This is a genomic window from Frigoribacterium sp. PvP121 (genome assembly GCF_017833115.1).
GTDB lineage: Bacteria > Actinomycetota > Actinomycetes > Actinomycetales > Microbacteriaceae > Frigoribacterium > Frigoribacterium endophyticum.
The window spans coordinates 3,133,073-3,294,864 of record NZ_JAFIBR010000001.1; the positions used below are offsets into that span (position 1 = coordinate 3,133,073).

Sequence of the window (161,792 nt, forward strand, 5' to 3'; positions counted from 1 at the left end):
CGGGCTGGAGCCGGTCGAGGTCACGGCGCCCGCCGTCACCGTCTCCGCCGCCCCGCGCTTCGACGTGTCGATGTCGCGCACCGTGCCGGCGTTCTCGCCGTCGCTCGGCGCCGACGGCACGACGCCCGGCTTCTCGATCGTCTACCCGCTGCAGGTGCACTGGGAGTCGCTCGTCGAGGGCGGCGGGCTGCTGGGCTACGAGCAGCTCGCCGACGGCATCACGCTCGTCGACGACGTGTCGCGCATGTACGGCTCGGCGCCGAGCCCCGCCGTGCTCCACTCGGTCGACGGCGCCCCGGCCTGCGGTGTGAACACCGGCCAGATCGCCGCCGCGCCGGGCGGCGTCGGCGGCGGCGAACGGGCGGTCGTCGACTCGGGCACCGTGACCTGCGAGCAGTCCGCCCCGGGCGAGCCCGTCTCGATCACCGTCAGGGGCACCGACACGAGCCTCGCCTCGGTGCCGACCCGCAGCGTCTCGGGCGGGCAGATCGCCGGCGGCGTGGTGCCCTACGTCGTCTCGGCCTACGTCAGCCTCTGGGTCCCGGCCCCGCCGCTCGGCCAGTCGTTCACGGCACGCAACACCTACCGCGACGTCTCCGCCACCTCGATCAGCGGCCGCGCGAACTACGACGGCGAGCCCGAGCCCGACCACGACAACTCCGTCGACCGGAACGTCAGCCAGAACGCCGGGGTCGGGGGCGTGACCCGGTACTACGGCTGGGACTCCGTGCGCTCCGCGTCGTTCCCCCTGTCGGGCAAGAACGACCTGCCGTACGTCACCCCGGCCCAGTCGATCCTCAGCAGCACGAGCCTCAACAACCGCGGCGTGGGCCCCTGGGGCGACACGGTCGTCTGCTCCGTCTTCGACAACACCGTCCAGACGCTGCGCGAGAACGCGCCCGGGTCGTGGGCGGCCAGCAACAGCGTGGGCACCACCGGCCGGCCGGAGTTCGCGGCCTTCGCCGGCGGCGACCAGGAGGCGGCCCGCGCCGCCACCTGCGACGACGACGACCGGGAGTGGCACGCCGACCCGCGTGACGTCGAGGGCGGCCCGGCAGCCGTCGGCGCCGTGCGATGGTCGTACGACCACCCGGCCACGACGACCATCGGCTTCAACGTGCACCTGACGGTCGCCCCGCGCCTCGAGAACGACACCCGCGTGCGGACCTTCTCCAGCATGCGCACGTCGAGCGACGGCGAGTGGACCCACGACCGCGCCGACGCGGAGAGCGCGAACGGCCCCTGGTCGGACTTCCTCACGACGACCAGCAACACCGCCCGGCTCACGAGCGCGGTCGTCGACCCCGGCCACGACGCCGGCGACACCCCCGACCAGAGCGCCTTCGTGACGGCGGGGGGCACGGTCCGCTACGCCCTGTACCCGTCCGTGACGAACGCCAGCGACGACCGGGTGGCCGAGGTCGTCACCGTGCGCGACGTCCTGCCCGCGGGCGCCGAGTTCGTCGCGGGGTCGAGCTCGCCGGAGCCGGTCGTCGACGAGGTCGAGGTCGACGGCGAGGCCCGACAGCGGCTGACCTGGCGGTTCGACCCGGTCGAGGTCAACACCCCGATCGCGCCGCTCGTGTTCGACGCCCGCTTCACGAGCACCCGCGCCGGGGTCGAGGCCCTGAACCGCGCGACGATCGAGTCGAGCCGTGACGTGTCGGCGCCGTCGTTCCGCACCTCCGACCGGGCGCTCCAGGTGCTGGCGGGCAGCGGCTTCGACACGGAGGAGACCGTCGACCTCCCCGTGCACGTCGTCGGCGACGAGGTCGTGTTCACGCTCTCGTACCGCAACGTCGGCTCCGAGGCGCTGCCCTCGAGCTCGCTGATCAGCACCCTGCCCCACCCGGGCGACGGCAGCACCACCGCCGCGACGCGGCCCCGGCTCGCCGCCCCGGTGGCGCCGGACGGCGACACCGAGACCGTCAGCTACACGCGCACCCCCTCCGCCGACGTCGACACCGACCCCGCCCACGAGTCGAACCAGCTTGGAGGCGCCACCACCTGGTGCCTCGAGGCCGAGCTCGGCCGGGACGGCTGCCCGGCGGGGCTCGACGACGTCACCGCCGTGCGCGTGCACCGCGACGGCCCCGTCGAGCGCGGCGGCTCGGTCGAGCACGAGCTCGTGCTGACCGGAGCTGACGACTCGACCGACTCCGAGCTCTGGGCGTCGAGCTTCGCCCTCCGGGTCGCCGGCATCGACTGGGCCACGACCTCGAACCGCGCCGGCACGCGGGTCGCCGCGGGCACGCTCGGCCACCTGGTCTGGAGCGACCTCGACGCGGACGGCGTCCGCGGCGACGACGAACCGGGTCGCCCCGGCCACCCCGTCCGCGTCACCGGCACGGACGACCGCGGCACCACCGTGTCGCGGGCCCTCGAGACCGACGCGCTCGGCCGCTGGTCGGCCACCGGCCTGCGCCCCGGCGACTACCGCGTCGACCTGGGCGAGGTGCCCGGCGGATGGACGACGCCCCGAGCCGGCGACGACCCCGAGCGCGACTCCGACGTCGACGCCGACGGGCAGGCCGTCGTGACGGTCAGCCGCGTGCTCGACTCCGGCGGCGCGCTCGTGGGCGTCTCGCGACACGACCACGTCGACGCGGGGGCGCTGGCCGACCCGGTCGAGCCGCCCGTCGTGGAGCCCCCGGTGGTCGACCCCCCGGTCGTGGAGCCGCCCGTGGTCGACCCGCCGAGCGACGAGAGCGACCCGGTGACCTCTCCTGAGGCCCCGGCGCAGGAACGCGCGACGGCCGAGGCCTCGGGGCACCGCACTGCCGTCCTGGCGTTCACCGGAGCACCGCTCGTGCTGGGCCTGACCGCGCTGGCCGCCCTGCTCGCCCTCGCCGCCGGGGGCGTCGTCCTCCTCGCCCGCCGACGCTCCGCGGAGCACGACGACAGCGCGGCGCGCCCCGTCTAGGGCGACCCGGCGGCGGGTCGGCACGCACCCGTGCCGCCCCGCCGCCGACGCCTCCCGGGCCTGGGCCGAGGCCGGGCCCGCTGACTAGGCTGGGCCGAGCAGAGCCGCACCCGCACCACCGAAGGAGAAGCCATGCCCGTCGCCACCCCCGAGCAGTACGCCGAGATGCTCGACCGAGCGAAGAAGAAGGGGTTCGCCTACCCCGCCGTCAACGTGTCGTCGTCGCAGACGATCAACGCGGTGCTCCAGGGCCTCACCGAGGCGGGCAGCGACGGCATCATCCAGGTGACGACCGGCGGTGCCGACTACTTCGCCGGCCACACCGTCAAGAACCGCGCCGCCGGGGCGATCGCCTTCGCGAAGTTCGCGACCGAGGTCGCCAAGAACTACCCGATCACGGTCGCGCTGCACACCGACCACTGCCCGAAGGACGCCCTGGACGGCTTCGTCCTGCCGCTGATCGCCGCCTCCGAGGAGGAGGTCAAGGCCGGCCGCAACCCGCTCTTCCAGTCGCACATGTGGGACGGCTCGGCCGTCCCCCTCGACGAGAACATCTCCATCGCGGAGGAGATGCTGAAGCGCACGGCCGCCATCAACGCCATCCTCGAGGTCGAGATCGGCGTCGTCGGCGGCGAGGAGGACGGCGTGCAGCACGAGGGGACGAACGACGCCCTCTACACGACCGTGGGCGACGTGACCCGCGTCGTCGAGGCGCTCGGCCTGGGCGAGAAGGGCCGCTACATCGCCGCCCTCACCTTCGGCAACGTGCACGGGGTCTACAAGCCCGGCAACGTCAAGCTCCGCCCCGAGCTGCTCGGCGAGATCCAGCAGGGCATCCAGGAGCGCTTCGGCACCGCCGAGAAGCCCCTCGAGCTCGTCTTCCACGGCGGCTCGGGCTCGTCCGACGCCGAGATCTCCGAGGCCGTCTCGAACGGCGTCGTCAAGATGAACCTCGACACCGACACGCAGTACGCCTTCAGCCGGTCGATCGCCGACACCGTGCTCAAGAACTACGACGGGTTCATCAAGGCCGACGGCGAGGTCGGCAACAAGAAGCAGTACGACCCTCGCGCCTGGGGCAAGGTCGCCGAGTCGGCCATGGCGGCCCGGGTCGTCGAGGCCACGCGCCAGCTGGGGTCGTTCGGCCAGTCCGGGAGCTGACCCGCGACTCCCCCGTGACGTCACGACGCCCCGTCGGCTCAGGCCGGCGGGGCGTCGTCACGTCCGCGCCCCGGGTCGACCGGGGCGGAGCGGTCAGGGCCGGCTGCCCGCGTCCATGACCGACTGCACGAAGGCGGCGTCGCCGAGCACCACCGAGAAGACGGCGACGAGCTGCACGGCGGTCACGAACACGCCCGCGGCGAGCGGCACGAAGAACGAGAGACGGCCGGCGCGCAGTCGACGCAGGGACCACCAGAGCATCGCGACGAAGACGACCAGCGAGGTCACCGCGATCACGGCGCCCGCCGTCTGCAGCCCTGCCTGCGACGTGAACGTGTCGACGTCGTAGCCGCTGCGCCGGAGCAGGTCGAGCAGGGTCGCCGAGAAGTTCGGCACCAGCACGACGTTGCCCACCACGTTGTAGACGGCGAGGCCGATCAGCGCCAGCGTCGCGACTCGGTCGAAACGACGCCCCGTGCTCAGGGCCGCGGGAGTCGCGGAGCCGGCCGTCGGGGCGTCCTGCGTCGCCGGGGCTCCGCCCGGTCGTGCCTCCACGGCTCGGGCGTCAGCCGCCTTCGCGGCGAGCTCGGCCTCGCGCGCCGCGGCCGCGTCGGCGACGGGGCTGACCCAGCCCTCGGGCGCGTACTCGCCGTACCGCGGGCGGGGACGGGCGTCGCGGGGAGCCGACGACTCGTCGGTCATCGGGTCCGTCCGCCGAGGGCCCGGCTGTCGACGGCGCCGGTGGAGTCGGTGCGGAGCTCCTTGGGGAGCGAGAACATGAGGTCCTCGTGGGCCGTGACGACCTCGGAGACGTCGAGGTAGCCCGCGTCGGCCAGGTCGTCGAGGACCTCCTTGACGAGCACCTCGGGCACCGACGCGCCGGAGGTGACGCCGACGGTCTCGACGCCGTCGAGCCACTCCTGCTTGATCTCGCTCGAGTAGTCGACGCGGTACGCGGCCTTGGCCCCGTGCTCGAGGGCGACCTCGACGAGGCGCACGCTGTTCGAGCTGTTGGCCGAGCCCACGACGATGACGAGGTCGGCCTCGACCGAGACCTTCTTGATGGCGACCTGGCGGTTCTGCGTGGCGTAGCAGATGTCGTCGCTCGGGGGGTTCTGGATGGAGGGGAAGCGCTCACGCAGGCGGCGCACGGTCTCCATGGTCTCGTCGACGCTGAGGGTGGTCTGCGACAGCCAGACGAGGTTCTCGGGGTCGTCGACGACGAGGTCATCGACCTCGTCGGGGTTCTGCACGAGCGTCGTCCGGTCGGCGGCGTGGCCCATCGTGCCCTCGACCTCCTCGTGGCCGGCGTGGCCGATGAGGATGATGTGGCGGCCCTGCGACCCGAAGCGGACCGCCTCGCGGTGCACCTTCGTGACGAGGGGGCAGGTGGCGTCGATGGCCTGCAGGCCGCGGTCTGCCGCGCCCTGCACCACCGCCGGCGAGACGCCGTGGGCACTGAAGACGACGTGCGACCCCTCGGGGACCTCCTCGACCTCGTCGACGAAGATCGCGCCCTGGCTCTCGAGCGTCGAGACGACGTGGACGTTGTGGACGATCTGCTTGCGGACGTAGACCGGCGAGCCGTAGTGCTCGAGGGCCTTCTCGACGGCGATCACGGCGCGGTCCACGCCGGCGCAGTAGCCGCGGGGAGCGGCCAGCAGCACGCGCTTGCGTCCGGCGACGGGGGTGTCCCGTAGCCTGTTGCGCACGGCGGGCACGCGGGGGGTCGGGAGGTCGACGGCGAGCGCGCCGTTCGTGATGTGGGCCACCAGGAGAGTGTAAGGCGCTCGACTGCCGACCCACTGGGAGCGGGGCACGCCCCGCGCCGCCGACCGAGCACCGACCACCACCCACGACCACCGGGAGCAGCATGACCATCGTCACCCCGCCGCCGACCGCCGAGGCCCCCTGGCCCGTGGGGCTGCTCGCCGCCAAGGTGCGCGACTGGATCGACCGCCTCGGCACGGCGTGGGTCGAGGGCGAGATCACGCAGTGGAACGTCTCGGGGGGCAACGTCTACGGCAAGCTCAAGGACCTCGAGCAGGACGCCACGATCTCGTTCTCGATCTGGTCGAGCGTGAAGTCGCGGGTGCCGGCCGACCTCAAGCAGGGCGACCGCGTCATCGCCGCGGTGAAGCCGAACTACTGGGTCAAGGGCGGCTCGCTCACCATGCAGGTGTTCGACATGCGCCACGTCGGGCTCGGCGACCTGCTCGAACGACTCGAGCGGCTCCGGCGCCAGCTCACCTCGGAGGGGCTCTTCGGCGCCGACCGCAAGCGCCCCCTGCCCTTCCTGCCGCAGTGCATCGGCCTGGTGACCGGCCGCGACAGCGACGCCGAGAAGGACGTCCTCCGCAACGCGCAGCTGCGCTGGCCGTCGGTCGCCTTCCGGGTCGTGCACGCCGCGGTGCAGGGCGACCGGATGGTGGGCGAGGTGACCGCGGCCGTGCAGCAGCTCGACGCCGACCCCGAAGTCGACGTGATCATCGTCGCGCGCGGCGGCGGCGACTTCCAGAACCTCCTCGGCTTCAGCGACGAGGGCCTGGTGCGCGCCGTGGCGGCGTGCACGACGCCCGTGGTCAGCGCCATCGGGCACGAGGCCGACCGGCCGCTGCTCGACGACGTCGCCGACCTCCGCGCCTCGACGCCGACCGACGCCGCGAAGCGCGTCGTGCCCGACGTGTCGGAAGAGCTCCAGCGCGTGCAGCAGGCCCGCACCCGCATCGGCCAGCGGCTCACCTCGCTGGTCTCGACCGAGATCGACCGGCTCGAGCAGCTCCGCAGCCGCCCGGTGCTCGCCTCGCCCCAGACCCTGGTCGACGTCCGCGCCGACGAGGTCGTGCGGGCCGTGGCCCGCGGCGAGGAGCTGCTCGCCCGGGCGGTCGAGCGCGCCCACACGCGCGTCTCCGAGCTGACCGCGCAGCTGCGGGCGCTGTCGCCCCAGGGCACCCTGCGGCGCGGCTACTCGATCGTGCAGCTGCCGGGCGGCGGCGTGCTGCGGGAGCCCGACGACGCACCGGCCGGGGTCGAGCTCGTCGTCACCCTCGAGGGAGGCGCGGTGGGGGCCGTCAGCACCGGCGCCTCCTCCCCAGGCCGGTCGCCCTCCCCCGCCGGCGCGGGCCAGGGCCCCGTCGTCAGCTCTGCTCGGTAGCATGGTGCCCGTGACCACGACCCCCTCCGACTCCCCCGCGGCCAGCGCCGACTCCGCTCCCGACGTCTCGTCGCTGAGCTACGAGCAGGCCCGCGACGAGCTCGTGCGCGTCGTCGCCGAGCTGGAGCAGGGCGGGTCCACCCTCGAGCGGTCGCTGGCCCTGTGGGAGAGGGGCGAGGCCCTGGCCCGCCGCTGCGAGGAGTGGCTGATGGGCGCCCGAGAGCGCCTCGAGGCCGCTCGCCGCCAGGTGAGCGCCGAATGAGCGGCACCGGCCGGGGGCGTCGCCCGAAGGAGCCCCGTGTCGTCGCCGAGCTCGGCCGCCCCGAGACGCCCGACGAGACGGCCCGGCGCAAGGCCGAGAACACCCGCAAGCACTACGCCAACCAGACGGCGAAGAACCTCACGCTCTCCATCCTCGCGTCGCTCGGCATCGTGCTGTTCCTCGTGCTCGTGGTCGTCCGCCCCGGCGGCACCGTGAACCGCCAGGTGATCGACTACCGCAGCGTCGCCGAGCAGTCGGAGGCCAGCGTCGACGTGCCGCTCGCCGCCCCCGCGCTGCCCGACGGCTGGTCGTCGAACCGTGCCGAGATCGACACGGGCACGGCCGACGGCGTCTCGACCTGGTACGTCGGCCTGATCACCCCCGCCGACCAGTTCATCGCCCTCGAGCAGGGCATCGACGCCAACGACACCTGGGTGAGCGCCGCCGTGCAGACGGCCGTGCCGAACGGCACCACGACGATCGGCGGGCTCGACTGGCTCGTCTACGACCAGCGCGACGCCGACGACCCCGGCAACTACGCCTACAGCCTGACGACCACCGTCGACCGCAGCTCCTACGTGCTGCACGGCACGGCCGACGACACCGAGTTCGAGACGCTGGCGACCGCCCTCGCCGAGCAGATCGCCGACGAGACGAGCACCCGATCGTGACCTCCCCCGAGACCACCGCCGCCCCCTCGGCCCCCGAGCACCTGACCCCCGGCCAGGCCTGGCAGCGCATGGCCGACGGCAACGACCGCTTCGTCGCGAACAGCCCCGAGCACCCCCACCAAGACAGCGACCGGCGGTCGCTGCTCGCCGGCGGCCAGGAGCCCGTCGCCGCCCTCTTCGGCTGCGCCGACTCGCGCCTCGCGGCCGAGATCATCTTCGACGTCGGCCTCGGCGACCTCTTCGTCGTGCGGAACGCCGGCCAGGTCGTCGGCGACACCGTGATCGCCTCCCTCGAGTACGCGGTCTCGGTGCTCAACGTGCCGCTCATCGTCGTGCTGGGGCACGACAGCTGCGGCGCCGTCGCGACGGCCATCGAGTCGATGACCTCCACCGCGCCTCCCGGGTCGCGGTTCCTCGGCGACCTCGTCGACATGATCGTGCCGTCGGTGCGCCGCGCCACGATCGACCTCGAGCCCGGGGCCGTGCTCGACCCCCGCTCGGTCGGCAAGCTGCACATCGAGGCATCCGTCGAGACGCTGGTCGGCCGCTCGGCCCTGGTCGCGACGGCGATCGCGGAGGGGCGGCTGGCCGTCGTCGGGGCGAACTACGACCTCGCGAACGGCCGCGTCGACCGCTCGGTCGTCATCGGCCGACTCTGAGACCACCCCCGGCGAGCCGGGGTCGAGAGCGCCCCACGAGGGCCACAGGAAGGGACCACGACGTCGTGACCACATCCGAGTACCGCATCGAGCACGACACGATGGGAGAGGTGCGGGTGCCCGCATCGGCGCTCTACCGCGCCCAGACCCAGCGTGCCGTCGAGAACTTCCCGATCTCCGGGGCCGGCCTCGAGCCGGCGCAGATCGTCGCGCTGGCGCGCATCAAGCGCGCGGCCGCGATCGTGAACGGCGAGATGGGCATCGTCGCCCCCGCCGTCGCCGACGCGATCGTCGCCGCCGCCGACACCGTGATCGGCGGCGAGCACCACGACCAGTTCCCGGTCGACGTCTACCAGACGGGCAGCGGCACCTCGTCGAACATGAACATGAACGAGGTGCTGGCGACGCTGGCCGGCACCGTCGACGGCACCCCGGTGCACCCGAACGACCACGTCAACGCCTCGCAGTCGTCGAACGACGTCTTCCCGACGTCGGTGCACGTCGCCGTCACGGGCGCCCTGCTCGAGCAGCTCGTGCCCTCGCTCGATCACCTCGCCGAGGCGCTCGAGCGCAAGGCCGTCGAGTGGGCCGACGTCGTCAAGGCCGGCCGCACCCACCTGATGGACGCGACGCCGGTCACCCTCGGCCAGGAGTTCGGCGGCTACGCCCGCCAGATCCGGCTCGGGGTCGAGCGCGTGCGCGCCACCCTGCCCCGCGTCGCCGAGGTGCCGCTCGGCGGCACCGCGACCGGAACGGGCATCAACACGCCCGTCGGCTTCCCCCAGCGGGTCATCGCCGCCCTCGCAGCCGACAGCGGCCTGCCCGTCACCGAGGCCCTCGACCACTTCGAGGCCCAGGGCGCGCGCGACGCGCTCGTGGAGGCCTCGGGCGCCCTCCGCGTCGTCGCGGTCAGCCTGACCAAGATCAACAACGACATCCGCTGGATGGGCTCCGGGCCGAACGCCGGGCTCGGCGAGCTGCACGTCCCCGACCTGCAGCCCGGCTCGTCGATCATGCCGGGCAAGGTCAACCCGGTCATCCCGGAGGCCGTGCTCATGGTCTCGGCGCGCGTGATCGGCAACGACGCGACGATCGCCTGGGCCGGCGCCTCGGGGGCCTTCGAGCTCAACGTCGCCATCCCCGTGATGGGCACGGCGCTGCTCGAATCGATCCGCCTGCTGTCGAACGGCGTGCGCGCCCTCGCCGACAAGACCGTCGACGGGCTCGAGGCCAACGTCGAGCACGCCCGCGCCCTGGCGGAGTCGTCGCCCGCGATCGTCACGCCCCTCAACCGCGTCATCGGCTACGAGGCCGCCGCCAAGGTCGCGAAGCACGCCGTGGCGCAGAAGCTCACCGTGCGCGAGGCCGTCGTCGACCTCGGCTTCGTCGAGCGCGGCGAGGTGACGGAGGAGCAGCTCGACTCCGCCCTCGACGTGCTGAGCATGACCCACCCGGGCTAGCTCGCCCCGTGGCCGTCGACGGGCCCGGCTCGGGCGCCGTCGGCACCCCGGGCCGCGCTCCGAGGTGATCGGAGCCGTCACACGGTGGAGGCGCCGGTCGCCTCCACCGTGACGGTCGCCCACCACGCGGCGAGCAGCACGGGCCCGAGCGGGACGCCCCGCGCGAGGCTCGTGCCGCCCGTCGCACTGGCGGGCCGGGCCTCGCCCGGACCCCGGTCCCTGCGCGCCCGCCGGGCCGCGACGGCGACCGCGCAGGCTGCCGCGACGCTTCCCGTCGCGAGCACCGCTCCCCCGGCCAGCTCGGCCGCGGTGCCCGTGAGGGCCGTCGACGTCGCCAGGGCGGCGCCGAGCTTGACGTCGCCCATGCCGAGGCCGCCCCACCACGAGACCGCTTCCCCGGCGACGAGCACGGCGACGCCCACCGCCAGCCCCTGCAGCACCGACGGCCAGGAGCCCGCGCCCGTCGCGGCGTGGAGCGCCAGGCCCCCGAGCGTGGCCGCGGCGAGCGGGGCCACGAGCCGGTCGGGCAGCCGACGGGAGACCAGGTCGGTGACCACGAGCCCGGGCGTGACCAGCAGCGCGACGGCGACGACGACCGCGAGGGCCGGGGGCGGCGAGGACGTCAGCACCACGGCCGCCAGGAGCGCGGCAGGCGCGGCGGCGGCCACGACCAAGCTCCAGCGCCGGCGCACCGCACGAGGCCCGGCCACCGGTGGAGGGGCGAGAGCGGCGGGAGGGGGGTCCGGAGGCGTCGTCATGCGCCGAGGGTGCCGTGCGGCGGACTCCGTCGGGCGCGCCGGGGTCGCCGATCGGGGACCGCGGCCCCCGTGACCGGGCTGGGGAGGACCAGGCGGCCCGCGCCTCCCCCATGCCCTCCGGCCCCGGCGGGCGGGCGCCCACCCGCCGGGGAGGACACCGACCCGCCGCACCCCGCAGGAGGCGGTGCGGCGGCCCAGCTCAGCTCAGCTCAGCTCGTTCGACTCCAGCAGCTCGGTGACGAGCGCCGCGATGGCGCTCCGCTCCGACCGCGTCAGCGTGACGTGCCCGAACAGCGGGTGCCCCTTGAGCGTCTCGATCACGGAGGCGACGCCGTCGTGGCGGCCGACGCGCAGGTTGTCGCGCTGCGCGACGTCGTGGGTCAGCACGACCCGTGAGTTCTGCCCGATGCGGCTCAGCACCGTCAAGAGCACGTTCCGCTCGAGCGACTGGGCCTCGTCGACGATCACGAACGCGTCGTGCAGCGAGCGCCCGCGGATGTGCGTCAGGGGCAGCACCTCGAGCAGGCCGCGCTCGACGATCTCGTCGAGGACGTTCTGCGAGACGAGGGCGCCGAGCGTGTCGAAGACCGCCTGGCCCCAGGGGTTCATCTTCTCGCCGGCGTCGCCGGGCAGGAAGCCGAGGTCCTGCCCGCCGACCGCGTACAGCGGGCGGAACACCATGATCTTCTTGTGCTGCTGCTTCTCGAGCACCGCCTCCAGCCCGGCGCAGAGCGCGAGGGCCGACTTGCCGGTGCCCGCGCTGCCGCCGAGCGAGACGATGCCCACCTCGGGGTCGAGCAGCAGGTCGATCGCGAGCCGCTGCTCCGCCGAGCGGCCGTGCAGGCCGAACACGTCCCGGTCGCCGCGCACCAGCCGCGCCTCGCCCCGGGCCGTCACACGGCCGAGGGCCGAGCCGCGGTCGGAGTGCACGACGACGCCGGTGTTGACCGGCACGTCGCCGAGCGCGCGCGAGCTGAGCCGCTCCTTCTCCCAGAAGGTCGCCATCTGCTCGCTCGAGACGTCGAGCGCCATCTGGCCGGTGTACCCGCTGTCGACGACCTGCTCGGCGCGGTACTCCTCCGCCGCGAGGCCGATCGACGCCGCCTTGACGCGCAGGGGCAGGTCCTTCGAGACGACGGTGACGGCGAGGCCGTCGGCGGCGAGGTTGCTGGCCACGGCGAGGATGCGCGAGTCGTTGTCGCCGAGCTGGAGCCCCGAGGGCAGCACCGACATGTTCGAGTGGTTCAGCTCGACCCGGAACGACCCGCCGTCGCCGACCGCCACGGGGAAGTCGAGGCGGTCGTGCTGCACGCGCAGGTCGTCGAGCAGGCGCAGCGCCTGCCGGGCGAAGTAGCCGAGCTCGGGGTCGTGCCGCTTGCCCTCGAGCTCGCTGACCACGACGACGGGCAGCACGACGTCGTGCTCGGCGAAGCGGAAGACCGCCTGGGGGTCGGAGAGGAGCACGGAGGTGTCGAGCACGTACGTGCGCTGGGCGACCGACGTGCCGCGCGCCTCCCCGGCGCGGGTCTCGGCAGCGCGTCCGTGGCCGCTGCCCGGCCCGCAGTCGCTGCCGCGGTCGGTGCTCTGATCGGTCCGGGTCTCGGTGCGGGGCTCGTTCAGCGAGGTCACGACGACTCCATCTCCGGGTGCCTGGGCACCCGTTCCCTTGCGGCGGAGACGGCCGGAGTGCGACGCGAGGACGAACTTTCGTGGCCGCCTCGACCGGGCGACTTGCCCGGTGATGCGAACCTACGTCGAGCCCGGCGGCCGTGTCGACGGCGACGCGCCGCGTCGTGTGACGATCAGGTGAACGACCCTCACGCTGTGGTCGAGACCTGGACGACGGCTGCGAGGGCGGGCCCCGAGGAGTCGCGGTGCCGGTCGCCCGCGCCGGTCGCCGCTAGTAGGTGACGGCGCTGCCGAACGACGTCAGCGCCGCGCGCAGCATGTCGAACGACTCGTCGTCGTTCGACACGTGGGTGCTGAGCCGCACCGTCGTGTCGCGCACCGTCGCGGTGACGCCGTGGTTGATGAACGCGGCGGTGAGGGTCGTCAGCTGCGCCGGCTCGGGCTGGAGCACGACGATGCCGGCCCGCTCGGCCTCGTCGCGCGACGACATGACGGGCACGGCGGCCTCGTCGGCGAGGTCGATCAGCCGGGAGGCGCGCTCGGCGACCGCCGCCGCGATGGCCGGCACCCCGACCGCCGTGACGGCCTCGGCCGCCGTGGCGAGCCGGGCCTGCGCGATGGGGTCGGGGTTCGCGACCTGGAACGCGGCCGCGCCGTCCCGGACGGGCACCGGCTGGTCGTACCGGCCGCCGAGCACGAGCTCGGAGCCCGCCACGCCCGTGAAGACCGGGGTGAGCTCCGTCGTGGCGCGCTCGCTGAGCGCCAGGAAGCCCGTGCCCCAGCCGGCGCGGAGCCACTTCTGGCCGCCGGCCATGACGACGTCGGCGAGCGACCACGGCAGGTCGGCGACGCCGAGGCCCTGGATGGCGTCGACGATCAGCAGGCGGTCGCCGATGACCTGGCGGATGCCCTCGAGGTCGGCGAGGTACCCCGTGCGGTAGTCGACGGCGCTCACGGCGACGGCCGTGGTCGACGACGTGAGGTGCTCCTGCACGAGGGCGGGCGTCACGGCGCCGTAGGTCGGGTCCATCCAGACCGGGTCGAGCACCCGCAGGGCCGAGGAGGCGCGGGTCACCGCGAGCGGCAGGCTCGGGTACTCGCGGGCCGAGAGGACGATCTGCCCGGTGAGGCCGAACATCGTGTGCAGCAGGCCCTCGCTGGTGCTGGGCTGGAAGACGACCTGGTCGGCGGGGAACCCGACGAGCGCCGAGACCGCGCGGCGCACGCGGCCGGCCTGCTCGTCGAGGGCGATCTCCGAGCCGTGCCGCGAGCGGGCCTGCAGGTCGACGAGGCCGCGCTGCTCCTCCGCGACCGGGGTCGAGATGGGGCCGTACTTGGCGAAGTCGAAGTAGCCGGGCTCGTCGGCGAAGCCGGCGGCGAACTCGTCGATGGTGGTCACGGTCGGCTCCTCGGGTGGGGGTCAGCCTCCTACGGTAGTGCGCGACGCGTCGGCGCGTCGCCCTCGGGCCCCCGTGCTGTCCGGGAGGAGGCGCGGGTCAGCGCCGGGAGGACAGCCCGGTCGTCAGCTCCCGTACCGCCGGTGCCGGAGCGCGAAGTCGCGCACCGCCCGGAGGAAGTCGACCTCGCGGAGGTCGGGGTAGAAGGCCTCGACGAAGTAGAACTCGCTGTGGGCGCTCTGCCAGAGCATGAAGTCGCTGAGCCGCTGCTCGCCCGAAGTGCGGATGACGAGGTCGGGGTCGGGCTGCCCGCCGGTGTAGAGGTGCTGCGCGATGAGCTCGGGCGTGAGCACCTCGGCGAGCGCGTCGAGGGTGCCGCCCGCGGCGTCGTGCTCGCGGACGATGCTGCGCATGGCGTCGGCGATCTCGCGACGCCCGCCGTACCCGACGGCGAGGTTGACGTGCAGCCCGCCGCGGTCGGCGGTGCTCGCCTGGGCCCGCGAGAGCGACTCGCGGAGCGACGGCGGCAGGTCGTCGGTCGACCCCACGTGCTGCACCCGCCAGTCGCGCTGCCGCGACAGCTCGTCGGCGACGTCGCCGATGATGCCGAACAGCTCGGTGAGCTCGTCGGAGGCGCGGTTGCCGAGGTTGTCCGCCGACAGGAGGTAGAGGGTCACCACCCGGATGCCCAGGTCGTCGCACCAGGTGAGGAACTCGCTGATCTTGGCGGCGCCCGCCCGGTGGCCGTGAGCGGCCGTCTCGAGCATGCGGAGCTTGGCCCACCGCCGGTTGCCGTCGACGATCATGGCGACGTGGTGCGGCAGCTCCGCGCCCTCGAGCTCGCGGCGGAGCCGACGCTGGTAGAGGCCGTAGAGCACGCCGCCGGCCAGGGGGGTGCGCCGACGGTTCTTCACGTGCCTACGTTAACGCACGCTCGGCGTTAGATTCCCAGCGCCTCGTCCCCCGCCTCCCCGGCCCCTCGCCTACGCTCGGGGGCATGAGCACGACCCCCGCGCGCGACGGCGTGGCCGAGGACGGCGGCGCCGACCTCCCGAACCTGCCCCTCCTCGACGACGCCCTCGACTACGCGTCCATCGAACGCAAGCCGACCTGGCGCGGCTGGATCCACGCCGCGACCTTCCCGGTGGCGATCGCCACGGGCGTGGTGCTCGTCGTGCTCGCCGACGGCACCGCCGCGACGTGGGCCTCGGCCGTCTTCATGACGACCTCGCTGCTGCTCTTCGGCATCTCGGCGACGTACCACCGGTTCCCGTGGAGCCCCGGCGCCAAGATGTTCCTCAAGCGGCTCGACCACTCGAACATCTTCCTGCTCATCGCCGGCACCTACACGCCCATCGCGGCCATCGCGCTGCCGCCCGGCAAGTCGCAGCTGCTGCTCGTGCTCGTCTGGACGGCGGCGGCCTTCGGCATCGCCTTCCGGGTCTTCTTCATCCACGCGCCGCGCTGGCTGTACGTGCCGCTCTACGTGCTGATGGGCGTCGGCGCGCTGGGGTTCCTGCCCGACCTCGTCGCGGCCAGCGTGCCGATGACGGTGCTCGTGCTGGTCGGCGGGCTGCTCTACATCGTGGGCGCGACCTTCTACGGTCTGAAGCGCCCGAACCCGGCACCCGGCCACTTCGGCTTCCACGAGCTGTTCCACGCCTGCACGGTGGCGGCCTACCTCTGCCACTGGAGCGGGATCCTCGTGCTGGCGCTGAACGCGCCGTCGTTCGGCTAGGCCCTCGGCTCGCCCCCGCGGAACGGCTCGTCGTCGCCCTGGCCGGGCCGCGCCTCCTCGTCCAGGCCGGCCGCGGCCTGGCTCGCCTCGGCCCGCTCGGCCTCGATGCGCTCACGGACCTCGCCGCGGTAGCGCGTGCGGCGCACGCGACGGCTCATGTCGACGATGATCAGCACGGTCGCGATCGCGACGAACGCGATCGCGACGAAGCCCCAGACGCCGGGCGTGACGGCCTCGTCGGGCACGGTCGAGGCCGGCAGCGTCGGCGACGGGGTGGAGGGCTGCGCGAGGAGGCGCACGGTCGCCCCGAGGGCGAGGTCGCCGAGGGCGGTCACGAGCGCTCCGTCCCGACGAGGCCGGTGTCGGGGTCGACGACGCCGGCGAAGAGGTCGGTCTCGGGAAGCGTCGACTCGACGGTCGACTCGACCAGCTGGAAGTCCTCCGTCGGCCAGGCCCGCACCTGCAGGTCGTTCGGCCAGAAGAAGAAGGCGCTGTCGAGCGGCACCTGGCTCGCGTGGGCGCGCAGGGCGGCGTCGCGCACGGGGAAGAAGTCGGAGACCGGCACCTTCGTGGTGGCCAGGTCGGGCCGGTCGCTGAAGCGCTCGAGCATCTCGCCGAGGCGCTCGATCAGCGGCGACTCCGGATCGCTCTCGCGGAGGTGGCTGATCATCGCCTCGATGCGGCCCGTGCTGAACATCCGGTCGTAGTAGACCTTCTCGATCGACCACGGCTCGCCCGTCGCCGGGTAGCGCGCGGGGTCGGCGGCGGCACGGAAGGCCTCCATCGAGATCTCGTGGGTGCGGATGTGGTCGGGGTGCGGGTAGCCGCCGTTCTCGTCGTAGGTGATGAGCACCTGCGGGCGGAAGCGACGGATGACGGCGACGAGGGGCTCGGCGCTCGTCTCGAGCGGGATGGTCGCGAACGAGTTGACGGCGACGGGCTCGCCCTCGGCCGGCAGCCCGGAGTCGGCGTAGCCGAGCCAGACGTGGTCGACGCCCATCGCCTCCTGCGCGGCGCGCATCTCGTGGACGCGGAGGCCGGCGATGTCGCGCTCGGCGTGGTGCCGGGCCTCCAGCTGCTCGTTGAGGATGGAGCCCTGCTCACCTCCGGTGCAGCTGACGACGAGGACCTCGACGCCGAGGCTGCGGTAGTGGGCGTACGTCGCCGAGCCCTTGCTGGACTCGTCGTCGGGATGGGCGTGGACGGCCAAGAGGCGCAGGGTCACGGGTTCCTCGCAATTCGTGCAGGGCAGACGTTGCTACCCTGTGACCAGGATAATCGGACGGAGTCCCGAGTGGCGTCCACGCCCCCCGCAGCATCTCCGGCGCCCTCGACGCCGGCCCCCGACACGGCTCGCTCGTCGCACCTCGACGACCGCTACGGCCGGTCGCCGGGCACGCGCCGCCGGCGCACGGTGATCGCCGTCTCGGTCGCGGTCGCCTTCGTCGTGGTCTTCGCCGCCTGGGTCGTCTTCGCCGCCTTCGACGGCGACGGGTCGAAGCTCGAGAGCACCGACGTGGGCTACACGGTGCTCGACGACCGCTCCGTCGACGTGCAGTACACCGTCAGCGTGCAGCCGGGCACCGAGGTGAGCTGCGCCGTCCAGGCGCAGAACCAGAAGTTCGCGATCGTCGGCTGGAAGGTCGTCCACCTGCCCGCCGCGACGCAGCACTCGACCACGTACACCACCTCGCTGGCCACCAGCGAGCGGGCGGTGACGGGGTTGATCTACGAGTGCTGGCTTCCGTAGACTGCATCGGATCACCGGAGACCGGCCACTCGGCCGGTCTCCTTCTTTCGAGGGGCGTGCCTCGTCCGCCCCGCGGCTCCCCGCACGTGCGACCGGAGCGCCCGTGACCGGACCACCCGCGCGGGCGAGCGCGCGGCCGGGCCGCCACACGAACGGAGACACCATGAACGACGCCAACGACGCCACCACCTGGCTGACGCCCGACGCCCGCGACCGCCTCCAGGCCGAGCTCGCCACCCTGAGCGGCGAGGGCCGCAAGGAGATCACCGCCCGCATCGAGGCGGCGCGTGAAGAGGGCGACCTGAAGGAGAACGGCGGCTACCACGCCGCGAAGGACGAGCAGGGCAAGATGGAGGCGCGCATCCGGGTGCTCACCAACCTCCTGAAGAACGCCACGGTCGGCGAGTCCACCGCCGCCGCCGGCATCGTCGGCCCCGGCACCGTCGTCACCGCGACGATCGCCGGCGACCCCAGCACCTTCCTGCTCGGCAACCGCGAGATCATCGCCGCCGACAGCGACCTCTCGGTCTACAGCGAGACCAGCCCGCTCGGCCAGGCCATCAACGGGCTGAAGGTCGGCGACTCGACGAGCTACACGGCCCCCAACGGCAAGGAGATCGCGGTCTCCGTCACCGCGGTCGAGACCTACACGCCGTAGCCCCCGGCGCCGACGACGACGGCCCCTGCTCCTCGGAGCGGGGGCCGTCGTCGTGCTAGAAGTCCACGCGGGGCTCGTAGCCGGCGTCGCGGAGGCGCTGCAGCACGTGCTGGACGTGCTCGGGCCCGCGCGTCTCGACGCTGAGCTCGAGCTCCACCTCGCTGATCTGCAGCCCGCGGCCGTGCCGGGTGTGCAGCACCTCGACGACGTTCGCGTTCGCGTCGGAGAGGATCTCCGACACCCGGGTCAGCTGCCCGGGGCGGTCGGGCAGGCCGACCCGCAGCTTGAGGTAGCGCTCGGCGGCCGCGAGCCCGCGGCCGATCACGCGCTCCATCATCAGGGGGTCGATGTTGCCGCCGCTGAGGACGATGACGGTCGTGCCGAGGTCGCGCACCTGCTCGGTGAGCACGGCGGCCACGCCGACCGCGCCCGCCGCCTCGACGACGAGCTTCGCGCGCTCGAGCATGACGAGCATCGCCCGCGCCGTGTCGTCGTCGCTCACCGTGACGACCTCGTCGACGGTCTCGCGGACGATCTCGAAGTTGAGCACGCCCGGCTTCGCGACGGCGATGCCGTCGGCGATCGTCGGCAGGGCCTCGATGTCGGTGCGGACCCCGCGCTTCATCGACACGGCGTAGGGGGCCGCGTTGACCGCCTGCACGCCGATGATGCGCACGTCGCGGCCCGTGCGGGCGGCGTTCTGCTTCAGGGCGCTCGCGACGCCCGAGATGAGCCCGCCGCCGCCGATCGGCACGATGACCGTGTCGACGTCGGGCACCTGGTCGAGGATCTCGAGGCCGACGGTGCCCTGCCCGGCGACGACGTCGGGGTGGTCGAAGGGCGGGATGAAGACGGCGCCGGTGGTGGCCGCGAACTCCTTGGCGGCCATCAGCGACTGCTCGACGGCGTGGCCGCTGAGCACCACGTCGGCGCCGTAGTCGCGGGTGGCCTGCAGCTTGGGCAGGGCGACCCCGACCGGCATGAAGATGGTGGCCGCGATGCCGAGCTCCCGCGCGGCGAAGGCCACGCCCTGGGCGTGGTTGCCGGCCGAGGCGGCCACGACGCCCCGCGCCTTCTCGTCGTCGGAGAGCTGCGTGAGGCGGTTGTAGGCGCCCCGGATCTTGTACGAGCCCGTGCGCTGCAGGTTCTCGCACTTGAGGTACACCGGCGAGCCCAGCACGTCGGCCAGGAACCGCGAGCTCTCCATCGGCGTGACGCGGGCGACCGTCGAGACGCGGAACCGCGCCTCCTCGATCTCGGCCAGGGTGGGCCCGGCGATGGTGAGGTCAGGCATCAGCGGCCTTTCGGGACGGAACGGAGCGAGCGGAGGCGGCGGCCGGGTCGGCCGCGGAGGGGGAGGTGGCCGCGGGGGACGTGGCCGAGGGGCCGACCACGGGGCCGCCCCTCGTGTTCGGGGCGGAGGCGCCGGCCGACGGGCCCGGGGGCACGCGACCCGGCGGAGCGGGCACCGACCGGGGCCCGTCGCGCCAGCTGCCGCCCGCGACGTACGACACCATGACGTTCAGCACCGCGACGACGGGCACCGCGAAGAGCGCGCCGGGGATGCCCGCGAGGAGGGCACCCGCCGCGACCGCGAAGACCACGGCCAGCGGGTGCACCTTGACGGCGCCGCCCATGACGAACGGCTGCAGCACGTGGCCCTCGATCTGCTGCACGAGGATCACGACCGCGAGCATCGCCAGCGCCACCACCCAGCCGTTGTAGACCAGCGCGATGACGACGGCGACGGTGCCGGTGGCGACCGCGCCGACCACGGGGACGAACGAGCCGAGGAAGACCGCGATGGCGATCGGCGCGACGAGCGGCAGGCCCAGGAAGAACGCGCCCAGGCCGATGCCCACGGCGTCGACCGCGGCGACGAGGATCTGCACCTTGACGAAGTTCGTCAGCGTCGTCCAGCCCGCGCGGCCCGCTCCGTCGACGGCGGTGCGGGCCCGCCGCGGGAAGAGACGGACGAACCAGCGCCAGATGTCGCCGCCGCCGGCCAGGACGAAGATCGTCGAGAAGAGCACGAGCACGAGCCCGGCGCCGACGTGGCCGGCCGTCGTGCCGACGGAGAGGGCACCGCGCAGGAGCGGCTGGCTGTCCTGCTGCAGGGCGGTCACGGCGTCGGTCACGGAGGCGTTCAGCTGCGCCTCGGTGAGGTGCAGGGGCGAGTCGAGCAGCACGCCCTTCAGCTCGACGTACGAGGCCACCGACCGGTCGCGCAGCTGGGGCCAGCCGTCGATGATCTGCAGCACGACGAGGTAGAGCAGCCCGGCGACGACGACGACGAAGCCGACGAGGCTGACGACGACCGCGAGCCACTTCGGCCAGCCGTGCCGTTGCAGCCACGACGAGAGGGGCACGAGCAGCGCCGCGATGAGCAGGGCCACCATGAACGGCACGACGATGATGCGCAGCTGGATGACCAGCCAGACGAAGACCGCGATGACCCCGACGATCGCGAGGACGCGCCACGACCAGGCGCCGGCGACGACGACGCCGCGGGGCAGCGCGCCGTCGAGGTCGCCCGCCGTTCGGTGCTCGGGAGCGACCTCAGGGTTCGTGACGGGGGCCGACGGCAGCGCCGCGGCGCCGGCCACGGGCTCGACGGGCACGGGCGTCGCGACGTCGCTGCCCGGGGGGCGTCGGAGGAGCCGTCGGAGGCGGTTCATGCGCTCAGTGTAGGTGTCGCGGCCGACCGTGACGCCCGCACCGCATGCCCCTCCCGGCATGTGGACCGCACGAGCCCCGCGGCACCGGCGCCGGGACACGGGGAGTCGCGGGCCGGGTCGGCCGTGTCGGCGGCCGTCGGTAGGGTCGCCCCGTGACCCGCGACGCCCTCTCCCCCGCCCAGGCCCGCCGCACGGCCCTCGCCGCGCAGGGCCTCGGCCGGCCCGTCGCCGAGGCGGGGGGCCCCCGGGTCGTCGGTGCCCGGCAGCTCCACGGCGTCGTCGACCGCCTCGGCCTGCTGCAGATCGACTCGGTGAACGTCTTCGAGCGCAGCCACCACCTCCCCGTCTTCGCGCGCCTCGGCCACTACGACCGCGACCGGCTCGACGAGCTGCTGTTCGCCCCGCGCGGGCGGTACGTCGAGTACTGGGCGCACGAGGCCGCGCTGCTGCCCGTCGAGACCTGGCCGCTGATGCGCTGGCGCATGGACGACCACCGGGCCCGGGCGGAGGCCGACCCGGGGTCGTGGCTGTCGGCCAACGCCCGGACGGCCGCCTGGCTGCTCGACGAGCTGCGCGGCGAAGGGCCGCTGCCCGCGAGCCTCGTCGAGCACGACGCGGACCGGCGCACGGGGCCGTGGTGGGGCTGGAGCGACGTCAAGCGCGGGCTCGAGGCGCTCTTCCGCGTGGGGGCGCTGGTGAGCGCCGGGCGACGACGCTTCGAGCGGGTGTACGCGCTGCCCGAGCAGGTGCTGCCCGCCGAGCTCCTCGCCGTCGAGGTGGGGCGGGAGGAGGCCCACCGTGAGCTGCTCGCCCACGCGGCCCGCGCCTCCGGCGTGGCGACCACCGCCGACCTCGCCGACCACTGGCGCATGAAGACGGCCGACGTCGTGCCCGCCCTGAGCGACCTGGCCGACCAGGGCGTCGTGACGCCGGTGACGGTCCCGGGCTGGCCACGGGGCGGCTGGCTGCACCGCGACGCGGCCTTCCCCCGGCGGATCGCCGCCGACGCCCTGCTCTCGCCGTTCGACCCCGTGGTCTGGACGCGGCCCCGGGCGGAGCGCCTGTTCGGGTTCCGCTACCGGATCGAGATCTACACCCCGCAGGAGAAGAGGGTGCACGGCTACTACGTGCTGCCGGTGCTGCAGGGCGACCAGCTCGTCGCCCGCGTCGACCTGAAGAGCGACCGGCAGGCCCGGGTGCTGAGGGTCCAGGCCTCGTGGCGGGAGCGCGACCTGCCCGTCGACGTCGACCGGCTCGCGGCGCTGCTGGGCCGGGCGGCCCGCTGGCAGGGTCTCGAGCGGGTGGAGGTCGTCGACCGGGGCGACCTCGCGGCGGCGCTGCGGGGCGCCGTCGGGGCGGGCGCCGTCAGCTAGCGGTCAGAACTGGACGCGCGGCGGCTCGGCGATGGTCGACGGCTGCTCGACCTCGAAGAAGTCGCGCTTCGCGACGCCCAGGCGCGGGGCGAAGAGCCGGGCCGGGAAGCCGGCGGCCTTCGCGTTCAGCTCGCGGACGCCGCCGTTGTAGGAGCGACGGGCTGCCTGGAGGCCGTCCTCCGTCTCGACGAGCTCCGACTGGAGCTGGAGGAACGACTGGCTCGCCTGCAGCTGCGGGAAGGACTCGGAGACCGTGAAGGCCCCACGGAGGGCGGTCTGCAGGTGCCCCTCGGCGGTCGACGCGGCGGCCGGGGTGCTCGCCTCGAGGGTCTCGACCCGAGCCCGCTCGACGGTCTCGAGCGCCTTGGTCTCGTGGGAGGCGTAGCCCCTGACCTGCTCGACGATCGTCGGGACCAGCTCTGCCCGGCGGCGCATCTGGACGACGATGGCGTCCCACGCCTCGTCGACCCGGGTGCGCAGCGCCACGAGCGAGTGGTACGACGCCCAGGCCCAGATGCCCGCGAGGAGCAGGAGGAGGACGACGACGCCGACGGCGACGAGGATGCCGGTGAGGCCGGGTTGCATGACGGGTGACTCCTCCAGGTGCGTGGCGACCCGCGGCCGAGCGGGAGGCTCGGAGACGTCGTCGGGTCGGGCTCGGTCCGGAGAACACTATAAATGCGCCCGACGGGGCCTCCACGTCGACTGGGCGTTCTCGGAGCGAACTCACGACATGCGTCGCCGACCGACGAGGAGGAGCACGTGGTTCTCCTCCGCGCAGCGGATTGACTTGTCCCCCGGGGGCGTGCTGAATGGGTCTCAGTGATCGACCTCCCGCCCTCCGCCGCCCCGCGACGCCCGGTCCTGACCGGCCGCCCCGCGGGCCTCCGGCACGCCTCCGCGCGGGTGAGGGCCCGGGCGGCCGTCACGGTGCTCCTCGCGACGGCCCTGGGCCTCGCGCTGCTGCTCGCCGGGCCGTCCGCGCCCGGGTGGGCGGCGGCCAGCCCGACCCCGTCGCCGGCGCCGCCCTCCCTCGGCGCCCCGCCCACGACTCCCCCGCCCACGGCGGAGCCCGTCGCGCCGACCGTCGGCCCGGTGGGCGACAGCGCGACGGGCACGGTGCTCGTGACGGGCACTGCGACCCCCGGCGCCCGCGTCAAGGTGTCGGTCAGCGGCTCGGGCACCTTCCGCACCCTCTGCGACGCGGTCACGGCGGGCGCCGACGGCGCGTGGTCGTGCTCCGGGCCGGTGCCGACCGGCGCGGGCTGGACGGCGACGGCCCGCGACCTCGACCAGCCCGGCGCCCCCGACGTCGACTCGGCTCCCTTCTCCGTGCTGACCCCGCCGACGGTCCGCGGGGGCCTCCTCGTGGGCGGCAAGCTCTCCGGCACGGCCGCGCCGGGCGCCACGGTGGCCGTCACGGCCGGCGGCGGCGCCCGGGCCACGGCGACGGCCGGCGGCGACGGCTCGTGGACGACGACCCTGCCCGCCTCCGCCTTCCCCTCGGGGTCGTACACGGTGACCGCGACGCAGTCGTCGCCCTCCGTGCCCGACGTGCCCAGCTCCGCCGCCTCGAGCGCCGTCACGGTGCGGGTCGACCGCGACCCGCCGGCCGCCCCGCGCCTCACCTCGCCGACGGCCGGTCAGCGGATCGCCACGCAGCCCGTGACGGTCACCGGGAGCGGCGAGGCCGGAGCCCTCGCGACCGTCTACGTCGACAGCTCGCCCGTCTGCCAGGTCGTCGTCGGCGACGGCCCGTGGTCGTGCAGCACCGCCGGCTCCGACCTGCCCCTCGGCTCACACGTCGTCCAGGCCGCCCTCGTCGACCCGGCGGGCAACTACGGGCCTCCCTCAGCCGGGGTCACCGTGACCGTGGTCGCCCCGGGGTCGGCCGCCGCGCCTCCCGTCGCGAGCCCGACGCCGCGACCCGGCGCGACGCCCTCCCCCTCCCCCACCGCCGTCCCGTCGCCCGGGGCCCCGTCGGCGACGGCCGGGCCGGTCGCGCCCGCGTCGCCGGGCGGCGACGGCGGAGCCCCGCCCGACGACCCCTCGGGAGGCGCGGGGGGCGCCCCCGGCACCGGTGACGCCCCCCGGGGCACCTGGGCCACCGCCACCACGTTCGGCGAGCACCTGCCGACGCTCGGCCAGACCCTCGGCGGCCCGGCCTGGGCGCTCGCCGGCGGGCTGGCGCTGCTGTTCCTCCTGCTCGTGGCCGCGCCGGCCCGCCTCGCGGCCGCGTCGCTGCGCGGGCGACAGCGACGGCGCCGCGCCTCGCTGACCGGCCGCAACCGCGGCGTCGAGCTGCCCACGTCGTTCAGCGCGGCCACGGTCAGCCCGTGGCTGCCGGTCGCCCTGGCCCTCGTGGCGGGCGCCGCCGTCACGGCCGTCGCCGCCGGCGTCGACGACGAGCTGCAGTACGCCCGCCTGGCGCTGGGGATCGTGATCGGGCTCGTCGTGCTCAACGGGCTGGGCGTGGCGCTGCCCGCCCTGCTCGTCGCGCGGGCCCGGGGGCTGGCCCTCCGCGTGCGGATGTCACCGCGCCTCCTGCTGGCGGCCGTCGTGGCGTGCGCGGCCACGCGGGCCCTCTCGCTCGACCCGCCGCTCGTGCTGGGGGTGCTGCTCACGGGCGCCCTCGTCGCCGTGCCGTCGTCGTCCGGGCGACACCGCGGCGCGGAGGCCGCGCGCGAGCCCGACTCCCGTGACGTCGGCGTCGCGGCGGCCGCGCAGCTCGGGGCCCTCGTCGTGCTCGGCGGGGCGGCGTGGGTGCTCCACGGCGTCGTGCCCGGGGCCGCGGCCGGGGCCGGCGCGGGCGCTGAGCTCGCCCGCGAGACGCTGGCGACCGTGTGCCTGGCCGGGCTCGGCTCGCTCGTCGTCTCGCTCGTGCCGCTCGGCGGCCTGCCCGGGAGGCGCGTGTGGGCCTGGTCCCGCGGCGCCTACGTCGGGCTCGTCGTGGTCGGCGTGAGCGTCGCCGCGGTGGTCTTCGTCGGCGCGCCGACGGCGGTGTTCCCCCTCGTGCCGCTCGTGGCCGCCAGTGCCGTCGCGGCGCTCGGGGCCGTCGCGGCCTGGCTCTGGCTGCGCGTGGTCGAGCCCGCGGGCCGCGAGGCCTGAGCCGCCGAGCTCGACACCCGCTCGACGCCGGGGCACCGCAACAGCTCACCTCCGTGACCGTGCCCGCGCGCATGTCGATGCCCGCGCACGCGTCGGTGCTCGCGCCGTGATCGTCGCCGTGCCCCCGCAGGGATTCGAACCCTGACTTGGACGATTTTAAGTCGCCTGCCTCTGACCAGTTGGGCTACGAGGGCCTCCCCCGAGCCTACGAGACGGCGACGGCGCCCGTGGCGCGGACACGACGACGCCCGCCGCGCTGGCGTGCAGCAGGGCGGGCGTCGTGGCGGGGCCGCGCGGGGCGGCCTGTGCCGTGGCTACTCGGCGGCGGGGACCTTCTCGGTGCCGGAGACGTCGCTCGACGCACCGGTGCCGCGGGCCGTGCCGCCGGCCGTGGCCCCGACCTTCTCACCCTCGGCGGGGGCGCTGCCGTCGGCGTCGGCCGGGTTCGCGTAGGCGGGGCCGGGCTCGCCGGCGGCCTTGCCGATCTCGGGTGCGGGAGCCGCGGCGGCCTCGTCGGCGGCCGGCTTCGGGCGCGACGCGAACGCCTCGAACGCGGCGCGGGGGCGCTCACGGTCGTCGAGCGACACGATGTCGCGGCCGAGCCAGAAGTTGTTCCACCAGCCGGTGACGACGCGGAACTTGCGCTCGAACGACGGCATCGCCATGCCGTGGTAGCCGCGGTGCGCGACCCAGGCGGGGAAGCCCTTCATGGCGAACTTGCCGCTCTGGAAGACTCCCGTGCCGAGGCCGAGGCCCGCGACGGCGCCGAGGTTCTCGTGCACGTAGTCGACGGGCTCCTCGCCGCGGAGCACGGCGGTGATGTTCTTGGCGAGCTGCTTGCCCATGCGCACGGCGTGCTGGGCGTTCGGCACGCAGAAGCCGCCGACGCCCTTGCCCGTGAGGTCGGGCGTCGCCGCGACGTCGCCGCAGGCCCAGGCGCCGGGCACGACGGTCTCGCCGTCGACGACGCGGAGGTCGGCCCGGACCGTGATGCGGCCGCGCTGCTCGAGCGGGAAGTCGGTGGAGCGCACCATCGGGTTGGCCATGACGCCGGCCGTCCAGACGATGAGGTCGGACTCGAACGACTCACCGGTCGACAGCTCGATCTTGCCGCCGACGGCCGACTGCAGCTGCGTGTCGAGGTGGACCGTGGCGGCCCGCTCGGCGAGGTTCTTGAGCACCCAGTGGCTCGTCTCGAGCGACACCTCGGGCATGATGCGGCCCATCGCCTCGACGAGGTGGAAGTGCGTGTCGTCGATGGTGAGGGTCGGGTACTTCTTCAGCAGGTCGCTGGCGAAGCTGCGCAGCTCGGCGAAGATCTCGATGCCGGCGAAGCCGCCGCCGACGACCGTGACCGTCAGAAGGCGGTCGCGCAGCGGGCCGGCGGGCAGGTCGGCCGCCTTCGCGAAGTTGGTGAGGAGCTTGTCGCGGATCGCCGCGGCCTCCTCGATGGTCTTCAGGCCGATGGCCTCGTCGGCCACGCCCGGGATGGGGAAGGTGCGCGACACGGCGCCGGCCGTCATGACGATCTGGTCGTACTCCATCGTCCACGCGTCGCCGACGGACGGGGTGATCGTCGCGGTCTTCGTGGCGTGGTCGACCGCGGTCACCTTGGCGGTGACGACCCTCGTCTTCTTGAGGTGGCGGCGCAGCGAGACCACGGCGTGACGGGGCTCGATCGAGCCGGCCGCGACCTCGGGGAGGAAGGGCTGGTACGTCATGTAGGGCAGCGGGTCGACGACCGTCACCGACGCCTCCCCCTGACGGAGGTGCTTCTCGAGCTTCCAGGCGGTGTAGAAGCCGGCGTAGCCGCCGCCGACGATCAGGATTTCAGGCACGGTGAAGGCTCTCCTCGTTGTGGGGTGTCGGAGGAGACTTTACTCCTGCCGACGGCCCCGCCCGTACTGCCGGGCGGCGCCGACCCCGACGAGCACCAGGGCCCCGCCGAAGACCGCGAAGACGATGAGCGGGACGCCCGTCGACCGCATCGTCTCGACCGTGGGCAGCAGGGCCGACAGCCGCTCGCCGTCGGGGGTCTCGGGGGTGGGCACCGGCGCCGGCTCGACGGGCACGGCCGACGAGCTGCCGTCGGGCACGACCTCGTCGGCGCGGCGGTGCACGCGGATCCACTCCGAGAGGTCGCCCATCGGGTTCGCCTCGACGTGCGGCACGTCACGGGTGACGGCCGCCGCCGCGTCGACGAGCCCGTAGCCGTAGAGGGGGTCGGGCTGGCTCGCGCCGCGCGGCTCGGCCGTCGCGACCACGCGGTTGATGACGTCGTCGGCGTCGAGCTCGGGGTGGGCGGCCCTCACGAGGGCGACGATCCCCGCGACGAGGGGCGTGGCCCCGCTCGAGCCGTTCCAGCTGTAGTGGACGTCGTCGGGGCCGACCCCGACGAGCTTCTCGCTCGGCGCCGCGACCCCGATGGTGATGCCCTGGCTCGACGCGTCGAAGCTCGCGGTGCCCGAGCGGTCGACGCCCGCGACCGTCAGCACGCCGGGCATCGTCGCCGGGGCGCCCACCTCGGTCGTGCCGCTGCCGCGGTTGCCGGCGGCGGCCACCACGACCACGTCGTGCTCCATCGCGTAGAGGAACGCGTCGTCCCAGCTGGTCGGCCAGTCGAGCGTGTTGCGGGTCAGCGACATGTTGATGACGTCGGCCCCGTGGTCGACCGACCAGCGGACCGCGTCGGCGATCTGGGTGTCGGAGTCGACGGCGCCGCTGCCGAAGCCGACCGACACCGAGAGCAGGCTCGCCTCGGGCGCGACGCCGATGACGCCGTCGCCGCTGCCCGTGCCGCGGCCGGCGAGCATCGAGCCCACGAGGGTGCCGTGCGCCGGGTCGTCCGTGCCGACCGGGGTCTGCCCGTCGGGGCTCCCCTGGCCGCTGACGTCCGTGCCCCCGACCACGGCGCCCTGGAGCTCGCGCACCGACCCGTCGACGCCGGTGTCGATGACCGCCACCGTGACTCCGGCGCCCCGGGTGGTCTGCCAGGCCTGCTCGATGCCGTAGTCGGCGAGCCAGTACTGCTGGTCGCGGATGGTGTCGGCCCGGGCCGAGGCGGCGGGCAGCACGACGAGGGCGGCCGCGGCGACGACCGCCGCGACGCTGACGCCCCCTCGCCGCCCCACGGCGGTCAGGCTGCGCCGTCGGAGGCGGTGGTCGCCGGGGCGGACTCGTCGAGCCAGTCGGGGCAGCGGCAGACGTCGGGGCTCCACGACGCGCGCTCGAGCGCGAGGTCGCCGATCGGGTTGACCCCCGGGCCCGCCGCGAGGGCGTGGCCGACGAGGGCGTGCAGGCACTTGACCCGCTCGGGCATGCCCCCGGCCGTGACCTGCGCGATCTCGGCGACGTGCTCGATGCCCTCGCGGTCGGCGAGGTAGGCGTCGTGCGCGGCGTGGTACTGCTCGCGCACCTGCTCGTCGCCGGCCAGCAGCTCGGTCATCTCGGTCATGACGCCGGTCGCCTCGAGGGTCGACACCGCCGCCGTCGCCCCGGGGTGGCACAGGTAGTAGAGCGTCGGGAAGGGCGTGCCGTCGCCGAGGCGCGGCTTCGTCGCGACGACGGTGGGCGCCCCGCAGACGCAGCGCGCGGGGATGCCGACGACGTCGCGGGCGGGGCGGCCCAGCTGGGCCGTGACGATGCGCACGTCGTCGTCGGTGACCGGGTCGAAGGGAGGGGTCGTCACGGGGTGCCGCCTGTCGAGGTGGAGGACGGCACGGTCGCGCCGCCGAGGTCGGGCGCGACCAGCTCGGTCGCGGGGGCGTCGCTGAGCCCGGCGTCGAGCACGGACGACGTCATGGCCGCCACCCAGTCGACCTGGGGGGTCTGCAGCGAGTCGCTGATCGGGGCGGGCTGCGAGGGCTCGGCGTCGGCCGACTCGCCCATCACGAGGTAGCTGTACTCGCCCGGGTAGACGTAGAGCAGCCGATCGCGGGCCTGGGCCTCGATGTAGGCCGGGTCGCTCCAGCGCGCGACGTCGCCCTGCAGGTCGTCGACGTCGGCCTGCTGGTCGCGGACCTCCTGCTCGAGGGCGGCGATCTGCTGCTGCTGCTGGATGAGCGTGCGGAGCGACGGCGCGAGGATGACGACGAACAGCACGAGGATGACGAGCATCACGAGGCTGAAGCCCGATGAGCGGATGTTGCGGAGCCAGGCGCCCGCGGCCGAGTCGGCGGCCGGGAGGCTCACCGGCACGCGGCGGTTCGGGGTCTCACGAGGCATGTGTCGAGGGTAGACGACGCACCCGGGCGCCGGGTCACGGAACGCCGAGAGGCCCGCCCCCGGGCGGGGACGGGCCTCTCGGCGGGGCGCCGGCTAGGCCTGGAAGCGCGGGAACGCCGAGTAGCCGGCGTAGACCGCGGCGTCGCCGAGCTCCTCCTCGATGCGGAGCAGCTGGTTGTACTTGGCCACGCGCTCGCTGCGGGCCGGGGCGCCGGTCTTGATCTGGCCGGCGTCGGTCGCGACGGCGAGGTCGGCGATCGTGGTGTCTTCGGTCTCGCCGGAGCGGTGCGAGAGCACGGTCGTGTAGCCGCTGCGCTGGGCGAGCGAGACCGCGTCGAGCGACTCGGTCAGGGTGCCGATCTGGTTCACCTTGACGAGGATGGAGTTCGCGGCGCCCGTCTGGATGCCCTTGGCGAGACGCGTCGGGTTCGTGACGAAGAGGTCGTCGCCGACGATCTGGGTCTTGCTGCCGATCTCGCTCGTGAGGTGGGCCCAGCCCTCCCAGTCGTCCTCGTCGAGAGGATCCTCGATGGAGACGAGCGGGTACGAGGCGACGAGGTCGGCGTAGTACGAGGCGAGGAAGGCCGAGTCGCGCGACTGCCCCTCGAACGTGTACGAGCCGTCGGCGTAGAACTCGCTCGAGGCGACGTCGAGGCCGAGCGCGATGTCCTTCCCGGGGGTGAAGCCCGCCGTGGTGATGGCCTCGACCAGCAGGTCGAGCGCGGCACGGTTGCTCTCGAGGTTCGGCGCGAACCCGCCCTCGTCGCCGAGGCCGGTCGAGAGGCCGGCGGCCTTCAGCTGGCTCTTCAGCGCGTGGTAGGTCTCGGCGCCCCAGCGGACGGCCTCGCCGAAGGTCGACGCGCCGATCGGCAGGATCATGAACTCCTGGATGTCGACGTTGCTGTCGGCGTGCGAGCCGCCGTTGATGACGTTCATCATCGGCACGGGCAGCGTGTGGGCGTTCGGGCCGCCGAGGTAACGGAAGAGCGGCAGGTCGGCCGAGTCGGCGGCGGCGCGGGCCACGGCGAGCGAGACGCCGAGGATGGCGTTGGCGCCGAGGCGCGACTTGTTCTCGGTGCCGTCGAGCTCGATCATCGCCGCGTCGATCAGGCGCTGGTCGGTGGCGTCGAGGCCCTCGACCTCGGGGCCGATCTCGTCGATGACGGCGGCGACGGCCTTGAGCACGCCCTTGCCGAGGTAGCGGCTGTCGTCGCCGTCGCGGAGCTCGTAGGCCTCGAAGGCCCCGGTGGATGCGCCCGAGGGGACGGCCGCGCGCGACACGGTCCCGTCGTCGAGCAGGACCTCGACCTCGACGGTCGGGTTGCCCCGCGAGTCGAGGATTTCGCGGGCGCCTACGGCGTCGATTGCTGCCACGGAGAACTCCTTAGTGTGTCGTCAGGTCGTCGGGGCCTGGGCCCCGCCGCCTAGCCTAGCCGCGCCTCCGACCGGCGACGCGGGTGTTCAGCGGACGTTCGCCCGCCGTCGGTCAGCCGATCGGGCGGATCTGCAGCTCGTCGACGGACTCGCCCCCGCGCACGGAGGTGAACCGCCCGAAGCCGGCCGCCGCGAGCGCGGCGAGCTGGCCCCTGGCGTTCTTCGCCCGGCGCTCGAGCCGCACCCGGCCCTCGCCGCCGGCGAGCAGCGCCCGCTGCAGGGCGACCAGCTCGGCCGGCGGCACCGTCTTGTCGTGCAGCACGGCCAGGCCGTCGTCGTCGGCCCCGTCGAGCTCGACGAGGTCGACGATGCGCTCGAAGCCGAGCGAGAAGCCCGCGGCCGGCACGTCGGTGCCGAGGAACCGGCCGATCATCCCGTCGTAGCGACCGCCGCCGCCCAGCGAGTAGCTGAAGTCGGGGTGCGCCACCTCGAAGATGGTGCCCGTGTAGTAGCCCATGCCCCGCACCAGCGTCGGGTCGAGCACGAGGGTCGCGCCCGGCAGCGCGTCGCGGAGGGCCACGAGGTCGGCTCCGGCCTCGGCGTCGAGCCAGGCGGGAGGCGCGGAGCCGGTGATCGAGTCGAAGGTCGCCTCGCCGAGCTGGTGCAGCTGCGCCGCGAGGTCGTCGCCGCCGACGCCGAGCTCGCGCAGCTGGGTGACGACGCCGTCGACCCCGATCTTGTCGAGCTTGTCGATCTCGATCAGCGCACGGTCGGTCAGCTCGGCGGGGACGCCCCAGTGCGCCAGGACGCCGAGCAGCACGCGGCGGTCGTTGACCCGGATGGTGGTGCCCGTGAGCCCGAGGGCGTCGAGCACGTCGGTCGTGGCCGAGATCAGTTCGACCTCGGCCTGCTGCCCGGGCTCGCCCAGGATGTCGATGTCGCACTGCACGAACTGGCGGTAGCGGCCCTTCTGCGGCCGCTCGGCCCGCCAGACCGGAGCGATCTGCACGGAGCGGAAGACGGTGGGCAGCTCGGCCCGGTGCGACGCGTAGAACCGGGCCAGCGGCACCGTGAGGTCGAAGCGCAGTCCGAGGTCGGCCAGCTCGAGCGGCGACCCGACGGCGCGGACGGCGTCGAGGTCGAGCCCGCGGCGCAGCACCGCGAAGACCTGCTTCTCGTTGTCGCCGCCGAGGCCGGACCAGAGGAACTCGGCTCCCTCGACGACCGGCGTCTCGATCTCGTCGAAGCCGCGCGACCGGTAGACCTCGCGCACGGTCGCCAGGACCCGCTCGCGGCGGCGCTTCTCGGCGGGCAGGAAGTCTCGCATCCCGCGCGGCGGGGTCACGTGTGAGGGCATCGCACCATCATCCCAGAGCCGGACCCCCGGGAGGCGCCCCGAGAGCGGGGCCGCCTTGCGCGTAATGTGACATGTCGGCTATGGTCGACGCAGGTCGTCGGCGCGAATCGGGTTGCGCACCGGCGGCCGACCCCGGCGCCCTCCCTTCCCTGCGGTGAGGGCTCCACGACGGGCCAGGCGCATCGCGCCTGGCCCGTTCATCAGCGTGGGGCCGGGGTCGTTCCGCCCTGAGCCAGTCGTCGCGTGGCCGTCCGTCTCGCGACCGCTCCGGGCTCGACCTCGGCGTGCGGTCACGGCGTGGAGGCGAGCTGCGGCGCCCGGGCCACGAGGTCGTCGACGAGGCGGGTGGCCGCGGTCATGAGCGGGCGCACCTCCGCCGTGACGAGGGCGTCGTGCTGCAGGCCTCGGAGGGCATCGACGGTGATCCGCGCCTCCGGCACGGCCACCGCCTCCGGCACGCCCCGCGCCACCAGCCAGCGCGCGACGAAGTCGTGCCAGCGGACGACCTCGCCCCGGGCCGGGCCCTGCTCGCCGGCGACGACCTCGAGCAGGGCCGCCTCGGTCTCGAGCCGCAGCAGGTCGCGGCCGCGCTCGCTGGTCGCGTCGCCCCACGCGTCGAGCAGGTGCGACCGGAACGCCTCGTCGTCGAGGACCGCGGGGTCGACCGCCAGGGCGGCGTCGTGCCGCGCGACGACGCCGCGCACGATCTCGGCGACGAGCTCGGCGCGGTTGCCGAAGTGGTACACGAAGACGTAGGTGCTCACCCCGAGCGCGTCGGCCAGGGTGCGGAACGACACGGTGGCGATCGACCGGCCACGGAGGTGCTCGATGATCTGGGCGAGCAGCTCGGGCTTGCGGGTCGGGTCGGGTCTGCGAGGCACGGGAGCCCCTCCTCTGCGAGGGCGAGCGGCCCGGCCCTGCGCCGGGTCGTCGGCCCGGTCGCACGATAACAGACGGTCGCCGCGGCACCTCCGGCCCCGTCGTCGGCACCCCTGGGCGGAGCGGACGGGGGTCGGCGACCAGGGCCGACGACGCCCGTCCACACCCGACCGTCTGGAACATCAGGGTTCCGTCTTTGACATGTCAGCACTCCACCCGGTACATTCGACGCAGTGCCGCACGACGCGTCGCGGGTGATCCCCCTCGACGCAGTGCGGCGCCGACGCGCCCCTCGCCCGCACGGCTGGTCCTCGACCGCCGCGCGGCCGGGCGCGTGGGGGCGCCCGCCGTTCGGGTCGGTCGGGTGCCCTGTGCCGGGGTGTCCGCCGTTCGGGTCGGTCGGACCCCCGGCCCTCTCCCCTGCCTCCTCGCCCCGCGCCCGCGCCCGCGCCCGTCCTCGACGGCCACCTCGTGGCGGGGGCGCGTCAGCGCCCGGCCGGGTGCGCTACGGCCGCGGGGCCTCGCCCGCCCGCAGCTGCTGCTCGCGCTCGCGGACGGCTCGGCGGAGCGCCCGCTCCGCGTCCAGCCCCTCGGCGGTGGCCGCGTCGACGCGGGCGAGGAGCTCGCGGCCCCACGCGAGCTCGACGTCGAGCCCGTCGTCGCCGTCGACAGGGGCGCCGGGCGGCGTGACCTGACCGGTCGACCGGCGCCGCGACTCCACCTTCTGCGCCCTGGCGAGCGCGGGGAGGCCGAGGGGCACGCCGTCGTAGGCGCTGCGGCGGTCGGCCTTCTCCCGGGCCTTGGCGGCGGACCAGAGCCGGACGATGTCGTCGACGTCGGCGGCCTCGTCGCCGGCGAAGACGTGGGGGTGCCGACGGACGGTCTTCGCGGCGACGTCGCGGACGACGTCGGCCAGGTCGAAGCCCTCCGCCGGCGCCCGCGCGACGATCGCGGCGTGGAGCACCACCTGGTACAGCACGTCGCCGAGCTCCTCCCGGCGGTCCGCCGGGGCGCCCGACTCGATCGCCTCGACGAGCTCCGACGACTCCTCGACGAGGTAGGTCACGAGGCTCTCGGGGGTCTGGGCCCGGTTCCACTCGCAGCCGCCCTCGTCGGCCAGCAGCGCCTCGACCACACGGACGAGCGCCGCGAGCTCGACGCCCGCGCGGCCGTCGACGCCGTCCGTCACGGTCGGCTCAGCTCGCCGCGGCGGAGCTGTCGGCGGACGGGCGCGGCGCCTCGGCGCCGTAGATCGACGACATGAGCTGCTCCACCCAGGTGATGAGCTCGCCGTCGGGCAGGGCCTCGCCGTGCTTCCGCGGCAGGGGGACGCTCACGGAGCGCGTCTGGCCGAACCAGCGCGAGCCCGGGTACATGCGCTGCAGGCGCACCTGCATGCTGTCGGGCAGGTCGAGGCCGGCGACGCGGAGGTTGCTGCCCATGACGACGACCTCGCTGAGCCCCGCCTTCTGGGCGGCGCGGCGGAGGCGCGACACCTCGATGAGCGCCAGCACGGACGCCGGCGGGGCGCCGTAGCGGTCGGTGAGCTCCTCGAGCACGGCGTCGATCTGCTCGTCGGTCGACGTGGGCGAGCTCGCGGTCGACAGCTTCTGGTACGCCTCGAGGCGGAGTCGCTCGCTCTCGACGTACTCCTCGGGGATGTGGGCGTCGACGGGCAGCTCGAGCCGCAGCTCGGTCTGGCCCTCGGCGACCTCGCCGCGGAAGGCTCCGACGGCCTCGCCGATCATCCGCAGGTAGAGGTCGAAGCCGACGCCGGCGATGTGCCCGGACTGCTCGCCGCCGAGCAGGTTGCCCGCCCCGCGGATCTCGAGGTCCTTCAGGGCGACCTGCATGCCCGCGCCGAGCTCGTTGTTGGCCGCGATGGTCTCGAGGCGGTCCTGGGCGGTCTCGCTGAGCGGCTTCTCGGCGTCGTAGAGGAAGTACGCGTAGCCGCGCTCTCGGCCACGGCCGACGCGGCCGCGCAGCTGGTGCAGCTGGCTGAGGCCGTACTTGTCGGCCCGGTCGATGATGAGCGTGTTCGCGTTGGCGATGTCGAGCCCGGTCTCGATGATGGTGGTCGAGACGAGCACGTCGAACTTGCGCTCCCAGAAGTCGACCATGACCTGTTCGAGGGTCGACTCGGCCATCTGCCCGTGCGCGACGGCGACCCGGGCCTCCGGCACGAGCTCGGCGATCTGCGCGGCGACGCGGTTGATGCTCGAGACGCGGTTGTGGACGTAGAAGACCTGGCCCTCGCGCAGCAGCTCGCGGCGGATGGCGGCGGCCTTCTGGCGCTCGCTCTCGGGGCCGACGAAGGTGAGGATGGGGTGGCGGTCCTCCGGCGGGGTCGCCAGGGTCGACATCTCACGGATGCCGGTGACGGCCATCTCGAGCGACCGCGGGATCGGCGTCGCCGACATCGCGAGGATGTCGACGTTGGTCTTGAGCTTCTTCAGCGCGTCCTTGTGCTCGACGCCGAACCGCTGCTCCTCGTCGATGATGACGAGCCCCACGTCTTTGTAGACGATGCTCTCGCTGAGGAGGCGGTGGGTGCCGATGACCATGTCGACGGTGCCGTCGCCGAGGCCCGCGATCGTCTCGCGGCTCTCCTTCGCGGACTGGAAGCGGCTGAGGCTCCGCAGGTGCACGGGGAAGCCCGCGAACCGGTCGGCGAAGGTGTCGAAGTGCTGCTTGACGAGCAGCGTCGTCGGCACGAGCATGACGACCTGCTTGCCGTCCTGGATCGCCTTGAAGGCGGCCCGCACGGCGACCTCGGTCTTGCCGTAGCCGACGTCGCCGGAGAGCAGGCGGTCCATCGGGATGGGCCGCTCCATGTCGGCCTTGATCTCGTCGATGGTCGTCAGCTGGTCGGGCGTCTCGGCGAACGGGAAGGCCTCCTCCAGCTCGCGCTGCCACGGGGTGTCGGGCGGGAACGCGTGGCCCTTCGACGCCATGCGCGCCGAGTACAGCTTCACGAGCTCGACCGCGATGTCGCGGACGGCGCGACGGGCCTTGCTCTTGGCGCTGGCCCAGTCGCTGCCGCCCATCTTGCTGAGCGTGGGGGCCTCGCCGCCGACGTAGCGGCTGAGCAGGTCGAGCTGGTCGGTGGGCACGTAGAGCTTGTCGCCCGGGTAGCCGCGCTTCGAGGGCGCGTACTCGAGCACGAGGTACTCGCGGCTGTTCTTGACGGCGTTCTTGCCGCCGGTGCTGACCTCGCGGCTGGTGAGCTCGAGGAACTTGCCGATGCCATGCGTCTGGTGCACGACGACGTCGCCCGGCTTGAGCTGCAGCGGGTCGACGACGGCCTTGCGACGGCTCGCGAGCTTCTTCACCTGACGGGAGTCGTAGTTCGCCGAGCGGCCGTAGAAGTCGCTCTCGCCGAGCACTGCGACCTTGGCCTCGGCCAGCTCGAAGCCGGCCTCGACCCCGCCGGCGACGAGCAGGGCGACGCCCGGCTCGAGCTCGTCGGGCAGGTCGTCGAGCAGGCGCGCGGCCACGGCGCGCTCGCCGAGCACGTCGCGGGCGCGCTCGACGAGGCCGACGCCCCGCGACGTCACGACGACGCTCCACCCGTCGCGGAGGCGCTGCACGACGTGGTCGACGGCCCCCTCGGCGTGGCCGCTGAAGCTCGGCACGCTCTCGGCCTCGACGCGCACGTAGTCGCCCGCCGACGCGGCGGCGTCCTCGTCGCTGAGCACCTCGCCGGTGTCGAACGAGCTCATCGTGAACCAGGTGCGGTCGCCGGCCGACTCGCGGAGCTGGCGGAGGGTGATGAAGTCGCCCGCGTCGAGGTCGATGGGCGCCTCGGCGCCGGCGGTCGCGGCGTTCCACGCCGCGGAGAGGAACTCGCGGTTCGTCTCGGCGAGGCTCTGCGCCCGCGAGTTCACGCGCTCGGGCGAGAGGACGGCGACGGACGCGCCCGCCGGGAGGTAGTGCGTGAGCGGCACGAGACCGTGGACGAGGGCGGGCGCGAGGGACTCCATGCCCTCGACGGGGATGCCCTCGGAGATCTTGGCGAGCATCTGCGCGAGGCTCGGGAACTCGTGCTGCATCTCGCGCGCGCGCTGCCGCACGTCGTCGGTGAGCAGCATCTCGCGGCTCGGCGGCAGCTCGACCCCGGCCACGTCGCCGTCGAGGCTGCGCTGGTCGGCGACCGAGAAGCGGCGGATCTGGTCGACCTCGTCGCCGAAGAAGTCGACGCGCACGGGGTGCTCGGCGGTGGGCGGGAAGACGTCGAGGATGCCGCCGCGGACGGCGAACTCGCCCCGCCGGGTGACCATGTCGACGCGGGCGTAGGCGAGGCCGACGAGCGACTGCGAGATGGCGGTCAGGTCGTGCCCGCGGGAGCCCACGGTGAGCTCGACCTGGTCGATGTCGGCGAGGTTGTCGGCCAGGGGCTGCAGGGCGGCCCGCACGCCGGCGACGACGACGATCGGCCGCACGGCGTCGGGGGTCGCGGCGGCCTCGGCCGACCACGCGGCGAGGCGCCGGAGCGCGTGGATGCGCTTGCCGACGGTCTCCGCGCCGGGGCTGAGGCGCTCGTGCGGCAGGGTCTCCCACGCGGGGAACTCGATGACCTCGGCGTCGGGCAGGTAGCTCGCGAGGGAGCCGCGCACGGCCTCCGACTCGCGGCCGGTCGCCGTGACGACCAGCATCGCCTGAGGACCCTCGCGGCGGGCCAGCAGGCCGGCGACGAGGGGGACGCGCAGACCGTCGACCAGGCTGTAGTCGGTGCTGCGACCGGCCCGGTCGAGGGCAGCGGAGAACGTGGAGGCGCGCGACAGCGCCGAGATCAAGCCCGCGAGTATCACGCGGCAAGGCTACTCGGCACGACCGACAGACAGCCCGCGGGTTCGCTGAGGGCTCAGCCCCGGCAGACCACCCGTTGTCGTGGAGGGAGCTAACTCTTCGCGGTGTGGAGCTAGCTCTTCGCCGTGTGGAACTTGAGCTGTGCCGCCGTCAGCCCGTCGGCGGCGATCATCTCGACCGCGTCGGCCGCGTCGGCCACGAGGATCGGCAGGGTCTGCCGCTCGGTGGGCGTGAAGTCGCGCAGCACGAAGTCGGCGGCCGGCTGGCGGCCCGGGGGGCGGCCGATGCCGACCCTGACCCGGAGGAACTCGTTCGAGCCCGTCGCCGCGATGATGTCGCGCAGGCCGTTGTGGCCGCCGTGGCCGCCGCCCTGCTTGAGCTTGAGGGTGTCGAAGTCGATGTCGAGCTCGTCGTGCACGACGATCAGCCGCGACACGTCGAGGTCGTAGTACTTCAGCAGGGCCGCGACGGGGCCGCCCGAGAGGTTCATGAAGCTGCCGGGCGCCGCGAGCACGAAGCGGGGGCCGCCCGGTGCCGGGCGACCCTCCGCGACGAGCGAGTTCGTCTTGTGCTTCTTGAACCCCGCCGACAGGCGGTGGGCCAGCTCGGCCAGCACCATCTGCCCGACGTTGTGCCTGTTGCCGGCGTAGCCGGGCCCGGGGTTGCCGAGCCCGACCACGAGCCACTGGTCGCTCAGGGGGTCCTCCTCAGTGATGCAGCGGCGGGGCGTCAGACGGTGGTGCGGGTGTTACTCGGAGCGCTCTTCGTCCTCGATCGAGGGCACGTCGCCCTCGGCCTCGGCGGCCTCGCCCGACTCGTCGTCGACGGCGTCGGTGGTGAGGTCGAGCTGGGGCACGGACACGCTGGTGACGAGCACCTCGGGGTCGGTGACGAGCACGGCGCCCTGGGGCAGGGTGACGTCGGAGGCGTGGATCTGCGCGCCCTCCTCGAGGCCCTCGATCGAGACGACGACCGACTGCGGGATGTCGGTGGCCGACACCTCGAGCGAGACGACGTTGAGCTCGACGACGTGGATCGTGCCGGGAGCCGACTCGCCCTCGATGTGCACCGGCACGTCGACGTTGACCTTCTCGCCCTGGCGGACGACGATGAGGTCGATGTGCTCGATGATCTGCTTCACCGGGTCGCGCTGGATGTCCTTCACGAGGGCGAGCTGCTTCGTGCCCTCGATGTCGAGCGTGATGAGCGCGTTCGAGCGACGCGTGATGAGCATCGTCTCGTGGCCGGGGAGGGTGACGTGCTGGGGGTCGGTGCCGTGGCCGTAGATGACCGCGGGGATGGCGTCGGCGGCGCGGATCTTGCGGGCCGCTCCCTTGCCGAAGCTGGTGCGCAGGGTGGCGGACAGGGTGTTGTCGTCGGACATGGTGGTCTCCGTTTCTGCAGGCCCTCGGGCCTGGGGGTGTGTGGTCGGTGTCAACTCGAACGCGCGTCGCGTGAGGAGGGACCCACAGCCGTGGAGCGACCACCCAGAGGGCGGTCTCGGGACTGAGTGCCTGCCTACCTCGTCGATCACGGATGCCGGGGCATCCCTCGCCGAAGTTCAGCTGCCCAGGTTACACGCGGCCCGGGCGTGTCGCCAACCGGTCGAGGACCTCGGCCACGATCTCGTCGGGGCCGGCCTGCACGTCGACGCTCGTGCCGGGCTCGTCGTCGGCGAGCGGCTCGAGCGCCGCGAACTGCGACTCCATCAGCCCGGGCGGCATGAAGTGGCCCTTCCGGGCCTTCTGGCGCTCCGCGACGAGCTCGCGCACCCCGGTGAGGTGGACGAAGAGGAGGCGGTCGTCACCCGAGCGGAGGACGTCGCGGTACGAGCGCTTCAGCGCCGAGCACGCGACCACCACGCCGTCGTCGCTCGCCTCGTGGATGCGCCGGGCGACGATCTCGAGCCAGGGACGGCGGTCGTCGTCGTCGAGCGGGTGACCGGCCGACATCTTGTCGCGGTTGGCCTTGGGGTGCAGGTCGTCGGCGTCGACGAACGGCACGCCGGCGCGCTCGGCGAGCAGCTCGCCGACGGTCGACTTGCCCGACCCGCTCACGCCCATCACGACGACGGGGGGCAGGGTGGTGGTGGTCATGCGGGGTCCTCTCGAGGCGGGCGGGTCCCGACCAGCGTAGGCGCGCCTCCCCCCCCGTCCGCCGGGGGTGCCTGACGGTGCCTGTCAGTCGGTCGGCGGCGAGGCATAGTCTGCGGTCCACCGACCTTGAGGAGGCACCGTGACCGAACACGGAGACACGAGCGAGCAGACCGCGCAGGCGAACATCGGAGTGGTCGGCCTGGCCGTCATGGGCTCCAACCTGGCGCGCAACCTGGCCAGCCGCGAGGGCAACACCGTCGCGGTCTACAACCGCTCCCCCGAGCGCACCGACACCCTGATGAGCGAGCACGGCGACGCCGGCTTCGTCGCGTCGAGGTCGATCGAGGACTTCGCCGCGTCGCTGCGGAAGCCGCGGACCGCGATCATCATGGTGCAGGCCGGGAAGGGCACCGACGCCGTCATCGACCAGCTCGCCGACCTCTTCGAGGAGGGCGACATCATCGTCGACGGCGGCAACGCGAACTTCCAGGACACCCGGAGGCGCGAGGCCGCCCTCAAGGAGCGCGGCCTGAACTTCGTGGGCGCCGGCATCTCGGGCGGCGAGGAAGGCGCGCTGAAGGGCCCGTCGATCATGCCCGGCGGCTCGAAGGAGGCGTACGAGACCCTCGGGCCCATCCTCGCCTCGATCGCCGCGGTCGCCGAGGGCGAGCCCTGCGTCACCCACGTCGGCAGCGACGGCGCCGGCCACTTCGTCAAGATGATCCACAACGGCATCGAGTACGCCGACATGCAGCTCATCGCCGAGTCGTACGACCTGCTGCGCCGCGTCGGGGGCCACGAGCCGGCCGCCATCGCGGACGTCTTCGAGGAGTGGAACCGCGGCGAGCTCGAGTCGTACCTCATCGAGATCACCGCCGAGGTGCTGCGCCAGACCGACGCGAAGACCGACGCCCCGCTGGTCGACTCGATCGTCGACCAGGCCGGCTCGAAGGGCACCGGCGTCTGGACGGTGCAGAACTCGGTCGGGCTCGGCGTGCCCGTCGGCGGCATCGCCGAGGCCGTCTTCGCCCGGGCCGTCTCGTCGAAGCCCGACCAGCGAGCCGCCGTGCAGGCGACGCTGCAGGGCCGCCCCGAGGTGCAGGAGGCGGGCGACGGCTTCGAGGACGACGTGCAGAAGGCGCTCTACGCGTCGAAGATCGTCGCCTACGCCCAGGGCTTCGACGCGATCATCGCGGGCGCCCTGGAGTACGGCTGGGACATCGACAAGGGCGCGATCGCGAAGATCTGGCGCGGCGGCTGCATCATCCGCGCGCAGTTCCTCAACCGGATCGTCGACGCCTACGAGAAGGACGCGACCATCGCGACCCTGCTCGAGGACGACTACTTCGCCGCCGCCGTGCGCGACGGCGAGGACGCCTGGCGCCGCATCGTCGCGAAGGCGGCGCTGTCGGGGATCCCCGTGCCCGGGTTCGCGTCGGCGCTGTCGTACTACGACTCGCTCGCGTCGGAGCGCCTCCCCGCCGCCCTCATCCAGGGGCAGCGCGACTTCTTCGGTGCCCACACCTACGAGCGGGTCGGCGAGGAGGGCGTGTTCCACACCCTCTGGTCGGGCGACCGCTCGGAGATCGAGACGGAGCCGTCGACGCACTGAGTCGCGGCGGGCCGGAGACGCCGAACGGCCGTGGCTGGGTCCAACCCGGTCACGGCCGTTCTGTGGCGCAGGTCCCGGGGTGCCCGGGGGCGCCGTCGGCTGCGCCTCCTGGTTCGACGGAGCCGCTACGCGGCTCCGTCGAACATCGACGTGACCGACCCGTTGTCGAAGACCTCGTGGATGGCCCGGGCGATGAGGGGGGCGATCGGCAGGATCTCGAGCTTGTCGAACTTCTGGTGCTCGGTCAGCGGCAGCGTGTCGGTGACGACGACCGAGTCGATGAACTCGCTGGCGAGGATCTCGGGGGCCGGGTCGCTGAACACCGCGTGGGTCGCGGCGACCACGACACCGATGGCGCCGGCGGCCTTGAGGGCCTCGGCGGCCTTGACGATGGTGCGGCCCGTGTCGATCAGGTCGTCGACGAGCAAGCAGACACGGCCCTCGACCTCGCCGACGATCTCGTGCACCGTCACCTGGTTCGGCACCAGCGGGTCGCGGCGCTTGTGGATGATGGCGAGGGGCGCGTCGAGCTTCTCGCTCCAGATGTCGGCGACGCGCACGCGGCCCATGTCGGGCGACACGACGGTGAGGGTCGAGTTGTCGAGCTTCGCGCGGAAGTGCTCGAGCAGCACCGGCATCGCGAAGAGGTGGTCGACGGGGCCGTCGAAGAAGCCCTGGATCTGCGGGGCGTGCAGGTCGACGCTCATGATGCGGTGGGCGCCGGCGGCCTTGAACAGGTCCGCGACGAGGCGGGCCGAGATCGGCTCGCGGCCGCGGCCCTTCTTGTCTTGCCGGGCGTACGGGTAGAAGGGGGCGACGACGGTGATGCGCTTGGCCGAGGCGCGCTTGAGCGCGTCGACCATGATGAGCTGCTCCATGAGCCACTCGTTGATCGGGGCCGAGTGCGACTGGATGACGAAGGCGTCGGCGCCGCGGACGCTCTCGTCGAATCGCGCGTACAGCTCGCCGTTGGCGAAGGTGCGGGCGTCGGTCGGGATGAGCTCCGAGCCGAGCTCTGCAGCGATCTGGTTCGCCAGCTCGGGGTGCGCACGCCCCGAGACCAGAACGAGTCGGTTCTCCCCGGTGATCTTGATTCCGGACACGTCACTCGCTCTCCGGCCCCGAGGGGCCAACCCGACCGGCTCGCTAGTCGGTCGTTCGTTCGGCGCGGGCGGCGGCCTCGGCAGCCGCGGTGCCGGGGCGGTTCGCCTCGACCCATCCGCTCGCATTGCGCTGTGGAGCGATGCTCAAGGCCAGGGCACCTGCCGGCACGTCCTTCCGGACGACCGTTCCCGCACCTGAGTACGCTCCGTCGCCAATCCTAACGGGGGCGACGAAGACGTTGTGCGACCCCGTCCTCACGTTCGAGCCGACCTCGGTGCGGTGCTTCGAGACGCCGTCGTAGTTGGCGGTGATCGTGCCGGCGCCGATGTTCGAGTCGGTGCCGACCTCGGTGTCGCCGATGTAGCTGAGGTGCGGCACCTTCGAGCCCGCGCCGATCTCGGCGTTCTTCGTCTCGACGAAGGTGCCGATCTTGCCGCCCTCACCGAGCGTCGTGCCGGGCCGCAGGTACGAGAACGGGCCGACGGAGGCGCGGGCCCCGATCACGGCGAGGGTCGCGTCGGTGCGCTTCACGACCGCGCCCTCGCCCACCTCCGTGTCGACGAGGGTGGTGTCGGGCCCCACGACGGCGCCGGCGGCGACGTAGGTCGCGCCCTTCAGCTGGGTGCCGGGCAGCAGCTCGACGTCGGGGCTGAGGGCGACGTCGCGGTCGATCCAGGTGGTCTGCGGGTCGACGATGCTGACGCCCTCGCGCTGCCAGTGCTCGACGATGCGGTCGTTGAGGCGACGGGCGGCCACGGCGAGCTGCACGCGGTCGTTGATGCCCTCGAGGCGCCAGGTCTCGTCGACCGCCCGGGCGGCGACCTTCTCGCCGGCGCCGGTGAGCAGGCCGACGACGTCGGTGACGTACTTCTCGTTCTGCGCGTTGGCCGACCCGACGCGGGGCAGCTGGGCGCGGAGGGCCGCGACCGTGAAGGCGTAGGTGCCGGAGTTGATCTCGCGGAGGGCCCGCTCGGCCTCGGTGGCGTCCTTGTGCTCGACGATCCGCTCGACGTCGCCCGAGGCGAGGCGCACGACGCGGCCGTAGCCGGTGGCGTCGGGGAGGACGGCCGACAGCAGCGTGGCGGCCGCCGCCTCCTCACGGTGCTGCTCGAGGAGACCGCGCAGGGTGCCGTGGTCGAGGAAGGGAACGTCGGCGCTGACGACGACGACGTCGCCGTCGAAGTCGGCGGGCAGCGCCTCGACGGCCTGCTCGACGGCACGCCCGGTGCCGGGCACGTCGTCCTGGTCGACGATGAGGGCGGCCGGCGTCGTCTCGACGATGCTCGTGACGACGAGGTCGCGCTCGTGCCGCACGACGGCGACGAGGTGCTCTGGCTCGAGCGCGGCCGCCGACTCGAGCACGTGCTGGATCAGCGGGAGGCCGGCCAGGCGGTGCAGCACCTTCGGGGTCGCGGACTTCATGCGCGTGCCCTGCCCTGCGGCGAGGACGACGACGGCGAGGGTGCGTGCGGGCATGGTGCTCCTTGGTGAGGTGGGCGCGGCGTTCACCGGCGATCCTCCCACGCGGGGGCTGCGCTCAGCGGGAGCGGACGACGGCGACCGAGCCCGAGACCGCGACGGCGTCCTCGACGAGCGCGACGACGAGGTCGGGCAGGCCGGTCTTCTCGACGACCGCCTTGCGGGCGAGGTAGAAGAGCCAGCTGCCCGCGAGGGCGCCGAGGGCCCCCGCCACGGCCCCGGCCACTCGCCGGCCGTCCCCCGCCGTGGTGCTGATCGCGGCGCCGACGACGGCGCCGGAGGTGGCCCGGCCGAACAGCGGGCCCGCACCGACGCGGCTGGGCGTGGCGGGCAGCTTGTCGCCGACGAGCTCGCCGGCTCCGGCGGCGACGGCCACGCCGCGGCCGACGGGGCTGCGGAACAGGGCCCAGCGCTGCCAGCTGCCCCGCGCCTCCGCGCTGTCGTGGTGGAGGGCGAGCACGGCGAGGGGCGTGGCGGAGCGGGAGCCGCTGAGGGCGCCGAGCAGGGCGGCCTTCACGAGCGGGCGGAGGGTGGCGGACGTCGACATGGGCGGCTCCTCGTCGTCGGGGCGCGGCGCTCAGGCGGCCGGCCGGTGGACCTGGAGGCTACCGACGGAGCCGCACGGCGTCCGCCCCGCCCGGCCGACTCACGGCTCCGCCACCAGGATTCGAACCTGGACCTAACAGCTCCAAAGGCTGTCGTGCTGCCGTTACACCATGGCGGACCGCGCTCGCGCGCGAGGTCAAGTGTGACAGCGCGGTGCAGGCAGGGCAAAGCGGACCGGGTGCCATGATGAGGGGATGTCCGAGCCCGAGCGCACCGAGGGGCGCGACCAGCCCGCGGGGCCCGAGCCCCGCGACGAGGTCGACCGCATCGTCGACGCCTGGGGGCACGAGCGGCCCGACCTCGACTTCGCCCCGCTGCACGTGCTCTCGCGCGTCGACCGGCTCGCCAAGCACCTCGAGCGGGCCCGGCGCGACGCCTTCGTCGCCAGCGACCTCGAGCAGTGGGAGTTCGACGTGCTCTCCGCCCTGCGCCGCGCGGGCGCGCCGCACCAGCTCAGCCCGAAGACCCTCCTGCAGCAGACGCTCGTCTCGAGCGGCGCCATGACGAACCGCATCGACCGGCTCGTCGCCCGCGACCTCGTCGAGCGGCGCACCGACCCGCACGACGGGCGCGGGATCCTCGTCACGCTCACCCCGTCGGGCGGCCGCGCGGTCGACGACGCCATCGAGCGGCTCGTCGAGGCCGAGCGGGCCCTGCTCAGCGACCTCGACGACCACGACCGCCGCCGCCTCGCCGGGCTGCTGCGCACGCTGAGCCTCACGCTCGGCGGCTAGGCCGCCCGCGTGCGGCCCTGGTGGCTCGCTAGGCGAGGAGCTCGCTGAGCTCCAGCCAGCGGGCCTCGAGCTCGGCGGTCTTCGCGTCGAGCGCTGTGAGCTTCGCCTGCAGCGCCGCGAGGCCGTCGAAGTCGGACTGGTCGAACGTCGCGAACTGCTCGAGCAGGCCGGCGCGGTCGCCGCCCGCCTTCGCGAGCTTGCGGTCGATCGAGCCGAGCTCCTTCTCCGCGTTGCGCTTCTCGGCGCCCGAGAGGCCCGACGCCGCGGCGGCCGCCGCGACCGAGCCGTGCGCCCCCTGGACCGCCGTCGGCCGGTCGGTGGCGCCTCCCTGGGCGTCGGTCACCTGCTTGCGGAGGGCGAGGTACTGGTCGACGCCGCCCGGCAGGTGCCGGAAGGCCCCGTCGAGCACGGCGTACTGCTGGTCGGTGACGCGCTCGAGCAGGTACCGGTCGTGCGAGACGACGAGCAGGGTGCCGGGCCAGCCGTCGAGGAGGTCCTCCATCGCGGCGAGCATGTCGGTGTCGAGGTCGTTGGTGGGCTCGTCGAGGATGAGCACGTTCGGCTCGTTCAGCAGGATGAGCAAGAACTGGAGGCGGCGCTTCTGCCCGCCCGAGAGGTCCTTGATGGGCGTCTGCAGCTGCGCGCTCGTGAAGCCGAGGCGCTCGAGCAGCTGGCCCGGCGTCATCTCCTTGCCGGCCGTCACGTAGGAGGTGCGCTGCCGGCCGATCAGGTCGTTCACCTTCTCGTTCGCGACGGCGTGCAGGTCGGCGAGCTGCTGGTCGAGGATGGCGAACTTGACCGTCTTGCCCTGCTTGACCCGCCCCTCCGTCGGCGCCACGACTCCGGTGACGACCTTCAGCAGGGTGGACTTGCCGGCGCCGTTGACGCCGAGGATGCCGGTGCGCTCGCCGGGCGCGATGCGCCACTCGACGTCGTGCAGCACGCGCTTGTCGCCGAACGAGACGCCGACCTCGACGAGGTCGACGACGTCCTTGCCGAGCCGGGCGGTCGCCATCTGCGACAGCTCGACCGAGTTGCGGGCGGGCGGCTCGTCGGCGATCAGCTCGTTGGCGGCGTCGATGCGGAACTTCGGCTTCGTCGAGCGGGCCGGGGCGCCGCGGCGGAGCCACGCCAGCTCCTTCCGCATGAGGTTCTGACGCTTCGACTCGCTCGCCGCGGCCGAGCGGTCACGCTCGACGCGCTGCAGCACGTAGGCCGCGTAGCCGCCCTCGAAGGGCTCGACGACGCCGTCGTGCACCTCCCAGGTGTCGGTCGAGACCTCGTCGAGGAACCACCGGTCGTGCGTCACGACGACGAGCGCGCCCGACGAGGGCGACCAGCGACGACGGAGGTGCTCGGCCAGCCAGGCCACGCCCTCGACGTCGAGGTGGTTGGTGGGCTCGTCGAGGAAGAGGACGTCCCAGTCGCCGACGAGCAGGGTCGCGAGCGCGACGCGGCGACGCTGGCCTCCGGAGAGGTCGCCGAGGGTGGCCTCCCACGGGATGTCACTGGCGAGGCCGGAGATGACGTCGCGGATGCGGGCGTCGCCCGCCCACTCGTGCTCTTCCCGGTCGCCGACGATCATCGCGCCGACGGTCTCGTGCTCGGGCAGCACGTCGCGCTGGTCGAGCATGCCGATGGTGAGGCCGCGGCGGGTCGTCACGCGGCCGTCGTCGGGCTCGAGCCGGCCGGCGAGCACCGACATGAGCGTCGACTTGCCGTCGCCGTTGCGCCCGACGACGCCGATCCGGGAGCCCTCGTCGATGCCGAGGGTGACGCCGTCGAGGACGACCTTCGTCGGGAACTCGAGCCGGAGGTTCTCTGCTCCAAGTAGATGTGCCACCTCAGAAGCGTAGACGGCGCGGACTGCACGCCAGACCGCGGACGGGTCAGCCGAGCGAGGCGACCCACTCGTCGGTGCCGTCGGTGAACTCCTGGCGCTTCCAGATCGGCACGCGCTCCTTGACCAGGTCGACGAGGTCGGAGCACGCGACGAAGGCGGCGGCCCGGTGCGCCGACGCGACCGCACAGGCCAGCGCGAGGTCGCCGACGTCGAGGTCGCCCACCCGGTGCTGCACGGCGATCGTCACCTCGGGGTGCCGGGCGGCGATCTGCTCGGCGACCTCGGCCATGACGTCGCCCGCCGACGGGTGCGCCTCGTAGTGCAGGGCCGTCACTCCCCGGCCGTCGTCGTGGTCGCGCACCACCCCGGCGAAGGCCACGACCGCCCCGGAGGCGCGGCTCGAGACCATCACGGAGCACTCGGTGGCCGACAGCTCGGTCGACACCACCTCGGCGAGCACGACCCGCCCGCTCGGGCCGCCCGGCACGGGGACGTCGTCGTCGGGGCCGGCCGTCTCGGAGAGCGGGCCGTCGTCGTCAGTCATGTGCGCCTCCGGAGATCTGGTCGAGGGCGTGGTCGACGATCTCGTCGAGCACGGCGAGGCCGTCGCGCACTCCCCCGCGCGAGCCGGGGAGGTTGACGACGAAGGTGCGGCCCGCGACGCCCGCGAGACCGCGGGAGAGGACGGCCGTGGGCGTGGCGGCGAGGCCGCGGCGACGGAGCTCCTCCGCGACGCCCGGCACCTCGAGGTCGAGCAGGGGCCGGGTCTGCTCGGGCGTGCGGTCGGTCGGCGTCAGCCCGGTGCCGCCGGTCGTGACGACGAGGTCGGGGCCGTCGGCGAGCGCCGCGGCGAGCGCCTCGCCCACGGGCGGGCCGTCAGCCACGACGACGGGCTCGGCGACGTCCCAGCCGCGGGCCTCGGCCCAGGCTCGGATCACGGGCCCGGTCAGGTCGTCGGCCCGGCCGGCGGCGGCCCGGGTGGAGGCCACGACGACCGCGACGCGGCGCACCGGGAGGGTGGTCACCGCGACCAGCGCCCCGAGGTGCCGCCCGACTTCTCGAGCACCTTGACGTCGCCGATCACGGCGAGGTGGTCGACGGCCTTGATCATGTCGAAGAGGGTCAGGGCCGCGACGGTGGCCGCGGTCAGCGCCTCCATCTCGACCCCCGTCACGCCGCGGGTGGCCACGCGGGCGACGACCGTGACGCGGTCGCGGCCGACCTCGAAGTCGACCGAGATCGCGCCGAGCGGCAGCGGGTGGCAGAGCGGGATGAGCGCGGGCGTCTGCTTCGCGGCCATGATGCCGGCGATGCGGGCGGTGCCGAGGGCCTCGCCCTTCGGCAGGGTGCCGTCGCTGAGCTGGGCGACCACGTCGGGCCGCGTCGAGATCACGGCCTGGGCGGAGGCCTCGCGCGACGTCTCGGGCTTCTCGGTCACGTCGACCATGTGCGCGGTGCCGTCGGCCCGCACGTGGGTGAGGCCGCCGGGCGCCACGGGCGAGGAGGAGGCCGGGCGGAGGCGGTAGTGGTCGTCGGTCATCGCGGGCCCCTCAGTCGTCGAGGGCCCAGACTACGACCTCGTCGCCCGGCTGCACCCGGTCGAGCCCGACCGGCAGGTGGACCAGGAGCGAGGCGGCCGCGTGGGCCGAGAGCAGGTGCGAGCCCGGGCCGCCGACGAACCGGACCCGGCCGTCGTCGTCGAGCCGCCCCCGGCGCAGCTGGTGCTTGCCGACGGGCGACTCGGCCGCCTCGGCCATCGGGGCCGACCACGCCCGACGCGGGGTGCCCGCCGCCGTCTCGGCCTGCAGCACCGGGCGGAGGAACGCCTCGAACGACACCAGCGCGCTCACCGGGTTGCCGGGGAAGCAGACGATCGGCAGGGCGGCCGCCCGGCCGTCGAGCCGGAGGTGCCCGAGGCCCTGCGGCCCGCCCGGCTGCATCGCGACCGACGAGAAGACGACGCCGGCGGCCTCGAAGGCGTCGCGCACGACCTCGTACGCCCCGGCGCTCACCCCGCCGGTGGTGACCACGAGGTCGACGTCGTCGGCCGCGGCGGCGACCACGTCGAGCAGCGCGCGGGCGTCGTCGGAGACGCGGCGCACCCGCACGTCGACGCCGACGTCGCCGAGGGCCGCGGCGAGGCTCGCGCCGTTCGCGTCGTGGATCGTGCCCGGCGCGAGCACCGAGCCGGGCTCGGCGAGCTCTTCCCCCGTCGAGACGAGCAGCACCCGCGGGCGGCGAAGCACCTCGACCGTGGCGAGGCCCGCGGCGGCGACGACCCCCCAGCGGGCGGGCGTCAGCACCGTGCCCGCCTCGACCAGCACGGTGCCCGCGGCCACGTCGCTGCCCGCCGGCCGCACGAACGTGCCGGGGGCGACGTCTCCGGGCAGCACGACCCGGGCCGCCGTGCCGGGCTCGGGGAAGGCCGCGGGCAGGGCCCGCTCGACGGGCACCACCGCGACGGCGCCCTCGGGCACGGGAGCCCCCGTCATGATCGGCGCGGCCGTGCCGGGTAGGAGTCGCGGGCCCGTCCGCCCCGCGGGGATCGGCTCGACGACGACGAGGTCGACCGGACCCGCGCCCCCCAGGTCGGCGGCGCCCACGGCGAAGCCGTCCATCTGCGAGTTGGCGAACGGCGGGAGGTCGATCGGCGCGGCGAGGGGCGCGGCGAGCACCCGGCGGCGGTAGCGCTCGGGCTCCGCCGCGAGGAGGGCGGGATCGACGCGGAGGACCTCGGGGGAACGCTCGGCGAGGGCGTCCCTCACCAGGGCCTCGACGTCGTGACGGTGCTGCTCGACGGTGCGCACTCGGCTCCTCTCGCGGTGGTCGCCAGTAGCGTAGCGAGCGTGACCGACACGACCGACGCGCACCGCGACTCCTCGACCTCCCCCTCCCCCGCCGGCTCCGCCGCGCCCGACGCCGCGGGCCTGCCCCGCGTCGACGTCGCCGTGATCGGCGGCTCGGGCCTCTACTCGCTGTTCGCCCCCGGCACGGCCACGAGCCACGTCGTCGAGACGCCCTACGGGCCCACCTCGAGCGAGGTCACGGTCGGGCAGCTCGGCGGCAAGACCGTCGCCTTCCTCACGCGGCACGGCAAGGGGCACTCGGTGCCGCCGCACCGCATCGACTTCCGCGCGAACGTCTGGGCGCTCGCGTCGCTCGGCGCGAAGGCCGTCGTCTCGTCGTCGGCCGTGGGCGGGGTCAGCCCCGAGTACCCGCCGGGCACGATGGTCGTCACCGACCAGTTCATCGACCGCACCTGGGGCCGCCCCGACACGTTCTTCGACGTCGCGGGCTCGGTGCAGCACCTCGTCGCCGCCGACCCGTTCGACCCGGTGCTGCGCGCCGCCGCCGTCGCCGCCCTCGAGCAGCAGGGCGAGCCGTTCGCCGCGACCGGCACCTGCGTCGTCATCCAGGGCCCGCGCTTCTCGACGCGGGCGGAGTCGCTCTGGTTCCGCGCCGCGGGCGCCCACACGATCAACATGACGATGTACCCGGAGGTGCCGCTGACGATGGAGCTCGGCATGGGCGCCGTCAACCTCTCGTTCGTCACCGACAGCGACGCCGGCCTCGCGCCGGAGGAGGGCACCGACGACGACGCCGTCAGCCACGGCCTCGTGATGGAGCGCCTCGCCGCGGCCCAGCCCCGCATCGTCGCCGCCATCGAGTCGATCGTCGCGGCGCTGCCCGCCGACTACGAGCCGCGCGAGCTGATCCCGGCGGCGGCCGTGGCCGAGGTGCTCGCACGCCCCGTCGCGGCGGCGCGGTCGTGAGCGACGCGACCCGCGACGCGCCGGCGCCCGGCCGGCTGCTCGTCACGGGCGGGGCCGGCTTCATCGGCTCGGCGATCGTGGCGCAGGCGCTCGACCGGGGCTGGACGGTGCGCGTGCTCGACTCGCTGCGCCCCGACGTGCACGGCGGGCCCCCGTCGCTCGACCCGCGCGTCGAGTTCGTGCGCGCCGACGTGCGCGACGCCGCCGCCGTCGACGCCGCGCTCGTCGGGGTCGACGCCGTCTGCCACCAGGCCGCGAAGGTGGGGCTCGGCGTCGACTTCCAGGACGCCCCCGACTACGTCGACAGCAACGAGCACGGCACGGCCGTGCTGCTCGCGGCGATGGACAGGGCCGGCGTCGGCCGCCTCGTCGTCGCCTCGTCGATGGTCGTCTACGGCGAGGGCAGCTACCGCACGTCGACCGGCGAGACGGAGCGCCCGGCGCCCCGCCGCGTCGCCGACCTCGACGCGGGCGTCTTCGACCCGCGCGACGAGCACGGCGAGCTGCTGCAGCCGCAGCTCATCTCGGAGGAGGCGCCGCTCGACCCACGGAACGTCTACGCCATCACGAAGCTGACGCAGGAGCACCTCGCCACCTCGTGGGCCCGCAGCACCGGCGGGCGGGCGGCGGCCTTGCGCTACCACAACGTCTACGGGCCGGGCATGCCGCAGAACACGCCGTACGCGGGCGTCGCGTCGCTCTTCCGCTCGTCGCTCGAGCGGGGCGAGGCGCCGCGCGTCTACGAGGACGGCGCCCAGCGCCGCGACTTCGTGCACGTGCGCGACGTCGCCTCGGCGAACCTCGCGGCGCTCGACTGGACGGCCGAGCAGGAGGGCGAGACCTCCCGGGCCTTCAACGTCGGCAGCGGCACCGTGCACACCATCGGCGAGATGGCGGAGGCGCTGGCCCGCGAGGCCGGCGGCCCCGCCCCGGTCGTCACCGGGCAGTACCGCGCGGGCGACGTGCGCCACGTCACGGCGTCGTCCGAGCGGCTGCGCGCCGAGCTCGGCTGGAGCCCGAGCGTGTCGTTCGAGGAGGGGATGCGCGAGTTCGCGACCGCGCCCCTGCGGGCGGCCGTCGCGCGCTGACCCCGGCCGCGTCGCGCGGCGCCGGCGGGGCGGCGGGGCGCGAGCGCGGCGGCCCGGTGGCGCGGCGGCCCGCCGCAGTGGTTCGGCCGGGCGGCTCCACGGCCCGGGGCCGCGCTGTGCGGACAGCGCCGCCCCAGTCCGGGGCGGCACCGGTCGTTCCCAAGGCGGGCTCTCTACAGTCGGGAGGATGAGCTCTCCCCTGGTCGACGTCGTGCTGCCCTGCCTCGACGAGGAGGGAGCGCTGCCCTGGGTGCTCACGCGCATCCCCGAGGGCTGGCGCGCCATCGTCGTCGACAACGGCTCGACCGACCGCTCCGCCGCGGTCGCCCGCGAGCACGGCGCCCTCGTCGTCGAGGAGTCGCGGCGCGGCTTCGGCGCGGCCGCCCACGCCGGCCTCGAGGCCGCCACCGCCCCGTGGGTCGCCTTCTGCGACGCGGACGCCTCGATGGACCCGGGCGACCTGGTCGCCCTCGCCGCCCCCGTCCTCGCCGGCGACGCCGAGCTGGTGCTCGGTCGACGCCGCCCGACCACCCGCGGCGCCTGGCCGCTGCACGCCCGCATCGCGAACCTGGTGCTCGCCCGCCTGATGCGCCGCGCCTCCGGCGTCGCCCTGCACGACCTCGGGCCGATGCGCGTCGCCTCCCGCGAGGGCCTCCTCGGCCTCGGCCTCGTCGACCGCCGCAGCGGCTACCCGCTCGAGATGGTGCTGCGCGGCTCGCAGGCCGGCTGGCGCATCGTCGAGCTCGACGCCCCGTACGCCCCGCGGGTCGGCCGCAGCAAGGTCACGGGCACGATCCGCGGCACCTGGGTCGCCGTGAAGGACATGTCGCGACTGCTGCGGGAGGTGGGCCGGTGACCACCCTCGTGCTGATCTGCAAGGAGACCGTCCCCGGCCGGGTCAAGACGCGCCTCCACCCGCCCCTGAGCCTCGAGCAGGCCGCCGAGCTGGCCGCCGCCGCGATCCAGGACACCCTCGACGTGCTCCGCGCGCTGCCCGCCACGCGACGCGTCCTGCTCTTCGACGGCAACCGGACGCCGCCCGGCTCCGAAGACCTCGATGTGATCCCCCAGACCAGCGGCGACCTCGACGAACGACTCGGGGCGCTCTTCGACGCCGTCGACGGCCCGACCGTGCTCGTCGGCATGGACACGCCGCAGATGACCGCCGCCGACCTCGCGCCCGTGCTCGACTCGTGGCGCGACGGCCCCGGCGACGAGGTCGACGCCTGGTTCGGCCCCGCCAACGACGGCGGCTTCTGGGCCCTCGGCCTCGCCCGCCCGACCGGCGACCTGCTCCGCGGCGTCCCGATGTCGCGCGCCGACACCGGTGAGCACCAGCTGCGTCGCCTCGCCGAGGCCGGCCTGCGCGTGCGCACCCTGCCCGAGCTCGCCGACGTCGACACGATCGACGACGCGCGCCTGGCCGCCGCCGCCGGCCCCGAGACCCGCTTCGCCCGCCTGCTGCACCGCTTCGAGGAGCCCCGCTCGTGACCATCGCCTCCGACCCCCGCCCCACCTTCGGCTCAGGAGGCGCGGAGCCCTACGCCCGCGCCCTCCGCCGCGAGGGGCTGCTGCAGCTCGTCCGCTCCCCCGGCAGCACCCGCGAGCGAGGCGGTCGCCCCGGCGACGCCGCGCGGGGCACCGCCCAGGCCGCCTTCGACGTCGCCCGCTGGAGCGCCGACGCCGACGCGGCCGACCTCACCACGATCGACGACGCGCGCTCGGTGCTCGACATCGGCTGCGGCCCCGCCCGGATGGTGCGCGCCGCCGTCGACCGCGGCCTCGACGCCCTCGGGGTCGACGTCTCCGTCACCGCCGTCGCGATGGCCGTCGACGCGGGCCTGCCCGTCGTCGCCGGCTCCGTCTTCGACGCGGGCCTGCCCGGCGAGGGGTCGTGGCACGTCGCCCTGCTGCTCGACGGCAACATCGGCATCGGGGGCGACCCGACCGCGCTCGTGCGCCGCGCCTCCTCGGTGCTGTCGACCGACGGCTCGGTGGTCGTCGAGACCGCTCCCGACGCGCGCGCCGACGTCGTGTACGACGCCCAGGTCGTCGACGAGCAGGGCCGCGCGAGCGCGACCTTCCCGTGGGCCGAGGTCGGCCGTGAGGCCCTCGGGCGTCACGCCGCCGCCGCGGGCCTGCGGGTGGCTCAGACCTGGTCGGCCTCGGGCCGGACGTTCTGTCGCCTGGTCGCCGCGAGGTAGACGGCGATCGTCGCCGCGGCGAGCAGGGCGAGCACGAGCCAGAGCAGCCCCAGCCGCGCGCCGTAGTCGAACGGCAGCACCGTGTCGTTCTTGGTGCCCTTCGCCTTCGCGATGATCTCGGGCACGACGACGATCGACAGCACGGCCCCGACGATGACGGTCGTCTGGACGATCGCCAGCACGGCCGGGCGCACGCGGCGACCGGCACGGCGCACGACGAGCGAGACGCCGACGACGAGCGGCGCGAGCACGGCGTCGTGGACGATCACCGAGCCGATCAGCCACACGAGCAGCCCGCCGTAGCGGGTCGGGGCCACCGTGTCGGTGAGCACGTATCCGCCGAGGCCGATCAGGGCGACGCCGACGACGAGCAGCACGGCCCGCGCGACGCGGACGCCCCGCCCGGTCGAGGCAGGCACGCTCGGGGCCGCGCTCGAGGCGGTCATCGGACGACCTCGATCCGGCTGAGCCACTTGGTCTGCAGCACGCCGGGGCGACCGGGGGCGATCACGCGGGCCGGGTAGCCGTGCTCGATGTCGAGGCGGCTCCCGTTCAGCTCGAGGGCGACCAGCGTGGTCGGGTCGGTGGCGTACTCGGGGCCCATCAGCATGATGCGGTACCCGCCCTTCTCCTCGAGGCTCGTGAACTTCAGGCGGGCGTCGCCCGGGGCGCCGACGGCGCCCATCAGGTCGACGAGGCGCACGCCGCGCCAGGCCGCCGTCTGGCTCCAGCCCTCGACGCAGGCGATCGGCAGGCGCTCGTCGCCCTGCCGCATCGCCTCGAGGTCGGCGGCGCTGAACGACAGCTCGCGGTCGCCGTTCGCGACGGTGAGGCGCCAGGCCGGGTCCATCGCGGTCTCGAGCACCCGAGCCGCCGCGGCCGTGCGGTTGATCGGCAGGTCGTTCGGGCCGAGGCCCGCCTGCCGCGGCCCGAAGGCGTTGAGCGGAGCGAGCGCGGCGAACGACTGCCCGGCGGTCAGCACCACGGCCCCGCCGGTGGCGACGCCGACGCCGGTGAAGAAGGCCCGGCGGGAGACGACGGAGGCGCGGGGCACGTCGCGCTCGTCGCGCGCGCCGTCGATCCAGCGGGTCACGCGCCCGACCAGGCCGGTCGGCTGGGGGGCGGCTGCGGCCTGCCCGCGTCGCGGCTCCGGGGCCGCCTGCCGGGCGCGCAGCTCGCGGGCCGCGGTGAACTCGGCGCGGGCCGGGTCGAGCTCGCGCGACGGCTCGACGAACCGGCCCTCGGCGTCGTAGCTGTCGCGGGCCCGCCAGTAGCGCGTGATGAGCGGCAGCTTCACCGCGATGTGCACCGCGAGCGACCCGATGATCACGAACGACAGGGCGAAGTGCACCTGCTTGAACGGGAACGGCCACGGGTACCACTGGTACGTGTTGAGCAGCCCGGTGACGAGCTGGAGGATCGAGCTCGCGACGAAGAGGGCGATGGAGGCGCGCTCGAGCAGCTGCACCGGGTGCCGCACCAGCGGCGTCTGGAACAGCTGCGGGAAGACCGCGTACAGCTTGCCGAGCAGCAGCGGGACGCACGCGATGCCGGCCGTGATGTGCACGCCCTGGCTCACCTGGTAGAGCCACACGGGCGAGGTCGGGAAGCGCATCCAGGCGGCGGGCTCCTGGAGGAAGTGGCTGTAGAGGCCGGTCAGCAGGCAGACGACGAAGGCCAGCCCGAGCAGCCGCCCGAGCACCGTCGCGGTGCGGGCCGTGCGCGTCGGCGAGGAGGCCGCCGTGCGGAGCGTGTCGAGCAGTCGTCTCATGGGGGCCGTCTCTGCGAGGTGCGGGAACGACCTCCCAGGGCGGTGTCGTCCAGACTGGTCGCGTGCGTACTCTATTCGCGGCCGTGGCCGTCACCGGATTGGCGGCGACCGTGGCCTGGGGCGTGCTGGAGCTGGGGTTCCTCGAGAAGGACCTCCGCGACTCCTACGTGCTCTGGACGGCCGCGTGCTGGGCCCTCTTCGCGCTCGCCGTCGTGCTGCTGCGACGGGTGCCCCTGCGGGCCGTCACCGCCCTCGTGCTGGCCGGCACCGCGCTTCTCGGCGGCGCCGCCCTCGTGGGCCCGCCCAACACCAGCACCGACCCGGCCCGCTACGCCTGGGACGGCATCGTGCAGGGCGCCGGCACCTCGCCGTACACGTACACGCCCGACTCCGGCGAGCTGCGCGACCTGCGGCCCGACTGGATCTTCCCGCCCGCCGCCGACTTCACCCGCGACGACGGCACGATCGGCCAGCGCTGCAGCCAGCCCGACCGCCAGATCCACCGCGCCTACGACACCGAGACCGGCGACGTGGTCTGCACGGCGATCAACCGCCCCGAGGTGCCGACGATCTACCCGCCGACCGCCGAGCTGTGGTTCTGGGCGGTGCGCTCGGTGGTGCCCGCCGACGTGGAGTTCCTGCCCTTCCAGCTCGCCGGGGCGCTGCTCGTGCTCGGCACGACGGCCGCCCTGCTCGTCGCCCTGCGGCGCCGCGGGCTCGACCCGCGGTGGGCGGCGCTCTGGGGCTGGTGCCCGCTCGTGCTCGGCGAGGGCGTCACGAACTCGCACGTCGACCTGCTCGGCGCCGTGCTCGTCGTCGTCGCCTCGCTGTTCGTCGCCCGCGGCGCGGGCTGGCGCGGCGGCGTCGCGCTGGGCGCCGCGATCGCGACGAAGCTCATCCCGGTCATCGCCGCGCCCGCCCTGCTGCGCCGTCAGCCGGTGCGGGTGATCGTCGCCTCGATCGTCACCTTCGCCGTGCTCTACGTGCCCTACGTCGTGTCGACGGGCATCGGCGTGCTCGGCTACCTGCCCGGCTACCTCACCGAGGAGGGCTACGAGGACGGCTCGCGCTTCGTCTTCGCCTCGGCCTACCTGCCCGACTCCGTCGCGACGCCGGTGGTCGCGCTCGTGCTGCTCGTCACGGGCGTCGTCGTGTGGGTGAGGACCCCGCCCGGCGACCCGTGGCTCGGCCAGCTGGTGATGATCGGCGTGACCCTCGTCGCCGTCAGCCCCCGCTACCCCTGGTACGCGCTGCTGCTCGTGCCGTTCGTCGCCATGACCGGGCGGGGGGAGTGGCTGGCGATCCCGCTCGCGCTGCTCGTGCGGCAGCTCGAGCCGGGCCAGGCCCTCCAGCGGTCGTCGCTCGCGGCGGCGGTGCTGGTCATCCTCCTCGGCACGATCCTCCGGGCCGGGGCCGGGTGGCTCGACCGGCTGGCGGACCTGGCGGAGGCGGGGGGCCGGCGCCTGCGCCACCCGCGCTGGCCGCGGGGCCGGGGCGGGCGTGCGGCCCTCGCGGGCGGGAGCGCCGGCGGGGGCCCCGGGGGGAACGCCGGCGGCGGCGTCGCCGGGTCGGCGAGGTCGACCGGAGCGTCGGGGCCGCCGGGGGCCTCGGCCTAGGATCGTCGCATGCCGACACGGACACGCGCACCGCGCCTCCTCGTCACCGCCCTCGTCGGGCTGGGCGTGCTGGTCGCCGCGGCGGGCTGCTCCGCCGGCGACGCCGGTGCGGGCGACGACACGACCGCGGGCACGACCGCCCCGGGCCGGGCGACGCCCGCGCTGTCGGGCGAGGTGACCGTGCTCGCCGCGGCCTCGCTGACCGAGACCGTCGACCGCCTCGCCGCCGAGTTCGAGGCGGCGAACCCCGGCACGACCGTGACGGTGAGCTACGGCGGCAGCTCGGCGCTCGCGCAGCAGATCGTCTCCGGCTCGCCGGTCGACGCCTTCCTCAGCGCGAGCAGCGCCACGATGCAGACCGTCGTCGACGCCGGGCTGGTCGAGGGCGAGCCGACCACGTTCGCGCGGAACGCCCTCGAGATCGCCGTGCCGGTCGGCGACCCGGGCGACGTCGACTCCCTCGCCGACCTCGCCGACCCCGACGTCTCGGTCGCGCTCTGCGCCGTCGAGGTGCCGTGCGGCGCCCTCGCCCGCGAGCTGCTCGACGCCGAGGGCGTCGACGTCGAGCCCGCCACCCTCGAGCCCGACGTGAAGAGCGCGCTGACGAAGGTCGAGCTGGGCGAGGTCGACGCCGCGCTCGTCTACGAGACCGACGTCGCGGCCGCCGGCGACCGCGTGCAGGGCGTCGAGGTCGGCGGCGCCGACGCCCCGACGACCGCGTACCTCGGGGCGCGCCTCCGTGACGCCCCCGACCCGACCGTCGCCGACGCCTTCCTCGCGTACGTGCTCTCCGACCCCGGGCAGGACGCGCTCGCCGATGCCGGCTTCCGGGTCGGCTGAGGCCGGGGCGGCCCCAGGGGCCGGCGCCGGGGCAGGGCCGGCCGCCGGGGCGGGGCACGGCGGGGTCGCGACGCGGCGCGGGGCCCGTGACCGGCGCCTCCCGGTGCTCGTGCTCGTGCCCGCGCTCGTCGGCCTCGCACTGCTCGTGCTGCCCGCCGTCGCCCTGCTGGTGCGGGCGCCGTGGGCGACGCTGGCACCGCGCCTCCTCAGCGACGGCGTGCTCGACGCCCTGCGGGTCTCGCTGACCAGCGCCCTGCTGGCCACCGCCCTCAGCCTGGTGCTGGGCGTGCCGCTGGCCTGGCTGCTGACGACGAGCGACGGCTGGGCGGCGCCGTGGCGGCGCCTGCTGCGCGCCGTCGTGACCGTGCCGCTCGTGCTGCCGCCCGTGGTCGGCGGCGTCGCGCTGCTCTACCTGCTCGGGCGCCAGGGGCTGATCGGGCGCCCGCTCGACGCCGCCTTCGGCGTCACCGTGCCGTTCACCCTGGGCGCCGTCGTGATCGCGCAGACGTTCGTCGCGATGCCCTTCCTCGTGCTGAGCGTCGAGGGGGCCCTCCGCGGGGTCGACCGCGGGCTCGAGGCCGCCGCCGCGTCGCTCGGCGCGTCGCGCTGGTACGCCTTCCGGCGCGTGACGGTGCCGCTCGTGGCGCCGGGCGTCGCGGCGGGCGCCGTGCTCTGCTTCGCCCGCGCCCTCGGCGAGTTCGGCGCGACGATCACCTTCGCCGGCACCTTCCCCGGGCGCACCCAGACCCTCCCGACGAGCGTCTACCTCGCCCAGCAGAGCGACCCCGAGAGCGCCGTCGCGATCTCGCTGCTGCTGCTCGCGGTCGGCGTCGGGGTGCTGCTGCTGCTGCGTGACCGGTGGCTGACGACGGGGGCGCGGTGAGCGGGGGCGCGGCCGGGGCCGGGCTCTCGGCGCGGCTGCGCGTCGCGCGCGGGGCGTTCCGGCTCGCCCTCGACCTCGACGTCGCGCCCGGCGAGGTGGTCGCCCTGCTCGGGCCCAACGGCGCCGGCAAGTCGACCGTGCTCGCCGCGCTCGCGGGGCTGCTGCCGGCCGACGGGTCGGAGGTCGTGCTCGACGGGCGGGCGCTCGAGGGCGGTGCGTCGGCGGGCGGCCCGGCGGCGCAGCGCCCGGCGACGCAGGGCCCGGCGGCGCAGCGCCCGGCTCTGCGCACCGTCCCCGCCCGCGACCGCGACGTCGGCACCGTCTTCCAGGACTACCGCCTCTTCCCGCACCTCACCGCCCTCGAGAACGTCGCCTTCGGCCTCCGCGCCCGGGGCGTGCCGGCGACCGGGGCCCGGGCCCGCGCCCGCGACGAGCTCGCCCGCGTGGGGCTCGCCGACGAGGCCGGGCGTCGCCCCGGCGAGCTGTCGGGCGGCCAGTCCCAGCGCGTGGCGGTGGCGCGGGCGCTGGCGGCCGACCCGCGACTCCTGCTGCTCGACGAGCCGCTCGCCGCACTCGACGCCGGGGCGCGGGCCGAGCTCCGGGCGGCCCTCGCCGAGCTGCTGCACGGGGTCGCCGTGCCGACGGTGCTGGTGACCCACGACCCGGTCGACGCGGTGGCCCTGGCGCGCCGCGTGGTCGTTCTCGAGCGGGGAGCGGCCGTTCAGCACGGCCGCCCGACCGCCGCGCTGCTCGACCCGCACACTCCGTACGTCGCGTCGCTGACCGGGGCCACGGTGTGGGCGCCGGAGGCCGTGCACGAGGGGCCGGGCACGCTGACCGCCGAGCTGCCGGGCGGGCTCCGGCTGACCTCGACGCGCCCCCGAGCCTCGGCGGGGCCGCCTCGGGTCGCCTTCCCGGCCGAGGCGCTGACGCTCTCCGCCCCCGACCGCGGAGCGGCGGGCCGGGTGTCCGCCCTGAGCGACCTCCCTGCAGGAGGCGCGGTGCCCGCCGCCCTCGCCGCCCGCGTCGTCCGCACCGAGCAGCGTCTCTCGCGGCTGGCCGTGCTGGTGGCCACCGACCGGGGCGGTCACCTGGCCACCGCGGAGGTGCCCCTCGGCGACGCCGACCCCGCCGTCCTGCGCGCGGGCGCTCCGGTGACGGTGACGGTCGACCCGGGCCTCGTCACGATCCGCTGACCGGCGGCCGCTGCTCGCTGCGGCGGGTCGCCGTCCTCCCCGGCGGGCCGGCGCTCGCCCGTCGTCGAGGCCGGCGACCCGCCGCACCGCCGAGGCCCTGCACCACGCCCGCACCACGCCCGCACCCGCGACGACGGCGACCCGCCGACGCCCCCGCGCCGAGCCGGCGGGAGCGCGACCGGGCCCGTGCTCAGCGCCGTCACCGCGCCTCCGGCCTGCGGCGTCCGCGTGGTTCGCCTACAGTCGTCGCATGACGGTCTCGCTCGGGTTGCCCGCCCTCCCCCGGCGCACCGGCGAGGTCGGAGCCGGCAGCGCCGACGCCGGCCTCCCCGCGCGCCCCTCCGCCGACCGGGCCCCCGGCCTGCTCGACCGCTTCGGGCGCGTCGCCAGCGACCTCCGGGTGTCGCTGACCGACAAGTGCAACCTGCGCTGCACCTACTGCATGCCGGCCGAGGGGCTGCCCTGGCTGCCGAAGGACCAGGCGCTCAGCGCCGACGAGATCGTGCGCCTCGTCGCGATCGGCGTGCGCGACCTCGGCGTGCGGCAGGTGCGCTTCACCGGCGGCGAACCGCTGCTGCGGGCCGACCTCGTCGACATCGTCCGTCGCGTCGCGGCGCTCGAGCCCCGGCCCGACGTGTCGCTCACGACGAACGCGATCGGCCTGGCGCAGCGGGCCCAGGCGCTCCGCGACGCGGGCCTCGACCGGGTCAACGTCTCGCTCGACTCGCTGCACGCCCAGACCTTCACGCAGCTGACCCGACGCCCCTTCCTCGACAAGGTGCTCGCGGGCGTCGACGCCGCGGCCGCGGCGGGCCTCACCCCGGTCAAGATCAACGCGGTGCTGCTGCCGGGCGTCAACGACCACGAGGCCGCCGACCTGCTGGCGTGGGCGCTCGCCGGCGGCCACGAGCTGCGGTTCATCGAGCAGATGCCCCTCGACGCCGACCACACCTGGGACCGCGCCTCCTTCGTCACCTCCCTCGACATCCGCACGCGGCTCGCCGAGCGCTTCGTGCTGAGCCCCCACGCCGCGCCGCGCGACGGTGCACCGGCCGAGCGCTTCGACGTCGTGGGCCACGGCGCCGACGCCGGGCTCGCCGGCACCGTCGGCATCATCGCCTCCGTCAGCGACCCGTTCTGCGGCGACTGCCGTCGGACCCGGCTCACCGCGGAGGGCGGCGTGCGGAGCTGCCTCTTCGGCGACGCCGAGACCGGGCTCCGCGACCCGATGCGGGCGGGCGCCGACGACCGCGAGCTCGCCGACCTCTGGCGCGGGGCGATGTGGACCAAGCCCGCGTCGCACGGCATCGACCGACCCGACTTCGTGCAGCCCGCGCGGTCGATGAGCGCCATCGGAGGCTGACGTGACCCGAGCGACCCTGAGGTTCTTCGCGGCGGCCCGCGCGGCCGTCGGCCTCGACGAGCAAGTCGTCGAGCTGCCCGACGACGAGCGCGCCACGGTCGGGCGGCTGCTCGCCGAGGTGCGGCCCGTCGAGGGAACGTCGGCCGCCGACTGGCGCGACGTGCTGCTGCGCTGCTCGTTCCTCGTCGACGGGCTCACGACCCGCGACCGCGAGCAGCTCGTGGCGGACGGCGACGTGGTCGACGTCATGCCGCCGTTCGCCGGCGGCTGAGTCGAGCGCGCGGCTGCGCAGAACGAGAGCATCTCGGTCGCCGGCGCCGCAGGGCCGGGGTCCCGACCCTCGTTCTGACCAGATGACTCTCAAATGTGAGAAGCAGTGTCGCCCACCGGTCAGCGGGCGGGGACGTGGTGCGTCAGCTGCGGGCGAGGACGCGGTGCCTCGCCGACGGGCCGGGGACGGGCTGCGTCAGCGGCGCGCCCCGGCGTCGGCGCGCAGCTGCCAGCCGAGCATGCCGCCGTCGAGCACGGCGACGTCGAAGCCCTCCCCGGCGAGCAGGTCGGCGGCCGCCCGTGCCCGGGGCCCCCGCGCGCAGTAGACGATCACGGGCACGGCGGGGTCGAGCTCGGGCCGCTGCCGTGTCCGCACGCCGAGGCCGGGCGCCGTCACGTCGCCCGGCAGGTGCGCGAAGGCGTGCTCGTCGGGCTCCCGCACGTCGAGCAGGGTGAACTCGGCCACGCCCTCCTCCCGCGCGGTGAGCAGCTCGGCGAGGTCGTCGGCGCTCACGTCGGGCCCGACGGCCCGGGCCTCCGCGGGGGCGGCAGGAGCAGCCGGGGAGGCGGTGGTCACGACCGGGCCCGCCGACGCGCTCGGCTCGACCCGCGACTCCTCGGGCTCGGCCTGCCGCCGGGCCGCGGCCGCGCGCTCCCGCTCGGCCGCCCGGTGCGGAGCCCGCCGCAGCCGGCTCTCGCGCCACGAGCCGCCGAGGGCGTCGAGGGTGACCACGCGGCCGAGGAGGGGCTCGCCGACGCCCGTCAGCAGCTTGACCGCCTCGGAGGCCATGACGCCGCCCACGGTGCCGCAGAGCGGGCCGAGGACGCCGACGTCGGCGCAGGACTCGTCCCAGCCGGAGGCGGGCGGCGCCGGGTGCAGGTCGCGGTAGTCGACGGCCCGGCCGTCGGGGGCGGCGTCCCAGAAGACGGAGACCTGGCCGTCGAAGCGGGAGACGGAGCCCCAGACGACGGGCAGCCCGCGGGCCGCGGCCGCGTCGGCGACGAGGTAGCAGGTGTCGAACGAGTCGCTGCCGTCGACGACGAGGTCGTACCCGTCGAGGAGCGACGCGGTCTCGGCCGTGAGGCGCACGGGGTGCACGACGACCTCGACCTCGGGGGCCGCGGCACGCACGCGCTCGGCCGCCACGCGGGCCTTCGGCCGGCCGACGTCGCTCGGCGAGAAGAGCACCTGACGCTGTAGGTTCGAGCGGTCGACGACGTCGTCGTCGACCATTCCCAGCGTCCCCACACCGGAGGCTGCGAGATATTGGACGACCGGTGCGCCCAGCCCACCGGCACCCACGACCAGCACCCGCGCTGCCCGCAGCCGGCCCTGGGCGTCGAGACCGAAGCCCGGCAGGCGGACGCTGCGCGACCAGCGCACGTCGTCCTCCGGGGCGGTGGCCGACCCCTCGGGGCCGGCGGCGGCCCGCGCGGCGGACACCCTGACAGACGACACGAGAGGGGGCAGTGACGACATGGCGGACCTCCTGAGACCAGCCGCGGGCGACGCGGCCGCGCCCACTGTATCCCCGACCACCGGCACCCCCGGCGGCACGGCCCCGACCACCGCCGACGGCCGCGCCGACCGCCCGGTCGGGCGCCCCCGCGGGGCCGTCTCGCGCCTCCTGCACGCCCGTCACGCCGACGCCGTCCTGATCGGCCTGCTCGCGACCGTGGTGTCGGGTGCCTTCCTCTGGGTGCCCTCGGTCTGGTACGACGAGGCCGCGACGGTCGTCTCGGCCACCCGCACCTGGGGCCAGCTCTGGACGATGATCCACACGGTCGACCTCGTGCACGCCACGTACTACGCGTTCATGCACCTGTGGTTCGACGTCTTCCCGTACTCGCCGACGTCGCTGCGCGTGCCGAGCGCCCTCGCGACGGGCGCCGCGGCCGGCTTCACGGTGGCCCTCACGCGCATCCTCGTGGACCGCCGCACCGCCGTCGTGGCCGGCCTGCTGTTCTGCCTGCTGCCCCGCGTCACCTGGATGGGCGGCGAGGGCCGCTCGTACGCCCTGTCGGCCATGTTCGCCGTCGCCCTGACCCTCGTGCTCGTCGTGGCCGCCCGCCGCACCTCGGAGGACGGCGTGGCCCGCACCCGCCGCTCGGTGGCGCTCTGGTGGGTGGCCTACGGGGTGCTCGCGGTCGTCGCCGCCGCGTTCTTCCTCTACCTGGCGCTGCTCGTCGTCGGGCACGCCGTCACGATGATCGTCCGGGTCGTGCGCGACCACCGCGACCAGCGCGACCAGGTGGGGCGCGTCGACGAGTGGGCCCGCACGGGCTCGGTCGTCGTCGTGCCGGCCGGCGCCGCCGCGGGGTCGGCCACGGGGCCGCTCCGCACCGCGACCGCGCTCGGCGGGGTGGTGCGCGACTCGGTGCGCTCGTCGCGTCGCGCCTTCGTCGGCTGGTTCGGCGGCGCCGTCGTCGCCGGCCTCGCGTGCCTCCCGCTCGCCTGGTTCATCTCGGGGCAGAACGGGCAGGTCAGCTGGATCGAGCGGCCGAACTTCGACACCCTGCGCGGCGTCCTCGTGACCCAGTGGTTCATCGGCAACGAGAACTTCGCCGTGTTCGCCATCCTCGCGATGGCGTCGACCCTCATCGTGCTGGCGCTGCGCCTGGTGCCGGCCGCCCGGGGGTTCGCCGAGGTCGTGCTGCCCTGGCTCGTCGTGCCGACGGTCGGGCTCGTCGGCGTCTCGCTCCTCGTCGACCCGCTGTACTCGCCCCGGTACCTCACCTTCGGCACCCCGGCCGTCGCCATGACGATGGCGGTGGCCGTGGCCGCGATCCCCTGGCGACGCGTGATCGCCCTCGTGCTGCTCGTCGCCGTGGTGCTCACGACCCCCAGCTGGCTCGAGCAGCGCGAGCCCGAGGCCAAGGACTCCGCCGCCTGGGACCAGGTCGCGGCCCTCGTCGCCCGCGAGCGCGCGGAGGAGCCCGCCGGCACCGCGGAGGGCCTCGTCTTCGGGCCCGTGCGGCGTCACCCGCACGCCACGTCGCGCATCATCCAGGACACCTACCCGGCCGCGTTCGAGGGCATGTCCGACTTCACCCTCGAGACGCCCGGCGCCGAGACCGACGGCCTGTGGGAGACCCAGCACGACCTCGGCGACGTGCTCGACCGCACGGCCGACCTCGACGTCGTCTGGCTGATCACGAGCGACAAGCAGGACTGGCGCCCCCGCGTCACCGACGAGCTCGGCAGCGTCGGGTTCACCCTCGACGAGGAGTGGTCGCTGACCCGCACGAACGTGCTGCGCTACACGCGCTGAGCCGAGGCCGGCGCCGTGGGTGGCGGGCGCCCTCTTCCTCTCTCCCTCCGAATTCGAGAGTGATCAGCCCGCGAGGGACGAGGACGGCCCGGTCTCAGGGCCCGGGAGCAGGGATCTCTCTCGGATCGCGGTCGAGGGGTCGCGAGTGGAGGGGTGGCGGGGTCGAGGAGTCGCGGGTCGAGTCGCCCGGAGCGGTGCCAGTTCCGGCCCGGTCAGGCGAGGACGATCGGCACCGGCCCGCGTCGCTCTCGGACCCGCCTCAGTCGGCGACGACGCGGGCGCCGTGCACCGGCCCCGTGGCCCGCAGCACCGTGAGCCGTGCCGCGCTGAGCGCGATCTGCAGCTCGAGGGCGCTGTCGAGGTCGGCGGTGAGGAACGCCACGGTCGGCCCGGAGCCGGAGACGATGCCGGCCAGCGCTCCGTTGCTCTCGCCGAGCTCGAGCACCGCGGAGAGGCCCGGCTCGAGGTGCAGCGCGGGGGCCTGGAGGTCGTTGTGCATGCTGTCGGCGAGCATGCCGGCGTCACCGGCGCGCAGCGCCTGCAGCACCCCGGCGTCGACGACGGGCTGGCGCACCGGCGCGATGTCGCTCTGGTGCCGTCGGCGGTGCTCGTCGAGCTCGCGGTAGACGGTGGGGGTCGAGAGGCCGAAGGCGGCGAGGGCGAGCACCCACTGGAACTGCCCCTTGGCGAGGGCGGGGCTCAGCTCGTCGCCGCGGCCGGTGCCGACGGCGGTGCCGCCGGCGAAGGCGAACGGCACGTCGGCCCCGAGCTCGGCCGCGAGGCGCAGCAGCTCGTCACGGCCCACGCCGGTCTGCCACAGGGTGTCGCACGCGAGCAGCGTCGCCGCCGCGTCGGCGGAGCCTCCGCCCATGCCGCCGGCGACCGGCACGGCCTTGTCGATGGTGAGGTCGACCCCGCCGGCCCAGCCCGTCGTGGCCGCGAGCAGGCGGGCGGCCTTGATCGCGAGGTTGCTCTCGTCGGTCGGCACGCCCGAGACGTCGACGCCCGGGCCCGCCGAGACGCGCACGGTGAAGTCGTCGGAGTGGCGCGCCCGGACGTCCTCGTAGAGGGAGACGGCCTGGTAGGCGGTCGCGAGCTCGTGGTAGCCGTCGCTCTGCAGGTCGCCGACGGCCAGGAAGACGTTGATCTTGCCGGGGGCACGCGTGTGGACCACGGTCGGGGCGGCCACGGTCGTCATGACTCCCAACCTAGTCAGTTCTGCCGGTCGCTCACGACGCGGAAGGCCTTCGTGAGCTCCTGCTTGACGGGTTCGACCCGCTCGGGCAGGCGGAGCCGGCTGAGCGTCAGGCTGACGGAGCACTTGCCGCCCACCGGCGGCGCCACGGTGAGCAGCAGCGACTCGTCGCTCGGCAGCCGCCAGCGGGCCGTGGGGTGCTTCGCCGAGCGGCTCGTCGAGTCGGGCGCGCCCCCGGCGAACGCGGCGAAGCGCTCGACCGCGAGGTCGAGCAGCTCGAGCTGGCCGCCCCGCAGGCTGCGGCTGACCGAGACCGAGAACGTGCCGTCGGCCTGCTGACCCGGGAGGCGCATCCCCCTGGCCTGCTCGTACCGCACGGTGATGCTCTGGGCCCACCAGCCCGGCACCTCGTGCTCGTCGACCAGCCAGCGCGCGATCTGCGTGTGCGACCGCGTCGTCGAGCCCGCCGCGTCGAGGAGGGCGAACCACTGCTCGGCGCTGCGGCCGGTGCCCGCGCCGAGGCGGGCGTCGCTCATCGTCTGCTCGTGGCCGCTGACGCCGCGCGAGGGCGCGCCTCCGGCTCCGGCAGCGGCGGACGCGGCCGCGCCGTCGGCGGACCGGCTGCCCGACGACGCACGGCGACGGGGCGCCGGGGGGTCGTCGTGGGTGCTCACGGGGTCAGTCTGCCTCGGGAGCGCCCTCGGCGACCGGGGCGGCGCCTCCCCCACGTCCGCTCGCGCGCACGATGCGGAGGAAGTCGTCGACGGTCAGCTGCTCGCCGCGCTCGGTCGGCTCGAGGCCCGCGGCGACCAGCGCCTCGGAGGCGGCCGCCGACGACCCGAAGACGCCCGAGAGCGACTGGCGGAGCATCTTGCGGCGCTGCTGGAAGGCGCCGTCGACCAGCTCGAAGACGGCGAGGCGCTCCTGTTCGGTGCCGCGGGGCTCGCGCCGGTCGAACGCGACGAGGATGCTGTCGACGTTCGGCACCGGCCAGAACACCTGGCGGCTGACCTGGCCGGCCGTCGAGAACTCGCCGTACCAGGCCGCCTTGATGCTCGGGGCGCCGTAGATCTTCGAGCCGGGCTCGGCGGCGAGGCGCAGGCCGACCTCGGCCTGGACCATGACGAGCCCGCGCTCGAGCGACGGGAAGTGCTCGAGGAAGTGCAGCAGCACGGGCACGCTGATGTTGTAGGGCAGGTTCGCGACGAGGTGCGACGGCTCGGAGGGCAGTGCGACGACGCGCATGGCGTCGTCGACGATCACCCGCAGGTCGGCCGCCGGCTGCAGCAGCTGGACGGTCTTCGGCAGCTGCTCGGCGAGGCGCTTGTCGATCTCGACGGCGACGACGTCGGCCCCGGCCTCGAGCAGGCCGAGGGTGAGCGAGCCGAGGCCCGGGCCGATCTCGACGACCGACATGCCGGCCGAGACGCCGGAGGCCGCGACGATGCGCCGCACCGTGTTGGCGTCGTGGACGAAGTTCTGGCCGAGCTTCTTCGTCGGCTGGATGCCGAGCAGGTCGGCGAGGTCGCGGATCTCGGCGGGGCCCAGCAGGGTCGAGCGCGACATCAGCCCTCGACCGTCACGGGCTCGTCCGTCCACGAGCCGTAGACCAGCTCGGTGTTCGACGAGATCTGGGCGGCGAGCATCGAGACGTCGGTGCCGATCGTCTCGGCCATCGACCGCAGCGTGTGCGGGATGAGGTACGGAGCGTTCGGCCGACCGCGGAAGGGGGTCGGCGTGAGGTACGGGGCGTCGGTCTCGACCATGACGAGGCTGCGGGGCAGCTGCACGAGCGCGTCGCGGAGGGGCTGCGCGTTCTTGAACGTGACGGTGCCGGCGAAGGAGGCGTACCAGCCGTTCTCGGCGAGGATGCTCGCGAGCTCGGGGCCGCCGCTGAAGCAGTGGAAGACGGTCTTGTCGGGGGCGCCGACCTCGAGCAGCAGGTCGACGACCTCGTCGTGGGCGTCGCGGTCGTGGATCTGCAGGGCCAGGCCGTGCTTCTTCGCGATCTCGACGTGGGCGACGAACGACTCGATCTGGGCGTCGCGGCCCTCCTCGCCGGTGCGGAAGAAGTCGAGCCCGGTCTCGCCGATCGCCCGCACCCGGGGGCGCGAGGCGAGCTCGTCGATCTCGGCGAGGGCGTCGGCCAGCTCGCCGCGGGCGGCGAGGGCGGGCGCCTCGTTGGGGTGCAGCGCGACGGCGGCGAGCACGCGCGGCTCGCGGGCGGCGATCGCGGCCGACCAGCGCGACGTCTCGAGGTCGGTGCCGACCTGCACGACGCCGCGGACGCCGACGCTCGACGCCCGGTCGAGGTGCTCGCGGTAGTCGAGCGAGTTCTCGCCGTCGGCGATCTCGAGGTGCGTGTGGTTGTCGTACACGGGCACGACGAGGGCCTGCGGGCTCGGCGGGTACGTCAGGTCGCGCGTCTGCCCGCCGGACTCGGTGGAGGCGCGGTGGCGGACGTGCGCGGGAGCGTCGCCCTCGGGGGCGGCCGCGTCGCGGTCGGCGTCGCTCACGCCGCCGGCTCCGGCTGCTCGATGCGCGGGAAGAGCCCGGCGGCCAGCGGCACGACGGCCGGTGCGCTCGACCACTCGGCGGCCCGGTCGACGGGCTGGCTGGTCAGCGTGCCCTGGCCGATGGACTCCCACAGCGTGTGCGTCGCGGTCGGGATGAAGGGCGAGAGCAGCACGGTCAGGGTGCCGAGGCCGCGGAGGGCGGTGCTCAGCACCGTCGCGAGGCGCTCGCGCTGGTCGTCGTGCTTGGCGAGGGCCCAGGGCTCCTGCTCGGTGATGTAGCCGTTGAGCGCGTCGACGAGCTCCCAGATCGAGGCCAGCGCCTCGTTGATCGCGAAGCGCTCGATCGCGGCGTCGGCCGCGGCCGTCACGCGCAGCTCGGTCTCGCGGATCGCGAGGTCCGCGTCGGTCAGCTCGCCGGCGACGGGGACGACCCCGTCGAAGTAGCGGGTGATCATCGCGACGACGCGGGAGGCCAGGTTGCCGAAGCCGTTCGCGAGCTCGGCCTGGTAGCGGGCCGCGATGTCCTCCCAGCTGAAGTTGCCGTCCTGGCCGAACGTGATGGCGCGCATGAAGTAGTAGCGGAACGCGTCCGCGCCGAAGACGTCGGTGATCTGCTGCGGGGCGATGCCGGTCAGCTTGGACTTCGACATCTTCTCGCCGCCGACGAGCAGCCAGCCGTGGCCGAAGACCGCCTTCGGCACCGGGAGGCCCGCGGCCATGAGCATGGCGGGCCAGATGACGGCGTGGAAGCGGGCGATGTCCTTGCCGACGAGCTGCACGGCCGGCCAGCGTCGCCGGAACTGCTCGTCGTCGACGCCGTAGCCGATGGCCGTGACGTAGTTGAGGAGGGCGTCGAACCAGACGTAGACGACGTGCTCCTCGTCCCACGGGACCTTGACGCCCCAGTCGAAGCTCTGACGCGAGATGGAGAGGTCGCGGAGGCCCTGCCGCACGAACTGCACGATCTCGTTGCGCACGGTCTCGGGCTGCACGAAGTCGGGCTGCTGCTCGTAGAGGTCGAGCAGGCGCTGCTCGAAGTCGCTCATGCGGAAGAAGTAGTTGTTCTCCTTCAGCAGCTCGACGGGCTTCGAGTGGATGGCGCAGACCTGCTCGCCCTCGAACGGGCCGGTGCCCTCGACGAGGTCGCCGGGCTGCTTGTACTCCTCGCAGCCGACGCAGTAGGAGCCCTCGAACTCGCCCTGGTAGATGAAGCCGTCGTCGTAGAGCTTCTGCAGGAACTTCTGCACGCCCGCCTCGTGACGGGCGTCGGTGGTGCGGATGAAGTCGTCGTTGCTGATGTCGACGGTCTCGAGCAGCGGCTTCCAGGACTCGGTGACGAGCTTGTCGGCCCACTGCTGCGGGGTGACGTCGTGGCTGGTCGCGGTGCGCAGGATCTTCTGGCCGTGCTCGTCGGTGCCGGTCAGCAGCCACGTGTCGTCGCCGCGCTGGCGGTGCCAGCGGGCGAGCACGTCGGCCGCGACCTCGGTGTAGGCGTGGCCGATGTGCGGCACGTCGTTGACGTAGAAGATGGGCGTTGCGATGAAGAAGGAGTCGCCGGCGGGCATGGCCACCATCTTAGGTGCGGCCACCGCCCCCGTGACGCGGCCCGCGCCTCCCCCGGGGCTGCCTCAGGAGGGGCGGGGGGCCCGGGCGGCGAGGGCGGCCTGGTAGAGGTCGCGGCGGGAGAGGCCGGTGGCGGCGGCCACGTCGGCGGAGGCCTCCTTGAGGCGGGCGCCGTCGGCGACGAGCGCCTGCACCTGCGCGAGCCCGGCGGCGAGGTCGAACTCGCGCTCGGGGGCGCCCTCGACGACGACGCAGATCTCGCCGCGCACGCCGTCGGCCGCCCAGGCGGCGAGGTCGGCGGCCGACCCGCGCCGCACCTCCTCGTGCATCTTCGTCAGCTCGCGGCAGACGACGACGCGGCGGTCGCCGCCGAGGGCGGTCGCGACGTCGCCGAGCGAGTCGGCGAGGCGGTGGGGCGACTCGAAGAACACCATCGTGCGGCGCTCGTCGACGAGGGCGCCGAGCACCCGCAGCCGGTCGCCCTGCTTGCGCGGCAGGAAGCCCTCGAAGCTGAAGCGGTCGGTCGGCAGGCCCGAGACGGCCAGCGCTGTCAGCACCGCCGAGGGTCCGGGCAGCGCAGTGACCGTGACACCGGCCGCGGCGGCGGCCTCGACGAGGGGGAACCCGGGGTCGCTGATGGCGGGCATCCCGGCGTCGGTCAGGACGAGGACGTCGGAGGCGCGGGCCAGCTCCACGAGCTCGCCCGCCTTCTCGCGTTCGTTGTGCTCGTGCAGGGCGATGAGCCGCGGGCGGTTCTCGACGCCGAGGGCGCGCATGAGGTGGATGGCCGTGCGGGTGTCCTCCGCGGCGATCACCTCGGCGTTGCGGAGGGCCTCGACGAGACGCGTCGAGGCGTCGCCGAGGTTGCCGATGGGGGTCGCGGCGAGAACGATCACCCGGTCATTCTCCCCCGGTGCGGCGGAGCCGGGCGACGCGCCGAATACGATGGCCCGATGACGACCCCGGGCGAGCGCGAGTTCGACGCGCTCCTCGAGACCGAGGGCGCCCCTCCCCGCGGCCCCGACGACGTCGCGCCGGGCTCGACGCCGGGCCTGGGCGCGGCCGACGAGAACGCTACGCCGGGCCTGGGCGCGGCCGGCGAGGCCAGCGCGACCGCCCCGCCGCCGGCGCACGCCCCGCGCCTCACCCGCCTCGACGCCTGGTGGGGCCGACTGCTCTCGACCCCGGGCCGCCGCCGCGCCTGGCGCTGGGGCGGGCCGATCGGCGTCACCGTGCTCGCGGCGCTCCTGCGCCTGTGGCACCTCGGGGTGCCCGGCACGCTCGTCTTCGACGAGACCTACTACGTCAAGGACGCCTGGACCCTCCACGAGCTCGGCTACGAGGGCTCGTGGCCGACCGACTACGACGCCTCGTTCGCGGCGGGCGGCGCCGACGGGTTCCTCAGCAGCCCCTCCTTCGTCGCGCACCCCCCGCTCGGCAAGTGGCTCATCTCGCTCGGCATGGCCGCCCTCGGCCCCGGCGACCCGGCCGGCTGGCGGATCAGCACGGCGATCGCGGGCGTGCTCGCCGTCGCCCTCGTCGCCGTGATCGGCACGGTGCTGCTGCGCTCGACGCTCGTCGGCACGATCGCCGGCTTCCTGATGGCGATCGACGGCCACGCGATCGTGATGTCGCGGGTCTCGCTGCTCGACAACTTCGTCATGCTCTTCGGCCTGCTGGCCTTCGGGGCCGTCCTGCTCGACCGGCGGCAGAGCGCCGGTCGTCTCGAGGCCTGGCTGGCGAGGAGGCGCGGTGCCGGTCGGGACACCGCCTGGGGCCCTGCCCTGTGGTCGCGCCCCTGGCTCGTCACCGCCGGGCTGATGTGCGGCCTCGCGACGGCCGTCAAATGGAACGGCCTCTACTTCCTGGCCGTGTTCGCCGTCTACACCGTCGTCGTCGACGTGCTGGCCCGTCGCCGGGCAGGCGTCGAGTTCTGGCTGTCGGGCACCCTCTTCAAGCAGGCGCCGGTGAGCTTCCTGCTCACGGTGCCGATCGCCGTCGTGGCGTACCTGGTGAGCTGGACGGGCTGGTTCGTCACCGGCGGCGGGTACTACCGCGACTGGGTGCAGGAGACCGGCGAGCGCTGGACGGGCGCACTGGCCTGGGTGCCGGACGTCGTGCAGAACTTCTGGCACTACGAGGCCGGCGTCTACGCCTTCAACGTCGGGCTGCAGACGCCGCACGACTACCAGGCGAACCCGTTCACCTGGCTGCTGATGCTCCGGCCGACGAGCATGTACTACCAGGGCACCGACCTCGGGCAGGCCGGCTGCGACGTCGCCCGCTGCGGCGAGGCGATCACCTCGATCGCGAACCCGCTGATCTGGTACGCCGCGGTCGCGGCCTGCCTCTACCTGCTCTGGCGGGTGGTGCGGCACCGCGAGTGGCGGCACGGGGCCATCCTCGTCGGCATCGCCGCGGGCTACCTGCCGTGGCTGGCGTTCTCGGGCCGCACGGTGTTCCAGTTCTACACGATCGCCTTCGAGCCCTACCTCCTGCTCGGCCTCGCCGCAGTGATCGGGCTGCTGCTGGGGCGTCGCACCGACGACCTCGACCGACGCCGCCGGGGCCTCTCGATCACGGCGGGCTTCCTCGTGCTGGCCGTCGCCGTGTCGGTCTGGTGGTACCCGATGTGGACGGCCCAGCAGATGGACTGGGAGTGGATCCGCCTGCACTACTGGATCCCGTCGTGGAAGTAGGCGGCGCCTCCCCCGCCCCCGAGACCTGGTCGAAGTCCCCGGCCGGGCCGAGCCCCTCCGGCCGGGCCGCCCGCCGTCGCCTGGCCGCCGCCCGCTGCGACGCCTGCGGCCACGCCTGGACGGGACACCCCGGGTCGCACGAGCCGGGGATCACGCGCTGCCTCGAGTGCGCGGCAGAGGGCGCCGACGCCGACGCCGACGCCGAGCCGTGTCGCCGCAGGGTCCCGCGCCGCGTCCTCCGCCGCGCGTCGGCACGGAGCCTCGAGAGCTCGGCGCCCTGGCGGGTCAAGCTCGCCCACCGCGTCAGGCAGGTCGTGGGCGAGGTGATCGAGGCCGTGGTCGACGCGGTGACGAACCCGTTCTGACCCCGTCGCGGGCGAGCCCCGGGGCCGTGGAGGCGCCTCCTACAACCGCAGGGCGAGGGCGTTGGCCGTCAGGCCGGCGGCCGTGCCGCAGAGCAGCACCGTGTCGCCCCGGCCGAGGCGGCCGTCGTCGAGGCACCGCGCCAGCGTGTAGGGCACGGAGGCGCTGACCATGTTGCCGTACTCCGCGACCGCGTCGACGTAGGAGCCCGGCGGGAGGCCGAGCCGCCGCATCGCGAGGCCGAGGGCCCGGCTGGCCTGGTGGGGCACGACGAGGTCGACGTCGGCCGGGGTGAGCCCCGAGCGCTGCCAGAAGCGGTCGAAGAAGCCGGGCAGCACGTCGAGCATGCCGCGGAGGGCCCGACGACCGTCCATGTCGAAGAGGTGGTCGGCGGGGTCGCCGTCGGCGTAGCCGCGCGCCGGGTAGCGCGAGAGGCCGCCGCGCAGCTCGGTGTCGTGGGCGTGCTCGGGCCAGGTCTGCTGCAGGCTCGCGACCACCCCCTGGCCCGGGTCGTCGCCGCGGGTCAGCACCACCGCCGCGGCCGCGTCGGAGAAGAGCTCGTGGCTCTCGCGCTGGTCGGGGTCGAGGAACCTCGTCGCCACGTCGCCCGACACCACGAGCACCCGCTCGAGATCGCCGTCGGCCAGGTAGCGAGAGGCGACGTCGAGCGCCGTGATGAAGCTCGTGCAGGTGGAGCCGACGTCGAAGGCGGCGGCCCGGGCGCCCGGCGCGACGCGCTCCATGACGAGCGCGGCCGTGCACGGGATCGGCTGGACCCCGGCGGCGACCGCCGCGATGACGCCGTCGAGCTCGTCGGGCGCGACGCCGGCCCGGGCGAGCGCCCGCTCCGAGGCCGCGGCGAGCATGTCGAGCTGCGAGACGTCGTCGTCGACGCGGTGGCGCGTCTGGTCGCCGAACCGCACGACGCGCTCGGGCAGCCAGGTGCCCCAGCCGGCGATCTTCAGTGTCCTCATCGTGTCGTCCCGTCGTCGTCGCGGTCGTCGTCGTGCGCCGCGTCGGCGGGCGACGTGCCCGACGCGTCGGCCAGCAGGTCGACGCCGGTCGCGTGCACGTCGTGGCTGAAGAGGAGGCGCACCCCGGCGCGCTCCACGGCCAGCAGCTGCCCGGCCGTCTCTTCCTGCGCCTCGGCGTCGTGGCTGACGGCGCGGGGCAGGCGGCGCATCCGGCGCTCCTGGCCCAGCAGGTCGCGGCCCCAGGCGGCGTCGCCGGCCAGCAGCACCCGCCCCTCCACCAGGGCGCCGAGGTGCCCGCGGGCGTGCCCGGGCAGGTCGACCAGCCGGTAGGCGCCGTCGCCGAAGAGGTCGACGGTGCGCAGCCCGTGCGGGCCCGGCGAGAAGGACGCCGCGGCCGGCGAGCCCGGGGCGCCGACCACGAGGAGGCGGGCGTCCGGCCACCAGGGCGGCAGCAGCCCCCGGAGCACCCCGTCGCGCAGCCGCGGCCCCGCGAGCGTGCGCCGGAGCCCTTCGCTCAGCACGACGGTCGCGTGCGGGAAGGCGGCCAGCCCGCCGAGGTGGTCGGGGTGGAGGTGCGAGAGCACGATGTGCGTGACCGCGGCGGGGTCGACCTGCTCGCCGATGGTGGCCCCGGCGGGGACGCGGGGCGGGAGCAGGCGACGGTAGGCCCACGCGGCCGGGCCGGCTCGCCAGGGCAGCGGGGCGTAGCCGGTGTCGAAGAGGACCCGCCGGTCACCGGAGGCCCAGAGGAAGGCCCCGGACGGGAACACCCGCCGCTCGCGCCGGTGCCCCCGCAGCAGCTGGGCCAGGTCGTGCGACGTGTCGCCGCAGCGGAAGCACTCGAGGCGCGACGGCACGGGCGACGGCACCGGCGGCACATGCTCCGGCCCCGTCACGGCGTCACGCACGCGCGTACCCCGCGAGGCTCTCGTCGAGCGAGGTGACCGGCTCGTAGCCGAGCAGCTCACGGGCCTTCGAGATGTCGAGGGTCTGCGAGTGCGCGATGGTCGTGATCGTGTAGCGGGTCATCGGGGGCTCGGGGCGGCCGGGGAGCACGCCGCAGACCGCCTCGAGCACGCCCGCGAGCGCGTAGGCCGCCCGGGCCGGCACGGGCCGTGGCCGGAGCGGCAGCCCCAGGCCGGTCAGCAGCTGCTCGAGCAGGTCGCCGAAGGGGCGGGGGTCGCCGTTGGTGACGTTGAAGGCCTCGCCGTCGACCGCCGAGGCGGGCGCCGTCGCCGCGAGCCGCACGGCGAGCGCGACGTTCTCGACCGAGGTGAGGTCGACGAGCCCGCGTCCGCCGCGCAGCAGCGGCACGCCGACGCGCGCGTGCACGCGGAGCAGGCGCGGCACGAGGCTCGGGTCGCCGGGGCCGACGATGCCCCGCGGGCGGAGGACGACGATCTCCGGCCCGCCCGCCGAGCCCACCGCCTCCTGCAGGAGGGCCTCGGCCTGCAGCTTCGACCGGATGTAGTGGTTCAGGGGGCGGCGCCCGTCGACCTCGTCCTCACGGATGCCGACGCGGTCACGGGGCGCCGCGTAGATGCCCGGCGACGACACGTGCACGAGCCGCCGCGCCCCGACGCGCCGGGCGTGCTCGAGCACCCGGGCGGTGCCCGTCACGTTGGCGTGCTCGAACTCGGACCAGCGGCCCCACGGCGACGAGAGGGCGGCGCAGTGGACGACGAGGTCGGCCGGCACGTCGGAGCGGCCGAGGTCGTCGAGGTCGCCGACGAAGGTCGGGCCGTCGGCCGGCAGGGCCTCGGCGCGGCGCCCCGCGGCGACGACCCGCCAGCCGTGGGCGCGGAGGTCGCGCACCACGTGCGCGCCCAGGAACCCGCTCGCGCCGGTCACCAGCGCCGTGCCCCCCGGCGTCGTCTCCCCCATGCCGCGATCCTAGGGGCGACGGTCGGCCCGCCCGGGGACGCCTGCGCCTCCCTAGGATCGTGCCGTGCACATCGCCCTCGTCACGGACTACTACGCCCCGACGCTCGGCGGGGTCCAGACCGCGGTGCGCGCGCTCGCGGAGTCGCTCCGGGCCGCCGGGCACGAGGCCACCGTCTTCTGCCCGCTGGCCGGCCCGTCGCCCGAGGAGGGCGTCGTGGCCCTGCCCGTCGCGGGGGCGTTCCGCCCCGACGGCTACCCGTTCGCCTGGCCGCCGCGCCGGGTCGCGGCGGCGCTCGCCGACGAGTTCGCGCGGCGCGGCGTCGACGTCGTGCACACGCACTCGGAGATGTTCGCCGCGCTCGGCGGCGTCCGCGCGGCCCACGAGCGGGGCCTGCCCGTCGTCCACACCATGCACGGCCGCGTCGACGTCTACACCGCCTCGGTGCTGCCGCTGCCCGCCGTGACGACGCTGCTCCTGGCGGGGCTGCACGCCCGCCAGGTGAGCCACGCCGGCCTCCGCGTCGCGGGCGGCACGCGCTACACGGCCACGGCGACGGCCCGGCGCATGTGGCGGCTGATGCTCGCGCAGTCGCGGGCGAGCGACCACGTCGTCGTGCCCTCGGCCCACTTCGCCCGGAAGCTCGCCGACCAGGGGGTCGTCACCCCGATGACGGTGCTCACGAACGGCCTCGAGGAGTCGGTGGCCGCGGCCGCCGGCACCGCGACTCCCCGGGTGCTCGGCGCCGACGAGCCGCTGCGCCTGGTCTGGGTGGGGCGGCTGTCGCCGGAGAAGCGGCCCGGCGTGCTCGTCGAGGCCGCGCGGTCGTTCGGCGACCGGGTGACGGTCGACGTCTACGGCGACGGGGGCGCGCGGCGGTCGCTCGAGCGACGGGCCGGGCGGGTGACGTTCCACGGGGCGGTGCCGCACGGCGAGGTGCTCACCGCGATGCGGTCGGCGCACGCCCTGGTCTCCAGCTCGTGGGACTTCGACAACCAGCCCATGGTCGTGCTCGAGGCGGCCGCGACCGGGCTGCCGGTCGTCCACTGCGACCCCGACCTCGCCGAGGTCGTGCCCGACGGCGGCGGCTTCCTCACGCCGACGCCCGACGCGGCGGGGCTCGTCGCCACCGTCGAGCGGCTGCGGCGGGAGCCGGCGCTCCTGACCGCGGCGAGCGAGGCGCTGCTGCGCTCGGGGTCGGTCGTCGGGCTGTCGGCCGAGCCGCTGCTCGAGGTCTACCGGTCGGTGACGCGCGGGCGCTGAGCACCGCTCCCTCCTCACCCGCCGGAGGCGCGGGTCGACTGTGAAGTTCTGTGACCTCCCCGCCGGGGCCGTCAGGGGCAGCGGCTAGCGTGGGCCCATGGCAGATCGTGAGTACGGCTTCCGCACGCGGGCTATCCACGCGGGCAACATCCCCGACGCGGCGACGGGAGCCCGCGCCCTCCCCATCTACCAGTCGAGCGCCTTCGTCTTCGACGACACCGACGACGCCGCGGCCCGGTTCGCCCTGCAGAAGTACGGCAACATCTACAGCCGCCTCGCGAACCCGACCACCGCCTCCTTCGAGGAGCGCATCGCCAGCCTGGAGGGCGGCCTCGGGGCCGTAGCCACCTCGAGCGGGCTGAGCGCGCAGTTCATCACCTTCGCGAGCCTGGCGGGTGCGGGCGACCACATCGTCGCGAGCGCGAACCTCTACGGCGGGTCGATCACGCAGCTCGACGTCACCCTGCGCCGGTTCGGCGTCGAGACGACGTTCGTGCAGTCGAGCGAGCCGGCCGACTACGCCGCCGCGATCACGCCGGCGACGAAGCTGCTCTTCGTCGAGACCGTCGCCAACCCGTCCGGCGAGATCGCCGACCTCGAGGGCCTCGCCGAGGTCGCGCACGCCGCGGGAATCCCCCTCATCGTCGACTCGACCATCGCGACCCCTTACCTGAACCGCCCGATCGAGTGGGGCGCCGACGTGGTGATCCACTCGGCCACGAAGTTCCTCGGCGGGCACGGCACCACCCTCGGCGGCGTCGTCGTCGAGTCGGGCCGCTTCGCGTGGGACAGTGAGAGGTTCCCGCTCTTCGACCAGCCGGTGGCGAGCTACGGTGGGCTGAACTGGTCGGGCAACTTCGGCGAGTACGCCTTCCTCACGCGCCTCCGTGCCGAGCAGCTCCGCGACATCGGCCCGGCCCTCGCACCGCACTCCGCGTTCCTGCTCGCGCAGGGCGTCGAGACCCTGCCGTACCGCATGCGCGCCCACGTCGACAACGCCCGCCAGGTCGCCGAGTGGCTCGACGCCGACCCCCGCATCGAGCGGGTGCGCTGGGCCGGCCTGCCCGAGCACCCGCACCACGAGCGGGCGGCGAAGTACCTGCCCGAGGGGCCGGGCTCGGTCTTCACCTTCGAGCTCGCGGGCGGCCGCGCCGCCGGCAAGACCTTCATCGAGTCGGTCGAGCTCGCCAGCCACCTCGCCAACATCGGCGACGCGAAGACGCTCGTCATCCACCCCGGGTCGACCACCCACGCGCAGCTCAGCGAGCAGCAGCTCGTCGACGCCGGCGTGCTGCCCGGCTCGGTGCGCATCAGCGTCGGCATCGAGGACCCCGCCGACATCATCGACGACCTCGACCAGGCGCTGACCGCAGGCAGCAAGGGAGACCGGTCATGACCGACACCGTCACCACGCAGCTGACCAACGGGCTCACCTGTGAGCTGCCGTCGAGCTCGCCGCTCGCCAAGCTGCTGACGTCGCAGCGCACCTGGGTCGGGCCGACCGCCAAGGAGCGCCAGGCGATCCTCCGCGAGGCGAAGTCCGTCGCCATCGTGGGCGCGTCGCCCAACGCCACCCGCTCCTCCTACTTCGTCGGCACGTACCTGCAGCAGTCCAGCGACCTGCGCGTGTACTTCGTCAACCCGAACGCCGACACGATCCTCGGCGAGAAGGCCTACCCCGACCTGGCGTCGCTGCCCGAGGTGCCCGACATCGTCGACGTCTTCCGCAAGGCGAGCGACATCCCGTCCGTCGTCGACGACGTCGTCGCGAGCGGCGCCCGCACGATCTGGGTGCAGCTGGGGATCTACGACGAGGAGGCCGCGCGGTACGGCGAGGAGAAGGGCCTCACCGTCGTCATGGACCGCTGCATCAAGGTCGAGCACGCCCGCTTCAACGGCGGGCTGAACCTGATGGGCTTCGACACGGGCGTCATCTCGTCGCGTCGGGCGCGCTGACCCTGGCGCCCCGCGGGGGGATCGAGGAGTTCGCCCCCCCGGCCTCGACGCCGACCTGCTCGGGCCGGCCTGCGGGAGTCGCGGGTCGGCCCGGGCGCTCGGCCGGCGGGAGTCGCGGGTGGGCCCGGGCGCTCTGCCGGCGGGAGTCGAGGGTCGGCCCGGGCGTGAGCGTGACGCCCCGTGAACGCAAGCCCTGGCCGATGACAGGGGTCGGCAGTACCGTGGCCCGCATGCCTCCCGTGCTGACCTCCCCCCTCGTCTCGAGCCAGTGGCTCGCCGACCACATCGGGGCCGACGAGATGGTGGTCGTCGACGCGTCGGTCGTCTCCGTCGCCGGCCCCGACGGGCGGCCCAGCGGTCGCTACGTCACCGGGCACGACCAGTACCTCGTCGACGGCCACGTTCCCGGGGCCGTCTTCGGCGACCTCGTCAGCGAGCTCAGCGACCACCGGGCCGACCTGCCCTTCACCCGGCCCGACGCCGAGCGCTTCGAGGCCGCGGTGGGCGCGCTCGGCATCACGAACGAGACCACCGTCGTGGTCTACGACTCGTCGGTCGGCCTCTGGGCCGCACGGCTCTGGTGGCTGTTCCGTGCCTTCGGCTACGACGACGTCGCCGTGCTCGACGGCGGCTTCACGACGTGGCAGCGCGAGGAGCGCCCGATCGACGTCGGCCACGTCGAGCCGGAGCCCGCGCTCTTCCTCGCCGACGAGCGCCCCGAGCTCTGGGTCGACAAGGCCTACGTCGAGGCCGTCGTGCGCGGCGACGAGCAGGCCGCCCTCGTCTGCGGCTCGCCCCGGGCCGAGTTCGCAGGGCACGAGGGCCGCCGGCCCCGGCTCGGCCACATCCCCGGCAGCGTGAACGCGCCCGCCGACGAGCTCGTCGCCGACGACCGGCGCTTCGCCAGCCCCGCCCAGCTCCGCGCCCTGCTCGCCCCCGCGCTCGGCGCCGGCCGCGTCGTCGTCTACTGCGGCCAGGGCATCGCGGCGAGCGCCGACGCGCTGGCGCTCACCCTCGTCGGCGAACGGAACGTCGCGCTGTACGACGGATCGCTCACCGAGTGGGCCGCCGACGGCGACGCCCCGCTCGCGACGCTCGCCGCCTGAGCCGAGGCCGCTCGACCCGACCTCCCCGGGCGGACCGCCGAGTGGTCACGAACCGTCGCTCCCGCCCGCAGGAGGAGCCGATCGTGACCACTCGGCGCCGCCGGCCTAGAGCTGCTCGGCGAGCTCGCGGTCGAGCTCCTCGATGCCCGTGACGGGCAGCCGGCAGACGAAGTCGTGGCAGAGGTACGCGGTCACGTGGCCGCGCACCGCCCGGCGGCCGGCGAACAGCTCGAATCCGGCGTCGGCGAGGGCCTCGGCGGCGTCCTCCCCGACGACGCCGACGAGCACGCCGGGGCCGAGCGTGCGCCGCGCCCGCTCCCCGAGGTCGAACGCCGGCACCAGCGTCGTCGGGCCCTCGACAGCCGCAGCGTCAGCTGCAGCGTCAGACGCCGCGTCCGCGCCCGCCACGACGGCGGGCTCGACGACGACCAGCTGCGTCGAGGGCGCTGCGAGCTCGGCGAGCAGGGCGAACGTCGTGCCGAACGCGACGGGAGCGTCGAGGGCCCGGGCCGCGCCGGGGGCGACGGCGCGCTCCGCAGCCGACCGCCACCGCGCCTCCCCCGTCATGCGGTGCAGGGTCAGGGCGGCGGTCGCCGTGGCGCTGAGCCCCGAGGGGTAGGCGCCCTCGGAGGGGTCGGCCGCCAGCGCCGTGCCGTGGCCGCGCAGCACGGGGTCGGCCCCCTCCGGCGCGGCGAAGGGCACCGCGGCGGCGGGGTCGTCGACGAGGGTGCGCTCGAGCAGCTCGCGGGCCGCCACCGCGTAGCGCGGCAGGCCGGTCGCGAGCGTCAGCTGCAGCAGCCCCTCGGCGAACATGCCGTGGTCCTCCAGGGTCGCGACGGCCGTCGAGACGCCGGACCCGGTGGAGGCGCGGAGCAGCCGCCCGTCGCGGGTCACGTGCTCGTCGAGCAGCAGGTCGGCCGCCGCCCGGGCCGCCGCGACCCACGCGGGCCGGTCGTGCCGCGCGCCGGCCTCGGCCAGGGCCGCGATGGCGAGCCCGTTCCACCCGGTCAGCACCTTCTCGTCGACGGGCGGTGGCTCGTGTCGGCTGCGCTCCTCGGCGTCGAGGGCGTACCAGCCGCCCTCCACGCGCCGGCCGTCGATCGTGCTCTCGGAGTCCTGGGCGGAGGCGAACGCCCCGCGCGGGGTGCGCAGCCGACCGAGCAGCACGTCGGCGATGCCCGAGGCGACCGACAGCGGGTCGGGAGCGGTGCGGGCGGCGGCGGCCGCGCCTCCCGCGGGCTGCTCCGGCGACGACGACGCGGGCTCCCCGCCCGGGCCCGGCTCGAGCAGGGCCAGGCGCGAGTAGGCCGTCAGCAGCAGCGCGTTGTCGTAGAGCATGCGCTCGTAGTGCGGCTCGTGCCAGTCGCGCCGGGTCGAGTACCGGAAGAACCCGCCCTCGACGGGGTCGCGCAGCGGCGACGCGGCCATCGCCCGCAGGGTGCGCGAGGCGAGCGCGAGGGCGGCCCGGTCTCCCCCGGCGCCGAGGCCGAGCAGGGCCAGCTGCGCCGGCGCGACCGGGAACTTCGGCGCGCCGCCGAAGCCGCCGTGCTCGACGTCCTCCGCCGCGCCGACGCGGGCGGCCGCGTGGCGCAGCGCCTCCGTCGAGGGCAGCGGCGCGTGCTCGGACGGAGGCGCGGGCTGGGCCGCGAGGGCCTCCGCGACGCCGCGGGCGGTCGCGTCCACCTCGCCGCGGCGCGTCGTCCAGGCCTCGGTGACGGCGGCGAGCACCTGCCGGAACGCCGGGTGCCCCTGCACCGGACGCGGTGGGAAGTAGGTGCCCGCGAAGAACGTGCGCCCCTCGGGGGTCGCGAAGACGGTGAGCGGCCAGCCGAGCTGCTCGGTGAAGGCCGAGGCGGCGGCGAGGTAGCTCGAGTCGACGTCGGGGTGCTCCTCGCGGTCGACCTTGACGGCGACGAAGCGCTCGTTCAGGTGGGCGGCGAGCTCGGGGTCGCTGAAGCTCTCGCGGGCCATCACGTGGCACCAGTGGCAGGTCGCGTAGCCGATCGAGACGAGCACGGGCACGTCGCGACGGGCGGCCTCGTCGAAGGCCTCCTGGCCCCAGGGCCACCAGTCGACGGGGTTGTCGGCGTGCGAGCGCAGGTACGGGCTGACGGCGTCGGCGAGTCGGTTCGTCATGCGCTCCACGCTAGGCGCGTGCGGGCGGGGCGTCCCGCCGCGGCCGCCCCGGAGAACCGCGTTCCGTGCGATGAACCGCGGTACATCGCGGTTCATCGCACGGAACGCGGTTCATCGCGAGACGTCAGCCGTCAGGCGAGCCGGCAGCGACGCGGACCGGCGGCGCCGTCAGGCGAGGCGGCCGGCGGGGCCGTCAGGCGCGGCGCTCCGGCACGGCGCGCTGCGCGGGCCCGTCGTAGTGCGACAGGGGCCGGATCAGCGAGTTCGCCTCCCGCTGCTCGATCACGTGGGCGCTCCAGCCGAGCACCCGGGCCGCGACGAACAGCGGCGTGAAGACCGGGGTCTCGAAGCCCATCAGGTGGTACGCGAAGCCCGACGGCCAGTCCACGTTCGGCTTCAGCCCCTTGCGGTCGAGCACGCCCGCGGCCAGCGCGTCGTACACGGCGGCGAGCTCGTCGACCCGGGTGTCGCCGGAGGCGCGGGCACGGTCGACGAGGCCGGCCAGCGCCTCCTCCATGGTCGGCACGCGGCTGTCGCCGTCCTTGTAGACGCGGTGCCCGAAGCCCATGATCTTCTCCCGGCGGGCGAGCGCGGCGTCGAGCCAGGCGAGGGCGCCGTCGGCCCCGCCGTCGTCGGCGACCCGCCGGAGCAGCTCGAGCGCGGCCTCGTTCGCCCCGCCGTGCAGGGGTCCCTTGAGTGCCCCGACCGCCGCGACGAGGGCGGAGTGCAGGTCGGAGAGCGTCGAGGCCACGACGCGGGCGGTGAAGGTCGAGGCGTTGAACGAGTGCTCGGCGTAGAGCACCATCGACGTGTCGAGGGCCCGCACGTCGAGCTCGTCGGCCTCGCGGCCGAAGACGCGGTGCAGGAGGTCCGCCGACCAGCCGAGGTCGTCGCGCGGGGGCACCGGCGGCAGGTCGTGGCGGCGGCGCTGGTCGTAGGCGATCACGCCGGGCAGCGCCGCGAAGACCCGCGTCGCGAGCCGGCGCGCGGCGGCGGGGTCGTGCACGCCGGGGGCGGTGCTCGGCTCGGGCTCGGCCGCGCCCAGGGCGCTGAGGGCGGTGCGGACGACGTCCATCGGGTGCGCCGAGGTGGGGATGAGGTCGATGACGTGCTGCAGCCCGGGCGCGAGCGGCCGTGCGGCCCGCAGCTCGGCGTCGAAGGCGACGCGCTGCTCGGGGGTCGGCAGCTCGCCGTGCAGCAGCAGGTGGGCGACGTCCTCGACGTCGCAGCGGGCGGCGAGCTCCTGCACGGGGTAGCCGCGGTAGAGCAGCGACCCGCTCGTCGGGTCGACGGACGACACGGCCGTGCGGTCGACCACCACCCCCGCGAGGCCCTTGTGCAGCTCGGGGGCGGGCGCCGCCGCGGGGGCGGTGAGGGTGTCGCTCATGGTCACTCCTTCGTGAGGTGAGGCGGTGCCGGCGACGGTGCCGGCGGGCGGTGCGGTGGTGCAGGCGGTGCGGCGGTGCAGGTGATGCGGCGGTGCGGGCGGCGCCGGGCGCTCAGCGCTCGACGGTGAAGTCGAACACGTCGCCGTCGAAGGCCGAGTAGCCCTCGTAGTCGATCAGGTCGTAGAGGTCGGCGCGGTGCTGCATCCGGTCGAGGAGGCGCGCCTGGGTGCCCGCCTCGGCCAGCTCGTCCAGGCCGCGGGAGGCCTCGCCCATCGCGAGGCGCAGCAGGCTCACCGGCCAGATGACGATCCGCACCCCGGCGTCGCGCAGCTCGTCGACGGTGTGCAGCCGCCCCTTGCCGAACTCGGTCATGTTGGCGAGCACCGGCACGTCGACGGCGGAGGCGACGGCCTCGAACTCGGCGAGCCCGGTGAGCGCCTCGGGGAACACCGCGTCGGCCCCCGCGTCGACGAGGGCGCGCACCCGGTCGACGGCGACGTCGAGCCCCTCGAGCGCCCGGACGTCGGTGCGCGCCATGACCAGGAAGTCGGGGTCGCGGCGCCCCTCCACCGCCGCCCGCACGCGCTTCACGGCCGTGTCGAGGTCGACGACCTGCTTGCCGTCGAGGTGGCCGCACCGTTTCGGGTTCACCTGGTCCTCGACGTGCAGGCCCGCGACTCCCGCGTCCTCCAGGGTCTGCACGGTGCGCGCCGCGTTCATCGGCTCCCCGAACCCCGTGTCGGCGTCGACGAGCGTCGGCAGGTCGGTCATGCGCGCGATCTGGCCGGCCCGCTGGGCGACCTCGGTGAGGGTGGTGAGGCCGATGTCGGGCAGGCCGAGGTCGGCGGCGACGACCGCGCCCGAGACGTAGACGCCCTCGAAGCCCTTCCGCTCGATCAGGCGCGCGCTGAGCGGATTGAACGCCCCCGGCAGCCGCAGCACGTCGTCGGTGCCGCGCAGCCGCTCGCGGAACAGCCGCCGCTTCTCGGCCGGGGCCAGCGTCGAGTAGAGCATCAGAACAGCCCCTCCGGCGACGCGTCGTCGACCTCGCGCAGGCTGCCCTCGGGCGGCGTGACGGTGAGGCCGCCGAGCTCGTCGGGCCGCAGGCTCCGGAGTCGCGGGGCCAGCTCGAGGAACCGCTCGACCTCCTCGTCGGCGAGCACCCCCTCGGCGAGCGTGCGGAACTTCCGCACGTAGTCGGCCCGCGCGAACGGCCGCGCGCCGAGCGGGTGCGCGTCGGCCACGGCGATCTCGTCGACGAGGCTCGACCCGTCGACGAACTCGACCTCGATGCGCCCGCCGAACGCCTTCTCGGCGGGGTCGACGGAGTGGTACCGCCTCGTCCACTCGGCGTCCTCGGCGGTGCTGATGCGACTCCACAGCTCCACGGTGTCGGGGCGCTGGGCCCGCTCGGGCGCGTAGCTGCGCTCGTGGTGCCATTCGCCGTCCTGAAGGGCGACGGCGACGATGTACGGGATGGAGTGGTCGAGCGTCTCGCGGCTGGCCCGCGGGTCGTACTTCTGCGGGTCGCCCGCGCCCGAGCCGATGACGACGTGCGTGTGGTGGCTCGTGTGCAGCACGATGCGCCGGACGGCCGCGGGGTCGCGCAGCTCGGGCCGCTCGCGGCCGAGACGGCGGGCGAGGTCGATCCACGCCTGCGCCTGGTACTCGGCGCTGTGCTCCTTCGTGTAGCTGTCGAGGATGGCCCGCTTCGACTCGCCCGGGCCCGGCAGCGGCACGCTGTACCGGGCGTCGGGGCCGTCGAGGAGGCGCGCGATCACGCCGTCCTCGCCCTCCCAGATCGGGCTGGGGCTCGTCTGGCCGCGGAGCGCGCGGTCGATCGCCTCGACCGCCTGCTTGCCCGCGAAGGCCGGGGCGTAGGCCTTCCAGGTCGAGATGAGGCCCTTCCGCGACTGCCGCGTCGCGGTCGTCGTGTGCAGCGCCTGGGCGATCGCCTGGGCGGTGGTCTCGACGTCGAGGCCGAGCAGGGCGCCGATGCCGCCGGCCGCGCTCGGGCCGAGGTGGGCGACGTGGTCGATCTTGTGGGCGTGCAGGCTGATCGCCCGCGTCAGGTCGATCTGCAGCTCGTAGCCGGCCACGAGGCCGCGGAGCAGCTGCTCGCCGGTCGCGCCCACGTGCTGGGCGACGGCGAGCACGGGCGGCACGTTGTCGCCGGGGTGCGAGTACTCGGCGGCGAGGAAGGTGTCGTGGAAGTCGAGCTCGCGCACGGCCACGCCGTTCGCCCACGCGGCCCACTCGGGCTGGACCCGCCGCTCGGGGTCGAGGCCGACGACGGTCGCGCCGTCGTGGCGGCCTGACCGGTGCTGGAGGCGCGCCGCCGCCTGGGCCCGGGCGGCGACGACGGGCGCGCGGTGCAGGCTCGCGGCGGCGACCGCCGCGTTGTCGATCACGCGGTTGACGACCATCTCGGCGACGTCGTCGTCGACCTCGACCGGGTCGACCGCGACCGCGGCGAGGCGGTGGGCCAGCTCGTCGCGCCGCGCGAGCGGGTCGTCGGACCGGTGGACGTGCACGTCGTTGAGCATCACGACGCTCACTCTAGGCGTCGGGCACCGGGGCCTGTCGAGGGGTCGCGGGAGGCGCGGGAGGGGCTCCGGGTGCGGCCCGCCCCGCCCGCGGCCCCGTGACGACCGCCACGACGCCGACGAGCACCAGCGCGAGGCCCAGCCAGCCGAGCGGCGTCAGGCGTTCGCCCACGACGATGACCGCGAGCAGGGTGGCGATGACGGGCTCCAGCAGCGTGACGGTGGTCGCGCGGGAGCTCGACACCCTACGGAGCCCGCGGCCGAAGAGCAGGTAGGCGACGAACATCGGGCCGAGGGCGAGGTACGCGTGCACGCCGACCGACGTCGCCGACTGCACGATCGGCGCCCCCGTGGCGAGCAGCACCGGCACGAGCAGCACGGCCCCCACGCCGAACTGGGCGGCCATGGCGCCCCGCGACGGGTGCCCCTGCTCGATGAGCCGGCCGGCGGTGTAGGTGTACGCCGCGTAGGCGAGGCCCGCGAGCAGGCCGAGTGCGACACCGCCCGCGAGGCCGGCGCCCGCGGCGAGGGCCTCGCGGGGGTCGGGCCCCGCCCCGGCGACGACGGCGACGTCGGTCGGCGGCTCGGCGTGGCCGACGGTGGCGAGGAGCGCGACGCCCACGACGGCGGCCCCGGCGGAGGCGAGCCAGCGCCGCTCGAGGGGGCGGCGCCGGGCGGGCGGGTCGAGCAGCCGCTCGAGCAGCGCGGCGAACAGGGGCGCCGTGCCGAGCGAGACGACGTTGCCGACGGCGACGCCGGCGAGCGACATCGAGCTGTAGAAGGCGAGGGGGTAGACGGCGACCCCGACGGCTCCGGGGGCGATCCAGCGCCAGCTGCCCGCGCCTCCCCGGAGCACCGCCGCGGCGAGGCGCGGGGCCGTGAGGGCCAGCAGGAGGCCGCCGACCGTCATGGTCGCGGCCCCCGTCGCCAGCGGGCTGACCGTGCCGCCGACGAGGCTCGCGGCCGTGCCGGTCGTGCCCCAGAGCAGGGCGGCGAGGACAATGGCGATCACCGTCGTCATCGTAGGGCGCGGGCCCCGAGCGGGTCGCTCCGTGACGCCGCGGCGCGGGAGCCGCCGGCGGGCACGCCCCGGGCGGTCGGAGGGCGGGCGTCAGGAGGCGCGGGTCGGCTCCTCCCCCGCGCTGAACCGGTCGACGAGGGCGCGCTTCAGCACCTTGCCGCTGGGGCCGATCGGCAGGGCGTCGAGCACGTGGACGACCCGCGGGAACTTGTACGCCGCGATCTCGTCGGAGACGTGGGCGATCAGCTGCTCGGGGGTGGCCGTGGCGCCCGGGCGGAGCACCACCGCCGCCTCGATCTCCTGCCCGTGCACCGCGTGGGGCACGCCGAAGACGGCCGCCATGGCGACGTCGGGGTGGGTGGCGAGCACCTCCTCGACCTGTCGTGGGTACACGTTGTAGCCGTTGCGGATGATCATGTCCTTCGTGCGGTCGACGATCGTGAGGTAGCCGTCGTCGTCCTTCGTGCCGAGGTCGCCGGTGCGGAACCAGCCGTCGACGATCGCCGCGGCCGTGTCGTCGGGGCGGTTCAGGTAGCCGTTCATGAGGTTGTGGCCGCGGATGACCAGCTCGCCGATCTCGCCGTGCGGCAGCAGGACGATCTCGTCGGCGGAGCCGGGGTCGGCGATCTCGACGTCGACGCCCCAGATCGGCGTGCCGATCGTGCCGGGCCGCGGCGGGCGACCGACGTGGTTGAAGGTCGCGACCGGGGAGGTCTCGGTGAGGCCGTAGCCCTCGTGGATCGGAGCGTCGAAGACCGCCTGGAACCGCTCGAGGACGGCGAGCGGCAGGGAGGCGCCGCCCGAGATCGCGTACCGGAGCGCCGGTCGTGCCTCGGTGCGCGTCGCGGCGTCGAGCAGCGCCATGTACATCGTCGGGACGCCCATGAAGATCTCGCAGCCGTGCTCGACCATGGCCGCGAGCGCGCCGTCGCCGTCGAACTTCGGCAGCATGACGATCGTGGCGCCGGCCCGGAACCCGGTGTTCATCGTGCAGGTCTGCCCGAAGGTGTGGAAGAGCGGCAGCGCCCCGAGCAGCACGTCGCCCCGGGTCATGTCGAAGGTCGTCATGAGGTTGGTGTTCACCTGCTCGAGCAGGGCGAAGTGCGAGCCCTCGGCCCCCTTGGGCTGGCCCGTCGTGCCGCTCGTGTAGAGGATCGTGGCGGTGTCGAAGGGGTCGCGGGGCACGTAGGTGTCGAGCGGCTCGCTCGCCTCGGCGAGCGCCTCGAGGCGGTCGTGCCCGGTGCCGTGCGGGTCGACGGACGTGGGAGGCGCCAGCACGGTCACGACGTCGACCCCGGCGAGCGCGGCGCCGGCGGCGCCCTCGGCGAGCAGCGGTGCGGCGCAGACGAGCATCGTCGCCCCGCTGTCGCGGAGCACGTACTCGATCTCGTGCTGCTTGAGCAGCGCGTGGACGGGCACGGCGACGGCGCCGAGGGCGAGGGTCGCGTAGTAGACGCGGGGGAAGTCCGCGACGTTGGGCACGAGCATCGCGACGCGGGCGCCCTCGGTGACGCCCTTGGCGCGGAGCGCGCCGGCGTAGGCGAGGGTCTGCGCCCACAGCTCGGCGTAGGTGGTCCGCTGGTCGCCGACGATGACGGCGACGTCGTCGGGGAACCGCCGCGCCGACTCAGCGAGGATCGCGGCGACGGAGGCGGTGGCGCGGGTGGGGGCGGCGCTCCGGTCGCCCGGAGCGTCGGGGCCGGGGCGGGTCCCGGTGCCGGAGCCGGGGCTCGGGCTCGGGCTGGTGCTGGTGCCGGTGCCGGTGCCGGTGCGGGTGCCGGTGCTGGCCGGGGTCTCCGTGGTGCTGGTCATGGGTGGTCTCCGTCTCCGTTGACGTGCGAGTTCCTCGGATCATACGTCTGCATCCGTCCATGGCAGGGGCGAGTGCCAGGTGGCCGGCGAGGTGCCCTCAGGTGAGGCTCGCCGGGCTCGTCAGGTGAGGCCGGCGCCGCCGTCCGTCTCCTCGGCCCACTCGCTCCGGCCGACGCCCCGCCGGGCGAGGTCGCGGGCGCCGCGGCCCAGGCGGAGGCGAGCGGGGCGGTGGTGGACCTCGTCGAGCGGGGGAGCTCCCCGACGGGCCCCCACGTCGGTGACGAACGCCGCCGGGGGGAGCGACGCGGTGAAGCCGAGCTCGCGGAGCGGCCGGTGCTCGTCCCACACGCCCCGCAGGCCGGAGAGCGCGGCGTCGACGCGGTCGAGCCAGTCGGGGCGCAGGGCGTGCCAGCGGGTCGGGCCGTCGACGACGACGTCGGTGAAGCCGGCGCGGCGCAGGGTGACCAGGTGCCGCGAGACGGCGGACCACCCGATGCCGAGGGCTTCGTGGGCGAGCGAGGCGAGGTCGCCGGAGCTGTGCTCACCGACGCAGAGCTGCTCGATGATCCACACCTCGACCGGGTCGGCCAGCACCTCGAACGGAGTCCGCGAGCGCCGCCAGCTCGGAGCCGGCTGCCCCTGCTCCCGCCCCCGGCCCCGGCTCAGCTCCTGCTCCCCACTCAGCTCCCCCGCCGCCGCCCCCGCCGGGAGCCCGTCGTGCCCGGAGGGGAGGTCGCCCGCCAGGAAAGCCGATCCACTCCAGAGTGGAGCAGCCCCCACCGGCGTGGTGGGCTCCGCGGGGGATGCTCCCGTCGCTCCTCCACTCCAAAGTGGATCGACGTTCTCGGCGACCGACTCCGCCGCGCTCCCCCGGCTCGCGCCGGTGCCCACCGCATCCGCCGCCGTGGCCACCGCACCCACGTCCTCGTGCACCGCACCCGCCGGCGCGACCCACCGCAGGCTCGCTCACCTCACGCCTCCTCGGGGCGTGGGCGACCGAAGGGCAGGCCCAGCGTCCCCTCCGCGACACGGCGGGCGTGCCGCTGCCCGGCGGGCGAGAGCCGGAAGGCCTCGGCCACGGCCCGACGCGCCTCCGCGGTGCTGCGCGTCGCCCAGGCCGCGTCGATCGCGGCGACCGCGTCGGTCGCCTGCTCCGAGTCGCCGGCCTCGTCGAGGGACCGCAGCACCTCGACCACGCTGTCGAAGGCCGCCGCCAGCTCGTCGGGTGTGCAGCCCCGCCAGGCCGGCTCGGCTCCGCCCTGCTCGACCCGCATCGCGAACCCCGCGTCGACCATCGAGGCCAGCCGCGCGGTCACCGCCTCCTCCGTCGTGTCGAGACGGTCCAGGGCCCCGGTGACCAGCGCCTCCCGCGAGACCGCCCCGCCACCGCCCGCGCCACCGCCACCGTCGGCGCCCCCGCCCCCGCCCCCGCCGCCGCCGCCCTCGGCGAGCAGGTCGAGCAGGTAGACGCCCACGGGGTCCGTGGCGATGACGAGGGGAGCAGAGGCGAGACCGGTGACGTTCATGGGGCGAGCGTGCCGCGGCGGCCGACCCGCGACTCCTGCCCGTCGACCGGCCCGGGGAGGACGCCCACGGCGAACGACCTGGGGAGGGCTGGCTGCGAGCCCCCGTCCACAGCCCCCGCGGCTTACCATGGAGGGCTCATGTCTGCCGCTCCCCTGCCTCCGCTCACGATCTCGTACCCCGCCGAGCTGCCCGTCAGCCAGCGGCGCGACGACATCGCCGCCGCCATCCGCGACCACCAGGTCGTGATCGTCGCCGGCTCGACCGGCTCCGGCAAGACCACGCAGCTGCCCAAGATCTGCCTCGAGCTCGGCCGCACCAGCATCGGCCACACGCAGCCCCGGCGCATCGCCGCCCGCACCATCAGCGAGCGCATCGCCGAGGAGCTCGGCCAGGAGGTCGGCGGGCTCGTCGGCTACCAGGTGCGCTTCACCGACAAGGTGTCGAGCGACACGAAGATCAAGCTGATGACGGACGGGATCCTGCTCAACGAGATCCACTTCGACCGCGACCTGAAGCGCTACGACACGATCATCATCGACGAGGCGCACGAACGCAGCCTCACCATCGACTTCCTGCTCGGCTACCTCAAGCAGCTGCTGCCCCGCCGCCCCGACCTCAAGCTGATCATCACCAGCGCCACCATCGACCCCGAGTCGTTCTCCGCGCACTTCGACGGCGCCCCCATCGTCGAGGTCTCCGGCCGCACCTACCCCGTCGAGATCCGCTACCGGCCGCTCGTCGCCGACGACGCGGCCAGCGCCGGCGGCGATGACGACGACGACCTCGACGAGCTCGACCAGGCCCCGCCGCGCCGCGCCGCCGCGCCCGCGCGCTCCCCGCAGAAGAACGCTCCCGCGCCCGCGAGGGCCGACGACAAGGACTACCTCCAGGGCATCAACGAGGCCCTCGACGAGCTCGCCCGCGAGTCGAGCGGCGACGTGCTCGTCTTCCTCAGCGGCGAGAACGAGATCCGCGACGCGGAGGACGCGATCCGGGGCCGGAACCTCCCGCACACCGAGGTGCTCCCCCTCTACGGCCGCCTCAGCGCCGCCGACCAGCACCGCGTCTTCCAGCCCAGCACGACCGCCGGCACGAGACGCCGGATCGTCCTCGCGACGAACGTCGCCGAGACCAGCCTCACCGTGCCCGGCATCAAGTACGTGATCGACGCCGGCACCGCCCGCATCAGCCGCTACTCCACGCGCGCCAAGGTGCAGCGCCTCCCCATCGAGGCCATCTCGCAGGCGAGCGCGAACCAGCGCTCCGGGCGCTCCGGGCGCACGAGCAGCGGCATCGCGATCCGGCTCTACAGCGAGACCGACTTCGAGAAGCGGCCCGAGTTCACCGAGCCCGAGATCCTGCGCACGAACCTCGCCGCGGTCATCCTGCAGATGATCTCGCTCGGGCTCGGCGACATCGCGGCCTTCCCCTTCCTGCAGCCGCCGGACTCCCGGGGCGTCAAGGACGGCCTGGACCTCCTCCGCGAGCTCGGCGCCGTCACGCAGGGCGGCCAGATCACGCGCGTCGGCAAGCAGCTGACCCGCCTGCCGATCGACCCCCGCCTCGCCCGCATGGTGATCGAGTCGAAGACCCAGGGCACGACGCGCGAGGTCATCGCGATCGTCGCGGCGCTCAGCATCCAGGACCCTCGCGAGCGCCCCCTCGAACGCCGCGCGCAGGCCGACGAGAAGCACTCGCGCTTCCGCGACCCCAAGGGCGACTTCCTCACCCTGCTCAACCTCTTCAACTACCTGGAGGAGAAGCAGCGGGAGCTCAGCGGCAACGCCTTCAAGCGCCTCTGCCGCGACGAGTTCCTCAACTACCTGCGGGTGCGCGAGTGGCAGGACGTCTTCCGTCAGCTCTCCCGCGCCGCGCGCCCGCTCGGCCTGCACATCGGTGAGCCCAGCGCGGACCCCGACGGGGTGCACCGCAGCCTGCTCGCGGGCCTGCTCAGCCAGATCGGCCTGTTCGACCCGCAGAAGAAGGACTACGTCGGCGCCCGCCAGACGCGCTTCGTGCTCTTCCCCGGCAGCTCGCTCGCGAAGAAGCCGCCGGTCGCGATCATGAGCGCCGAGCTCGTCGAGACGAGCCGCCTCTTCGCCCGCGTCGCCGGCGTCATCGACCCGGCCTGGGCCGAGCCGCTCGCGCCCGACCTCGTCAAGAAGAGCTACGGCGAGCCGCACTGGGAGAAGAAGCAGGGCGCCGTCGTCGCCTACGAGCGGGTGACGCTCAACGGCGTGCCGATCGTGCCCCGCCGCCGCATCCAGTTCTCGCGCATCGACCCGGGCTACGCCCGTGAGCTGTTCATCCGGCACGCGCTGGTCGAGGGCGACTGGGAGAGCCGTCAGGCGTTCGAGGCGAAGAACCAGCAGCTGATCCGCGAGCTGACGGAGGTCGAGGAGCGCACGCGCCGCCGCGACATCCTCGTCGACGGCGACGCCGCGTTCGAGTTCTTCCAGCGGCGCATCCCCGCCGACGTCACGAGCACCCGCGACTTCGAGGGCTGGTGGCGGACGGCGAAGCAGCAGACCCCCGACCTCCTCACCATGACCGCCGCGGACCTGCTCGGCGACGACGAGCCCGACGTCGACGAGGCGGGCTTCCCGAGCACCTGGCGGCAGGGCGACCAGACGCTCACCCTGCGCTACAAGTTCGAGCCGGGGGCCGACGACGACGGCGTCACGGTGGTCGTTCCCCTGCCGCTGCTGGCGCGCCTCCGCCCGGTCGGCTTCGACTGGCAGGTGCCGGGGCTCCGCGACGAGCTGGTCACCGCTCTCATCAAGTCGCTGCCCAAGCAGATCCGCAAGAACGTCGTGCCCGCCGCCGACTGGGCGTCGAAGATCACCGCCGAGCTGCCGACCGAGCCGCCGGCCGACGTCGACGAGCCGTTCACCGCGACGATCGCGGCCGTCATCCGCAAGCTCACCTTCACGCCGGTCGCCGTCGACGACTTCGACCTCGAGCGCGTGCCCGCGCACCTGCGGGTCAGCTACGCCGTCGTCGACGAGCGCGGCCGCACGGTCGGCGTCGACAAGAGGCTCGACGTGCTCCAGGAGCGCCTCAGCGACGACATGCGCGAGAGCGTCGCCCGCGTCACGCAGGGCCAGGTCCGGGGCCAGGGCGAAGGAGGCGCGGGTCGCTCCCGACGAGGCCGCGGCGGCCCGCAGGCGGTCGCCTCGGGCGCCCCCGCGGCGAACGCCATCGAGCGCTCCGGCATCACCAGCTGGGACTTCGACGAGCTGCCGACGGTCGTCGACACGAAGCACGGCGACACGGTCATCCGCGCCTACCCGGCGCTGGTCGACGAGGGCACGTCGGTGGCGATCCGCCTGATGGCGACCCCCGCCGACCAGGCGCTCGAGACGCCCCGCGGCGTGCGACGGCTGCTCATGCTCGCCGTGCCGAGCCCGGTGGCCTACGTGCAGCAGCACCTGACGGCGCCCGAGAAGCTCATCCTCGCCACGAGCCCGTACCAGAACACCGCCGCGCTCTTCGCGGACTGCCTCGTGGCCGTCGTCGACGACGTGCTGCACCGGGTGAAGCCCGACGGGCAGCTGTACACGAAGAAGGAGTTCCTCACGGTGCGCGACCGGGTCTCGGCCGCCGTGATGGACTCGATGTTCCAGACCGTGTCGCTCGTGGCCCGCACCCTCACGGCGGCCCGCGACGCCGACAAGGCGATGAAGGCGGCGACGAACATGTCGCTGCTGGCCGCCCTCACCGACATGAGGCAGCAGCGCGAGCGGCTGATCTACCCGGGCTTCGTCTCCGCGACCGGGCTGCAGCAGCTGCAGCGCGTGCCCGTCTACCTCGTCGGCGTCACGCGTCGCACGGCGAAGCTGCTCGAGGCGCCGGCGCGCGACCGGGCCTGGCTCACCGAGGTGCAGCAGGCGACGGAGCGGTACGAGGCCGCGGGCGGCACCTTCCCGCCCGCCGCCACCGCGCCTCCCGCGCTCGTCCGCGCCCGGTGGCTGCTCGAGGAGTTCCGCGTCAGCCTCTTCGCGCAGGACCTGAGGCCGAGCGAGAGCGTCTCGCTGCAGCGCATCGTCAAGGTGCTCGCCTCGGCCTGACCGCCCGCCGCCCCGCCGCCCAGCGCCCGCCGCCGGGGGCACGGGCGGCCCCCGCACTAGCCTGGGCAGATGCGCGCGACGGTGAAGGACGTGGCCGCCCTCGCGGGCGTCTCGCCGAAGACCGTCTCGAACGTCATCAACGGCGTCGTCCGGGTCGCCCCCGACACCCGGGCCCGGGTCGAGGCGGCCCTCGCGCAGCTCGACTACGTGCCGAACCTCAGCGCCCGCGGGCTGCGCAACGGCCGCACCGGCGCGATCGCCCTGGCCTTCCCCGACCTGACGACCCCGTACAGCGCCGAGATGTCGCACTGGTTCGTCGAGGTCGCCCACGAGCGCGGCTGGTCGGTGCAGCTCGAGCAGACCGGCGTGCGGCCCGAGCGCGAGCGCGAGCTGCTGCTGCGCGGCCGCGAGCACCTCGTCGACGGCCTCGTGCTGAACCCGGTCAGCCTCGGGGAGAGCGCCATCGTCGGCGCGGAGGACCTCCCGCCCGTCGTCGTGATCGGCGAGGTCGAGCAGCACCTCGTCGACCAGGTGCGCGTCGACAGCGTCACGGCCGCCCGCGACATGACCGAGCACCTGATCGCCCTCGGCCACCGGCGCATCGCCGTGCTCGGCTGCCCCGGCGACGGCTTCGACTCGGCCACGGCCCGGGCGCGCACGCTCGGCTGGTCGCAGGCGATGGAGGCGGCGGGGCTGTCGGTCGGCGACGACCTGCGCTGGGCCTGCCGCGCCTGGGAGCCCGAGGCCGGCGCCGCCACGGTCGCCGACGCCCTGGCCCGCGGCGAGGCCCCCGACGCCCTCTTCTGCTTCACCGACTCGCTCGCGATCGGCGCCGTCCACGCCCTCTGGAGCGCCGGCCTCCGGGTGCCCGACGACGTCTCGGTCGCCGGGTTCGACGACATCGTCGACGGCCGCTTCACCCGCCCGCCGCTGACCACCGTCCGGCTCGACAAGCGCCTCTTCGCCGAGCGCACCCTCGAGCTGCTCGCCGCGCGCATCGCCGACCGCGACCGGGCGCCCGAGCTCGCGGTGATCCCGCACGAGGTGGTGCCCCGCGCGAGCACGGCCCGCCGGGCACCGCGCTGACGCCGCCCGGCGTCGCGCCGCTTCGCTTTCTGGATGGCGGCTGCCCGTCCGCTGTCAAGCGGTCACGAGGAGTCGCGGGTCGGCCTACCGTCGCACTCCCGTGCACGAGACCGAGAGGCGCCGCCATGTCTGCTGACCAGTACGCATTCGAAGACCCCACCCAGAAGTTCGCCGACATCACCCCGAAGGCCCAGTACCTCGAGGGCGCCGGCACCGACGAGGAGCTCTCGTCGCCCGCCGACCACGGCGAGGAGACCTACCGCGGCTCGGGCCGCCTCGAGGGCCGCAAGGCACTCATCACCGGAGGCGACTCGGGCATCGGCGCGGCCGTCGCCATCGCCTACGCCCGCGAGGGCGCCGACGTCGCCATCAGCTACCTCGCCGAGGAGGAGGAGGACGCTCAGAAGATCGTCGCCCTCGTCGAGGCCGCCGGCCGCAAGGCCGTGGCCCTGCCCGGCGACATCACCGACCGCGAGTTCTGCACGCAGCTCGTCGAGAAGGCCGTCAGCGAGCTCGGCGGCCTCGACGTCCTCGTCAACAACGCCGGCAAGCAGCAGCACGTCGAGGACTTCCTCGAGCTCGACGACGAGAACTTCGACGAGACCTACAAGACGAACGTCTACGCCATGTTCTGGATCACGAAGGCCGCGCTCCCCCACCTCGTGCCCGGCTCGACGATCATCAACACGACGTCGATCCAGGCGTACCAGCCGGCCCCGATGCTCGTCGACTACGCGTCGACCAAGGCCGCGATCAACACCTTCTCGAAGGGCCTCGCCATGCAGCTCGCGCCGAAGGGCATCCGCGTGAACGCGGTCGCCCCCGGCCCGATCTGGACCCCCCTGCAGCCCGCCGGCGGCCAGCCGTCGGACGCGCTGCCCGACGTCGGCAGCCAGACCGCCCTCGGCCGCTGGGGCCAGCCCGCCGAGCTCGCCCCCGCCTACGTCTTCCTGGCGTCGGGCGAGTCGAGCTACGTCGTCGGCGAGACCCTGCACGTCGACGGCGGCATGCCCACGCCGTAGGTCGCACCGCTGGGCCGGAGGGGCCGCTCGCGCATCGTCGCGGGCGGCCCCTCCGTCGTCGGCGGGCGGCCCCGGGGAGGCGCGGGTCGCCTCCGGATCGACGCTTGCGTTCGCGTTACAACGATGTAATGCTGTCCCCAGTCGACGCATCACGAAGGAGTGACCACCGATGACACCCCCTGAGCCCCTGTCCGGCCCGCCCCGTCCCGGCGGCCCCGCCCGCACCGGCCTGGCCGGCCTCTCCCGCCGCAGCCTCCTCCTCGGCGGCGCCGGCATCATGAGCGTGCTGGCGGTGGGCAGCCTCGCGGGCTGTGCGCCCGGCGCGACCACCGCCTCCGGAGCGGCCGTCGAGCAGCTGAAGTTCTGGCACCTGCTGAGCGGGGGCGACGGCATCAAGATGTCGGCCCTCGTCGACCAGGCCAACGAGCAGAACCCCGAGTTCCACGCGACGCAGACCGTGCTCGCCTGGGGCACGCCGTACTACACGAAGCTCGCCATGGCCTCGGCCGGCGGCCGGGCGCCCGACGTCGCGATCATGCACGCGTCGCGCGTGCCGGGCTACGCGCCCGGCGGGCTGCTCGACCCGTGGGACATCGAGAAGCTCGCCTCGTACGGCCTGCGCGAGCAGGACTTCGCCCCCGCGGTCTGGAAGGCCGGGTTCAACGGCGACCAGCTGTACTCGGTCGCCCTCGACTCGCACCCGTTCATCCTGCTGTACAACACCGACATAGCCCAACATGCCGGGGCCCTCGGGCCCGACGGCCGCCTCGTCGACATCAGCAGCCCCGAGCAGTTCCTCGAGGTCGCGGCCGCCATGCAGGCGGTCACCGGCAAGCACGGCGCCTCGTGGGGGTACCTCAACGACGGCGCCCAGCTCTGGCGCATGTTCTACACGTTCTACAAGCAGCAGGGCGCCGACATGGTGCTCCGCGAGGGCGGCACCGTCGAGTACGACGAGGCCGCCGCGGTCACGGCCCTCGAGTTCATGCAGACGCTGACCGACGGCACCGCGATGGCCACCGCGAGCGACATCCAGTCCGGCATCGCCGAGTTCGTCAGCGGCGAGAGCGGGATGCTCTTCACCGGCGTGTGGGAGGTGCCGAGCGCCGAGGCGGCCGGCATCCCCTACGACGCCAGCATCATCCCGACCCTCTTCGGCACGCCGGCCGTCTACGCCGACTCGCACGCCTTCGTGCTGCCGCGGCAGAGCCAGGTCGACGACGCGAAGCGGGAGGACGTCTACAGGATGGTCTCCACCATCCTGAAGGACAGCATCTCGTGGGCCGAGGCCGGGCACATCCCCGCCTACGGCCCGGTCGTCGACAGCCCGGAGTACGCCGCGCTGGTGCCGCAGTCCCACTACGCCGAGGCCGCCCAGTACCTCAACTACGACCCGCCGGCCTGGTTCTCGGGCTCCGGGTCGGACTTCCAGACGTACTTCCTCGACAGCATCCAGTCCGTGATCCTCGCGAAGGACGACGCGGCCGCGGGCATGCGCGCCTTCGTCGCCCGGGTGGAGACCCAGCTGTCGCGACCGGCCCCGGTCTGAGCCGGCCCGCGCCTCCCCGTGCTCCGCCCCTCCCGCCCCACCTCCCTGCACGACGACGAAGGAGTCGATCTGTGACGACCACCACGGTGACCGCCCCGGCCGCCAACGCCGACCGCGCGGCCACGCCCGGCCGCACCCGCACCCGGGTGCGCTCCCGCTCCGGCGGGCCGAGAGACACCAAGATCGGATGGGGCTTCGCCGCGCCGTTCACGGTCCTCTTCGCGCTCTTCCTCGTCTGGCCGCTCGTGCACGGCTTCTGGCTGAGCCTCACGGGCCAGAGCCTCACCGGCCAGGGCGGCGAGCTGATCGGGTTCGCCAACTACGCCGAGGCCTTCGCCGACGGCGCGATGTGGCGCTCGATGCTCAACACGCTGTGGTTCACCGTGCTCAGCAGGATCCCGCTCGTGGTGATCGCCCTCGTGCTGGCCCTGCTCGTCAACACCGGCCTGCCGGGCCAGTGGCTCTGGCGCCTCAGCTTCTTCCTGCCCTACCTGCTGGCGTCGACCGTCGTTTCGCTCTTCTGGATCCAGCTGTACAGCCCGACGCTCGGCCCGATCAACTCGGCGCTGGCGACGGTCGGGCTGCCGCAGCCCGCCTGGCTGCAGGACCCGGACACGGCGATGATCGCCGTCGTCGCGACCACCGTCTGGTGGACGGTCGGCTTCAACTTCCTGCTCTACCTCGCGGCCCTCCAGAACATCCCCGACCAGCAGTACGAGGCGGCCTCGCTCGACGGCGCCGGCCGCTGGCGCTCGCTGGTCTCGATCACGATCCCGCAGCTCGGCCCGACCACCGGCCTGATCGTCATCCTCCAGGTGCTCGCCTCGCTCAAGGTCTTCGACCAGATCTACCAGATGACCAACGGCGGCCCGGCCGGCACGACCCGCTCGACCGTGCAGTACATCTTCGAGACCGGATTCACCGGCTACCGCTTCGGCTACTCCAGCGCCATCTCGTACATCTTCTTCGCCGTCATCGTCGTGATCTCGATCGCGCAGTTCGCGGCCACGGCCCGCAACCGCAAGGGAGCCCAGAAGTGACCGCACCGGCCCTCGCCCCCACCGGCGACCTCCGCGCCCCGACCGCCCGCCGCGGCCGCGAACGCGCCCCGCACAAGCCCGGCCAGTCGCGCTTCGGCGTGATGAGCGTCGTCAGCATCGTCATCCTCGTGGTGATGGCCGCGCTGTGGCTCATCCCCTTCCTCTGGTCGCTCGCCACCTCCTTCAAGAGCGAGGCCGACGCCGCGGCGACGCCGCAGACCTGGCTGCCGGCCGGGGGCTTCACCCTCGACGCGTACCGGGCGATCCTCGACCAGGGCAACATCCCGACCTGGCTGTTCAACAGCCTGTTCACGTCGATCGTCATCACGCTCATCGTCGTCGCGACGTCGGCGCTCGTCGCCTACGCGTTCTCGCGCCTCGACTTCCGAGGCAAGAAGTGGCTCTACGTCGCGACGATCGCCTCGATCATCGTGCCGCCGCAGGTGCTGATCGTGCCGCTCTTCTACCAGATGCTCGCGTTCAACATGGTCGACACGTACTGGGGCATCATCCTGCCGCAGGCGATCGCGCCCGCCATGGTCTTCGTGCTCAAGAAGTTCTTCGACCAGGTGCCGATCGAGCTGGAGGACGCCGCCCGCGTCGACGGGGCGGGGCGCGTCCGCGTCTTCTTCACGATCCTGCTGCCGCTCTCGCGGCCCATCCTCGGCGCGGTCTCGATCTTCGTGTTCATCGGCGCGTGGAACAACTTCCTCTGGCCGTTCATCGTCACCAACGACGCGTCGCTGCTGACGCTCCCCGTCGGCCTGCAGACCATCAAGAGCGCCTACGGCATCCAGTACGCCCAGAACATGGCCGCGGCGATCCTCGCCGCCCTGCCGCTGATCCTCGTGTTCCTCTTCTTCCAGCGCCAGATCATCAAGGGCATCTCGACCACCGGGTTCGGCGGGCAGTGACTCCCCGCTCGCCCGGCCCCGCGCCTCCCCCGCTCCCCCTCCGACCGTCCCCCCGCCAGATCGCCGTCCCCCATCACCAGGAGATAACCGCATGAGCACCGCCCGCATCACCGTCGACCGCGAGTTCGTCGTCGGCCCCGTGCCCCGCCGCCTGTTCGGCTCGTTCGTCGAGCACATGGGCCGGTGCGTCTACACCGGCATCTACGAGCCCGGCCACGAGACCGCCGACGAGAAGGGCTTCCGCCACGACGTGCTCGAGCTGACGAAGGAGCTCGGCGCCACCGTCATCCGCTACCCCGGCGGCAACTTCGTCTCGGGCTACAACTGGGAGGACGGCGTCGGGCCGGTCGACCAGCGCCCCCGCCGCCTCGACGGCGCGTGGCACACGGTCGAGACCAACGCGTTCGGCCTGCACGAGTTCGTCGAGTGGAGCGCGCTGGCCGGCACCGAGGTCATGGAGGCCGTCAACCTCGGCACCCGCGGCGTCGACGCGGCCCGGGAGCTCGTCGAGTACGCCAACCACCCCGGCGGCACGGCCCTCAGCGACCGTCGCATCGCCAACGGAGCGAAGGACCCGTTCGACATCAAGCTCTGGTGCCTCGGCAACGAGCTCGACGGCCCGTGGCAGATCGGCCACAAGACGGCCGGGGAGTACGGCCGCCTCGCCCAGGAGGCCGCCAAGGCGATGAAGTTCGTCGACCCGACCATCGAGCTCGTCGCCGTCGGCAGCTCGGGCCGGAACATGCCGACCTTCGGCTCGTGGGAGCACGAGGTGCTCACCCACGCGTACGACGAGGTCGACTACGTCTCGATGCACGCGTACTACCAGGAGCACGACGGCGACGCCACGAGCTTCCTCGCCACGGCCGTCGACATGGACGCCTTCATCGAGGAGGTCGTCCCGACCATCGACGGCGTCAAGGCCGCGGGCAAGCACCGGAAGCAGGTCGACATCTCGTTCGACGAGTGGAACGTCTGGTACCAGACGGGCCTCGACACCGACGACCAGCCCCACAACGTCTCGAAGGGCTGGGTCGAGCACCCGCGCCTCATCGAGGACCAGTACAACGTCACCGACGCGGTCGTCGTCGGCACCTTCCTCAACTCGCTCTTGCGCCACGGCGACCGGGTGAAGATCGCCAACCAGGCGCAGCTCGTCAACGTCATCGCCCCCATCCGCAGCGAGCAGGGCGGGCCGGCCTGGCGCCAGACGATCTTCTGGCCGTTCGCCCGCATGGCGGCGCTCGCCCGCGGCGAGATCCTCCGCACCGTGGTGACGAGCGACAAGATCGACACCCCGAAGTACGGCGACGCCGACCTCGTCGACGTCAGCGCCACCTGGGACGAGGAGTCCGGGCGCGTCGCGTTCTTCCTCGCCAACCGGGGCCTCGAGGAGGCGGCGGACGTCGAGGTCGCCCTCCGCGGCTTCTCGGGCGCCCGCGTCACCCGGGCCGAGCTGCTGACGGTGCCCGAGGGCGGGGACCGCTTCACGAGCAACACCGAGCAGGTGCAGGACGCCGTGGGCCTCGTGCCGCTCGACGGCGTCAGCGTGGACGGCGGCGTCGCCCGTCTCACGCTGCCCGCCCTGTCGTGGGCCGTCGTGGAGCTCGAGGTCGGCACGGCGTAGGGAGCGCGCCGACCCCGGGAGGGGACGAGGGCCGGTGCCGGGGCGTGAGCCCGGTGCCGGCCCTCGCTCGTGGGTCGTGGGCTGTGCCCGTGGGCCACGGGCCGTGGGGCGTCGGGCGTCGGCCCGGGACGCTACTTGCGGCGCGGGAAGAGCCGGGAGATGGAGTCGCGCACCGACTCCTCGATGGTGTCGCTGAAGGTGTTCGAGAACGACAGCGAGTCGGCCGACGCGCTGGCCGCCGTCATCGAGCGGATCACGGCCTCGCCGTGGTGGGCACGGGCCGCGCGCACGCTGTCGAAGGCGAGGCCCTGCGAGGCCGCGAGCCTCTCCAGGAGCGCCAGCCGCGCCTCCTCGCCGAGGCCCGCCCCGGCCGCGAGGGCCCGGGCCGCGTCGTCGTCGACCCCGTCGGCGACCCAGCGGCCGGCGCGCTCGGTGAGGTCGGCGGCGGCGACCAGGCCGATCATGCGCTTGGCCTCGTCGTCGCGGATCTCGGAGCGGGCGACGGCGATGTCGCGAGGGGGCGTGTCGGGCATGCCGACCAGGATATCTCGGCGGTCAGCTGTACAGCCGGGTGGGCACCGTGGCGTCGAGCTCGCGGGCGCGCAGGTCGACGTCGCGCAGGTCGTCGGCGGCGTCGAGGGCGGTGCCGCTCAGCGACTCCTCGATGCGGCGCTTCTCGGCGGTGCTCGAGCGGATCAGGGGCAGCCCGCGGGCGATGGCGTTGCGGATGCGCTCCTGCAGCAGGGGCGCCGTCACGCGGCGGTCGGTGAAGTCGCTGGCGTGCGCGTAGACGCCGAGCGGGAGGGTCAGCGCCTGGAAGAAGCCGAAGAGCGGCCGCAGCGAGTGTTCGAGGATGAGCGCGTGGCGCTCGCTGCCGCCCGTGGCGGCCAGCAGCACCGGCACGTCGACGAGCGCGTACTGCTCGACGAAGTCGAAGAGGTGCTTGAACAGGCCCGTGAAGGAGGCGCGGTAGACCGGCGAGGCCGCGATCAGCAGGTCGGCCCCCTCGATGGCCCGCAGCTCGCCCTCGACCCGCGCGTCGAGCTGGTCGCGGGTGAGCGCCCCGGCGAAGAGCGGACCGAGCTCGCTGACCCGGATGACGTGCCGCTCGATCGGCATGACGAGGGCGAGCTCGTCGAGGATCGCGTCGACCAGGGCGTCGGTCTTGCTGGGCGTGCTGAGCGTTCCCGACACGGCGACGACGCGCAGCGGAGGTGTCTGAGTCATGACGACCATGCTCGCCCCTCCCCTCGTCGTAACGTTCGCGTGTGACGTTCTGAGTCGTGCGACAGTGACCTGGTGACGCATCACCTACCTGACACCGCCGACGCTCCCGCCGACCCGGCCGACGTGCTCGCGCTGCACGCCGCCTCCTTCGGCCTGGCCGCCGACGTCTACGAACGCGGCCGCCCCTCCTACCCCCGGGAGGCCGTCGAGTGGCTGCTGCCGCGCGGCGCCCGCGACGTCGTCGACCTCGGGGCCGGCACGGGCAAGCTGACCCGCGTGCTGCTCGAGCAGGTCGACGAGGTCGTGGCCGTCGAGCCGAGCGCGGGCATGCGCGAGATCCTCGAGCGCGTCGAGCCGCGGGCCCGGTCGCTCGCCGGCAGCGCCGAGAGCATGCCGCTCGCCGACGACTCGGTCGACGCCGTGCTCGTCGCCCAGGCCTGGCACTGGGTCGACCCCGTGGTGGCCGTGCCCGAGGTCGCCCGCGTGCTGCGGCCGGGCGGCACCCTCGGGCTGCTCTGGAACATCCGTGACGAGTCGGTGCCGTGGCTCGCCGCCCTCAGCCGTGTGCTGAACCAGCCCGCCGAGCGCGACATGCAGTCGGAGGCGCCCGTGGTCGGGGCGCCGTTCGGCGAGGTCGAGCGGCACGACGTCGAGTGGGTGCACGAGCTCGAGCGCGACGAGTTCCTCGCGATGATCGCCTCGCGCAGCTACGTCATCACCCTGTCGGACGACGACCGCGCGCAGGTGCTGCGCGACGTCGGCGCGCTGCTCGACACGCACCCCGACACCCGGGGCGTCGACCTCATCCGCCTGCCGTACGTGACGCGGCTCAGCCGGGCCGTGCTGCTCGGCTGAGCCGCGGCACGGGCGGGGCCCGTACGGTGGGGTCATGACCCCGGAGGCCCTGCTCGTCACGGTCGACCACGTGTGGTCGGGCCGCTGGCGCGGGCCGTCGGTCGTGCGGGCCACGCGCGAGGGCCTGCACCTTTTCGGCAGCCCCGACCCCGCGACCTCGGCGGCGCTGCCGCACCTGCCCGGCACGCTGCTCTCGCCCTTCACCGACTCGCACGTGCACCTCGGCCTGGTCGACCCGACGCAGCTCGGGCCGGGCGGCATCGCCCGCGTGCTCGACCTCGGCTGGGACCCGGACGAGGCCTCCCTCTGGCCCGAGCACGGCCGGATGGACGACGCCTGGCCCGAGGTCCAGGTGGCGGGCGGCCTGCTCGGCACCCCGGGCGGCTACCCGAGCCGGGCCGGCTGGGCGCCCGCCACCGCCGCGGTGCCGATCGCGAGCACGGTCGACGCGCACCGCGAGGTGCGACGGATGCGCGACCTCGGGGCGTCGGTGATCAAGGTCGCGCTCAACGGCGACGTCGGGCCGGTGCTCGACCGGGCGCTGCTCGAGGCGATCGCGGAGGCCGCCGACGACGTGCAGCTGCTCACGGTCGCCCACGTGCAGGGCCTCGGGCAGGTGCGCCGTGCCCTCGACTCCGGCCTGCTGCGCTTCGCGCACACCCCCTTCAGCGAGGTGCTGACCGACGACCTCGTCGACCGTGCCGCCGACGGCACGTGGATCAGCACGCTCGACATCCACGGCCACGGCCGGGGAGGCGCGGAGCACGAGATCGCCGTCACGAACCTCGCGAGGTTCCGGGCGGCCGGCGGGCACGTGCTCTACGGCACCGACCTCGGCAACGGCGACCTGCCCGTGGGCGTCAACGAGCGGGAGCTGCGGGCGCTGCAGCGCGCGGGGCTCGGCCTCGACGAGCTGCTCCGGGCGCTCGGCAGCGACGACACCCTCGACGCGGGCAGCGACGGCCGCCACTGGTCGCGCCGGGCGTCGTGGATCCCCACCGCGCCGCCGGGCCCCGACGGCGACGCTCCCGCGTGGCTGGCCACCGCCTCCGTGCTCACCCCCGACACCCTGCTGGAGAAGACCCGATGACCGACGCCTCCCCCTACTCCTCGGCCTCGCCCGCCTCCGCCGCCTCCCCCGCCGGCGTCGACGACCTGCCGTCGGCGCCGCACGACGCGGCCGACCCGCTCGCCGCCCTGGTCGCGAGGTTCGTGCCCGCGGGCGACGTGGTCTCGTACCTCGACGGCAACTCGCTGGGGCGGCCGCTGCTCGCGACGGGGCCCCGCGTCGAGCAGCTGCTGCGGCACGACTGGGGGACCCGGCTGATCCGTTCGTGGGACGAGCGCTGGATGGCCCTCCCCACCGAGGTCGGCGATCGCATCGGTGCCGTGGCGCTCGGCGCGGCGCCCGGCCAGACGGTCGTCGGCGACTCGACGACGGTGCTGCTGTACAAGGCGATCCGGGCCGCCCTCGCGGCGCGGCCCGACCGGCACGAGATCGTCATCGACGACGACCAGTTCCCGACCGACCGCTTCGTCGTCGAGGGCATCGCGCGCGAGCGGGGTGCCGTCGTGCGCTGGGTGTCGGTCGACCCGGCCCTCGGCGTGACGCCTGAGCTGCTCGCGCCGGTGCTGGGGCCCGACACGGCGGTCGTGCTGGTCAACCACGTGTCGTACCGGTCGGCGTTCGTCGCCGACCTCGACGCCATCGCGGCCGTGGTGCGGGAGGCGGGGGCCCTGCTCGTCGCCGACCTCTGCCACTCGGTGGGCGTGGTGCCGATGCAGCTCGACGCGTGGGGAGTCGACATCGCGGTGGGCTGCACGTACAAGTACCTCAACGGCGGGCCGGGGGCGCCGGCGTTCCTCTACGCCCGGGCCGACCTGATCGCGGAGCTGGACCAGCCGATCCAGGGCTGGATGGGCGCCGCCGACGTCTTCGCGATGGCCGACGGGTACACCGCGTCGCCGGGCATCCGTCGGTTCATCAGCGGCACCCCGCCGGTGGTCGGGATGCTCGCGATGCAGGACATGCTCGACCTGGTCGACGAGGCCGGGGTGGAGGCTGTCCGTGCCAAGTCGGTCGCGCTCACCGAGTACGCCCTCGAGCTCGTCGACGCGTGGCTGGTGCCGCTCGACGTCGAGGTCGCGAGCCCCCGCGACCCGTCGCAGCGGGGCAGCCACGTGATGATCCGGCACGCGGCGTTCCGCGAGGTGGTCGCGACGCTCTGGGAGCAGGGCGTGGTGCCCGACTTCCGCAACCCCGACGGGCTGCGCATCGGCCTGTCGCCGCTCTCGACCAGCTTCGAGGAGGTGCGGGTCGGCCTGGCCGCGGTGCGCACCGCCCTGCAGGCGCAGCGGACCGCCCCGGCCGCCGCTTCCGCCCCCGAGCCGGGCCCCACCACGCCCTGACGGTGCGCGGGCCGCGGTGCGGCGGGTCCGCGTCCTCGTGGGCGGGCGGGCGCCGACCCGCCCAGAGGGACGCGAACCCGCCGCGCCGGTGGAGACACGGGGCACGACGAAGGGCGCCGGCCGGAGCCGGCGCCCTTCGTGGCGCGTGCGGGGAGGGGTTAGAAGTCCCAGTCCTCGTCCTCCGTGTTGACGGCCTTGCCGATGACGTACGACGAGCCCGACCCGGAGAAGAAGTCGTGGTTCTCGTCGGCGTTCGGCGAGAGGGCCGACAGGATCGCCGGGTTCACGTCGGTGGCGTCCTTCGGGAACATCGGCTCGTAGCCGAGGTTCATCAGCGCCTTGTTGGCGTTGTAGTGCAGGAACTTGCGGACGTCCTCCGTCAGGCCGACGCCGTCGTAGAGATCCTGCGTGTACTGGATCTCGTTCTCGTAGAGCTCGAAGAGGAGGTTGAACGTGTAGTCCTTGATCTCCTGCTTGCGCTCCTCCGAGGCTCCCTCGAGCCCCTTCTGGAACTTGTAGCCGATGTAGTACCCGTGCACGGCCTCGTCGCGGATGATGAGGCGGATCAGGTCGGCCGTGTTGGTGAGCTTCGCCCGCGACGACCAGTACATCGGCAGGTAGAAGCCGCTGTAGAACAGGAACGACTCGAGCAGCGTCGAGGCGACCTTGCGCTTCAGCGGGTCGTCGCCCGTGTAGTAGTCGAGCACGATCTGTGCCTTCTTCTGCAGGTTCGGGTTCTCGACCGACCAGCGGAAGGCGTCGTCGATCTCGGGGGTCGACGCGAGGGTCGAGAAGATCGACGAGTAGCTCTTGGCGTGCACCGACTCCATGAACGCGATGTTCGTGTAGACGGCCTCCTCGTGCGGGGTGATCGCGTCGGGGATGAGGCTGATCGCGCCGACGGTGCCCTGGATGGTGTCGAGCAGCGTGAGGCCCGTGAACACGCGCATCGTGAGCTGCTGCTCCTCCGGCGTGAGGGTGTTCCACGACTGCACGTCGTTCGACAGCGGGATCTTCTCGGGCAGCCAGAAGTTGTTGACCAACCGGTTCCAGACCTCGACGTCCTTGTCGTCCTGGATGCGGTTCCAGTTGATCGCACTGACCGACTTGATCAGCGGGATCGACTTGCCGGTGGCGTGCACCGGGTCGCCGGCGACGCTGTTGATCTTGTCGGTGATGGTCATGTCGTCTCTTCCGTCGGGTGGTGCCGTGGTTCTCAGTTCGGGAGGCGGGGGCCGGTCGTCGAGACCGGCCCCCGCCGGGTGCCGCGCCGCAGGAGCGGCACGGCGACGAGCACTAGAGCATGCAGCTGACGCAGCCGTCGACCTCGGTGCCCTCGAGCGCGAGCTGGCGCAGACGGATGTAATAGATCGTCTTGATGCCCTTGCGCCATGCGTAGATCTGCGCCTTGTTGATGTCGCGGGTCGACGCGGTGTCCTTGAAGAACAGGGTCAGCGAGAGGCCCTGGTCGACGTGCTGCGTCGCCGCGGCGTAGGTGTCGATGATCTTCTCGGGGCCGATCTCGTACGCGTCGGTGTAGTACTCCAGGTTGTCGTTCGTCATGAACGGCGCCGGGTAGTAGACGCGGCCGAGCTTGCCCTCCTTGCGGATCTCGATCTTCGACGCGATCGGGTGGATCGACGACGTCGAGTGGTTGATGTACGAGATCGAGCCGGTCGGGGGCACCGCCTGCAGGTTCTGGTTGTACAGGCCGTGCTCCATGACGCTGGCCTTGAGGGCGAGCCAGTCGGCCTGGGTCGGGATCGCGACGCCGGAGGCGGCGAACAGGCCCGCGGCGCGCTCGGTCGCCGGAACCCACGCCTGCTCGGTGTACTTGTCGAAGAACTCGCCGGAGGCGTACTTGCTGTCCTCGAAGCCGCCGAAGGTCACGCCCCGCTCGATCGCGATGGTGTTCGAGGCCCGCAGGGCGTGGAACAGCACCGTGTAGAAGTAGATGTTCGTGAAGTCGATCGCCTCTTCGCTGCCGTAGTGCACGCGCTCACGCGCCAGGTAGCCGTGGAGGTTCATCTGGCCGAGGCCGATGGCGTGCGACTGGTCGTTGCCGACCTCGATCGAGCGCACCGACTGGATGTGGCTCATGTCGCTGACGGCGCTGAGGCCGCGGATGGCCGTCTCGACCGTCTTGCCGAAGTCGGGGGCGTCCATCGCCAGGGCGATGTTCATCGACCCGAGGTTGCAGGAGATGTCCTTCCCGATCTCGTTGTACGAGAGGTCCTCGTTGAACGTGGTCGGGGTGTTGACCTGCAGGATCTCCGAGCACAGGTTCGACATGTTGATGCGGCCCTTGATCGGGTTCGCCGCGTTGACGGTGTCTTCGAACACGATGTAGGGGTAGCCCGACTCGAACTGGATCTCCGCGATCGTCTGGAAGAAGTCGCGGGCCTTGATCTTGGTCTTCTTGATGCGGCCGTCGGCCACCATCTCGCGGTACTTCTCGCTGATCGGGACGTCGCCGAAGGGGACGCCGTAGATCTTCTCGACGTCGTACGGCGAGAAGAGGTACATGTCCTCGTTGTTCTTGGCGAGCTCGAACGTGATGTCGGGCACGACGACGCCGAGGGAGAGCGTCTTGATGCGGATCTTCTCGTCGGCGTTCTCACGCTTCGTGTCGAGGAACCGCATGATGTCGGGGTGGTGCGCGCTGAGGTACACGGCCCCCGCGCCCTGACGGGCACCGAGCTGGTTCGCGTAGCTGAAGCTGTCTTCGAGGAGCTTCATGACGGGGATGATGCCCGACGACTGGTTCTCGATCTGCTTGATCGGGGCGCCGGCCTCACGGATGTTCGAGAGCGAGAGGGCGACGCCGCCGCCGCGCTTCGAGAGCTGCAGCGACGAGTTGATGCCGCGCGAGATCGACTCCATGTTGTCTTCGATGCGCAGCAGGAAGCAGCTGACGAGCTCGCCACGCTGGGCCTTCGCGGTGTTGAGGAAGGTCGGGGTGGCCGGCTGGAAGCGGCCGCCGATGATCTCCTCCACCAGGTCGATCGCGAGCTGCTCGTCGCCCTGGGCGAGGCCGAGGGCCGTCATGACCACCCGATCTTCGAAGCGCTCGAGGTAGCGCTTGCCGTCGAACGTCTTGAGCGTGTACGAGGTGTAGTACTTGAACGCGCCGAGGAAGGTCTGGAAGCGGAACTTCTTCGAGTAGGCGAGGTCGTTCAGCTTCTCGATGAAGGAGAAGTCGTACTGCTCGATGGTGGCGAGCTCGTAGTACTCGTTCTCGACGAGGTAGTCGAGGCGCTCGCGCAGGTTGTGGAAGAAGACCGTGTTCTGGTTGACGTGCTGCAGGAAGTACTGCTTCGCCGCCTCGCGGTCCTTCTCGAACTGGATCTCGCCGGACGGGCCGTAGAGGTTCAGCATCGCGTTCAGGGAGTGGTAGTCCATCCCGGAGCTGAGACCCTGCCCCGGGGCGGCGATCACTTCGAGGTCATCGACTGCTGTGTCCAAAATTCTTCCAATCCAGTTCTTACGGCTGTGACGTCGTCGGGAGTCCCGAAGACCTCGAATCGATAGAGGAGGGGCACGTCGCACTTGGCGGCGACGATGTCGCCGGCCAGGCAGTAGCCCTCACCGAAGTTCGTGTTGCCCGCGGCCACGACGCCCCTGATGAGGGAGCGGTTGCCCTCGTCGTTGAGGAAGCGGATGACCTGCTTCGGCACGGCGCCCCGGCCCTCGCCCCCGCCGTACGTCGGCAGGACGAGCACATAGGGGTCGCTGACGTGGAGCGGCTGCTCCGAGGGGAACAGCGGGATGCGCTCGGCCGGCACGCCCAGCTTCATGACGAAGCGGTGGGTGTTGCCGGAGACGCTCGAGAAGTAGACGAGGTTCGTCATGTGAGGCGAGCCTCCTGTCTCGTCGGCGACCGCGGCCCGGGAGGCGCGGGTCAGGAGATGCGGGCGGCCAGGCCGGCGATCTTGTCGGGGCGGAAGCCGCTCCAGTGGTCGTCGTCGGCGATCACGACGGGGGCCTGCAGGTACCCGAGGGCCTTGACGGTCTCGAGCGCGGCCTCGTCGGCGGTGACGTCGAGCACGTCGTACTCGATGCCCTTGTTGTCGAGCGCACGGTAGGTCGCGGTGCACTGGACGCAGGACGGCTTGGTGTAGACGGTGATGGCCATGGGATCCCCTGTGTTGTGGGCCGACCCGGGGGTCGGACGCGGTGGTTCTGGAGCAGTTCTGGGGCTGCAGGCTCAGTGCCTGCGGCGACTCGTCGATACTACATCTTGTGGCTGGGACTGGAGCCACCAACTAGATGCGGTGTTACACGGTTGTCATTATCCACAGCCCCGCCCACAGGTTGTGAACAGATCCGAGGCGGTTATCCCCTGATCCGGCGGTGCTTGTCCCCACCTTTCTCCACACCACCGACACTCACGCCCCCGTGCCCCCCGTTCGGGCCGTCGGCGTGTCGTGGGCCGGTCGTAGACTCGACTCCTCGTGAGCACCTACACCTCCCTCCTGAAGACGCCGGGCGTCGGCCGCATCATCGCGGCGCAGCTGACCGCGCGCTTCCCGTTCGGGATGCTCTCGCTCGCGTTCCTCCTCCACGTCGAGCACGTCCACCACTCGTACGCCGCGGCCGGCCTCGTGCTCGCCGCGACGAGCATCGGGCAGGCCATCTCGGGCCCCCTGACGAGCCGGTGGATGGGCCGCTGGGGCATGCGCCCCGTCCTGCTGCTCACCCTCGTCGTCTGCTTCGTCACGATGGTGACCTTCACGCTGTACGACTTCTCCGTGCCCGCCTTCATGGCGCTCGGCTTCGTGACCGGCCTCAGCGTGCCTCCCGTCCAGCCCGCGGTGCGCACCATCTACCCGAAGATGGTCAACTCGTCGCAGCTGACCCCCCTCTTCTCCCTCGACGCCTCCGCCCAGGAGATCATCTGGGTCGCCGGCCCGGTCATCACCACCTTCGTCGGCACGCAGGTCGGCACGCAGGAGGCCATCTGGCTCGCCGCCGTCTTCCTCGTCGGGGGCGGCGCCTGGTTCATCGCCTCGCCCGAGGTCGGGCGGGTGCGCATCCCGCGCAGCAAGCGCGCCTTCGGCAAGGTGCTCGCGCGGCCGACCGTGCTGCTGGCCACCGCCTCCGGCTTCCTCCTCATCGGCGCCTGCGCGGCCGTCGAGGCCGGGGTCGTCGCCCTCTTCGGCGAGGGCAGCGCCGACTCGGGCATCGCCCTCGCCGTCTTCGCCCTCGGCTCGCTCGTCGGCGGCCTCGCCCTCGGCCACGTGCCGGTGGGCCCGTGGGCGCTGGCCCGCCGCCTCGCGATCGTCTTCGTCGGCATGACCCTGGCCGTCTTCGTCAGCGGGCTCCTGCCGCTCAGCGCCGCCCTGCTCGTCGCCGGCGTCGGCATCGCCCCGGCCCTGGCCGTCATGTTCGCGATCGTCTCGTCGAGCGTGAAGTTCAGCGACACGGCCGAGGCCTACGGCTGGGCCGGCACCGGCCAGCTGATCGGCTCCGCCCTCGGCTCCGCGATCGCCGGCTTCTGGATCGACCGGATCGGCGGCCAGGGCGGCCTGCTGGTGGCCGCCGTGTTCGCGCTCGTCGGGGCCGTGGTGGGCGCCGTCTTCCACCGCTCGCTGCCCGATCTGCGCGGGCGCGACGCGAGCCCGCTGCCCGACACCGAACCGGTGCCCGTCCAGCCCAGCTGACCCGCGACTCCGGTGCCATGATCGAGGGATGGCCCTCATCGACACGCCCACCCTCGCCCTGAACGACGGCACCACCATCCCCCAGCTGGGGCTCGGCGTCTACAAGGTGCCCGACGACGAGGCCGAGACGGTCGTCGCGACGGCGCTGGAGGCGGGCTACCGCCACCTCGACACGGCGTCGTTCTACGGCAACGAGGGCGGCGTCGGCCGGGCGATGCGCGCCTCGGGCGTGCCCCGCGACGACGTCTTCCTCACCACGAAGGTGTGGAACACCGACCACGGCTACGACGAGACCCTGCGCGCCTTCGACCGCAGCCTCGAGACCCTCGGCACCGACCACGTCGAGCTCTACCTGATCCACTGGCCGGCCCCGACCCAGGACCGCTACGTCGAGACGTACCGCGCCCTCGAGCGCATCCGCGAGGAGGGGCGGGCCCGCTCGATCGGCGTCAGCAACTTCCAGGTGCACCACCTCGAGCGCCTGCTCGGCGAGACCGACGTCGTGCCCGTCGTCGACCAGGTCGAGGTGCACCCGTGGCTGCAGCAGCACGAGGTGCGGGAGTTCGCCGCGGCGCACGGCATCGTGACCCAGGCCTGGTCGCCGCTGGCCCGCGGCAGGATCCTCGACGACCCGACCCTGCTCCGCCTCGCCGAGCGGCACGGCGTCTCGACCGCGCAGGTCGTGATCCGCTGGCACCTGCAGCAGGGGCTCGTCGTCATCCCGAAGTCGGTGACGCCGGCGCGCATCCGCTCGAACATCGACGTGTTCGGCTTCGAGCTCGACGACGACGACCTCGCGGCGGTCGCGGCGCTCGACTCCGGGCAGCGCACCGGCTCGCACCCCGACACGAACGGCTGAGCCGGAGGCGCGGGTCGAGGGGGCGGCGCCCGCTCGCGTACCGTGGTGGGCGCACATCTCGAGCAAGGAGCACCCATGACGATCGTCGCCGCCGCTGACGGATCCGCCCTCGGCAACCCCGGCCCCGCCGGCTGGGCCTGGTACGTCGACGACGACCGCTGGGCCGCCGGGGGCTGGCCCCGGGCCACGAACAACCAGGGCGAGCTGACCGCCGTGCTCGAGCTGCTGCGCGCCACGGCCGGCACCGACGAGGCCGTGCACGTCCTGTGCGACAGCCAGTACACGATCAAGGCCTGCACCGAGTGGATGCCGGGCTGGAAGCGCAAGGGCTGGCGCAAGGCCGACGGCAAGCCCGTGCTCAACGTCGAGATCCTCAAGGAGCTCGACGCCGCCCTCGCGGGGCGAGCGGTCACCTTCGAGTGGGTCCGCGGCCACGTCGGCCACGAGATGAACGAGGCCGCCGACGTCCGTGCCCGCGGGGCCGCGACGGCGTTCCAGAACCGCAGCGACGTGCCGAGCGGGCCGGGCTGGCCGGGTGCTCCGGTCGCGAGGACCTCCCCGGTCGCCGCTCCCCCGGAGCCGCCGGCGACGCTCTTCTAGGCCGCGCCCCGCGCCTCCCCCCCTCACGACGACGGCCCCGCAGCACGCGCTGCGGGGCCGTCGTCACGTCACGCGCCCCGGGCAGGGGCGCCCGCCGCTACATCGAGGGGTGGGTGCTCGACAGCCCGCCGTCGACGACGAACTGCGCGCCGGTCGAGAAGGCCGAGTCGTCGGAGGCGAGGTGCAGCGCGAGGCCCGCGACCTCCTCCGGCATGGCCAGGCGGCCGCGCGGGCTCATCGTCTTGAACGCGTCGAGCAGCGCGGGCTGCGCCTCGACCTGGCGCCGGAAGAGCGCGGTGTCGGTCGGGCCCGGGTGCAGGGAGTTGATCCGGATGTCCCAGCCCTCCTGCGCGGCGTGCGCGGCGCTCGAGCGGGTGAGGCCCACCAGCGCGTGCTTGCTCGCGGTGTAGGCCGCGTCGTCGCCGAAGCCGAGGAAGGACGTGGCCGGGGCCAGGTTGATGATCGACCCGCCCGACGACCCCGGGTTCGCGCGCATCTGCTCGATGGCGAAGCGCGTGCCGAGCATCACGCCCGTGACGTTGACGGCGAAGACCCTGTTCCAGCTCTCGAGCTGCGTCACGTCGATCGACTGGCCCGAGACGATGCCCGCGTTGTTGACCAGCACGTCGAGGCGCCCGTAGTGGTCGGCGATGCGGTCCATCACGCGCTTCCAGTCGCCGCCGTTGGCGACGTCGTGCTGGATGAACTCCGCGCCGGCCTCGGCCGCGACGGCCGAGCCGTCGAGGATGTCGGTGGCGACGACGCGCGCGCCCTCGTCCGCGAAGCGGCGCACGATCGCCTCCCCGATGCCCGAGGCGGCTCCGGTGACGATCGCGACTTTGCCGGACAGACGGGACATGGGTCCTCCTCGTGGAGCGGAGCACGGTGGTGCTGCGGGCGGTGCGTCGGAGGGTCGCTCCGGGGTGGCCTGCGGGGTGCCGCGGCCAGCGACGATGCTACTCCTCGACGGCCGTCGACCGAGCCCGCTCGGAGGCGGGACCGACGGTCGTGACGGTGACCACCGCCTCCCCGCGCTCGTCGCTCGAGGCCAGGTCGACCACGGCCGAGATGCCCCAGTCGTGGTCGCCCTCGGGGTCGGCGAGCACCTGGCGGACCCGCCAGACGCTCGGCAGCTGCTCGACCTGGAGCATGTGCGGGCCGCGCGCGTCGGTGTCGGTGCCGATCGTGTCGTACTCGTCGAAGTAGCGGTCGAGGGCCTCGCCCCAGCGGTCGACGTCCCAGCCCGACGACGCGTCGAGCTGGCCGAGGGCCTCGGCGTCGTCGCGGGCCATGAGCTGCACCCGGCGGAACATCTCGTTGCGCACCGCGATGCGGAACGCCCGGTCGTTCGCCGTGAAGCGACGGAGCACCGGCGGCACGATCTCGTCGTGGGCCTCGGCCTCTCGGGGGTTCAGCATCTCCTCCCACTCGTCGAGGAGGCTCGAGTCGACCTGGCGCACCAGCTCGCCCAGCCACTCGATCAGGTCGGCGAGCTCGTCGGTCTTGGCCTCGTCGGGCACCGTCTGCCGCAGGGCGCGGAACGCGTCCGAGAGGTAGCGCAGCACGAGACCCTCCGACCGGGCCAGGCCGTAGAAGCCGACGTAGTCGCCGAACGTCATGGCCCGCTCGTACAGGTCGCGCACGACCGACTTCGGGCTGAGGGCGAAGTCGCCGATCCAGGGCTGCGACGCCGCGTAGGTCTCGAACAGGGCCGTGAGCAGCTCGTCGAGGGGCTTGGGGTGCGTGACCTCCTCGAGCAGCTCCATGCGCTGGTCGTACTCGATGCCCTCCTGCTTCATCGCCGCGACGGCCTCGCCGCGGGCCTTGTACTGCTGCTGGGAGAGGATGGGCCGCGGGTCGTCGAGGGTCGCCTCGATGACCGAGACGACGTCGAGGGCGTACGTCGGCGACTCGCGGTCGAGCACCTCGAACGTCGCGAGCGCGAACGGCGAGAGCGGCTGGTTGAGGGCGAAGTTCGCCTGCAGGTCGACGGTGAGGCGGATGGTCGGCGCGGCGCCGTCGACGCCGGGCTCCTGCACGACGACCTCCGCGGTGCGGAGCGTGCGGTAGATCGAGATCGCCTGCCGGGCCATCGCGTACTGCTTCGCGAGCGGCTCGTGGTTGTCGAAGACGAGCGAGCGGACGTTCGCGAACACGTCGCCGCCGCGGCCGATGACGTTGAGCAGCATCGCGTGCGTGACCTGCAGGTGCGACACGAGGGGCTCGGGCTCGGCGGCGATCAGCTTGTGGAAGCTCGGCTCGCCCCACGAGACGAAGCCCTCGGGGGCCTTCTTGCGCACGATCTTGCGCTTCTTCTTCGGGTCGTCGCCGGCCTTCTCGATGGCCTTCAGGTTGTCGATCTCGTGCTCGGGCGCCTGCAGCACGACGGTGCCGGAGGTGTCGTAGCCGGCGCGGCCCGCCCGACCGGCCACCTGGTGGAACTCGCGGGCGCTGAGCTGGCGCATGCGCGTGCCGTCGAACTTCGTCAGCGCGGTCAGCAGCACCGTGCGGATCGGCACGTTGATGCCGACGCCGAGGGTGTCGGTGCCGCAGATGACGCGGAGCAGGCCGCGCTGGGCGAGCTGCTCGACGAGTCGCCGGTACTTGGGCAGCATGCCCGCGTGGTGCACGCCGATGCCCGACCGCACGAGCCGGCCGAGGGTCTTGCCGAAGCCGGTGCTGAACCGGAACCCGCCGATCAGCTCGGCGATCTCGTCGCGCTGCTCACGCGTCGCGACCTTGATGCTCGACAGCGCCTGCGCCCGCTCGAGCGCGGCGGCCTGCGAGAAGTGCACGACGTAGACCGGGGCCTCGCCGGTCGAGAGGAGCTCCTCGACGGTCTCCTGCACGGGGGTCTGCGCGTACGAGTAGTGCAGGGGCACGGGGCGCTCGACGCCGGTGACGCGGGCGACGGGCCGGCCCGTGCGGCGGGCGAGGTCGTCGGTGATGCGCGTGACGTCGCCGAGCGTCGCCGACATCAGCAGGAACTGCGCCCGGGGCAGCAGCAGCAGGGGCACCTGCCAGGCCCAGCCGCGCGTCTGGTCGCCGTAGAAGTGGAACTCGTCCATGACGACCTGGTCGACCTCGGCGCCCGGCCCCTCGCGGAGCGCGAGGTTGGCGAGGATCTCGGCGGTGCAGCAGATGATCGGGGCGTCGTGGTTGACCGACGAGTCGCCCGTCACCATGCCCACGTTCTCGGCGCCGAACAGCTCGACCAGCGCGAAGAACTTCTCGCTCACCAGGGCCTTGATCGGCGCCGTGTAGTACGTGCGCCGCCCCTGGCTCAGCGCCACGAAGTGCGCCCCCGCGGCGACGAGCGACTTGCCGGTGCCGGTCGGCGTGCTGAGGACGACGGAGGCGCCCGAGACGAGCTCCATCATGGCCTCGTCCTGCGCGGGGTACAGGGGCAGCCCGCGGCTCTCCGCCCACTCGACGAACGAGGTGTAGGCGACGTCGGGGTCGTACGAGGACGCTCCCGGGGTCGCGGGCAGCAGAGCGGCGAGCGGGGCGGTGGGAGCGGGCGACATGGTGACTCGATCCTGCCCCATCGACCGGGCCCGCGCCTCCGCCCGGGGCGGGAGAGCCGTCGCGGGGCCGGGGGGCGACCCCGCGACGGGCCCTCGCCACGGACCCTGAACCGCCCCGAGGTGAGGACTCCTCGATGGTGCCACGAACGGATCGGTTCGGCAAACGACCGAGGGAGGCGTGACGCCCGGAGACGAGACACGCCCCCGTCGACGAGCGGGGCTCGGACAGGGGCGTGCCACCGCGCCCACGACGTCGGCCAGCTCGAGCTCGGATCAGGAGAGCCCCAGGGACCGGACGCCGCACTACGGGCGCGGGATGCCCCGGTAACCAGCCGGGCGCACGAACCCTACCGTAGCGTGAGGCTCGGGCCCGGGGAAGGGTGGCTGGGGGGTGATCGTGCGCCGGGTCGCTACCGCAGCGGACAGTGCTCGTCTGATCCCGCTGCGTCCGCTGCGCTACCGCAGCGGACAGTGCTCGTCTGATCCCGCTGCGTCCGCTGCGCTACCGCAGCGGGATGTGCCCGCCCAGCGCGTCGTCGACCTGCTCGACGGCGCCCTCGCGGGCGGCGTCGTCGGCCTCGGAGGCGCCGTGGGCGTCGACGGGGGCGGGGTCGTCGCCGTGCACGGCGGCCGCGTCGGTGCGGTCGTCGAGGTCACGGTCGGCGGGGTCGGTGCTGCCGGTGATCGGGTCGGTGCTCATGGCGGTCCTCTCGCTGTCGGTGGTGGCGGGGCCGGGGCCGCGCCGTCCTCGTCACGCTACCCGCGCCTCCGGAACGGCCCCCAGCGACGCCCGACGGCCCACGACCCTGTGGGCCCTCCGCACCCCGACACGGTAAGAACGAGGAGGCGCACCCCGCGCCCCCGAGACCCTCCCCAGGAAGTGCAGACGATGTCGTCACCCGCCCCCTCCCCCGCCCCCCTCCGCGTCGCCGTCACCGGCGGCAGCGGCAAGCTCGGCCGCGCGGTCGTCCGAGACCTCGCCGAGCACGGCTGGGAGGTCGTGCTGCTCGACCGCGTGCCGAGCCCCGACCCGGTGCCCGGCGTCACCTTCGTGCAGGTCGACCTCTCCGACTACGGGCAGGTCGTGCAGGCGCTCACGCACGTCGACGACCGCTACGACTCGATCGACGCCGTGGTGCACCTCGGCGCGATCCCCGCCCCGGGCCTCGTGCCGAACGCGACGCTCTTCACGAACAACGTGACCGGCAGCTACAACGTCTTCGCCGCCGCCCGCGCCGCGCACATCCGCAACGTCGTCTGGGCCTCGAGCGAGACCCTGCTCGGCATCCCCTTCGACCTCGACCCGCCCTACCTGCCCCTCGACGAGGAGTACGCCGTGCGCCCCGAGTCGTCGTACTCGCTCGGCAAGGCCCTCGACGAGGAGATGGCCCGGCACTTCACCCGCTGGGACCGCCAGCTGAAGATGATCGGCCTGCGCTTCTCGAACGTCATGGACGACGGCGACTACGAGGACTTCCCGTGGGACGAGACGCCCGAGGCGAAGACCTTCAACCTGTTCTCGTACATCGACGCCCGCGACGGCGCCCAGGCCGTCCGTCGCGCTCTCGAGAGCGACCTGGTCGGCTACGAGGCGTTCATCATCGCCGCGACCGACACGGTCATGAACACGCCCACGGCCGTGCTCGCCGACCGCTTCTGGCCCCACGTGGAGCGCCGCGCGGCCGTCGAGGGCACCGACTCGCTGCTCAGCAGCGACAAGGCCCGCGACCTGCTCGGCTTCGTGCCGGAGTACAGCTGGCGCACCTGGGGCGACCGGGTCGGCAAGCAGGACTGACGGTCAGGCCGGGCCCGGTCCCGCGGGGCGGAGCGGCCGGGCCGGGTCGAGGCGGTTCGGCTCGGGTAGGGCCGGGCCGGGCCGGGCCGGGCCGCGGCGGGTCGGGTCGGGTCGGGTCGGGTCTGGTCGGGTCTGGTCGGGTCGAGTCGAGCTCGTCCCGCGGGGTCAGCACTCGTCCAGGAGCCAGCCGGGGCCCCCGAGGCCGGCGACGGTGCCGCCCTCGCTCCAGACGATCGCGCCGTACGGGTTCGTCACGCCCGCGGACTCCCGGGTGCGCACCAGGTCGTAGACCAGCGACAGGAAGCCCGTGCCGTTCGGGTCGAAGTCGCTCTGGTGCTCGACGGGCACCTGGGCGGCGAGGGGACCGATCGGGTCGCCCACCGCGACGCCGCCCGGGGTCTCGATCCGCACGTCGCGGCCGTCGGGCGCGGAGACGGACGCCTGCTCGGCCCGGAACACCAGCGACCCCTCGTCGGCGTAGAGGTCGGCGGTGCCGAGCCGGACCTCTCCCCACGCCCACCGTGTCTGGGGCACGGCGCAGTGGCCTCCCAGGACGCCGTCGGCCACGGGCTCGCCCAGCACCCGGGAGAGCACCGAGACGGCGTCGTCCAGGGGCTCGCCGACGAGCGGGACGGTGCTCACCTCGACGTCGCCGTCGCGGAGCGACAGGGCGGTCGCACCGAACACCACGGTGTCGACGGCCGCCAGGGGGTCGGCCTCGGCCGACGGGGTCGGCGCAGAGGTCGCCGTCGACGTCGGCGTCGACGTGGGCCCGGCGCTCGGCGGAGCAGTCGTCGACGACGACGGATCCCCTTCCGCGCCGGGAGCAGCGACCCCCACGCAGCCCGTCATCGTCACCAGGACGACCGCAGTCGCCGCCCATGCCCCCGCTCGTGTCCTCATGCCCACGACGCTAGGCCGCGGGGGCACGACGGGTCGTCCTCCTCGAGGACGACCCGAGCCCCCCTCGAGTCTCATGCTCGAGCGGCGCTCATCCGAGCGTCGAGCACCGACGACCAGGCGTCAGGCGTCAGGCGTCAGGCGTCAGGCGCGCAGCATCCCCGTCGTCACGAGCTCCCGCACCTGCGGCAGCAGCTCGGCGGTCAGCGCGGCCTCGTCGGCCTCCAGCAGGTGCGCGAGCGCGCCGACGATCGCGCCGACGCTGAGCTCGCCGTCGCAGGCGCCCACCAGGGCCGAGAGCGCGGTGCCCGAGTCGACCTGCCGGGCGAACCCGCCGCCCTGCACGAGCGTGATCACGGTGGGGTCGTCGTTGCCGGGCCAGTAGTGGCGCTCCTCCGTGACGTCGCCTGCGACCGTCAGGCGCGTCGCGAGCAGCGCCGCGTCGTCGAGGCCGCGCAGCACGTCGACGGCGTCGAGGGTGGCCGCGAGGTGAGCGCCCAGCCCGACGTCGTTCGAGCCCAGGCCCCCGAGGAGGCGCTCGGTGCGCACCAGGGGCACCGCGCCTCCGGCCGTGGGTCGCCGGAGCGTCACGTAGCCGAAGCCGACCTCGACGACCCCCCGGGCCTCGAAGTCGCCGAGCCAGGCCTCGTAGAGGCGCTCGAAGTCGTCGGTGCCGGGGCGGGTGCCCCCGTCGCGGATCCAGGTCTCGGCGTAGGCCGCAGGGTCTTGCACCTCGCGCTCGACGACCCAGACGTCGAGGGGCACGTCGCCGCGCGAGGCCCAGTCGGCCACCGAGTACGCCCCGCGCTTGCCCGCGGCGGCGCCCGCGCCTCCGGTCTCCCAGTTGCCGAGCAGCTGCGCGACGCCGCCGGGGGCGAGGTGGGCCCCGACCTGCGCCACGACGGAGGCGACGAGGTCGTCGCCGACCATGCCGCCGTCACGGTACTCGTACTCGGGCACGCCGGGGGCCCGCGGCGTGATGACGAAGGGCGGGTTCGAGACGACGTGGTCGAAGGTCTCGCCGGCCACGGGCTCGAAGAGGCTGCCGAGGCGGAACTCGATGCCGTCGACGAGGTTGAGCGCCGCGTTGAAGGCCGCGAACTCGAGGGCCCGCCGCGAGATGTCGGTGGCGACCACGTGGCGTGCGTGGCGGGCGACGTGCAGGGCCTGGATGCCGCAGCCGGTGCCGAGGTCGAGCGCACGGTCGACGGTGCCGGGCGTCATCAGGCCCGCGAGCGTCGCCGAGGCGCCTCCCACCCCGAGCACGTGGTCCTCACGGAGGGCGCCGCCGAGGGCGAGCTCGCCGAGATCGGAGGTGATCCACCAGGAGGCCTCGCCGGCCGCGTCGACGAAGGCGTAGGGGCGCAGGTCGACGAGGGCGGCCACCTCGCCGTCGGGGCGTCGCTCGACGAGCCCGATGGCCTCGGCGCCGTCCACGCCGAGCGTCGGCAGCGCCTGCGCGAGGTCGTGCGCCGGCTGAGGGACCCCGAGCACGAAGGCCAGCGCGAGCGTGGCGGCCGGCCGGAGCGACGGGTCGCGGTCGACGCTGCGGAGCAGGGCACGGCGGGCCGCCACCCGCTCGCCGCGGAACAGGGCTGCGCCGGCGGCGGCCCCCCAGGCGTCGGCGCTGCCGAGACGGTCGACGGTGAAGTCGGCCGACGCGAGGTCGGAGCGCAGGCGGGCGAGGAGGTCGGCGTCGGTGGAGAGGAACGGCACCCGACCATCTTGCCCCGCGGGGGCCGCGCCCCGGGACAGGGCCGCGGCCCGGCCCCGGGGCGACGGCGACGTCGGCGGGCGCCGCGTCGCCCGACGCGTCAGCGGGCGCAGGCCCCGTTGGTCAGCCCGGCCGCGGCGCGCGTGCCGGCCGCGCGGCAGGCGACGACGGTGCCGACCGCGCCCTTCTGCACCCAGACCTCGTAGCCGGGCACGCCGCCGAGCACCGTGTTGTCGCGGAAGGCGTTGCCGCGCCCCCAGCCCGAGATGACGTGCACCTGGAAGGCGTCGAGCTTCGTGCCCGTGCCGGAGTTGGCGGTGACGAGGTACCCGTCGCCCTTGACGTCGACCCACGAGTCGGCGGAGTTCTCGCCCGAGCGGCCCGCGTCGCGGAAGACGTTGCCGCTGACGACGCCGCCCGTGGTGCCCTCCTTGAGGTCGATGCCCTCGGCCGCCGTGTCGGAGATGGTGTTGCCGATGATCTGCGCGCGGTCGGAGCGGTCGGGGGTCGACGACGAGCCCGTGACGCTGCCCCAGTTGCTGACGGCGCTGCCGACGTAGATGCCCTCGCCGAAGCCCGCCTTGCGGAGCCCGGTGTCGTGCACCGACGAGCCCCGGACGGTGACGTCGACGCTGTCCGTGCGGAGGTGGACGCCCTCGTCGCCGATGCGGCCGACGTCGACGTTCTCGACGACGGTGCCGCTCGACCCGTCGAGCACGATGCCCTTCTGGGCGGTCTGCACGCTCAGGCCCGAGACGATCCACCGGTCGCCGGTCACGTGCAGGCCGTAGCCCTTCGAGACGCTGCCGGTGGTCAGCACGGCGGCCCGGGAGCCGGTGAGGCGGATCGGCTGGCCGGCCGTGCCGTCGGCCGCGGCCCGGAAGGTGCCGGTGTACGTGCCGTCACGCAGCGCGATCGTCTGGCCCGGCCGCGCCGCCGCCAGCGCCGCGGTGAGGCCCGCCGACGTCGAGACCGTCACCGTCGACGCCGGCGTCGCCACGGGCGACGTCGAGGACGCGGGAGGCGCGGGTGACGTCACCGGGACGGGTGCCGGAGCAGGGGTCGGTGCGGGAGCGGGCGCGGGCGCGGGAGCCGGGGTCGGGGCGGGAGTCGGCGCGGGCGCAGTCACCGGCACGGGCGCGGGAGCGGGAGCCGGGGTCGGGGTCGGCGCGGGAGTCGGCGCGGGAGCGGGAATCGGCGCAGGTGCCGGCACGGGTGCCGAAGCAGGCGCCGCCACGGCCGTCGCCCGCACCGTGAACGGCACCTCGACGGCCTGGCGTCCGCCCGCCGCGGCGTCCTCCCAGCGCACGTCGAGCTCGTGGGCGCCCGGGGCCACGGCGATCGGGAAGGCGTAGGGCGCGACCTTGTCCTGGCCGAGGTAGCTCCCGTCGACCTTGACCTTGACGACGGAGCCGGCCGGGGCGTCGACCCCGAGCGTGAAGGCCCCGGTCGTCAGCGTGGCGCCGGCGAGCGGGGCGCCGTCGGCGGTCGCGACCGCCGTCGGTGCCGCGTGCGCCGCCTCGGGCACGGTGACCGTGGCGGCCACGGTCAGCAGCACGGCGGCCCCCGCCACGGTGCTCGTCACGGCCAGTCGCCTGGTGGTGGTCGTTCGTCCCATCATCGTCTCCCCGGTGTCGGTGGTGGTGGTCGACGGCGCGCGCGGGGAGCGCCCCCTGCACCCGGCAGGGTGGCCGTCCGGCGGTCCTCGACGCGCCGTCGGCGCTGATCCGACCATCCCACGGGGGCCCGGCAGCGTCTCCACCCCGTTGACGGGTCACCGGGCCCCGGAGCGCCCCCAGAGCTGGGGGGCCACGCCGACCGGCCTCCCCCACGACGACGACGTGCCGCCCGCCCCGCGAGGGGACGGACGGCACGGAGCGGGTCGTGACGGGCGTCAGTTCGTGAAGATCGCCGCGTCGTAGTCGTAGCCCGGGGCGATCTGGTAGACGAGCTGGGCCGGGTCGCTGACCGAGTAGACCTCCTGCCAGGTGGCCGACTGCCCGGCCGGCACGGCCGTGCTGGGCGAGCCCATGAGCCCCTGGGCCGAGTCGAAGACCTGGCTCGCCTCGACGCCGGCCGACGACACGCTCGAGTACGCCTCGATCGGGTCGTAGTTCGCGCCGGTGTCGTTCTGCACGGTGACCGTGAACACGACGGCGGCGGCCTGGTCGGCGCCGGCGGCGGTCTCGCTCGGGGTGAACGGCTGCGGGGCCGAGACGCTGACCGAGATGCCGTCGTCGTACGACCAGACGTCGCCGAAGACGGCGTTCTCGCTGCTCGCCTCCTCGGAGGCGTCGTCGGTCGGCTCGCTGGGCTCCGCGACGTCGGGGCTGCTGGAGCCGCCCGTCTCGCCGTAGCTCTCGTCGATCGAGTCGCGGACGCTGCCGGCGGCCACGAGGCCGACGACGAGCACGGCGACGGAGATCAGGACGGCGAGGCCCGAGAGGGCCGTGCCGATGATCGCGAGGAGGCGCGAGCCGGTCTTCTTGAGGAGCGCCACGATGCCGAGGGCGAGGCCCACGAGGCCGAGGATCCCGCCGAAGACGATGATCGAGAGCAACAGGCCGACGCCGCCGAGCACGACCGAGGCGATGGCGAGGCCGTTGCCGCCGGCCGGCGACGACGACGGCGCTCCGCCGTAGGGGGCGTAGGGCTGGCCGGGCTGGCCGGGCTGGCCATAGGGAGCCAGGGGAGCGCCGTACCCGCCCGGGGGCGTCGACTGCGGGGCTCCGTAGGCCGGCTGCGGCGCCGACCCGGGTGCGGCGTCGCCGCTGGGGGCCTGCTGGCCCGCGCCGGGGTAGGCGCCGTAGCTCGGGGGCTGCGGCACCGAGGGGGGCCCGGAGGCGGCGGGGTCGTACGGGTCGGACGGCTTCTGCGGATCGCTCATTTCTCAGAGTATGCCGTGTACCAGACCGCCCCGTCTGCCTCCGGCCCCGCGCGCCCCCCTTCTGGGGCCAAGCCCGCCCCCTCAGCGCGGCCCCGCCACTCGCCCGACACGTGGTGCACCCGCCAGGAAGGCCGCGAAGCGCCCCCGCCACCCGTCCGACACGTCCCAACCCGCCAGGAAAGGCCGCGAAGCGGCCCCGCCTCCCGCCCAACACGTCCCAACCCGCCAGGAAAGGCCGCGAAGCGGCCCCCTTCAGTTGTTCTGACAAGAGGAACGGAATGCAGAAGGGCCCGCCTAGGCGGGCCCTTCTGCATTCCGTGGAGCTAAGGGGATTCGAACCCCTGACCTTCTCATTGCGAACGAGACGCGCTACCAACTGCGCCATAGCCCCGGAAACTGCTCTGCAACGATAGCACCACCGTGGCGTGGTCCGTGAATCGGGCGGAGCGGCGGCGCGTCAGACGGCGCGGCGGCGCTGCAGGGCCTCGTCGACGCGGAAGGTCGACTCGCCGAGGTCGTCGATGATGCCCATGCGGGCGAAGCGGCTCGGCGGCGCGGGAGGCGAGGCGGGGGCGTCGGCGACGGCCTCCGCGGCGCGGGCGTCGGCGACGGCGCGGCGGGCCCGGTCGGTGCGGGCCGAGGCGGCGGCGGACCCGGTGTCGGCGGCACGGGCCGCGCTGAGGGCGCCCTCGGCGCGGGCTGCCTCGCGGAGGGCGTCGTGCTGGGCGCGCTGGGCGTCGCGCAGGGCCCGGACGGAGCGCTCCGACTCGGAGCGCAGCTGCGCCGCCGGGCTGGCGGTCGGGGCCGATGCGGCGACGGGTCGCTGGCGGCCGCGCCGCAGGTACAGCGGAGCCGGCACCGGGACGGGCGTCCACGAGCGTGAGGCCTGCGCGGCGTCCTCGGCCGGGGCCGAGGAGAAGCCGTCGGAGAAGTCGCGCAGCGGCTGCGCCTCGCCGGCGGGCGTCACCACCCGCTGACGACGGGCCCGTGCGCGCGAGACGGCGGCGAGCTGCGAGAGCACGGCGACCGAGCCGGCTCCGAAGACGACGCCCGCGACCGCGAGCAGCCAGGCGCTGGCGAACGAGGCGACGCCCACGACGACGGCCAGGGCCGACGCGACGAGCACGAGGGTCGAGACGAGCCGCGAGCGGCGCAGGCGGCGGGCGGCGAGGGCGGGGTCGTGGTCGGCGGCCCGCAGCACCGGCGCGGCGGCCGCGAGCTCGCGGGTCAGCGCGCGCTGGCGGGCGGCCTCGTGCGCGCGGCGGAGCGCCTCCCGCTTGCCCTCTTCCTGGCGGAGGATGCGCTGCGCGTCGGCGACGGACCGGGCGTTCGCCTCGATGCGCACCTCCTCGGGCAGCTCGGCCGTCTGGGCGAGGATCCGCAGCGTCTGCTGGAGGCGCACGGCGTTCCGCTCGGTGGCGAGGTACTCCTGGCGCCGGTGCCAGGTGGGCACGAGGTAGACGAGCCAGAGCACCGCGACGAGCGCCAGCACGACGCCACCGCCCCACGACTCGAGTCCCATGGTCACGAGGGTATGAGCGACGACGCGCCGCGGGGGCGCACCGCGCAGGTGTGTCGGTGCGGATCTGCCCCGGGGAGGCGCGGGTCGGCTACCAGGGCAGGCTGCGGGCGGACTCCGCCAGCGCCTCCGGCGGGACGCTGCCCTGCCCGGGCGGCACGAGGCCCTCGCGCCACCGGCGGAGGACGCCGCCGGGCACCTCGTCGGCCACGAGCGCGAAGCAGAAGTGGTCGCGCCACATGCCGTTGATGTGGATGTACCGGCGCCGCAGCCCCTCGTAGCGGAAGCCGAGCTTCTCGACGACGCGCAGGCTCGGGCCGTTCTCGGGGCGGATGCAGATCTCCATCCGGTGCAGGCCGAGGCTGCCGAAGCAGTGGTCGGTGGCCAGGGCGACGGCGGTCGGCGTGACGCCGTGGCCGGCGGCGGACTGCGTGACCCAGTAGCCGATCGTGGCCGAGCCGAGCGAGCCGTAGGCGATGCCGCTGACGTTGAGCTGGCCGACGAAGCGCCCGTCGAGCTCGATCGCGAAGGGCAGGCCGAGGCCGGCCCGGGCGTTGATCTGCAGGGAGCGGATGCTGCCCCGGACGTCGTGGCTGGTGAAGCCCGACGGGTTCGTGGCCTCCCACTGGCGGAGCCAGGAGCGGTTCTCCGAGAGCGCCGCGTCGAGGTCACGGGTGTCACGCAGACGGAGGGGCCGGATGGTGGTCCGCCCCTCCGTCAGCGTGGGGATGGTCGTCACGCGATGGGTCTCTTTACTTCTCGAGACCCGCGGTGAACTCCTTGAGCCACGGGCGGAGCTCGCCGCCGATGTCGTCGCGGTCGGAGGCGAGCTGCACGATCGCCTTGATGTAGTCGAGCTTGTCGCCGGTGTCGTAGCGGCGGCCGCGGAAGACGACGCCGTAGACGCCGCCCGTCCACTCCTCGGCGCTGGCCATCTTCATGAGGGCGTCGGTCAGCTGGATCTCGCCGCCCTTGCCCGGCTCCTGCTTCTCGAGCACGTCGAAGACCTCGGGGCGGATGACGTAGCGGCCGATGATGGCCAGGTTGCTGGGCGCCTCGCCCTGCGCGGGCTTCTCGACCAGGCCGGTGATCTTGACGACGTCGTCCTCCGCGGTCTCCTCGACCGTGGCGATGCCGTAGAGGTGGGTCTGCGAGGGGTCGACCTCGAGGAGGGCGACGACGGTCGCGTTCTTCGTGCCCTGGACCTCGATCATGCGGGTCAGGAGCGGGTCGCGGGCGTCGATGATGTCGTCGCCGAGCAGCACGGCGAAGGGCTCGCGCCCGACGTGCATCTTGGCGCGGAGCACGGCGTGCCCCAGGCCGAGCGGGTCGCCCTGGCGCACGTAGTGCATGTCGGCGAGGTCGGTGCTCTGGTTGACCTTGGCCAGCTTGTCGTGGTCGCCCTTCTTGCGCAGGGTCTCCTCCAGCTCGCTGACGTGGTCGAAGTGGTTCTCGAGCGCGTTCTTGTTGCGGCCGGTGATCATCAGCACGTCGGTCAGGCCGGCCGAGACGGCCTCCTCGACGACGTACTGGATCGCCGGCTTGTCGACGACGGGGAGCATCTCCTTAGGCATGGCTTTGGTGGCGGGGAGGAACCGAGTTCCGAGGCCCGCGGCGGGAATGACTGCTTTCGAGATCGTGAAGCCCATGCCGGTCAGCGTATAGGGCGCGGCCCTCTCGCGGGGGGCACATCTGCGACCGTACGATGGGGGACATGACGGACGAGGTCGGCGACGCCAAGCGAGCCCTGCGAGCCGAGCTGCGCCAGCGCCGCCGGAACCGCACCAGCGCCGAGCGCGAGGAGGCCAGCGCGGCCCTCACCCGGCACCTCGTCGACCTGGCCACGGGCCTCTCCGCGCGCTCCGTCTCGGCCTACCTCTCGGCGCCCGACGAGCCCGACACCCGCCCCTTCCTGAACTGGGCGTTCGCGCACGACGTCCGCGTGCTGTTCCCCGTCTCGCGCCCCGACGGCCTGCTCGACTGGGCCGTGGGCGACGGCGAGTCCGAGACCACCGGCCTCTTCGGCCTGCCCGAGCCGGTCGGTGAGGTGCTCAGCCCGATGGCGATCAACGACGTCGACCTGATCGTCGTCCCCGCCGCCTGCATCGACCGCGAGGGCATGCGCATGGGCTGGGGCCGCGGCTACTTCGACAAGACCCTGGGATCGATGGAGAAGCGCCCCCCGGTCTATGCTGTGGTGTTCGACTCCGAGTACGTCGAGTCGGTGCCGCGCGAGCGGCACGACCAGGCCGTCGACGGCGTCGTCACCCCCTCCGGCATCCACGAGTTCTGACCCGCGCCTCCCTGCGCCGGGCCGGGCCGGGGTGCCCGCCGCCCGTCTCCGTCGCACCGTGAGGAATCCGTGCCCACCTACTCGTACCGCTGCACCGAGTGCGGCAACGCCTTCGACGTCGTCCAGTCGTTCACCGACGACAGCCTCACCGTGTGCCCCGTCTGCTCGGGCGTGCTCCGCAAGGTCTTCAGCCCGGTCGGCGTGACCTTCAACGGCTCGGGCTTCTACCGCACCGACTCGCGCAGCTCGGGCGCGAAGGGCGGCAGCGGCAGCTCGTCCGGCTCCGCCGAGAAGACCAGCTCGACCTCGTCCTCCGACAAGGGCGGCTCGTCGTCGTCCGACAAGGGCGGGTCGTCGTCGTCCGGCTCCGGAGGCGCGTCGTCGTCGAGCGGGTCGGGCACGTCGTCGAGCGGGTCGTCCGGCTCCTCCGGGGGCTCGACCACCGCCTCCTGACCCGGCCCGTGGTTAGGTGGTCCACCGGGACGACCGTCCTGCCCACCGACCGAAGGAGCATCCCGTGAAGGGATTCAAGGAGTTCATCCTCCGCGGCAACGTCATCGACCTCGCGGTCGCGGTCGTCATCGGCGCCGCGTTCACCGCCATCGTGACCTCGTTGGTCACCAACGTCTTCAACCCCCTGATCGGTGCGGCGTTCAACGCGTCCATGCTCGACGACGCCCTCGTCGTCTCGATCCCGACCGTCTCCGGCGACACCGCCGAGCTCCGGTTCGGCGCGGTGATCGGGGCGCTGATCAACTTCGTCGTGATCGCCGCCGTCGTGTACTTCGTGCTCGTGCTGCCGGTGAACAACCTGCTCAAGCGGACCTTCGCGAAGCAGCAGGCCTCCGAGCCGGCCCCGGTCGACGTGCCGCCGACCGACGTCGAGCTGCTCAGCGAGATCCGCGACCTGCTGCGACAGACCGTGACGCCCGCGGGCGATTCGGCGTCGCACGGCAGCCACGCGGCCCCGACCGGCTCCGTCCCGGTGGTCGGCGAGGGCAACGGGCCGCTCGGCAGCCGCTGACGCCCCGCCTCCCCCGGCGACGCGACGCCCCCGACCAGGCCGGTCGGGGGCGTCGTCGCGTGCGGGCGTCACGGGGCCGTCAGCCGCCGTGCCTCAGCCCCAGTGCGGCGGAACGTCGTCGCGCAGCTGGCGGTCGTTCTCGCCCGAGGAGCGGTCCGGAGGCGCGGGCGCGGGGGTCGGATCGCTCCCGGGCACGGGGTCGGTGGTGACCCGGCGCCCGCCCCGACGCCGCACCACGAGCGGTGCCCCGGCGACCGCCTCGAGGGCGGGGCCGGCCTCGTCGGCCGGCACCGCGCCTCCGGCGGGGGCCTCGCGGTCGCTCACGGCGCTCAGCTGCGGTTGACGTGCTGGCGCGCGGGCACGCTCGGCACTTCCTGCGTGCGGGCGGAGTCGATGCCGAGCACCTCGGCCACGCGCTGCGCCACCGAGTCGGGGTCGGTGAACAGCTGGAAGGCGTGCACGCGCACGTAGTGCCAGCCGAGGCGACGGAGCGTCTCGGGGCGCGCGCGCAGCGACTCGCGGAGGCTGGTGCGCGACAGGGTGGTGTCGGTCTCGATCGTGACGCAGACGCCGTCGTGCGCGGCGACGAGGCCGAGCTTGCCGCGGTGGCCGAGGGCGACGGGGATGCCGCGCGCCTCGAGCCGACGGGCCAGGTCGACGAGCATCGGGTCGGAGTCGTCGGGCACGTGCTCGGCGGCGGTGCGCGCCTGCACCTCGGTGAGGATCTCGGAGAGCGCGATCGTGCCGTGGCCCATCCGGCCGCCGTCGATGTCGGCGGGCTGGAAGCAGGTCACGATGACCATCGAGCGCCGGGCCCGGGTCATCGCGACGGCGAGCAGCCGCTCGCCGCCGGGCTGGCCGAGCGGCCCGAAGTCGCTGAGGACGCGGCCGTGCGGGGTGCGCCCGTAGCCGATCGAGAAGACGACGTGGTCGCGGCTCTGCGCGACGGCCTGCTCGAGCGTCGCCACCATGAACGGCTCGCTCCGGTCGCCGACGACGAACTCCGTCAGGTCCTTGTGGCCCGACACGGCGGTGAGCACGGCCTGCTGCACGCGCACGGCGTGCTTCGCGCTGGCCGTGATGACCATCAGCGACTCGGAGGGGCGCGTGCGCGCGTGCTCGAGCACGAGCGACACGACCCGGTCGACCTCGGCGTCGACGCTCTCGACCGCGCCCGACTCGGGGTCGGGCACCGCGGTGCCGCCCGAGACGTAGTCGAGCGCGATGCTGCCGTGCCCGAGGAAGCTGCCGGCCCACGGCAGCGACTCGATGCGGCCGCCGTAGAACCGGCGGTTGACGAGCTCGGCGAGGTCTTCGCCGCCGGCCCGGTAGCTGCGGGTCAGCGACAGCGTCGGCAGCAGGGTCGACAGCCGCGCCAGGGCGCTGTCGGCGTGCAGGGCGTCGAGCTCGGAGTCGTCGTGGCGGGGCGGCTGCTTGCCGGGCGTCACGGCGACGTCGAACTCGGAGGGGGTCTGCGTGACGGGGTCGCCGAAGGCGACGGTCTGCTTGCCTCGGCGGATCGCGCCGACGTTCTCGGCGATGGTCGTGGCTCCGGCGTCGACCAGCACGACGGTGTCGAAGGGCACCGTGTCGGCGATCGTGTGCACCTCGTAGGGCGAGGCGAGCCACACCGGGGCGACGGCGCGCGACAGGTGCGGCGCCGCGTCGTGCAGCAGGCGGGCGGTGACGTGGCGCTGGCGGAGCAGCATCTTCAGCGCCGAGGCCTCCTCGGGCCAGTCGACGAGCCCGATCTTCCAGTTCTCGGCGAGCTGCCACCCGAGCAGCTGCGCGCTGCCCGCGGCGTGCGCCTCGTCGACGAGCCGGAAGTCGGCCTCGAGGCGGTCGAGCATCGCGGTGTTCGCGCCGAGCAGGGCGCGGTCGGCCTCGAGCAGCGACTCGAGCGCCGAGCGCCACCAGGCGAGCTCGAGCTCGGCGGCGACCTGCTGCTCGGGCACGTGACGCTCGGCGAGGTCGGTGATGAGCGGGGTGAGCTCGAGGTCACGGAGCGTCGTCATCAGCTCGGTGCGCTCCTGCAGGTTCTGCAGCACGTCGCTCTCGGCAGCGAGGGCCTCCAGGCGCTGGCGCAGCTCGACGACGCCGATCTGGGTCAGGCCCTCGTCGCCGTCGAGGCCGAGCGGCCCGTCGAGGCGCTCGAGGTCGTGCGAGACCTGCTGGTGCAGCACGTGCGCGTCGGCGATGCCGGTGGGCACCTCGGGCGCCGTGCCCGCGGCGACGTAGCGCTGCCACATGATGCGCTGCTGCTGGATGCGCTGCAGGGCGCTGTGCAGGTCGGCGATGTGCACGCCGGGCCGCACGTACTCCTTCGCGAGCTTCTTGAGGCGGCGGCGGTTCGCGCTCGACATGTCGGGCGCGTCGCGCTTCGGCGCGGTCGCCGCGACGAGCTCGGCGACCGAGCGGTCGAAGACCACGGGCAGGAACTTGTCGAGCGTGTCGCGGATCTCCGTGAGGAGGCGCAGGTAGACGCCCAGCTCCGCGACCGACTCGTAGGGGCGCATCCGCGTGCTGCCGATGACCTCGTCGGCGCGCTCGAGCAGCCGGGGCAGGTCGCGGTGGTGCAGCGACTTCGCCAGCTGGTGCGCGTCGCCGGCCCCGAAGGAGTCGGTGAACCGGGAGCCGTACCAGGGCGAGTCGCCGGGGCCGTAGCGGAACTCGCCGAGGTTGGCGGCGTTGACCATGGTCTCGGCGACCCGGCGACGGCCCTCGACCATCGCCTCGACGCTGCGGCGGCTGAGGCGCGCGGTCGTGGCCGGGGCGGCGGGCAGGAGGGCGAGACGGCTGAGCTCGGTGAGGCAGTCGAGCACCGAGACGCGGAGCTCGGGGTCGCGGCGGCTGAGCGCGCCGCGGTAGTCGACCAGGACCTTCCGCAGCCGCACCAGGGCGTCGTCGACCTCGCCCATCTGCGGGTGGGTGGCCTTCTCGTCACGGGCGATGGCCCGGATCACGTCGCGACGCAGGGTCGTCGGCGCGACCGCGACGCCGGGGAGCCCGATGTCGGCGAGGCGGGCCGTGATGCCGCGGAGCGTGGCCCGGCGGGGGCTGACCACCAGCACGCGCTTGTTCTGCGAGACGAGGCGGCCGACGGCGTTGACGATCGTCTGCGTGCCGCCGGTGCCGGGCAGCGTCTTGACGACGACGGAGTTGCCGGCCGCGATCTGCGCGACGACGTTCTCCTGCTCGGGGTCGGCGTCGAGCAGCAGGGTGTCGGTCTCGGGGCTGCGCTCGTCCTGCGGGGTGGCGGTCGTCGGCCGGTAGGCCTCCTCGACCTGGCGGAGCGCCATCGGGTTGCCGGCGAGGGCGTCGAGCACCGGGTGGTCGAGCTGGCGGGCGTCGAGGGCCATCTCGGTCGAGACCTCGGCGAAGGTCGAGACGACGAGCCGGGGCTGCACGGTGAACCAGTCGAGGTGGGCGGTGAGGCCGCGGAGGCGGTCGATGACGGGGTTCGGCGTGAACGACCCGTCGCGGCCGGCCAGCGCGACGAAGGACTCCGCGTCGAGCGAGATGTCGAACTGGTCGTGCAGGGCGTCGGCGAGCGCGGGGTTCAGCACGGGCTCGCCGAGCAGGCGGACCTCGAAGTCGCGGCCGTGTCGGCGGATGGCCAGCGGGCGGAGCAGGACAGGGGCACGGAAGTCCTCGCCGGCGAACGACCACGCGGCCATGCCGATCGCGAGGTGGACGGCGTCGATGCCGCGGACGGTCGCGAGCTCGAGCCCCTTCGCCGCGATCTCGCCCGCGGCGACGCGCGCCGTGCGCAGGGCGAGGTCGTCGCGGATGAGGCTCGAGAGCAGGGTGGTCTTGCCGGTGATGAACTGCGCGAGGCCGCCCGGGTGCGTCGTGCTGAGCTCGATGCGCGCGCGCTGCTCGTCACCGAAGTGCAGGAGGGTCGACGAGCCGCCGACGCTCGAGAGCGTGCGTCGCCAGCCCTCGCGGATCGGCTCCGCGGCGTTGCCCACCTCGAGGCCGGGCCTGCCGAGGCTCAGGGCGCCGGGGGCCACGACCCCGGGCGCGCTCGTCGGGGCGACGGCGGAACGAGTCCCGTCGTCGCCGTCGTCATGCTGTCTGTCGGCGCGCCACACACGGCCCACCTTAAGCTGCTTTCCCCGACATGTCGGGGAGGACGGGCGGACGGTCAGCCACCCCGGCCCCCGTCGAGGGCGTGGCGAGCGACACCCGTCAGGCAGCTCGACGGCATCGCGCAGCACGCTCGTCGTGCTGCGCAACACCCGCAGTACATGACGATGCTTCGCGCATCATGCTCGACAACATGCGTTCGCAGTACATCCCGCACCGCCCTGTGGACAACTCGGTGGCGATCTACATGGATGCAGTACCGTCGACACATCACCGGCTCCCGCGCACGGTGACGAAGACACCATCATCACGACATCGCACACAGGAGCCCCCATGCCCTTCGAGCAGAAGTACACCGACGAGACCCGCGAGAAGTCGCTGGCCCGAGTCCTGGAGCGCCGCGAGGCCGAGCCGGGCAACCGCTCGATCATCCGCGAGACGGCCGAGGAGTTCGAGGTCGGCGAGCAGTCGCTGCGCGGCTGGATCCGCGCCCACGAGAAGGCCAACGCCCCGGCGCCCGTCGAGCCCGAGGTCGCCGCGGAGGCCGCCGAGGCCGACGAGAGCCTCGAGGAGGCCGCCGCCGCCGTGGCCGCGCCCCGCCGGGGCCGCCCCCCGGGATCGGGCAGCGCCGCGACGAGCGACCGCATCAGCGAGCTCGAGGCCGAGGTCGCGCAGCTGCGCGCCGACCGCGAGGCCCTGAAGCGCGCCATCGCCGTCATCGTCGCCGACTAGCAGCGGGTCAGCCTGCACAGCAGGCCAGTCGACACAGCAGGTCAGACCGCACAGCAGGTCAGCGCGGCCGCCGGGCCTCCGAGGGGGGAGGAGGCTCACCGGCGGCCGCGCTGATGGTCCAAGTCTGACAGCTGAAATGTCGCATGTCAAACGGCGCGCTCGGCTGGTCCGTCAGCGGGGCTCCGCGGCGCTCGTGTCGTCGACCGCGACGGGCCGCGCCGGGTCGGACGACCAGGCGCTCCACGACCCCGGCCAGAGGGCCGGCCGGGCCCCGGCGAGCGTGAGGGCCAGGGCCGCGTGGGCCGCGGTCACGCCCGAGCCGCAGTACACGGCCACGTCGCCCTCGAGGTCGACGCCCGCCTCCCGGTAGCGCTCCGCGAGGGCCGCCGGCTCGAGGAAGGTCCCGTCGGGCCCGAGGTTGCCGGCCGTCGGCACGCTCAGCGCGCCGGGCACGTGGCCCGCCCGCGGGTCGACCGGCTCGACGTCGCCGCGGAAGCGCTCGGCGGCGCGGCTGTCGACGAGCGCGCCGTGCCATGGCCAGCCGGCCGCCCCCTCCGTGTCGACGACGCCGAGGCCGTCGCGCCCCGCCCCGATCGGCTCGAGCACCACGTCGCCGGGCGCGGGCGTCACGTCGCCCTCCTCCACGGGCAGCCCGGCGGTGCGCCAGGCCGCCAGCCCGCCGTCGAGCAGGCGCACGTCGGCCACCCCCGAGACGCGCAGCAGCCACCAGGCCCGCGCGGCGGAGAGCCCGCCCAGGTCGTCGTAGACGACGACGGCGTCGCCCCGGCCGAGGCCCCATCGTCGCGCCGCAGCCTGCAGGTCGGCCGTCGCGGGCAGCGGGTGCCGCCCGTCGGTGGGGGCGCCGTGGCCCGCGAGCTCCGAGTCGAGGTCGACGTAGACCGCCCCGGGCAGGTGCCCGGCGCGGTGGTCGTCGCGGCCGTCGGGGCGGTCGAGCCGCCACCGGACGTCGAGGAGTCGCGGGGCACGCGGGCCCCGGAGCTCGCGCTCCAGCTCGGCCGCGGTCACGAGGGGGTGCACGGTGGTCTCCATGCGCCGAGGCTACCCACGCCGTGCCCCTAGGCTCGGCACGTGTCCGTCGCCCCGACCACCCCGCCCCCGTCGCCGTGGGAGTCCGTGGCCGGTGACCTGCTCGACGGGCTGCACCCGCGACTCCGCCCGTACTTCGCGGCGATCCCGGCCGGCTCGGTCGGCGTCGGCCACGGCGTCTTCGACCGCGTCGGCACCCCGCGGCGCTGGCTCTGGCCGGTGCTCGCCGTGCTCGGCCGACAGGGCGTGCTCTTCCCCGTCTGGCAGCACGACGTGCCGTTCGGCGTCGTGAACACCCCCGGCGCCGACCCTGCTGGCGGCGTCGCGGTGGGCGCGGTGCGCACGTTCGCGTTCTCGGACGACCCGGACTCGCACCGGAGCATGGTCGACGCGATCACCGCGGGGCCGAGCGGGCTCGTCGACCACCTGGGTACGCGACGCCGCTGGTCGGCCGACCTCGCCGTGGCCGTCGTCGACGGCGGGCTCGTGCTCACGTCGGGGGCGCTCGCCCTGCGCATCGGGCGCCGGCACCTCCCGCTGCCCCGGGCGGTCTCGCCGCGCGTGACGCTGCACGAGGCCTTCGACCCGGCGGCCGGGCGCCAGCGCGTCTCGCTGACGCTCGACGCCCCGGTCGTCGGGCGGGTCTACGAGTACTCCGGACACTTCGACTACCGGATCGAGCCCCGCGCCGCGGCGGCCGACCGCCACCCAGGGGGAACCACCACATGACCGAGCACGTCGTCCTCGCCGGGGCCTCCGGCTTCATCGGCCAGCACCTCGCCACCGCCTACCGCGCGCGCGGCGCCCGGGTCAGCACCGTCGGGCGCTCCGGCTCCGACGTGAGCTGGGGCGACACCGCGGGCATCACGGCCCTGCTCGAGGGCGCCGACGTGCTCGTGAACCTGGCCGGCAAGAGCGTCGACTGCCGCTACGGGCCCGAGAACCGCGCCGAGATCCTCCGGTCGCGGGTCGCGACCACGCGGGAGCTGGCGGAGGCGGTGCTCGCCTGCACGGCGCCTCCCGCGGTCTGGTTCAACTCGTCGACCGCGACGATCTACCGCCACGCGGAGGACCGCCCGATGACCGAGTCGACCGGGCAGATCGGCACCGGCTTCTCGGCCGACGTGGCGACCGCGTGGGAGCGCGAGTTCTTCGCGCCCGACCTGCCCGCGACGCGTCGGGTCGCGCTGCGGATGGCGATCGTGCTCGGCGACGGGAGCGCGCTGGTGCCGCTGATGGGCCTGGCCCGCGCCGGCCTCGGGGGGCCCCAGCTCGACGGCCCGTGGCCGGCGACGCGCGCGCGGCTCGCGGCCGGGACGCACCACCGCGAGGGCGCGGGCGGCGGGCGGCAGAAGTTCAGCTGGATCCACGTCGACGACGTGCTCGGCAGCATCGAGTGGCTGCGCCGGCACGAGGAGGTCGACGGGGTCGTGAACCTCTCGTCGCCGAACCCCACCGACAACCGGACGATGATGGGCATCGTCCGCCGCGCGGTGGGGATGCCCGTCGGCCTGCCGGCGACGCGGTGGATGCTCGAGCTCGGCACGGCCGTGCTGCGCACGGAGACGGAGCTCGTGCTGAAGAGCCGTTGGGTGCTGCCGGAGCGCCTGGTCGAGGGCGGCTACGAGTTCGTGCACCCGCACCTCGACGAGGCCGTGAAGGGCGTCGTCGCCGCGCGGCGGCAGCGGATCGACGGCCGCGGGTAGCTCCGCCCGCGACGCGGGTGCCGGGGGCGCTCGCCTCCTGCCTGCGCCTAGAGCTTCGCGGCGAGCTCGGGGTCGGTGGGCTCGACGAGGTGGCTGCCGTCGGGGAAGACCACGACGGGGATCTGCGTGCGACCGCTGATCGCGTACGCCCGGTCGGCGCCGTCCTCCACCGCCTCCACGTCGACGTAGTCGTACGCGACGCCCTCGCGGTCGAGCAGCGCCTTGGAGCGGCGGCAGTCGCGGCACCAGTCGGCGCCGAACATGAGGATGCGGTCGGGGTTCTGGTCGCTCATGGGAGCGAGCCTAGCTGCGGGCCCGGGGGGCGCCTCCCCCTGTTCGCACGGGGCGGAAACGCGCCCGACACACGGCGCTGCTAGGAATCTCGCATGGCCACGACTCCCCTGCCGACCTCCCTGCCGACGGGCCGCCTGCTCGAGGTCCGCGGCGCCGTGCGCGTCGTCGTCGACGAGGCGACCGAGACCACCGACAGCCTCTGGGTGCGCGACGGCGTCGTCGTCGCGCCCCCGAGCGTCGACGAGCTGGGCGGCGGGCACGACGTCCTCGACGCGGGCGGCTGCGTCGTGACGCCGGGGCTCGTCAACGCGCACCACCACCTGCTGCAGAGCGGCTTCCGCACCCTGCCCGGCACCCGCCACGTGCCGATGGCCGAGTGGCTGCCCGCGATGGCCGCCGCGTACGGCTCGGCCGGCGTCGACCCGTCGCTCGTCGCCGCGACCACGGCCGTCGGGGTCGCCGAGGGGCTGCTCGCGGGCGTGACGACCGTCGCGGACCACCAGCTCAACTGGCCCGCGGCGCCCGCGCTCGGCGGGCCGGCCCACGGCGGGGCTGCCCTCGGCGGGGCTGCCCTCGGCGGGGCCACGGCGGACGCCGCCGTGGCCGACACCGTCGCGATCGTCCGGAGCATCGCGGAGACGGCCCGGGGGCTCGGCGGGCGGCTCGTCTTCGTGCGGGGCTCGGCGCGCGACGACCCCCAGCGCGCCGCGGCGTCGGCCGAGGCGATCGTGCAGGGGCTGCTCGGGGCGGAGGGCCGCGTGCCGCCCGGCGGCGTCAGCGCCGACGGGATGCTCCAGCTCGCCGTCGGGCCGGCGGGCGTGCACAGCGACGGGCGCGAGACCTTCGAGCTGCTGGCCGAGGTCGCGGCCCGGCACGGGCTGAGGAGGCGCACCCAGGCGAACGAGCAGGTCGACGTCGCGATCGCCCTCGAGCGTTGGGGGCGTCGCCCCCTCGACCTGCTCGACGAGTGGGGCTGGCTGGCCGACGACGTCACGATCGCCCACCTCTGCGCGGTCGACGCGTCGGAGGTGGCGAGGCTCGCGGCGGCCGGGGTCACGGCGACGCACGCCCCGGGCTGCGACCTGCCGATGGGCTGGGGCGTGGCCCCGGTCGCGGCGCTGCGCGCGGCGGGGGTCGTCGTCGGGCTCGGCACGAGCGGCGGCGGCAGCAACGACGCGGGGCACCTGCTCGCGGACGCGCGGCTGGCGATGCAGGTCGCGCCGCTGGCCCCGTGGCCGGGGGGCGCGGGGGGCGCGGGGGGCGCTGAGGACGCTGAGGACGGGGAGGGCGCCGGGGGTGCTGCCTCGTCGCCGACGCTGACCCTGACGGCCCGGGACGCGCTCGGGCTGGCCACCTCCGGCTCGGCCGCCGGGCTGGGCCGCCCCGAGCTCGGCCACCTCCGGCCCGGCGCCGCGGCCGACCTCTGCCTCTGGGACGTCTCGGGGGTGGCGGACGCCGGGGTCGCCGACCCGGTGGCGGGGCTGCTCTGGGCGAGCCCGGGGCGGCGTCCGCGCCACGTGCTGGTGGCGGGCCGCCCTGTGGTGCGTGACGGGCGCCTCCTCGGGGCCGACGAGCACGAGCTGGTCGCAGCCCTCCGCGAGCGCGTCGGCCGCTAGCCGGCCACCGGCGGCCCTGACCGCTGGCTGCTGGCTGCTGCCCACCGGCCGCCCTGCCTGCAGAACCCGACCGGTACCCGTCCGGCCCGCCTCGCCCACCCGCAATTGCCGACCGAGGCGTCTCTGGGACGTGGAAAAACCTCTACTAGACCGCCTCTGACGGCGGATCTGTCGGCATTTGCAGGAGTTGACACACACCGGCCGCGTGCATGGTCGGCATTTGCAGGAGGCGCGGGACGAGCTACCGCGGGAGGTGCGGGGCGAGACGGGGCGGGAGGCGCGGGGCGCGCGGGCGCTACAGGTCGAGCACCAGCCGGGGGCACGCGGCCCGGGAGACGCAGGGGAACATGCGGTCGCCCGCGGCCTGCTCGTCGGGCGTGAGGATCGAGTCGCGGTGGTCCACCTCGCCCTCGAGCACGGGCGTCTCGCAGGTGCCGCAGGTGCCCTCACGGCAGCTCGACAGCACCAGCACGCCGGCCTCCTCGACGACGTCGAGCACCGAGCGGTCGGGCGGCACCGTGACCGTCAGGCCCGAGGCGGCGAGCTCCACCTCGAACGACGTCTGCCGCACCGGCTCGCCGACCTCCTTCGGCTCGAAGCGCTCGACGACGACCTGCCGCCCGGCACCGGCCGCCTCGACGGCCGAGACCAGCCGCTCGGGCCCGCAGCAGTAGGTCGTGGTGAACGCGGCCATCCCGGCGAAGAGGGCGTCGACGTCGAGCCGGTCGCCCTCGTCGGCGGCGTGCACGTGCAGCCGGTCGCCGTGCAGCTCGACCAGCTCGTCGAGCAGGGCGAGGGAGGCGCGGCTGCGGCCGGCGTAGTGGATCACGTACTCGACGCCCGCGCGCGCCGCCGACCGCGCCATCGCCGAGATCGGCGTGACGCCGATGCCGCCGGCGACGAAGACGTACGAGGTGCCGCGCCGGGGCTCGAACTCGAAGTGGTTGCGGGGCCCGGCCAGCCGCACCGCGTCGCCGACGGCCAGGGAGTCGTGCAGCCAGGCCGAGCCTCCTCGTCCGTCCGTCTCGCGCAGCACGCCGATCCGCCAGGTGGGCGCGTCGGGGTCGCCGCAGAGCGAGTACTGCCGCACCTCGCCGCCGGGCAGGGCGACGTCGACGTGGGCGCCGGGCTGCCAGCGCGGCAGGCGCCGGCCGTCGGGCGCGGCGAAGTCGAAGAGCTCGACCCGGTCGGCGGACGGCGTGCGCGCCGTCACGACGACGTCGAGGGCGGTGTCGGGCAGTCGGGTGGGGGCGGTCACAGGGTCTCCGGTCTCTGCTTGACGACGAACAGGCGGTAGCCGTCGTCGTCGACGGCGGCCCAGCGGTGGGCGGTGCCCCCGACGTAGTAGAGGGAGTCGCCGGGGCCGAGCTCGTGCACGCCCTCGTCGCCGAGCTCCACGCGCAGGCGACCGGCGAGCACGTGGACGAACTCGTCCTCCGCGTGCTCGAAGAAGTCGCCGGGGTCGCGGTTGTAGCCGGTCATCTCCATCGGGTGGAAGGCGCGGTCGCCGTGCGTGAGCAGCCGCGCCGAGGCCTGCCCGTAGCGCCCGGTCGAGCCCTCGGCCGCGGCGACGTGCACGACCCCGGGCTGGTCGCCGGGGCGGTCGTCGTCGGCCGCGGCGAGGATCTCGACCTGGCTCGTGCCGAGCGCCCGCGCGATGCGCTCGAGCGAGACCAGGCTCGGCCGGGCGAGCCCGCGCTCGAGCTGGCTGAGGAAGGGGTGCGACAGCTCGGCCTCGCCGGCGAGCTGCACGAGGGTCAGGCCCCGGGCCCGGCGCAGCCGCCGGATGCGCGAGCCCACGGCGAGCGCCTGCCGGTCGACGGGCGCGGCGGTCACGGCGGCGGGAGCCACGGTGTCGAGGTCGTCGAGGGACGTGACGGGAGCCTCCTGGATCGGGTGGACAGACGAGGTCTACCACGGCGGTCGGACGGCCCGGCCCGCAATTAACACGGCGAAACGACCGCGTCACGTGCCCGAAACGAGCCGTCCTTAGATTGAACCATGTTGATGCGATCAACATTCTGCACCCTGCACCGACCGGCCCTCCCCCCGAGGGGCCACCGGCCGACAGACCCGAGGACGACCCGTGAGCCGACTCCCCCGCCCGATCTCGCTGCTGACCGCGGCCGTCCTGCCCGACGGCTCGGTGGTCGACGTCGTGCTGGCCGGCGACACGGTGGAGGCGGTGGTCCCGGCGGGCACGGCCGCACGGGCCCCCGAGGCCGAGACCCTCGACCTCGCCGGCCACCTGCTGCTCACCGCCCCCGCCGAGCCGCACGCCCACCTCGACAAGGCGCTCTCCTGGGACGCGATCCGGCCGCCGATGGGCGACCTCGAGCTCGCCATCGCCTCGTGGCGCGTGCACGCCGCGACGATGACCGTCGACGACGTGGCCGACCGGGCGCGCCGCCAGCTGCTCGCGATGCTGGCCCAGGGCACCACCGCCGTGCGCACCCACGTCGACGTGCTGCTCGGCGCCGAGGCGACGCGCGGCGCGGAGGCGCTGGTGCGGGTGCGCGACGAGCTGCGCGACCTCGTCGACGTCGAGATCGTCGCGCTCGCCTCGCAGGACAGCCCCGACCGCGACGTCGAGGCCGTCCTCGACCTCGGGGTCGACCTCGTCGGCGGCGCCCCGCACCTCTCCCGCGAGCCCGAGCGCGACCTGCACCGCCTGCTCGACATCGCGGAGCGCCGCGGCGTCGGCGTCGACCTGCACACCGACGAGAGCCTGCACGGGCCCGACACCCTCCTCGCCCTCGCTCGCCGGGTGGAACACTGGACGACGCCGGTCTCGGCCGGCCACTGCGTGCGCCTCGGCAGCATGCCCGCCGCCCAGCGCGACGAGGTGGTCGAGGCCGTCCGCCGTGCCGACGTCGGCGTGATCGCGAACCCGATCACGAACCTCTACCTGCAGGGGTGGGAGTCGCCGGTCGCCACGCCCCGCGGCCTCACCGCCGTGCGCGAGCTGCTCGACGCCGGGGTGCGGCTGGCGGCCGGCGCCGACAACGTGCGCGACCCCTTCAACCCCCTCGGCCGGAGCGACGCCCTCGAGACGGCGATGCTGCTCGTCGTCGCCGGCCACCTGACGATCGACGAGGCCTGGCACGCGGTGAGCGACGGGGCGCGGTCGGTCATGGGCCTGCCCGTGGCCGGAGCCGCGGCGGGGGCGCGGGCGGACCTGCTGGCGATCCGCGCCTCCTCGCTGGCGGAGGCCGTGGCCTCGGCGCCCGCCGACCGCACCGTGCTGCACGCCGGCCGCGTCGTCGCCGAGAGCGTCGTCACGCGGCACGTGGCCGCCCCCGCCGCCGAGCGCGCCCGGAGCGCCGCCCCCACCGACCGCACCCTCACGGAGACCAGGTGACCCGCATGACCACCACCGCCACCCCCCGCCCGAGCGCCCCGGCGCCGACGACCGTCGGCACGCTGCTCGACTTCCGCGACGTCGCCATGCGGTTCCCGAACGGCACGGTCGCGCTCGAGGGCGTCGACCTCACCGTCGACCGCGGCGAGTTCGTCACGGTCGTCGGGCCCTCGGGCTGCGGCAAGTCGACCCTGCTGCGGATCGCCTCCGGCCTGGAGAGCGCCTCGGCGGGGCGGGCCGAGGTCGACACCGACCGCATCGGCTACGTCTTCCAGGACGCGACCCTGCTGCCGTGGCGGAACGTCCGCGACAACGTCGAGCTGCTCGCCGAGCTGAACGGGGCCTCGAAGGCCGACCGTCGCCGCGCCGCCGCCGAGGCCATCGACCTCGTCGGCCTGTCGGGCTTCGAGACGTCGCTGCCGAAGGAGCTCTCGGGCGGCATGAAGATGCGCGCCTCGCTCGCCCGGTCGCTGACCCTCGACCCCGAGCTCTTCCTCTTCGACGAGCCGTTCGGCGCGCTCGACGAGATCACCCGCGAGCGCCTCAACGACGAGCTGCTGCGGCTCTTCGTCGAGAAGTCGTTCGCCGGCCTCTTCATCACGCACTCGGTCTCCGAGGCCGTCTACCTGTCCACGCGCGTGATCGTCATGTCGGGCCGGCCCGGCGGCATCGTCGGCGAGTTCGACGTGCCGTTCCCGATGCCGCGCGACCCCGACATCCGCTTCACCCCCGAGTTCGCCGAGCTGGTCGGCGAGGTCTCGCACGCACTCCGAGAAGGGCACCGCTGATGGCGATCGACACCCGGGTCTCCCCCGCCGAGCCGAGCACCGCGCCCGTCGCGCAGCCCCGGTTGACCGGCCCCCGCGCCCCGCGCCGGGCCCTCACGCCCCGCGCGGCGCGGACGCGCGACGTCGTGCTGCCGATCGTGGTCTTCGTGGCGCTGATCGGGGTCGGGTACCTGATCGCGCTGTACTACGACCAGGTGCGCGGGCTGCCCTTCCTGGTGCCGTACCCGCACCTCGTGCTGAACGCGGTCCTCCTCGACGCGGACTTCCGCCCCGACCTGCTCGAGGCGCTCGGCAACACGACGCTGATCGCGGTGATCGGCCTGGCGATCGCCATCGTCATCGGGGTCGCCTGGGCGGTGCTCATGGTGCAGGCGCGCTGGATCGAGAGCGCGCTCTTCCCGTACGCGGTGGTGCTGCAGTGCATCCCGATCCTCGCGCTCGTGCCGCTGATCGGGTCGCTCTTCGGCTACGAGATGCCGTCGCGCATCATCGTCACGGTCATGTTCGCCCTCTTCCCGATGGTGTCGAACACCCTGTTCGGGCTGCAGTCGGTCGACAAGGGCCAGCGCGAGCTCTTCCAGCTGCAGGGCGCCTCGCGCCTGACGCTGCTGACGAAGCTCCGCTTCCCAGCCGCGCTGCCGTCGATCTTCATCGGCCTCCGCAACTCGGCCGGGCTCTCGGTCATCGGCGCGATCGTCGCCGACCAGTTCTTCCAGCGCGGCGACGGTGGCCTCGGCGTCCTGATCTCGGTGATGAACCAGCGCCTCAACGGCGCCGAGATGTTCGCCGCGATCGTCGTCGCGAGCGTCCTCGGCGTCGTGGTCTTCGTCGCGTTCGGCTGGCTCGGCCGGGTCGCGACGGGCAAGTGGTTCACGGCGAACTAGCCGGCCACCGACACGGCCGCGGCGGCTCGCCCGGTCGACCCGCGCCTCCGGCGCTCCCCCTGCCTCCCCCTCTGTCTTCCCTCCCTCTCCCCTCCGCACCTCCCCTTCACAGCACAGCACAGCACCGCTCTGCCCGCTCCCCTGCTCCACCCCCTGACAGGAGAACCCCATGCCCCGCACCTCCCGCACCCTCACGGCCCTCGGGCTCGTCGTCGTGACGGCCGCCGCCCTCTCGGCCTGCTCCGCCGGCCCCTCCGACGACGCCGCGCCCCAGGCCGCCGCCAGCGGCTCGGGCGTCGACCTCTCGGACGTCTGCCCCGCGACCGTCGTGATCCAGACCGACTGGAACCCGGAGGCCGAGCACGGCCACGCGTACCAGCTGCTGAGCGACGACTACACCGTCGACGCCGACCAGAAGACAGTGACGAGCGACCTCATGGCCGGCGGCCAGCCGACCGGCGTGAAGGTGGAGATCCGGGCCGGCGGCCCGGCGATCGGCTTCAACACCGTCACCTCGCAGATGTACCAGGACGACGACATCACCCTGGGCTACGTCACCACCGACGTCGCCGTGCAGAACTCGGCCGACCTGCCGACCACGGCGGTCTTCGCCGAGAACGACATCTCGCCGCAGATGATCATGTGGGACCCGGAGACCTACCCCGACGTGACGACGATCGAGGAACTCGGGGAGGAGCTGGCGAAGGACGACGGCGTCGTGCGCTACTTCTCGGGCGCCGCGTACATGGACTACCTGATCGGCAACGACATCCTGCCCGAGGGCGTCACCGACGGCAGCTACGACGGCACCCCGTCGAAGTTCGTCGTGTCGCAGGGGAAGGACGCCCAGCAGGGCTTCGCCACGGCCGAGCCGTTCGTCTACGAGAACCAGGTGTCGGCCTGGGGCAAGCCGCTCGAGTACCAGCTGATCAACGACACCGGCTACCCGATCTACCCCGAGGCCATGGCCGTCAAGACGGGCGACCTCGAGGAGCTCAGCCCGTGCCTGGAGAAGCTCGTGCCGGTGCTGCAGCAGGCCGACGTCGACTACTTCGCCTCGCCCGAGGCCACGAACGAGAAGATCGTCGACCTGGTCGAGCAGTACGACACCGGCTGGGTCTACGACGCCGACGTCGCGGCGTACGCGGTGAAGCAGATGAAGGCGCTCGGCATCGCGACCGACGGCGACAACGGCTACGTCGGCGACATGGACGAGGAGCGCATGCAGAAGATCATCGACCTCGACACCGAGATCTTCGAGGCGCAGGGCTCGACGCTGAAGGAGGGCCTCGCCCCGAGCGACCTCTACACGAACGAGTTCCTCGACGACTCGATCAGCCTGGGGTTCTGAGCCGTGGCCGACGCCCTGACCAGCACCGCCGCCGCAGCCACCGGCACCACCGCCACCGCCTCCGCCTCCGCCTCCGCCACCGCCGCCCTCGAGGCCGAGCTGCGCGAGCTGCTCGGCGACCGCGGGGTCTCGGTCGAGCTCGCCGCCCGCGAGAGGGCGAGCCTCGACGGCTCGCGCCTCTCGCCGGTGATCAGCGAGCAGCTGCCCCTCGGCCTCGCCGACCTCGTCGCGTACCCCGCCGACGCCGAGCAGGTCGCGGCGGTGGTCGCGGCCGCCGTGCGGCACGGCGTGCCCGTCACGCCCCGCGGCAAGGGCACCGGCAACTACGGCCAGGCGATCCCGATGGCCGGCGGCCTCGTGCTCGACCTGACCCGGGCGCGCGCCGTCGTCGAGGTGGGGGTCGGCTGGATCACCGCCGAGGCCGGCGCGACGATGGTCGCCCTCGAGCAGGCCGCCGCGAAGACCGGGCAGCAGATCCTGATGTACCCGTCGACCGCGCAGTCGACCATCGGCGGGTTCCTCGCCGGGGGCTCGGGCGGCACCGGGTCGATCAAGCACGGCTCGAACAGCTCCGGCTTCGTCACGGCGCTCGACGTCGTTCACGCCGTGCCCGACGCCCGGCTCGTGCACGTGGCGGGCGACGACGCGCAGCCGTACGTCCACAACTACGGCACGGCCGGCGTCATCGCCCGGGCGACCGTCGCGCTCGAGCCCCTGCAGGACTGGCGCGGGTTCTTCGCGAGCTTCGACCGCTTCGAGCAGGCCCTGTCGCTGATCCGGCCGTTCGCCGCCCTCGAGCCGACGCCCCGCCTCGTCAGCGCCGACCTGCCGACCCTGGCCGACGCGCTGCCCGACGACCCGGGGATCCCCGCCGGGCGCGTCAGCCTGCGGGCCATCCTCGACGTCGCCACCGTCGAGGAGGCCACCCGGATGGTCGAGGAGGCGGGGGGCCGCGTCGAGGACGTGCGGGAGGGCCCGCAGACCGCCATGAAGATCAGCATGATGTCGTACAACCACCCGATCGAGTGGCTGCAGAAGGCGTACCCCGACACGTACTTCCACGTCGAGGTCTCGGGCGACGCGCTCGTCGACCGCATCGACGAGGTGCACGCGGTCTACGAGGGCGGCATGCTGCACATCGAGTCGCAGCACGGCCGGCCGATCGGCATGCTCGCGGGCGTCTACCGCTCGGCGGCCGACGTGTACGCGGGCTTCGCGAAGCTCCGCGCGCTGGGCGTCGGCTACCACAACCCGCACCAGTGGTACGTGGACTTCGAGCCCGAGCGCACCCGCGCCCTGGCCGCGACGACCGACCCCGAGGGGCTGCTCAACCCCGGCAAGCTCGTCGACCCGGCGACGGTCGGCGGGCCCGACCCGGGCGTCAAGGGCGGCCACGCGGCGCCGGGAGCGGTCGGCGTCGACACCGGGGCGAAGGTCTCGTGAGCGACCTGCGGCCCCGCCCTCGCGTCCGCTCGCGCTCGCGGGACCTCGTCGAGCTGAGCGGGCCGGCCCTGTCGGCCGCGCTCGGGGAGGACAGCATCGTGGTGCTGCCCACCGGCGCGATCGAGCACCACGGCCCGCACCTGCCGCTCGCCACCGACTGGCTGATGGCCGACCTGATCAGCCGGGCGGTCGTCGAGGAGGCGGCGGCCGGCGGGCAGGACGTCTGGCTGCTGCCCCCGCTCGCCTACACGAAGTCGGACGAGCACCACTGGGCCCCGGGCACGGTCTGGCTCACGGCCGAGACCCTGTTGCAGACCGTGGTCGACATCGGCCGCTCGGTCGCGGCGACGCCCGCCCGGACGCTCGTCTTCTACAACGGCCACGGCGGCAACATCGCGCTGCTGCAGGTGGCCCTCCGCGAGCTGCGGCGGCGCTTCGGCCTCCGCACCTTCCTGATGGGCACCGGCATGGTGGCGGGCGACGGCGTCAACGGCCCCGACGAGCACGGCTTCGGCGTGCACGGCGGGCACAGCGAGACGTCGATGATCCTGCACCTCCGGCCAGACCTCGTCGACATGGGCCAGGCCCGGCGGTGGATCCCCGACCACCTGCTCGACACCGAGTTCGTGCGCTTCAACGGCGGGCCGGTGCACTTCGGCTGGACGAGCGACGACTTCGGGCCCGACGGCGTGGTCGGCGACGCCAGCGGGGCGAACGCCGCCTGGGGCGCCGAGCTGCACGCCACGGCGGTGCGGAACGGGGTGGCCCAGCTCGCCGAGATCGCGCGCTTCCGGCACCGGCCGCCGGGCGGGGCCACCGCGTGACGCTGCCCGACGAGGCCTGGGCCGTGCTCGAGGCGTGGCTGCCGCCCGACGACGACCCCGACCGCCCGCAGGTGACCCTGTCGACGGTCGACGCCGACGGGGGCCCCGACGCCCGCACCGTGCTGCTCTCGTCGGTGGCCCGGGACGGGCTGTCGTTCCACACCGACGCGGCCAGCCGCAAGGTCGCCCAGATCCGGGCGAACCCGCTGGTCGTCGTCACGGTGCTCTGGCCCGGCTTCACGCACCAGCTCGTGGTGCGGGGCCGAGCCGAGCCCGCCGACCCCCTGGCCGTCGCCGCGGCGTACGCCGCTCGCTCGCCGTACCTGCAGCAGCTCGCCTGGCTCAACACCCACGACTTCGCCGCCCTGCCGCTCGACGAGCGACGCGCCCGCTGGGCGGCGGCCGAGGCCGAGAGGGAGGCGCGGGTCGCGACCGCGGGAGGCACCGGTCTCGAGCCGCCCCCGACCTGGGCCGGATTCGTCGTGCGCCCCACCCGCGTGACCGCCTGGTCGAGCGCGCCCGACACCGCGAGCCGGCGCGAGGAGTGGGCGCTCGGCCCCGGCGGCTGGGCCCACTCCCACCGCGCCGGGTGAGCCGGCCCGCCCCGCGGTGCTGAGCCGGGCTCGCGCTGCTGAGCCGGGCTCGCCCGGGCCCCGCCGCCGGGCTGCCAGACTCGTACCGCCCCACGAAAGGACCGCCGTGACCGACACCGCCGCCCCCTCCGCCCCCGAGCGCGCCAGCCGGAACCCGGTCACGCGCCTCCGCCGTGACCAGGCCCGCATGCACCTCGTGATGATGCTCGCGCTGACCTTCACCACCGGCATCATCGACGCCGTCGGCTACCTCGGCCTCGACCGCGTCTTCACGGCGAACATGACCGGCAACGTGGTCATCCTCGGCATGGCGATCGCCCAGGCCGACGGGCTGCCGATCGTCGGCCCCGTGGTCGCCCTCGTAGCGTTCCTCGTCGGCGCCGCGGGCGGCGGGCGGCTGCTGCGCGGCGGCCGGAAGGGCTGGTCGGGCCGCAGCACGGTCGCCTTCTCGGTCACCGGCGGCGTGCTCTTCGTGCTCGGCCTCTCGTGCTTCTGGGTGCTGCCCGAGGAGGGCTCGCCGTGGGCCTACACGATCACCGGCCTGCTCGGCGCGGCCATGGGGCTCCAGGCCGCGGCCGCCCGCAGGATCGCGGTGGCCGACGTGACCACCGTCGTCGTCACCTCGACCATCGTCGGGCTCGCGTCGGAGTCGAAGCTCGCCGGCGGCGACGGGAAGAACTTCCCGCGGCGCGTGCTCGCGGTGCTGATGATCCTCGTCGGCGCGGGCGTGGGGGCTCTGCTTCTGCAGGTGCACATCGGCGTCGGCATGGGCGCGGCCGGGGGCCTGACCCTGCTCGTCGCGCTGACCGGGCACCTCATGCGCGAGCGCGTGAAGGCGGCCGAGGCGGTCGCCGCCGAGGCCGAGGGGGCGCCCCGTGGCTGACGCGGTGGCCGGCGACCTCGCCGGGGACCTCGTCGTGCGGGCCGAGCGCGTGCTCGTCGACGGCGCCTGGCGGGCCGCGTCGGTGCACGTCCGCGACGGGGTGGTCGTCGCGATCGGGTCGCTCGACGCCGTCGCCGAGCGCCCCGGCGGCCCCGACGTCACCCTGCCGGCCGACCAGGTGCTGATGCCCGGGGTCGTCGACAGCCACGTGCACGTCAACGAGCCGGGCCGCACCGAGTGGGAGGGCTTCGCCTCCGCCACCCGGGCCGCGGCCGCCGGCGGCGTCACGACGATCGTCGACATGCCGCTGAACAGCGTGCCGCCGACCACGACCGTCGCCGCCCTCCAGCTCAAGCGCGCGGCCGCGGCGCCGCAGTCGGTCGTCGACGTCGGCTTCTGGGGCGGCGCCGTGCCGGGCAACCTGGGCACGGGCGACCTGCGGGCCCTGCACGACGCCGGCGTCTTCGGTTTCAAGGCCTTCCTGTCGCCCTCGGGCGTCGACGAGTTCCCGCACCTCACGACCGAGCAGCTGCACGCCGCGGCCCGCGAGCTCGCCGCCTTCGACGGCCTGCTGATCGTCCACGCGGAGGACCCGGGCGAGCTCGACGCCGCTGCGGCCGGTCTGCCGGAGGGGCCCGCCGGAGGCGCGGTGTACGACGACTTCGTGCGCTCCCGCCCCGAGGTGGTCGAGACCACCGCGATCGAGCACGTCGTCGAGGCCCTGCGCGAGACCGGCGGCCGGGCGCACGTGCTGCACCTCTCGTCGGCGCGCGCCCTCGACACCATCCGCGCGGCCAAGGCCGAGGGCCTCCGGCTCACGGTCGAGACCTGCCCGCACTACCTCACCTTCGACGCCGGCTCGATCGCCGACGGCGCCACGGAGTTCAAGTGCTGCCCGCCCATCCGTGACGAGGCGAACCGCGAGCTGCTCTGGGCCGCGCTCGTCGACGGCACGATCGACGTGGTCGCGTCCGACCACTCGCCGTCGACGCCCGAGCTGAAGTTCGCGGGCGACGGCGACTTCGGCCTCGCCTGGGGCGGCATCGCCGGGCTCGAGCTGAGCTTCCGGGCCGTGTGGTCGGGGGCGCGGGCGCGCGGCGTGCCGCTCGAGCGCGTGCTCGCCTGGATGAGCAGCGGCACGGCCGACCTCGTCGGGCTCGGCGGCGGTTCCGGGGCGGCTCCGGCCAAGGGCCGCATCGCGGTGGGCGCGGCGGCCGACCTGGTCGCCTTCGCGCCGGAGGAGCCCTTCACCGTCGACGTGACGGCCCTCGCGCACCGCAACCCGGTGTCGGCCTTCGACCGCCAGGAGCTCGTCGGGCTCGTCGCCGCGACATGGGTGGGGGGCGTGCTCGTGACCGACGCCGCGCCTCCGGCCCGGTTGCTGACCCGGCCCTGAGGCGGGGCGTGCCCGCGGGCGCTGACCCGAGCGCGCGGCGGGCGACCTGTTCGGGCAGGTCGGGGTGTGCCGCGCCGCGCGCTCGCGTCGCTCTCTGGTGCTCCGGGTGCACCAGGCCTGGCGTCTCGGGTGCGTCAGGTACCTCGATGGTAGCGCCCCCGATACTCTCCGGTATGCACCCCGGTGACCCCCCTTCCGGGGGTCAGCCCGGCGCGTGCCCGACGGGGCGCCGGAGCCCGCTAGGGTGGCGGTCATGGCGACCACGGAACGAGAGCGGACCTCACGACCGCCCCGCGCCGAGGTGCGCGAACGGCTGCTCCAGGCGGCCTCGACCCTCTTCTCGCAGCGCGGCGTCCACGCGACCACCCTCGACGACGTCGCGAAGGCCGCGGGCTTCAGCAAGGGGGCGGTCTACTCCAACTTCGAGTCGAAGTCGGACCTCGTCATCACCCTCCTGACACAGGAGACCGAGGGGGCCCTCGGCGCCCTCGAGCACATGATGCTGCCGGGCACGCCGCTCTCCGACCTCCCCGCCGCCGTGCGCGACGCCTTCGCGCCCTACGCGCAGGTCACGGCCGACGACTTCACCCTGATGAGCGAGTTCCGCGCTCAGGCCCTCGCCGACGAGGCCGTGATGGCGGCCTTCGTCGACCGACGCCGAGCGGTGCTCGACACGCTGCGCGGTCTCGTCGACGTCGTGCTGCAGGGCCAGGCGCGACAGGTGACCGGGCTGTCGAGCGACACCCTCGCCCGGCTGCTCATCGACGTCGCCCTCGGCTCCGCGTTCGACGCCCCCGCCACCGGCGAGGTCGGCCCCGGCGAGGTCATGGCCGAGGTGCTCGCGGCGCTGACCCGCACCGCCTGAGGCGCCCCGCCCGAGCTGTCTCGACCGAGCCGCCTCGCCTCAGCGGCGAGTCGGCGGGTCCGTGCCCCCGGGGGCGGGCCCGGTCGCCGAGCCGGCGGGTCCGTGTCCTCGTGGGCGGGTCGGCGGCGACCCGCCCCCGAGGACGGCGACCCGCCGCACCGGCGAGGACGCCCCGGCGGGGCTCAGGCGCCCGCGCCCTCCGTGCCGGGCCGCTGCTCCAGCTCGGCCAGGTCGGCGTAGAGCCCGGTGACGTCGCCGACGCGGGTGCGGCCGGTGCGCGGGTGCTCGGCGAGCACAGCCGCCGCGAAGAGCGCCACGAGGCTCATCGCCGCGGCGTAGCTGTCGAACGGCGACGGGCTGTCGACCGGGCACTCGAGGCGCACGGTGACCTCCGCGGCGCGGGCCGACGCGTCGCCGACGAGCACGACGGGCACCCCGCGCTCCGCGAGCGAGCGGACGACGCCCGAGAACCCGGCCGGCCGTCGCCGGAACCCGACGAGCACGACGACGTCGCGCGGGCTCAGCCCCACGAGCTCCTCCCCGACCGACTGGCCGGGCTGCGGGGCGAGGCGCACGTCGTCGCGCACCTGCACGAGCTGCTGTCGCAGGTGCATCGCGACCGGGTAGCTGTTGCGGAACCCGACGACCACGACGCGCTGGGCGTCGGCCACCAGGCGGGCGGCGTCGGCGAGGCGGCCGTCGGCGAGGCCGTCGAGCATCCGCTGCAGGTTGCGCTGCTCGGAGGCCGCGTGGGGGGCGAGGTCGCCGGAGGCGGTGGTCGGCCCGACGGGGACGCCCCGGCCGCGGGCGGCGCGGGCCTGCTCGCGCACCTCCTGGGCGTCGGTGAACCCGAGCCGGCGGAACAGGCGCGACACCGTCGCCTTCGACACCCCGCTCTGCTCGGCGATCTCGGTCGCGGTGACGACCGCCAGGTCGTCGAGGTGGTCGAGGATGAAGTCGGCGGCGCGCTGCTCCTGCGGGGAGAGGGCGCCGTAGCCGGAGTCGATCCGGTCGCGGATGCCGCCCTCGGCGGGGGCCTCCGTGACGTCGCCGCTCGCGCTCACGCCGCCTCCGCCGTCCGGGCCGCGAGGGCCCGCACCGCGGCCTCGAACGCGTCGAGCGCGACCGCCACGTCGGCGAGGTCGACGATCTCGTCGGGGTGGTGGCTGATGCCGCCGGCCCCGCAGCGGACGAAGAGCATCGCCCAGTCGGTGAGCTCCGCGACGGCCATCGCGTCGTGGCCGGCCTTCGAGAACAGGGTCATCGGGTCGGAGTCGCCCGTCGCCGCGATGCCCTCGCGCACGACCTCGCGGAGGGCGGGCGAGGCGACCACGGCGGGCGCGTTGTGCGTCTCGCGCGCCTCGACGGTGAGGCCGCGGCGCTCGGCGACCTCCGCGGCCTCGGCGAGCACCGCCTCCCACACGGCGTCGCGCTCGTCGTCGTGCTCGCCCCGCAGGTCGACGCTGGCCTCGACCAGGCCGGGGATGACGTTGACCCCGCCCGGGAAGGCCTGCAGCCGGCCCACCGTCGCCACGCAGCCCGCGTCGCGGGCGAGGCGCTCGACCGCGAGCACGATCTCGCTGGCCCCGGCGAGCGCGTCGTGCCGACGGTGGAAGGGGACTCCCCCGGCGTGCCCGGCGACGCCCGTGACGGTGAGCTCGAAGCGCCGTGCCCCGGCGATCGACGAGACGACGGCGAGGGCCCGGTCGGCCTCCTCGAGGTAGGGGCCCTGCTCGATGTGCGCCTCGAGGTAGCCGACGAGCGACCCCCGGGGAGGCGCGGCGTCGGCCACGGCCGCGGGGTCGAGCCCGAAGGCGGTGAACGCGTCGCGCAGCGTGGTGCCCTGGTCGTCGACGAGCTGCCACCACGCGTCGTCCCAGGTGCCGGCGAGCGCCCGGGAGCCGAGCAGGGCCGTGCCGAAGCGCGTGCCCTCCTCGTCGCCGAACGCCGCGACCTCGACCGCGACCGGCAGGCGGGTGCCGGCGCGGTGCAGGCGCTCGACGACGGCGATCGCGAGCAGCACGCCGAGGACGCCGTCGTAGCGCCCGGCGTCGGGCACGGTGTCGAGGTGCGAGCCGAGCAGCACGGCGGGTGCGCCCGGCGTGCCGGCCTCGTACCGGCCGCGCTGGTTGCCCGCGGCGTCCTGCCAGGTCGTCATGCCCGCGGCCTCCATCCAGCCGGCGGCGATCGCGTTGACCCGGGCGTGCTCCGGGCTGAGGTAGACGCGCGTGATGCCGTGGGCCAGGCTGCTCTCCCGGGCGAGCTCGTCGCACCGGTCGAGGATCGCCTGCGCGTCGGAGCGGGGCGTGCCTGCGGGGCTCACGCCGCGCCTCCCGCCTGCTCCGCGCCTCCGGCGGTCGCGGCGGCCGCGGCCGTGGCCGTGGCCCGGTCGGCGTCGGCGTACACGTCGTAGGCGGCGTCGACCCCGCCGCCCGTCGCGACCCGGGCGCCCGTGCGGCGCAGCACCGACTCGAGGGCCGAGAGCGTCGTCAGCACGGTGTCGCGGCGGGCGTTGTAGCCCATCGTGCCGATGCGCCAGACCTTCCCGTGCAGCGGCCCGAAGCTCGTGCCGATCTCGAGGCCGAAGTCGGCGAGCAGCTGCCCGCGCACCGCGTCGCCGTCGACCCCGTCGGGGATCTCGACCGCGACGACGTTGTTCATCTTGTGCTCGACGTCGCCGAAGACCCCGAGGCCGAGCCCGCGCACCCCGGCGAGCATCGCCGCGCCGTGCAGGCGGTGCCGCTCGACGGCGGCGTCGAGCCCCTCCTCGACGACGAGCCGGGCGCACTCGCGGGCGCCGTAGAGCATCGTCGTGGCCTCGGTGTGGTGGTTGAGCCGCTGCGGGCCCCAGTAGTCGAAGATCATCGCGAGGTCGAAGTAGTTCGAGGCGATGCGGCGCTCGCTGGTCGGGTCGCCCGCGCTGCGGATGCCGGCCTCGACGGAGGCGCGGGCCCGGATGCGCTCGACGGCCCGGTCGGAGAAGGTGGCCGGCGCCGAGCCGGAGGGGCCGCCGAGGCACTTCTGCAGCCCGGCGGTGACGGCGTCGAGCCCGAGGGCGTCGGCGTCGAAGGCGTTGCCCGCGATCGAGGCCGTGACGTCGGTGTAGAAGAGGACGCCGTGCCGGGCGCAGATTTCGCCCAGCCCCTCGAGCGGCTGGGCGACGGTCGTCGAGGTGTCGCCGTGCACCACGGCGAGCAGCGCGGGGCGCGTCTCGACGATCGCGCGCTCGATCGCCTCGGCGGTGAAGACCTGGCCCCAGGGCACCTCGATCGTGTGCACCTCGGCGCCGCACCGCCCGGCGATCTCGACGAGCAGGTGGCCGAAGCGACCGAACACGGGCACGAGCACCCGGTCGCCCGGCTCGATCAGCGAGACGAGGGCCGCCTCGATGCCGGCCCGCGAGGTGCCGTCGACGAGCACGGTCTGCTCGTTCCCGGTCTGGAACACCTCGCGGTAGAGGGCCTGCGTCTCGTCCATGGTCGCGGTCATCCACGGGTCGTACTGGCCGACCAGCTGCGCCGACATCGCCCGCAGCACGCGCGGGTCGGCGGTGATCGGGCCGGGGCCCATCAGCAGGCGAGCGGGCGGATCGATCGGCTGGAAGGCTCGTTTCATGCCGCCATCGTACGCAACCCGTGTTTCAGGGGTGTTGCCGTGCGGTCGGGCGCGGCGGCGAGGCTGCGAGGCTGCGAGGATCGGGGCGTGATCGAGCCGACCCGTGCCCCCTCGTCGCCCTCCGGCGTGCCGGCGGGCAGCGCCCCCGGCGGCCGGGTCGTCGGCGTGCTCCTGGCCGCCGGGGCCGGGACGCGCGCGGGCCGCCCGAAGGCCCTCGTGCGCGACCCCGACGGCACGCCCTGGCTCGAGCGGGGGTGCGCGGCGCTGCTCGACGGGGGCTGCGACGTGGTGGTCGTGGTGCTCGGCGCGCGGGCGGGCGAGGCGCGCGGTCTCGTGCCGGCCGACCCGCGCCTCCTCGTGGCCGTCGCCGGCGACTGGGCCGAAGGGCTCGCCGCGTCGCTCCGCGCGGGGCTCGCGGCGGCGGCCGGGCCGCAGGTCGCCCGGGCGCTGGCCGACCTGCCCGACGTCGGGACGGCGGCCGGGGCAGGAGCAGCGGTCGAGGAGGCGCGGTGCGCGCTGGTCTCACTGGTCGACCTCCCGGGGCTGCCGCCGGCCGCGGTCGCGCGGCTGCTCGACGGCGAGGGCGCGCGTTCGTCGAGCGCCCTGCGGCAGGCGGTGTTCGGAGGGCGCCCGGGCCACCCCGTGGTGATCGGTCGCGACCACTGGACCCCGCTGGCGGCCACGCTGCACGGCGACTCCGGCGCGCGGAGCTGGCTGCACGCCCACGGTGCCGAGCGCGTCGACGCCTCCGACCTGTGGGACGGCGCCGACGTCGACCGCCCCGCCTGACGGCGCGCGCGCCGTCGCGCCCCGAGGTGACTCGAACTGGGCCACACGCGGCGTCGAGGGCCCCGGACGGGTCACCTCGATCGCCCCGACGCCGCCGCCGCAGCCGCCGACGCCGCCCGCGCCTCAGCCGACGAGCGACGCCGCCAGGTCGACGAGCGCGAGGTCCGAGCCGCGCGGCCCCACCAGGCAGAGCCCCACGGGCCCGCCCGCGACGCGCAGCAGCGGGGCCGAGACGGCCGGGCGCCCCGTGACGCCCGCGAGGGAGGTGAGGCGGAGGGTCGCCCCGCGCACCCGGTCGACCTCCTCCGGCGAGGCGTCGAGCCGGGGCGCCGCCGACGAGGCCGAGGGCAGCAGGAGCACGGCGTCGCCGAGCACCGCGTCGAGGGCGCGACGGGCCTCGGCCAGGCCGACCCGCGCCTCCTGCTCCTGCTCGGCGTCGACGCCCGCCCCGGCGGCGAACCGCGACGCGACGTCCGGGGAGAGGACGCCGGGGTGCGCCTCGATCCAGCGGCCGTGGCTGCGCCAGGCCTCGGCGGCCTGCACGACCCGGAACAGCTCGAGGAGCGCGCCGAGGTCGCCGACCGCGACCGCGTCGGGCCGGGGCAGACGCCCCGCCTCGACCAGCCGGTCGACGGCCACGCCGACGGCGGCCGCGACGTCGGGCTCGACCCCGTCCAGCACGCGGGGGTCGACGACGACGGACGCCCCCGACAGATCCGACGGCCCGCGCCCCGCCGGCACGGCGGGAGCCGACCCGAGCGACGCCTCCGCCGCCGCCCGCAGCGTCGCCGCGTCGCGCGTCAGCCAGCCCACCGTGTCGAAGGTCGGCGCCAGCGGCAGCAGGCCCTCCCGCGGCACGGTGCCGTGCGTCGTCCGCAGCCCCCACAGCCCCTGGTACGAGGCGGGGACCCGCACCGAGCCTCCGGTGTCCGTGCCGAGCCCGACGTCGGCCTGCCCCAGCGCGACCGCCGAGGCGGGGCCGCTCGACGAGCCGCCCGGCAGCGCACCCGGCACGGCCCCGTTGGGCGGGGTGCCCCACGACCCGTTGCGGCCGGCGACGCTGTACGCGAACTCGTCGGTCTGCGCCAGGCCGGCGACGCTCGCCCCGGCGGCGAGCAGCAGCTCGACGGCCGGGGCCGACGCCGTCTCGACCGGCTGCTCGGCGAGCCAGGCGGGCACGCCCGCGCCGACCGCGTGCCCCGCCACGGCGAAGAGGTCCTTGACGGCGACGGTCCGCCCCGCCAGCGGCCCCGAGGAGGCGCGGGCCGGCACCAGGGGCCCGCCCACCACCCGCCACACCCGCGTGTCCACCGCGGGGCGCGGGGCCTGCACGTGCGCGGTCGCGATCCGCCACGGCTGCCCGGCCCCGCGCCTCCACAGCTGGGTGACGACGCCGCGGCCGCCGCCGGCCGGCGCGGTGACGGTGACCACGACGGCCGAGCCGGGGTCGAGCACGCGCACGTGGCACTCCTCGACGCGGCGGGCCGGGGCGCCGCCCCGCCGGGCCCGGAACGCCGTGATGGCGTCGTGCCCGACGAGCACGCCCTGCGCGTCGACGCGCACGCTGCCCGGGCCCGGCTCGAACGCGTCGGCCAGGGCCGCGGCGTCGTCACGGCGCAGGGCGTCCTCGTAGGCCGCGACGGCGTCGAGCAGGCCGTCGGGCAGCTCGCCGCCCTCGAGGGTGGTGACCGGCAGCGGGGCGACCGGCGGCGAGGTGACCGGCGGCGAGGTGACCGGCTGCGGGGCGGGAGCGGTCTCGTCAGGCACGGGCCGCCTCCTCGCGGTCCAGCCGCGTCACGGCTCGGTCGCCGCCCACCAGCGGCACCCCGGCGAAGTCCGCCTTGCGCACCCGGGCGTGCACGCCCTTGACGAGGTCGACCACCTGCGAGATGTCGAAGTCGGTCGCGGCCGAGAGGTAGGCGTAGGCCAGCGACTCGTCCATGCCCCAGCGCGCCCGCAGCAGGGCGATCGCCGCGCGGACGCAGGCGCGCACCGCCTCGTCGAGGTCGGCGTCGAGGCCGGTCGGCACGAGGTCGTCGACGGTCTCGCCGAGCGGCCCGGCGAGCTCGCCGAACATCGCCAGCGCGTCGTCGCGCCGCACGAGGTCGAGCTGGACGGTGACGCGCAGCGACGCCTCCATCGCGGTCAGCGCGACCTCGCCGTCGCCCTGGGCGAAGTGCGGGTCGCCGACGTAGACGAGCGCGTCGGGCACCTGCACGGGCAGGTGCAGCGTCGTGCCCGCCGTGAGCAGCGCGATGTCGACGTTGCCGCCGAAGGCCCCCGGCGGCACCGAGTGCGGGCGCTCGGCGCCCGCGGCGGCGACGCCCATGATGCCGAGGAAGGGCCGCAGCGGGAAGCGCACGACGTGCTCGCCCCCGGGCACCACCGGCAGCGTGCCGACGAGCGAGCCGTCGGGCTCGACGTCCACCGCCGCGAAGACGCTGACCGGGCCCTCCTGAAGCGGGTACTCGCCGGCGAGGGCCCCGCGCCCGTGCCGGTTCGAGACGACGCCGTACGGCACGCGCGGCAGGGCCTCGACGAGCGTCACGCTGAGCACGTCGCCGGGCTGCGCCCCGCGCACCGCGACCGGGCCGGTGACGAGGTGCGGCCCGTCGACGAGCGGGTCGCGGCCGTGGGCGTCGGAGGCGGCGATCGCCACCGCGTCGCGCAGCACGTCGTCGGCGGCCACGCCGTGGGCGGCGAAGAAGCGCACCGGGTCGCGGCCCTGGTCGTCGAGCACGCCCTCGTGGCTGACCGTGTCGATCGTGACGCGCGTGCCCGGCTCGACCGTCAGCACCGCCGTGTCGGCGGCGCAGGGCAGGCGGCCCCAGAGCGTCGTCTCAGGGGTCGCGGGGAGGTAGTGGCCGGCGGCGACGGGGCCCTCCCCCGGCTGCAGGGGCCAGGCGGGGCGGGGCGGGGCGGCGGGCGCGGCGTGTGAGTCGGGCCCGGCGGCGGACGCGGCGGCGGGAGGAGGAACGGGGGCGGGGTGCACGGCGACGGCCTCTCTGGTCGCGCGGGGCCCGTGGCGGCCCCGGGTGACTCCCGACCCTAGGCGACCAGCCGTCCCTCCCGAGGGCCGTCCTGAAACAATCCGTTCACAAACGGCCCATCGTGAAACACGGCGTTCACACGAGCGTGTGAGGATCACGGCCATGGCGATCATCCTCGGCGACAACCAGTACGGCAAGGCGGAGTCCCGCCTGGTGCGCATCGTGCGCGACTCCCCCCGGCACGAGATCCGCGACCTCAACGTGACGACCGCGCTCCGCGGTCCGTTCGAGGCCGCCCACCTCGCCGGCGACCAGTCGGCGGTGCTGCCGACCGACACGCAGAAGAACACCGCCTTCGCGTTCGCCAAGTCGCACGGCGTGCAGTCGGTCGAGGGCTTCGGCCTCGACCTGGCGCGGCACTTCGTCGCCGACGTCGGCCCCGTGGTGGGCGCCCGGGTCGAGATCGAGGAGTTCGCGTGGGCCCGCGCCGTCGTCGACGGCGCCGAGCACGACCACACCTGGCTGCGCACGGGGCAGGAGGTCCGCACGGCCGCCGTCACGGTCGACGCCGACGACGAGCACGTCGTGGCCGGCCTCAAGGAGCTCGTGCTGCTCAAGTCGACCGGGTCGGAGTTCGCCGGGTTCCTCACCGACGAGTTCACGACCCTGCCCGAGACCCACGACCGCGTGATGGCGACGGCGCTCGACGCCAAGTGGCGGCTCTCCGGCGCGGCGGCGGCCGACCCGGACCGCGACTGGGACTCCCTGTACGCCTCGGTCAAGACGCTGATGGTGCGCGAGTTCGCCACCCTCCAGTCGCTGGCGCTGCAGCAGACGCTCTGGCACATGGGCAAGGCGGTGCTCGAGGCCCACCCCGAGATCGCCGAGATCCGCCTCAAGGCCCCGAACAAGCACCACTTCGCCTACGACCTCGACCGCTTCGGCCTGTCGAACGACAACGAGGTGTTCTGGGCCGCCGATCGGCCCTACGGTCTGATCGAGGCCACCCTCACGCGCGACGACGCCGCCCCCGCGGGCGACGCCTGGCGGGCGTCGGCCGGGCTCGCCTGAGCCCCGCCGCCGAGGCCGCCCGGCCCGCACCGCCCGACGCCGACCCCGGCGACACCCGACGACACCCGACCGAGCAGGAGGCGCCGTGAGCGCAGAGAGCACCACACCCGTCACCCGTGCGACCGCCACCGAGGCCGACGACGCCCGCTGGCTGGCCCGCACCATCGAGCTCGCGGTCGAGAACGTCGCCGCCGGCGGGGGGCCGTTCGGCGCCCTGATCGTGCGCGACGGCGAGCTCGTGGCCGAGGGCCAGAACCGCGTCACGGCGAACCTCGACCCGACCGCGCACGCCGAGGTCACGGCCATCCGGGCCGCGTGCCAGGTCGTCGGCGACTTCTCGCTCGCCGGGGCGACCCTCTACACGTCGTGCGAGCCGTGCCCGCTCTGCCTGTCGGCGTCGCTCTGGGCGAGGGTCGACCGCGTCGTCTACGCCGCCGACCGCCACGACGCGGCCCGGGGCGGCTTCGACGACCTCGAGTTCTACGAGCTGTTCGGCCGCGACCGCGCCACCTGGGATCTCCCGGTCGTCGCCGCGCGGCCCGACGACGCCGCGGCGCCGTTCGAGGCCTGGCTCGCCCACGACCACCGCACCGACTACTGAGCGCCGTGCGACGGGCCGTCACCGCCGGGGGCGCCCGGCCCCCGGCCGCGCACGCCGGCGGGTCAGCTGCCGCGGTACGTCGTGAAGGCGAACGGGCTGAGCAGCAGCGGCACGTGGTGGTGGGCCGACGCGTCGGCGAGCTGGAAGTCCAGCACGACGCGCGGCCAGAAGGAGTCGCGGCCCGAGGCCTCGAAGTACGCTGCGGTGTGGAACGTGAGCCGGTAGACCCCCGCGACCAGCGCCTCCGGCCCGAGGTCGGCGACCCGACCGTCGGCGTCGGTGACGCCCTGGCCGAGCAGCGTGCCCGCCTCGTCGGAGAGGTCGACGGCAACGCCGGCGGCCGGACGGCCGAGCGCCGCGTCGAGCACGTGAGTCGTGACGTGGCTCACGCGGCGGGCTCCCGCGGCGACGCGGTCTCGCTCGTGCGGCCGGTCTCGGCCGTCGCGGCGGCGAACATCTGGCGGAGCCGCAGCGCGGCGATCTCGACCAGCTGCTCGCCCACGACCTGCTTCTCGGTCTCGTCGTCGAGCTTCAGCCGACGCTCGAGCTCGTCGA

The 161,792-nt window shown here is 74.3% G+C and carries 145 protein-coding genes, 3 tRNA genes and 1 pseudogene (1 of these 149 cut by a window edge); 66 read left to right on the plus strand and 83 right to left on the minus strand.

What is annotated here, in order from left to right:
- On the plus strand, positions 1-2,923 hold the 3' portion of the coding sequence (locus JOE43_RS14580) for an SdrD B-like domain-containing protein (protein ID WP_209518694.1). It extends 548 nt beyond the left edge of the window; 2,923 of the gene's 3,471 nt are visible here — the last part of the coding sequence; the start codon falls outside the window, past its left edge; the stop codon is at positions 2,921-2,923.
- Positions 2,924-3,055: 132 nt separating this feature from the next.
- Entirely contained in the window at positions 3,056-4,084 is a 1,029-nt protein-coding gene (gene fbaA / locus JOE43_RS14585) for a class II fructose-bisphosphate aldolase (RefSeq protein ID WP_056056655.1), read from the plus strand.
- Positions 4,085-4,177: 93 nt separating this feature from the next.
- Here fbaA and JOE43_RS14590 read toward each other — a convergent pair whose 3' ends face one another.
- Together JOE43_RS14590 and JOE43_RS14595 are read right to left on the minus strand one after the other, a co-directional pair.
- On the minus strand, positions 4,178-4,786 hold the full coding sequence (locus JOE43_RS14590; protein WP_209518696.1) for a DUF6264 family protein: 609 nt from the start codon (positions 4,784-4,786) through the stop codon (positions 4,178-4,180).
- Entirely contained in the window at positions 4,783-5,856 is a 1,074-nt protein-coding gene (locus JOE43_RS14595; RefSeq protein WP_167259856.1) for a 4-hydroxy-3-methylbut-2-enyl diphosphate reductase, read from the minus strand. The genes JOE43_RS14590 and JOE43_RS14595 overlap by 4 nt, the downstream gene beginning before the upstream one ends.
- Positions 5,857-5,957: 101 nt before the next feature.
- Here JOE43_RS14595 and xseA point away from each other — a divergent pair, with 101 nt between their 5' ends.
- From xseA to JOE43_RS14620, 5 genes are all read left to right on the plus strand, one after another.
- On the plus strand, positions 5,958-7,238 hold the full coding sequence (gene xseA, locus JOE43_RS14600; RefSeq protein ID WP_209518699.1) for an exodeoxyribonuclease VII large subunit: 1,281 nt from the start codon (positions 5,958-5,960) through the stop codon (positions 7,236-7,238).
- A gap of 1 nt (position 7,239) precedes the next feature.
- A complete protein-coding gene (locus JOE43_RS14605; protein WP_209518701.1) occupies positions 7,240-7,500 on the plus strand; it encodes an exodeoxyribonuclease VII small subunit in 261 nt (86 codons plus the stop codon).
- The gene (locus JOE43_RS14610) at positions 7,497-8,171 is read left to right on the plus strand and encodes a DUF4245 domain-containing protein (RefSeq protein WP_209518703.1); all 675 of its coding nucleotides are present in this window, start codon (positions 7,497-7,499) and stop codon (positions 8,169-8,171) included. Before JOE43_RS14605 ends, JOE43_RS14610 begins: the two co-directional genes overlap by 4 nt.
- Positions 8,168-8,830, plus strand: a complete 663-nt coding sequence (locus JOE43_RS14615) for a carbonic anhydrase (RefSeq protein ID WP_307803393.1) — start codon at positions 8,168-8,170, stop codon at positions 8,828-8,830. The genes JOE43_RS14610 and JOE43_RS14615 overlap by 4 nt, the downstream gene beginning before the upstream one ends.
- Before the next feature lie 65 nt (positions 8,831-8,895).
- On the plus strand, positions 8,896-10,290 hold the full coding sequence (locus tag JOE43_RS14620) for a class II fumarate hydratase (RefSeq protein WP_209518723.1): 1,395 nt from the start codon (positions 8,896-8,898) through the stop codon (positions 10,288-10,290).
- A 77-nt stretch (positions 10,291-10,367) separates the two neighbouring features.
- Here JOE43_RS14620 and JOE43_RS14625 read toward each other — a convergent pair whose 3' ends face one another.
- The 4 genes from JOE43_RS14625 to JOE43_RS14640 form a co-directional block, all read right to left on the minus strand.
- Positions 10,368-10,958, minus strand: coding sequence for a prepilin peptidase (locus tag JOE43_RS14625; RefSeq protein ID WP_209518725.1), 591 nt, complete (start codon positions 10,956-10,958; stop codon positions 10,368-10,370).
- Positions 10,959-11,252: 294 nt separating this feature from the next.
- Entirely contained in the window at positions 11,253-12,677 is a 1,425-nt protein-coding gene (locus JOE43_RS14630) for a PhoH family protein (protein WP_307803394.1), read from the minus strand.
- Positions 12,678-12,948: 271 nt separating this feature from the next.
- Positions 12,949-14,076 (minus strand): aminotransferase class V-fold PLP-dependent enzyme, encoded by a 1,128-nt coding sequence (locus JOE43_RS14635; RefSeq protein ID WP_209518727.1) that lies wholly within the window; start codon positions 14,074-14,076, stop codon positions 12,949-12,951.
- Between the two features lie 123 nt (positions 14,077-14,199).
- Positions 14,200-14,988 (minus strand): isoprenyl transferase, encoded by a 789-nt coding sequence (locus JOE43_RS14640; RefSeq protein ID WP_307803395.1) that lies wholly within the window; start codon positions 14,986-14,988, stop codon positions 14,200-14,202.
- 83 nt (positions 14,989-15,071) lie between these two features.
- On the opposite strand from JOE43_RS14640, the gene JOE43_RS14645 reads away from it, so the two are divergent.
- On the plus strand, positions 15,072-15,812 hold the full coding sequence (locus JOE43_RS14645; RefSeq protein ID WP_056056670.1) for a hemolysin III family protein: 741 nt from the start codon (positions 15,072-15,074) through the stop codon (positions 15,810-15,812).
- On the opposite strand, the gene JOE43_RS14650 is transcribed toward JOE43_RS14645, so the two are convergent.
- Both JOE43_RS14650 and mca read right to left on the minus strand, forming a co-directional pair.
- Entirely contained in the window at positions 15,809-16,147 is a 339-nt protein-coding gene (locus JOE43_RS14650; protein WP_209518729.1) for a hypothetical protein, read from the minus strand. The two genes, JOE43_RS14645 and JOE43_RS14650, sit on opposite strands and share 4 nt — an antisense overlap.
- Complete coding sequence (gene mca / locus JOE43_RS14655; protein ID WP_200931995.1) at positions 16,144-17,037, minus strand: mycothiol conjugate amidase Mca; 894 nt, start codon at positions 17,035-17,037, stop codon at positions 16,144-16,146. Before mca ends, JOE43_RS14650 begins: the two co-directional genes overlap by 4 nt.
- A gap of 69 nt (positions 17,038-17,106) precedes the next feature.
- On the opposite strand from mca, the gene JOE43_RS14660 reads away from it, so the two are divergent.
- Both JOE43_RS14660 and greA read left to right on the plus strand, forming a co-directional pair.
- Positions 17,107-17,562, plus strand: coding sequence for a DUF4307 domain-containing protein (locus JOE43_RS14660; protein ID WP_209518732.1), 456 nt, complete (start codon positions 17,107-17,109; stop codon positions 17,560-17,562).
- 163 nt (positions 17,563-17,725) lie between these two features.
- Positions 17,726-18,220 (plus strand): transcription elongation factor GreA, encoded by a 495-nt coding sequence (gene greA, locus JOE43_RS14665; RefSeq protein ID WP_056056674.1) that lies wholly within the window; start codon positions 17,726-17,728, stop codon positions 18,218-18,220.
- 55 nt (positions 18,221-18,275) lie between these two features.
- On the opposite strand, the gene ilvA is transcribed toward greA, so the two are convergent.
- Positions 18,276-19,514 (minus strand): threonine ammonia-lyase, encoded by a 1,239-nt coding sequence (gene ilvA / locus JOE43_RS14670; RefSeq protein ID WP_209518734.1) that lies wholly within the window; start codon positions 19,512-19,514, stop codon positions 18,276-18,278.
- Positions 19,507-20,898 (minus strand): AI-2E family transporter, encoded by a 1,392-nt coding sequence (locus JOE43_RS14675; protein WP_209518736.1) that lies wholly within the window; start codon positions 20,896-20,898, stop codon positions 19,507-19,509. The genes ilvA and JOE43_RS14675 overlap by 8 nt, the downstream gene beginning before the upstream one ends.
- A 152-nt stretch (positions 20,899-21,050) precedes the next feature.
- Between JOE43_RS14675 and JOE43_RS14680 the strand changes: the two genes are divergently transcribed.
- A complete protein-coding gene (locus tag JOE43_RS14680; protein ID WP_209518738.1) occupies positions 21,051-22,271 on the plus strand; it encodes a winged helix-turn-helix domain-containing protein in 1,221 nt (406 codons plus the stop codon).
- Positions 22,272-22,274: 3 nt separating this feature from the next.
- Here JOE43_RS14680 and JOE43_RS14685 read toward each other — a convergent pair whose 3' ends face one another.
- Positions 22,275-22,856: a LemA family protein gene (locus JOE43_RS14685; RefSeq protein WP_209518740.1), complete on the minus strand. Its 582-nt coding sequence runs from the start codon at positions 22,854-22,856 to the stop codon at positions 22,275-22,277.
- A 237-nt stretch (positions 22,857-23,093) separates the two neighbouring features.
- Here JOE43_RS14685 and JOE43_RS14690 point away from each other — a divergent pair, with 237 nt between their 5' ends.
- A complete protein-coding gene (locus JOE43_RS14690; RefSeq protein WP_209518743.1) occupies positions 23,094-25,379 on the plus strand; it encodes a hypothetical protein in 2,286 nt (761 codons plus the stop codon).
- Between the two features lie 119 nt (positions 25,380-25,498).
- Here JOE43_RS14690 and JOE43_RS14695 read toward each other — a convergent pair.
- The 13 genes from JOE43_RS14695 to JOE43_RS14755 form a co-directional block, all read right to left on the minus strand.
- Positions 25,499-25,573: transfer RNA gene (locus JOE43_RS14695), tRNA-Leu, on the minus strand.
- 120 nt (positions 25,574-25,693) lie between these two features.
- Positions 25,694-27,217, minus strand: coding sequence for an NAD(P)/FAD-dependent oxidoreductase (locus JOE43_RS14700; protein WP_209518745.1), 1,524 nt, complete (start codon positions 27,215-27,217; stop codon positions 25,694-25,696).
- Positions 27,218-27,256: 39 nt separating this feature from the next.
- The gene (locus JOE43_RS14705) at positions 27,257-28,510 is read right to left on the minus strand and encodes a S8 family serine peptidase (protein ID WP_307803396.1); all 1,254 of its coding nucleotides are present in this window, start codon (positions 28,508-28,510) and stop codon (positions 27,257-27,259) included.
- A 5-nt stretch (positions 28,511-28,515) separates the two neighbouring features.
- Positions 28,516-29,067, minus strand: a complete 552-nt coding sequence (locus JOE43_RS14710) for a DUF501 domain-containing protein (protein WP_209518747.1) — start codon at positions 29,065-29,067, stop codon at positions 28,516-28,518.
- Positions 29,064-29,603, minus strand: coding sequence for a septum formation initiator family protein (locus JOE43_RS14715; RefSeq protein ID WP_167259880.1), 540 nt, complete (start codon positions 29,601-29,603; stop codon positions 29,064-29,066). The genes JOE43_RS14710 and JOE43_RS14715 overlap by 4 nt, the downstream gene beginning before the upstream one ends.
- Positions 29,604-29,696: 93 nt before the next feature.
- Entirely contained in the window at positions 29,697-30,977 is a 1,281-nt protein-coding gene (gene eno / locus JOE43_RS14720; RefSeq protein ID WP_209518749.1) for a phosphopyruvate hydratase, read from the minus strand.
- Between the two features lie 112 nt (positions 30,978-31,089).
- On the minus strand, positions 31,090-32,334 hold the full coding sequence (locus JOE43_RS14725) for a HisS family protein (protein ID WP_209518751.1): 1,245 nt from the start codon (positions 32,332-32,334) through the stop codon (positions 31,090-31,092).
- Between the two features lie 290 nt (positions 32,335-32,624).
- Positions 32,625-33,215, minus strand: a complete 591-nt coding sequence (locus JOE43_RS14730) for a TetR/AcrR family transcriptional regulator (protein ID WP_209518753.1) — start codon at positions 33,213-33,215, stop codon at positions 32,625-32,627.
- Between the two features lie 503 nt (positions 33,216-33,718).
- Positions 33,719-34,402 (minus strand): MazG nucleotide pyrophosphohydrolase domain-containing protein, encoded by a 684-nt coding sequence (locus tag JOE43_RS14735; protein WP_209518755.1) that lies wholly within the window; start codon positions 34,400-34,402, stop codon positions 33,719-33,721.
- A 7-nt stretch (positions 34,403-34,409) separates the two neighbouring features.
- Positions 34,410-38,024 carry a transcription-repair coupling factor gene (gene mfd, locus JOE43_RS14740; RefSeq protein ID WP_185233417.1) on the minus strand — a complete coding sequence of 1,205 codons (3,615 nt, stop codon included), beginning with the start codon at positions 38,022-38,024 and terminating at the stop codon, positions 34,410-34,412.
- Between the two features lie 110 nt (positions 38,025-38,134).
- Positions 38,135-38,719 (minus strand): aminoacyl-tRNA hydrolase, encoded by a 585-nt coding sequence (gene pth / locus JOE43_RS14745; RefSeq protein ID WP_209519276.1) that lies wholly within the window; start codon positions 38,717-38,719, stop codon positions 38,135-38,137.
- 51 nt (positions 38,720-38,770) lie between these two features.
- Positions 38,771-39,406 carry a 50S ribosomal protein L25/general stress protein Ctc gene (locus JOE43_RS14750; RefSeq protein WP_209518756.1) on the minus strand — a complete coding sequence of 212 codons (636 nt, stop codon included), beginning with the start codon at positions 39,404-39,406 and terminating at the stop codon, positions 38,771-38,773.
- 190 nt (positions 39,407-39,596) lie between these two features.
- On the minus strand, positions 39,597-40,118 hold the full coding sequence (locus JOE43_RS14755; RefSeq protein ID WP_209518758.1) for a gluconokinase: 522 nt from the start codon (positions 40,116-40,118) through the stop codon (positions 39,597-39,599).
- Between the two features lie 208 nt (positions 40,119-40,326).
- Between JOE43_RS14755 and gndA the strand changes: the two genes are divergently transcribed.
- A complete protein-coding gene (gene gndA / locus JOE43_RS14760) occupies positions 40,327-41,730 on the plus strand; it encodes an NADP-dependent phosphogluconate dehydrogenase (protein ID WP_209519277.1) in 1,404 nt (467 codons plus the stop codon).
- A 125-nt stretch (positions 41,731-41,855) separates the two neighbouring features.
- Here gndA and JOE43_RS14765 read toward each other — a convergent pair whose 3' ends face one another.
- From JOE43_RS14765 to JOE43_RS14780, 4 genes are all read right to left on the minus strand, one after another.
- Positions 41,856-42,833 (minus strand): ribose-phosphate diphosphokinase, encoded by a 978-nt coding sequence (locus JOE43_RS14765; protein ID WP_056056702.1) that lies wholly within the window; start codon positions 42,831-42,833, stop codon positions 41,856-41,858.
- A gap of 43 nt (positions 42,834-42,876) precedes the next feature.
- On the minus strand, positions 42,877-44,310 hold the full coding sequence (gene glmU, locus JOE43_RS14770) for a bifunctional UDP-N-acetylglucosamine diphosphorylase/glucosamine-1-phosphate N-acetyltransferase GlmU (protein WP_209518760.1): 1,434 nt from the start codon (positions 44,308-44,310) through the stop codon (positions 42,877-42,879).
- Positions 44,311-44,371: 61 nt separating this feature from the next.
- Positions 44,372-44,860, minus strand: a complete 489-nt coding sequence (locus JOE43_RS14775; protein ID WP_209518762.1) for a DUF4126 family protein — start codon at positions 44,858-44,860, stop codon at positions 44,372-44,374.
- Between the two features lie 105 nt (positions 44,861-44,965).
- Positions 44,966-45,037 (minus strand) — tRNA-Gln (locus JOE43_RS14780).
- Positions 45,038-45,113: 76 nt separating this feature from the next.
- Here JOE43_RS14780 and JOE43_RS14785 point away from each other — a divergent pair.
- A complete protein-coding gene (locus JOE43_RS14785; protein WP_056056708.1) occupies positions 45,114-45,653 on the plus strand; it encodes a MarR family winged helix-turn-helix transcriptional regulator in 540 nt (179 codons plus the stop codon).
- A 28-nt stretch (positions 45,654-45,681) separates the two neighbouring features.
- Here JOE43_RS14785 and JOE43_RS14790 read toward each other — a convergent pair whose 3' ends face one another.
- The 6 genes and pseudogenes from JOE43_RS14790 to glp all read right to left on the minus strand — a co-directional run bounded on the left by JOE43_RS14790 (position 45,682) and on the right by glp (position 50,303).
- Positions 45,682-47,025: an ABC-F family ATP-binding cassette domain-containing protein gene (locus JOE43_RS14790; RefSeq protein ID WP_369814285.1), complete on the minus strand. Its 1,344-nt coding sequence runs from the start codon at positions 47,023-47,025 to the stop codon at positions 45,682-45,684.
- Between the two features lie 2 nt (positions 47,026-47,027).
- Positions 47,028-47,496, minus strand: a pseudogene (locus JOE43_RS16275) (ATP-binding cassette domain-containing protein); the annotation flags it as partial.
- A gap of 46 nt (positions 47,497-47,542) precedes the next feature.
- The gene (locus JOE43_RS14795) at positions 47,543-48,040 is read right to left on the minus strand and encodes a molybdenum cofactor biosynthesis protein MoaE (RefSeq protein ID WP_167259900.1); all 498 of its coding nucleotides are present in this window, start codon (positions 48,038-48,040) and stop codon (positions 47,543-47,545) included.
- Positions 48,033-48,530, minus strand: a complete 498-nt coding sequence (locus tag JOE43_RS14800; RefSeq protein WP_209519278.1) for a molybdenum cofactor biosynthesis protein B — start codon at positions 48,528-48,530, stop codon at positions 48,033-48,035. The genes JOE43_RS14795 and JOE43_RS14800 overlap by 8 nt, the downstream gene beginning before the upstream one ends.
- Entirely contained in the window at positions 48,518-49,036 is a 519-nt protein-coding gene (gene moaC / locus JOE43_RS14805) for a cyclic pyranopterin monophosphate synthase MoaC (protein WP_209518763.1), read from the minus strand. The genes JOE43_RS14800 and moaC overlap by 13 nt, the downstream gene beginning before the upstream one ends.
- A gap of 10 nt (positions 49,037-49,046) precedes the next feature.
- Positions 49,047-50,303 (minus strand): gephyrin-like molybdotransferase Glp, encoded by a 1,257-nt coding sequence (gene glp, locus JOE43_RS14810; RefSeq protein WP_307803398.1) that lies wholly within the window; start codon positions 50,301-50,303, stop codon positions 49,047-49,049.
- Between the two features lie 39 nt (positions 50,304-50,342).
- Between glp and JOE43_RS14815 the strand changes: the two genes are divergently transcribed.
- From JOE43_RS14815 to JOE43_RS15760, 5 genes are all read left to right on the plus strand, one after another.
- Positions 50,343-51,269 carry an MTAP family purine nucleoside phosphorylase gene (locus tag JOE43_RS14815; RefSeq protein ID WP_307803399.1) on the plus strand — a complete coding sequence of 309 codons (927 nt, stop codon included), beginning with the start codon at positions 50,343-50,345 and terminating at the stop codon, positions 51,267-51,269.
- On the plus strand, positions 51,266-52,357 hold the full coding sequence (locus JOE43_RS14820) for an NAD(P)-dependent oxidoreductase (protein ID WP_209518767.1): 1,092 nt from the start codon (positions 51,266-51,268) through the stop codon (positions 52,355-52,357). Before JOE43_RS14815 ends, JOE43_RS14820 begins: the two co-directional genes overlap by 4 nt.
- Positions 52,358-52,544: 187 nt before the next feature.
- Positions 52,545-53,213, plus strand: coding sequence for a glycosyltransferase family 2 protein (locus tag JOE43_RS14825; RefSeq protein WP_209518769.1), 669 nt, complete (start codon positions 52,545-52,547; stop codon positions 53,211-53,213).
- On the plus strand, positions 53,210-53,848 hold the full coding sequence (locus JOE43_RS14830; protein WP_056056720.1) for a DUF2064 domain-containing protein: 639 nt from the start codon (positions 53,210-53,212) through the stop codon (positions 53,846-53,848). Before JOE43_RS14825 ends, JOE43_RS14830 begins: the two co-directional genes overlap by 4 nt.
- Complete coding sequence (locus JOE43_RS15760) at positions 53,845-54,561, plus strand: methyltransferase domain-containing protein (RefSeq protein WP_307803400.1); 717 nt, start codon at positions 53,845-53,847, stop codon at positions 54,559-54,561. Before JOE43_RS14830 ends, JOE43_RS15760 begins: the two co-directional genes overlap by 4 nt.
- Here JOE43_RS15760 and JOE43_RS14840 read toward each other — a convergent pair.
- Together JOE43_RS14840 and JOE43_RS14845 are read right to left on the minus strand one after the other, a co-directional pair.
- Complete coding sequence (locus JOE43_RS14840; protein WP_209518771.1) at positions 54,507-55,007, minus strand: hypothetical protein; 501 nt, start codon at positions 55,005-55,007, stop codon at positions 54,507-54,509. The genes JOE43_RS15760 and JOE43_RS14840 overlap by 55 nt on opposite strands.
- Entirely contained in the window at positions 55,004-56,332 is a 1,329-nt protein-coding gene (locus JOE43_RS14845) for a molybdopterin-dependent oxidoreductase (protein ID WP_209518773.1), read from the minus strand. The genes JOE43_RS14840 and JOE43_RS14845 overlap by 4 nt, the downstream gene beginning before the upstream one ends.
- A 62-nt stretch (positions 56,333-56,394) precedes the next feature.
- Between JOE43_RS14845 and JOE43_RS14850 the strand changes: the two genes are divergently transcribed.
- The 6 genes from JOE43_RS14850 to JOE43_RS14875 all read left to right on the plus strand — a co-directional run bounded on the left by JOE43_RS14850 (position 56,395) and on the right by JOE43_RS14875 (position 62,501).
- Positions 56,395-57,948 (plus strand): glycosyltransferase family 87 protein, encoded by a 1,554-nt coding sequence (locus JOE43_RS14850; RefSeq protein WP_209518775.1) that lies wholly within the window; start codon positions 56,395-56,397, stop codon positions 57,946-57,948.
- Between the two features lie 9 nt (positions 57,949-57,957).
- Complete coding sequence (gene modA, locus JOE43_RS14855; protein ID WP_209518777.1) at positions 57,958-58,788, plus strand: molybdate ABC transporter substrate-binding protein; 831 nt, start codon at positions 57,958-57,960, stop codon at positions 58,786-58,788.
- Between the two features lie 103 nt (positions 58,789-58,891).
- On the plus strand, positions 58,892-59,671 hold the full coding sequence (locus JOE43_RS14860) for an ABC transporter permease (protein ID WP_307803401.1): 780 nt from the start codon (positions 58,892-58,894) through the stop codon (positions 59,669-59,671).
- Positions 59,668-60,867, plus strand: coding sequence for an ATP-binding cassette domain-containing protein (locus JOE43_RS14865; protein WP_307803402.1), 1,200 nt, complete (start codon positions 59,668-59,670; stop codon positions 60,865-60,867). The genes JOE43_RS14860 and JOE43_RS14865 overlap by 4 nt, the downstream gene beginning before the upstream one ends.
- Before the next feature lie 250 nt (positions 60,868-61,117).
- Positions 61,118-62,230, plus strand: a complete 1,113-nt coding sequence (gene moaA, locus JOE43_RS14870; protein ID WP_209518782.1) for a GTP 3',8-cyclase MoaA — start codon at positions 61,118-61,120, stop codon at positions 62,228-62,230.
- A gap of 1 nt (position 62,231) precedes the next feature.
- Entirely contained in the window at positions 62,232-62,501 is a 270-nt protein-coding gene (locus JOE43_RS14875) for a MoaD/ThiS family protein (RefSeq protein WP_056056735.1), read from the plus strand.
- 195 nt (positions 62,502-62,696) lie between these two features.
- Here JOE43_RS14875 and JOE43_RS14880 read toward each other — a convergent pair whose 3' ends face one another.
- A complete protein-coding gene (locus tag JOE43_RS14880) occupies positions 62,697-63,980 on the minus strand; it encodes a ThiF family adenylyltransferase (RefSeq protein ID WP_209518784.1) in 1,284 nt (427 codons plus the stop codon).
- Between JOE43_RS14880 and JOE43_RS14885 the strand changes: the two genes are divergently transcribed.
- Entirely contained in the window at positions 63,979-65,772 is a 1,794-nt protein-coding gene (locus JOE43_RS14885; RefSeq protein WP_209518787.1) for a hypothetical protein, read from the plus strand. The genes JOE43_RS14880 and JOE43_RS14885 overlap by 2 nt on opposite strands.
- A gap of 259 nt (positions 65,773-66,031) precedes the next feature.
- Here the strand turns inward: JOE43_RS14885 and JOE43_RS14890 are convergent, their stop codons facing one another.
- From JOE43_RS14890 to rsmI, 6 genes are all read right to left on the minus strand, one after another.
- Positions 66,032-66,970, minus strand: a complete 939-nt coding sequence (locus JOE43_RS14890) for a 4-(cytidine 5'-diphospho)-2-C-methyl-D-erythritol kinase (RefSeq protein ID WP_209518789.1) — start codon at positions 66,968-66,970, stop codon at positions 66,032-66,034.
- Positions 66,971-66,984: 14 nt separating this feature from the next.
- Positions 66,985-67,641: a DUF4287 domain-containing protein gene (locus tag JOE43_RS14895; RefSeq protein WP_209518790.1), complete on the minus strand. Its 657-nt coding sequence runs from the start codon at positions 67,639-67,641 to the stop codon at positions 66,985-66,987.
- Positions 67,642-67,645: 4 nt separating this feature from the next.
- Positions 67,646-68,533, minus strand: a complete 888-nt coding sequence (gene rsmA / locus JOE43_RS14900; protein WP_056056743.1) for a 16S rRNA (adenine(1518)-N(6)/adenine(1519)-N(6))-dimethyltransferase RsmA — start codon at positions 68,531-68,533, stop codon at positions 67,646-67,648.
- A complete protein-coding gene (locus JOE43_RS14905) occupies positions 68,533-69,483 on the minus strand; it encodes a TatD family hydrolase (protein ID WP_209518793.1) in 951 nt (316 codons plus the stop codon). Before JOE43_RS14905 ends, rsmA begins: the two co-directional genes overlap by 1 nt.
- Positions 69,480-71,048 carry a methionine--tRNA ligase gene (gene metG, locus JOE43_RS14910; protein ID WP_209518795.1) on the minus strand — a complete coding sequence of 523 codons (1,569 nt, stop codon included), beginning with the start codon at positions 71,046-71,048 and terminating at the stop codon, positions 69,480-69,482. Before metG ends, JOE43_RS14905 begins: the two co-directional genes overlap by 4 nt.
- A gap of 63 nt (positions 71,049-71,111) precedes the next feature.
- Positions 71,112-71,942, minus strand: coding sequence for a 16S rRNA (cytidine(1402)-2'-O)-methyltransferase (gene rsmI / locus JOE43_RS14915; RefSeq protein ID WP_209518797.1), 831 nt, complete (start codon positions 71,940-71,942; stop codon positions 71,112-71,114).
- A 57-nt stretch (positions 71,943-71,999) separates the two neighbouring features.
- Between rsmI and JOE43_RS14920 the strand changes: the two genes are divergently transcribed.
- Complete coding sequence (locus JOE43_RS14920) at positions 72,000-73,745, plus strand: dolichyl-phosphate-mannose--protein mannosyltransferase (RefSeq protein ID WP_209518799.1); 1,746 nt, start codon at positions 72,000-72,002, stop codon at positions 73,743-73,745.
- On the plus strand, positions 73,736-74,110 hold the full coding sequence (locus tag JOE43_RS14925; RefSeq protein WP_209518801.1) for a hypothetical protein: 375 nt from the start codon (positions 73,736-73,738) through the stop codon (positions 74,108-74,110). Before JOE43_RS14920 ends, JOE43_RS14925 begins: the two co-directional genes overlap by 10 nt.
- Positions 74,111-74,149: 39 nt before the next feature.
- Here JOE43_RS14925 and JOE43_RS14930 read toward each other — a convergent pair whose 3' ends face one another.
- Genes JOE43_RS14930 through JOE43_RS14940 form a run of 3 tightly spaced genes read right to left on the minus strand, consistent with a single transcriptional unit; the run spans position 74,150 to position 76,966 of the window.
- Positions 74,150-75,082 (minus strand): 3-oxoacyl-ACP synthase III family protein, encoded by a 933-nt coding sequence (locus JOE43_RS14930; RefSeq protein ID WP_167259931.1) that lies wholly within the window; start codon positions 75,080-75,082, stop codon positions 74,150-74,152.
- Positions 75,079-75,951, minus strand: coding sequence for an MBL fold metallo-hydrolase (locus tag JOE43_RS14935; protein ID WP_209518803.1), 873 nt, complete (start codon positions 75,949-75,951; stop codon positions 75,079-75,081). The genes JOE43_RS14930 and JOE43_RS14935 overlap by 4 nt, the downstream gene beginning before the upstream one ends.
- 31 nt (positions 75,952-75,982) lie before the next feature.
- Entirely contained in the window at positions 75,983-76,966 is a 984-nt protein-coding gene (locus JOE43_RS14940; RefSeq protein WP_209518805.1) for an NAD(P)-dependent oxidoreductase, read from the minus strand.
- A gap of 64 nt (positions 76,967-77,030) precedes the next feature.
- On the opposite strand from JOE43_RS14940, the gene JOE43_RS16240 reads away from it, so the two are divergent.
- The 4 genes from JOE43_RS16240 to JOE43_RS14960 all read left to right on the plus strand — a co-directional run bounded on the left by JOE43_RS16240 (position 77,031) and on the right by JOE43_RS14960 (position 81,289).
- Positions 77,031-78,227 (plus strand): glycosyltransferase, encoded by a 1,197-nt coding sequence (locus JOE43_RS16240; RefSeq protein WP_209518807.1) that lies wholly within the window; start codon positions 77,031-77,033, stop codon positions 78,225-78,227.
- Positions 78,228-78,324: 97 nt separating this feature from the next.
- Entirely contained in the window at positions 78,325-79,623 is a 1,299-nt protein-coding gene (locus JOE43_RS14950; protein ID WP_209518809.1) for an O-acetylhomoserine aminocarboxypropyltransferase/cysteine synthase family protein, read from the plus strand.
- Positions 79,620-80,183 (plus strand): CoA-binding protein, encoded by a 564-nt coding sequence (locus tag JOE43_RS14955; protein WP_209518811.1) that lies wholly within the window; start codon positions 79,620-79,622, stop codon positions 80,181-80,183. Before JOE43_RS14950 ends, JOE43_RS14955 begins: the two co-directional genes overlap by 4 nt.
- 230 nt (positions 80,184-80,413) lie before the next feature.
- On the plus strand, positions 80,414-81,289 hold the full coding sequence (locus tag JOE43_RS14960; RefSeq protein ID WP_209518813.1) for a sulfurtransferase: 876 nt from the start codon (positions 80,414-80,416) through the stop codon (positions 81,287-81,289).
- A gap of 105 nt (positions 81,290-81,394) precedes the next feature.
- On the opposite strand, the gene JOE43_RS14965 is transcribed toward JOE43_RS14960, so the two are convergent.
- From JOE43_RS14965 to JOE43_RS15000, 8 genes are all read right to left on the minus strand, one after another.
- Complete coding sequence (locus JOE43_RS14965) at positions 81,395-83,425, minus strand: thioredoxin domain-containing protein (RefSeq protein WP_209518815.1); 2,031 nt, start codon at positions 83,423-83,425, stop codon at positions 81,395-81,397.
- Between the two features lie 193 nt (positions 83,426-83,618).
- Entirely contained in the window at positions 83,619-84,812 is a 1,194-nt protein-coding gene (locus JOE43_RS14970) for a bifunctional 2-methylcitrate synthase/citrate synthase (RefSeq protein ID WP_209518817.1), read from the minus strand.
- Between the two features lie 112 nt (positions 84,813-84,924).
- Positions 84,925-85,827: a methylisocitrate lyase gene (gene prpB / locus JOE43_RS14975; protein WP_209518818.1), complete on the minus strand. Its 903-nt coding sequence runs from the start codon at positions 85,825-85,827 to the stop codon at positions 84,925-84,927.
- Positions 85,827-87,359: an MmgE/PrpD family protein gene (locus JOE43_RS14980; protein WP_209519281.1), complete on the minus strand. Its 1,533-nt coding sequence runs from the start codon at positions 87,357-87,359 to the stop codon at positions 85,827-85,829. Before JOE43_RS14980 ends, prpB begins: the two co-directional genes overlap by 1 nt.
- A gap of 13 nt (positions 87,360-87,372) precedes the next feature.
- The gene (locus JOE43_RS14985) at positions 87,373-88,380 is read right to left on the minus strand and encodes an EamA family transporter (protein ID WP_209518821.1); all 1,008 of its coding nucleotides are present in this window, start codon (positions 88,378-88,380) and stop codon (positions 87,373-87,375) included.
- A gap of 90 nt (positions 88,381-88,470) precedes the next feature.
- Positions 88,471-90,192: a long-chain fatty acid--CoA ligase gene (locus tag JOE43_RS14990; RefSeq protein ID WP_209518823.1), complete on the minus strand. Its 1,722-nt coding sequence runs from the start codon at positions 90,190-90,192 to the stop codon at positions 88,471-88,473.
- A gap of 120 nt (positions 90,193-90,312) precedes the next feature.
- Positions 90,313-90,786 (minus strand): helix-turn-helix transcriptional regulator, encoded by a 474-nt coding sequence (locus JOE43_RS14995; RefSeq protein WP_209518825.1) that lies wholly within the window; start codon positions 90,784-90,786, stop codon positions 90,313-90,315.
- 377 nt (positions 90,787-91,163) lie between these two features.
- The gene (locus JOE43_RS15000) at positions 91,164-91,718 is read right to left on the minus strand and encodes a hypothetical protein (protein ID WP_209518827.1); all 555 of its coding nucleotides are present in this window, start codon (positions 91,716-91,718) and stop codon (positions 91,164-91,166) included.
- Between the two features lie 138 nt (positions 91,719-91,856).
- On the opposite strand from JOE43_RS15000, the gene hrpA reads away from it, so the two are divergent.
- From hrpA to JOE43_RS15035, 7 genes are all read left to right on the plus strand, one after another.
- Positions 91,857-95,789: an ATP-dependent RNA helicase HrpA gene (hrpA, locus tag JOE43_RS15005; RefSeq protein WP_209518829.1), complete on the plus strand. Its 3,933-nt coding sequence runs from the start codon at positions 91,857-91,859 to the stop codon at positions 95,787-95,789.
- 69 nt (positions 95,790-95,858) lie between these two features.
- Positions 95,859-96,875, plus strand: a complete 1,017-nt coding sequence (locus JOE43_RS15010; protein WP_209518831.1) for a LacI family DNA-binding transcriptional regulator — start codon at positions 95,859-95,861, stop codon at positions 96,873-96,875.
- Positions 96,876-97,000: 125 nt separating this feature from the next.
- Positions 97,001-97,897: a glucose 1-dehydrogenase gene (locus JOE43_RS15015; protein WP_209518832.1), complete on the plus strand. Its 897-nt coding sequence runs from the start codon at positions 97,001-97,003 to the stop codon at positions 97,895-97,897.
- 169 nt (positions 97,898-98,066) lie between these two features.
- The gene (locus tag JOE43_RS15020; RefSeq protein WP_209518834.1) at positions 98,067-99,446 is read left to right on the plus strand and encodes an extracellular solute-binding protein; all 1,380 of its coding nucleotides are present in this window, start codon (positions 98,067-98,069) and stop codon (positions 99,444-99,446) included.
- 71 nt (positions 99,447-99,517) lie between these two features.
- Positions 99,518-100,486 carry a carbohydrate ABC transporter permease gene (locus tag JOE43_RS15025; protein WP_209518836.1) on the plus strand — a complete coding sequence of 323 codons (969 nt, stop codon included), beginning with the start codon at positions 99,518-99,520 and terminating at the stop codon, positions 100,484-100,486.
- Positions 100,483-101,400 carry a carbohydrate ABC transporter permease gene (locus JOE43_RS15030; RefSeq protein WP_307803404.1) on the plus strand — a complete coding sequence of 306 codons (918 nt, stop codon included), beginning with the start codon at positions 100,483-100,485 and terminating at the stop codon, positions 101,398-101,400. Before JOE43_RS15025 ends, JOE43_RS15030 begins: the two co-directional genes overlap by 4 nt.
- A 91-nt stretch (positions 101,401-101,491) precedes the next feature.
- Positions 101,492-103,027 (plus strand): alpha-N-arabinofuranosidase, encoded by a 1,536-nt coding sequence (locus JOE43_RS15035; protein ID WP_209518837.1) that lies wholly within the window; start codon positions 101,492-101,494, stop codon positions 103,025-103,027.
- A 131-nt stretch (positions 103,028-103,158) separates the two neighbouring features.
- On the opposite strand, the gene JOE43_RS15040 is transcribed toward JOE43_RS15035, so the two are convergent.
- Both JOE43_RS15040 and msuE read right to left on the minus strand, forming a co-directional pair.
- Positions 103,159-103,560 (minus strand): hypothetical protein, encoded by a 402-nt coding sequence (locus tag JOE43_RS15040; RefSeq protein WP_209518839.1) that lies wholly within the window; start codon positions 103,558-103,560, stop codon positions 103,159-103,161.
- Between the two features lie 22 nt (positions 103,561-103,582).
- Positions 103,583-104,254, minus strand: a complete 672-nt coding sequence (gene msuE, locus JOE43_RS15045) for an FMN reductase (protein WP_209518841.1) — start codon at positions 104,252-104,254, stop codon at positions 103,583-103,585.
- Between the two features lie 72 nt (positions 104,255-104,326).
- Between msuE and JOE43_RS15050 the strand changes: the two genes are divergently transcribed.
- From JOE43_RS15050 to JOE43_RS15060, 3 genes are read left to right on the plus strand one after another with little or no spacing between them, the layout of a single operon-like run.
- Positions 104,327-105,109, plus strand: a complete 783-nt coding sequence (locus JOE43_RS15050; protein ID WP_209518843.1) for a class I SAM-dependent methyltransferase — start codon at positions 104,327-104,329, stop codon at positions 105,107-105,109.
- 34 nt (positions 105,110-105,143) lie between these two features.
- A complete protein-coding gene (locus tag JOE43_RS15055) occupies positions 105,144-106,199 on the plus strand; it encodes an amidohydrolase (protein WP_209518847.1) in 1,056 nt (351 codons plus the stop codon).
- Positions 106,196-107,518 carry a kynureninase gene (locus tag JOE43_RS15060; protein ID WP_209518848.1) on the plus strand — a complete coding sequence of 441 codons (1,323 nt, stop codon included), beginning with the start codon at positions 106,196-106,198 and terminating at the stop codon, positions 107,516-107,518. The genes JOE43_RS15055 and JOE43_RS15060 overlap by 4 nt, the downstream gene beginning before the upstream one ends.
- Before the next feature lie 158 nt (positions 107,519-107,676).
- On the opposite strand, the gene nrdF is transcribed toward JOE43_RS15060, so the two are convergent.
- The 4 genes from nrdF to nrdH form a co-directional block, all read right to left on the minus strand.
- Positions 107,677-108,702 carry a class 1b ribonucleoside-diphosphate reductase subunit beta gene (gene nrdF, locus JOE43_RS15065; protein ID WP_056056795.1) on the minus strand — a complete coding sequence of 342 codons (1,026 nt, stop codon included), beginning with the start codon at positions 108,700-108,702 and terminating at the stop codon, positions 107,677-107,679.
- Positions 108,703-108,814: 112 nt separating this feature from the next.
- Positions 108,815-110,920: a class 1b ribonucleoside-diphosphate reductase subunit alpha gene (nrdE, locus tag JOE43_RS15070; protein WP_209518851.1), complete on the minus strand. Its 2,106-nt coding sequence runs from the start codon at positions 110,918-110,920 to the stop codon at positions 108,815-108,817.
- A gap of 32 nt (positions 110,921-110,952) precedes the next feature.
- A complete protein-coding gene (gene nrdI, locus JOE43_RS15075) occupies positions 110,953-111,369 on the minus strand; it encodes a class Ib ribonucleoside-diphosphate reductase assembly flavoprotein NrdI (protein ID WP_056056798.1) in 417 nt (138 codons plus the stop codon).
- A gap of 50 nt (positions 111,370-111,419) precedes the next feature.
- A complete protein-coding gene (gene nrdH / locus JOE43_RS15080; RefSeq protein ID WP_209518853.1) occupies positions 111,420-111,653 on the minus strand; it encodes a glutaredoxin-like protein NrdH in 234 nt (77 codons plus the stop codon).
- 319 nt (positions 111,654-111,972) lie between these two features.
- Here nrdH and JOE43_RS15085 point away from each other — a divergent pair, with 319 nt between their 5' ends.
- The 3 genes from JOE43_RS15085 to JOE43_RS15095 all read left to right on the plus strand — a co-directional run bounded on the left by JOE43_RS15085 (position 111,973) and on the right by JOE43_RS15095 (position 114,640).
- Positions 111,973-113,181 (plus strand): MFS transporter, encoded by a 1,209-nt coding sequence (locus tag JOE43_RS15085; RefSeq protein ID WP_056056802.1) that lies wholly within the window; start codon positions 111,973-111,975, stop codon positions 113,179-113,181.
- Positions 113,182-113,209: 28 nt separating this feature from the next.
- Positions 113,210-114,040, plus strand: coding sequence for an aldo/keto reductase (locus tag JOE43_RS15090; RefSeq protein WP_209518855.1), 831 nt, complete (start codon positions 113,210-113,212; stop codon positions 114,038-114,040).
- A 75-nt stretch (positions 114,041-114,115) separates the two neighbouring features.
- Positions 114,116-114,640 carry a ribonuclease H gene (locus JOE43_RS15095; RefSeq protein ID WP_209518857.1) on the plus strand — a complete coding sequence of 175 codons (525 nt, stop codon included), beginning with the start codon at positions 114,116-114,118 and terminating at the stop codon, positions 114,638-114,640.
- A gap of 97 nt (positions 114,641-114,737) precedes the next feature.
- Here JOE43_RS15095 and JOE43_RS15100 read toward each other — a convergent pair whose 3' ends face one another.
- The 3 genes from JOE43_RS15100 to JOE43_RS15110 all read right to left on the minus strand — a co-directional run bounded on the left by JOE43_RS15100 (position 114,738) and on the right by JOE43_RS15110 (position 118,867).
- Positions 114,738-115,499 carry an SDR family oxidoreductase gene (locus JOE43_RS15100; RefSeq protein ID WP_209518859.1) on the minus strand — a complete coding sequence of 254 codons (762 nt, stop codon included), beginning with the start codon at positions 115,497-115,499 and terminating at the stop codon, positions 114,738-114,740.
- 97 nt (positions 115,500-115,596) lie between these two features.
- Positions 115,597-118,167, minus strand: coding sequence for an RNA helicase (locus tag JOE43_RS15105; RefSeq protein ID WP_209518861.1), 2,571 nt, complete (start codon positions 118,165-118,167; stop codon positions 115,597-115,599).
- 502 nt (positions 118,168-118,669) lie between these two features.
- Complete coding sequence (locus tag JOE43_RS15110; RefSeq protein ID WP_056056812.1) at positions 118,670-118,867, minus strand: hypothetical protein; 198 nt, start codon at positions 118,865-118,867, stop codon at positions 118,670-118,672.
- A gap of 189 nt (positions 118,868-119,056) precedes the next feature.
- On the opposite strand from JOE43_RS15110, the gene JOE43_RS15115 reads away from it, so the two are divergent.
- Positions 119,057-119,962, plus strand: coding sequence for an NAD(P)-dependent oxidoreductase (locus JOE43_RS15115; protein WP_167259986.1), 906 nt, complete (start codon positions 119,057-119,059; stop codon positions 119,960-119,962).
- Between the two features lie 165 nt (positions 119,963-120,127).
- Here JOE43_RS15115 and JOE43_RS15120 read toward each other — a convergent pair whose 3' ends face one another.
- From JOE43_RS15120 to galU, 8 genes are all read right to left on the minus strand, one after another.
- Positions 120,128-120,865 carry a hypothetical protein gene (locus JOE43_RS15120; protein WP_209518863.1) on the minus strand — a complete coding sequence of 246 codons (738 nt, stop codon included), beginning with the start codon at positions 120,863-120,865 and terminating at the stop codon, positions 120,128-120,130.
- A 141-nt stretch (positions 120,866-121,006) separates the two neighbouring features.
- Entirely contained in the window at positions 121,007-122,578 is a 1,572-nt protein-coding gene (locus tag JOE43_RS15125; RefSeq protein WP_307803405.1) for a methyltransferase, read from the minus strand.
- 98 nt (positions 122,579-122,676) lie between these two features.
- Complete coding sequence (locus JOE43_RS15130) at positions 122,677-124,161, minus strand: right-handed parallel beta-helix repeat-containing protein (protein ID WP_209518865.1); 1,485 nt, start codon at positions 124,159-124,161, stop codon at positions 122,677-122,679.
- Between the two features lie 309 nt (positions 124,162-124,470).
- Positions 124,471-125,463 carry a DUF4190 domain-containing protein gene (locus JOE43_RS15135; protein ID WP_209518867.1) on the minus strand — a complete coding sequence of 331 codons (993 nt, stop codon included), beginning with the start codon at positions 125,461-125,463 and terminating at the stop codon, positions 124,471-124,473.
- 318 nt (positions 125,464-125,781) lie between these two features.
- Positions 125,782-125,854 (minus strand) — tRNA-Ala (locus JOE43_RS15140).
- A gap of 66 nt (positions 125,855-125,920) precedes the next feature.
- Positions 125,921-126,985, minus strand: coding sequence for a hypothetical protein (locus JOE43_RS15145; RefSeq protein WP_209518869.1), 1,065 nt, complete (start codon positions 126,983-126,985; stop codon positions 125,921-125,923).
- An 88-nt stretch (positions 126,986-127,073) separates the two neighbouring features.
- Positions 127,074-127,721: a GNAT family N-acetyltransferase gene (locus JOE43_RS15150; RefSeq protein ID WP_056056821.1), complete on the minus strand. Its 648-nt coding sequence runs from the start codon at positions 127,719-127,721 to the stop codon at positions 127,074-127,076.
- Positions 127,722-127,734: 13 nt separating this feature from the next.
- Positions 127,735-128,631 (minus strand): UTP--glucose-1-phosphate uridylyltransferase GalU, encoded by an 897-nt coding sequence (galU, locus tag JOE43_RS15155; protein ID WP_209518871.1) that lies wholly within the window; start codon positions 128,629-128,631, stop codon positions 127,735-127,737.
- 65 nt (positions 128,632-128,696) lie between these two features.
- Between galU and JOE43_RS15160 the strand changes: the two genes are divergently transcribed.
- The 3 genes from JOE43_RS15160 (at position 128,697) to mscL (ending at position 130,299) form a co-directional block, all read left to right on the plus strand.
- Positions 128,697-129,275 (plus strand): 5-formyltetrahydrofolate cyclo-ligase, encoded by a 579-nt coding sequence (locus JOE43_RS15160; protein WP_056056825.1) that lies wholly within the window; start codon positions 128,697-128,699, stop codon positions 129,273-129,275.
- 69 nt (positions 129,276-129,344) lie between these two features.
- Positions 129,345-129,728, plus strand: a complete 384-nt coding sequence (locus JOE43_RS15165; protein WP_056056827.1) for an FmdB family zinc ribbon protein — start codon at positions 129,345-129,347, stop codon at positions 129,726-129,728.
- 64 nt (positions 129,729-129,792) lie between these two features.
- A complete protein-coding gene (gene mscL, locus JOE43_RS15170; protein ID WP_209518873.1) occupies positions 129,793-130,299 on the plus strand; it encodes a large conductance mechanosensitive channel protein MscL in 507 nt (168 codons plus the stop codon).
- A gap of 93 nt (positions 130,300-130,392) precedes the next feature.
- Here mscL and JOE43_RS15175 read toward each other — a convergent pair whose 3' ends face one another.
- Together JOE43_RS15175 and JOE43_RS15180 are read right to left on the minus strand one after the other, a co-directional pair.
- Positions 130,393-130,623, minus strand: coding sequence for a hypothetical protein (locus JOE43_RS15175; protein WP_056056832.1), 231 nt, complete (start codon positions 130,621-130,623; stop codon positions 130,393-130,395).
- Positions 130,624-130,628: 5 nt separating this feature from the next.
- Entirely contained in the window at positions 130,629-134,393 is a 3,765-nt protein-coding gene (locus tag JOE43_RS15180; RefSeq protein WP_374073157.1) for an AAA family ATPase, read from the minus strand.
- Positions 134,394-134,721: 328 nt separating this feature from the next.
- Between JOE43_RS15180 and JOE43_RS15185 the strand changes: the two genes are divergently transcribed.
- Positions 134,722-135,120: a hypothetical protein gene (locus tag JOE43_RS15185; RefSeq protein ID WP_167260004.1), complete on the plus strand. Its 399-nt coding sequence runs from the start codon at positions 134,722-134,724 to the stop codon at positions 135,118-135,120.
- Between the two features lie 171 nt (positions 135,121-135,291).
- On the opposite strand, the gene JOE43_RS15190 is transcribed toward JOE43_RS15185, so the two are convergent.
- Positions 135,292-136,170: a sulfurtransferase gene (locus JOE43_RS15190; RefSeq protein ID WP_209518875.1), complete on the minus strand. Its 879-nt coding sequence runs from the start codon at positions 136,168-136,170 to the stop codon at positions 135,292-135,294.
- Positions 136,171-136,209: 39 nt separating this feature from the next.
- Between JOE43_RS15190 and JOE43_RS15195 the strand changes: the two genes are divergently transcribed.
- Together JOE43_RS15195 and JOE43_RS15200 are read left to right on the plus strand one after the other, a co-directional pair.
- A complete protein-coding gene (locus tag JOE43_RS15195; RefSeq protein WP_209518878.1) occupies positions 136,210-136,896 on the plus strand; it encodes a DUF4166 domain-containing protein in 687 nt (228 codons plus the stop codon).
- Positions 136,893-137,873: an epimerase gene (locus JOE43_RS15200; protein WP_209518880.1), complete on the plus strand. Its 981-nt coding sequence runs from the start codon at positions 136,893-136,895 to the stop codon at positions 137,871-137,873. The genes JOE43_RS15195 and JOE43_RS15200 overlap by 4 nt, the downstream gene beginning before the upstream one ends.
- A gap of 47 nt (positions 137,874-137,920) precedes the next feature.
- Here the strand turns inward: JOE43_RS15200 and JOE43_RS15205 are convergent, their stop codons facing one another.
- Positions 137,921-138,166 (minus strand): glutaredoxin domain-containing protein, encoded by a 246-nt coding sequence (locus JOE43_RS15205; protein WP_167260010.1) that lies wholly within the window; start codon positions 138,164-138,166, stop codon positions 137,921-137,923.
- A gap of 93 nt (positions 138,167-138,259) precedes the next feature.
- Between JOE43_RS15205 and JOE43_RS15210 the strand changes: the two genes are divergently transcribed.
- Positions 138,260-139,783: an amidohydrolase family protein gene (locus JOE43_RS15210; protein WP_209518882.1), complete on the plus strand. Its 1,524-nt coding sequence runs from the start codon at positions 138,260-138,262 to the stop codon at positions 139,781-139,783.
- A 295-nt stretch (positions 139,784-140,078) separates the two neighbouring features.
- On the opposite strand, the gene JOE43_RS15215 is transcribed toward JOE43_RS15210, so the two are convergent.
- Positions 140,079-141,041 carry a PDR/VanB family oxidoreductase gene (locus JOE43_RS15215; protein ID WP_307803407.1) on the minus strand — a complete coding sequence of 321 codons (963 nt, stop codon included), beginning with the start codon at positions 141,039-141,041 and terminating at the stop codon, positions 140,079-140,081.
- Positions 141,038-141,634, minus strand: a complete 597-nt coding sequence (locus JOE43_RS16245; protein ID WP_307803408.1) for an XRE family transcriptional regulator — start codon at positions 141,632-141,634, stop codon at positions 141,038-141,040. Before JOE43_RS16245 ends, JOE43_RS15215 begins: the two co-directional genes overlap by 4 nt.
- Positions 141,635-141,869: 235 nt before the next feature.
- On the opposite strand from JOE43_RS16245, the gene JOE43_RS15225 reads away from it, so the two are divergent.
- The 10 genes from JOE43_RS15225 (at position 141,870) to JOE43_RS15270 (ending at position 152,171) form a co-directional block, all read left to right on the plus strand.
- Complete coding sequence (locus JOE43_RS15225) at positions 141,870-143,144, plus strand: amidohydrolase family protein (RefSeq protein WP_209518884.1); 1,275 nt, start codon at positions 141,870-141,872, stop codon at positions 143,142-143,144.
- A gap of 5 nt (positions 143,145-143,149) precedes the next feature.
- Positions 143,150-143,932, plus strand: coding sequence for an ABC transporter ATP-binding protein (locus JOE43_RS15230; protein WP_056058967.1), 783 nt, complete (start codon positions 143,150-143,152; stop codon positions 143,930-143,932).
- On the plus strand, positions 143,932-144,816 hold the full coding sequence (locus JOE43_RS15235) for an ABC transporter permease (protein ID WP_209518887.1): 885 nt from the start codon (positions 143,932-143,934) through the stop codon (positions 144,814-144,816). Before JOE43_RS15230 ends, JOE43_RS15235 begins: the two co-directional genes overlap by 1 nt.
- Positions 144,817-144,985: 169 nt before the next feature.
- Complete coding sequence (locus JOE43_RS15240; RefSeq protein WP_209518889.1) at positions 144,986-146,167, plus strand: ABC transporter substrate-binding protein; 1,182 nt, start codon at positions 144,986-144,988, stop codon at positions 146,165-146,167.
- 3 nt (positions 146,168-146,170) lie between these two features.
- Positions 146,171-147,610: an FAD-binding oxidoreductase gene (locus tag JOE43_RS15245; RefSeq protein WP_307803409.1), complete on the plus strand. Its 1,440-nt coding sequence runs from the start codon at positions 146,171-146,173 to the stop codon at positions 147,608-147,610.
- Entirely contained in the window at positions 147,607-148,434 is an 828-nt protein-coding gene (locus JOE43_RS15250) for a creatininase family protein (RefSeq protein WP_307803410.1), read from the plus strand. Before JOE43_RS15245 ends, JOE43_RS15250 begins: the two co-directional genes overlap by 4 nt.
- Positions 148,431-149,027, plus strand: coding sequence for a pyridoxamine 5'-phosphate oxidase family protein (locus JOE43_RS15255; protein WP_209518892.1), 597 nt, complete (start codon positions 148,431-148,433; stop codon positions 149,025-149,027). The genes JOE43_RS15250 and JOE43_RS15255 overlap by 4 nt, the downstream gene beginning before the upstream one ends.
- Before the next feature lie 106 nt (positions 149,028-149,133).
- Complete coding sequence (locus tag JOE43_RS15260; RefSeq protein ID WP_307803411.1) at positions 149,134-149,910, plus strand: YoaK family protein; 777 nt, start codon at positions 149,134-149,136, stop codon at positions 149,908-149,910.
- Complete coding sequence (gene allB / locus JOE43_RS15265; RefSeq protein ID WP_209518893.1) at positions 149,903-151,306, plus strand: allantoinase AllB; 1,404 nt, start codon at positions 149,903-149,905, stop codon at positions 151,304-151,306. Before JOE43_RS15260 ends, allB begins: the two co-directional genes overlap by 8 nt.
- A 253-nt stretch (positions 151,307-151,559) precedes the next feature.
- Positions 151,560-152,171: a TetR/AcrR family transcriptional regulator gene (locus tag JOE43_RS15270; RefSeq protein WP_082514564.1), complete on the plus strand. Its 612-nt coding sequence runs from the start codon at positions 151,560-151,562 to the stop codon at positions 152,169-152,171.
- Between the two features lie 182 nt (positions 152,172-152,353).
- Here JOE43_RS15270 and JOE43_RS15275 read toward each other — a convergent pair whose 3' ends face one another.
- Genes JOE43_RS15275 through JOE43_RS15285 form a run of 3 tightly spaced genes read right to left on the minus strand, consistent with a single transcriptional unit; the run spans position 152,354 to position 155,786 of the window.
- A complete protein-coding gene (locus JOE43_RS15275; protein ID WP_307803412.1) occupies positions 152,354-153,235 on the minus strand; it encodes a MurR/RpiR family transcriptional regulator in 882 nt (293 codons plus the stop codon).
- Positions 153,232-154,494 (minus strand): allantoate amidohydrolase, encoded by a 1,263-nt coding sequence (locus JOE43_RS15280; RefSeq protein ID WP_209518895.1) that lies wholly within the window; start codon positions 154,492-154,494, stop codon positions 153,232-153,234. Before JOE43_RS15280 ends, JOE43_RS15275 begins: the two co-directional genes overlap by 4 nt.
- On the minus strand, positions 154,491-155,786 hold the full coding sequence (locus tag JOE43_RS15285) for an alanine--glyoxylate aminotransferase family protein (RefSeq protein ID WP_245187170.1): 1,296 nt from the start codon (positions 155,784-155,786) through the stop codon (positions 154,491-154,493). The genes JOE43_RS15280 and JOE43_RS15285 overlap by 4 nt, the downstream gene beginning before the upstream one ends.
- Before the next feature lie 87 nt (positions 155,787-155,873).
- Between JOE43_RS15285 and JOE43_RS15290 the strand changes: the two genes are divergently transcribed.
- On the plus strand, positions 155,874-156,575 hold the full coding sequence (locus tag JOE43_RS15290) for an NTP transferase domain-containing protein (protein WP_307803413.1): 702 nt from the start codon (positions 155,874-155,876) through the stop codon (positions 156,573-156,575).
- A gap of 123 nt (positions 156,576-156,698) precedes the next feature.
- Here the strand turns inward: JOE43_RS15290 and JOE43_RS15295 are convergent, their stop codons facing one another.
- Both JOE43_RS15295 and JOE43_RS15300 read right to left on the minus strand, forming a co-directional pair.
- Positions 156,699-158,342, minus strand: coding sequence for an AtzH-like domain-containing protein (locus JOE43_RS15295; protein WP_307803414.1), 1,644 nt, complete (start codon positions 158,340-158,342; stop codon positions 156,699-156,701).
- On the minus strand, positions 158,335-159,471 hold the full coding sequence (locus JOE43_RS15300; RefSeq protein ID WP_056058978.1) for an acetamidase/formamidase family protein: 1,137 nt from the start codon (positions 159,469-159,471) through the stop codon (positions 158,335-158,337). Before JOE43_RS15300 ends, JOE43_RS15295 begins: the two co-directional genes overlap by 8 nt.
- 256 nt (positions 159,472-159,727) lie before the next feature.
- Here JOE43_RS15300 and pucL point away from each other — a divergent pair, with 256 nt between their 5' ends.
- On the plus strand, positions 159,728-160,636 hold the full coding sequence (pucL, locus tag JOE43_RS15305) for a factor-independent urate hydroxylase (protein ID WP_209518899.1): 909 nt from the start codon (positions 159,728-159,730) through the stop codon (positions 160,634-160,636).
- An 85-nt stretch (positions 160,637-160,721) separates the two neighbouring features.
- Positions 160,722-161,237: a nucleoside deaminase gene (locus tag JOE43_RS15310; RefSeq protein ID WP_209518901.1), complete on the plus strand. Its 516-nt coding sequence runs from the start codon at positions 160,722-160,724 to the stop codon at positions 161,235-161,237.
- Positions 161,238-161,299: 62 nt separating this feature from the next.
- On the opposite strand, the gene uraH is transcribed toward JOE43_RS15310, so the two are convergent.
- Positions 161,300-161,626, minus strand: coding sequence for a hydroxyisourate hydrolase (gene uraH, locus JOE43_RS15315; protein WP_167260038.1), 327 nt, complete (start codon positions 161,624-161,626; stop codon positions 161,300-161,302).
- Positions 161,627-161,792: the final 166 nt, after the last annotated feature.

Coding starts and splice junctions, on each gene's coding strand:
- fbaA (WP_056056655.1), top strand. CDS start 3,056: ATGCCCGTCGCCACCCCCGAGCAGTACGCCGAGATGCTCGACCGAGCG.
- JOE43_RS14590 (WP_209518696.1), bottom strand. CDS start 4,786: ATGACCGACGAGTCGTCGGCTCCCCGCGACGCCCGTCCCCGCCCGCGG.
- xseA (WP_209518699.1), top strand. CDS start 5,958: ATGACCATCGTCACCCCGCCGCCGACCGCCGAGGCCCCCTGGCCCGTG.
- JOE43_RS14605 (WP_209518701.1), top strand. CDS start 7,240: ATGGTGCCCGTGACCACGACCCCCTCCGACTCCCCCGCGGCCAGCGCC.
- JOE43_RS14610 (WP_209518703.1), top strand. CDS start 7,497: ATGAGCGGCACCGGCCGGGGGCGTCGCCCGAAGGAGCCCCGTGTCGTC.
- JOE43_RS14645 (WP_056056670.1), top strand. CDS start 15,072: ATGAGCACGACCCCCGCGCGCGACGGCGTGGCCGAGGACGGCGGCGCC.
- greA (WP_056056674.1), top strand. CDS start 17,726: ATGAACGACGCCAACGACGCCACCACCTGGCTGACGCCCGACGCCCGC.
- ilvA (WP_209518734.1), bottom strand. CDS start 19,514: ATGCCTGACCTCACCATCGCCGGGCCCACCCTGGCCGAGATCGAGGAG.
- JOE43_RS14675 (WP_209518736.1), bottom strand. CDS start 20,898: ATGAACCGCCTCCGACGGCTCCTCCGACGCCCCCCGGGCAGCGACGTC.
- JOE43_RS14685 (WP_209518740.1), bottom strand. CDS start 22,856: ATGCAACCCGGCCTCACCGGCATCCTCGTCGCCGTCGGCGTCGTCGTC.
- JOE43_RS14715 (WP_167259880.1), bottom strand. CDS start 29,603: ATGCCTCGTGAGACCCCGAACCGCCGCGTGCCGGTGAGCCTCCCGGCC.
- JOE43_RS14725 (WP_209518751.1), bottom strand. CDS start 32,334: ATGCCCTCACACGTGACCCCGCCGCGCGGGATGCGAGACTTCCTGCCC.
- JOE43_RS14750 (WP_209518756.1), bottom strand. CDS start 39,406: ATGTCCGACGACAACACCCTGTCCGCCACCCTGCGCACCAGCTTCGGC.
- JOE43_RS14755 (WP_209518758.1), bottom strand. CDS start 40,118: ATGACCACCACCACCCTGCCCCCCGTCGTCGTGATGGGCGTGAGCGGG.
- gndA (WP_209519277.1), top strand. CDS start 40,327: ATGGGCTCCAACCTGGCGCGCAACCTGGCCAGCCGCGAGGGCAACACC.
- glmU (WP_209518760.1), bottom strand. CDS start 44,310: ATGCCCGCACGCACCCTCGCCGTCGTCGTCCTCGCCGCAGGGCAGGGC.
- JOE43_RS14775 (WP_209518762.1), bottom strand. CDS start 44,860: ATGTCGACGTCCGCCACCCTCCGCCCGCTCGTGAAGGCCGCCCTGCTC.
- JOE43_RS14785 (WP_056056708.1), top strand. CDS start 45,114: ATGTCCGAGCCCGAGCGCACCGAGGGGCGCGACCAGCCCGCGGGGCCC.
- JOE43_RS14795 (WP_167259900.1), bottom strand. CDS start 48,040: ATGACTGACGACGACGGCCCGCTCTCCGAGACGGCCGGCCCCGACGAC.
- moaC (WP_209518763.1), bottom strand. CDS start 49,036: ATGACCGACGACCACTACCGCCTCCGCCCGGCCTCCTCCTCGCCCGTG.
- JOE43_RS14825 (WP_209518769.1), top strand. CDS start 52,545: ATGAGCTCTCCCCTGGTCGACGTCGTGCTGCCCTGCCTCGACGAGGAG.
- JOE43_RS14840 (WP_209518771.1), bottom strand. CDS start 55,007: ATGACCGCCTCGAGCGCGGCCCCGAGCGTGCCTGCCTCGACCGGGCGG.
- JOE43_RS14845 (WP_209518773.1), bottom strand. CDS start 56,332: ATGAGACGACTGCTCGACACGCTCCGCACGGCGGCCTCCTCGCCGACG.
- modA (WP_209518777.1), top strand. CDS start 57,958: ATGCCGACACGGACACGCGCACCGCGCCTCCTCGTCACCGCCCTCGTC.
- moaA (WP_209518782.1), top strand. CDS start 61,118: ATGACGGTCTCGCTCGGGTTGCCCGCCCTCCCCCGGCGCACCGGCGAG.
- JOE43_RS14885 (WP_209518787.1), top strand. CDS start 63,979: ATGGCGGACCTCCTGAGACCAGCCGCGGGCGACGCGGCCGCGCCCACT.
- JOE43_RS14880 (WP_209518784.1), bottom strand. CDS start 63,980: ATGTCGTCACTGCCCCCTCTCGTGTCGTCTGTCAGGGTGTCCGCCGCG.
- JOE43_RS14890 (WP_209518789.1), bottom strand. CDS start 66,970: ATGACGACCGTGGCCGCCCCGACCGTGGTCCACACGCGTGCCCCCGGC.
- rsmA (WP_056056743.1), bottom strand. CDS start 68,533: ATGTCGCGCTCGACCCTGCTGGGCCCCGCCGAGATCCGCGACCTCGCC.
- metG (WP_209518795.1), bottom strand. CDS start 71,048: ATGCCCGCCGGCGACTCCTTCTTCATCGCAACGCCCATCTTCTACGTC.
- JOE43_RS14920 (WP_209518799.1), top strand. CDS start 72,000: ATGACGACCCCGGGCGAGCGCGAGTTCGACGCGCTCCTCGAGACCGAG.
- JOE43_RS14930 (WP_167259931.1), bottom strand. CDS start 75,082: ATGAGGACACTGAAGATCGCCGGCTGGGGCACCTGGCTGCCCGAGCGC.
- JOE43_RS14940 (WP_209518805.1), bottom strand. CDS start 76,966: ATGGGGGAGACGACGCCGGGGGGCACGGCGCTGGTGACCGGCGCGAGC.
- JOE43_RS14950 (WP_209518809.1), top strand. CDS start 78,325: ATGGCAGATCGTGAGTACGGCTTCCGCACGCGGGCTATCCACGCGGGC.
- JOE43_RS14955 (WP_209518811.1), top strand. CDS start 79,620: ATGACCGACACCGTCACCACGCAGCTGACCAACGGGCTCACCTGTGAG.
- JOE43_RS14960 (WP_209518813.1), top strand. CDS start 80,414: ATGCCTCCCGTGCTGACCTCCCCCCTCGTCTCGAGCCAGTGGCTCGCC.
- JOE43_RS14965 (WP_209518815.1), bottom strand. CDS start 83,425: ATGACGAACCGACTCGCCGACGCCGTCAGCCCGTACCTGCGCTCGCAC.
- JOE43_RS14970 (WP_209518817.1), bottom strand. CDS start 84,812: ATGAGCGACACCCTCACCGCCCCCGCGGCGGCGCCCGCCCCCGAGCTG.
- prpB (WP_209518818.1), bottom strand. CDS start 85,827: ATGCTCTACTCGACGCTGGCCCCGGCCGAGAAGCGGCGGCTGTTCCGC.
- JOE43_RS14980 (WP_209519281.1), bottom strand. CDS start 87,359: ATGCTCAACGACGTGCACGTCCACCGGTCCGACGACCCGCTCGCGCGG.
- JOE43_RS14985 (WP_209518821.1), bottom strand. CDS start 88,380: ATGACGACGGTGATCGCCATTGTCCTCGCCGCCCTGCTCTGGGGCACG.
- JOE43_RS14990 (WP_209518823.1), bottom strand. CDS start 90,192: ATGACCAGCACCACGGAGACCCCGGCCAGCACCGGCACCCGCACCGGC.
- JOE43_RS15000 (WP_209518827.1), bottom strand. CDS start 91,718: ATGAACGTCACCGGTCTCGCCTCTGCTCCCCTCGTCATCGCCACGGAC.
- hrpA (WP_209518829.1), top strand. CDS start 91,857: ATGTCTGCCGCTCCCCTGCCTCCGCTCACGATCTCGTACCCCGCCGAG.
- JOE43_RS15010 (WP_209518831.1), top strand. CDS start 95,859: ATGCGCGCGACGGTGAAGGACGTGGCCGCCCTCGCGGGCGTCTCGCCG.
- JOE43_RS15015 (WP_209518832.1), top strand. CDS start 97,001: ATGTCTGCTGACCAGTACGCATTCGAAGACCCCACCCAGAAGTTCGCC.
- JOE43_RS15020 (WP_209518834.1), top strand. CDS start 98,067: ATGACACCCCCTGAGCCCCTGTCCGGCCCGCCCCGTCCCGGCGGCCCC.
- JOE43_RS15035 (WP_209518837.1), top strand. CDS start 101,492: ATGAGCACCGCCCGCATCACCGTCGACCGCGAGTTCGTCGTCGGCCCC.
- JOE43_RS15040 (WP_209518839.1), bottom strand. CDS start 103,560: ATGCCCGACACGCCCCCTCGCGACATCGCCGTCGCCCGCTCCGAGATC.
- msuE (WP_209518841.1), bottom strand. CDS start 104,254: ATGACTCAGACACCTCCGCTGCGCGTCGTCGCCGTGTCGGGAACGCTC.
- JOE43_RS15055 (WP_209518847.1), top strand. CDS start 105,144: ATGACCCCGGAGGCCCTGCTCGTCACGGTCGACCACGTGTGGTCGGGC.
- JOE43_RS15060 (WP_209518848.1), top strand. CDS start 106,196: ATGACCGACGCCTCCCCCTACTCCTCGGCCTCGCCCGCCTCCGCCGCC.
- nrdF (WP_056056795.1), bottom strand. CDS start 108,702: ATGACCATCACCGACAAGATCAACAGCGTCGCCGGCGACCCGGTGCAC.
- nrdE (WP_209518851.1), bottom strand. CDS start 110,920: ATGGACTACCACTCCCTGAACGCGATGCTGAACCTCTACGGCCCGTCC.
- nrdI (WP_056056798.1), bottom strand. CDS start 111,369: ATGACGAACCTCGTCTACTTCTCGAGCGTCTCCGGCAACACCCACCGC.
- nrdH (WP_209518853.1), bottom strand. CDS start 111,653: ATGGCCATCACCGTCTACACCAAGCCGTCCTGCGTCCAGTGCACCGCG.
- JOE43_RS15090 (WP_209518855.1), top strand. CDS start 113,210: ATGGCCCTCATCGACACGCCCACCCTCGCCCTGAACGACGGCACCACC.
- JOE43_RS15095 (WP_209518857.1), top strand. CDS start 114,116: ATGACGATCGTCGCCGCCGCTGACGGATCCGCCCTCGGCAACCCCGGC.
- JOE43_RS15100 (WP_209518859.1), bottom strand. CDS start 115,499: ATGTCCCGTCTGTCCGGCAAAGTCGCGATCGTCACCGGAGCCGCCTCG.
- JOE43_RS15105 (WP_209518861.1), bottom strand. CDS start 118,167: ATGTCGCCCGCTCCCACCGCCCCGCTCGCCGCTCTGCTGCCCGCGACC.
- JOE43_RS15110 (WP_056056812.1), bottom strand. CDS start 118,867: ATGAGCACCGACCCGATCACCGGCAGCACCGACCCCGCCGACCGTGAC.
- JOE43_RS15115 (WP_167259986.1), top strand. CDS start 119,057: ATGTCGTCACCCGCCCCCTCCCCCGCCCCCCTCCGCGTCGCCGTCACC.
- JOE43_RS15120 (WP_209518863.1), bottom strand. CDS start 120,865: ATGAGGACACGAGCGGGGGCATGGGCGGCGACTGCGGTCGTCCTGGTG.
- JOE43_RS15135 (WP_209518867.1), bottom strand. CDS start 125,463: ATGAGCGATCCGCAGAAGCCGTCCGACCCGTACGACCCCGCCGCCTCC.
- JOE43_RS15145 (WP_209518869.1), bottom strand. CDS start 126,985: ATGGGACTCGAGTCGTGGGGCGGTGGCGTCGTGCTGGCGCTCGTCGCG.
- galU (WP_209518871.1), bottom strand. CDS start 128,631: ATGGGCTTCACGATCTCGAAAGCAGTCATTCCCGCCGCGGGCCTCGGA.
- JOE43_RS15160 (WP_056056825.1), top strand. CDS start 128,697: ATGACGGACGAGGTCGGCGACGCCAAGCGAGCCCTGCGAGCCGAGCTG.
- JOE43_RS15185 (WP_167260004.1), top strand. CDS start 134,722: ATGCCCTTCGAGCAGAAGTACACCGACGAGACCCGCGAGAAGTCGCTG.
- JOE43_RS15190 (WP_209518875.1), bottom strand. CDS start 136,170: ATGGAGACCACCGTGCACCCCCTCGTGACCGCGGCCGAGCTGGAGCGC.
- JOE43_RS15200 (WP_209518880.1), top strand. CDS start 136,893: ATGACCGAGCACGTCGTCCTCGCCGGGGCCTCCGGCTTCATCGGCCAG.
- JOE43_RS15205 (WP_167260010.1), bottom strand. CDS start 138,166: ATGAGCGACCAGAACCCCGACCGCATCCTCATGTTCGGCGCCGACTGG.
- JOE43_RS15210 (WP_209518882.1), top strand. CDS start 138,260: ATGGCCACGACTCCCCTGCCGACCTCCCTGCCGACGGGCCGCCTGCTC.
- JOE43_RS15230 (WP_056058967.1), top strand. CDS start 143,150: ATGACCACCACCGCCACCCCCCGCCCGAGCGCCCCGGCGCCGACGACC.
- JOE43_RS15235 (WP_209518887.1), top strand. CDS start 143,932: ATGGCGATCGACACCCGGGTCTCCCCCGCCGAGCCGAGCACCGCGCCC.
- JOE43_RS15240 (WP_209518889.1), top strand. CDS start 144,986: ATGCCCCGCACCTCCCGCACCCTCACGGCCCTCGGGCTCGTCGTCGTG.
- JOE43_RS15270 (WP_082514564.1), top strand. CDS start 151,560: ATGGCGACCACGGAACGAGAGCGGACCTCACGACCGCCCCGCGCCGAG.
- JOE43_RS15285 (WP_245187170.1), bottom strand. CDS start 155,786: ATGAAACGAGCCTTCCAGCCGATCGATCCGCCCGCTCGCCTGCTGATG.
- pucL (WP_209518899.1), top strand. CDS start 159,728: ATGGCGATCATCCTCGGCGACAACCAGTACGGCAAGGCGGAGTCCCGC.